We start from the raw sequence: 230,686 nt of genomic DNA, 5'->3' as shown, positions 1-230,686 counted from the left end.
ATAGTCACGACTAAACCAATCGCGCCACTGATCAATACTGCTTTAATCCGTTCGTGGTGGAACCACAACATCATCCAGCACGAAGAGAATAACAGTAGCCATAGTACGACCGCTAAAGCAGGGGCATGGGTGAGTTCACGGGTACCTGTGGTTAGCCCTTGTCCTAAAAATGGAAGTGAGACTATGGCAATACTGAAGATCACAATCCAAAGAATATAGCTTTGTAATTTACCGTTTTCAGTCAATCGTTTAAATTTGCGCGAGTTGAGCAGGAGTGACTTCAAGAATAAGTCAAAGGCAACTCGACCTTGTAGACGACCTAAATATGGATCGAGATCAATTTCTCGAATTTTGCCACCCTTCGCTAGACTGAAATAGAAAATCAGACCGCCAATCGACGCAATCACGCTCATCAATAAAGGCATGTTAAAACCATGCCATAGGGCAAGATGTGCACCTTCAAAGTCCATCACTTGGGTGCTGGCGCGTGCTGTGCTGTTGACGATGTTTTCAACCAAAAGGGCAGGGAATAAGCCGACTAAAATACACAAAATCGCCAGTAAAGTGGCCGGTGCACGCATGCCCAACGGCGGCTCATGCGCATCTTTGTTGGGAACTTGCTTGCCCACTGGGCCATCGAAGAAAACCCCATGTACCAAACGCACAGAATAAGCGACTGCAAAAATCCCCGCCAGTGTCGCGACAATCGCCGAGCAGATGAGCACAGGACCAGACAGATTGCTAAGCAGTTCAGTAAAGAACATTTCTTTAGATAAGAAACCGTTGGTCAAGGGCACGCCGGCCATTGATGCTGCAGTGACCATCGTCAAAGTGGCCGTATAAGGCAACAGTTGCCATAACCCACTAAGCTTACGTAAATCACGTGTGCCTGACTCATGATCGATAATACCTGCGATCATGAACAGCGCTGCTTTAAAGGTGGCATGGTTAATAATATGGAAAATAGCCGCAGCCACAGCCAATGGTGATCCGATCCCCAAGAGACACATGATCAAGCCGAGATGACTGATGGTTGAATAGGCCAATAAACCTTTCAGGTCTTCTTTAAATATGGCAAAAAACGCAGCCATACACAGGGTAAATAGGCCAATAAAGGTGACCAAATTGTGGAACAGTGCCGCACCCGCAAAAATGGGTAACAGTCGTGCCACCAAGAAAATACCCGCTTTTACCATGGTTGCTGAGTGCAAATAAGCAGACACGGGGGTCGGAGCTGCCATCGCGTTGGGTAACCAAAAATGGAATGGAAATTGCGCACTTTTGGTAAAAGCACCGAGTAAAATCAGCAGCAACGTAGGAACAAATAAAGCATGACTTTGAATTTGTGCTGTCATCGTCAAGATTTGATCAATCTCGTAGGTGCCTGTGATTTGGCCGAGCAAGATGAAACCACCTAGCATGGCTAATCCGCCCATACCCGTAATGGTCAATGCCATTCGTGAGCCACGTTGCGCCGCGTCGTAATTGCTCCAATAACCGACCAACAGAAAAGATGAGATACTGGTCAACTCCCAAAAAACGAGGAGTAAAATTAAATTATTGGAGAGTGAAATTCCAAGCATGGCTGCCATGAACAACATGAGCAGTAGATAGAGCTTATTGAGAGAGTTTTTTGGGCCTAAATAAAAATAGGCATAAATATAAATGAGCGTTCCGATGCCACTAATGAGTAAGGCAAAGAGGAGGCCTAATGCGTCTAGACGGAAGCTGAAGTCAATTCCAAGCTGCGGCAACCATGACCACGACTGCGTAATGACAGCGCCATTAAACACCTCTCGTGCTTGGGTCAGTAATAAGCCTAAACTTGTCATACTGACCCCAACAGCTGCGAAGGCGGTTAGCCTACGTGAGCTCTGCTTCAGTAATGAGACAAGGGTTGTGCCAAGTATTAACGGTAACAATATAATAATCGGTAGCACACTCGTTTCCATTGTCGTGAATAGGTCAAAACCTATTGGTGAATCTCATCTTTCAAGGATTACAGGACTGCAAAGAGCAGCCCAAGAGTCTCAATCTTGAAAGCCAATGTGAAATTTAAAAATAATGAAGTTGTGTTGCGCAACTCATGAAGCGTTATAGCAAAATCCGATTTCAGTTAGAAATTTGCAAGTAAAACCGATCATATAACATGACTAAAACAACATCAATCTTTTTTGCGCTGACGCAAAACATTATACGCGTGATGGTTGTTTCTTGGTGGATGGCAGGTACTTTCTCAGTGCAAGAAATGTAAAAAAGCGACCGTTGGTCGCCTGTTTTTGAGGGTTGAAATAGATATGCTTATGAAGCAGGCTAAGTTAATGGATTTGCCGATGAAGCATCATCTTCAGCACTGAGTAAAGCAATCAAATGCTGTTGCTGTTCGGGAGAGAGTTGCTGTTGAATCTGTGTGAATAATTCAGCCACACTTAAATCTTGGGGTTCAGCCGCAATCGGTTCGATAGTTCCACTCGTTGCTTCATGATTGGCAAGGTTTTGGTAAATCACATCGAACTGATGTTGCAGTGGTTCGAGTTGGATCGGACTTAATTGCTTATTTTCCAGTTTGAGGCATTGAAACTCACTGGCTTGTTCCAGCAACTCACTTCGGTTGCCTGAGGCAATAATTTGTAGTCGAGGAAAAGCCTGATTTAAACGTTTTAAAATGACTTGCGCCATATTTTGATCCAGTTGATGATCAATTGAATCAATCAACAGCACACCGTCACCTTCTAAACACGGAAACAGGCTCTCAGGATTGAGTAAGCATAAACGTCGCACAATATCACCAATGAGTGCTACCCAGTTGCGAATACTATTGGACAGCTGTTGATAGAGCATACTGTTGCCATGGTAGTGCACCATCAGTTGTAACTTGGGATGATATTGCAGATAAAGATCTTCTATTTCGGGCAGAACGGTTGCTAACGCTTGCTTGAGTGCTTGTAGGCTGGGCGACTGGATATGTGCTTGAGCCTGAGCCAGTTTATAGCTTAAGGGAATATCGGGTGGCATACTTTTGGGCTGATGCAATATCGTTTGTAAAAACTGTGCAGTTTGCGCATTTTCAATATCGCTGATTTCACGAAACCACTCAAAGAAACGCGCAAAGGTGGTATAGGGAATAGCTGAAATTTCATAGGCATGTGCATGTTGGAAAATCAGGGGATTATTCTTGCTGAGAATATTCATCTCATTGACAAAACGTTCCGCAGGATAATACGCAATCAACGGTAAACCTTGCAGAGGATCTTGTAACGTTGCCTGCTGATATAGATTGACCAGTTGTTCGAGTTCTAATGTTTCAACTCGACTGATGCCAATGCCTTGTTGGTTTAAGGTTTTGTAGAGTTGCCATGTATAGGGTTCGGGCGCAGTATCGGCTGCCGTAGGTTTGAGAGCATACAGCTCAGCGGGTACAGCAACTTGAATATCAATTTTGGACTGTAGGCGGTTCAGCATAATGTCGTGATCTAACATCACCACACCTGCAGAGCGTAAATCTTTATAACGGGCCGCAAACCAAGTCAGAGCCTGATAGCTAAAACGTAAGATTGAGGTCTTGCCTGAGGCTTGATCGCCTAAAATTAAAGTGACGGGTTTATCGTGATAGGAAAAATCGACTTTAAGGTCAGCAAAATGCAGGATGTGTTTCAGGTGAATCGATTGAATTTTCATAGAACACCCGTAGCGGTTGTGACTATTTTTACATTCGACTATCCAACAACTTTACGTAATGAGCTTGGCATTTGTTTTTTCAGCTGTTGCATCAGATCGTAAATGTGATGGATATTTAAACTTACTTTAGCACGTGTACAGGCCACGTAAAGCAGTCTTAACTCTTCATCACTAATTTTATGGTCTTTGTCATTGACCTTAAACTGATAATCATCTTCGATGTGAACGCGGTTCCACTCTAAGCCTTTGGCTTTGTGTGCGGTGGAAATAATATAATCCGCTTGTTCAATCGGCGTAATCTTCGCGAGGGCTTTTTTGAGTGGATCGGTGCCATGATCATCTACCAATTTTACTAAAGGTTTGATGTCACTGCCGTCATTGGTTTCGCAATATTCATGTACATCATGCCAAGAATTAAACCAGGCCAGTTCAGGCACATCGGTGACGCGCTTACCTTGTTTAAGCATTGCTGCGGCATCGACAAAGCGGTTCAGTTTGACATGGTCGGCTTGTAAGCTGACTTTGTCGCCATGGACCAATCCTGAGAGCAGCAATTCCATGGCGCGCGCATTGGTGCGACACAAAATCGCATCGCGCATTTTGGTATGAGGTTTGTTGACCACTTTGGAGTTGAGCAGAGGGTTGCCCATGAGTGGCACGGTTTCATTCAAGGCGCCTAAAATAGCATTGGCATGCAATGCAATCTCTTCACCAAAACGGAACGAGGTGGTGAGACGTGACTCAGGCAAAGGCAGTTGTTGCATGGCATTGACTGCGCCGCGCCATGCATAAATTTGTTGGTGTGCATCTCCGACATAGATCACTTGTGTATTGCGCTGTTTCAGTAAGATGCCCAACATCAGCGGATCGGCATCTTGTGCCTCATCAAACAACACATAGTCACTTGGGATATTGGGTTCAGACAACGCCCACAGTTTTAAATAAATATCATGACCAATCCCAGCCTGATGGTTGGGATCGATGGACTCTAACCAACGTCGTTCAATGGCAGGGTAGAGGTGCTTTTGTAGTGAATCGATATCATCGGGATGTAACCAGCTCGGTGCTTGTAAATGTCGCGGTGCTGGGTACTGAGAACTGGTTGAGCAGAAGTGACTCACGGCATTCGCCACAAGGCTGGCCAAGCGTGATGGCATCAACACATATTTTTCATAACGTCCGCCCATCATCCGTCTTAAAGTGATGGGTTCAAGGCGGTATTCTTTGGCAATAAAACTCGGACTTAAACGAGGCAGACGAAGTTTGTCAGTCACTCCACGTGGAACACTGCGAAAAGCAAGCGAGTGGAAGGTTCGGCAGTCGACATTGCCATGAAACTTCGTTTGCGCTTCGCTGGCAATGGCTTTGTTGAACGCCAAATACATGCCTCGTCTTTGCGGCATGGCATCGCTAATCATTTGCAGTGTGGTGGTTTTACCTGTGCCTGCATAGGCAATCACTTTAAACGATTTGCCCAGACGCGCGTTATCAATGGCAATGGCTTGCTCATAAGTCGCGCTCGGTTTGATGATATTCGACACAGGCAATAAACTTAGTGGCTGCGGTTGGCTTTTTCAAGCAAACCAGAAAGCCCTTGACGACGTGCCAATTCATTGAGAACCACTTGAGGATCTAAGTCGAAATAACCTAAAACCACAATAGTATGGAACCAAAGATCCGCCACTTCATAGATCAAATCATTTTTATGATCTTCATTGGCTTCAGACTTAAAGTCTTTCGCGGCAATCACAGTCTCGATGGCTTCTTCACCGACTTTTTCTAAAATTTTGTTGAGACCTTTGTGATACAGCTTTGCAATATAAGATGAGTCTGGATCTGCTGCTTTACGCTCAGCCATCATTTGGCCGAGGTAGGACAAAACTTCAACTTGCTCAGACTGCGCCGTTGAGGTATTCATTGCCAATGTATGTGGGTTGGTTGATTTTTCACCATAAATCGCGTTCGGGTCTTTGAGCTGTGCATCCACAATTTCCCAGCCATTTGGCGTGAGTTTACGATAGAAGCATGATTCACGCCCTGTGTGACAGGCAATCCCGCCGTGTTGTTCAATTTGCAGCACGATTACGTCGGCATCGCAGTCGAGACGAATTTCATGTACGGTTTGAAAATGCCCAGATTCTTCGCCTTTGTGCCATAACTTGTTGCGTGAACGAGAGAAATACACGGCTTGGTTTTTCTCAGCCGTCAAAGCCAAAGCTTCACGGTTCATCCATGCAACCATCAAGACACGTCCCGTTTGGTGATGCTGTGCAATGGCAGGGACTAAACCTTGTTCGTTAAATTTTACTTCATCGAGCCATTGCAAATTGTTCATAAGATTTCACCAAGCGAATAAATATTGAGAGTGCTACGATGTTAACGTAGCGCGCTATAGTCTACGTGATTTAAACAGAATAGAGGAGAAACTTTCTACAGTTATCTCACAGCGGCTTAATTGATGTATTTTAGAAATTCATCTATCACTCACCCATCCAAAGCAGATGGCGATGATTGACGTCGCATTCTACACAGAATGATTGTTTTGTTTTGCAATATCCCGATAGTTCATTTGACTGAACATGCCTAATTTTAAACCTGAAATCGTCACCGCCATTTCTTTACGGAAATAGGGAATTCGATACATCCAAGCAAAGCTAAAATCACGTAAACCACCTGCCCACCATAGGTCAGATTGGTAAAGTGGTGTGAGTAAACGACTTAAAAATTGATAGAAAGCTGTCGAACTTTGACGGTGTTGATGATACGTTTGCCAGAGTTGGACATAATCAAGGGCTTCATTTTTTCTTGCGCTTTGAACCGCTTGCCCCAAAGCCCATGCATCTAAAAGGGCCATATTTGCACCTTGCCCCAGTTGTGGACTCATGGCATGTGCTGCATCACCCATGACACCAATACGACCCTCACCAAACTTAGACAGTACTACATCACGATAATTTGCCGTCAACCATTGTGATTTTTGTTCAGGCTGGGCAATGACTTGTTCTAACCAATCCGCAGCAGGTTTCCAACGCTTAGACACTTGGTTTAACCAGTCAGAATGCGCTTGTGAATTGTGTAGAAAACTATTCAGTTGATGGCTTGGAAGACTCCAAAACACACTCGATAGTCTTTGCTTGGGTTCATGTGGCACTGTACCGGTCGGTAAGATGCCCATCATCATTTTAGAGCGATCATGAAACTGATGTAAAATTTCTGTATCTAATTCAAGGCATTCGGGAACAATTGTCCATTTGGCTCCCCAAGGATAAGCTTGATCAACCTTCACCCATTTTTTCGGTCTTAAGAGGCTGCGTGCGCCATTGGCAATGATCACAGCATCAAAAGCTTGATCAAATGATTCACCATCTTTTGTACCCGAAACCCGAACTTGATTGGATGTTTCTTTTAATTTTTGAATGTCGGTATTCATTTGCCAAGTAATGAGTTCGGAATATTCACGGCATTTATTTTCTAAAACATGACATAACGTTGCTCGATGGATACCGACACCATAAAAATCAGGATGCGCTTGTTGATAATGACTATTGACCAGTAAATTGCCACTCGGTAACTGACCTTTGAGCCCAGTGACTTTTGCACCCAGTCTTAAAACCTCATCTAAAAGGCCTAAATGCTCAAAAACAGCTAAACCAGAAGGCTGTAGTAACAGTCCTGCGCCGACAGGTTCGAGTTCTGAGGCTTTCTCTAAAATACTGACTTGAATATTTTGTCGAGCCAGTAAAATCGCAGTGGCTAACCCTGCGGTTCCAGCACCGATGATGGCGAAGTGGGGCGGGTGATTAGAAATCATAGATCGAATGATTTAACCATTGTCTAAAATGAATGCGTAACGAATATCATCAGATTTTTTTAATTGGTCGATGTTGATTTGAATGAAATCTTCTAACGAGCTTGCAATCACATTTTTCCCCAAGATTCATTTTGTAATTCAATGACTTGACCATATTTTTTTTGTTCACTTAAAATTATTGTTAGCATAGAAAAAATGTAATCTCGATTTTTCTTTATTTGGTCAGATTAAACAAGATTACATTCATGCGCAAATTTTGTTTATAAATCTTGTATCGCCTGTGCAAAATGCTGTTTTTCCAACATTTCCAAGAATTCATCACCTAAGCGCTGACTTTCAGAAATACATTGGTTCCACATTTGAATGCGCTGTTTTTGATCGAGCCCTTTGAGGGTGAAATCTTTACGATCGGGCAGGCGTCCTAAAGGTAAACTCCGTAAATAGTCTTGGGACGGAGACAGGAGTAGCGTGCGGGCTTGGTTTTCAGGGTTGGCGCGACGTTTAAACAGTTTATCAAACCAACCGGGCGTAATGCTGTCCGTAAAGTGCGGATAAAGCACAATGCCTTGACTCTCAAAAGGCAGATCGATGTGATAGTCAATCAGACCACCATCGCGATAACTGCCTTGTGGCGCATCTGGAATATCGCGAATTGCGGCCATCACGCCTGGAATAGAGGCTGAAGCAATCAGCCAAGGCAGAACGTTTGCAGCGGTGAGACTGTGATAATGAGTGAGGAAATCATCTTCCACTTTAAATTGTTTACCATTGCTGGGCTGACTAATTACCCGTTGCATAAAGTGGCGACTATGCTTTCGCGAAACAGCGGTTGTTCCGATGATACCTGCCACAGAGGCCAATAGCGGGAGAACTTGGTCACTTTGGAAGATGTGCTGTGCTTTAATCGACAGCACTGTGAGGTGGTAATCGGGATGATTGACCAATTCCGCTTCTTTGCCTTGCACCAAGTCGAGCAGCATGCCACGGCAAATATCACTGACTTCTTGACGCTGCATTTTTTTGTCAAAATAGAGGTTGGTATAGAGTTCACCTAAACGTTCGGTACCTGCTTTCGCACCGTGCGCTAAGATGCTCGCAAAGCGCCAACTGCCAATGGATGAACCAATCAACGTTCGTCTTTGCGGTGCACGAGCAAAGAATTCACCAAAAATGGCTTGGTCTAAACCTTGAATCCCGATGCCTTTGGGCCCACCTGCGGCACCGGGTACAATATCGACCTGTTCAGCTTGTAAGCCTTCACTTTGAATGAGTTGACGTGCTAATTTACCTGCACGAATGCTTAAAGCTGGAGGGTGTTTTTGCAGGATTTGAGTCATCGTGATCATTCAAAATAGACAATATGTATTGTCATTTTAACTGGCGAGAGAGCGAGCGCATTGGCAAAAGTGATCCAAGAATGACTTGGGAGTCACTTCCTACATAAAACCTAAACATAAAAAAGCCTGAGAGACTCAGGCTTTTAATACAGCAGAAAGCGTCTATTTAAACACGCGCCACACCGCCAGTAAGCTGGTGAGTACAATTAAAATCACTGAAATAAACCAAGGCGAGATAATCGCAATCGACAGCAAAATGGCCATGAGACTGCCAAAAATCCAACTGCGTTTTTGCTGATGCTCCATTTGTAGGCGCATACTTTGCAGTTCATTGAGCTGTTTAGCATGCCAAGCTGATTGGTTTTTGAGACCATTTAAGCTATCGACCAACAGCGTTGGGAAGTCTTGTGCCCCTAAAAGTAAGTCCGGAATTTTTTGTCCTAACTCTTTTAGGTTCTTTTGTGGATTCATTTGCGCTTTGATCCAATCGGTCAGGATTGGCTTAGCTAGGCTCCAAATGTCCAGCTCCGGGTAAAGGTCAGTCCCTAAACCTTCAACATGTACGAGGGTTTTAAGCAGCAGCATCAGTTGTGGCGGAATTTCCAAATGGAAGCGTCGTGCAATATCCATCACTTGAATCAAAATGCCCGCGAAGTCCAATTCATGCATGGGTTTGGACACCATTGGCCCGACCGTGCGACGCATTTCACGTGCTAACGTATCTTGGTCTGTGCCCGGTGGAATCCAACCAGCTTGATGCACGATTTGAATCAGTTGCATAAAGTCGCTGTTCATGACCGCAAGTAGCATACGTGCCACGGTCATTTGGTCGTGCTTCGACAACTCACCCATAATGGCACAGTCTAGTGCAATATAGCGGGGTTGGCTTGGGTTTAGGGTTTCAACGAAGACATTGCCCGGATGCATGTCGGCATGGAAAAAGTTGTCACGGAAGACTTGGGTAAAGAAAATGGTTAAGCCTTTTTCCGCCAGATCTTTACGATCCATCCCCAGCTTTTCAAAGGTTTCAATGTCTGAAATGGGAACGCCCGTAATGCGTTCAGCCACCATCACGTCTTTGCTATCCATATAGACTTCAGGCACATACATCACGCTTGAGCCTGTAAAGTAATGGCGCATACGACGGGTATTGTCGGCTTCTAAGGTCAAATCCAGTTCATTTAAGATGACCTGACGATAGTCCTGAATAATTTCAGATAAGTGTAGTGCACGCGCGGCTTCTAGGCGTTTTTCAAGAAAATCGCCCAACCATTCTAAAATTTCAAAGTCTTGTAAAATTTGGCTACGAATAGCGGGACGGGTGACTTTCACCACCACTTCGCGCCCATCATGTAAAGCGGCTGTATGTACTTGAGCAATCGAGGCTGCTGCCAACGGTTGTTCATCGAAGCGTGCAAACAACGTATTTACATCGGCTTTCAGTGATTCTTGAATGCGCATTTTCGCGACATCAGAACCAAACGGTTTGACACGGTCTTGGAGTAGAACCAGTTGTTGTAGTACTTCAGGTGGAATTAGGTCACGACGAGTAGACAGCAACTGTCCCATTTTAATCGCCAGTGGTCCCATTTCCTCTAAAGCTTGTTTGAGCTTCAGTGGGTTTTTACGTTCACGACTGGACCATGCCGCAGGGTGCATACGAATTACACCCAGCGCATGACGCGCTTTTTCAGGTAATTCTTCCGCAGGAAACAACGTGTCGAGTCTATAGTGCGCGGCAATGCGCCAAAGTTCGAGTAAACGTGAAACGTGCGGAATCATATATGTAAATACCTAGTTCTGAGTTGAGTCTTGAGTGTCAATCTGTGCTTGAAGCTGTTGAATTTTGGCTTCGGCACGATCTAAGTTTTGATTAAAAATGCGGGTGTCTTGATGCAGATCATCCATTTGCCAACGCGGGGCAAATAGACCACTGTCTTCTTTTAAGGCATCTTCAGCAAAAAACAAATGACTTTGTAAGGCCTGTTTGATGTGCTTTGGTGTCATTTGAATTTTAGCCAATTCATGCGCCAAACTTGGGCCAATCCACGGGCTTAAATGCGCAGCCAAGTCAGGCTCAGCGTGTTGCATAATCCGTTGAATATCTTGCAGAAGGTGATAATCGCCTTGGAGCGGGATATTGCCGACATCATCCGCCAGTAATAGCTTGAGCAGCTCAACCACATTGGCCACCGTTAAAGTTGCGGTTGCTGGGGTGTGAGATTGAGCTTGGTCAAAAGGGCGTTGTTCGAAAATGGACGCTGTTTCACTATGCCCTGTAACGGTAGGTTCTAAGCGCACTTTGGCTTGGTCAAAGAACACATCTACAGACAGTTGCGGGGACGCGATCACCACACGTAACATCTTGCCTTGTAGTTCATTGAGCTGGATGCGAGTGATCGCATCCAAATTAATCACATGATGAATTAATCGTTCAACTGCACCGAGTGCCAGAATCGACCACATAATTTGCCCTTAAACGTTAATTTTAAAGTTTAAAACCACGGTGTACAGCAACGATACCACCTGTCAGGTTGTGATAGTCGCAGTTTTGGAAGCCTGCATTTTCCATCATGCCTTTTAGCGTGCGTTGGTCTGGGTGCATACGAATGGACTCGGCTAAATATTTATAGCTTTCTGAGTCATTGGCAATAATTTTGCCCATGATCGGCAGTGCGGTGAAAGAATATAGATCGTACAGTTTTGAAAAAGGCTCAAACACAGGTTTAGAAAACTCTAATACCAGTAGGCGACCACCTGGCTTAAGCACGCGGTACATCGCTGCAAGTGCTGCATCTTTATCGGTCACATTACGTAGACCAAACGAGATCGTGAGTAGGTCGAAGCTGTTGTCTTCAAATGGCTCGAGGGTTTCAGCATTGGCTAATACGAAGTCAACATTGGTACAGCCTGCATCAATTAAACGATCACGCCCCACATTCAACATCGATTCATTAATGTCTGAAAGTACCACATGACCTGTAGGGCCAACTTCGCGGCTAAACACTTTAGCCAAGTCGCCTGTCCCGCCAGCAATATCTAGCACGTGTTGACCACGACGTACCCCTGACATATTGATCGCAAAGCGTTTCCATAGACGGTGAATACCAAAAGACATCAAGTCATTCATAATGTCGTATTTGCTGGCAACCGAGTGGAAAACTTCCGCCACTTTTTGCGCTTTATCTTCACTGCTCACCGTCTGGTAACCAAAGTGTGTGGTACTGCCGACGTTACCTGTGTTGGCACCGCGAGGAAGATTGTATTTGGGTACAGAACCCGTCACTGGGGTATCAGTCAACTGTTGTTGTAATGATTTTTGTTGACCTTGCGCCGTACCTTGGGGTAATGGTTCAGTTAAAAATGGACTCACTTTGTCTGTGTTTTGTGCCGACTCTTGAGTAGCGGTAGGCGTTTGATTTTCATTCGACATGGGAGTCACTCCTAACATAGCAATAGGGTAAATGTTGCAGTGCATGCATGATGACAGATTCTAGGACGTTGTACAGTAACCATCATGCAATTGTGCTGAATAATATACAGAAAAACAGCAGAGCAAAGCTGCTGCTGGCTTATTTTTATCAAGTCATTCGTTGAAATTTACTGAAAAGGATACAAATGCCCAGCATGGACTTTATCAATAATTTGACGTTCCACCGCCGTAAAGTCTTTCACAAATTTCTCTGCCGACTTTAGCGGTTTCATGGCCAAAAAGCCATCCTGCATAAATTCATACATGACATTGAAGTTATATTTGTTGGCCGTCCCTTTACACATCTTAAAAGCGGTATAGACCATAAAAGAGCGCATGTATTTATCGAGGTTTTTACCTAATTGATCGAGTAAATACAGTTGTTTCAAGCGTTCTTCGCCTTGTTCTAGTTTTAAATAGGCTTGGCGCATCAAATCATCGGTTAAGGCTTCAGAGGGATGGTGATCTTTCAGTAATTGCATTGCCACTTGTTCATCCAGTCGCACCGCCAAAATCGCCAACTCAACCCCAGAGGTACCGGTTTTAATGGCATTTTCAGGAATTAATTTCTCTGCTTTGTGCGCATATTTGCTCAAGCGCGCAATTTGTCCTGCCAAAGCGTCAAAATCTGGGCCACCATATAAACGGTTGATAAAATACTCGGCCATCAAGAGGTTCTGTTTTTCTGCGAAAGCACGGTTATGCGTGCGTTGCATCCGTTGCTTTTGCCAGACTTGTACATCTTGTAAACGTTGGAAGAGCACCGAATTTTGATGATAATGCAATTGGTAATACTGTTCTAAAAGCTCATCGAGGGCGGCGAGTTTGGACATTTGCTGTCTCAGTTCTATTTAAAGATAGCTAAATCTTAGTGCGTGATGACGGAACTCGCTATGACAAAGTGACAAAAAAACTATTTATTTGTGGTCAGTTTGATGTAGAAGTAGTCAAAAGATACATATGAAAATCATCTAGACCATCATCTTTTAGGATCTAGTGATTTGATTAAATAGAAAAAAGGAGGGGGCCATGGATACAGAAACGATCGCCAGTACAGTGCTGAACGAAGAACAGCTTTCACTGGACTTAATTGAAGCGCAATATGCGTTGATGAATACCCGTGATCAGAGCAATGCAAAAAGTTTAGTGATTTTGGTCAGTGGAATTGAACTTGCGGGTAAAGGCGAAGCGGTGAAACAGCTGCGCGAATGGGTCGATCCGCGTTTTTTATATGTCAAAGCCGATCCACCGCACTTGTTTAATCTAAAACAGCCTTTTTGGCAGCCCTATACTCGATTTGTACCTGCCGAAGGGCAAATTATGGTGTGGTTTGGTAATTGGTATGGGGACTTGTTGGCTACGGCCATGCATGCTTCAAAGCCTTTGGACGACACTTTGTTTGATGAATATGTCAGCAATATGCGGGCTTTTGAACAGGACTTAAAAAACAACAACGTAGATGTCTTAAAAGTTTGGTTCGATTTGTCGTGGAAGTCTCTGCAAAAGCGTCTGGATGATATGGACCCGAGCGAAGTGCATTGGCATAAGTTGCATGGGCTAGACTGGCGCAATAAAAAACAATATGACACCTTACAAAAGCTACGTACGCGCTTCACCGACGACTGGCAAATCATTGATGGTGAAGATGAGGATTTGCGTAATCACAATTTTGCACAAGCGATTTTAACAGCGCTGCGTCACTGTCCAGAGCATGAAAAAAAGGCCGCATTAAAATGGCAGCAAGCGCCGATACCAGATATTCTGACTCAGTTTGAAGCCCCTCAAGCTGAGGATGCAAACTATAAAGCAGAGTTAAAAAAACTCACCAAACAAGTGGCCGATGCCATCCGCTGTGATGACCGTAAAGTGGTGATCGCTTTTGAAGGTATGGATGCCGCTGGGAAAGGTGGTGCGATTAAGCGCATTGTGAAAAAGCTCGACCCGCGAGAATATGAAATTCATACCATTGCCGCACCTGAAAAGTATGAGTTACGCCGTCCTTACCAGTGGCGTTTTTGGAGCAAATTGCAGTCGGATGACATCACTATTTTTGATCGGACATGGTATGGACGCGTTTTGGTAGAGAGGATAGAAGGCTTCGCAACCGAGGTTGAGTGGCAACGCGCTTATGCGGAAATCAATCGTTTTGAAAAAAACCTCAGTAACAGCCAAACCGTGCTGATTAAGTTTTGGCTGGCGATTGATAAAGATGAACAAGCAGCGCGTTTTAAAGCCCGCGAAAGTACTCCGCATAAACGCTTTAAAATTACCGAAGAAGATTGGCGCAATCGCGACAAATGGGATGACTATTTAAAGGCAGCCGCGGATATGTTTGCGCATACCGACACCAGCTATGCACCTTGGTATATTATTTCCACCAATGATAAACAACAGGCCCGAATTGAAGTCTTAAGAGCAATTTTAAAACAGCTCAAAGCGGATCGCGACACGGATTAAAAAACTTAAAAAAACGGTCATTTGACCGTTTTTTATAGAGGTAGATTTAGTTCTTTAACTTAAAGGAATTTGGGTCACTGGCGCTGCAACAGGAACACCTTGTTCAGCGGCTTGTTTTAGTTGAATGCCTTTGGCGAGCTTATACGACTCCTCCACATGGGTTTCCGCAATTTTTTTCATCACGACATAACCCAAGCTGGCCGCAATCATTTGTCCACCTAAGGGAATGAATTTGGTGACTTGTTTGGTGATGTATTTAGCTGCCATGTTATTGAGGGATTTCTTCACGGCTGTACGTGCCACCACCAGTCCAGAGAACTCCACACCACGTTTACGCAGTTCTGACCAATGTATTTGCTTGGTTTCTGGGTCGTAGACACTGACTTGCTCTGGGGTTAAACCAAAGCGGGCGTTAATTTCGGGAATCAACTGTGACAATATGCCCACATCAATCACCACATCGAGGAAGGGGACTGGAATAACCGCAGCACCTGCGGAAAAATAGGCGCGCTTTTTAACTAAGTCCAAACATTCTTCGCGGATTTTTTCTAAATTTAAAGAGGGATCAATTTTTTCTGGAATGTGCTCTAATTTCATTTTCTAAATCCTAAAATATCCTGATTCACATTGATTCTAGTTTTGCTTAAAGTGCGTATTTTAAAGCAAATTTTAAATAGAAATATGTCATGAAAGTGACATAGACAGAACTAGAAGTATAGTCAATAATCTGTGTACTTTTGTAGATTTTTCATAAGATGGTTATTTGAGAGGAAACATGGCGATACACGTAATACAAAGTCAGCGTATTGATGTTCTGTTGCAGGCCATGCAAAAAACCGTCTTTAAACCAGCCAAAAATGCCTTTCAAGTGTTGCAAGCACAGCACTTTATTGTACCTTCACCTGCGGTTGAGGCCTGGCTAACACAAAAGTTGGCGGAGCAGCAGGGCATCAGTGCCAACACGCAGTTTCATCATCGTATTCGTGGTTTTCAATGGGCGGCTTATCAGTGGGTTTTGGTCGATCAAAAAGACGAAGTCCGTAAAGCCAATATTCCGCGATTGATTATTAAATGGCGCGTCTTCCAAGCCTTAAAAGAATTTATACAAGCTGAGCTGAATCCTTTAGAGGTTGCCCATCCGTTGTATCCGATTATTCAGCGGATCTATGCCAGTGCTGACCGTTTGCAACAGGGTATTGATAAACAGCTGAAAAAACAAAGTATGTTGTATTGGGTCGCGGAGCAGGTTTCACGGCTATTTAGTTTTTATATGGATTATCGTGGGCATTGCACCAAAGGTTGTCCACCGCAAAGTTGCCGTTGCCAGACCAATTGGTTACAAGCGTGGGGCAAAAACCAGCCGCTCGATTTGGAGCAGATGTTTTTTAAAACTCAGCAAGAACTCAGTACTTTTCAGATCAATCAAGCGCATGAGCTGGAAGCGTGGCAGCGTTGGCTCTGGCAAGTGGTGTTCCATGCTGACTTTGAACAAATTCAGCGTATTGATACTGCATTTTGGGGCTTACTCGATCAAGCCGAGACCCGAGATGCTGCACTGAAAAAATTGCCTGCGCAGTTGGTGGTATTTACGGTTTTAGATTTACCGCCAAAACAATTGGAGTTTTTACATCGATTGGGGCAATATCTCGAGATCTTTATTTTTCACTATAACCCTTCACAAGAATACTGGGCGGACAGTGTCGATCCCAACTGGAAAGCGCGTTATGACGCACGGGTGAAGCAGCGTTTTATTGAAAAACATCCAAATGCCAATGATGCAGAGATTCAACAGTTTTTTGATGAGTTTACCCTCAATTTTAATGCAGAAACCCGAGAGTCTCGCCATCCTTTACTGACCCGATTTGGTAAACAGGCACGGGACCATTTCTCTTTACTTTCCAATCTTTCTTCAGGTGAAGATGGCGTATGGGCCGATGTCTTTGTTGATGAATATCCAGAAACTTTACTTGGTAAAATTCAGTCTGATGTCCTGTATTTGGTAGAACCTACGCAGCATCAGTATGCTTTGGCTGAACAAGATGATTCAATACAGATTCATGTTTGTCATTCCAGCCTTAGACAGCTTGAAGTCCTCAAAGATCAACTGACGCATTGGTTGGCTCAGGGCACGGCTGAAGCACCACGACGTCCAAGTGATATTTTAGTGTTGACGCCCAGTTTGACTGAGCTAGAACCTTTTATTCGCAGTGTTTTTGCACCTCCTCCCCATGAGCGTGAGGCTTTGAAAAAGGGCCATCAACTGAGTAAAGACAGTATTTATTTGCCGATTAAGCTAGCTGGCGTGACTCAGCTCGATGCCTTAAATGCCTGGCGTGCTGTGTTGGGACGGATGGTCTTGGTACGGGGGCGTTTCAGTATTGAGGACTTTGCCGATTGGCTCAGTTTAAATGCAACGCAGCAACGTTATGGCTTAGACATGAATATGATTGAGCGGATGACTGAGCTGTTGATCAACGCAGGCTTTAAGCGTGGATTGGATGCCGAACATTTAAAACGCAGTTTGGCCGAAGGGGATGAAGATTATCGTTATAGTCTGAAGTTTGCCTTAGATCGTTTGGCTTTAGGCGTCGCTGTACCAGAGCATGTGCTGTTTCATGAGACTTTAAGCTATGCCCAAGTACAGTCGAGTGATTTTGAGCTGATTGGTGTTTTGATAGAAATCTATCAAGATTTTAAACACCGTTCCGAGTGGATGATCGCGCATGAAACCGGACAGCGAACGACTGCGGAAACTTGGCTGAATCGTTTGATGGAAGATATTCGCGAGTTTGAAGCTGCGGGTGTCGAGTCTTTGGCCGCAGTGTATAAGATGGTCAAAAAACAAGAACGTATGCTGACCTTGGCGAGTTTCTATGACGAACACGACCATCATGCACTGCGCAGTTTAAGTTTACCTTTGCCTTATGTATTAGAAGAAATCCAAAAGACCTTAGAAGCGCAACTGGACTATGCCGAACCTACAGGGCAGATCACATTTAGTCAAATTGGTCAGATTCGACCTGTGCCGTATAAGTTGATCGTGATGTTGGGCTTGGACAGTGGCAAGTTTCCCAACCGCAGTGCGCATTTGCCTTTTGACCTAATGGATTTACTGAAGCCACAACTGGGGGATCGTTCCCGTTTGGAAGATGATCAAGGGGCTTTTCTAGATGCCTTGTTGTTGGCACAAGAGAACTTATGGTTATTTTATAATGGCTTTGATATCAACGATGGTGAAGTCCGTGATCCGTCTACGGTATTGCAAGAACTGGTTCAGCATATGGCCTTTATTGTGCAGCCTGACACACAAAGCAAGAGTGTCAATGCAACGGTTGATCAGCATGGTGTGACTGTCCCTGCACAGTTGGCATCGCTGTATCATGTCCATCCTTTATTGCCTTTTGATCCGCGTGGTTTTGAGTCTGAGCACAGTGTCCGTTTTCAAGACCAATGGTTTCAAGTCGCGAAACAATTGCAACATGCATCGGGACAACGGAGCAGTTGGGTCAATACGCCTTATCCAAAATTAGAGCAAGATATTCAAGTTCTTGATAGTCAGCAGTGGATTCAGGACATCACTTTCCCTGCAAGGCTGTATCTCAAGACTTTAGGCGTGGAAAACTTAAAACCAGAAGAGGTTCCTGCAACGCAAGAACCGTTACTGCTCGATGGTTTAGGACGTTATGCCATTCGTCATTTTTTACAACAACATGAGGCAGCGGCAGATGCCAATCTTCTGATGGATCAACTGCCGATTGGTAAAGTCCAAGATGGGGTCTGGCAAATGAGCGTGCTTGAGCAGCAGCGCTTGCTGACACGTTTACAACGCTATGCACCCGAGGCTACAGCCACGACCCAACAAGTCTGGAAGGTGAATGAACATTTACAAATCAATGTCACCCTAGCCAAATACAGTGCTGAAAAATGGGTCAGTGTAGAAGCATCTAGTGCCAGAGCAAAGCGCCGTGCCAAAGTTTGGTTAGAGTATTTACTGTGGTTGGCTTATGTCAATTTGGGAGAGGGCGGACAGCAATATCAACGCATCGTGGTGTTTAGTGACCGAACCATTTTATGTACTGGTGTGAGTTCAAATCAGGCGCGTGAATGGCTCAAACCTTGGTTGAAAGCATGGGAGTATGCACAAACTCAGCCTTTGGTTTTACCTGCGGCCTTGTTACTGAAAATTGCAGAGAAAGATAAAACGCATGAATGGCAACTGAATGATCAGGAACAGATGGTGATTGCGGACATGGACGCCATTTATAAAGTGTGGGAAGAAGATGGTCGCTTTAGTGGTTTTTCAATGACTGAAAACGAAGCCAATAAAGCACACCGCGACTGGCAGTTTATTTTACAAGAGCAGGATGCCAAAGCATTACTTGCCCATGCCTGTGAGCAGTTTTCTTATGAATTATATCATCCGATATTTTTGCATCAGCAAAGGCTTGAGGACTAAGTCATGACAGCACAGTCTCAGGTCACCCCATCGAACATGTCTTATCAACCCATTGCAGATATGAGCTTTCAGGGCTTACATTGGATTGAAGCTTCAGCAGGCACAGGCAAGACTTTTACTTTATCCAGTTTGATGGTACGTATTTTTCTTGGGGCCTATTTGCCGAATCAGGTCATTGCAACCACCTTCACCCGTGCTGCCGCTGCGGAGCTGAAAAGTCGCGTTCGGGCACGCTTGATTGAAACCTTACGTTATTTTGAAGGTTGTCAAAGTCTGACCGAGCGAGAAATACAGGTCAAAATAGCTGTTGAACAAGATCCGCTGTTTACCAAGGTACTCATAGACTATGCACAGCGGGTCGGTTTTGCCCAAGAGCGTTTGAAGTTGGTGATTGATCAGTTAGATGAGCTGTTCGTCGGGACATTGGACAGTTTTAGTCAAAAGTTATTGCGTGAGTTTTCTTTTGAAAGTGGCAAGATTGAGCGTGCAGATATCACCGATGATGCGCAGAGTTATACTCAACAGCTTATTCATGACGTATTACGCGAGTGGATTCAGGCACAGCCGCAGCCTGTAGTGAATTATTTACTATTAAAACAAAAATTAAAAACTGAACAGGCTTATGTGCCGATTGTTGAAAATAGTTTGAACTTTGCATCGGCACAGTTTCAACAGGTGGAAAAACCTGCACTTGATTTGACGCAATTTGAGCAGGCCATTGATCAATTTACCGCGCTGGATGTGGCGCAGATTGAACGCTTGAAAGACTATTATGCCCCTGAAGGGCAATACCATGCAGTGCTGGGGAAAAAATGGCGTACCGATGCTTTGATGCAACGCATTCTATGTCAGGATTTACCGGCTTTTTTGACTGCACTGAAAGAGCAGCGGGCTTATGCCTTATTTGCGCCACATTTTGAAAAAACCTTAAAGCACCTGACTGACCTCGCGACGAAAAAAGTCTTAAACAAATGTGCTGTAGATGTACTGGAACAGTTTGAGCAGCATCCTGTGTGGTGGCAGGTCCGCAGTTTCTTAGACGCATTGGCAGAGCTAGAGCTCAATTTGGATGTGCTGGATGCATATTTGAAATATCACTTAAGCTCTGAGGTGAAAAAGCGTTTACCGCAAGTGTTGCAGCAAAAGAGTGAAACGACCTTTGCCCAGCAAATCCGTACCTTGTCAGAAGCTTTACAGGGCGAGCAGGGCAGGCGCTTTGCTCAGTTTGTACAGGCACGCTATCCACTCATTTTAGTGGATGAGTTTCAAGACACCAACCAAGACCAAGATGATATGCTGGCGCGGATTTGGCGTGATGCCCAGCGCTATCATCAAGGTTGTATGATTATGGTCGGTGACCCGAAACAAGCCATTTATGGCTTTCGTGGGGGTGACATGCTGACCTATAACAAAGCACGTTTAGATGTTTTGGCAAAACACGGTCAGCAGTATAGTTTGAAATATAATCATCGCTCTGTGCAAAAGCTGGTACAGGTGGTGGATGCTTTATTTCAACGCCAACAGGACTTTGGTGAGCAGGTCTATTATCAGCCTGTAGAAGCAGGGACTCGACCACATCCCGCTTTGGTCGATACACAGGGTGAAAACCATGTACCGCTGCGCTGGCTGTTACTTGAAGATAAAAAAAATGAAGCTCAACAAGTGGCATGGAAAATTCGTGATTTAATCAACCAAGGCATTCAACAGCAACTCTATGTGGCAGATGATCCGCCACAGTTTATGGGTGCAAATGATATCGCGGTGTTGTCGAAAAACCATGATGGCTTGGACAAAGTTCAGTTTGAACTAGAGCGTTTGGGGATTTTGGTCAACCGTCCGTCTAAACGCAGTGTGTTTGAAAGTCAGATCGCGAAAGATGTTGGTGCGTTATTGACCGCAATGATGCATCCTTTTGATGAAGCCAAGGTTCGCCGTGCGCTTTTGAGCCGGCTGTTGGCGATTGATTTAAAACAGTTACTGGAACTGGAAAAGGAAGCCAACGGTTTGAGCCAGTTTATGGCGGATTTTGATGACATCCGCGACATGTGGATCAATAAAGGCTTTTTAAGTGCATGGCAATACGCTTTAAACCTTTTTAAAGTGTGGAAAAACTTGGTGGCTTACCAAAGCCGAGACAACGAACGGACGGTGGTCAATCTACGGCATTTGACTGAGTTGTTGAGCCAGTATAGTGAGCAGTTCCAAGGTGCGCAGAAACTGTATCATTGGTATCTCAAACAGTTACATTTGCCTGCAGAACGTGAATGGGAGTTAGAGCGTAAACTTTCCAGCGCCACAGGTATACAACTGATGACTATTCATCAATCCAAGGGTTTAGAGTTTAAAATTGTGTTCTTGCTGGGTGCCGACAAAGACTTTAAGGAAATGAATAAAACCTTAAACTTTTCAACGCTGGAACAGATCAATCCGACGACAGGGCAGAGCGAGTTACAGCGCATCGTAGCGGTAAATGATGCCAACCTGTTAGACCCAGCCGCGATTGATCAACATAATGAGCGAGCCGAAGCAGAACAGCATCGCTTATGGTACGTCGCACTGACTCGCGCCAGCCACCGCGTGTATGCCTTGCTGCAAGATCAGGAATATAAATCAAATACGGCATTGGCATTTTGGCGTGGCCAAGCCGGTAATCTGTTTGAACATCCTGCCAGTGGTGATGAAGCATTATTGGCCGAAAAACCGATTCGTTTACAACCAGCCGAGCAGCAAGAGATTATTCAGTTACAAGCTTTGGCTTTTCCTGAACAGCGTTTTTATCCACGTTCTAAAACCAGTTTTAGTGCGTTGGCACAGCATTTGAGTCGTAAAGAGGCAATGGATGCCTTAGCAGTTTTGAGTGAGACAGTGGGCAGTGCGGATGACGAGATTAATCATCCTGTGCTTGAAGATGTGGAACTGAGTCAGCCTTTGGCTTGGATTAAACGGCAGTTTCCAATGGGGACGACTGCGGGAACCTTCCTGCACGAAATTTTCGAGCATATTGACTTTCAGGACTCGCGTGACTGGGGACTGGAAATTCATCGTCGTTTTAAAAATGATAGTCCCTTACTGTGGCAAGAGTTATTGGGCAAATATCAAAACGAGTTTGGACAGGATGATGAAATCCAATTGGTACAGTGGATGCAAGCGTGGTTAGTAGATGTGCTAGAAACGCCTTTGCATGCTGGTTTTCAGTTGAAGCAACTCAAAGCCGATGAACACTTGGCTGAGTTTCCTTTTTATTTGTCATTGTCCGATCATGTGCTCGCGATTAAACGCATACAGGCATTATTTCAAGAATACGGCATTGATCTACTCGACTTAAATGAAGCCAATTCTGCTCGTTATCTGACAGGTTCGATAGACTTGGTTTATTTTGATGGTCAGCGTTATCACATCGCCGATTATAAAAGTAACTTCTTAGGGGCGGATCAGCAGAGCTACAATCATGACGCAATCCAATTGAATATGTCACATGCCAGTTATTGGTTGCAGGCGGGCTTATATTTGGTGGCTTTGCATCGCTATTTAAAAGTGAATTTGCTGGACTATGACATTGAAAAACATCTTGGTCAGGCGAGTTATCTCTATTTGAGAGGGATGAATGGGCAGCCTGATCAAGGGGTTTTAAGTTGGCGTGCTAGCCCAGAGTTTATTTTAAGACTAGATGCGATTTTGGGTTATTTTGCTGAGGATACTTCTACTGAAAATCATGTAGGCAAAACTTCTGAATTAAGTGAAATTAGTCACTCATAAACAAAGAATTAAGCTGTGGATAACTTTGAGGATAACCGTGTGGAAAATGTTCGTAAAGCCAGTATTGATCAGGCTACCGTGGTAGACACATGGTTAACGCGTTGGAGTCAGTTTATTCAGCAGTCGCCACTGAGTAAAACAGGGTTCACCGAAGCGCGAAGTGAAGTGATTCAACAGGTCCTTGAAGCCATGCTACGCGGTGAGAGTTGTATCTCGGTTGCAGCTGAAGCCGTCACAGTCTTAGATGATTTGGTCATGGATGAACAGCAGGCACAGCAACAAAAAGCGCCGTTTGTTTACGATCAGCAGCAATTATATCTGTATCGTTATTGGGCTTTAGAGCAGTCCTTGGCCCAGCAAGTAGCACGGTTAAAACTGCAAAATTTAACGCAAGTGGATATTTCAGCTTATGCTCATTTACTAGAAGATCCACACCAAAAACAGGCTTTGGCTATGGTGGCCGAGCAGGCGCTCGCGATCATTACAGGTGGTCCGGGTACAGGGAAAACCTATACCTTGGCACGGATTATTGCAGTGCTCAAGCAAAGTCTGCCTGATATTCGTATTGCGATGGCTGCACCGACGGGTAAGGCAGCGCAGCGGATGAAAGAAGCCCTTCAGAATTCGTTTCAGGATGAAAAGTTACAAGACTTAGTTAGTCCAGATTTGAAAAACTTAAACCCTGTGACGCTACATCGACTTTTGGGTTTAGGGAATACGCAGCAACCGCGTTTTCATAGCAGACAACCTTTACCTTATGATGTGATTGTCGTTGATGAAGCATCCATGCTGGATTTAAATTTGGCGCAGATGCTCTTTGCTGCCATGCCGAATCAAGCCCGTTTGATTTTATTGGGAGATGCCGATCAGTTGGCTTCTGTCGATGTTGGCTCTGTGCTCGCCGATTTACAACAGGTTCCAGCTTTGGCTGAAAATAGAGTCAATTTGGTCAATAGCCGTCGTTTCAAATCAGATGCACGGATTGGAAAGTTGGCACAATTTATTCAACAGCAAACTTGTTTTGACTCAATGACGCATCCTGCTGAAAAACAGAGCGTATTGCACACTTTTCAACAACAAGTGGTAAATGCTACGACGTTGAAGGCGGTTGAGTTGGATCAGGTCAAGGTCGATTATTTACAGCTCGAATTGTTGCCCGAGCAGGCTTTATCTCTAGAGCAGTTGCAGCATTATTATGATCTGTTGATGCTTGGCTTTCAGGGCTATGTCGAGGCTTTAAAGCAATATCAGCAAAATCCTAATGAGTCTCTCGTACCCAAAGTGATTCAACATTTTGATGATTACCGTATTTTAGCCGCTATACGTCACGGCCATTTCGGCTTAAAACAGCTCAATCTGCAAATCGAGCAACGTCTATTAGAACAATCAAAACAAATCAAGCAGGGTGAGTGGTATTTAGGACGCCCTGTGATGATGACCTATAACGACTATCAGTTGGGGGTGTCGAATGGCGATATTGGCTTGTGTTTACAGCGTATACAACAAGGTAAGTTGCAGTTTGAGGTGTATTTCCCTAGTTTGGATAAATGGGTGGCCGCGACACGGTTACCCAAAAATATTGAAACGGCTTTTGCACTGACCATTCACAAATCTCAAGGCTCTGAGTTCACCCATACCGCGGTGGTTTTAGATCGGCAGGCTGAAAAATTACTCAGTAAAGAGTTGATTTATACCGCAATTACGCGGGCGAAAAAAGTTGTTAGTTTACTGGTCGATGCCGATGCATTCGTACATGCTATGGTGACTCGAACCACTCGAGAAAGTGGTCTATCAAGAAAAATTAATCAACAAATTCAATTGTGAAGATTTAATAAACAAATAGGAGCTTTGTACGAAATGGCTTACAGGGATTCAGGAGATTTGCGCATAGAGCTTTGCTGAGGATTTTGAGAAGATGGCTTCACATAAAGAGTTCAACACGGAATGTTGGGTATAATCGCAAAAAGATAATAATAACGTCAGTAGACAGTGAACTTACAGTGAAGTAGGTGAAAGAGGAAACTTACAGCCGCTAAGCCTTGTAGTTTTGGGAGAGACTACAAGGCTTTTTTATATCTGATAAATTGGCAAAATGTGACAAAAAATAGCCATTCATTCATTGAAGCATAAAATACAGTTATAGATTGAATATTGAAGAGATACTGTCTCAGTATTGCACGGCTTATGCTTTTTTAAATTTAGTTCTTATGTCTTTAAGTACCTGTTTTTGATTTATTAAATTTTTACTACTGCATTTTTTAGAGGGATTTAAGTTGAATAATGGAGAAAATGAGGAGTTTATGTAAGCAATCGCTTACATAGAGACGAGCAAAATACGACTTTTCTCTTTAGTTCTGTGTGGCAAAATGTGTCACATAAGGACGTAAATAATTAAACATGGAATGTTTAATACAAGACGCGGAAAAGCGCATTATTATAATGATAACCAAAACAACAAGAACAAAAATAAAAGAACACTACAGCGCAAAAAAGCCCAAGTTTACTTGGGCTTTTTTTTTATGCTCAGACTAAGTCTGTTTCGCTTCGATCGGTTGCAAATAAGGAGCGACGTTGGTGCTTTACGATTTTGGGACAGTTCTTTGAGATTTGATAAAGCGTTTTCGCTAAAGCCGGCAAGTGGGTGCCGACGACAGATTTTCCTGTGGTTAATAGCGATACACTAATATCACGTTCTGGATCGGCCCAGCAGAGAATATTGGAAAACCCGAGATGTCCAAAGGCTTGCCCAGTCATGGGTCCAAATAACCCAATAGGATTACTCCCTAACATTGGGCCTAAGGCATAACGCATCGGGACTAATAATGTCCGATCTAAATTGACTCCTGACGTGGCCAAGGTCGAGCGAAATACCGTTTGGGCACTCATGATTTGTTTGCCTTGGTATTCGCCACCACTCAAGAGCATTTCAAAGAAACGTCCAGCTTGTTCCGCACTGGTATAAATGTTGCCCGCTGGGCAAATCGTGTCCATAAAGCGTGCATCATTGGTCACATCGACGGCCAACTGTAAACCACCGCCCAGTACCCGATTGAGATAATGGTCTGTGCCTAAACGTGGATGTAGACCTGTGGCATAGTTTAAAGCGACATCCGCTCGATACTCAGGTTTTAGGCCATAGTTAAAATAATCTAAGCCCATGGGTTTTTCGATATTTTCAGCAAGAAATTCGCGGGCTGTTTGACCTGTTACCCGCTTGATAATTTCCCCTAAAATATAACCTGACGTCACGGCATGATACGCCAGATGTGTTCCCGAAGCTGAAACGGGTTGTGCAGCATAAAGACGTTCTAAAATTTGATCTTGATTAAACAACAGTTCAGGTGTGACTTTACTGTCAATGCGAGGAATGCCACCACGATGAGCGAGCAAATGGAAAATGGTGGCACGACGCTTACCGTTTACGCCATATTCGGGAATATAGTGGCTAATCGGATCGAGTAAATTCAGATCGCCGTGTTCATCCAACATATGAATCAGCATAGCTGTAACGATTTTAGAGGCGGAAAATAAGCAAACTGGGGTGTCGGGTGTGCCAATTTTCGCATCTGCCGCTAAACCATCGGCTGAGTTACCTTGCGCATAACCAATGCTGCGGTTTAACAATATTTGTCCCTGACGACGTAAACAGAGGCTGATGAAAGGGTAGTTTCCTGTTTTATATAGGGACTCTAAACTGGCCCAAATGCTCTGAATTTGTGCGTCATTCATGCCACCCAAGGTAGCGCAGACCTCATTCTTAGAACGAATCACGTGGTTGAGGTCATGAGGGACATAACAGGTATTGGCAGATAAAATTTTCACAAATTTCTCTCTATTTTTCGTTTTTATTGGATTTGAGCCTGATACTGAAAATCAGAATTGTCATGATTGTGCATGATTTGTGCAAAGCCGTCAGTTGCTGAATTGACTGCGAACATAAAACATTTTTGCAATATAGCGCTAGATCCCTTAAAATAGTGCCTTGCTGTAGTGATGCACGGCAGTCAACTTGGTTTTGAAGAATCAATTTGATTTGTATCAAATGTAACTTATAAGCATCTCGGAGAAATCGAATGGCTTTAACAAACGCAGATCGCGCAGAGATCATTGCTAAATTTGCTCGCGCTGAAAACGACACTGGTTCACCAGAAGTTCAAGTAGCTCTTTTAACTGCTCAAATCAATGATTTACAAGGTCACTTCAAAGAGCACAAACACGACCACCATAGCCGTCGCGGTCTTATCCGTATGGTTAACCAACGTCGTAAGCTTCTTGATTACCTTAAAGGTAAAGACGCTACTCGTTACAGCGACTTGATTGCTGCTTTAGGTTTACGTCGTTAATTCGATTAAACTTTTATTTTCGGACTATCGCATTTTGAATGCTTTATTACTGAAAAAGAAAGTCTACCTTGCTTCTGTGAGGTAATGGGGAAGGGGCGAATGTTTCGCTCCTTCTTTGTGTCTTAAAATCATATTTTTAGTCTCTGGTGAGGTCGGCTTCTAAGCTTTGTCATTTATACAGTTGCCTGAAATGGCAATGTGAATGCCAAACCTTAGGGGTCTCCACTAGAATAAAAATCAGGAAAGAAAAATACATGTCTATGTTTAATATTATTCGTAAAGAATTCCAATATGGTCAACACACGGTTGTTTTAGAAACTGGTCGTGTTGCTCGTCAAGCAAACACTGTTGTGATCACCATGGGTGGTGTACAGGTTCTTGTTGCAATCGTTGCTCAACCAAAAGCAAAAGCAGGCCAAGACTTCTTCCCATTGACTGTTAACTACCAAGAAAAACAATATGCAGCAGGTCGTATCCCAGGTGGTTACGGTAAGCGTGAAGGTCGTCAGTCTGAAGCTGAAACTTTAATTTCACGTCTTATTGACCGTCCAATCCGTCCATTGTTCCCAGAAGGTTTCTACAACGAAATCCAAGTAACAGCGACTGTTATTTCTTCTGACAAAACCATGGAAGGCGATATCGCTGCAATGTTGGGGGCTTCAGCTGCGATGTCTATTGCTGGTGTTCCATTTGCAGGCCCAATCGCAGGCGCACGTGTTGGTTTAATCAACGGTGAATACATCCTTAACCCAACTTTAGAACAGCTTAAAGAATCTGATCTTGACCTTGTGGTTGCAGGTACTGAAGCTGCTGTATTGATGGTTGAATCTGAAGCGAAAGAACTTTCTGAAGACCAAATGTTAGGCGCTGTACTTTTCGGTCATGACGAAATGCAAATTGCAATTCAAGCAATTAAAGAATTTGCTGCAGCTGCGGGTGCGGTTGAATCTACTTGGGTTGCGCCAGTTAAAAATGAAGAACTTCTTGGTAAATTGAAAGAAGCATTCGAAGCGAAAATCTCTGAAGCATACACAATTGCTGTTAAGCAAGACCGTTATGCAGCATTAGATGCGCTTCACGCTGAAGCTGTTGCTCAATTTGTTCCTGAAGAAGATGAAACTGGCATTGCTGCTGAAGTTGACGAATTATTCGAAGACCTTAAATACCGTACGGTACGTGACAACATCTTGTCTGGGAAGCCACGTATTGATGGTCGTGATACAAAAACTGTACGTGCAATTGACGTTCAAGTGGGCGTATTAGGCCGTGCTCACGGTTCTGCATTGTTCACACGTGGTGAAACTCAGGCATTGGTAACAACGACTTTAGGTAATACACGTGATGCGTTGATGGTTGATACCCTAGCTGGTACTAAAACTGACAACTTCATGTTGCACTATAACTTCCCTGCATACTCTGTCGGTGAAACGGGGCGTGAATCTGGTCCTAAGCGTCGTGAAATCGGTCATGGTCGTTTGGCGCGTCGTGGTGTTCAAGCGGTTCTTCCTGCGGCTGATCGCTTCCCGTACGTAATTCGTATTGTATCGGATATTACTGAATCAAACGGTTCATCTTCAATGGCTTCAGTATGTGGTGCTTCATTATCACTTATGGATGCAGGTGTTCCATTGAAAGCGCCAGTTGCAGGTATTGCAATGGGTCTAGTGAAAGAAGGCGAGCGTTTCGCAGTTCTTTCTGACATCTTAGGTGACGAAGATCACTTAGGTGACATGGACTTTAAAGTAGCCGGTTCTGCGAACGGTATTACTGCACTTCAAATGGATATCAAGATTGAAGGTATCACTGAAGAAATCATGGAAGCGGCATTGAACCAAGCGTATGCGGGTCGTATGCATATCTTGAATGAAATGAACCAAGTGATTTCACGTGCTCGCCCTGAAATTTCAATGCATGCACCGACATTCCAAGTGATCAACATCAACCCAGACAAGATCCGTGACGTGATTGGTAAAGGTGGCGCGACCATCCGTGCTATTACCGAAGAAACCAAAGCTGCAATTGATATTGAAGACAACGGTACCGTTCGTGTATTTGGTGAAACCAAAGCTGCTGCTGCTGCTGCAGTTGCAAAAATCCAAGCACTGACTGCTGAAATTGAACCAGGTACGATTTACGTCGGTAAAGTCATTCGTATCGTTGAATTCGGTGCGTTTGTAAACATCCTTCCAGGTACTGATGGCTTACTTCACATTTCACAAATCTCGAACGAGCGTATTGCAAACGTGGCAGATGTGTTGAAAGAAGGTCAAGAAATTAAGGTACAAGTTGCGGATGTAGACAACCGTGGTCGTATCAAATTGACAATGAAAGACATCGAACAAGTTTAATCTCTTGTCAATTCACATGGTGTTTGCCATGTGAATTGAGTTGTCTTAAAAAGCCCTGAGCTTGGCCAATGTAAACTTTGGCTTGCTCAGGGCTTTTTTTATGGCATCATGCTGGCTAAGACAGACAATAATAAATGAGATATGCAAAGCTATTATTTCTATCAACATCCCACCGCACAGCATACCTATGTGCAGAAACAGCCAATTGCAGAGCAGGAAGCCGAGTTTATTTGGGTGGAGTGTAGCCGTGACGATGTGGTTAATCGGGCAGAACATTGGCAGCAGGACATTTATGCGGCAACGGGACTGTGGATGAATGAATATCATCTGCGCGATATTCTCAATTTAGAACACCCTTGTGCCTTTGACACTTTGGAAGATTACGACTTGCTGATCTTTCGTAAGCTGATCACACCTGATGATCAAATCAAGCTTGATACGCAAGCGGCTGAAAAACATGAACGGGTCTTTGGTCTGGCGACGACCCCGATTAGCTTTATGCTTACGCCGCAAGTCTTGATTACGGTTAGAGAGCAGGGCAATAAAGAAGTTGAAAGCTATATTCAGCGTATGGAAACGGTGTTGAGCCGTCCGATTGAAGAACATAATAAACCACGAAAATTACCCGCAACGCCTTTAGATTTGACCTTGAGACTGCTCAATAATATGGTAGATGGTTATCTTGATTTACGTGTTCCGCTGACGCGTCGAGTGGAGTTTTGGCAGCAAGAGCTTTTACAAGGCCATCGTCGTTTTACCAAGTGGCATCAACTGTTGCAAGAGAATATGGCTTTCCAACAAGTGGAAAATTTGTGCGAAGAACAAATCGAGACTTTGCAGGAATTGCGTGATGAAATTGTCGATAATTATTCGCACTTGAAAGGGAAAAAGCGTAGCGAAAAACAAGACATCATGTTGGTACGTGTCGATGATTTAACCAGTCATATTGAACGTATTCAAAAGCATACCATTCGCTTGAGAAATGCAGTGCAAGCAGCTATCGATCTACATTTTTCAGCCATTGCCAATCAAACCAATGAAAACATGCGGATTTTAGCCATTATTACCGCGATTTTTGCGCCGCTAACCTTGTTGACAGGGGTGTATGGTATGAACTTCGAGTTTATTCCGGGGCTGAAGTCCCCAACAGGGTTTTGGATCATGTTGGGTATCATGTTAATGACGACATTGATTCTGCTGTATTATTTTTATCGACGTCATTTGGTCGGGCGTGGCGAAAAAAGTGTCATTGATATGTTGGCACAACAGCATGCGGATCAACATATGAATTTGTTTTGGTTTATCGATTATGAGCCGATCAAGCAAACCGTGAAGGGCACCATCAAAGATTTAGAGAAAATCACCAAATTAAAATAATTCGGTGATTTTACACATAGACCATTAAAGCAAATGGGCTTTAAGGTGTTTCTTTACATGCTGACGCTATCCTTGTTCAATTTATTATTCGGATATATGGGCGTCGCAGGGAGATTTAATTTAAGAGGTTTTTAACTGGGCTCCTTTTAAAATCCGATAAAGCTGATCTTTAATGAACAACTTTTTCCGTTTGAGGGGCTCAATCTCTCCACGATGAATCCTGACAGGGTCTTGTTCGAGTAAACAAATTTCCTGATCGAGAGCTTCATGGTCGTCAAACATTTTAGAAAAATGCGGATTGTCTTCTCTAAGCTGTTGAATCATGTCTCGGTATTCAGGAAACATGAGCTTAGTCTTTTTATTACAAACTTTGAGTTTCATGGTTGCCGTCTAATCCTCTTATTCAAAAATAAAAAAAAGAAAGAAAGGCACGCGCCAATCTTTCTTTATAGAACTAGTGTTGAGTCGTTTGAACTGGGTCAGTGAGATGTAAATGTTTTACTTCACGACGAAGTTTTTGAACTTCCTCAATCAAATCCAGCATCATTGCGACTGCAGTAAAGCTGGCATCAAAGTCACGTTGTAAGCGATAGGCTCGCCGTGCACGTGAGACATCATCACCAAAAAATTGGTGAATGCGGTTATCGGGTCGGTTAGGCAGAATGTCATATTCCAACAGCTGTAAAACCCATTCAGGACTTTGTCCGCAGGCTTCAGCAAAATGCTTTAAATCAAAGCTATGTTGTTCATCAACAATTTCAGCGTGTCGACATCCGTCTAAAATAATTTCACGATATTGAATAGTCGTCATAATTTTCTCCTTAAGACTGACGCGGCTTAAAGTGAGGGAAGGCTTCAGCAAAGGCTTGGTAGGCTTGCTGTTCTTGCTCACTCTGCGCAGGAGGTTGAACAATGTTTAAAATTAAATATAAATGTCCTGCCGTTTTGGCTGGAATCCCCTGATCTTTTAAACGGAGTTGCTGCCCCGTTTTGGCATTTTTCGGAATTTGAATTTGTAATGTCCGACCATTGGGTAGCGCGGCGGTGATGCTTTGCCCCAAAGCGGCTTCCCAAGGACTGATATTCAGTTGGTGATAGACATCAACTCCTTCAACGCGTGTGGTCTCCGTATCTTTGTAATAAATTTCGATATACAGGTCGCCATTCTCACCACCCTGAATACCTGACTGTCCTTGACCACTTAAGCGAATTTGTTGCCCTTCTTTCATGCCTTTGGGAATTTTAACTTCCAGCGTTTTGCGCTGAATTTCCGCTTCACCATAGGCATTTAAAGTAGGAATTTGTAAGGTAATAGTTTGGGTGGTACCGTGGAATCCAACCTCAAGATCGACCTCTAAACGCGCATGTTGGTCTTCGCCTTTATGGCGGGTGCTATTTTGGCGTTGATATTGATAGTTTGATCCTCCAAAACCTGAACCAAAACGCCCAAATAAGTCTTCAAATCCTGAAAAATCATGTGCCTGTTGTCCGCCTTGGGTATTACGAAATGCCTCTTCAAAACCGCCAAAGCCTGCATTGGGGTTGAATTGCTGTGAGCCTTGCGGATGATCGAGTTCAAAGTCATATTCAGCTTTTTTTGTTTCATCACTTAAGGTGTCGTAGGCGACATTTAATTCTTGCATCCGTGCCTCAGCATCAGGCTCCTTACTGACATCGGGATGATACTTACGTGCCAATTTTCGATAGGCTTTTTTAATTTGTTCGGCGGTCGCATCTCGCGTTAAACCGAGTATTTCATAATGGTTCTTCGGCATAAATAAGATTAAATAAATTGATTAAGTTTTAATCATTATTCAGCCTTTCAGCAGATTTCAACAGTAAAGATATGTTCCTTATTGTTTCAAAACATGACAAAAAAAAAGCCCCGATGAAAGGGGCTTTGATGGATGAGGAATACTTAATATTTGACCCATGTGATGTTACGCCCACCGCCATTTTCGGTCGACGTTCCTCGAATTCGTAAGTGCTTACCATTATTGCTGAGTCGTGCATATGCGTCATAACGTAACCCTGTGAAAGGGTCGAGGAACTTTCCATGGCTATAGGTCAAATCTTTGGGATTGTCTAACTGCAAATGGCTGAGCGTTGTCATGCCGACGATGGGCTGATTTTTATTGACCCCATCACACTTGCTACAGTTTTCTATTTTTACCGCACCTGGAATTTCGCGCGTACTTACGATGACTGCTTTATAGCTATTGTTTTTGTCTTTTTCAATCATAACGTCACTGAGAGAGTATCCTGTTTTATCATCGATAGTTTTCCATTTGCCGACCAAGGGATCGGTGGCTGCAAAACTGGAGAAGGCGCATAAACTGCTGAGTACGAAAAGGCCGCAAGAAAATTTCATGATGATAAAACCCCAATGGAAGAGAAAAATAAAGACATATAAAAATTATGGGTTTATTTATAACGAAATTTAAGCGGTGTGACCAGTGAAATATCTATGAATAAAAGTGATGAATCATTTGAATTATCTTATTTTTATGAGAACAAAGGCATAAAAAAAGAGCATTTCAGCTGCTCTTTTTTTATTGCACATGACGTGCTTAGCTTAAGTGTTCACCAAATAAAGCCAAGGCTTCTTCTGCACTAAAGCTGTATTGCGTGTTACAGAACTGGCAATCCATGGTAATCGGGTTTTGATGTTCTAGCGTTTCACGAACGGCTTCAGCGCCAATTTGTTCAAGCGCTTGAGCACAACGTTCTTTAGAACAGGTACAGCCAAATTTCAGTACTTCAACTTCAGGTAAGCGTACTTCTTCTTCGTTGTATAAACGGTAAAGAATTTCACTGGACTCTAAATCGGTTAACTCTTCGATTTTGAGCGTTTCAGTCAACATGGTCAGACGTGGCCATAAGTCTTGGTCGACACGTTCTTGTTCCTCTTCACTGTTACGTGGTAACAGCTGAATAAGTAAACCGCCAGCACGCTGGGCTGAACTGGCCAAAACGATACGCGTTGGAATTTGGGCAGACAGGTCATAGTACTGCATTAAACAACCTGCAAGATTTGGCTTGTCTAAAGCCACAATCCCTTGATAACGCTCACCAAATTCGGGCTCAATATTAATAAAGAGTACAGGGCTAATGAGGGTGCTCAATACCGTACTGCTGCTGTCGGCAGCATTAAAGCGAGGATCTGCTTCATAATCCGCCAAGGCACGTACTTCACCAAGGTGATTACATTCAGCCATGGCCCATTTGAAACTACCTGAAGCCTGAATTTGTAAACTAATACGGCCTTTAATTTTTAAAGTACTGGCAAGTAATGCCGTGGCACTAAGCATTTCACCTAACAGCACTTGGACTGCAGGTGCATAATCACGCTGCGCCAAGATGGTTTGTAGGGTTTCTTCTAGATGAACCACTTCACCACGAACAGGACTATCTTCAATATAAAAGCGTTGACGCAAATCAGACATAAATTTCTCCAATATCCTGTCTTAATGGTGACGATATTGTAAAACACAAGTCATTTTACTTCATCCCGTGTGACATCTATTCGGTCATGTTGTAACTCGCGTTGTAGGTCAACACCAACAGGACTTTGACGGAGCTGCGTATCACTTTCAAATAAGTGTTCTAATTCGGCTAGAGCATTACGATGTGTTTCATACACTTTCTGTTCGTCGTTATAAATACTTTGCTGCTGTGCGAGCAGTTTTTCATCATAATCTCGAAATAACTCAATGCTCTTATAAGCATCTTGTTCTGCAATTCCGAGATTACGCAGGGCAAAATAGGCCATCCCTAAAGACGATAAATAGGTTTCACGCCAAATATGTTCCACTCCTAAGTCACGTAACAAATGCACATGATGTCGATCACGGGCACGGACCAGCAAGTTTAAATCTGGATAATTGAGTCGGATATGGCGTGCCACATTCATGGAGTCTTCAATATCATCGATGGCTAGTACAAACACTTTGGCATGTTCGATACCGGCTGCACGCAGGATATCGGGTTGAGTGGCATCACCATAGTAGAGTTTTCCGCCATAGTTGCGAACGAAATCGACCTTGTCGATATTGCTGTCAATCGCCGTGAAGGTTTGGTGCTGTAAGTGAACTAGTCGTGCCACAATTTGTCCGACACGGCCAAAGCCAGCAATGATCATCGGGTTATGCTGTTCAGGAATCTCATCATAGACAGGTGTAGTTTCTTTCTCGAATAGAGGCACCATCCACGAACTCATCAGCCAGTACAGAATAGGCGTTAGAATCATCGACAATGTCACGATCAAATTGATCGGCTCTAAAATGGCTTGCGTAATCACGTGTTCACTCATGGCAACATTGAGCACCACAAAAGCAAACTCACCGCCTTGTGCCAAACAAGTGGCCAGCATCAAACTATTGCGCCATGAAAACTCGAAGTAGCGAGCGATGGCCGTTAAGGCCAGTAGTTTGACCAACATCAGCAATAATGCACCGCCAATAATCAGACTTGGGCTTTCCCACAGGAGCGAAACTTGCGTGCTCATCCCGACGGTCATGAAAAATAGACCGAGAAGTAGACCTTTAAATGGGGCAATACTGGCTTCCAGTTCATGACGGAATTCAGAGTCAGCTAGAAGTACCCCAGTTAAAAATGCGCCCAAGGTGGTACTGATGCCTAAGACATCCATTAGCGCGACTACGCCTAAGACAATAAACAAACCGACTGCAGTAATCAGTTCATGCGCGCCACTTTTAGCCACAAAGCGGAAAAAAGGGCGCATGAGATAGCGGCTAAATAAAAACAAGCCTGTAAAGGTGGCCACAATTGCTGCAAAGTAGGCCACGCCATGATGGGTTGAGTTTGTTCCCGCAAGAAGGGGGATAATCGCAATCAGCGGAATCGCGGCAATATCTTGAAAGAGTAAAATGGAAAAGGACTGCTGACCAAAAGTGGTATTGAGCTGCTGTTTTTCGCTTAAAAGCTGTAGCACAAAAGCGGTAGAAGAAAGGGCAAGGGCAAAACCAATCACGACACTGGCTGCAATCTGTTGTTGCAGGGCAAAAAAGACGATGCACGCCAGTAGCACGCCGCAGAGTGTTACTTGTAAACTGCCCATCACAAAAATGGATTTACGCATTTCCCATAAACGTTGCGGGCGAAGTTCGAGTCCAATAATGAACATCAAGAAAATCACGCCGTATTCAGCGAGTTTATGGATGTCTTCAGGGTCATGGACGACATTTAATACACTGGGGCCGAGTAAGATACCCGTGAATAAATAGCCGAGTACCGTGGCAATCCCCAGCCGTTTTGCCAACGGAACGATCATCAGTGCCGTAGCTAAAAAGAGGGTGATTTGAAGCAGTAGAGACATTGCCCTGTCCTAAATTTTTTTCTTTATGTTGGAAGTTTAAGGGAGAACGCGACTCAGGTCTAAACCTTATTCACGTCAAGTCTTAACTTAACTCTTGTGGATCAATATCAAGGCTCAATTTCATACCATGCGGTTTGTTGTGCCAGACATTTTGCCACCACTGACGAATGTAAAAATGCATCCTTGCACGGTCTTTGGACAGTAGTACCATATGCGCTTGATAGCGGCCTGCTTTACGTTCCATCGGCGCAGGAATTGGCCCCCAAATATCAATACTGTTTTCTGAGGCTTGGCGCAATGCTTGTGCATGCTCTTGTAAAAAGCTTTGGTTCAGTTCTTGGTCTTTGGATTCACAGCGCAATAAAGCCGCATAGCGATAAGGTGGCATCCATGCAGCTTTACGCTCTTTCAACGTTTGCTTGGCAAAGCTACGATAGCCCGATTCCAGCAGGGTATTCAGCAAAGGATGGTCTGGACGTAGAGTTTGTAAATAGACTTCGCCTTTTTTCTCGCCACGCCCAGCACGTCCAGCGACTTGGATGACGAGCTGTGCAGTACGTTCTGTGGCACGAAAGTCAACACTGAGTAGGCCTGAGTCGATGTCTAAAATCGCCACTAAAGTCACATAAGGAAAGTGATGTCCTTTGGCCAGCATTTGGGTGCCGAGCAAAATGATGGGTTCACTTTTCTGAATCTTGTTATAGATTTTTTGCCAGCTGCCGACTCGACTGGTCGAGTCACGATCCACCCGAATTACGTCAAAATTTGGGAACAGTTCTTGTAGGTTTTCTTCAACTTTTGCGGTGCCTAAACCAATTGGTTTCAGTTCGCTATGCTGACATTGCGGGCAGTGTTCAGGCATGCGGTGGATGGTGCCGCAGTGGTGACAGTGCAAATGCTGATAGGGCTGTCGATGCACGGTAAAATTGGCATCGCAATGTGGGCACTTGGCCTGCCAGCCACAACTTTCACAAATCAACACAGGCGCATAGCCGCGACGGTTTAAAAAAATCAGCACCTGTTCTTTTTTATCTAAGCGCTTTTGTACTTCATGAATCAGTTGTTGGCTGATGCCATTTTGTTTTTGTGCCACTTTCAGATCGATCACATGCATTTTCGGCATCACGGCCACACCTGCACGTTGGTCCAACTCCAAACGAGTCATTTTACCTTGTTCGACCAATGCATAACTGTCGATACTTGGCGTTGCAGAACCGAGGATAATCGGACAGTTTTCTAAGTGTGCACGGTATAAAGCCACATCACGAGCATGGTAACGGAAACCCTCTTGTTGCTTGAAAGATAAGTCATGCTCTTCATCTAAGACAATCAAACCCAAATGCGGAAGGGGGGTATAGATGGCAGAACGTGTGCCAATCACAATCGAAGCTTTGCCCGTTTGTGCGCTTTGCCAGGCTTGCAGGCGCTTAGAATCATTTAAACCTGAATGTAGTAGCGCAATATGACAGTGAAAACGTGACTGAAAACGGCTCACTGTTTGTGGGGTGAGACCAATTTCAGGCACTAATACCAAGACTTGTTTGCCTTGTTTTAAAACCTCTTGCATGACTTGCAAATAGACTTCAGTTTTCCCACTACCGGTTAAACCATCCAGTAAGAAAGCATGGTAGCTATGACGAGCTTTGAGAATGTTTTGAATGGCACGCTTTTGTTCATCATTGGGCGTGAGGGGCATTTGCGCCAGTGTCATGGCTTGCGGTTTAAAGTCTTGGGCTTCAAGTATGCACTGGGCGATTTTCTTTTTTTCTAAGGCTTTTAAGGTCGCAGTTTCAATGCCAGCCAAATTTAAAATGTTTTCAGAAGTTCCGGTGGGATGCAGCTTTAAAATTTTATAGGCATCTTGTTGTTTTTCAGAACGCTTTAATTTGTCTTCGGCATGATCATCGATCAGCTTCCACATCCGCGCCAATAGGTTATAAGGTTTGCCTTGGCGTAAAAAGCTGGGCAAAGCAGCATGCATCACTTCACCAATGGGAAATTGGTAATATTGCGCTGACCATGTCAATAAACTTAAAACTTTAGCATCTAGAATAGCGTTGTCATCGAGCAACTCAGTTATGGCTTTAAGTTTAAAGCCTAAATCGAGTGGTTTCTCATCAGTGAGTTTCTCAACAATGACACCGACCACATTTTGGCGACCAAATGAGACAGCCACACGTGCACCCACTTCAGCTTGGTGGTATTGTTCAGCCGTTAAACTATAGTCAAAACAGTCATATAGATAAACGGGAACAGCCACGCGGATACGGTAGCTTGGTGTGGTGGAAAGTGTATTTTCTGGCATAAAAAGCTCAAAATGTCCTGATGAAATTGTCGTTGTGCGATGAATGAGTTGTGTTAGAGTGATGACATAATTTATAACTTAGAATATGAATGATTTTGGTGCCGACATGCAACAGCGCCAAATGACTAAATGGACAATTAGAAAGCGTAAACATGCCAGCATATCAATTTACCGCACTCGATGCCGCAGGAAAGCAGCAAAAAGGCGTGCTCGAAGGGGATTCAGCGCGTCAAATTCGGCAACAACTTCGTGATAAAGCGCTGATTCCAGTCTCGGTTGATCCTGTTGAACAAAAAGATAAGCACAGCAGTAAAACATGGTTTCAAAAACAAATTACCGCCTATGATTTGGCCTTATTGACACGTCAACTTTCTGTACTTGTAGCGGCGGCCATTCCTCTGGAAGAAGCCATTCGTGCGGTCGGAAAGCAGTCAGAAAAAGCGCATGTACAAAATCTATTGATGTCAGTGCGCTCTAAAGTATTGGAAGGTCACTCTTTGGCGCAAGGCTTACAGCAATCTGGACGCTTTCCAGAGTTGTACATTGCCACGATTTCCGCTGGCGAACGTTCAGGACATTTAGACTTAATTTTAGATCAGCTGGCAGACTACACCGAAAATCGCTTTGCTATGCAAAAGAAAATCCAAGGCGCGATGATTTATCCGATTATTTTAATGCTGATGTCTTTTGCCATCGTGATGGGACTTATGACCTATGTGGTGCCTGACATTGTCAAAACCTTTGACCAAAGCAAAGATGCCTTGCCATGGATTACGGTTGCACTAATGAAAGCCAGTGATTTTATTCGAGTGGCATGGCCATTTTTATTGGTAGGCAGTGTACTCGGCATCGGCTTATTACTGCGATTTTTAAGAACCACCGCAGGGCATTATGCCTTTGATCGTTTAACGCTCAAATTGCCATTATTCGGTAAACTTTCACGTGGTATAAATGCCGCACGTTTTGCCAGTACCTTGTCGATTTTGACCCAGTCGGGTGTGCCCTTGGTGGATGCATTAAAAATTGGCGCGGCGGTGAGTAATAACTGGGTGATTCGCGATGCGGTCAATCATGCCGCAGAAAAAGTGACCGAAGGTGGAAACCTTGCGACCCAGTTGGAGCGCAGTGGTTATTTCCCACCGATGATGGTACAAATGATTAAAAGTGGTGAAACATCGGGTGAATTGGATCGGATGTTGGAGCGCGCATCGACCATGCAAGACCGAGAGGTGACAACGCTCATATCGACCTTGCTGGCTTTACTTGAGCCACTGATGTTGGTTCTGATGGCAAGCATTGTCTTGGTGATTGTGATCGCAGTGATGCTGCCGATCGTCAACATGAACAACATGATTTAATTTTAAAAATATAAGATGGAAGAGAAAATTCACATGCAATCAAAAATCTATAGACGCCAAGCTTCAGGCTTTACCTTAATTGAAGTCATGGTAGTGATTGTTATTTTAGGTGTGTTGGCAGCCTTAATTGTACCCAATGTGATGGGACGCGGTGAAAAAGCCAAAGTTGATACCACTGTCATTACCCTTAAAGGGGTTGCTGCGGCATTGGATCAATATAAATTGGACAATGATAAATACCCTTCGATGCAAGAGGGTGGACTCGACGCTTTGGTGAATAAGCCTGAGTCTGCAAAAAATTGGTTGCCAGGCGGTTATGTGAAAGGTGGATATCCGAAAGACAGTTGGGATAATGACATTCAATATGTTGCACCTGGGACTGATGGACGACCATTTGATTTATATTCTTTTGGCGCAGATGGACAGCAAGGTGGTGAAGAAGCCGATGCTGATATTCAGTATCAACCTTAATTGAGAATTATTATATATTGGGTTTAATTGAATATATCATTACAGTGCATAGGTTATGTCAATGTGGACTGTAATGATAATACATCTTAATTTAAAATTAATATCTAAGATTATGATTTTAAAATATTAAATATAATAAACATCAGCTGAGATTTATAATAAGAATTATTCCCATATTTGTTGATTACAAATAATGTAAATTATGGATAAAAATAGGCTTTTTATTTATTTAAATCCTTGCATAATGTTCTCAATGGCAACTGATTTGCCTGAGGAGAATAGAATGAAAGCATTAACCTTGTTGGATGAAATGAGCCAATTCCATTGGTCGATGCTCAAATCTGTTCTTTTGATTTTGAGTATGCTTCCTGTTGCTCAAGGTATTTTAAGTGTGTGGCAGTCGACTGAAGGCAGCAGCCAAATTGTGGTGGGTTTCTTTGCAATCAGTCTGTTCAGCACATGGGCGGTTTTGAGCTTTTGGTCTGCGTTAAAAGCAACCGTACCCACACTCGATCAAGTGCAGATTACAGCATTAGAACAAAAAGTGGTCATGTTATATCGTTATACCCCGATGCTCTTTTTAGCCGGTATGGTGTCCTATTTGGTCGGTCAAATTTAATACTGACATTTATAGTTGTGATAAAAACCGAGCACATACGCTCGGTTTTTTATTGCGTCATGAAGAATGGCGGAAAGATAGGATCGCTTGTCTGTTTCGTTGTATGTGATCCTCGTGTTCGCTCCCTATACTGTAGAAAATATAAATATAGAGTGAAATATGGAACAGATTGATTGGGCGGATTTTTTAAAAGTCGAGCTCCGAGTCGGGCGTATTATTCAGGCCGAAGTGTTTGGGCAAGCACGTAAGCCCGCTTATATTTTACATGTCGACTTTGGTCATGAAATTGGCATTAAGAAATCGAGTGCGCAGATTACTGAGCGTTATCAACCTGAACTGTTATTGGGTAAATTAGTGGTGGCAGTGGTTAACTTTCCAAACAAACAAATTGGTCCTATCCAGTCTGAGTGCTTAGTGACAGGCTTTCATGATTCAGACGCAGGTGTGGTACTTTGTGTGCCTGATACAGATGTTCCAGTAGGCACCAAGCTACTGTAGCTGAAAAAGAAAAACCCAAGCTCAGCTTGGGTTTTTCTTTGGAACAGTCTGATCCAACAATAGCAACTATCGACGAGACTTAAACGATACATCGACTTTACGTGGACGATAGATCCAGCCCAAGATCAGTAAAAAGACTGAAAAACCTAAAATTGGCCAGTCACTTAAACGGGTATATAACGTTTGACCTTGCATAGCAGGCAGTTCGCCACGAAGCACGGTTGCCACATCTTGCGGAGCACGTTTTACGATATGCCCTTGATGGTCAATAAATGCAGTTACGCCTGTATTGGTGGCACGGATAAACCAGCGTCCATTTTCTTTGGCACGCATTTGCACCATCTGTAAATGCTGTAAAGGGCCTGCGGTTCCCGTAAACCATGCATCATTGGAAACTGTCACCAAGAAATCACTTTGGCTGGCATTACGACGCGTCAAGTTCGGATAAGCCACTTCATAGCAAATGGCTGCACCTAAATGCTGCTGATGAATAGAAAGCGGTTGTTGCTGTTGTTCGCCACGCGAAAAACCACTCATCGACGGATCATTCTGCATGGCAGGCAACACCCATTTCAGTAAACCAGATAGTGGAATATATTCACCAAAAGGCACTAAACGTTGCTTTTTATAGAGTCCTTCGGCTTCAGCACCATTGGCCATAATGCTGTTGTAGTACAGGGGGCGACCTGCCTCTTCAGAGCCTGAAATATCCCAGTATGGAATACCGGTGACCCACGCCGTGTTGGTTTTCTTGGCTTGTGCCGTCATTGCAGCTAAAAAGGGTTCGATATCACTTTGGAACATCGGAATAGAGGATTCAGGCCAAACAATGAGGTCTCGTCCCCATTCTGTTTTGGTCAAATCCGCATAGATTCCAAGTGTTTTCAGTTGATACTCAGTGAGCCATTTTAAGTCTTGTGGGATATTGCCCTGAATTAAAGAAACCGATAATGGCGGTGTATTTTTTGCGGAGACGAATTCAATTTTTGACGCGCCCCATGCACCAAGCACCAATAAAGCAGAGGGGATGACCCAGAAGACGCGACGGTTTAAAACTTCGACCAGTGCGCAGGCTAAGACCAAGACTACAAACGACACCCCAAAGATACCAAATAATGGCGCATACCCATCCAGTAAGCGTTCGGTAAAGGCATAGCCCGCAAACAGCCATGGGAAGCCTGTGAAAACCCAGGTTTTTGCCCATTCAAAAAGCACCCAAAGCGGAGCGAAGGTCAGTGGCGTTTCAGGGAAAAAACGGCGGTAAATAAAGCTTTGGACAGCCGTGAATAGGCCCATGGCCAAGGCCATAATGCCGATCATCCCGACACTTAAAGCACTATTGGTATCGCCATAGACATGAATGGAAGTGTAGAGCCAAAAAGCCCCCACGAACCATAGGCCAAAACCATAGGCCCAACCAATTCCAAAGGCCTGTTTTGCACTGCGTTTACGTAAAGTGGCATAGAGCAGTGCAGGGGATAAGATTGCCAACCACCAATAATGATAAGGGGCTAGTGCAAAACTAAAGGCCGACCCTGAAAATAAGGCAATTAGAAGCGGATAAATTAAAGGTAACTGTTTTTGTTGTGGATTGGGGGTTAACAGTTTGTCAAAGTAAGCTCTCATTTACGAACGGCTCGAATCAGATGAATAGAACGTGCATCTGCTTCTACAATGGTAAATTCCCAATTTTCAAGATCAATCACCTGACCTTGCAAATCACTCACTAAACCAATTTCTTGAAGCAATAAACCGCCCACAGTTTCAACCTCATCATCAGAAAAGTCTGCATCTAAAAGATTGTTAAAGTGTTCGATTGGTGTAAGTGCTTGAACCAGCCACGTATTTGCGGTCGTTGGGTCATTGTCGGGAATAATATATTCCGCTTCTTCATCGATCTTGTCGTGTTCATCTTCAATTTCACCGACGATCTCTTCCAAAATATCTTCTAACGTCACTAAACCTGAGGTTGTGCCATATTCATCAATTACCACTGCAATATGCGTTTGGGTGTTTTTCAACATGCGAAGCACTTGGTCTGAGCGTGCGCTTTCAGGGACATATAAAGGTTGGCGCATCAGCGCACGTATATCCACTTTATTGTTTGGTTCAGTCAAAAAAGGCAATAAGTCTTTGGCCAATAAAATGCCCACGACATTGTCTGGTTGATCGGATGAAAAGACAGGGAAACGTGAATGTGCCGACTCAACCAGAGTATGCAAAATGTCGAGTAACTCATCATCTTCTTGTAGGCTGATCATCGATGTACGCGGTGTCATGACCTCGCGGACTTTGGTTGCTGGAAGGTCTAATACGCCTTCTAACATCGCAACAGTATCGGGTTCTAAAAAACGACGTGAATCTTGAACTAACTTTAACAGTTCATCGCGAGTTTCTGGCGCGGTACCTAACCATTTGCGTAAGCCACGCATTCCCCACGACGGGCCTGATTCCTCGTGCATGATCTTTCCTAAAGACTCTTAATATCTAAAAAACTTAATTTTATCATACCGTAGAAAACACAGTTGTCTATTGTAATTAAGCAAGGATTGCATGAATGATTAGATCAATACTTTTAAATACGAGGTTCATCTGCCATCAAGCTATGCAAACAGATATGCGAAATGGGCTGTTGTGTTAAAATTGGCAAGTTTTTAAATTTTTGAGTTTATATATGTCTGATTTGGAAGTGAGCCCTAGCATCCAATTAAACACCCGTGGTTTACGCTGTCCAGAACCTGTGATGATGTTGCATCAAGCCATTCGCAAGTCTAAATCTGGAGATGTAGTGGAGGTGTTTGCAACGGACAATTCAACTTCATGGGATATTCCGAAATTTTGTATGCATCTTGGGCATGAACTTTTGCTACAAGAAGAGCGCTTAGACGAAAACGGCAATAAAGAATTTCATTATTTAGTTAAAAAGGGTTAGGACATTTGTCTTAGCCTTTTAAAATGTGCTTGAGTAAAGAAAAAGAAATCAAGTTCATCCAAGGAAATCAGAATGAAAAGAATAAATGTGTTCTTATTGGCTCATGTTTTTGCATTATTTTGTTCAATTTCTTGGGCAAAATCTTGTGAAGTTCCTGTAGGTACGATGAATGTTGCAGGTTTAAAAATTGGACAGCATATTCGTGAATTTCAACAGCATCATCCCACCGCAAAAACGGTTATTTTAGGGGGCGATAATTATCAGTTTGAATTTGCACAAGGTGTAGATACACAAATTAAAAAAGCTGGTGTGAGCTGGGTTCAGCATATTCGTTACGATCCGCATTCTAAAATGATTATTTCATACAGTTTAAGTTTTCTAGATGGGCCTCTTGCGACGTATGAAACCGATTTAGATGTTTTTAAAAGTCGAGTATTAAAACGCTTTCAGGTGGCGCAAAACGGCTGGAAACAAGCTGAAAATAAATATGTCTATCAGTGTGACGATTATCGGATTGAAATTTATCAAGATCATGGGGTTGGACATACCGCGATAGGGCCAACAGTGATGGTTTTTAGCAAAAAGTCAGATGCCTATTAATTAAAAAAATCCCTTCAGTGCTGAAGGGATTTTTTTTAATCTAAAAGTGATTACTTGCTCGAAAATGCGCCTCAGCGCAAGCCCGTTTTAACATTACATATTCGGTTATGAGACACGGTTAGCAAAGCAACCGCTTTACCGTGTCGCAAGGAATTACATATTCGGGTAATTCGGACCACCACCACCTTCAGGAGTTACCCAAGTAATGTTCTGAGATGGATCTTTAATATCACACGTTTTACAGTGCACACAGTTAGCCGCGTTAATTTGGAAACGCTTAGAACCATCGTTCTCTTCCATAATTTCATAAACACCAGCAGGGCAGTAGCGCTGAGCTGGCTCGTCCCATTTTGGTAGGTTTACATTTACAGGAATAGAAGCATCGGTCAGTTTCAAGTGTGCTGGCTGATTTTCTTCATGCACCGTATTCGATACAAATACTGAAGATAAACGGTCAAAGGTCAACTTACCATCTGGTTTTGGATAGTTCGGTTTCACTGTTGCTGCATCTACAGTTTTCAGTGTACTGAAGTCAGGCACTAAGTCATGCAGTGTAAACGGGACCTTAAATACATTTTGATCGATGAAGTTAAATGCACCACCACCGAACGTGCCAAATTTGTGCATTGCTGGGCCAAAGTTACGAGAACGATATAACTCTTCTTTTAACCAGCTGTTGTTGAACTTGTCTGTGTAAGCGGTTAACTCTTTTGCAAAGAAGTCTTCACCTTCAAGCACACGTGCAATGGCAAGGTCACCACCTTTTTCAACGCCAGCTTGAATCGCTTCGAATACCGCTTCGCCACACAACATGCCCGATTTCATGGCAGTGTGAGAGCCTTTAATTTTAGCGAAGTTTAGGAAGCCTGCATCATCACCAATTAAAGAACCACCTGGGAAGGTGAACTTCGGCAGAGAGTTCAAACCGCCTTTGACAACAGCACGTGCGCCATAAGAAATACGCTTACCGCCTTCAAGATACTGTTTAATCAGTGGATGCGTTTTCCAGCGTTGCATTTCTGCAAATGGATACATGTGTGGGTTTTCGTAAGATAAATCTACGATCATACCCAAAGTAACTTGGTTGTTTTCAGCGTGATATAACCACCAACCACCAGAAGAACCGGTTTCAGCTAGAGGCCAACCTGCACCGTGCATCACCAAACCTGGTTTGTGTTTTGCAGGGTTAATTTCCCAGAGTTCTTTGATACCGATACCATAGTGTTGCGGGTCTGCATCTTTATCGAGATCGAACTTGGCAATCAGGCGCTTACCTAAATGACCACGACAGCCTTCAGCAAAAATCGTATATTTGGCATGTAGTTCATAGCCTGGGGTAAAGTTATGCGTTGGTTCACCATCTTTACCAATTCCCATATCACCAGTTTGGATGCCTTTAACGGTACCATCGGCATGATAAAGAATTTCAGATGCAGCAAAACCTGGGAAAATAGAAACTTCTAATTCTTCAGCTTTTTGGCCTAACCAACGCACTACGTTACCAAGTGAAATCACATAGTTGCCATCATTATGCATGGTTTTAGGAACCATCCAGTGCGGCGCTTCTTGTGACTTTTCAGCAGACATTAAGAAATACGTTTTATCTTCAGTTACTGGAACATTTAAAGGCGCGCCTTCTTCTTTCCAATTTGGGAACAACTCATTGATCGCACGCGGTTCGAGCACAGCACCTGAAAGGATATGCGCACCAACTTCAGAGCCTTTTTCTACGACACAAACGGACAGATCATTAAGGTTGTTTTCAATTGCAAGTTGACGAATTTTAATCGCAGCAGAAAGGCCAGCAGGGCCTGCGCCAACGATGACTACGTCAAACTCCATCGATTCACGTTCGATGTGTTCCATGTAGGACTCCTCATATGGTTAAAGGTGGCAACCGTTTTGACTCAAAGAACGGTGCTGCCATGAGTGTTCTTAGTTCCCAGACACAAAATTTATCATCGTGTCTTTTATATTGTGAGCTAGTATAGGTTTAAACCGAGTTCTAGCCAATTGGCTGAATCATATTATTTTTCCGTCAGACAGGCATGAATTTTATGGATAAGCAGCACAACTCAGCAAATCCGACGAAAAAAGTAGCTATTGCTGATAATAAAAACTTAACCGATATTGCACAATACATAAAAGATGGACAGTCCGGTCACAAAAGGTCAATCCCCCCTTTAGATCAATGGCACCCAAAGCATTGTGGCGCAATGGATTTGAAGGTTTTAACCAATGGAGAATGGTGGCACGAAGGTCAATTGATCAAACGTCCAGCCATGATTGAGTTGTTTGCAACGGTACTTTGGAAAGAAGCAGATAAGTTTTATCTCAAAACTCCGGTCGAGCAGATTGAAATCAAGGTTGAAGATGAGCCTTTATTTGTCAATCAGGTCGATCAAGTCGAAATTGCAGGAAAAATCTACCTACAGCTGACCACGACCACGCATGATGTGGTGATTGTTGATGAAGACCATCCCATTTTTATGCGTGCCTTCCAAGGGGAGCTACGCCCTTATGTGCATGTCCGCTTTGGCATCAATGCACTGATTCAACGTGCGGCTTTTTTTCATTTGGTGGAAATGGGTGAGCTAAGCGACGATGCGGAGGGTCAGGTCAAACTGTGCTTACAAAGTGGTGATTTGCTATTGCAATTAGGCACCTGAGGTTTAAGCTTGATTGATCTTTTAACTTTATACTGCAACGAGTTCTCATGAGTGCCATTCAGCCCTTATTTCCTCTGATCAACCCCATGCCAAAAGCGACAACCAATGCGCCAATCGGGATATTTGATTCGGGAATAGGCGGTTTATCCATCGCTCAAGAAATTGCCAAGCATTTACCGCATGAACGATTTATCTATTTTGCCGATACCGCACATGTGCCTTATGGGCCGCGCGATGATCAAAATATTCGAGAATTGACTGCGCAAGCGATTGAGTGGCTTTACCGCAAAGGCTGTAAAGTTGCAGTTGTGGCCTGTAATACCGCTTCAGCCTTTAGTTTGGATTATTTACGCGAGCACTATGGCGACAACTTCCCGATTATCGGCCTTGTTCCTGCCCTAAAACCTGCGGTATTGCAAAGCAAATCCAAGACTGTGGCTGTTCTAGCGACCCCTGCGACCTTTCGCGGGCAGCTGATTAAAGATGTGGTGGAAAAGTTTGCACAGCCTTCGGGAGTCACAGTGATTCCAGTGACCTGCTTAGATTTAGTGCCTTTTGTTGAAAGCGGCGCACAGATGAGTGCGGCATGTTTAGCCACGTTAAAAGATATTTTACAACCGGTTGTTGATCAGGGTGCAGATTACTTAGTTTTAGGCTGTACCCATTACCCTTTTTTGAAAATAGCGATACAATCTATTTTTGGTCAGAAACTGACATTAATTGACTCTGGACTGGCAGTTGCACGACAAACAGCCCGTATTTTAATCAAAAATGAGTTATTATTTGAACAAAATCATGATGGTGATGTTCGAATTGAATGTTATGTCAGTGGAAATAATGCAGAAAGTTTGAGACCTATCTTACAACTTTTGCTTGAACCAGAACTAAATTGGACTATTTCAAATATATCTGATTAATTTATAAACAAATAAATCGAGTATTTTGATATATAGTCAAAAATTGCAACCTAATATGCTTGAGTTAGTCGCAGTGTCTATCTAATAGAATTTGGGGGATTGGATGCTGCGAAGAATAATGAGGATAACCGATGCTCGATAAGCGTTATCAAGTGTTTATAACCACCTCTGGAAGCGAGATGCAACCAGAGCGGATCATTTTGGCCCAAACTTTAGTGGGCATGGGATTTTTTTCTTGGGGATTAGAACAACGGACACCACTTTCAACGGCTTTTGCACGCCGTCAGATCGATGACTGTGACTACGTTATATTGTTGCTGGGCAGCAAATATGGCGAACAGTCCGTGTCAGGGGTGGGATATATGCACCTTGAATATATTTATGCGGTCACCAAACAAAAGCCGATTATTGTATTTATGCATGATGATCCCGATGCACGTGAGTTATGTTTACATGACGACAAAGCTGAGCTGCGTGAAAAATTCAAAGAGTTTCGGAAACTGCTGCAAAACGAAGTCGATCAGGTTTTCACTTATCGCACCATGCGTGACTTGGAAATGGCCGTGCGCTTGAATATGACGCAAATGCTGGAGCGCTATCCTGTATCGGGTTGGGTACGTCCGCAAAATACCCAAGTGTTGCATGACGAAATTGATAAACTCAAAGCCAAATTGGTGCAAGTGGAAACTGAAGCGGGTAAACGTGAAGTCGATCCATTTTTGTCTTTACCCAAAGTGGCTATGCATGAATTTTTTGCATTTGATTATCGGATGCATGCCTATCAAGATGGCAATTTTAAAGAGCTGAAAATTCAAAAGCAGATGACTTGGGCGCAATTACTCTCGGTTTTGGGGACAACCTTTATTCACCCCACTCCTGAAGAGTATTTCTCCAAACGCATAAATGAGTATTTAAACGAAACTGGTTTGAATGATGCACGTCTAGAAATGCCTCGTGCCCATGCTGTTGCGCGCTCGCAAATTAATATTCGTGCTTTGCACAGTATCAAAATGCAAATGCGTCAAAATGATTGGATTGTTCAGTCGGGTCGAGATGATCGTCAGCGCATGCTTTGGCAGTTGACCCCGAAGGCGACGAAACTTTTGGAGAGTAATTTATTGGAAAAGGATCGGCCTTTTCAATTTCAATCTTCGTAGTTATCCATTTAGATAATGAACTGAAAACTGTTACAGTAGAGACATTCGAAAACGAGCCACGAGGGCTGAATGTCTACTGCAAAAAAAGCAAAAGTTACTGTTATTTTGGCAAATTTGGGAACCCCTGATGCACCGACAGCTTCAGCAGTGCGTCGCTTTTTGGATCAGTTTTTGTCAGACCAGAGGGTGATTGAAATTCCCAAACCGCTTTGGCAAATTATTCTCCGTTTATTTATTTTGCCGTTTCGCCCGAAACGCGTTGCCCATGCTTATGAGATGGTGTGGGGCAGCGATTCTCCAATGCGAGAAATTTTGCTGACTCAAGTGGCCGCGTTACAACAGCAGTTGATTTTGCAATACCCCGAGTTTGAGCTGAATATCGTCCCTGCGATGACTTATGGTAATCCAGGCATTCAGCCCTTGCTCTCTGAGTTGAGTCAAACACCCCAAGATCATATTGTGCTCTTTCCTTTATTTCCGCAGTACTCGGCAACATCCAGCGCGCCTTTATATGATGCTTTCGCGAAGTGGATTCCAAAGCAGCGTAATTTGCCAGGGCTGAGTATTATTCGCGATTATTATCAGCACCCGTTATACATTCAGGCTTTAGCGCAAAGTGTGCGTGATTTCCGTGCTGAACATGGGGTGACTGAAAAGCTGTTAATGTCTTTCCATGGTATTCCACAGCCTTATGCCGATAAAGGTGATCCCTATGCCGACCGTTGCCGTATCACTGGGCAGTTAGTGGCGGCCGAATTGGGCCTAGCGGAGAATGAATGGGCCATCAGTTTCCAGTCCCGCTTTGGGAAACAAGAGTGGGTGAAACCGTATACCGATGTCTTACTGGCCGAATGGGCGGCGCAGGGTGTGAAATCGGTGCAAATTATGAGTCCGGCGTTTTCAGCGGATTGCTTAGAAACTTTAGAGGAACTGGCGATTCAGAATGCTGAATTGTTTTTGTCTCAAGGTGGAGAGCGGTATCAATATATTCCAGCCTTGAACAGCCGCGGCGATCATTTGCAATTGCTCAATACACTGGTTCAAGCTAATCTTGATGCCTTAAAACAGACATTAGCCAGCAAAACGAATTGAGGTTGACACTCTATGTTGCAAGTTAAAATTGTGCCTGTAACGGCATTTCAGCAGAACTGTTCCATTGTTTGGGACAGTGACAGTAAAGAAGCAATTTTAATTGATGCAGGTGGAGAGCCTGAGAAACTTAAAGCAGAAATTGAAGCGTTGGGTTTGACAGTAAAAGCGCTGTGGTTGACACATGGGCATTTAGATCATGCTGGAGCAGTCGGGGCATTAAAAAAACTGTGGGATGTCCCTGTGATTGGGCCGCATAAAGAAGATGCCTTTTGGTTGGATATGATCCAAGAAGTCTCGCAGCGTTATGGTTTTCCTATTCCTGAAAAAGTGGATGTCACCACATGGCTTGAAGGCGGTGAAGTCCTTAAACTGGGCAGTGAAGCGTTTGAAGTACGTTTTGCCCCTGGACATACTCCGGGTCATGTGATGTTTTATAACAAAAACTATGGTTTGCTTTGGACCGGCGACGTGTTGTTTAAAGGCTCCATTGGTCGTACCGACTTTCCGCGTGGTAATCATCAGCAGTTGATTGACTCTATTCAGCGTGAATGCTTTAGCTTACCCGATGAGACGCAGTTCATTTCAGGACATGGCCCAATCAGTACCATTGGTTTTGAAAAACAACATAACCCTTTTGTGGCAGGAAAAGCAGGCTAAGCGCTTTGTGGTCTCATTAAAAAATAAAAAAGTCAGCAGCTGCTGACTTTTTTATTTGCGAAATGGATTATTCAAAATGTGTTGGGTTTCTAGAGCAAACACGATAGAGAATAAGGCCACTAATAGTCCAACCGAGAGGATCAACAGATCTTGCATATAGATGCCAAAACTGAATAGACAGATCGCGAGTAAAACGCCAATTAAAACAATAGTCTTACTCAGGATGTTCATCTTATCACCCTTTAGGATGTTATTTTTGTGACTTGATCATGCGGTGAGCATGTACCAATTTGGGGGAGTATAGTCGACGAATGATCTTTTTAAGCGAATATTAAGACATTAAATAATGAACAATTTCTCTTAAAATATGAAAAATATAATGAAATTAAACATATTATTCTTCTGAATTTTCTGCCTGTGGTGCATCTTGCGTTGGGAGGCGATATTCATCATTGGCCCATGCACCTAAGTCGATCAGTTTGCAGCGTTCAGAACAAAAAGGACGAAAGGCGTTGTCTTCCCATTGACTCATTTCTCCACAACGGGGACAAGGGAAAGTGTGTGGCATGATCGACTCCAGATAAAATTTTCGGATTGAAATAGGCAAAAACGTTGGCAGTTGTTAGACTGATGCGGTTTTTTCTTAGTTTGATCTGATTATGCCGATTCGTCAATTTCAAGCCCAGCGTATGCATGCGCCTCGTGATTTTCAAATGATCAGTCCTGATCCACTGTGTGTGGAAATTGGGGCGGGCAAGGGTAAACATGCTTTATTGTTTACGGCCAATCATCCTGAGAAAAAGCTGATTGCGGTTGAACGTACCCGTGAAAAGTTTGTGGCGATGCAGAAACAACATAGCTTAGAAGGTCAGCAGAATTTACAGCTGGTACATGCCGATGCTTTACCGTGGGTGGTACATGCCTTGCAGCCGCAGCAGGTTGAACAGTTTTTTATTCTTTATCCCAACCCTGAACCGCATAATCCTGCACAGCGCTGGTTGAATATGCCGTTTTTTGAGTTTCTGATTTCACGTTTACAAGTGGGCGGACAAATTACGTTAGCCAGCAATATTCCTGAATATATCGAAGAAGCACAGCAACAGTTGATTGAGGTGTGGAAGTTACCATTTGTAAAAGAGCGTATTGCGGATAGCTCAGCGCGCACGCATTTTGAAATTAAATATTTAGAACGTGGTGAGCTCTGCCAACAGTTGATCATCACCAAACCTGAAGGTTATCGCACGCGCTTTGACGCGTTTCAGGCCTTGCAAGGTCAGAACCCGCAGGCGCAAGCTTCGGATCAAGCTGAATAAATCATGGCAAAGCGTATTGCAATTATTGGGGCGGGCCCAGCCGGTTTGATGGCAGCAGAAGTGTTGAGTCAATATGATGTTCAGGTCGATGTGTTTGAGCAAAAACCATCTGCTGCTCGTAAGTTCCTGATGGCGGGTAAAACAGGACTAAATATCTCTCATGCCGAACCTGTGGAGCAGTTTATAGGTCGTTATGATCAAGCAGAATGGTTGGCACCTTGGATTCGTAAGTGGGATGCAACATGGATTCAAGCATGGATGAAAGGTTTAGGCATTGAGTCCTATGTCGGAACGTCTGGGCGTATTTTCCCGATTGAAATGAAAGCCGCGCCTTTATTACGTGCATGGTTGAAACGTTTGGTTGAGTCAGGCGTCAAGTTTTACTATCGTCATCAATGCCTCAGCCTCAAAGAGCATAAGCTTGAAATCAAGTCTTTGCTTAGTGATCAAGCGCATAGCCAGAGCTATGATGCGATTGTCTTGGCTTGCGGAGCAGTGTCATGGTCTCAGCTCGGTAGTGATGGCGCATGGCAAAACTGGTTGGAGGCCGATGAAATTGAGCCTTTTCAAGCCAGCAATGCTGGGGTAGAACATGAATGGTCTACCTATATGCAACCTGTCTTTGGGCAGCCACTGAAACGTATCGCGGCATGGGTGGGCGATGCGGAAAAAAGTATGGGCGATATCGTCATCACCCATTATGGCCTAGAAAGTGGTTTGGTCTATAAGCAAGGTCGAGCGCTACGTGCACAGCAAAAACAGCTCCAACCTTTAGTGTTAACGCTTGATTTACTGCCAGATGTCACGGTACAAGAATTGGCTGTGCGTCTGAAACCCACAAAAAAACAGTCTTTAAGTAATGTTTGGCGTAAAGCTGGTTTAGATGCAGCTAAGGCGAGTTTAGTGCGAGAGTTGGTTGCAAAAGAACACTGGAATCACCCTGAACAATTGGCGCAGCAGGTGAAGCAATTACAGATTCCTTTAACTGGTTTTCGTCCGATTGAAGAAGCGATTAGTTGTGCTGGTGGTGTGCGCCGTGAAGGCCTAAGCTCGCAGCTACAATTAAAATCCAATCCTGCCGTTTTTTTATGTGGGGAAATGTTGGACTGGGATGCACCCACAGGGGGCTACTTACTCACGGCATGTTTTGCAACAGGGCGTGCCGCAGGTGAGGGTGTGATGCAGTATTTGAATGTGGCAAAAAAAATGCCGTAAGCGATGCATCTGAAAATCAGCTGTGCTAATTTGAATAAAAAATTCAAGGAGCATCATGATGTCGGATCTTCAGCAGTATGTGGGCAGCTGCCTATGCGGTGCAGTGACTTATCAAATTGATGGGCCGATTGGCGATATTATTCAATGCCATTGTCAAAAATGTCGCAAGGCCAATGGAACGGCATATGCAACCAATGCACCGATTGCTAAGGCGGATTTTAAACTGACCTCTGGTCAGGACGTTGTAAAAAAATATGCATCGAGTGCAGGCACAGAGCGTTGTTTCTGTGGCAACTGTGGTTCACCTCTTGTCAGTATTAAAGCTGAAACACCTGACTTTTACCGTTTGCGGATCGGCACTTTAGATACCCCGTTACAGCAAAAGCCGACGCAGCATATTTTTGTGGCGTCTCAAGCCGAGTGGGACAACATTTGTGATGCATTACCACAATATGCTGAACGCCCATAGTTAGAATAGATATAAGTAAAAGGGATCATCGGATCCCTTTTCTTTGTCTGCGATTGAGTTAGTAGCCTGTCGATATCGTATCTTGAGCTTTAGGATACTGCGACTGCCAGTGTTCAAGCTGCTCTTGAGCATGAATGAGCTCACCGAGGCCTTTCACGTTGTCATGTGGTGCTGCGGCTTTATCTTGGATGATTTTGGCTTGGCTGTCCCAATATTGGTACATCAGAGTTTGAATGTAGCGCCCTTGCTCTGTTTTTAAATCCAGTTCTTTCAGCATATTCAGTGCAGACTGAATATTGTCTTGTTGACGTGTTTTTGCAAATTCATCCGTGAGGGTTCCTGCCTCACGCATTTTCATGAGTTCATCTTCCATTTCATCACTCATGCTACTAAAGCGCTGGTCATAGTCGACCAAGAGCGCAATATCGTGTGGATCATTGGCTGTTTTAGCAAAACTTTTGATGGGTTCTGAGCTGAGTTCTTGCAGAATTTTATCATCGCTTGAAAGCGTGTCTTGCTCAGCAGATTGATTGGCTTTGTTACAGCCTGTGAGGGTTAAGCTGCCACCTAAAAGAAGCGGCAGTAGAACCTGTTTCAATGAAAGAGTATGTGGGTTCATATCGGTGTCCTATTATTCTGCTATTTTTTGAAAGTGATAGGCATAGGTGATGTAAGGAAAACTGATTTCGTCCTGTGGCTGTTTACCTGTGTACTGCAGCACAATTTGCTCAAACTGATGTTTTAAATCCTGCTGTTGCGCCTTAGGCATTGCGGCAATAAAGCTGGTCGAAAGGAGACGTTTTGAGACGACTTGTTCTACTGTACCTGTTTGCTGCTGTGCAAACTGATGCAGGCTTTTGAGTTGAAATAAGTGTTGATGTTCAAAGACTTTTTGCCACAATCCACTATGATAACGTGGAGTCCCTCCTTCTAAAGGAGCGAGTCGTTCTGCGAGTGCATTGACCCAGTCGACTTGAGTGTCGCGTTGGTTCCAGACCAAGCCCAAATGCCCTTGCGGTTTCAGGACACGATGGATTTCCTTTAAACTGTCCATGTTGGCAAACCAGTGGAAAGCCTGCGCAGATAAAACTGCATCGATACTTTGCGATGGCAGGGGAAGATGGTGACTAAAAGCTTGTAAAGTTTCCACCTGTGGATAGGCTAGTTTGAGTTGAGCCAACATTTCGGTGACAGGTTCGATGGCAGTGAGTTGTCCACTATGTGGAATCAGATAAGGCAGAAACTTACCTGTGCCCGAGGCAAGATCAATCACATGAGAATCTGCGTTTAAATGCAACTGCTCGGTGAGCCATGCATGGATCTCTTGTGGATAACTTGGACGCACTTGTTGATAAAGTTCAGCAGCTGCGCTAAACCCGTGTTGTGCTGCAGGATGGAGTAATTGTGTCATATTTTGCGCTTTTTTATCTGCTCTGCATCTATAAAATAACACATTTGGTTCGATGAAATCGCTTATGCTGTATGGAACGAACATGACCTCACTTTATAGGAATGAAATCTCTCAGCATGGACATGGCGAAACAAATTATTTTTGAAGACGAACAGATTCGTGTCATTTTTTTACAGGGTTCATCGGACGAACTTATTTTCTCTTTTGGCGACCTGATTACTCGTGCCAAGGGAACGTCGATCAATGCTGAAAAGTCGCTAGCAAAGTTTGGCTTTAATGTGGTTGGCATTATGCCGAAACAGAAGTCATGGTTTCCAGAGTCTTCGATGTTGGCGATGTTAGAGGCAATTCGCGCTTGGATTGCCCCCTTTCAAACCCGCATTGCCTATGCAGGGTCAATGGGTGGTTATGCTGCGATTAAATACTCTAAACTGCTTGGTTTTAAGCGCGTAGTAGCTTTGGTGCCGCAGTATTCGATTGACCCAGAACAGGTGACGGATAACCGCTATAACATGTTCTATCAGCCTGAGCTGAACCATGACATGCAGGTTCAGCCGAAAGATGTCTCGGCAGAGTGTGAATACATTGTTATTTATGACCCTTACTGCCCTGAAGACCGTGCGCATTATGAAAAATTACAAACGGTCGTGCCGAATCTGAATACCCTGAACTTACCTTTTACAGGGCATGATGCGATTGCGGTTTTGGCCAGTTCAGATTTGTTGCACGATTTTTTACGTCATGAGTTTGATGCGCCGTATTTTTATAAAAAAATTCGTGAAGTGAAAAAGAACAGCAAGTTTTACTATCGTAAAGTGATCGAAAACTTGTTGCCGCGTCATCGCTTTTCTTTGGGACGAATTCTGAAAAATAATGAGCTTGAGTTAGATGGTCAATTTTTTGATGCCAAGCTAAAACAAAGCATTATTCGCGAGTTACTCAGCAATCGACAAGTGAGCCAGACCGATCTGTTGAAACTGGGCATTCAGGTCAATTTACCGCAAGAAAATAGCTGTCAGTTAATGGATAGTTTTGGACATGGTTTAGTGTTTAATATGATCAGTCAAAAGATTGAAAGCTATGCACCAGATGCCATTGCGCTGAATCATAAGTTTCTGCTGCCGATTTTTGCCAAGGGCAATGGACTAGTACACATTTACTATAACGATATGCGCTATACCATCGTCATGAATGACAGACAGATCATGAAGTTGGTGCATGAACAAGCCGAATTGGGCGCTGGAATGCATCCATTGTTAATGAAAAAATACAGTGATTATTATCTGATTAGCTATAAGCAGTTTAACTTTAGCTGTGATGAATATGGTGGCTTTGATTTGGTCGAAGATATTCCAGAAACAGCGCAGTTTTTGGTGTCAAGCGATGCTGAGTCAGATGTGTTTCTATGATGCGTTTATGTGATGTATTCCTATAGGGCTTTGGTCTAAAGCTAAGCACTTGTTTTGCGCCCTATTTGGTTTAATATGAAAGTATTGTTTATATTTTAAACAATACAGATAAAGATCAAATAGGGTGGAAGCAATGCAAAGACATTGGTCGGCTGTATTTATAACATTACTGTTTATTTCAACCTCACAAAGCGTACTGGCACAAAGTTTAGACCCAGCTTATCTGACATTTGGTGGTGGCCTGATTCTCTTACTGATCCTGACGTTTTATGTGATTAAACAGATCAGTATTTCTATTCGTATTCATCGTAATAAGCCCGTTAAATAGCGGGCTTTTTTCTGTGTGTTGCGGCTATTTTTAAGTGGTGAAGACAGTGTTTACGTTGAAAAAAGGGGCTGAGTTAGTTTAAATAAGCGCTCTATCATTATGCAGAACAACTGGACGTGAGCAATGAAAGCCGTATTTTTAGATTATGCATCCTTAGATAAAAATGATTTGGACTTTCAAGCACTGCATGCTGTTTTTGATGAACTGATCCTTTACCCAAGTACCGATGCTGAGACGCTTGTTGCGCGTGTGCAAGATGCAGATGTGATTATTAGCAATAAAGTAATGGTGGATGCCGATACCCTAAAACAATGCTCTCAGTTAAAGTTGATTTTAATCTCTGCCACTGGCACCAATAACATCGATTTGCAGCAAGCCAAAGCGCAAGGTGTTGTGGTGTGTAATTGTCAGGGTTATGGCACGGCAGCGGTGGCACAGCACACTTTAATGTTGATGCTTAACCTTGCAACCTCCTGCTTGCAATACGAGCGTGCGGTGCAGCGGGGCGAATGGAATAAAGCTTCGCAGTTTTGTCTACTGGACTACCCAATTATTGAACTTTCAGGCAAGACATTGGGCATTTTAGGCTATGGAGAATTGGGGCAGGCGGTGGCTAAACTCGCTGAAGCATTTGGAATGCGAGTTTTGGTGGGCAATTTGCCAAACCGTCCACACGCTGACTCAACACGAGTAGGCTTTGATGACTTGCTGGCACAATCAGATTTTATCAGTCTGCATTGTCCATTAACCGATGATACTCGCGACCTGATTGATGCTCAAGCTTTTGCAAAAATGAAAAAAAGTGCCTTTTTAATTAATTGTGCACGGGGTGGAATTGTCAATGAAGCAGCTTTGGCAGATGCGTTAAAACAGGGTGAAATTGCGGGTGCTGCAACTGATGTATTGACCGTTGAGCCACCAAAAGAGGGTAATGTTTTATTGGATGCACATTTGCCGAATTTAATCATTACACCACACAGTGCGTGGGGCAGTGTCGACGCACGTCAACGCATGGTGCAGCAGTTAGTGGAAAATGCTCAAGCTTTTCAAACAGGGCAGCCAATCCGTCTGGTGAATTAAAGCAAATAATGACAACGAAAAAGCCCGTCAGATGATGGGCTTTTTTGCTATTAAAGCTTAGTCACTTTAATTTCTTCTTCTGCTTGAGCAGGTGTAAAGGAAGACGGTGCTTGGGTAATTGTGGGGTCATTTACTGTTTGGTGGACGACAGGCTGTGGAGATGAGACTGAAGGCACTTGAACCGCAGGAGCATCTACGGGTGCAGATGACGGTTGACTCAAGCTGCCTTGGTAAATGGGGGCAGGTTGATCCGTTTGACCAGTAATCACTTGCTTGGTTTCATGCAGCTTTTTATTCACATTTTGGGTAACTTGCTGTCCTGTTTCTTTGGCTTGTTCTGCGGTGTTGTTGGTGATGGTTTTTGCACTGTCTAAGGCTTGGTGTGCAGAAGGGCGAATTTTTTGGATGCCTTTTTCTGTTGCTGTCCCGACTTTTTCCGCCGTGTTAATCACACCTTCTTGAGTTTTATAAGCCCAGACATGAAAGATATTGGGGTTTTTACCATAAGGTGTAATTGGCTTTTGTGCTTGCTGAGTGGTGGTTTCTGTTTGTGCCCATACACCTGCTGTTGTCATTAAAAGAGCGCAGAAGAGTGTTGTTTTCATCATGTTCATAGAGCAGTGTACCTCTTGGGCTATCGTGCATAAATCAGCGTTTTAGCATAAAGCCTCTTTGTGTGAATTTCATGTGCTTGGTTGTAAACAAGCGTTGTGTGCAAACGTATATAGCTAAAAAAAGAGCCCAGCATGTGGACTCTTTCAACTCTGGAGGAGTTTAACTTCTACTTCGCACCAACGACAGCATCGGTCGATGAACCGACTTTGGCTTTAGCAACAGGTGTATCTAATTCCACTTGAGCCTGCCCATTTACGTCAGCATGTTTAGGTTGACCACTGACAGCCTGCTTAGTTTCCTGCCATTTTTGTTTGGTCGCTTGTTGGCCTTGTTTCGCTTTATCCGCTATATAGTGACCACTTTTTTTGGTGTTATGCTCAACAGAGTGTTTAACGTCACCAGCCTTATCTTTTACGACAGCAGATTTTTCAGCTGAAAATTCTTTGGTGTCTTGCCATTTTTCTTTGCTGAATGCTTTGGTTTTGTCGACACCATGCTCAACCGTTTCTCCTGTCGCATGCGCGGCATGTTTGACATCATGTTTTAAGTTTTGCAATACGCTTGGCTGCGAGGTTTGAACTTGAACATTGGCCGATGTATTGGCTGTGGTATTTGCAAATAGGGAAGTGGAGGCTAAAAGTGCAGTGGTTAAAGCCGAAGCGGTGAGTGTTTTTATTAAAACTTTCATCTTTGATTTTCTACCTCTTATGACAGAACCCGATGAGGAGTTCAGAACAGCAGTCATCATAGACAGAAATGAGCTCAAAAATAGCGTTTGATATGAAAGTCGCACAATGCGGCAACAGCGCATGAACAATGGGCTGAAAATTGTGTCGTTCGGTTAATTCATTAAAATTATGTAAGTTTATGCGTGGTCGTTGTTTTAAATGTAAAGAATATGGAGACTAGCGTTGAAATAAAAGATATGAAACAGAAGGTGTTTGAGAGAAAGTCATCACTGATGTTGTACCAGTGATGACGATTTGCTTAGTTACATTGCGCTAAGGCTTCTTTTGCAAAGTGATTACGTAGTGCGAGGAAGTTTTTCTGTACTTCTGCATCATGTAATTCAAATTTGGTTGCTGTACTGGTGCCATCGAGTGCAAAGGTTGCTGAGCCACCTGTGATGAGAGTGTAGTCACGGAACGCCCACTGTTCTACGACTTTGCCTGCTTTGAGGTTGCCGGTAAATTCGATGACGCACTTGTCTTCAAATTTGGTCAGTTTTGCTTTGTTATTGGTTGTGTCTGGATAAACTTCAATGTTTTGGACTTCTTGTAATACACCCGCTGTCAACTGTGGAATCGTTGGTTGAGATGTACATGCTGTAATAGAAAGGGCAGCAAAAGTAGCGAAAAGTACAGTTTTTAATTTCATAAGGTTCGTTCTTGTTGCGAGTTGTTAGGTTGAGTATAGGGGCTTGGTAGTTTATTGGCTATAACAAATAGTCTAAATATTGTTTAGGATGAAGGAGCTGTATGTGTTGATTTACGACGTCTACTTTTTTTGTATTTGGTATTGCAATAAAGCTGATTGATCCGACTATAATCAGTATGAAAATAAGAACTACTGCATGCTTCAAGCGGAAAATTTTTAGGTCACGAATATAGATTAACTTTAAATGTTCGAAAGCTAATTCTTTTGAGATATCTAAAGTTGTATCTTCAATTTCATTTTTATAGTCTTGAACTGATTTTTTAGAAAAATTATTGGTTCTCCAAAAAATATTGAATAAATTAAATTTGAATAAACCAGCATTAAAATATAGACCTTTTTGATCTGTACTATCATTGATATGCTTACTAGGGCTGTCGATTACCGAAAGTGCTAAAAGTAAAATGACTACTGTTAATAACCAAATAGCTAAAATGATAGTGGCTAGAGCTTGTTGCCACCATAGTTCATTTACAGTTAAAAATTTAAAAATCTCTCTTATTTGTGGAAAAGGAACAATGCAGCCAGCTAGTAATGCACCGATTTTAAAGTCGATTGCTCTTATGTTTTGTTGGGTATCTTGAATAGCAGAGTGAAGAAATTCAAATTTATCCATTTTTTTGAACCCATTCATTCATTTTACTATTGATAGTATCTCCTTCATAACATTCATATGTAGTATTCCAATTTAACCAATCCATCTTTTTTTTATTTTCATCCGTTAAGTTATTATAAAAAGTTTGACTGTACAGAGTTCTTTCTGAATCCGATCGATTGGCTTTTGAACATAGATCTGCAGTCTCGCCAACAAGCTTTCCTATCCAAGTCACTTCATTGATTCCACTGCCACTATATCCTGCTTTAATCATTAATACATCTGCATCGTGACAAGCAATACCTGCTTTTATTTCAGAATAATTTTTCTTTCTTAGTTTGACATTTAGAGTATCGATAATGGATGCAGCTTGTGCCGCCGTACTAAAAATACTATCAATATCACTTTTTTTGGGGCTGTTAAAAACACCCCATACACAATCGCCTTCGATATAAATTTCTCTTAATCTTGTATTACCATTAAGAATAGCAATTAGTTCTGAAATATAGCTTCTATATATTTTAGCAGTTACAGGACGAGTATGTTTTTTTGAAAACTCCTTAGAGCCCCTCATATCGATAAATATGGCTGAGCAAAAAATGTAATAGCCATTAGTAAAAGTTAGATTATCACGACTAGGTATTTCTTTTTTATCTTCATAATTATTATCAGAAGAATTTAGAATTTCATCTATTCGGTCTCGACTTTTTTCAAAATCATATGCTTTATAATTGGCTTGCATTATATTTCTCTTAAACAAAACCCCGCTAATTTATAGCGGGGTTTTGTTTAAAACTCAAGCAATCTAGACTTTAATGCTGCAACACCGAAATATCTGCAACACTGGTAAACAAATCACGTAACTGCGTCAGTAAACGTAAACGGTTTGCTTTCAATTCAGCATCATCAGCCATGACCATTACATTCTCAAAGAATGCATCAATTGGCGCACGAAGTGCAGCTAACTTAGAAAGCGCAGCGGTATAGTCTTTTGCAGCCAAAAGTGGTTGAACCACAGGTAGAACATTTTGAATCTCTGCATAAAGTGCTTTTTCAGCATCTTCAACCAATTTAGATTCGACAATTTCACCCGTAGGTGCAGCTTCTTTCGCCAAGATATTGGCAACACGTTTATTCGCAGCAGCCAAAGCAGCAGCTTCAGGTAAACTACGGAAATGATTCACCGCAGTTACACGCTTATCAAAATCAAGAGGTGATTTTGGAGAAAGTGCTTGAACTGCTTGAATCACATCAACGGCAACGCCTTGGTCTTCATATTTCGCACGGTAACGACCTTCAAGGAATGCAACAGCATCCGCCAAAGTCTTGTCGTGGTCTTTCAATACATCGCCATAAGCAGCCAAAGCAAGCTTGATCAATTCTTCAATTGAAATATCAAGATTATTTTCAGTCACTAAACGCAAAATACCAATCGCAGAACGACGTAAAGCAAACGGGTCTTTAGAACCTGTAGGCGCTTGACCTATACCGAAAATACCAGTCAACGTATCTAAACGATCTGCAAGGGCAATCGTAGTACCTGTCTTAGTTTGAGGTAAAACGTCACCTGCAAATTTAGGTAAATATTGCTCACCTAAAGCTTCCGCAACTTCATCATTCTCGCCTTCAATACGTGCATAGTAAGTGCCCGCAATCCCTTGAAGTTCAGGGAATTCGCCAACTAATTCAGAAGTTAAATCACACTTTGCAAGAAGTGCTGCTTTTTCAGCATCGGCAGGATTTGCACCTGTGATTGCAGATAAAGCCACAGCCAATTTAGCAATACGTTCAGATTTATTCCAAAGCGTACCTAACTGTGCTTGGAAAACCATATTGGCTAATTTTTCTTTACGAGATGCAAGCGGTTGTTTTTGATCTTGTAAGAAGAAGAATTCTGCATCAGACAAACGAGGACGTACAACTTTCTCATTCCCTTCAATGATTTGAGTTGGATCTTTAGACTCAATATTTGAAACAGTAATGAAATAAGGTTGAAGTTTATTGTCAGCATTCACCAAACAGAAATACTTTTGGTTGTCCTGCATCGTGGTAATTAAAGCTTCTTGAGGCACAGCAAGGAAGCGTTCTTCAAAGCTGGCACGAAGCGCAACAGGCCATTCAACCAATGCAGTTACTTCATCACGTAAATCAGTAGGAACGATCGCAATCGCATTCACTTCATCAGCAAGTGCTTTGACTTGTTGATCAATGATCGCTTGGCGTTCTTCAAAATTTGCTACAACTTTTGCAGCACGAAGTGCATCTAAGTAAGCATCTGCATTGGCTAAAGTAATCGCTTCAGGTGCATGGAAACGATGACCATAAGTCACATTACCTGCTTTATGATCCTGAATGGTTGCATTAACCACATCATTGTCTTTTAACAATACAACCCATTTTACAGGACGAACGAATTCGGTACGGCTTGCCGCAGAACGCATACGTTTTGCAATTGGAAGGTTATCTAAAGCAGTTTGTAAAATTTGTGGTAGTAAAACGTCAAGACTTTGACCTTTCACATCTTTTAGGTAGCAAACTTTTTCAACTTTACCGGCTTGGAAAGTTGAAACTTGATCCGCAGTAATGCCTTGACCACGCATAAAGCCTTCAAGTGCTTTGGTTGGCTTACCTTCAGCATCATAAGCAGCTTGTACAGCAGGGCCGTCAAAACGTTTTTGAGTATCTGCTTGAGCACCATCTACATTGATAATTTTCAATGCCAAACGACGAGGCGCTGCATAGGCTTCGATAGAATCAAAAGCTAAACCTGCATCTTTTAAGCCTTTTTCTGTTTCAGCTTGCAATGCATCACGTAAAGTTTTTAAGCTTTTTGGTGGAAGTTCTTCACAGCCAAGTTCAAATAAAACTGTATGTTTAGACATTATTTGTTCTCCGCTGATTTTTCTGCTTGAGCCGCTTCTGCTTCAACCTGAGCTTTCAATTGAGCTAAAACTTCATCACGTAAATGTGGTTCTGCCATTGGGAAACCAAGCTTGGCACGAGCCGCCACATAGCTTTGTGCAATTGAACGTGCCAGAGTACGAACACGTAAAATATAGCGTTGACGCTCGGTTACAGAAATCGCACCACGTGCATCGAGTAAGTTAAAGCTGTGTGATGCTTTAATGACTTGTTCATAGGCAGGAAGTGGTAATTCTGCTTCAATTAAACGAGATGCTTCGGCTTCATAGAAATCGAATAATTCAAACATTTTGTCGACTGGTGCGTATTCGAAGTTATAGGTTGATTGCTCAACTTCATTTTGATGGAATACATCACCATAGGTCACAGTACCAAATTGACCTTTGGTCCAAACAAGATCGTAAACAGAATCGACACCTTGTAAGTACATTGCCAAACGTTCAAGACCGTAAGTGATTTCACCTGTTACTGGGTAACATTCAACACCACCGACTTGTTGGAAGTACGTAAACTGAGTCACTTCCATACCGTTGAGCCAAACTTCCCAACCTAAGCCCCAAGCGCCGAGTGTTGGAGATTCCCAGTTGTCTTCTACGAAACGAATATCGTGAGTGAGGGTATCAATACCAATGGCTTTTAACGAGTCTAGGTAAAGCTGTTGGATATTATCTGGGTTTGGTTTTAGTACCACTTGGAATTGGTAATAGTGTTGCAAACGGTTTGGGTTTTCACCATAACGACCGTCTTTAGGACGACGTGAGGGTTGAACGTATGCTGCGTTCCAAGTTTCAGGCCCAAGTGCGCGTAAGAATGTTGCAGTGTGGAATGTCCCTGCACCCATTTCCATATCGTAAGGTTGTAAAATGACACAACCTTGTTCAGCCCAGTAGTTTTGTAAGGCAAGAATTAAGCCTTGGAATGTATCAATATGCGATATGGCGCGACTCATGCAGCATCCATTATAAATATAAGAAAAAATTGGTTCTAAGTATAAGGATTTTGCAGGGGAGTGGCAAAGGGTTCAGCAGGATTCATTCATTTAAAAATTTAACTGTGGTGGTTGCGTGAGAGAAGTCAGATAGCACGATTTTTGTATGTTGAAAAAGATTGAGCTGCGTGTATTACATAGACAGTCTATTCTCTGGTTTGAGCCAAATTGCCCGAGTTTGCTATATTAAATTTCTGCACAATAAAACCAAGAGCACCCCCATGCCAAAATTTTATCTTCAGATCCTTGTTCTGCTGGCTACGTTCAGTGGAGCGGTTCACGCACAGCAGCAAGAGGCCGAGCCAGATATTTATAACCAATGTGTTGAGCAGACCATTCAGGCTTTACAGCTTGTCAGTATTAACAATAGTGTGGTGGAGATCTGTTCAGAACGAGCCAAATACCTTGATGAAAAGAAAATCGTATCATTACTTGATCAAATACGTGTGCAAAGTCAGCAGGATAGCCAGCCAGAACGTTATCAAGCCATTTTGAAATCACAACGCTTGTGGAAAGCCTATGTTGAGCAAGAGTGTGATAATGCAGGGCAGTATGTTGGATCGCCTATGTATGCTTTTTGTCCTATGCAGCAGTATGCCGAACGGGTTGTACAGTTACAGCAATTCGTTCACTAAAGGATTCAGTAGAATTACTCATAAAAATAAGATGTAAAATAGATGCATCTTATTGGTGAGACCACGTATAATTTTGCACCGGTTAAGTGCGAAAAAGTAGAAGGGTGGCTGTGTTTCATATGCAACTTGAATGGTTAAATACCTTAAAACCAAATTTTAAAGTGTTACCGCTAAAGGAAAGAATGCTCTGTGGTTTAGGTGCATTGTTGGGATTAGCACTGTCTTCACTCATAAGTTGGTGGCTTTTGGGTGGGATCAATGCATGGTATATCGCCCCGATGGGTGCGTCCTCGGTATTGCTTTTTGCCGTGCCAGCCAGTCCTTTGGCTCAGCCATGGAATATTGTGATTGGGAATACGATTGCAGCCGTGATTGGGGTGACCTGTGCACTCTATATTTCAAATTTGACCGAAGCATTTAGCATTGCTGTGGCTTTGTCGATTATTTTAATGATGACGACAGATTCTTTGCATCCACCGAGTGGCGCTGTGGCGATTACAGCAGTGTTGGGAGGTGAGACGGTACACGAGCTGGGTTATCAGTTTGTATTTTATCCTGTTTTACTCAACTCGATCCTGCTCCTTGTGATTGCGATAGTGTTCAACCGATTGCTCGGGAAACAATACCCAACTGTGGCACAAGTCAATACGCGTAGCACCGACCCGACTCCAACCCAGAAGGTTACGATTCAACCTGAAGATATTCATCAAGTTTTAGCCCAAGAAACACAGTTGCTTGACATCAGTGAATATGATTTACAAAAACTGATTTTAAAAGCCCAAGCGCAAGCCGATACTCGCTTTCATCTAGACCTACGCTGTCGGGACATTATGAGTAAAGATGTCCTGTGTTTATATGAAGATGAAGACATTCAAGTCGCTGTGGAAAAATTTAAACAGGTCAATCTGATGAGTTTACCTGTGTTAAATCGAGCTGAACAAGTATGCGGCACCTTGGCTTTATATGAAGTGGTGGAGTGGTTCCAAAAGGCGACGGATTTGCGTACCTCTTGGCAAGATCAAGTCAAGCACATTATGAAACGTCAGGTGGTCACGGTACAGCCGGATCAAGAACTACAAGATTTGATTCCGTACTTTGTTGAACGTTCTTTTAACTATATTCCTGTGGTTGAAAATAAGGCTTTGGTCGGCATCATTAGCCGTGCCGATATGATTGCAGCGTTGTATCGTCTGTTACAACATCACTAATTTATGTGAGTGTCATAGGCAAAAAAAAGCTACGACACTTTGGGGGAAGTTGTCGTAGCATAAAAAGAAACTTTTTTGAGACGAAAGATGTGCGCTTATGGGTTGCGATGATCTGGATTAACAGTACGTATCGTATTGCTATAACCCGATCGAGCCTGTGGAGAATGCTCGATTTGGTCTTTTTGTTTCGGCATCACCAACCAAAGAATCAGGTAAACCAAAATTCCAGGGAATGCTGCACTTAACAGTGAAATGGTGATGAAAACAATACGAAGTAAATTTGCGTTCCAACCAAAACGTTCAGCAATACCACCCATCACACCAGCAATCATGTTTGAGCGGTTTGAGCGATATAAACCAACATTGGCCATCTAGGTCTCCTTAAAAATTAAAATCTGAGTGGCTTTATGCACTCATAATTTAAAAATGGAGATGGAATTAAGTTTTTAAAGGTGACGGAGCTAATTAAAAAGTAAAGTTATGTAAAGAGATAAAAGCTGGGGTTTTGATCAGGACTAAAATGTGCTCTATTTGGCGTTGAGCTAGCTGCTTAAAGTCAGCAAGTCATTTGAATCCGAGAAAACACCAGGGGTCAGGATGGAATATTCGTGATGATTATGGAGATTAATCACGTGCAGGAAGTGAGTGTGGAATGAAGTTGAAACGAAAGCATCAGGGTTTGATTGGCGCATTACTGCAAGGAGCGGTGGTGCTAATCGGTGTATCGTTAGCTGGCTGTGATGGTGGGCTGTCGGAGGCGTCACAACAACATGAAAATAGCACGGTAGAGGATGCTGCTGTTACGGCTGAGTCGGGGAAGAAGCTGACTGAGGTGGCAGGACGGGCAACCATGCAAGATGATTCGGAGTATGCACCTCGTAAGCTGGATATTGGTGAACAGCAGTTTATTGGGCGTTATCGCACACAAATTCAATGTGATGGTTATTTTTTCCCTTGTGAAACGGGGAAGGCTGATTTTATTCTCAATTTTTTACCTGATGGTACGGTGCATCGCAGCATTGTGCGTTTGGGTAAGGTCTTTTCAGAAAAACAACGCCCTGGCTTTTCAAACTTAAGTTATCGCCGTGATACATGGACCATGAATAAAGAGCGAACAGAGTTGATCGTGCATCGTAAAGAGGGGATTAATTTTTATTATCGCGTGGTGGATTCGCAAACGCTGCAAATGGATTTGGATAAAAGTAATAATCTAGATGCCACTAACCAAAAATTGTATGCACGAGGTTTTCCGAAATTAGAGCGTGCGTATACATTAAAGCGTGAGCCTAATTCATAGTTAAAATGGAATTGTGCAAAGCAACAGAATAAGACTGAAGAATAATAATAGTGAAGAAATGAACAGCGTGCGAATTTTATGACTTAAATAGCGTGTCGCTAAATAAATGTCATATCAGTGCAATTAAAGAGGATTTAAATAAATGGTGGGTCGTCCGCGATTCGAACGCGGGACCAACGGATTAAAAGTCCGCTGCTCTACCAGCTGAGCTAACGACCCTGAGCAAGGTGTGCGAAAGAGTATTCGCTGAAAGTTTAAAAAAGAAATTTTTAAAGCATTCGAACCTGAGCAGGTTTGTAAAATTAGATTTTACAAGAAAGATGGTGGGTCGTCCGCGATTCGAACGCGGGACCAACGGATTAAAAGTCCGCTGCTCTACCAGCTGAGCTAACGACCCATCAAGGGTATCAAAGGAATGGTGGGTCGTCCGCGATTCGAACGCGGGACCAACGGATTAAAAGTCCGCTGCTCTACCAGCTGAGCTAACGACCCATATCATTTGATGGAGCGTATTGTAGCAAGATATGCATCGAGCGCAAGTAAAAAATCGCAAACTTGTTGATGTTTGATTATAAATACAACAAATTTGCGATTAGGTAGCTAAAAAACAAGCAATTCGCGTTTAGAAGCGATATTGATAGGCTTGAATGTTATCAAAGACTTGTTGCGTTAAATCTGCATAGGCACTGCTGTTGGGTAACAGGACCAGCAAGCGTTCATCCGTTTTTTTCGGGTCAAAGGCTTGTTCTTTGAGCTTGTTCTTTTGGTATTTAAACGTTCCTGTAGTTTCAACTTGCTTTTGTACGCGTAAGAAAACGGGTACAGCATAGGCAGGCAGACATTTTTTAAAGCTCACGAGCATTTGGGCTAAATCCTGCTCATTCAATTCAGCGCCGTCTGCCAGTGTAATCGCAGCCATCCCCGCTCGGCCATTGGTGTTCGGAATTTCGACACCATAAACCACGGCTTCGGTGATTTTGTCATATTCACTAACCATGTTTTCAACTTCAGTCGTGGACACATTTTCGCCTTTCCAGCGGAAAGTGTCGCCTAAGCGGTCGACGAATTGGGCATGACGGAAACCAATGTCGCGGACTAAGTCCCCTGTGTTGAAATAAGCATCGCCGGACTTGAAGACATCTTTAAGAATCACTGATTTATTTTTTTCAGGGTCGGTATAGCCATCAAAAGGGGAGCGGCGGGTAATTTTACCAATCAATAAACCAACTTCGCCTTTTTTGACCTTGATACAGCCACCTTTGGCATCATAAACAGGCGCATTTTTTTCTTTATCAAACTGGATAATGGCATAAGGCGTAGGTGAAAAGCCGACAGTGTTGTCAAAGTTGAATACATTGCTAAAGCCGACATTGCCTTCACTCGATGCATAAAGCTCTAAAATTTCTTCAATACCAAACCGCTGTTTGAATTTGTCCCAAATATTCGGACGCATGCCATTGCCAATCATTTTGGTGACACGGTGGCCTTTTTCTAACGCTGAAGGTGATGCATCCATGAGGTAGCGACATAATTCACCGACATAGCCAATAGCTGAGGCATCAAACTTTTGCACATCTTTCCAAAAAGCAGAGGTGGAGTATTTACGGCGCAAAGCCAAGGTGCCCGCACCCGCAATCACGCCACACCAACACACCACAATGCCCGTTGCATGGTACAGCGGCAGGGTGACATACATCACATCGTCTTTGCCGAGGTTGAGTACGTGCCCGTAGGTTCCATAAGCCAACGTCCAGCGGCTATGTGTGAAAATAACGGCTTTAGGTAAACCGGTTGTGCCTGAGGTATAAATATAAAACAAGCCATCTTTACCCAGCACACTGTGTGTGGTTGGGGTATTGAATTTGGCAAAGGCATCAATTTTTTCAGCAAGGTTACTGAAACCTTGTGGTGCAAGGCCTGCATCTTTTTGGGTTTCTTGGTCGGCAAACCAATAGAAACGATCCGTAGAGAGATTTAAATCATGACGGATTTCATCAACTGCGGTACGACATTCTTCACCCACGATGACTGCGATGGGTTTGACCAGATTAATACTATGCGCCAGCACTTTACCGACTTGAGAGGTATTGACTAAAGCTGCAGTAACGCCAATTTTGGCAAGTGCAATCACGGTTGCAACCAATTCAGGACGGTTTTCAATTATCACTGTGATGACATCACCCTTTTTTGCCCCGATGGATAAAAAATAATGCCCGATTTGGTTTGCCCATTCATTGAGGGCTTGGTAGCTAAATTTTTGCTCTTCAAAAAGCAAGGCCATACCGTGAGGGTTGCGCTTCACTGCTTTTTCAAAAGCAATTCCGAGGCCTGCTGGAGTGTTTGGGGTACGTAAATATGCTTGCTTTAATCCACTGAGTAAGTTGGGAACTTTACTGATGAATTGAGGAAGTTTTGCTGCAACGTCAGTAATACCAATGAGGTCATGTGATGGGTGTTGGCTCATATGAATCCTAATTATTTTATGCAATCCAATGCGTTTGAATAGTGCTCAGTTTCTACACTTGTTCTTTTAATCGTTTCGGTCTAGTGCAATCAACCTAATCTGACGAAAATAACAAAAAAACCTAGCCACTGACATGACTAGGTTTTTAAAATTTATAACTCTAGGGCGAATTACGATTCAGTCGGGCTCGCTTTTTTCGGTGGACGACCGCGTGGACGACGTGGGCGAACTGGCTTGTCTGAGTCTGATTTATCTGACTCGTCCGCAGCTGTTTCCGTTACAGTTTCAGTCGCTTCTACTTTTTCAGCTTGCTTTGATGCTCTAGGTGCTTTGGCTTGAACTGGAGCAACAACAGCTTCTACTTCTTCAACCGCAGCTACATCTGCCGAGCTTTTCACTTCACTGCTTTCAACGGCAACAGGCGCTTCGCTTTCTGTTACAAGAGCAGGCTCGTTTTCCTCTGGAGTTACAGCAGGTGCAGCTTCAGCAGTAGGCGTTTCTGCAACAATCGCTGTTTCAGGCGCTGACGATTCAGCAACAGGCGCTGTTTCGCGTGCTTGTTTAGCTTGTTCAGCAGCAAGTTTAGCTAGACGACGACGCTCACGCGGGTCATTTGCAACACGTTGTTCAGATACAGGTGCAGGCGGTGTCAGGTCCAATACTGGAACTGGCTCTGCTTCAGGCTGCGCTTTTGTGATTTCAACATCACGGGTGACCGGTTTTTTCTCTGCTTCAACAGCAGGCGTTGTCACAGTTTTGCTCAACGTTGCTGCATACTCTTCAGTAAATTTCTGAAGGGCACGGTTGAAGGTTGGAATTAAACCAAACTGCTCAATCAGCACTGAACAGTCTTCACCATAGACATGGCGAATCAAGCTGCTGATGGTGTACTGACCTAAAGTTGGCACCTGTGAAGGTGTTAGTTTAGGTGTTTCAGTTTGCTGTGTGTGTGCAGCGCGTTGTTGGCGACGGCGTTGGCGTGGGTCATTGCTGGCACGTTTTACGCTTTCACGTGGTTTTTGCTCTGCGTGTTGTTCAGCAGGTGCTGCAACAACTTCAGTTGCTTTCTCCTGTACCACTTTCTCAGCTTTTACTTCAACTTCTGCTTTCGCAACAGCCGCTTGCTGAGGCTTGGTTTCGGTTGCAGTGTGTGCAGGCGGAGTTAATGCCACGATTTCACTTTGCGCTTGATCGACATTGACCACATGGGCTGTTGTGATCATTTCTTGACGCGGTGCTTCAATCAACTCAACTTTAACTTGAGGTTCTTGAACCACAGCTGGCGCTGCTTCAGTGGCTTGCTCATTCAGGACACTTGGGTCGCGGTGGCGATTTGGGCGCTCTGGACGAGGTTGGTTACGGCGGTCACGACGTGGCATTGCATTTTGCTGTTCGTTTTGAACATCAGTGTTTTGCTGTTGCTCACCGTGTTGGCGACGTGATGAACGCTTGTTTTCACGCGGTTCCTGACGTTGCTGTTCACTGCGCTCTGGACGGTCTTGACGTTGTTGTTCACTGCGCTCAGAACGCTGTTCATGACGCTCTTGACGTTGTGGTTCATTGCGTTCAGGACGTTGTTCATAACGATCTTGGCGCTGTTGATCTTGACGAGAGACCTGCACAATTTCTTCATGAACTTGGTTGTCATGTTGCGCATTTTGCTCACGTGACTCTTTGTGCTTATTAGGGCGCTTTTTGTTGTGGCGTGTGCCGCGTTCTTCTTTCTCTACATGCTTATCTTCACGGTGTTCAGATTTTGCATGAACAGGTGCAGCGCTCATGTAGACATTGTTGCTTGGCGCGACAGGTGCCACAGCAGGCGTGCCAACTTGACCAAACTGACCACGGCTCACTGCACCACCATTTACCATTTGCTCAATGGCAGCAGCAGCATTATTTGCAGAGCGTGATTGATCGACAGTCGCGGCTTGTTTTTGTACAAACAAGTTTTCTAACCATGCACATGGGCTACTTGATGGTGCAGCTTGAACAGGGGCTTGTTGAGCAACTTGTTGTTGTGGCGCGTTGTTACGTGGTTTTTTGTTGCCTTTTTCTTGTTGTGCAGGCACAGGAGCAGCATGTTGATGCACATGATCTGCGCCATCTAAATGCCATTCTGATGACTCGTAACCCAACTCTTTTTCGCTTGAACGTGTTGCTTCTGTGCGTTCATAGCTGGTTGGTGCAAAGCCTTCAGGGTTATACGAAATTTCGTAATGCGGTGTTTCTAAGTGTGGGTGCGGAAGCACAGTCACACGAACACCTGAGGTTTGTTCGAGGTAAACCAAAGTGTGACGTTTTTCATTCAATAAGAATGCTGCAATTTCAACTGGAACCTGTACTTGAACTTCACCATGACGTTCACGCAGCGCAATTTCTTCTACTTTACGCATGATTGAAAGTGATAATGAACGCAAGTCACGCACCATACCTGTGCCATGACAGCGCGGGCAGACATAACCTGTTGCTTCTTCAAGCGAAGGGCGTAGACGTTGACGGCTCATTTCCATCAAACCAAAACGAGACAATTGACCGAATTGGATACGGGCACGGTCGCTTTGTGTTGCTTCGCGAAGTTTCGCCTCAACCATACGTTGGTTGCGGTCTTTGGTCATGTCGATAAAATCGATTACGACCAAACCACCAATGTCACGTAAACGCAGTTGACGTGCAATTTCTTCCGCTGCTTCAAGGTTGGTATTGAGCGCTGTATCTTCAACGTCACTACCACGGGTTGATTTTGCAGAGTTAATGTCGATTGACACTAATGCTTCGGTTTGGTCAATAACGATTGAACCGCCTGAAGGAAGTTTAACTTCACGTTCATAAGCCGTTTGAATTTGGCTTTCAATACCAAAATGCGCAAATAACGGTTCATTTAGCGTATAAGTTTTTAGCTTGTCGATTTGACGAGGCATGACTGCTTTTACGAAGTTATAGGCTTCGTTATAGGCTTGCTCTGAATCAATTAAGATTTCAGCAACATCATCACGTAAATAATCACGAATCGCACGCGTCACCACACCCGCTTCTTGGTGAACCAACATTGGTGATGGACCAGAACTTGCTGTGTTTTGGATTTGAGCCCAAAGATCAAGTAAGTGCTGTAGGTCGAGTTGTAATTCTTCTTGAGAACGGCCAATACCCGCAGTACGTACAATCACGCTCATGCCACGAGGTACATTTAACGATGCCAACATTTCTTTCAATTCTTCACGTACTGAACCTGAAATTTGACGGCTAATACCACCACCTTTCGGGTTATTTGGCATGAGTACCAAATAGCGACCAGCTAAAGAAATGAAGGTAGAAAGGGCAGCGCCTTTGTTACCACGTTCTTCTTTTTCAACTTGAACCAAAAGCTCTGTGCCTTCAGTGATCAATTCGCGAATGTTTGAAGTTTGGCGTGGGTCTGCTTGGTAATATGAATTTGCGATTTCACGCATAGACAAGAAGCCTTGACGTCCCGCACCATACTCAACAAAGACGGCTTCTAAAGAAGGCTCAACGCGAGTCACGTGACCTTTATAGATATTGGATTTTTTTTGTTCACGGGTACGATTCTCTAAGTCAAAATCGTAAAGACGCTGCCCAGTGACAAGTGCAACGCGAATCTCTTCTGCATGTGTTGCATTAATCAACATACGTTTCATGGGTGTAACACCTAATAGTGATACACAGCAAACTATCGCTAAACACGTAGCGAACATCAAACATCACGGACCAATTTTGCTCAGATCTCAAATAAACCGATTGTGGTCTGAGTTTTATTACCTGCCTTTTTGATCGGCTTCGGTTTTGATTCACATATTGATGATGGCAATACGGCTTCAATCTTTAAACGATTAAAGTCTCCTGCGCGTTTCACTGGCGGACAAGCGGTGCATTGGATGTAAGTAACTTTCACTGTCACATTTGCTCGAAGAGCAACCCTTCTTTTTGGATAGGGTGTCTTGATACGGAATTATCATCGTACCTTTACAACTGAACAGATCCATATGCATCAACGCTGTGGCCTGAATACGACATCAGGGAGCGACTAATCTGATGTATATCAGTTTACGTTTAAAAACCAACCTTCGTTGGTCACATATTTTTTTGGGGCAAACTGATTTATGTGCAGATGCACAATTAAACCTAACAGTTTGCTGTTTTGCCGATATAATAAGCCTTCGGCGTCGGCATAATTCTTTTGGGACCGTTCCAAGCTGAGTTGAGTTATTTTCTTAACTATTCAATTTAAAATTGAAATGATTAAGCTTTTGACTCACTTATGGTGGTATCCGTGCGCTGACTATATCAAACCTTGTACCATCTGCCTATGGGCTAAGCTAGTCTTTCTTGTGTAAAGCATAGCCTAAATGGTCATTTTTTATTCAAATTCCGTATTTTTTAGGTCGCAGTAACTGTATGAATTCTACCCAACAATGGCAAAACGTGACGTGGTTTGAAGTGGACGAGCATCAAGCAGGGCAACGGATTGATAACTTTTTATTTAGCCGTTTAAAAGGTGTGCCTAAAAGTCGTATTTATCGCCTGATTCGTGAAGGTCAGGTTCGCGTGAATAAAAAGCGTATAAAAGCAGAAACTAAGTTGTCTATTGGTGACCAGATTCGTGTGGCCCCGATTCGCTATGAACAAAAAGATGAAAATGCGGCGCCTGTTTCTGACAAAGTAGCACAGAGTTTACTCAGCCGTGTGGTGTATGAAGATGAGGGCTTGATGGTTGTCAATAAGCCATCTGGCATTGCCGTACATGGCGGCAGTGGTGTGGCTTATGGTCTGATTGAAGGCTTACGTGCGGCAACAGGTAAGAAATACTTAGAACTGATTCATCGTATTGACCGTGATACCTCAGGTTTGGTGATGATTTCTAAAAAGCGTAGTGTGTTAAAAAGCTTACAAGACATGCTACGTGAACACAAAATTAAGAAAACTTACGCCGCTGTAGTCAAAGGTGTGGTGAGTTTAGACAAGCAGTTAATTGATGCGCCTTTACACCGTTATGAACTGGCCAATGGTGAACGTCGTGTGCGTGTGTCAAGTGAAGGTAAAGAGTCTAAAACGCAGTGGAATGTGGCTGAACGTTTTATGCATGCAACCTTAGTTTATGCATCACCACTTTCAGGTCGTACCCATCAAATTCGTGTGCATGGTTTAAGCATTGGTCATCCATTGGTCGGTGATGATAAATATGGTCATGAAACAGAATATAAAGGACCGAAACCGCGTCGTTTATGTCTACACGCAATGCGTTTAGACATCCCAGGTTATGCGCCGATTGAAGCGCCTTTGCCTGAAGATATGCAGAGTATTGTTGCGCAGTTAAGAGCTCAGAAGAAGGACTAAGTCTTTTCCCTTTCATTTTAGAAGAGGTGATAAAGCCATGACTTTTGTTGGTTGTGATTAATTTAAAAGGATGCTGTATTGGTCATCTTTAATTTTAAAGATGCAAAGTAACAAAAATCTTTTGTTGAGCTGATGGAACGTCTTGAACGCGCTTTAAGCACTGATTTAAAGCGAAGTGCAAGTCAGCTCAACGGCGAATCCTTTTCGCCATCGTGTAGCAAATGCATCGTGTAAATTGTCTTCATAAAAGTAAATATTGGAACCCCAGCATGAACAAACCTGTAGAACTGATTATCTTTGATTGGGATGGGACTTTATTTGATTCAGTAGGGCAGATTGTGGCGAGTTTATTGTTTGCCGCGCAGCAATTTGCACAACCCTTATCTGCTGATGCAGCAAAAAGTATTATTGGTTTAGGTTTGCCAGAGGTCGCGCAGCGATTATTTCCTCAAGTACCTGAGTTACATGCTGAGATTTTGCAATGCTATGCCGAGCATTATGTGGCGAACTCGAAAGGTGATGTCTGGTTCGACGGCGTGGCCGATATGTTGAATGGCTTACGTGAAGCGGGTTTACAGTTGGCGGTGGCGACAGGTAAAAGTCGTAAAGGCTTAGATCGAGTATTGGCACAAACACAGAGCCAAGCACTATTTGTGACAACGCGTGCTGCCAGTGAAACCAAATCTAAACCGCATCCTTTGATGTTGGAAGAAATTTTAGCTGAAACGGGTGTGTCTGCTGAACACGCGATTATGGTCGGTGATACCAGTTATGATCTAGAAATGGCGCGTAATATTGCCATGCCGAGAATCGGGGTGAGTTATGGGGTGCATACACCTGAAACGCTCAGACAATATCAACCTTTGGTCATCGCGGATGATGTGCCGAGCTTGCAGCAGCATTTATTAAAATATGTTGACCTTAAACAAGTGATTTAACTTGAGGGGTCTAAATATATAGCCTGTGGATGATGGTCAGAGTGAGCCTGCCTGTTTTGGGTCGATCATCTTCAAAACTTTTGTCTTCAGTATGCTTTAAGGCTGATGAACGGTTCATTTAATTGTTGGGTTTGTGATTTGAAAAAGCTCTTTCATTGGGAGTTTTTTTTGTGATGTTGTCGTCGAAAGGACTTCAATCATCGTCTTTATATTGGATGGTTGTCATTTGAGAGGATGACAAAAAATGAAAAACAGGGTACTTAGAGCGTGATGAAACCCGCCGCAACATTGATGCTAATAGCGAGAATAGAGGTATTAAAACCATAAGCTAAAATAATGTGCAGAATATTCAGAATACGCATCGAACGCGAGGTAATGGAAACATCCGCGGTTTGCGCAGAAGTGCCAATCACATAACTAAAATATAAAAAGTCGGGATAGGTTGGTTGAGCCGTTTTGGGAAAGTCTAAGCCTGCATCTTGTTGGTCTGCGAGAGCCAGATAATAATCATGCGCATAATGAATGGCAAATACGGTATGCATAAAGAACCATGCGCTAATAATGGTGAGTAAGGACAGCGCCAAGTGCCCATATTTGATGGTTGGGTCATTAGGAAGATGAGTCAATTCTAATACAATCGCAATTAAGCACATGAGCAAAGTCAGGATGACCAACAGTAGAATGATCCATTTACTGGCATCTTGCTGCTGTGCATGTTGCAGAATGTGCCGATGGTCAACAGACCACAGGGTGGTCATGGTTTTGACTAAATAACTTGAGACGGCAATATTCCAACTGATCAATAAATTGGTCGACCAAGACCAGTCGGTAAATGTATTCAGCAGCGTATAAAAAACAGCAGTCAGCAAAAAACTAATGAAAAAGAAGGGGCGAAATTTCATTGCTGTTTTTAAACGCTGCAAAGTGGGCATTGGCATAATCTTCTCCTTCTCTGTTTTATTATTTTTTCGTGCAGCTAAAGTCGCAAGATCTACCTCAGCATCAGTTTGTGTTTGGACTTCAATTGTGGGGAACCTGACAAAAGCCTGTTTTTCTTAGCCTATCCTAGCTTAAAAAGAATACAAATGAAAAAGCGAGATGTCATCGACATCGCTTAAAAATAAAAGGGTGAAAATACGCTTGTCTTACAGAGTATAGTTCTATGAGAAAGGCGCGTAATTATTTATTCAGAAAATAGTGGCGCGCCGAATGAGATGAATAATTAGGACTCACTGCGGATTTATTCGCGGTTAATATCCAAATAAAATACCCGAGTCAGTAATTCTATAAATTTAGTCACTGCCAGTGAGCTGTTATTTTTACGATAGTTCACATACAGATCCAAATACGGCAGCTCAACCTCAAGTGGACGAATTACCGTGTTGTTCATGCTAAGTGGCGCAACATAACCGGGTAAAATTGTACAGCCGAGCCCCAAGCCAATCGCATTGATATTGAATAGAATATTGTCGGCTTTTTGCACAATGTTGAATTCGATATTGTGAGTTTTGGCAAATTCCAAAATAGTCTGGTGTAAAGTCTGTGACTGCTCGGCTGCGGGAATAATAAAATCAATGCCATCTAATGCTTTAACCGGAATTCGCTCATATTTGGCCAAAGGATGGTCTTTCGGCAACAGGAAAATGAGTGGTTCACGCAGTACAAACTGACTTTCAATTTCATCACTATGGACATTATTTCGGGTAAAGCTAATGTCCAATTCACCTTTTTTCAGCAAACGTAGTTGCTCAGTATTGTTCATACTGAATAACTCAATTTTTAACTCTGGGTTTTGTACTCGTAAATTGGGCAGTACATAAGGAAAGATTTTCATTTCCGCCACAGGGACAAAACCAATGCGGAGCATCTGCTGCTTGGCTTGTGATACTTGGCGTGCCATAGTGACCGCTTTATCTGCCTGAGCCAAGGTGAGACGTGCTTGTTCAAGAAAAACAGCCCCTTCTTCCGTGAGTTCAACTTTTCGCTTGGTTCGATACAATAACTGTACGCCGACATCTTCTTCAAGGTCTTTGATTTGCTGACTTAATGAGGGCTGAGCGGTATAAAGTTTCAGTGCTGCTTTACTAAAGTTCAGTTCTTCAGCAACAGTAATGAAATAGCGAAGGTGTCTAAGTTCCATATAAATAACCCACTGACTAATCCAAAAAATGTCTTACCATGACTGCGGTGAAGTATAATCGATAAACAACGATACCGTGAAGATGATTCAATTGTTTAGAAAATAAATAGTATCGAGTTGAGTTCTGAAACTTTCATATATGAAATAACCGGTTTAATAATTGCTAAAAGGTATTAATTAAATACTAAAAATAGTTCATTCCAATCACCTGAAAATCGGGTGAGGTGAACTACATAAAAATACAATTGCGTTTTGCCGAAATTGGATATGATAAAAACATAAATATAATTTAATTGAACATATGGGCTAAAAATCGATATGGCAGATTCAAATAAACTGGTGGTCTATGCCGCGCTGTTGGGGAATTTAGCCATTGCGCTGGTAAAATTTATTGCGGCTTATTTGACCAATAGCTCTGCCATGTTGAGTGAAGCCATTCACTCTGTTGTGGATACCTTAAACGAAATTTTACTGTTATATGGACTGAAGAAGTCGAATAAACCTGCCAATTTTAACCATCCTTTTGGCTACGGGCGAGAGCTATATTTTTGGGCCTTCATTGTATCTCTTATGGTCTTTGCCTTAGGGGCATTGGTGTCTATGTACAATGGGATCATGCACATTTTGCACCCTGAACCCATTTTAAACCCGACCATCAATTATGTTGTACTTGGCTTTGCATTTGTAAGTGAAGGGACTTCATGGTGTGTTGCTCTGAAAGTATTTCGTAAAGCCAAAGGCCAGCAAGGTTATTTTGAGGCCTTTCGTCGCAGTAAAGACCCCACCACGTTTACGGTTTTGTTTGAAGACTCTGCTGCATTAATTGGTCTGTTGATTGCTTTTCTTGGTATTTATTTGGCACATCGTTTAAATATGCCTACACTGGATGGGGTGGCATCCATTCTGATTGGACTGGTTCTGGCTGTGTCTGCTTTTCTTTTGGCACGAGAAACCAAAGGTTTATTGCTTGGTGAAACCGCAGACCTGCATGTACGGCAAAATATCTTAAAAATTGCCCAAGAGGATGAAGGTGTATTGTCGGCCAACGGTTTACTGACCGAGCAAATGGGCGCCAAACAGGTTTTAGCCTCATTGAGCGTGGAGTTTGAAGATCACCTCACTACCGATGAGATAGAAGCGTGTGTCAATCGAATTGAAGCAAAAATTAAACAAAATCATCCTGAGATTGTGGCACTCTTTGTGAAGCCGCAATCAAAAAAAGTGTGGTTAGAGCGAATGCAAGGACGCTTGGAATAGGTTAAGGTAGAGGTCAGTTTTCAAAACTGGTCCTGCTACTGGTGTATTGCAATAAAGATAACGACGTTAAATGAAGCCAAAATCAACTGAACTCCATTATCAAATTCCGACTGAAAATACCATGTCCCATACGTGGCGGCAGCCCGAATTTCAGTTTCTACACTCTGACCATTATAACGGGACTCGCTTTGTCAATTCAGTTCGCCGACCTGAGGGCCGTAGCCGAGGCGACTTGCTAAAATGGTTGATTAAGCGTAAATCTTCGACATGGAATGTGGATTTGGCGCAAGAGTATGCGCACTTTCATGCCGATAAAAAAAGCCTGCCGCAAGATCGGCCTCATGCTGATTTAAATGATTGGCAGGTTTGGTTTGTGGGTCATGCCACGGTATTACTCCAGATTGGCCCTTATAACTTATTGACCGATCCTGTCTGGGCGGAACATGTTAGTCCGAAGCAAGGGCGGGGACCACGCCGTGTTATGCCTGCTGGCATTGCCTTGGAAGATTTACCGACCATCCATGCGGTGCTCTTGAGTCACAACCACTATGATCATATGGATATTGCCAGTCTGAACTGGTTGTATGAGCGTTTCGCCATGCCCATTTATACAGGTTTGGGCAATGGATGGTATTTACCCAAGCACTTACAAGTATTGGAAATGGATTGGTGGCAGTCGGCACGTCTGCATGATTTAAAACTAGTCTATACCCCAGCACAGCATGGTTCTGGCCGTGGGCTGCGTGATCAAAACCGTGCGTTATGGGGTGGGTTTAATATTCACTGTGGCGCTGACTATGCTTATTTTGCGGGGGATACAGGTTATTCACCGCATTTTAAAGAGCTGCATCAACGTTTTGGCGCACCGCGAATTGCATTATTGCCTATCGGGGCGTATGAACCGCGTGAGCTGATGCGCTATATGCATATGAATCCGCAAGATGCCTTTCAAGCGCATAAAGACCTGCATGCCAAATGCTCGATGGCTATTCACTATCGCACTTTTCAGCTGACTGATGAAAGCCGAGAACAGCCTGAAATTGACTTAAAAGTGGCAATGAAAAATAGCTCGAAGCTGATGAATCCGTTTGTTTGCTTAAGAGAAGGTCGACGTTTAAGCGTGTAATGAACGCTTTAAGTATAAGATCAGGTGATGGCTGGCAAAACAGTCATCACCGAGACCATAAGGACATCACCAAAATATCTTTCAAAAAAATCTAAAAACCGAAAGTATGCCTCTTTTTTTGTTTAATTTTTACTCAATTTGAGCCGCGCTCATTGCTGGTAAGGGTTGTCTAAGTTTTAATCGATAAACTCAATTGAAAATGCCCATCAACCTCGCATAAAAAGCCTTTCTTTTTGCTGTGTTTTCATCGGATCTTATCTTGTTGAAAAATTAAAATTCTTTTTTTCTTAAATATTTACATAGAAGAATCCGATTGTTTTTATTCGTAAAACTCGCTTTTGATTGTCATCAAAAGGGGCTATGTTAGAACAGTAATAATTACTTTAAACGGTTCATGATAATCATAATTTGATGATCAAATTTGGAGCTCGACATGACACAGAATATGCAAGCATCAGGTTGTCCATTTCACCAGAAAGATGGTGGACAAACGAGTTTAGCCAGCACCAATAATTCTGATTGGTGGCCGAATGCGCTCAATCTCGACATCCTGTCGCAACACGATAAAAAAACCAACCCGATGGATCCTGATTTTGACTATGCAGCCGCATTCAAATCATTGGATTTAGAAGCGGTGAAACAAGATCTCCGTGAACTCATCAACAGCAGCCAAGAATGGTGGCCATCTGATTACGGCAGCTACATTGGGATGTTTGTACGTACCGCATGGCACTTGGCGGGTTCCTACCGTAAACAAGATGGACGTGGCGGCGCTAACACAGGGAACCAACGTTTTGCACCCCTCAACAGTTGGCCTGATAACGTCAACACCGATAAAGGCCGTCGCCTACTTTGGCCAATCAAACGTAAATATGGCAACAAAATTTCATGGGGCGATTTAATCGTTCTTGCAGGCACAGTAGCTTATGAAGAAGCAGGCCTGAAAACCTTTGGCTTTGGTGGTGGTCGTCTAGATATTTGGGCACCAGAAAAAGACATTTACTGGGGTGAAGAGCGTCAATGGCTGGCACCAACGGCAAACCGCTATGCCAATGACCAAGACCGTAAATCGCTTGAAAATCCATTAGCTGCGGTACAAATGGGTTTAATCTACGTCAATCCAGAAGGGGTTGATGGCGTCCAAGATCCCCTCCGTACTGCACAAGACATGCGTGTCACTTTTGACCGTATGGGAATGGATGATGAAGAAACTGTCGCACTCACTGCGGGTGGTCACACCGTAGGTAAAGCGCACGGGAATGGTAAAGCTGAAAACTTAGGGGCAGATGTCGAAGGCGCAGACGTGGAGTTTCAAGGTCTCGGTTGGCATAACTCTGAAGGTACAGGCAATGGTGCGAACACCATGGTCAGTGGTTTAGAAGGGGCCTGGACCACACACCCGACCAAATGGGATAACGAGTTTTTCTATCTGCTGTTCACTTATGAATGGGAAAAAACCACTAGTCCTGCGGGTGCGAAACAATGGGAACCGATTAACATCAAAGAGGAAGATAAACCTGTTGATGCGCATAACCCCAACGTTCGCCGTAACCCAATGATGACTGATGCCGATATGGCACTCAAAATGGACCCTGAATACCGTAAAATTTCAGAGCGTTTTTATGCAGATCCAGCTTACTTGTCTGAAGTGTTTGCGCGTGCTTGGTACAAGCTCACTCACCGTGACATGGGACCAAAATCCCGCTACTTAGGCGCAGATGTGCCGAATGACGATTTGATTTGGCAAGACCCAATTCCATCGGTCGATTATGTTTTGTCTGAAGCTGAAATTGAAGAGTTAAAAGCGAAGTTGCTGAATAGCGGTTTAACTTCGGTTGAATTGATTAATACTGCTTGGGATAGTGCGCGGACTTTCCGTGGTTCCGACTACCGTGGTGGTGCCAATGGGGCGCGTATCCGTCTTGCGCCACAAAAAGACTGGGTGGGCAATGAGCCTGAACGTTTAGCTAAAGTTTTGGCGAAGCTTGAAGAAATTCAAGCAAGTCTGGCGAAAAAAGTCAGCATTGCAGACTTGATTGTACTGGGTGGTACGGCAGCGGTTGAAAAAGCGGCACACGCTGCGGGTGTGAATATCAAAGTTCCGTTCCTTGCAGGCCGAGGTGATGCGACTCAAGAGCAAACAGATGTGTATTCTTTTGAAGATTTACTCCCTAAGCATGATGGTTTCCGTAACTGGGTCAAAGAAGATTACAGCGTACAGCCTGAAGAAATGTTATTAGACCGTGCACAATTACTCGGTTTGACTGCACCTGAAATGACGGTTTTAGTCGGTGGTATGCGTGCACTTGGCACAAACTATGCAGGTACATCAGAAGGTGTGTTGACTGCTCGCGTGGGTGTACTCAGCAATGACTTCTTTGTCAACTTAACGGATATGAAATATAACTGGAAACCCGTGGGTAAAAACCGTTATGAAATCGTGGACCGTGCGACAGGGGCAACCAAATGGACGGCGACACGTGCAGACTTAGTCTTTGGTTCAAACTCGATTTTACGCTCATATGCAGAAGTTTATGCGCAAGATGACAACAAAGAGAAGTTTGTAAAAGACTTTGTTGCCGCTTGGGTGAAGGTAATGAATGCAGACCGTTTTGACGTTAAGTAGTTTTGACTGAAATAAAAAAACCGCTCGAAAGAGCGGTTTTTTTATTTCTCTTTCCAACTTTCCAATATAAATAGACCAATCGTATGGGCAGAATGTATTGCTAAACGTGCATGACGAGGTCTGAGATTATATTGTTTGATGCCTGCACCATGTGCGGAACTGCTATGAGTACGCAGTGAAGCAATACCATCAACGACTGAAATAATTCCAGAAATAATTCTTTTTAAATCTTCATCTTCCACGGCTTCTCGATTGATGTTTAGAGATTTTCTAACAACATCGAATAAATTTTTTAAATCTTTTTTGTTAGGCATATTAAGTTGATTTTCTTCTATATAAACTCTGCAGATTGATTCCAAAATATTACTTGCTGCTGAAACAGCTTCTCTAGGGCTTGAATCCACATGCGTTAAAGCTCTCGTAAATTCTTGATCAATTGCTGGAATATCTAAATCATTTATGAAATTTTCTAGGCTTTTTGTTGGTGCAGTAAGTGACCCATTGATCCGTCCACCTTTTATATACATTAAAGAGTTTTCAGCTAATGCTTGAGTGATTTTATCTAGTTGTGAGCTAAACCATTCTGGGTCATGTGGAGATATAACAGCACCATCAAAATATTTTTCTAATACTTTTCCTAAAATTTTGAGAGGATTAGGATTGGCTTTATTGATATGTATTAAAGTCTCTTGAACTCGATTAGGTTTGCTGAGTTCTGGAAAGGTATTTTCTATATCTGCATATAAAAAAATAGAATTTAGACTGGCATGTGTCTCATATTTTGGAAGGAGTTCGGCAAGTAAAGAAATAACTTTTAAAGGTATTGTCTGCATTTTGGAAGTAGTTGTTCTTTAAATTTATTTTTAATATATTATCTCAAAAAATCAGATATTAAAATTATTTAGAGTATTTAAAATAGCTCTTAAATATATAAAAATTGATAAAGCTTTAGTTAGTTCTGATATGAGAAATTAACCATATTTACTATATCGGTTTCTAATTCCTGCCATTTCCCAAATTTTGGCTCTACCAATAAAGTCTGCGACACAAAGCCATAACAGATTCGTTGCACATTCAAACTAAGTCGCTTGAGTTGCACTTCATCTTTAAAATAAGGCTCAAGGATACTGCGCCACATCTGCACCATCATGGCATAACTTTTACGGTAACTTTCAATATTCGATACCTGTCGTTCCAGCAAAAAAGTCTGCGCCCAGAGAAACTGTCGAGTCTGAATCTGCTCAAGCTGAAAGTGAATAATTTGCTGTAAATAGTCCTCAAAAGTTAATTTTGTGGATAACTCCATCAGGCTTTGTGCATAACTTTTTAACTGCTCCGCATTGGTTTTCACATGCTGATGAATGGTCAATGCAACCAAATCTTCCTTCTTTGAAAAGTACTCATAAAAGGTACCCAAACCGACTCCGGCCACATCGGTAATTTCCCGAATGGTAATTTCGTGCGCATGGCGCTCATGCAAAAGCCGAACAAAACTTTCTTGCAAAGCTTCTTGGGTGAGTTTTGCTCTGGATTGGCGCGGTCTACGACGGACTTGGATCTCAGGATTCTTCATTGCATAAAGCTGAACATGGCAGACTCAATTTTTCTCTATACTGAAATGAAAAGCACAGCATAACAAGAGCAAAGTGATATGAATACGGCATGGATGACCCATCAAATCAGTAATCAGTTTGATGAACTGGAAAACTATAACCTGTTTGAAACCGATACCGTTTTACAAGAAATATTGGCCCGTTATGGCAGTCTGGATCAGGCAAAACTCATAGAGATGGGTAAAGTTGTTGGTTCTACGGAATATTATGATTATGCCGATCTCGCCAATAGGCATACGCCCATCTTGCATGCCTTTGATGCTCGCGGACGCCGTAAAGACTTTATCGAGTTTCATCCCGCATGGCATCAATGGATGGGGTTAAATCGTCAGTTCGATACCCATGCACATCCTTTTAATCAGCCCAATTCATCCTCAAAATGGGTCGAGTGGGCAGCACGTTTTTATTTGGCAGGGCAGGTGGAGTGTGGAAATTTGTGTCCAAACTCGATGACATTAGGCAGTATTCCACTGATTCAACGCGAACCTGAACTGTGGGCCAAAATCGGTGATAAGTTACTTTCGACAGAATACGATGAACGTGATGTGCCAATCAGCCAGAAAAAATCGATTTGGCTGGGCATGGGCATGACCGAAAAACAGGGTGGTTCGGATGTGCGTGCCAATGAAACCATGGCAGTACCCGTCGCAGAGTCGGGACGCGGTCAAGCCTATTTGCTCTCAGGGCATAAATGGTTTTTTTCTGCACCGATGTGTGATGCGCATTTGGTGGTGGCAAAGACGGAACAAGATGGTTTGGCCTGTTTCTTTGTACCGCGCTGGCTGGAGGATGGAACCAAGAACCCGATCCATATCCAACGGCTAAAAGAAAAAGTCGGCAATCGGAGTAACTCCAGTTCCGAAGTCGAATTTAAAGAGGTGTGGGGCATCATGATTGGGGAAGCTGGACTTGGCATTCCCACCATTATTGAAATGGCGAATTACACCCGTTTAACCTGTTCGGTGGGCAGTACTGCCTTGCTGCGTCAGGCTTTGGTGCAATGCATTGCCTATACCCGTCAGCGTAAAGCTTTTGGGAAGCTTCTGGCTGAACAACCGCTGATGCGTACCGTACTTGCAGATTTAGCCTTAGAAACGGAAGCAGCGATGCAACTCAGTTTCCATTTGGCACACTGCTATGAAGCGGATGACGCATTGTCCGTAGCGTGGAAACGCATTATGACCCCAGCGTCGAAGTTCTGGATATGTAAACGTGCGGTTGAGCTGACAGGGGAAATGATGGAGGTTTTTGGCGGCAATGGCTATGTCGACAACGGCATCATGGCACGTATTTTTAAAGAAGCGCCAGTCAATACCATTTGGGAAGGGTCAGGCAATGTCATGTGTTTGGATGTGCTACGTGCTATCAGTCGTGATGTAGAGTCGATTGAAATCTTGTTTCAAGATTTGGCCGCTACGGCTATGCAAGATGAACAGTTGAAACAAGAACTACAAAGCCTATTTAAATTATTCCAGCAGACACCTGAAGAACTACAATTTATGGGCCGTAGTTTGGTCAGCCGTTTGGTGATTTTGGCACAAGCAGTCCTACTGAAACGGCATGCACCCAACTATGTGGCGGATGGCTTTATTCAAAGCCGTTATAGTCCATTTCATGGTCGGGTTGTCGGGATGCTTGAGATGAAACAACCCGACGTAGAACGACTGCTGCATAGAGCATTGGCAGCTTAAAGCTCGTTATTGTACTGAAAGCTTTTGCGCTTCATCTTGTTCGAGTTGGACGTTGGGGCTGTCTTCAGCCTGAATAATATCAATCGGAATAAAGCGGACTTGAACAATGCTTGGGTTATCGTTCAAGTCTGGCAATAGCTTTTGATTGAGCGCTGCAATTTGCGATGGGCTAGGCGGAATATCTCCACGGATAGAGACACGGACTAAAGTGAAACCCTCTTTTTTATCGTATTGGATGGTATCAATAATATTATTGGCGTGGTTGAGTTCTGTGCTAATGGTCGCCTCGGTACTGCTTTCGTACAGCCGTGTATTGAGCAGCGCATAAAAGTTGAGTGAGAGATAAATCCCTAAAAGTGCCAAGAACATTAGGCTAACAGCATTACGTTTGAGAAATTCTTTGACATTACTCTGCACTTCTTCGGTGGAACCCCGTCTAAAGCCTGCAATCCAAAGGACTAAAGATGAGCTAATCTGAATGGCGAAGATGTTGGTCACCGCCAGTAAAAATGCATTGGCTGAGTTTTTCCATTCCATATGCGCAAATAAAATCCCGCTGGCCACCAAGGGCGGAACTAAGGCCGTCGCAACGGCGACACCCACCACGGCCACAGACAGGCGAGGGGATACTGAGGCAAAAGCACCTGCGGCACCCCCTGCTAAAGCGATCATCAAATCCAAAATGGTTGGCTGCGTGCGAGATAAAATTTCATTGGTCATAGGCAGGTCATAGTTCACCAGCCCTAAAATGATCCCAATGCTATAAATCATGGCAACGCCAAGTAACAAGGTCGACAACGCGGTTTTAAACAGCAGCCATCGGTTATCAATTAAAGCCAAGGCAATACCTGAAATTGGCCCCAGCATCATGGCAACCAACATCGCGCCAATCACTACCGCAGCCGAGTTAGACAGCAGTCCATAGCCTGCAATGACAGCAGCCAAGGCATTCATAATAAAAAAGGTTTTGCTTGGAAGTGCATCCGCTTGGATATTCAAGCGGACTTTTTGGTGGTCAATTTTTTTGGAGTTTTCGCGCAAGGCTTGCTTATAACGAATTTTTTCTTTCAGAAACTCATACTTTTCTTGGTCAGGTGTATCTTTGACTACAATGGTTGCATCTTTGTCTTTTTCGAGTGGCATGATGATGCTCTTATTTTGTAGGTGATTAAGATTTAATCTAGCGCTTTTATCACGGGAAGCAAACAAAAAAATGGTGAGAAATAATATGATTCACGCTTCAATTTAGAATATGTTCTAGCCACTTTCTTTTTATTGAAACGAGGCTCCTTAATTTTGCTGAACATCACTCAGTAACAAAGGTTTCTTAATTCAGAGCAGGACAGATCTGCGTGAAATCACGATGTCATCCATAACAAGACAGATCAATTGCAGATGTTTAGCTACCCCTAGAACGTGTTCTTTTAGAACAAAACGCTACGATTAGAAATAATATTTTTCATCACCATGGTGGAGATGAGACGTTGCACATTTGGCAGTGCTGACAAGTGCTCATCATAGAGTTTTTGATAGCTTTCCAAGTCATAGGTCACGACATGCAGCAAGTAGTCGGGGTCACCAAAAAGTCGCTGCGCTTTCACAATTTGAGGAACCTTAAGAATCGCTTCTTCAAGACTCTGCACCGAATCTTTATCGCCATTTTTGAGCGTCACGAAAACAATGGTGGAGAAATTCAAGCCGAGTTGGGAAATATCCAACTGTGCGCGATAGCCTTTGATAATACCTGAATCTTCTAAGGCTTTGACTCTACGGTGACAGGGAGAGAGGCTAAGCCCTACCTTATGCGCCAACTCCGTAACAGATAAACGACCATCGGCTTGTAGTTCAGCAAGAATCTTCTTATCAATTTTATCCATGTGGAAGAATCTCCCCTTTTTAGGCGTTATTGCACAAATATTTGAAAGCACATTTTAGAGGCTAAAGGATATCCTTTCAAAATTATTTGATACAGATCATGTTTTGATTGGATTAAACCTCAAAACGGTGATGGATAAGAGAGGAAAGGGATGTCACTGAATATTATGATTGCATTTTGGGGTGTTTCGATCCTGTTTGTGATGACACCAGGTATAGATTGGGCTTATGCCATTTCATCCGGAATACAGGGCAAAAGAGTCTTGCCTGCGGTGACCGGGTTATTAACTGGGCATTTGATGGCGGCACTGATTGTTGCGGCGGGTGTAGGGACATTGGTGACCAGTCAGCCCGTATTGCTTCAAGTACTCACGGGTGTTGGGGCTGTTTATTTGCTGTGGATGGGGCTGAGCCTATCGATGCGCCCTGCAACGATTAGCAGCGATCAGATTGCCATTGCATCGTCAAAGTCATGGTACATTCGAGGCGTTTATTTAAGTGGCTTAAATCCGAAAGTCCTGCTGTTATTTTTGGCTTTATTGCCGCCCTTTATCGACCCGCAAGCGGCTTTGTCGCCCACCTCTCAAATTGTTTTATTGGCGGGAATTCACCTTATGAGTTGTGCGGCCGTTTATTTCTTGGTTGGATTTAGTGCGCAAAAAGTTTTGGGCACACGTCCGCAGGCAGCTAGAGTGGTCAGTCGAGTGTCAGGGGTATTGATGATGTTGATTGCGATGATTTTATTGTTAGAACAGTTTTATGGCTAAGCGACATTTTAAGCATATGGATCAAAGGCAGTGCAAAATAAAGCATTGCCATAACCTGTAATTGAATTGAAAAAATAGCGGATGAGTTGGTGATATAGGTTTAGCCAAAATCGCTTGTAATACGTTCAAAAAGGCGTAAAATTTCTACCGCATCATCAGTAAGATGATCACATCAACAAGGTGAAAAAAAATGGCAAAGAAGAAAGCTGAGCCAAAAGTTGTGATTCACAACTTCGTGGCTAAACATATGCATGAAGTTAACCAAAGCCAAGTCTTTGTAGACCGAAAGAAAAATGCAAAACGAGGCTATGACAAGCACAAGAAAGGGAGATATTCAGATGATTATCTCCCTTTTTTAATGTCCGTTCTTTGGGTTTAAAGACCTTTAAGCCGTCACAATACGTGTTGCGGATTTGACCATATCGGCCAAACCATGGGTTTTAAAATAATATTCCATCTGACTTTTCACAATGAGTGGATTACTCATTTTCAAGGCACGCTCTAACAATTCGACCGCATCTGGCATTGGGACATGACAAATGGCTTTGCGTACACGCAGAATGTTGCTTGAGCTCATTGATAGGGTATTGAAGCCCATCGCCATCAGTAAGATCGCAGACAAAGGATCGCCCGCCATTTCACCACAAATACTGACTGGTTTTTTGTACTTATGACACTCTTTAACTAAGCGGGTGAGCGCACGTAAAACCGCAGGGTGGAAATGTGAGTAGACATTGGCAACGCGTGGATTATTACGGTCAACGGCCAGTAAGTATTGTGTCAAGTCGTTTGAACCCACTGAGAAAAAGTCAACCAACTCGGCAAACTCTTCAATTTGTAATAAGACACTTGGTACTTCGACCATGATCCCGATTTTTGGTTTGGTGATTTTGACCTGTTCTTCTTCTTGCACCGCGACCCAGTCTCGCTCTAGTAAGTACAGCGCTTCTTCTACTTCGCTGACGCTGGTCACCATCGGCAGTAGAATGTGTAGGTTATTGAGACCAATACTGGCTTTGAGCATGGCACGAATTTGTGAAGAAAAAATTTCAGGGTGGTCAAGCGTAAAGCGAATACCGCGCCAGCCCAGTGCTGAGTTTTCTTCCTCAATTGAAAAATAAGGCAAGTCCTTATCGGCACCGATATCGAGGGTACGCATCACCACAGGTTTGTTGGCAAAGTGGCTCAACTGTTGACGATAGATCGCACGTTGTTCTTCTTCACCCGGGAAGCGATCACGTAGCATGAACGGAATTTCAGAACGATATAGACCAACGCCTTTGGCACCGCGTTGTACACCACGGACTACATCAATCATCAGACCAGTATTGACGAACAGTTTGACTGCGACACCATCAGGGGTGATGGCGTCTTTGGTTTCATACTGTTTTAAATCTTTGGCAATCAGTTCTTCTTCTTTTTGAATTTCTTTATAGCGACTACGTAAACGGCGAGGTGGATTAATAAACACACGCCCTTGGTGCGCATCGACGATCATTTCCACATCATCAAGGGTATTAATCGGCAGTTCAGTCACGCCGACCACGGTTGGAATACCGAGTGCGCGCGCCACAATCACCATATGCGAGTTCATGGCGCCTTCGGTGGTTACGATGGCTGCAATTTTATCGACTGGCAGTTCAACCAAGGCTGCGGTTGAGATTTCTTCCCCAATCAGAATACTTTCATCGGTAAGTTCACGGTGGCTGGAGTCGGCTTCTTGCAAATAGGCCAAAATCCGTCGCCCGAGATCTTTTAAGTCCGCGGCACGTTCACGGAGATAGTCATCTTCCATCTGTTCAAACAGATCGATGTGATTATCGATGACGATACGCACCGCACCTTGTGCCCAGTTACCATCACGAATTTGTTCTTTAATTTCCGCTGGCAGTGCATTTTCATCCAACATGCGTAAGAACACGCTAAACAGTGCGCGTTCTTCCGCCATGAGGGCATCTTGCATTTTGTCATCAAGCGATTTGATTTCATCACGTACTGAGGTGAGAGCACGATCCAGCAGCTCTAATTCTTCACTGATGTCATCGGCTTCACGGTCAGGGACAGCCGCCAAATCCGCAGGGGGATAGAGAATGACGGCACGCCCTAATGCAATTCCACCTGAACCCGGGACACCTTGGAAGGTTTTGTAGGCTGGTAAATTGCTGGGTTTACGAAATACATCGATATTGCCCACCGCATGCGCATGCGCAATGACCCCTGAAAGCTGAGCACAGAGCGTGACGAGGAAAGATTCTGCGGCTTCACTAAAGTCTTGTGACTCTTTGTTTTGCACCACAAGTACGCCCATGACTTTACGGCGGTACATGACCGGTACACCGAGGAACGAGTTATAAATTTCCTCACCAGTTTCAGGTAAGTACATAAAACGTTCATGTTTCGGTGCATTGTCAAGGTTGACGATTTCTTCACGCTGACCCACCAGACCGACCAAGCCTTCACTGGTATGCAGTGAAACATGGCCGACCGAATCGGGGTTCAAACCTTTCGATGCCATCAACAAATAACGTTGATTGCGTTCGTCGAGTAAATAGATGGAGCAAACGTCAACATGCATGGCTTCTGCCACATGGTTGACCATAATGTCGAGTGATTCATGCAAACTGGTGGACGCATTGATTTCTTGTACAATGCGTCGAAGGGTATCCAGTTGCATATTCGACATCGCGTCTACTCCAAAAATAATGTGCGTCCAACTTATTTATAACAAGAGATCCTTAAAAAATCTGTAGGACGTCTAGATTTTTTAAGGCTTTTTTTGAGGGAGCTGATTGCACAGCTCCACCATCGCTTTGCGGTATACATCGCGTTTAAAATTCACAACTTGCCCCAGCGGGTACCAATAACTGACCCACTGCCATTGGTCAAACTCAGGCGGATCAGACAAATTCAAACGAATATTCTGAGCGGGAGCAGTGAGTTTGAGTAAAAACCACTTTTGTTTTTGTCCAATACATACGGGATCGGAATCTGTACGAATGTATCGGTGCGGCAAACGATAACGCAGCCAACCTTTAGTTTGCGCTACAATTTGGACGTGTTCGGGCAGTAAGCCAACTTCTTCTCTCAGCTCACGATAAAGTGCCTGTTCAGGGGTTTCTCCATATTGGATACCTCCTTGTGGAAATTGCCAAGCATTGTGTCCAATGCGTTTTGCCCATAAAACTTGTCCAAACTCGTTTGCCAAAATGATCCCGACATTGGGTCGGAAACCTTCCGAATCGATCATTTGGCTACCTAAATATTGTGTAATTTATGACTTTGCGATCGGGGATTTTTATTTCTGTATCCAACTCGAAAAAAGCAAAGTTTAAAAATGTTAAAATTGCTATGATCTTAACGAATTTCTATCGACTAGCGGAGATAGATTTACAAATTTTTTCTTAAATTTCAGTTTTTACGAGTATTTTCATGAAATTGGCGCTATTTGATCTCGATCACACCTTGTTAAACACCGATTCAGATCATTCTTGGGGAGAGTTTTTGGTGAATGAAGGCTTGGTCGACCCAGTTCGCCATCGCGCCATGAACGATAAATTTTATGAAGACTACAAAGCAGGGCAGCTCGACCCGATTGCCTATAATGAATTTGTATTTGAATTTTTAACTCAACATGACAATGCCTACCTGACTGAACTGCATGAACTGTTCATGCACAAAGTGATTCGCCCGCAAATGCGTCCCGAAGGTTTTGCCGCCATTGAAAAACACCGCGATGCTGGACATGCTTTGGTTGGCATTACCGCAACCTCTGATTTTATAACGGCACCGATTTTTCGTGAATTTGGGATTAGTGAAATTATTGCGACCAATGCTGAAGTGGTTGAGGGTAAATACACGGGCAAAGTGATCAATACACCATGCTATCAAAAAGGCAAATTGACGCGTTTAGATCAATGGCTTGCAGGGCGTGATGTCAGCGAGTCTTGGGCTTATTCGGATTCCATCAATGATCGCTTTTTACTGGAATATGCTGACCATGCCATTGCCGTCAATCCAGATGACCGCCTAGAAGCATTGGCTAAAGAGCAGGCATGGGAAATCCAAGACTGGTCGATTTAAGTATCTGTCTTTCGTTGTTTAAAAAGGCTGTTTTCGGGCAGTCTTATTTATTTGAAAGGCATCGACGTCAAAAATGAAAAGTGCGTACAGTGATAATAAAATATCGGGCTAGAGGTGGGCTGATCTTGGAAAATTAACCAAATATGCTATGTTGAACCTTGGCTAAAGCTATTTTGACTATGAAAAATTAGAACATAAGCGTGGAGAAAAATATGAGTGTACGACCAAGAATGACCCACCTGTTTGAGCAACTCGGTTTAGATGCGAGTGAAGAGGCCATCGCCTTGTTTATTGTAACGCATCAGCTCAATGCACAAACCAAGATTGTTGACGCAGAGTATTGGACTGAAGCACAACGTCAGTTTTTGGCAGAAAAAATTAAATCGGACGGTGAGTGGGCCATTATTGTAGATCAGCTGAATGAATCCCTGCATGAAGATTCACTCATCCAAAAATAAGTAGAACTCAAAGAGGCTGAGCGTCGAAGCTTTGCCTCTCTTGATAAAAATAAGATAAAAGTAGAAATTTATGTCTCTCGATCATCAAGCTTTTCCTGACTCTACGTCTTTAGAACATGTCGCTTCAGTTAATCAACTAGAACAAGATCGTGCCCTGTTTATCGGTGCGAAATATGAGTCTTACTATCAAGCTCAATTTGAAAAAATCACGCCAAAGAAACAATATGCAGGCTTTAATATTGCCGCCTTTTTCTTAGGTGTGGTCTGGTTATTTTATCGAAAAATGTACAGTTATGGCTTTATGGCCATTGGTTTAATTGTGGTCATAGGGATGGTTGAAATACTTTTGGGGATTGAAAGTTCTGGTGCAAATATTGGCTTGGCCGTAGCATTTGGAATGTTTGGGAATACCTTGTATAAGCATCATGTCGATCAGCAGATTACTAAGATTCGCCAGTTGGGAAGTGGAAGCGTCCATACTGAATTAGAAAAGCGTGGTGGTATAAATCTCATAGTAGGTTCGATCTTGCTGGTGATTTGGCTTGGGCTGGTTGCACTGGCTATTAGTGCTTCTTAATTCGCCCGCGCAAAATAAAAAACCATCCTTGTGGATGGTTTTTTAATGCTTGTAAAGCTTAATTCATCATTGCAATCAGCTCTTGCACCGCACGAGATTGGGTTCTACCCGGATGCCAAACCATACCGAGTTGACGGTTCATTTCGAATTTCACATTCAATTGCTGTAGGTCTTGGTTAATCATCGTTTTTGGAAGCACTGACCAACCCAGTCCAATCGATGCCAACATACGAATCGATTCGAGTGGATTATTGCTCATGGTGATTTTAGGTTTCAGCCCCTGTTTTTCAAACTCTGCCAAGGTGATTTGGCTGGTATAGGTTTGTGACGCAGGCAATAAACTTGGGTATTGAATCAGGTCTTCGAGTTGTAAGTTTTGCATTTGTGCCAGCGGATGAAACGGTGCTGCTACAAAAACTAAAGGATCTTCCCAAATGGTGACGTACTGCAAACGTTCATCGAGTTTAGGCGGTAGGGTTAAAAATGCCAATTCCAAATCACCCGCCAGTACTTTTTCATGCGCTTGCTCGGAGTCGACAAAGTGCACATCTAAGGTGACATTTGGAAAGCTTTGCACATAGCTACGTAAATGGCTTGGCAAGTGATGTAAACCAATATGGTGACTGGTGCCAATTTTGAGTTTGCCTTGGACCATGCCTTGTTCATGACTCAAGGTATGGTGAATGTCACCCAGTTCATTGAGCCAGTTTTTAACTTTAGGCAGCAGTGAATGGGCGGCATGTGTGGCTTGTACACCACGACCCGCAGACTCAAACAGTTTCACACCAAAATATTCTTCTAAACTATGAATACGTTTGGTTACAGCAGGTTGCGTAATGAAGAGTTGATCTGCGGCTAAAGAAATAGAGCCGGTTTCCATGACTTTTACAAAAGCTTCGAAGGCTGCAAGATTCATAAGGATAATCTAGTTATGAAAGTATAATTAAATTATAAAATAATTTTATATGAATTGCGATCTTTAAAATGAACGGGAGCTTATTGGATCTGGAATAAAATAAAAAAAGATCACTTGATGTGATCTTTTGGAGAGTTGAGAGGGCGCTTGATATAAGGGCTTAAGCAGGAATATTTTCTTCGGTGGTACGGTTCTTTTTCTCCCAAATACGTTCATGGAAAAAGAATGCGAAGGCTTGAACGGTTGGTTCTAATAAGCTGAGGGTGACCGCCATCCATAAGTTACCTGTGACAAAGTAAGCCACAATCATGGCCACAGTAATGTGCATGATGTAATAGCTTAGGGTTTTTTTGAATATGCGCTGATTGTTCGCTACAAATTTCTGAATGTTCGCCATGATAAATACCCTCTCAATAATGCCTTTCATTTGTAAATAGTAATTATTATCATTAATAAAGTCAAAATGAAATTTTGATTGCTCGTGATTGGGTTTTTGAATGCAAGGCGATGCAGTCGATTGTTTGGAATGTTTGACTTGAGAAAACAAGCTTCTGTAGATTTTATTCTTTTGTCTAGGAATAGGTTGCTGTCTTTCTATTCAGAGAAACGAAGCGAGCCTTAAAAAGTATTGGTCTAAATAGGGGAGATATACCTTGCATGGCTGAGCAGGGAAATATACTGTGAGGCCTACAATAGGTTGATAAATAGGCGTATAGGGCTTGAATTAAAACCAGCAGTGAGGCTTGTAATCAAAGGGATTGAAACAAAGAGGTATGAATTTAAAATAATTCCAAAAAGTTTTTAAATTAATAAAAATGATAAATTAGATTTATGTGAAATCGTCGCTATAATCGATTTTAATGAAAGAATTACCCAGTCCAGTGGAGTCAATCGACATGGCAGGCGAAAACCAACAAGCAAAAACATTGTATGACAAATTGTGGGATGACCACTTAGTAAAACAACGCGACGATGGCTCGGCTTTACTCTATATCGACCGTCATTTATTACATGAAGTGACTTCTCCGCAAGCCTTTGAAGGTTTACAACTTGCGGGTCGTAAACCATGGCGTTTAAGTGCGAATGTGGCAACCCCCGATCATAATGTTCCAACATCGACCAAAGAGCGTTCAGAGGGAATCGCAGGTATTGAAGATGATACTTCACGTATCCAAGTTCAAACCTTAGACGACAACTGTAAAACCTTTAATGTGGTGCAGTTCGACATTAATGATGTCCGTCAAGGCATTGCACACGTGGTCGGGCCTGAGCAAGGTTTGACTTTACCGGGTATGACGGTGGTGTGTGGAGATTCTCATACGGCAACACATGGTGCATTTGGCTGTTTGGCACACGGGATTGGGACATCTGAAGTGGAGCATGTATTGGCAACCCAATGCTTGGTTCAAAAGAAGATGAAAAACATGTTGGTGCGTGTTGATGGTCAATTGGGTCAGGGCGTAACACCGAAAGATGTGGTTTTAGCCATCATTGGTAAAATTGGTACTGCGGGTGGTACAGGTCACGCGATCGAATTTGGTGGTCAAGTCTTCCGTGATATGTCGATCGAAGGTCGTATGACGGTGTGTAATATGGCGATTGAAGGCGGCGCACGTGTGGGTATGGTCGCTGTCGATGACAAAACCATTGCCTATGTCAAAGACCGCCCATATGCACCACAAGGCGTACAGTGGGATGCTGCTGTTGCATATTGGAATACCTTACATTCGGATGCAGATGCGCATTTTGACACAGTAGTTGTATTGCAAGGTGAAGAGATTGAGCCACAAGTGTCTTGGGGTACATCGCCTGAAATGGTGATTCCAGTGACTCAAGCTGTACCAACTTTAGATCAAGCCAAAGATGAAGTGCAACGCAATGATTGGACGCGTGCTTATAACTACATGGGTTTAACCGCAGGTCAGGCGTTGGCAGATATTCAGTTAGACCGTGTCTTTATTGGTTCATGTACCAACTCTCGCATTGAAGATATTCGTGCCGCGGCTGAAGTGGCTAAAGGCAAAAAAGTGGCAAGTACCATTAAACAAGCCATGGTGGTTCCAGGGTCTGGTTTAGTCAAAGCGCAAGCCGAAGCTGAAGGCTTAGACAAAGTTTTGATTGAAGCAGGTTTTGAATGGCGTGAGCCAGGTTGTTCAATGTGTTTAGCCATGAATGCAGACAAATTACAACCCGGTGAGCATTGTGCATCGACCTCTAACCGTAACTTCGAAGGTCGCCAGGGCAATGGCGGGCGTACGCATTTGGTGAGTCCAGCAATGGCAGCCGCAGCAGCGATTGCAGGTCACTTTGTCGATGTGCGTTCATTTTAATTCGGGCTTGGGAGCATAGACATGAAAAAATATACCGTTGAACAGGGTATCGTTGCACCTTTAGACCGTGCCAATGTCGATACAGACTTGATCATTCCAAAACAGTTTTTGAAATCCATTAAACGCACGGGTTTTGGTGAAAACTTATTTGATGAGTTGCGTTATTTAGATGAAGGTTTTTTGGGGCAAGACAATTCTAAACGTCTTAAGAACCCTGATTTTGCATTGAATCAGCCACGTTACCAAGGTGCGAGCATCTTAATTTCTCGTGCGAACTTTGGTTGTGGTTCAAGCCGCGAACATGCGCCGTGGGCATTGGAAGAATATGGTTTCCGTACTGTGATTGCACCCAGCTATGCCGACATTTTCTTTAATAATAGTTTCAAAAATGGCATGTTACCTGTAATTTTGTCTGAAGAAATTGTTGATCAACTTTTCAAAGAATGTGCCGCAACAGAAGGTTATCAGCTAACGATTGATTTGGACGCGCAAGAAGTGCGTACACCATCGGGTGAAGCCTTCACATTTGAAGTCGATCCATTTCGTAAGCACTGTTTGTTAAATGGTTTGGATGATATCGGGTTAACTTTGCAGGTTGCAGATGACATCAAAGCCTATGAAGAAAAGACCAAAGCATCACGTCCGTGGGTGTTTGCTGAAATTCATGCTTAATTGAAAATTCGATGCATCTAGTGCTTGGGGCCATCTCTTGTTAATATCGAGCAAAAGAATTTTAAACGTTTTGCTACTGGTAAAGGTTGGGCTTGAACAATGGTGACGAGTTACAGTCGTATCGCTCTACTGGCGTTGGTGGGAACATTAACTGCCTGCCAAAGCATGAATACGACAAGCATAAAGCGGATTCAGGATACCCCAGCGAGTAAAAATAATGCGCAGCTTTACTGTACTGGTACAGTGAGCTGCGAATTTGAACGATGGAATCAGATCAAAATTGTGGATGCAGAAAATCATCGTGTAAGCCGTGAGGCCATTCGAGAGAAGGTCGTGCGTCTAAAACGAGATGATTTGAATGAAGCGAATGCCTTGTTTCTGTCAGTGCCAGCGGGGCAACATGAATTGGTAATTCGCTTCTATCCCGTTTCGGTCGATCGCGCTGAAACGCTGCATGTGATTCATCGTTTTAAGCCTGCGGAACGCTACACCTTTAGGATGTTCCGTGCGCGCAGTCGACATCAGGGAAGCTTGTTGAATATGTCTGCACCTGACCCTTTATGTGTCGATTTAAAGCAAAGCCAAAGAACAATTCGTCGTTTTTGCAAACCTTACAATGTCTTAAATGGCTTGGGCGAGTTTGTAGAACAAAAACTTTAATCGTGTGAGTCAGAACTCACCAACAATGGAATATTTCATGTCTAAACATATTTTGATTTTGGCTGGTGACGGCATTGGTCCTGAAATTGTAAAAGCCGCAGAACAGGTACTTACACGAGTCAATGATCAATTCAATTTAGGTTTAACGTGGGAACAGGGCCTACTCGGTGGGGCTGCCATTGATGCACACGGTTCGCCTTATCCAGATGTGACCGCAGCACAAGCCAAAAATGCAGATGCGATTTTACTCGGTGCGGTGGGTGGTCCGAAGTGGGACAACATTGAGCGTTCGATCCGACCAGAGCGTGGTTTGTTAAAAATTCGTAGTGAATTGAATTTATTCGCGAACTTACGTCCAGCCATTTTGTATCCGCAATTGGCAGATGCATCAAGCTTGAAGCCTGAAATTGTAGCAGGTCTTGATATTCTTATCGTTCGTGAATTAACTGGCGGGATTTATTTCGGTCAGCCACGGGGGATTCGTGAACTTGAGAATGGTGAAAAACAAGGTTTTAACACCGACGTTTATGCTGAGTCTGAAATTAAGCGTATTGCGAAAGTAGCTTTTGAAATGGCTGGTTTACGTGGCGGAAAAGTCTGTTCAGTTGATAAAGCCAACGTCCTTGAAGTGACGGAGCTTTGGAAACAAACCGTAACGGCGATGAAAGAAGCTGACTATCCAAACATTAACTTGTCGCATATGTATGTCGATAATGCTGCAATGCAATTGGTGCGAGCGCCTAAACAGTTTGACGTGATTGTGACAGGTAACTTATTTGGTGACATCTTGTCTGATGAAGCCGCGATGTTGACAGGTTCAATTGGGATGTTGCCATCAGCATCCTTAGATGAAAATGCGAAAGGGATGTATGAGCCATGTCATGGTTCGGCGCCCGATATCGCAGGACAAAATATTGCCAACCCATTAGCCACTATTCTTTCAGTAGCTATGATGTTGCGATATACCTTCCGTGAAGAAGCTGCTGCTCAAGCGATTGAAGATGCAGTAGGCAATGTCCTAGATCAAGGCTTGCGTACCGCTGATATCATGTCTGAAGGCATGAGCAAAGTGGGTACTGCGGAAATGGGGCAGGCAGTTGTGGCTGCGCTGAACTAAGCCAAAAGCAATTTGAAAACGCAGCCATCCGCTGCGTTTTTTTATGCCTAAAATTTAATAACTTTTGCAGGCTTTACCTCGATATTGAATTGATTGAGCAATATTATCTTTTAACAAGAAGTGGACTTGGCACTCTAACTGAACATCATAAAATGGCGTATGTGTGGGAATAGGAATCGCACCGACACTGCTGTCGCTACGCATAGTGGGCATAGGGGTTGGAATTTGAATCCGCCTGACAATGGTGTAACTCAGTTGGTTTGGTGTTTGAATCGGCGCACCTAAAGTTTCATAACCGAGTTGACGTAAGTCGAGTTCGCGCCGAATGCTCGATACATCTTGGCCGATATATTGTTCTAAATAGTCGGGGAGCGCAATTTTAGCGGGTGAAACGACGGTCTGGTGTTGCATTGGAGAGCTGCTGCAAGCTTGAAGCAGTAGAAAGCAGATGGAACTAAAAAAACTGACAATAAAGGGCTTCATGATCATCCCCTAAGCAGAGAAAGACCCTTTTAGTATTGTATATCTGAACGTTCGTTTGAGTATGTTTCGAGTAATTTGAGATAAACGGTATGTAGGCGACTCAACATAACGCAGCCGCTAACACGCTTTGCCGATGTACTGAATAGATTCCACAAGATCATCATGCAGTCTGAACTCAATTTTGCATTTCATTTCAATATTCAGGCTACCGCTGGAAGGTGTCGGAATGGGCGCACCCATACTGACACTGGTTCCAAGATTGGGGGTTACCATCGGAATAGGCATATTACGTAACAGAGTTTAGGTCAGTTTCTCTGGGGTATATACAGGAGCACCGAGCACTTTATAACCCATGCTATTGAGGTTGAGTTGATTTTGAACTTGATGTGACGATTGTCCGATATAGTGTTGTAAGGTTTGCTTGAGCCGAGTTTCGCTTGTTGTGGCACAAGCAACACATAGCATTGGGAACAGTAAGTAAAATAGCGAGCTTCGTTGAAGTCGTCTTCATTATTGTTTTGGCGTATTAGGTTGTTATCTCATTTAATTATAGTTTGATTTTTGCTTGGAATATAGTTGATTCATAACGTTTTAGTCTGAGCGCAGACATTAAAAAAGCCACTTAAAAAGTGGCTTTTTCGCTTCGCTAAAACTTAGCGCGCACGATAAGTGATACGACCCTTAGACAAATCATAAGGTGTCATTTCTACTTTAACACTGTCGCCAGTCAAAATACGAATATAGTGTTTACGCATTTTACCAGAGATGTGAGCAATCACTTCATGACCGTTTTCTAAACGTACACGAAACATAGTATTAGGAAGCGTCTCGGTGACAACGCCTTCGAACTCGATGAGTTCCTCTTTATTGGCCATAGCCTACCTGAATGAATAAATTGGAAAGGCGCAAATTATAGTCAATTTTTTTGCATAAAACAAGGCGGAATGGGCGGTTGCCTGATCATCTGTCAGTAAAATAAGCGAACAAGCGGAATAAATATTTTCAACAAAAAAACTGTATAAGTTGTTGTCAGTTCGGTCAATCGCAGTTAATCTAATTTTAATGTTTTATGTATAAATGAAGAACATACAAGGAAGGTTCTAGCGTGGGTCAGCTAACGGATGCATCGGTTGTATTGCGATTAGGCTACCAAGCGATTCGTCGTTCAGGGTTGCCAACAGAAGAAATTTTAACAAAGGCGGGTGTTGCATTAAATCAGATGGAAACCAATGAGCGTACGCCTTTGAGCGCACAATACGCTTTTTGGGTGGCGGCAGAAGAGGTGAGTCGCGATCCAGACATCGGTCTACATTTGGGTGAAAATCTGCCTTTATACCGTGGCCAAGTGATTGAGCATTTGTTTATTTCATCCGAAAACTTCGGTGAGGGCTTGAAGCGTGCTTTGGCTTATCAGCGATTGATCAGTGATGCCTTTCATGCCAAGTTGGTGGTTGAAGATGACCGGTGTTATTTGACCAATGGGGAACAACCTTGGGCTGAAAATTTGGTCAATCGACATTTTTCTGAATGTGCGATGTCCGGTATTTTACGGTTCTTTAAATTTATTACTGAAGGGCGCTTTGAACCGATCTATATTGATTTTAACTTCAGTAAAGGCGCGTTTGATGATGAGTATTTCCGCGTATATGAGTGCCCTGTCAGTCTAGGGCAAAAAGAAACCCGCTTATATTTTGACCCAAGTATTTTGGCTTATCCGTTGTGGCAGGCGGAACCTGAATTATTGCAACTGCATGAGCAGTTAGCGATTGAAAAACTTCAAGAATTAGCCCGTTATGATTTGGTGGGTGAAGTCCGTCGTGCGATAGGTTCAACCCTAGAAAGTGGTGAAACCACACTTGAAACAGTGGCTTCTCAGCTCAGTATTACCCCAAGGCGTTTACGCACACAGCTTAGTGAGGCGAATACCAGCTTCCAGCAAATTTTGTCTGATTATCGCTGTCGTTTGGCGAAAAAACTTTTGGCCAATACGGCTGAAAGTGTAGAGCGTATCGTGTATTTGACGGGCTTTTCTGAGCCAAGTACCTTCTATCGTGCATTTAAACGCTGGACCAATGAAACCCCAGTGGAATATCGCAAGCGTAAGCAGCGTTAAGAAATCCCTCCTAACCTCCCTTTATAAAAGGGAGGAATTTCTTCCCCTCCTTTGAAAAAGCCGGCTAGGGGGAGGATTCAAAAATAAATTATTCAGGCATATTGAGCCAGTGCGGCCCAAGCGGCTGCTTAGGTAGCTTAAACTGCGCTGGATAGTCGGCATGAATGAAATACAGCCCATCAGGAGGGGCTGTAATGCCTGCGGCTTTGCGGTCTTCTGCTGCGAAAATAGCCTCAATATGCTCGACTTCATACATACCTTGACCAATTTCCAGTAAGCAGCCCATGATATTGCGGACCATATGGTGCAAGAAGCCATCGGCCTGAATGTCGAGGACCAAATATGGGCCATGTTGAATTAAGCGACAATGGCTGACATGGCGCACAGGTTGATTGGATTGGCATGCGGCTGCACGGAAGCTTTCAAAGTTATGCGTGCCTTCGAACTTTTGCGCAGCTTGCATCATCTTCGTTATATCTAGCGCATAATAAGCATGTGTGACTTGTTTATGCATAAGAGCAGGGCGTTGCGGGTGGTTATAAACGACATAACGATAACGACGTGCCTGCGCTTTGAAGCGTGCATGAAAGTCTTGATCCATCGCTTTGATCCACTGGATCGAGATATCTTTTGGCAGTTGGCTGTTGCTGCCCATTAACCAACCGCGCTCTGAACGAAGTGCTGAGCTATCAAAATGCGCCACCATATTGGTAGCATGGACGCCAGCATCGGTACGACCTGCACCATGTAAGCTAATCGGTTCATTGGCAATTTTAGAGAGTACTTTTTCAATCGTCTCTTGTACGCTGATCACACCTGTTTGCTGGGTTTGCCAACCACGGTAGTGTGTTCCACAAAACTCAATGCCGATCGCAAAACGTTGCATATGTACCTCAAATTAACCCAAATCATGCCAATGGCTGAAGCGTGCTTCAGCGCTGGGGTATTGTAAATACATTTTAAGGGCTTTGGCATACAGATCTGCATGCCCGAGGCAATCACTAACAATTATTTTGGCTTGGGTTGTCCAAGCGGCAACTGCATAGCGCTGATCAGTACGGCCGAAAGGGACTTGGGTGCTTAAAATAACAACACAGCCTTGTGCGTAAAATTCATCGAAAAGTGCTATTAGCTCGGCATTCACAGCTAAATTACCCGTTCCAAAACCTTGCAAAATGAGGAAATGTGGCGGCGCAGAGAGCAAATTTCGCAAGTTTTGTACTTGCTGCACCAAGGCAACAGGTTGCATCATCAGGTTGAGGCAATTGAACTGGTGGGATTGTTCTACATCACCTGTTTGTACAATGTGTGTTTTTAAGCCGTGTGGAATCGGCTGTTCAGCCATGACGCCTGTAAAAGCATCCAGTTCTGTGGTATGTCGTTTTAACGCGGTTTGCGCATGTAATACCTGTTGATGAAAAGCCAGATACACTCCGACAGGATGTTTCATCACCGCATCTAAGGCAAAATTCAAATTACTAATCGCATCGCTAAATTCACGCGTATCCGTGCCTTGAACATTCAGCAATGGATATTGGCTACCTGTGAAAACCACACATGCGGAGTCTGCGATAAAGTGTGCGGCGACAGCACTGGCATAGCTTAAGGTATCTGTGCCATGAATCACGACAAAATGCTGGAATTGTTTCAGTTGTAATTGTTGAATCTGCTGAATCAGCAATAACCAGTCTTCAGCCGTGCAGGCGCTACTGTCTTTAATGACAGGTGCAATAAAACATTCAATGTCGAGATGAATCGGCAAAACATGTGTGAGCTTGGGAATAAAGTCTTCGGCAGGCATTGGTTGTAAGGGTTCGCCAATACAGCCAAAGGTTCCACCCATATAGATAAGCGCAATTTTTTTCATTATAAAAAAAGCAGTCGGTGATGACTGCTTTAGTTTAAAACGAAATGGCTTAGGATGCTATGCGGCTCAGTAACTGTTCTACTTGCTGACGTTGTTCCGTAGAGTAATTTGGTTCTTGTTCAACCAAAATTTCACGTGCAGCTTCGAAAGCGCCAAGTTGAATGTATTGCTCAGCCAATTCAAGGTTTAAGTGTATTTCATTGACTTCGTTCAGTTGAGGGAAAGACTGTACCAGAGGATCGCTTTGATCCACCGTATTGGCAGGTGCATTAGACTCTAGACTAAAACTGAGGCTTGGTGTAACAACTGCTGGTTTTTCTTCTATTATCGCTTCACTTGGGCTCACCGTATCGAAAGAAAAAGCAGGGATGTCTTTTGCCGCTTCAGCCGTAGATTCGCTTGAAAAATCAAATGTAAATTCAGGGCGCTCATCTACAGCAGGCGGCGAAATTTCTGCTTCTGGCGTTGTTGTCGGCGCTGTGTCGAGATTGAACGAAAAATCTAAAGGTTGGATTTCGGCTGCTGCAGTTTCTGCTGGTTGAGCAGGCGTGCTTTCTAAAGAGAGTGAACCGAAATCGAGCGGTTTAAGTTCTTCAGCAGGTTTGGCTGGTTCTGCTGTTGGTGTATTTAAACTAGAAATATCAAAATCTAAGCTTTGAACTTCGATACTCGGTTCAGGTTGAGCCGTTGTTGTGGTGGTAAATGCTGAGGTATCAAAATCAAGCAGTTTAATGTCTTGAACAGGTTCAACAACAGAAGCCTGCACAGGAGCGGGCGCAGGATTATTTGATGACATCAGGGCATCGAAGTCAGCAGTATTGGTTGCTTCTACAGGTTTTGGTGTAGATGGTGCAATTTCAGTCGGTTTAAACTCAATCGTGTCACGGCTATTTTGATGTAATTGATCGTAATCCGATTTTTTGGCTTCTGCTTGTGCCAAAATATCATCCAGTTCTAAAGAACGTAAATGATTCAGTAATTGGCTGATGGCAAACTCATCTTTTTGAAGCAAGTGAATATCGAGCAGCAGTAAATATAATTCGTGTTGTGAATTGTCTTTATTTAGGGCTTGGTTGATTTGTGCTTCAGCTGAGAAGAAATTGCGGTCGCGAATTTGGCCTTCAATTTTATTACGTAGATCTGTGGCGAGTGGTGTCGTGGCTTTTTTAGCAACAACATCTTCAACGACTTGAGTTTGTTGCGGGGATTTTTTAGACGAACTGGTTTTTTTGGCTTTGTTTTTTGCAGCAACCGCTTTTTGAGTTTTTGGTTCTGCTTCTTTACTCGCCTCACGCTTTTTTAAGACTATGGCAACAACCAATAGTAAGATAAATGGAATCACATAAATAAGCATGTTTTACCCCTTTTGAACTTGTCTTTGTGCAAGTTCATCCAAAATCAAATAATCAAAATAACACTTTAGTGTGTTGGCTTTTTCTCAGTTTGTTGTGCTTTCAATTGTTGTTGCAATTGTGCAAGACGAGCGTTTAGTAATTGAATTCTCTGATCTTTCTGATTAAGTGCCACTTCTAATTGTGTTACGTTTCTCTGTAATTTAACGGTTTTTTCACGGGATGTCATAACTTTTAATGACAACTCGTTTGATGTTTGATTCTTTTCTGTCGACTTCTTGGCAGAACCGTGGCTTGAATCTTGCTCTTTCTCCGCAACCAAACTCATCTCGGCTTGATTGAGGCGGTATTTCGCCTTGCCAGATTGCTGTGAGCTTTGTTTTGGAAGTGATGAAACGGAGACTTTTTGCTCTGATTTTGCCGTTTGTAGACCTGTTAAATTGAGGTTGGCACCACGACGTAAGCGGTTTACGTCACCTTGAATAAAGGCATGTTCGTTCTTGGCTTTAATTTGTTGCATGACTTCACCGACAGGACGGTTTTCTTCAGCAGCAATACGCGATGCAATACCCCATAGAGATTCATTTGACCGAACTACATGGGCACTTTGAGGTGCGGCTTGGCGTGCATTAGTTGCAGGGGCAGCAGGTGTTGTTTTTGCTGTCGACGGACTAGCTTGAGGGCTAGCCTGTGCAGAAATGGGTGCATCTGATTTTTGAACTGAATCAGCATACTTTTGCACCAACGGATCTGCCGATTTTTTTGCTTGTGTAATAGGTTCAACACGTGGAGCTGATGTTTGAGCAGCTGCTGCAATTTGCGTAGAGGTTACTGAAATAACTTGCGTTGGCGCTGTAATAGCGGTCGCACTCATGCTTGGTGGGGTATGGTTATTGAGTTTGAGTGGTGTCGTGTTTGTCGTCGGCGCAGCTGTTGTTTTTAAGCTATTGAATTGTGTGCTGACAGGTAAGTTCAGCGCAATATCTTTTTCGTTGACAATCACCACCGGTTTTAAAGCTTTTTCATTATTATTCGTACGGGCTTGAAGTACTGTCGAGCGTTTATTGGCTGTTTTAATATGTTGTAGCCGTGCCGCATTGCCTTCTTTGATTTTGACGACAATGTTCAGTTCCGCTTCAGTTAAAGGGCGTGAAGAAGTAATCGTAATCACACCGGTACTGGCGCTGATACGACGGGTAAAAAAGTTCAGATTACTGGGCGGCTGATGCATGACACCAAGAGACATCAAATCTTCTACACTGGCTAGACTGGCTTGAATCGGAGCATTCGGATCTGCATCGTGAAAGTTCAATTCTGCATACAACAGTTCCCCAGGTGCAGACTGAATTTGAATAGGATCAATAGTGATCGCATTCACATTTTGCGAAGCAATAATGGCTAAAATGGCTATCTTTAATTTGTTATTTACGGTCATCTTAATCTTTAGCTCGGTCACAGATCGCAAAGCGAAAATTATAGATTAGCGAGTTGTGTGTTATTTGTAAAACGTTAACATTGAGGTTACAAAAAAAAGCCGATCAAGTGTGATCGGCTTAATACTTTAGCGGGTAAATACTTAAGTATTTTTGTAGTCAATCAGGATGCGGAGCATACGACGTAAGGGTTCTGCAGCACCCCAAAGCAATTGATCACCGACAGTGAAAGCACCTAAGTACTCTTTGCCCATATTTAATTTGCGTAGACGACCAACAGGAACTGTTAATGTACCCGTTACAGCCACAGGTGTTAAGTCCGTCATAGACGCTTCACGGGTATTTGGAACCACTTTTGCCCATTGGTTTGCGCTACGTAACATATCTTCGATTTCATCAAGAGGCACGTCTTTCTTCAGCTTTAATGTTAAAGCTTGAGAGTGACAACGCATCGCACCAATACGCACACAATGACCGTCAATCGGAACGATTTGCTGGTTGCCCAAGATCTTGTTGGTTTCAACTTGACCTTTCCATTCTTCTTTCGACTGACCGCTGTCTAATTGTTTGTCGATATAAGGAATGAGTGAGCCTGCTAATGGCACGCCAAAGTTTGCTGAAGGGAAACCTTCGCCACGTTGTAATTCCGCAATTTTAGAGTCGATATCTAGAATTGGAGAGCGTGGGTCATCTAACAAATCTTTGGTGTTGTTGTACAAATAGCCCATACCAGAGATGAGTTCACGCATATTTTGCGCACCAGCACCCGATGCTGCTTGATAAGTCATCGAGGTTGCCCATTCCACTAAATTGTTTTGGAATAAACCGCCTAAGCCCATCAGCATCAGTGAAACTGTACAGTTACCGCCCACGAATGTTTTGGTACCGTTCACTAAACCATCTTTAATCACGTTCATGTTGACAGGGTCAAGTACGATGATGGCTTCATCTTCCATACGAAGTGTAGATGCCGCATCAATCCAATAGCCTGTCCAGTTTTCTGCTTTGAGCTTCGGGAAAACTTCTGAGGTATAGTCGCCGCCTTGGCAGGTAATAATGACATCCATTTGCTTCAGACTGTTAATGTCTGATGCATCCATAAGTGCTGGGGCAGTTTTACCGCCAAACGCAGGCGCTTCACCGCCTGCATTACTGGTAGAGAAATAAAATGGCTCAAAATGAGCAAAATCATTCTCTTCAACCATACGTTGCATTAGGACGGAACCAACCATCCCGCGCCAACCGACCAGACCTACTTTCATGTCACTTTGCCTCGGTGCGTTAAAAATTAAAAGGGGATTCGAGTGTATCAAAAGAGCGCTTAACTGCAAGCACTACACAATGAAAACAGCAATTATATTGTGCAATATATCTTGTTTATGTTACATGCAAAATTGATATTAATTTATGAATCTACAAAAAATTAAGAATATAAGAGTGGGTATCTATGATCTGGGTTGAGTTGCTGGCATGTGTTGTGATTTGGTTAAGCTTCTGGTCACTGATTCCACGAGATGAATGGTGGTTTCGAGGCGCAGATTTTCCACGCTTACAGATTTTGGCATTGGGATTGATTGCATTTATCTTGATGTTGATTTGGGATGCACCTTGGAATTGGGGGCGTGAAGTCATTTTGCTGGGGTTAATTGCGGCAGTGTCGTACCAACTCAAAATGGTGTTGCCTTATACCTTTGTATGGAAAAAGCAGGTGAAAACGGTTGCTAAAACAGAGTTACAGCCAGAACGTCAGATTTCTTTAATTGTGTCGAATGTACTAACGCCCAATACTCAATATTACTTATTGCTGCAACAGATTCACCAGCATCAACCGGACTTGATTTTGACTTTAGAGTCGGATGCACATTGGGAACAAGCCTTGAGTGAACTGGAAGATGACTATCCCTATCGGGTTGCAGTGCCTTTGGATAATCTGTATGGCATGCACTTGTATAGTCGTTTAGCGCTTAAAGATATTGACGTTAAGTTTATTTTGAGCGATGAAATTCCTTCGATTCATGCCACAGTCATCTTAAGGTCAGGACAACCAGTGCAACTGTACTGCTTACACCCGAAACCGCCAAGTCCGACCGAAGCCAAAGACTCTACTTTACGTGATGCTGAATTATTGATAGTCGGGGATCAGATTAAAGACTTGGATGAGAGCTGCATTGTGATGGGGGATTTGAATGACGTGGCATGGTCGCGCACGACACGACTTTTTCAACGGATCAGTGGGCTGCTAGACCCGCGAGTCGGACGGCATTTTGTCAATACTTTTCATGCTGACTATCCTTTGTTGCGCTGGTCACTGGATCATGTTTTTCACAGTACGGATTTTGCCTTAGTGCAGATGCAACGTTTAGCACATATTGGTTCAGATCATTTCCCTGTATATGTGGTGCTTCAAACCGGTCGGGTATTTGAGCAAGTACAAGAAGAACTGGAACAAACCGAAGCCGATGAGCAAGAAGCGCAGGAGGCGATTGAAGATGGAATTGAGAAAGCGGAACGAGAAGGTAAGCAGGTGACAGATAAAATTGCCAAAGATTACCAGTAAATATAGGGGCGCGCGGATTTCATCAGTGTAGGATATGGCTTACAGGGATTTGGGAATCTGACGAATGGTTAGTCATTTGGTATGCCCGTATCCTAGTCTCATCAGCAGATGGAGCGGGAATGGATCATCCCAGTATGGAAGTTGAAGCTGATGGAAATTATCATGGATATGATGTAGGTATGGAATGCCACCGAATAAAACAAAAATTACGTTGAAAGCACAACCTCATGTACCCGAGTTTTGCAGGACGCAGAACTCGGGTTCTACTTTTTAAGCAGCTCTTTTTTTGTTAAAAATAAATCTTGTCATAGCCTGCAGGGCGAGTTTTAAAGCGACGGTGGAACCACATATATTGAGTCGGAGCAATACGGAGTTGATTTTCAATAATTTGATTCACTCGTGTCGCATCATCGACTTCATCTTCACTGGGTAAGTTTTCCACCGCAGGTTCAATCAACACTTTGTATTGTGGGTTTTTAATATCCCCATCACGATAAAAATACAGAGGAATGGCTGCGGCTTTGGTCATTTTCAATAAACGACGGTGTGCTGTAACGGTCGCTGCGGGAACGCCAAAAAATGGCGCCATAACACCTTGTTTTAAACCAAAGTCTTGATCTGGGCTATACCAAATGGCATGGCCATTTTTTAAGTTACGGACTAAACCACGCATGTCATCATGATCAATTTGATGTGCATAAATGGTGGCACGGCAGCGGTAGATGAGCATATCCAGCAACGGATTATTTTGTGGGCGATACACCACATCTGGTTCAAAATACTGCGCGCATAGATAACCACCCGCATCGAGCAAAGTAGAGTGGGTTCCTAAAAGCAGTGCGCCTTTACCTTCTGCTTGTGCTTTTTGAATATATTCTAAACCTTCAATACTGACACGGCCAGTAAACCACTTTGGGCTATACCACGCATTCAGCGTTTCAAATACGCCCAGCATTTGATCGACAAAAACTAAACGGGCATTTTCAAGGACTTCTTGGGCCGACCATTCAGGGAAACACACCTCCAGATTACGAACGGTGGTTTTACGCCTCGACTTCAGATATTTAAAACTGAGATTGCCTAAGAGGGTGGCCAGTCGGTGTTGAATTGCCCATGGGAGAATCGCCAATATCATGAGAAAGACGATACCAATCCAAACGCCCCAATATTTGGGGTGCAGAAAAGACCACTGAAATTCACCGGGTTGATAGTCTGGCTTCGAACTCATAAATTGCGATAAAGGCTGAAAAAAGAATGTTTCGAGTTTAGCATGAAGCAAGAATGAAGGGTCAATGTTCAGAATCAACCCGATGTCGGCACTCTGCAAATGTGATGTTATATAGGCTTGGATGATGTAGACGAACGCACCCATATGCAAATGGAAGAGATGCACATCTTCTCGATGGTGGTGGGCACCCTCAGCTGAGTTCCATAAAAAAACTCCGCATTGTGCGGAGTTTTTTATGGAGTTTACGAAAATTTATTTGGTTAAATTTTCCAGTTCTTCCCAACGTTCCAGTTTTTCCAGCAATAGCTCATCAATTTCAGTCAAACGATTCGACAACGTCATCGCCTTGTCTGCATCTGAAATAAATAATGAACCATCTGCAAGTGAGGCATTGATTTCCGCTTGCTCTTTTTCCAGTGCTTCCATTTCGGCAGGCAGTTGTTCAAGCGCACGTTGATCTTTATAGCTGAGTTTGACTTTTTTAGCAGGTGCTGCGTTCGCTTCAGCTTTTGCCGCTGCTTTTTTCACAGCACTTTTTTGGTCAACCGCAGTTTGGTCTGGTCGTTGTTGTAAGTAATCTTGGTAACCACCGATGTATTCATCGATATTGCCTTTACCATCGAACACCCAAGTTGAGGTGACCACGTTATCCATAAAGGCACGGTCATGCGAAATAAGCAGTAAAGTGCCTTTGTAGTCGGACAACATTTCTTCCAGCAGCTCTAGTGTCACCATATCCAAGTCATTGGTGGGTTCATCCATCACGATTAAGTTAGATGGCTTAAGTAGTAATTTGGCTAAAAGAATACGGTTACGCTCACCGCCTGAAAGAGCTTTGACTGGTGTACGCGCACGTTCTGGTGAGAACAAGAAATCTTGCAAATAGCTGTAAATGTGACGACGGTTACCATTCACATCGACATGGTCCGAACCTTCTGAAACGTTATCTTTGACAGATTTTTCAAGGTCGAGAGCATTACGTAATTGGTCGAAGTAAGCTACTTCCAATTGTGTGCCAGTTTTCACCGTACCCGTATGTTCTTGTTCGCCTAAAATGGCTTTAATGAGGGTGGTTTTACCGACACCGTTGTCACCAACAAGACCAATACGGTCACCACGGAGCACCAATGCAGAGAAGTCTTTGATGATCGGCGCATCATGACCAAAGCGAACGCTTAAGTTCTCAATTTCAAAGACCACTTTACCTGAACGGCTAGCATCTTGTGTCGCCATGCTGACTTTGCCTTGCTGTGAGCGACGCGCTTTTGATTGTTCACGTAGTTCTTTTAAGGCACGTACACGACCTTCATTACGCGTACGACGCGCTTTAATGCCTTGACGAATCCACACTTCTTCTTCAGCCAAGCGTTTGTCAAACAGTGCATTCTGCTTTTCCTCGGCTTCCATTTGCTGTGCTTTCAGCTCAAGGTAACGTGAGTAGTTACCTTCATAGCTGCGTAGGGTGCCGCGGTCGAGTTCAACAATTCGTGTTGCAATGCTGTCCACAAATGAACGGTCATGCGAGATGAACAGTAAAGTTAAATTATTTTGATCAAGTAAAAACTTCTCGAGCCATTCAATACTTTCAACGTCCAAATGGTTGGTTGGTTCGTCCAGTAATAGCACATCGGGTTGAGTAAGGAGTGCACGAGCAAGCAGCACACGACGCTTACGACCACCTGATAAATCGGCCAAATCGGCATCTGGGTCTAGGCCCATTTTACTTAAAATAGAATTGACTTTGGTTTCTAAAGCCCAGCCATCCAACTGATCTAGTTTGTGTTGTAGGTTACCCATGCGGTCACATGCTTCCATGTCTCCAAGTACACAAGCATCACTGGCTTCATGATAGGCTCTGAGCACATCTGCGGCTTCACCTGCGCCGTCTGCCACGATATCCGCCACTTTGCCGGAGTCCATCGGCACGTCTTGCGCCAACATAGAAATGGTGATGCCATTTTGCAGAGAAACTTCACCAGAGTCGGGTAATAAACTTCCCTCGATCAGTTTAAGTAAAGTAGACTTACCTTCACCATTACGACCAATTAAACACACTCGTTCACCGCGCTCTAATGAAAAGTTCGCGCCATCGAGCAAGGCAGGTCCACCAAACGCAAGTTGGACATCCCTTAAAGTAATATAGGCCATAATGTTTCCTGAAAAATCTCAAATGAGGACTTGAAGTGTCTAAACAACAAAATATTGATAATCAAGCGCCATTGTCCGCACCCATTGAAGATTTGCAAGTCCGAATTGCATTTTTAGATGATTTAGTTGAACAGCTCAATGAACAATTGGTGATTCAAGGACTGGAAATTGCTGATTTAAAAAAACAAATGCAAATTTTGTATCAACGTGTTGAATCTTCAGATTTGTCCGATGGAATTGCGACATTTGACCCGATGGCTGATCGTCCGCCACATTATTAAGTTCATTTGCTGTCTGCGGCTAAAAAAAGCTGTGATGTGGGTTGTGGATATTGATGAGTCGTGTCTCTTTTTTTGTTTTACCCAACTCAAAGCCCAATTTGACTGACGAAATCATTTGACCTTTGATGCAGTTCCTACTCTAATACCCGCTTTCTGGTGCATCCCATAAAAACTGTCCTATGACTCAAAAAGTTGTTCTTCTTGACCTTGAAAATAATGTTCCAACGGCTAAATTGTTGCGCGAGATTGTGGAGCATTATCCGACTTTGTATTTGTTTCATTGCCAAGGTCAATTTGAGTATGCATTGCAAGATTTGACGGAACTGGCTGCTTGGATCAGTAGTGGTCAAGTGGTGATTTTAGACACGCCCAAAGCCGAGCAAAAAGAGTTCGAATATGCCGTGGTGGTGGGGCAGTTAATGGCTTTGCTTGAGCCAGAGACGCAGGTTGAAATTATCTCTGCGGTCAATACCGCAGAAATACTTTTGGACTTAATGCAATCTTCGGATATTCAGAGCAATTTGATCCTCATTCAGTCTGAAGCTGTACCAAGTCAACGTCATCTTCCCAGTTTAGACAGCATCAAAAATCAGCCTTATTTAAAAATGGTCAAAAAATATTGTGATGCTTTGGGGAAAATGTCAGGTAAGCCGAACACATTGGACGGTCTAAAAAATTCAATAAGTAATATTTTGCAACTCGTGCCTGAAAAGACGCAGCGGGTGGTGGGGATGTTGATTAATCTCAAAATCATCAAACGCTATGATGAGCAGATTCGCTTTCGTAAAAAAGTGTTGAAGCAGTGGTTGGCACTGAATTTAGATGAACAAGACCCAATTACACAGCCGCAAAGCATGCAACAAGCGCTACAGCAACTGCAAAAAGACAGTGTCGTGGATAAGCTTGAACCAACTGTAGATACGCAGTCCGCGCAACAAGAGTTGTTTAAAAACTTTGCACAGATTGACCCTGTACAGCTTGAGGTCGCACGAAAACTGCGCGAGTTAAAAACCAATAAACCCAAAGATATCTATGCGCTCCGTGATTTGCTTGAGCAAATGTTTCCGAAGTCAGATGTGCGTATGTTACTGAAAGAGTTACTCGATAAAGGCTATATTTACTGGAATGGACATGAAGTTCTATATAGTCATGAAATGTTCTTAAATTAATTTTATCGTTCAAACTTGCGTTTTATATTGTGCTTATGCAACTCTAATAAAGGAATAAAAAGGTTGTGCTATGGAAAATACTGGAATTTGGGTTGTCGGATTTATCATCTTATTCATCCTCGGCTCGATTTTTGGACTTCGTGTAAGTCCAAGAGAGAAAGCTTTAGGTGAAATGCGTGATAAAGCGCGCAAGATGGGTCTACACCCGCGTTTAGTTGCAGCACCTGACTGGACGAAAATACCAATGGCCTCGGAAAACCGTGCCAGCATGGTGGCGTACTACAGTGTCCTGATTCCAGAAGCACGCCTACCTTTAATGCGCGCTCGCGTTGTTGATCAACAGCTTGAACTCATTACAGGTGATGACAAGTTTAAACATTTACCCATTGAATTAAAGGGTATTTATGCTATTGATATGCAAGCAAACTGCGTGGGACTCTATTGGGATGAGCATTCTGACTTAAGAGCAACCCAGTTAGATGCCATGAAAGCATATTTACAGTCTTTGGCTGAACTTTAATTTTACAGACCCATTGAAACAGGATTAACGGTTAATATGGCGAAAGCTCCTCGGTCCACATCCAAAAGTACTACAGCAGATTCTCCTGAGGCTGGGAAAAAGCGTGCTTTAGTGATTGTGGAGTCGCCTGCAAAAGCGAAAACAATCAATAAATATTTAGGCTCGAATTACATTGTGAAGTCGTCTGTGGGTCACGTGCGTGATTTACCTACAGGTGGTTCTAGTAAGACTGCAGAAAAGAAGCCAGCAACACGAACCAAACTGACCGATGCTCAGAAAGCTGAAAAAGCACAAAATGCACTGGTCAATCGTATGGGGGTTGATCCTGAGCATGACTGGAAAGCACATTATGAAGTGCTTCCAGGCAAAGAGCATGTGGTTGCTGAACTGAAAAAGCTTGCTTCGCAAGTTGACGAGGTCTATCTCGCAACGGACTTGGACCGTGAAGGAGAAGCAATTGCTTGGCATTTAAAAGAAGTGATTGGTGGGGATGACTCACGTTATCAACGTGTGGTGTTCAACGAAATTACCAAAAATGCCATCCAAGATGCATTTAAGCATCCAGCTCGCCTTGATATCGATAAAGTTAATGCGCAACAAGCACGCCGCTTTTTAGACCGTGTTGTTGGCTTTATGATTTCGCCCTTACTTTGGGAAAAAATTGCCCGTGGCTTATCGGCAGGTCGTGTTCAGTCTGTCGCAGTTAAACTGGTGGTTGAGCGTGAGCGTGAAATTCGTGCCTTTATTCCCGAAGAATACTGGCAAGTTTTTGCAGACACCAAGTCACAGACCGATGAGATTCGTTTAGAAGCCGTCAAACAAGCAGGTAAAGCTTTAAAGCTACGCAATAAAGCCGATACCGATGCTTTATTGAAGCTCATTAAAGACGCAGATTACAAAGTTTCAGCACGTGAAGATAAACCGACCAAGGTGAATCCGAGCGCGCCGTATATCACCTCGACTTTACAACAAGCCGCTAGTACACGTCTGGGTTTTTCTGTGAAGAAAACCATGATGTTGGCGCAGCGTTTGTATGAAGCGGGTTTTATTACTTATATGCGTACCGACTCGACCTTTTTGAGTGACGATGCGGTGAATATGGTACGTCATCATATTGAGACCGAGTTTGGTGTGAAATATCTGCCTGCTAAGCCGAACCGCTATGGTAACAAAGCGGGTGCACAAGAAGCCCACGAAGCGATTCGTCCATCGAATGTGGCGTTAAAAGGCGATAGCTTGGTGGGTGTGGAACGTGATGCACAGCGTTTGTATGATTTGATTTGGCGTCAGTTCGTCGCGTGTCAAATGACACCAGCAGAATACTTGTCATCGACTATTTTAGTGGATGCCAACGGTGTTGAGCTTAAAGCCAAAGGTCGAACCTTAGTCTTTGACGGTTTCACTAAAGTCCGTGGTCAAAACAAGTCAGATGATGATGTGTTATTGCCTGCGGTGAAAGTCGGTGAAATCCTGAAGCTTGAAAAATTAGATCCATCGCAACACTTTACCAAGCCACCTGCACGTTTTACTGAAGCGTCATTGGTGAAAGAGCTTGAGAAAAAGGGCATTGGTCGTCCATCGACCTATGCGGCGATTATCTCGACCATTCAAGACCGTGGTTATGTCAAACTGGAAAACCGTCGTCTATTTGCTGAAAAAATGGGTGAGATTGTTACTGATCGTCTAGATGAAAGTTTCAATAACCTGATGAACTATGACTTTACTGCGGACTTAGAAGGTCAGCTCGATAAAGTGGCCGATGGTGAACGCAACTGGAAAGAGTTGCTCGACAGTTTCTATGGCGACTTTAAAAAGCGCCTGACCAATGCGCAAGGTGAAGACGGTATGCGCCGCAACCAACCTGTAGAGGTGGAAGCCGTACACTGTAAAGAATGTGACCGTCCAATGCAGATTCGTACGGGAACCACAGGTGTCTTCTTAGGGTGCTCTGGCTATAACTTACCGCCGAAAGAGCGTTGTAAAGGCACGTTGAACTTAACGCCAGTTGAATCACTTGCTGCACTTTCTGATGATGACGCAGCAGAAACGGCAGATTTGATGTCGAAAAAACGCTGTCCAATCTGTGAAACTGCGATGGACAGTTATGTGATCGATGGTGGTCGTAAGCTACATGTCTGTGGTAATAACCCAGACTGTGCTGGTTTTGAACTTGAAGAAGGTGAGTTCAAAATCAAAGGTTATGATGGCCCAACCATTCCATGTGATAAGTGTGATGGGGAAATGCAGCTGAAGACGGGTCGTTTTGGTCCTTATTTTGCTTGCTCAAGCTGCGATAACACACGGAAAGTCTTAAAAAGTGGCCAACCTGCACCTCCGCGTGTAGACCCGATTAAGATGGAACATTTACGTTCAATTAAGCATGATGACTTTTTTGTGCTACGTGATGGGGCAGCAGGTTTATTCTTGGCGGCAAGTAAGTTCCCGAAAGTACGTGAAACACGTGCACCAAAAGTTTCGGAACTTCGTAGTGTTGCTGATCAGCTTGATCCGAAGTATCAGTTTATTTTGCAAGCACCTGATGTTGACCCTGAAGGAAATCCAACTTTGGTGAAATTTAGCCGTAAGAATCAAGCGCAATATATTGGTTCTGAAACGCCTGAAGGTAAGCAAACCAAATGGTCATTGGTGTTCAATGATGGAAAGTGGGTTGAAGCTTAAGTTTTAATTGCTTAGAAATAATCAAGAAATGCTCACTTTGGTGGGCATTTTTTATGTCAAAATAATTTTTAAATAATCATAATATTTGGGGTGTATGTGGACATACAAACAAAAAAGTTTGCCGTATTAATTGATGCTGATAATTCATCAATTAGTGCAATTCCATCAGTACTTGAAGAAGTAGCTAAATATGGTATTGCTAGCGTAAAGCGTGTATACGGGGATTGGAGTAGTGAAACTCTAAAAAATTGGCGTGAAGTGCTTTTACCACATGCAATTACACCAGTTCAGCAGTTTGCCTACACAAAAGGTAAAGATGCTACGGATATGATCCTAATTATTGATGCAATGGATTTACTTTATGCAGGGGCTTTGGATGGATTTTGTATCGTCTCCAGTGATAGTGACTTTACGCCTTTAGCATCTCGGATTCGTGAAAATGGTTTAAGTGTTTATGGCTTTGGAAAAAAGAAAACACCAGAAGCATTTAAGAAAGCATGCGATAAATTTATTTATGTTGAAAATTTAATTGTGGATAGCGATCTTAAGAATATTGAAGAAGAGTATCTTTCTGAGCCTACCGACAAGAAGTTAACAGAAACGTTAAAAACCGTTGAACAAAAAGCATTAACTCAATCCAAGGAGTATTCTCCACCTGAAACAGTTGATCGAGCAACCTTAAATTTAATTTATAAAGCAGTTAAGGATAATGCAGATGAAAATGGTTGGGCTAATTTGAGTATGGTTGGACAATATATTAGCGCTGTAAAACCTGATTTTGACTCCAGAAATTATGGTCGAGCAAAACTATCAGGCCTAATCAAGACACTTAACTTATTTGAAACTAAGATAGAAATGAGTCAGATGTATTTAAGAAAAATGAAAAAACAGAGTACTTCATAATATGTGGAAAAAAATTCGTATTTTAATCTTGTTGCTGATTTTATTGGTGGTTGCTTTGAATGCTTATCGGGATCAAAATCAAGATTGGAGCAAGCCCATTATTGTATTACTCCATCCAGTGAATGCAGATGGACAGGCTACAACTCAGCAATATATTCAGCAACTGAACCTTGGAAACTTACAAGGGGTACAAGGCTATTTAGAGCAGATGTCAGCACAATATCGTGGCCAGCCGATTTCAATTTATTTCCAACTTGGACGCGAGCTCAAGCAGTTACCACCTAAAGTACCTGAGCAGGCGAGCTTGTTGGATACTGTAATGTGGAGTTTAAAGTTCCGTTATTATGCGTGGAATAATCATCAAGGTTCATATGGCGCACCAGCTGTTACTTTGTATTTGAACTATTATGATCCAGCACTGACCAAAGAGCTGAAACACTCGACAGCTTTGCAAAAAGGTCGCATCGGTTCGGTGAATTTATTTGCATCTAACAAGCAAACCGAGCAAAACAAAGTCGTGCTTACACATGAACTTTTACATGCCTTTGGCGCTAGTGATAAATACGACTTAGCCACAGGACAGCCGATGTATCCTGCGGGTTATGCATATCCAAATCAACAACCGCTGTTTCCTCAAGCCAAGGCTGAATTAATGGCAGGGCATATTCCAACCTCACAAACACAGAGTAAAATGCCTGAATCGATTGATGAAACATTAGTGAATGAAATCACTGCGATTGAAATTGGGTGGAAAAAGTAACTGTGGATAATACTGAGTTTATCCACAGCATGGATTGATTGTGTGGATAAACTCAAACCTACAAGGTCACCGCAAAACATGTTAAAACTAAGTGAACGAAAATCAAACTTGAGAAGAAGATGAAAACAGTCGGTAATGATTTAGTTCGCCATCAACTCCATGAAAATCGTAAATGGTATTTGGGTTTAGGGATTTTATTGGTGTTGTTTGGTTTCGTTCTTTTGGCCGCTTTGCCTTTTGCCACCTTATCCGTAGTGTTTATCTTTGGCGTGCTGATGATGATAGGTGGTGTTCTACACTTCATCGCAGCCTTTAAAATTTTTGAGGGTGGCTTCCGCTGGTTATGGGCACTGTTTGGTATGTTGTATTTGGTCGCGGGCTATTATGCATTTACCACACCTGTGAAAACAGCCATTGTCTTGACCAGTGTTTTAGCGGTTTTCCTGATTATTGCTGGGGTCATTCGTATCTTTAATGCAATCTTATTTCGAGCATTCCAAGGTTGGGGCTGGACACTTTTTTCTGGTATTTTAACCCTGCTGGCCGGCATTATGATTTTAACCACACCAGATGCTCCATTTTGGGTGCTGGGCTTATTTCTTGCTTTTGATATTTTATTCCAAGGGATTAATTATCTGACTCTTGCAGCAGCCATTAAGCAGATTCCACCAGCAAGCCAATCTGAATAAAGCATGATTAAAAAAAGGGAGTCTCACGCAGGCCCCTTTTTTCGTGTGCTTTATATCACTTGCAAAGCTGAATGGCAGGCTTACGGATTGACGGCATATTGACTTGAAATCGCAATACGATTCCACGTGTTAATCACAATCGCGATCCATTCAATAGCAGCAACTTCTGCATCGGATAATATTTTTGCTGCTTCTTGATATGCCGAGTCAGGGAAATGCTGCTGGGCAATGAGTGTAATTTCTTCAATTAAAATCAGCGCAGCACGTTCTTTTTCGGAAAAATATCCACTTTCTTGCCATGCACTGATGAGGGCAATCCGTTCCATTGATTCACCTGCTTTCATGGCATCTTGTGTATGCATACGCACACAGAATGCACATTGGTTAATCTGTGAGGCTCTCAGTTTCAGCAAGTGTGAAAACCCAATCTCAAGACCTGCTTGTTGGACTTTTTGCATGGATAAGTTTTCGAGTTCTAATACTGTTTTATACAGTTCAGGTGCGGCTTTTCCCAAATTGATACGTTGCATACATCACCTATTTTTTTTAAGAGCGTTGAATGTTTAGTGATGATTTTATCGGCTAATTGATTCGCACTTTGTTTAATTTATGCATTAAAACCAAATGAACTATGGTGGTCGTTTTGGTGATGCGTACAGTAAAATTCAGAGATGGCTAAAATTAAAAAATTATTGAGGCTATTTTTTCTTTATCGAGATGTATTCAGTTTCAATCACAACGAACTGTGCCAAGGACAATGAAAAGAGAAAAATGCGGGCGGGAAATTTATAAATCGTGTTATTAATAAATTAAATTTTCTAAAAAATGATGGATGATGAAAACTTTTATTTTAGCGCCTGATTCTTTTAAAGAAAGTATGACAGCAGAACAGGCCTGTGTGGCGATGCAGCGTGGAATTCAAAACATAATCCCTGATGCTGTATGTATACATGTGCCTATGGCCGATGGCGGCGAAGGCACAGTCGATGCTTTATTAGCATCTTTAGCAGGCCAAAAAGTCGAATGTGAGGTAACAGGGCCATTGCCATCACAACGAGTTAAAACGTATTGGGGCTTATTTGAAGGTGGGCAAACGGCTGTTATTGAAATGGCCAAAGCCAATGGTATTCATCTGCTTGAGCCTACGCAACGCAATCCACTGCTGACTACGACTTTGGGGACAGGCGAAATGATTCGGCATGCCTTGGATCTAGGCGTGTCCAAAATCATTTTGGCTCTTGGAGGCAGTGTCACTAATGATGCAGGTAGTGGTATGGCACAGGCGCTTGGAGTACGCTTTTTAAATGCACAAGGGCGGGACGTGCCCGTTGGTGGTGGTCATTTACGAGATATTGAACGGATCGATATGCAGGCTTTAGACCCACGCTTGCAAAAGATTCAAGTTTTAATTGCCTCCGATGTCACTAATCCGCTGTGTGGAGCACAGGGTGCATCGCATGTGTTTGGCCCGCAAAAAGGGGCGAGCGCAGAGATGGTTGAGCAGTTGGATCAAAACTTGAGTCACTTTGCAGATGTGGTGGAAACACAGCTTAATCTACAGATACGTAATGTCGCAGGGACAGGCGCCGCAGGAGGGTTAGGTTTTGGTCTAATGGCCTTTACGGGCGCTCAGCTTCAGTCTGGCGCGAAGTGGGTGATTGAGCAAACTCAATTGGTGGAGAAAATAAAGCAAGCCGATTATGTCTTTACTGGTGAAGGCAGTATCGACTTCCAAACCAAGTTTGGCAAAACGCCGTGGGCAGTGGCTCAGTTAGCCAAGCAGTTGAATAAACCAGTGATTGCCTTTGCTGGACGTGTCGGAGAGGATGTTGAGACATTATTTTATGAAGGGTTTAGTCAAATTGTTTCGATCAATGAACCTGACTGTGATTTAGCAACAGCATTGAAAAACGCAGAGCAGCATTTGCAAAACAGCTGTGAGGACATCACTCGACTTTTGCTTTTAAATCATACTGAGCAAGCTTAATTTTAAATTTTTGAGGCAGCAAGCGATTTGAGCATAAGGTCTTAGCCCCAGATTTGAAGGTGTATTTTAGATAGAAATGGATAATCGTTGCTGCAGCCTCATATTGATGTCATAGATTTGTTAGACTAGCAGCATCCACGAATTGATGAGTGATTATGAGTTTAGCCAGCCTAATTGATGAATTAAACCCGCAACAAAAACAAGCTGCCACGACTGAGTCGCAACACAGTCTGGTGCTCGCAGGGGCTGGCTGTGGCAAGACGAAAACCATTGTGGCACGTGCTGCATACTTGATTGATCAAGGGATTCCTGCCAACCAAATTCAGATTTTAACCTTTACTCGTCGTTCAGCCAGTGAGATCGTGGCGCGAGTGGAGCTGGCTTTAGGTGAGCAGGCAAAAGGGCTGCGTGCTTCTACTTTTCATACTTTTTGTATGTATCTGCTGCGCCGTGTACCGAAAGCCTTTGGTTTAGAGCAGTTTTCAATTATTGATCGTGATGATCAGCTGATGATGTTCCGTCTGATTCGTGGGAAAGATGACAAGAAAAATCCCAATCAACTGCCTAAACCGCAAGAACTGTGTGATCTGTATTCTTTTGCACGAAATACGCGTCAGAAGCTGAGTGATGCCTTAGAAAAACAGCATCCTGAGCATTTGGCTTTTAAAGATCAAATTGCGGAAATCATGAAAGAGTACGAGACACGCAAGCGTGCCCGTAGCTTTTTAGATTATGACGATATTCTGGCGATCGTGGCTTCAGCACTCGACCAGTCAGAAGGTTTAGCCGACTATGTGGCATCGCTCTGCAAACACATGCTGGTCGATGAAATGCAGGACACCAACCCTTTGCAGTGGGCCTTGCTTGAACCGCTTAAAGACAAAGTGAGCCTGTTCTGCGTCGGCGATGATGCACAGTCAATTTATGGTTTCCGTGGGGCAGATTTTGAAAATATTCATCATTTCAAAGACCGTGTGCCGAATGCTCAGGTGTTTAAATTGGAGCAAAACTATCGTTCAACCCAAGAAATTTTAGACCTTTCAAATTGGCTGCTCGATCAATCTGAGATTCAATATAACAAACGCCTAGATGCGCATCGGGGTGAGGGCGTGAAGCCTCGCATGCACATTTTCCCAAATGAGTTTGATGAAGCAAAATGGATTGCGATCGACATTAAAGAGCGCCATTACTTACAAGGCAGTAAATGGTCGGATCATATGGTTTTGGTCCGTTCTAGCTTTGCAGCACGGCATATTGAGGCAGCATGTATTGCAGCCAATGTCCCCTATCGCTTTATTGGGGGCATGAAACTGCTTGAAACCGCGCATGTGAAAGATTTACTGAGCTTGTTGCGCGTGATTGCCAATCCTCTCGATGATATTGCATGGATGCGTTTTCTCACTCTGTGGAATGGGGTGGGAGATGTAGGTGCAAGCCGTCTTGCGCAGCAACTTTTACTGGAGCCTGAGTTTGATTTGATCTTTGATAAATTAGAGAAATTTGGGCGAATTCCAGCTGAAACTGTGCTGATCATGAAGCAAATGACGGTACTAAAACAGGAAGTACAGGCTTGCGTCAGTTTGGGTATTCAGGCGATTGAAGTACAATTGGCGGAAAATTATAAAAAAGACTGGAACCGCCGCCAAGGGGACTTTGAACTGGTCAAACAATTGGCGTCTAAACATACCCAGTTGAGTGAGTTCCTTGAGGAATATGTGCTTGATCCTGTGTCGATTTCTGAAATCGAACGCCAGCCCGATAGCGATGTCGTCACCCTGATTACCATTCACTCGGCCAAAGGTACAGAGCAAAAAGTCTGTTATGTCGTCAATGTCACCCCGGGGCAATATCCGCATGCACGTGCCCAAGGTGATTTTAATGATGTCGAAGAAGAACGTCGGGTCTTGTATGTGGCGCTGACTCGGGCTCAGAATGAGCTGATTTTAACCAAGCAAAATTTAAGTCTATGGGCGCGAGACGTGATTGATGAGCAAGGGCGTAAAGTTGAAAGTTATTTTTTGAATGATCTGACCCGAAATTTGTGTAGCATGGAAACCCATCATAAGCCTCGTCAGCAAACCGTAAAGAGTGCTTTAATTGAGCGCCAATCGATTAATTTAGATTTTGGGATTAATCTCGATTAAACTAAACAGATTACATTGTGGTATTTGTTGTGCAATGTTCAGAAAGTAGCGTAGGCGATTGCTTTTTGATGATTTTGCCTATTTTTGAAGGTTGTAAGATGAAAATTTTAGTTCGTAATTTAGAGCGTACAGTGGCTGAAGCTGAACTGCTTGAATTATTTAAGCAATACGGCACAGTTGCATCATGTAATTTAATCCTTGATGCAGCAACAGGTAAATCGAAAGGTTTTGCTTTTGTTGAAATGCCACATGCACGTGAAGCGATTAAAGCCATTAAAGGGCTTAATACACTACGTTTACATGGCACTGGTATTCGCGTCAAACAGGCGGAAGATAAACCTGAGAAGCCAGAAGCATAAATAAAAAGGAGCAATTGATGCTCCTTTTTTATGGGATAAAATGAAAAAATTCTATCCAGCTTTATCGATTGTTGCGCCGATGGGGCGACAAATCTCTCAAGGAAATAAAACCTTAGAGATCCGTTCTTGGCGACCAGAGCAATGGCCACTCAAAGATTTGATTATCGTGGAAAATAAGCACTATTTAATCCACGAGGACGATGAAGAGTTGGGGTATGCTGTTGCTATGGTTGATGTTGAGTCGATTCACTCATGGAGAGAAGATGAGCTTGATTCGGCGATGGCATCATATTGGGAAGAGGGATATTGGGCTTGGGTACTCACAAATGTGCGTCCAATCCATGTTTCGATGCCTGTCATAGCAAAAAGAAAGATTTATTTTATTGAAATAGATCATGCATAATTTTTATTATGCACTGCTGTATAGAAAGATTACTCTTAGAATTGTTATAAACGCCAAAACTTAGGAACACCCTTCATGACTCGTGTTGCCCGTTACCATGCTGATCGCACTAACCAAAAACTCTACTTTGCTCGACTTTCATGTCAACAAGCAGAACAAATTGATCATGTGCAACAAGCTCAGGCTTACCGTGAGGCTGCTGTGTTTCACTTGCATGGCGCGGTGCTTGCGTTTCTACAAGAGTTGGTCCGTTACTACCGCTTAAATGACTTAAACCCAACGTTGAAGTCCATAGAAGAGCATATGGCAGCTAAGGGCCAAGTCTCGCCTGAAGTGACTGTGATGCAACAACTGTCGAAAGAAGGTTTCATTGCCGAGTTAAAACGTGCTTATCGCTTGTGTCAGTATGCGCCAGAGCCGAGTACACCTGAACCTGAGTCAGAAACTTCATCGAATCTGATCATCAAAGTCACTCAAACCCCTCAGGCATGGTTACCCGATACCAAAATTTTACGTGAGTGGCATCGAGACTTAACGGCGTTGATCGATGGCTTTCGGAATGAGATGGTTGAATTCTAAAAGCGATGACCAGCGCTTGAAGTTTGAAAATTTGTCCTTATATCAATAAGTCTAAGCGAAGCAAAGTGCAACTGCCTTTGCCACCATGTTGAACATGGAGGAAATATGTCTATAGAACAATTGAAAGAATTATTTGGAAATCAAGAAGCCATTTTAGAATTGGTTCAACTTGAAGGTGGTGAGCTCGCACTTCGTAACGCAGGTTCGGAGAGTGCGCCTTTAGTCACAATCCAGTTTAATGAAGAGCTCAAAGCATTATTGGGCGACCAGACAACTGTCGTTGCTCAGCAGATGGTGCAAGCGGCTTTATACGGCTTACTTGAAAAACAAGTAGGCGAGTGGCAAGCGGAAGTGGTGGACGAAAAGCCACAGTTCTTCAGCTAAGCCGAATAAGAAAAAACGCACTGAACAGTGCGTTTTTTGTATCCAGTGTTGGTTGGTTAGTGGGTGGGTGCTTGATGATGTGCAATCTGAATTTGATTTAAAATATGATTGCTCATATTTTTCGCCATTTCCTCTTTTGCAAAATAAACTTCACCAATTTGATCGCGGCGAATCACTTCGGCTTCTTCTTTGCTTTCCGCACATACCAAAACCTGAATCTCAGGATTGAGGGTTTTGGCAATATCCACGATTTTATGAATATCTAAAATATCCATCGGGGAAAGTACCAACAGGCGCGCATGTTGAATATGGGCTTGAATCAGTACGCCAGGGTCTGTCGCCATCCCAGAAACAGCCGCAATGCCTTTTTCACGCAGGTTTTCTACAATTTCACGGTTTTCTTCCGCAATCACCACTTTAATGTCTTCGGCCATCAATTGTTTGGTAATGCGACGCCCCACTTCACCATGTCCAACAATCACCACTTGATCACGTAAGTAGTCTTGTGAAACTTCATCAGGTAGCATTGCCAATGGGTCACCACTACGTTCCAGTAAGCGTGCTAGATGCGAGCGCTCACGAATCCAGCGTTGTACAGGTTCAATTGCGGAGAACACAAAGCTGTTTAAGGTGATGGAGATGAGTGCTCCTGCCAAAATTAGGTTTTGCCCTTCTAAGGACAAGAGTTTAAGTGAAACCCCGAGTGTCGCTAAGATGAAGGAAAACTCACCAATCTGTGCCAGTGACGCACCGACAGTGAGGGCAGTATTGATGGGGTAGCGGAAAAAGAGCACCAGTGCCATGGCGGCAATGGTTTTGCCGACCATAATAATTGCAACGACTGCAAGCACATGCACAGGTTGTTCCACTAAGATGCGTGGGTCAAATAACATGCCCACTGCAACAAAGAACAAAATGGCAAAAATTTCACGTAGAGGGAGAGTCTCTTCTTCGGCTCGATGGCTAAAGTCAGACTCTTTAACGACCATTCCGGCAAAGAAAGCGCCCAGTGCCATGGACACACCGAAAATTTTGTACGCGCCAAAGGCGATTGAGACCGCAGCAGCCACCACGGTTAGAGTAAACAGTTCACGTGAACCAAGTCGAGCGACAAATTGCATGATCATTGGAACAAGACGTTTCCCGATGATCAGCATAAAAGCGATGAAACCTACCACTTTAAGTAAGGTAATGCCTAAGGTAAGCCAAATGTTATCATCAGCACCGCCTGCAAGGGCCTCTCCACCGAGTAGCACTGCTGTAGCGGGTAAGAGTACCAGCACCAAGACCATGACCAGATCTTCAACCAAGAGCCAACCTACGGCAATTTTACCGTTGACCGAATTGAGTAGACCACGGTCTCCCAGTGCTTTGAGTAATACCACTGTACTGGCACAGGACAGGCTTAAGCCGAAGACCAAGGCAGAGCCAAAACTCCAGCCCCAGATCATACTGACGCCTATTCCGAGCAGGGTCGCGACAGCAATTTGTAAAATAGCACCAGGCAGTGCAATGCGTCGAACTTGTAATAAGTCATTGAGGGAAAAATGCATGCCCACACCAAACATGAGGAACATGACCCCAAGTTCAGCCAATTGGTTCGCCAGATGAATGTCCGCGACAATACCAGGGGTATTGGGACTAATAATGATACCCGCAATCAGATAACCAATGAGTGGGGGAAGGCGTAAGCGTACGGCAAGATAGCCGAAAATGAGCGCAAGCCCAAAACCGACAGCAAGTAATATAATGAGATCTACGTCATGAGGCACTAAAAACTCCTTAAGCAAAAGTTAAGGGTGAAAAAGAAGCAAAGCACAAATGGTGCCAAAAGAGATTAAAAGTTTAACAAGTCGAACGAAAAAAAAGCAAAAAAAAACGACCTAAAGAAGGTCGTTTTTTCCAAAAAACTAAAATTATTTAATTTTAGCTTCTTTGAAGATTACGTGTTGACGGATTTTTGGATCAAATTTTTTGATTTCCATTTTTTCCGGCATAGTACGTTTGTTCTTAGTTGTGGTATAGAAATAACCTGTACCAGCAGTAGAAACTAGGCGAATTTTATCACGCATGGTTCAGACTCCTTAGATCTTTTGACCTTGAGCACGTAGGTCAGCAACAACCTTCTCGATACCCAATTTGTCGATAATACGCATACCTTTTGTAGTTAGACGAAGACGTACGAAACGTTTTTCGCTTTCTAACCAGAAACGGTGGTGATGCAGGTTCGGCTCGAACCGGCGTTTGGTTTTGTTATTGGCGTGCGAGACGTTGTTGCCAACGACTGGACGCTTGCCGGTAACTTGGCAAACCTTAGACATGGTGAACTCCATTGCTAGACAGCACCGATTGTGCGCTAGTTATTAAGTAAACGGATGAAATCATTCAAGGGGCGTTTTATACCAAAAATGCGCTTAAAAGACAAGCGATTTTCATTAAAACTAGGCATGAACTCGTGCGATAGGTCATGCCTTGATCATTTAGCGAAGAAGGGTCTTTGAAATCAACTTGTGAATTGGTTTGTTAAACGGTGGGAGAATGAATTTCAAGCTATATAACTTGGGATTCGACATCACTGACCGTTCATGCGACAAACTGAAGAAACCTTCTGGACCATGATATTTCCCCATACCTGATGCACCAACGCCACCAAATGGTAAATCGTCTTGTGCGACATGGGTCAACACCGTGTTTTGTCCGAAATGCCCTGAATGAGTACGCTGTGCGACATAATCTGCACGCGCCTGATCAAAGTCGAAGTAGTATAATGCAAGTGGACGCGGACGGCTATTAATAAACTCGATAACATCGTCTATTTGATCATATTCCATGATCGGCAGCAGTGGCCCAAAGATTTCCTCTTGCATAATACGCATGTCAGGCGTGACCCCAGTTAACAGTGTAGGGGGCACTTTACGTGTATCGGAGAAGGTTTCATGGGCTGGGTTGACCTCAACCACCTGCGCTCCATGCTCACGTGCATTTTCGAGATAACCTTGTAAGCGGTTGTATTGGCGGTCATTAATAATCGAGGTGTAGTCTTGATTATGCAGAATGTCGGGATACATCTCTTCCACACACTCGCGGAAGTGTTCAATGAACTCGGCAGTTTTACCTTTAGGTAAGAACATATAGTCAGGTGCCACACAGGTTTGACCTGCATTCCACAGTTTACCTGCAGCAATCCGCTGTGCAACATCCCGTAAATGAATAGAAGGATGTACTAATACTGGTGATTTTCCGCCAAGTTCGAGGATCAATGGAACGAGGTTCTCTGCCGCAGCAGACATGACGGTTTTACCGACATTGGTTGAACCTGTGAAAATCAGTTTGTCAAAAGCCAGACGACAAAAGGCATCCGAGATCGCGCCACCGCCATTGGTCACGGAAACTAATTCTTGAGGAAAGGCTTCAGAGAGCGCTTTTTCAAGAATGCGACCAAAGTTACTCGATGAACTGGAAATTTTGATCATGGCATGGTTACCTGCCGCCAAAGCACAAATTAAGGGGCCAATCGAGAGTAATAAAGGATAGTTCCAAGGGGTAATAATGCCGATCACACCTAAAGGTTGATATTGCACCCATGCTTTAGCCGGCTGGTGAATGATGGAAACGTGACGTTTCGAGGGTTTCATCCACGTGGTTAAATGCTTGCTATAATATTTGATGTGTTCAAGGCAGGTGAGTAATTCCCCAATTTTGGTTTCACTGGTGGAACGGTTGCCGTAGTCTTGATTAATTGCCTCTGCAAATTGATCTTGATACTTAACTAAGATACGCTTAAGTCGTGCCAAACGGTCAATACGCTCTTTTGCGGTTGGCAATGGATAGCGTAAATAAGCGTGCTTTTGCTGTTCAAGCACATCATGTAGGTGCTGAATATCATAAGAATGTGGTGTCAATGAAGTTGTTTTTGTTTGACTGTTCATGCCGCACTACCATTTCAAATTTCAATTTATGTTTAATTTTTAGAGTGATTACTCTAATTAGTCAAGTTACTTTATGTGTTAGTCTTCTAATGCACTGAATGAATGGTTATTTTAGGATGTCTCAAACTAAAACGTTGAAAACCAAAGAACGTATTTTGCAACTCAGTTTGCAGCTTTTTAACGAGCGTGGAGAACGTTCTGTTACGACCAATCATATTGCAGCTGAATTGAATATGAGTCCGGGCAATTTGTATTATCACTTTCGCAATAAAAGTGAAATTATCAAAGAGCTCATGGAACAGTATCAAGGCGAAACGCTACAGATGCTGGCTTTGCCCGATGACCGTCTGTTAGATGCCAATGATAAAATTCGTTATTTTCAGGTGCTGAGCAGCCAGTTGTGGGCTTATCGCTTTTTACACCGTGATGTCTATCATTTGGTTGAAAACAATGAAGACTTCCGCAAGATGTATCCGCGTTTTGCAGGGCAAGTGATGCAGCAAGGGCAAAAAATCTATCAGGCCTTTGTTGATGCCGGTCTGATGCAAATGACGTCGTCAGAAATTGAAGCCCTGATTATCAATTTATGGATTGTACTGACCAACTGGACCAACTTCCTTTATATGTCGGGTCATATCACTGACTCCAATACATTAGAAGAAAAGTGGGTTTGGCAGGCTCTCCGTCAAATGGTGTTCTTAGAAGGGACCTATTTGCGTGGTGAAAGTCGTGAGACGTATGAGCGCTTGTTGGATACGATGGGGCCGTCTGAACTGTTTTCGAGCTTGGCGTCATTTAAATCGGATGATAAGCCATAAGGTGTTTTGACAGCTGAGTAAAAAGCGCTAGAATACTCGGCTTGATTTTCATTTAACTGATTTAAACTGACATGAATATGACAACTGCTAACACGGCACGTTTACTGATTACTTGTGAAGATAAGCCAGGGATCGTGCAAGCTGTATCGAGCTTTTTGTATCATCAAGGCGCGAATATTACTGCGCTTGATCAATACGCGACTGAAGCTCAGGGCGGACGTTACTTTATGCGTGTTGAGTTTGAACTAGACAATTTACAGTCTCGTAAAGAAAGCATCACTCAAACTTTTGCTGCAAATGTAGCAGAGCGTTATGAAATGCAATGGCGTTTGGCGCTGGTCAGCGACGTGAAAAAAGTCGGGATTTTAGTATCTAAAGTAGACCATGCCTTACTTGAGCTGTTATGGCGTCATGCGCGTGGTGGTTTGCCGTGCGAAATTACCAAAGTGATTTCTAACCATGAAACTTTACGTGAAGCGGTTGAGAACTTTGGTATTCCGTTTGAAGTTGTCCCTGTAACGAAGGACAATAAACGCGAAGCTTATGCTGAAATTGATGAATTAATGCAGGGCAATGACTTATTGGTACTTGCGCGTTATATGCAAATTCTAGATGAAGCATTTGTCGAGAAGTGGGAAATGAAAGTGATCAACATTCACCATTCCTTCCTACCTGCTTTTGTTGGCGCAAACCCATACAAGCAAGCGCATGAAAAAGGTGTAAAACTCATTGGTGCAACTGCGCACTATGTCACTGCGGATCTGGATCAAGGTCCGATCATTGAGCAGGATGTAGAGCGTGTGAACCATGACTTTACGGTTGATCAATTACGTGAATTGGGTCAGGATGTTGAACGTAACGTCTTGGCACGTGCAGTGAAGTGGCACTTAGAAGACCGTATTATTGTTGATGGTAACAAAACAGTCGTTTTCCAATAAAAAATTGGTTGCAAGCAAGATTTAAAAAGGCATACATTAAGTATGCCTTTTTTGTTTGGGTATGATTAGAAAAAACCATAAAAAGTGACAAATTAATAGTTGCAAATGAAAACACTTCTCATTTATCATTGCGCTACTTTATTGTACTAACCGATAAGCGTTATAGTGGAAACCAACCCAGTGGCCACTTCGCTTAAATTAGGTCACCGATTTTAATGAGTTCAACAGTTATTTCTCCTATGCAGACTCCCAACCCGATGAAAAAGAAAGTTCTTGCTGCTTTGATCGCGGTTGTCGTGGGCCATATGGGTGTATTGTGGGCAGTGAACCACATGAAAGCTCCTGAACTCAAACCGATTGAAAAAGCACCATTGAAGGTTCGTTTCGTTAAAATTCAAGAACCACCAAAACCGCTACCGCCTAAGCCGAAAGAAGAACCGAAAAAGGAACCGACTAAGCCGAAGGAAGTGAAGATTGTGGAAAAACCACAACCGACTCCACCGAAAAAGGTAGAAAAGGTTCAACAAGTTAAAAAAGCAGAAGTGGTTAAACCGGTTGTTAAACCAACCGAAACCCCAGTAAAACCGACAGTCACCACGACGATTACAGAGAAAAAAGTCGAAAAACCTGTCGTGCAACCAGAGCAAGCTAAACCTGTTACTCAAGCTGAGCCTGCCGATACTTCACCGCGGTCGGTGTCGATTGGTGGTTCAGGTGTGCAATGGAGCCGCTCTCCAAAACCAGTTTATAGTAATCAAGATTTACAAGGTGAAAACCGTCGAGTCGTGGTGCTGATTGAGGCGAATGAAAAAGGGTCGATTGTGAATGCCCGTATTACGCGCTCAAGTGGTGTGCCTGCTTTAGATGAAAAGATTTTAAGAGCTGTCAAAGGCGCTAAATTTAAACCTTATAAAGAAAATGGTGTAGCTTATCCAATTCGGGCTGAGCAACCATTTGATTTAGAATTGAATACAAAACGCTAACTTTATCAGGAGTTCGAGTATGAACTTTTCAGTTTATTGGCAACATGCTGATGCAGTCAGTAAAACACTGTATTTCATCTTGTTGGCAATGTCGATTGCAACGTGGACCATCTTTGTTTTACGTATCATGGGTACACGTCAATTGAAACAACAAGCTTATGCTCAACTTTCACAAGCTTTAGCTAAGTTAAAATCAAAGTTTGCTGTACTGAACTTTGAACAACGTAAAGCAGTTGCAGAACAAGCACTCCTTCGTCAAATTTCTGCTGAAAAAGCGAATGCGGAGAAAGGTGTTTCAGTTCTAGGCACGATTGCATCGCTTGCACCGTTCGTTGGTTTGTTTGGTACAGTATGGGGAATTTTCCATGCTCTTGTTGCTGTTGGCAAAAGTGGTCAAGCGGGCTTAGCGCAAGTTGCAACTCCTGTGGGTGAAGCATTGATCATGACGGGTTTAGGTTTGGCTGTCGCGATTCCTGCGGTGTTAGCGTATAACATCTGTGCACGTGTAAACCGTACTTTGGCACATGAGCTTCAAGACCAAGCACATGGCTTGCTCATTGATACCATGTTACAACAAGACTCAGCACCTGCGGCAGTAGAAAGTAAAGCGACTCAACAAGGTTTAGTTGGAGGTCAAGCTTAATGGCTTTTCAATTGGGTGACGATAACGATGCTGGCATGAATGAGATGAACCTCATTCCGCTGATCGATATTATGCTGGTTTTGATGATCATCTTCTTGGTGACAGCGACCGTTGCCAACCCATCAATTCCATTAACTTTACCAAAAACGACAGCTGATATTGTAGATCCTCCACCTAAAGCCATTACCGTGAGCATTAATGCAAAAGGCGAAGTGGCTTGGGATAATCAAGTGATTAGCTTGGAAGAACTACAAACGCGTTTTAATGAAGCGGGTGAGTTGGAAACCAAGCCAACTGTTCAACTTCGTGCAGATAAAGAATCTCGTTACGATATGGTCGCACAAGTGATGTCTCGTGCGAGTGAAGCTGGACTGGCAGATATTGCTTTCGTCAGCGATAACTAAGTTGATGTTAAAAAAAAGCGACTCTTGAAGTCGCTTTTTTTATGGTGAATTCTTGAATTATTTGTTGTCTTTCAATAAAGCCTGAAACTTAGAGCGCAGCTTCATCAGTTTTGGCGGAATGGCAAAGTTGCAATAGCCTTGAGATGGGTTACGAGCGTAAAAGTTTTGGTGATAGTCTTCAGCCGAATAGAACGTCGGTACAGGGCTGAGTTCGGTCACAATGTCGAGACCTTCTGCCTTTAAGTCGTTAATCGTTTGCTCTGCATCAGCACGTTGTGCATCATTAAAATAGTAAATGACTGAACGATACTGGGTGCCGACATCATTGCCTTGACGGTTGAGTGTTGTTGGATCATGAGTGGCAAAAAACACATCGAGTAGCTGAGCATAGCTGATTTGAGTTTCATCAAAATCAATTAAAATAACTTCGGCGTGGTTGGTATCGCCACGACAAATATCTTCATAAGTCGGGTTGTCAGTATCTCCACCTGCATAACCACTGGTCACTTTATGTATGCCTTGAAGCTCTAAATAAACCGCTTCTACACACCAAAAACATCCACCACCAAAGAGTGCTTGTTGCATTTTAAAATCCTAATTGTGTTTATATCTGTTTATATAAGGGCTGATTGGTGCAGTACAATGTTGTCTGCTACAGATTAAAAAAGCCTGTGATTACAGGCTTTTTTATAGAAATAATTTAACGTGGTTGAATGGCAGAGCCAAACTGTAGCAGCAAGTTGCCATGTCGATCGAGCAGTTTCAGAGTTTTACCAAACACTTGGTAATGCGTCACTTTTGCCAGCGCTTCTTGGAACTGTTGCGGGAGAGTACTGTTATTGATACAGGCCATTCGGGTGGTTGCGAGCTGGCTCAAGGTGAGCGTATCGCGTCCGACGGTATAGCTGCCCATAATGCGGTTACAGCCATCTGCACCACTGATGCGGTTATCAGCTGAAAACTGAAGGCTTGGAATATTACGTTCATTGGGTGCTGTTTTAATTTCGGTATTGCCAATTTGCGTCAAAATCCAAGTCCGTTGCTGAAGCTGTTGAATGTTGGCCATTTCAATGGTGTCGGATGGCGGTGGTGTCGTTTGGCAGCCAGTCATGATTAAGCTACTCGCTAAAAGACTGCTTGCAATCAGTTTTTTTAACATGGGATCAGATTCTTATTTGGATGTATCGTCTGAACTATCAAAGCAAATTTTGTCCTTGATTGCCAGTTTTAACTTGCAGCTTTTCGTTGCAGACTTTAGCGTGTTTGGTCAACGGGTAAGCCCTGACGAATAAGCTGTGAATACTCACGACTGGTTAACTCTGTTTCTTTGCTTACACGTGGGTTGATATAGGCTTTTTGATACCACGTTTTCATATCCCACTGTGGGCTAATCGCGCCTAAGTCATACAAATAATTCGGCAAATAACCTGAAGCTAAAATACGATAGTCGGTTGGTAAAGCATCATGTGAAACGGCTTGAACCATATCAAACACTAAGGTGGTGCAATTACTGGTGAGGGTGTTATACCACTTAGGATGCTTGGCGAGCTCGTCTGCCTTATGTAAATACTCTACAAACAGTGCTTTACTTTCAGCCTGTCCGAGGTGAACAGGAAAGAAATAGACTTGTTCATGACGAATATTGCTACGGGTATACACAATATCATGTTCGTCTGAGGCCACTAAACTCAACTCATATTTTCTAAAAAAACCACCAATCGCTGAAAATTCTTCATTTTTCTCTTTGCGAATTTCAATGGAAAAGGTCAGTGGTGCAGTATTGGCAAAATCAAAACTGACCAAGGTATGTGCGATTTGTGGCCCCATCCAGTATGAGGTAATGATATTGACCCCAGTGATTTGATTTAGATCAAAAGAGCGGGTATCCCAATGTTCAGTATAGGAGCCGTCAGGGTGCCATGTGAAATTGCGGACATTATGAAGGGTGACATGGTCGCCTTGTTTTTCATAATGCAAGATTTTTGCTACTTCAGGTTGCCAGTCGCGGTCTTGGCGAGCATCTAAACTAAAATACCAAGACAAAGCCAGTAAAAAGCCAAGGAGATAAAGGATGATATCGAGGCGACGACCAAAAAGGCTTTGGGTGATATAGATACCCAAAATGCTGAGTGCAAAAGCAATCCAGATCCCAATAAAAATACGGCTGACCAACCAGCCCAAAGGTTCTTGAATCCACAATGCAAAACACAGCCAAATTGAACTGAACAAGACAAAAATACTAAACAGGGTATGGAGTAATCCAAAGCCCAGTATCCGCCAAAATTCTATTTTGATCATGTTGTGCATCGTGCTTTTAGCAAAAAGAATATGCTTTATTTTTGATAGGTTGCGAACTCAAAAGCAATTCCAGTTTTGTCATCAATATGTTGTTCTGATGCGACTTTTTTAAATGCTGCTGGAATGGCAGGGTAATGCGCATCACCTCGCACATCGAGTTCAACATGCGTGAGTTCTAAACGGTCCGCAATGTCGATGGTCTGTTTAAAAATTTCACCGCCACCAATGATAAAAATACTGTCAGGTTTTTCTGAAGATTGAACATCGGCAACAGCTTGCGCTAAAGCTTCTTCGATGCTGTAAGCCACCTTTGTGCCTTCAAAAGCCCAAGAAGTGTCGCGAGTAATGACCCAATTGACACGCTTGGGTAAAGTACGGCCCATCGATTCCAGCGTTTTACGGCCCATAATGACCACACCACCTTGGGTGATGGCTTTGAAGTGTTTTAGATCGGCTGAAATATGCCAAGGTAGGTCATTGCCTTTACCAATACAGTGTTGCTGATCCATTGCCACTACATGTACAACTTCTAAGTTTTGAAAGGCCATAACGCGCTCAAATGTTGGGTCATATTTCTTATTCTTCCTCAAGGAGAGGAAGAACATCTATGGGGAAACCTCAATCTCGCTGATTCAAGGCGAGATTGAATTGGACTTGATCTGCTTTAAACAGCAACGGGTGCTTTAATCCCGGGATGTGATTCATAACCCACGATTTCGATATCTTCAAATTTAAAGTCGAAAATATCATTAACCGCTGGATTGAGTTTCAGTTGGCACAGCCCTAAAGGTTCACGGCTTAACTGAAGCTTCGCTTGCTCAAAATGGTTGGCATATAAATGCGTATCACCACCCGTCCAGACAAAGTCACCCACGCCTAAACCGCAGACTTGCGCGATCATATGGGTGAGTAGCGCATAACTGGCAATATTAAAAGGCACACCTAAAAATACATCGGCACTGCGCTGATAGAGCTGACAAGACAGTTTGCCGTTATGAACAAAGAACTGGAAGAGGGTGTGGCACGGAGGAAGAGCAACCTGCCCCGCTTCTTGTGGATTCCAACCCGATACAATCAGACGGCGTGAGTTTGGATTGGTTTTAATTTCATTGACTAACCACGCAATTTGGTCAAAACCATCTTTTTCATACAAACCGTCGGCTTTTTTGGTTGCACCGAAATTACGCCATTGATGGCCATACACCGGCCCCAGTTCACCTTCTGGGCGACCAAAACGTGCAGTTTGTTCTGCGGTTGACCATTCATCCCAAATACTGACTTTGTTGTCCTGTAAATATTGCACATTGGTATCGCCTTTTAAGAACCACAACAGTTCAATCACGATCGAACGAAAGTGTACTTTTTTAGTGGTTAATAACGGGAAGCCTTGAGAAAGATCAAAGCGCATTTGATGACCAAATACCGAGCGCGTACCTGTACCAGTACGGTCGCCTTTATCACCGCCGTGATCGAGGATGTGTTGTAGCAGGTCTAAATACGTTTTCATAAAACTCTCAAATAAACACTTCGGGGGAACAGGCCTCTTAATCGACGTGCCTGTACTTTCCACTCTAAATTATAAAATCTGCGGATGATTATACTGAATTGTGCCTTATTGCGCACCCGAGATTAGTAAGTCAGGTGAGATGATTAATCATATAAAAGTTATGTGAAAGCTATTACAGAGAACCAGGTTAAAGTGGTTTTGTACAGGATTTAAACTGAAATAATTGAGTTGAATTGGATCTAAATAAGCAGCCGTTTAGATGGGCAATCCATTCCATATTTAAGGACTTCGTTAGCCGATGGTGAAACATTTGAGCTTAAGCCGAAAAAGGACTTAGGTAAGGGGTAAATTTTTTTAGTTAATTTAAGTTTCAAAAAGTACAGAGAAAAGAAAACTTTAGAAAGGTTGTGTTTCATTTTGAAAAAAAATATTACATTTACGACATGAAAGTTCAATGCTGAGCGGTTAGTATTTCGAACTCGAAAAGTTGCACACCCCTAATGATTGGGAGGAGAGTTGGTTTTAGTATGCCTTATGATCAAAACGTAAATATGAATGACGTCTATGCGCCTGCGCAAACCAATATCATAATACGTTCTCAGTCAGAGCGAAATGTTACCGCTTCGGATATTTTAAGCTCGAAGCAGGCACGAGAAAGGGCTATTAGTAACCATCAGCGTGTGGATATTGAAAAATTTACAGGCTTTTTAAGAAATATTACCCGTCAAACCAGTACCCAAAAATGTGCTAAAAGTATTCGCATTGGCTTAGAGTCTGCGGGTGCACGCTTCAAGAGTCATCCTGTGGCGGCAGCAGATTGGGGTAAGACCTTAACCAGCATTGGTTATCGTAAAATCAACTTATCTTTTGATCAGCCTAAAAAAGGCGATATTTATATTATCGACCGTACTGCAAAAAACCGTTATGGACATATTGCCGCTTATTCAGGCAATGGCTGGGTTTCTGATTTTAAACAAAGTGGTTATGCAGTTTACCGTAACCAAAATGTGAACTACAGCTATTATCGAATGGATTAAGCAGATGTTGACGGGATGTAGAGCAACTCCGCATCCCGATTAAATTCTTTTTTCACGCTGTGCGTGAATCGATACTAAAAATAAACCAATTCCACTAAAGCCGATACACTGAAGCGCCAGCGCAATTTTATCTTGCGCGGGTAGATAGCCGAGCAAACAAATCAGGGCAATTAGGGGTAGAAAAACCACCAAACGCGAAAAGCCTTCCTGATACGGATTGCCCTGAGCAATCTTCAAGTGCGCACCGCGCAGCAGATGCGTTGTAATGCCAATCCCTAGACTCAAACCAATAAAAATTGCGCCAAGCTGTTGAACTTGTGCTGCGATAACAATCATCACACAAGTTGCAATACAAATGATGAGTTTAATTTCACGGCTACAGCGTTCCGAATACCAAAAGCTCAACATGGTTTATTTGGACTCAGGCTGAGTATTGCTATGCAAAAGAGATAGGGGGGAAAATAGGCAAATCCCCAGCGCCATAAAACCAATCCCTTGCGCGCCTGGAATCAGCAGCTCACCATCTTTAATATTCATAAAAATCAGCGCCAAGAGTAGGGCAATAGGAATCCAAGTCAGTAGACGATACAGAAAACCTGTAGGATTTTTGGCCGCAAAGTGAATTTTGCAGTAACGACAAATCAGAAAAATAATCCCAGTACCCAAGAACATTAAAATGGCATTGAGGCTCAGGGGTTCCATCCAATACAACACACCTGTTACAACAGCAATTGCGATAAAAATAAGTAATTTTTTAAGAATAGAAATTGAGGGATTAAACCAAAATTCGAGCATGGGAGTGATGTATTTAAAAAACCAAACATATGTCACTTTAGCATAATTTGGTCCTAAAAAAGGGGGCAATGATGCCCCCAATATTTTATCCGCTCATCGGATTAGCCATTATTCTTTTGTGGGCCCCAATCATAGATTTTCTTTTGATAGGCATACCACATCATCCACGCGCCGACTAGAATCATTGGTAGACTGAGGAATTGACCTTTACTCATCCATGCAATGAACAGCTGTCCGTTGTCAGGCTCACGGAAGAACTCGACGATGAAGCGGGCCATACCATAGCCCATCAGGAATAACGCTGAAACCGCCATACGAGGACGTGGCTTTGAACTGAACCACCACAGTACGATGAATAACAATAACCCTTCAAAAAAGGCCTGATAGAGCTGAGATGGATGGCGAATCAGCTGTAGCGGGTCAGTTGGGAAAATCATACCCAGTGCAAAGTTTGGATCTGCAACTGGGCGACCGTAAAGCTCTCCGCCAATGAAGTTACCAATACGACCAAACATGAGCCCTGTAGGCACACATGGCGCAATAAAGTCGAGGGTTTGGAACCAAGTCATTTTGTATTTCTTGCACCAGAACAGCATGGCAAGCATCACACCCAAGAAGCCGCCGTGGAAGCTCATGCCGCCTGTCCAGACTTGGAACAGCCAAATAGGGTTGGCAAGGAATTGCTCAAAGCCATAAAAGAAGACGTAACCGACACGACCACCAATAACCACACCTAGAGCGCCATAAAAGATCAAATCGGAGACCATATCAGGTGTCCAACCACGTTCTTTCGCGCGGTAGCTTGCAAGTCCCCAAGCAAACAAAAAGGCCAATAAATACATCAGTCCGTACCAATGGACTTGTAAAGGGCCAAGTGCTATTGCAACGGGGTCAATATTTGGATAGGTCAGCATGCATATTCCTAGTCATTATGTTTTGAACAGATTTTAGCTGAAAGAGATGAAAAATGTTGTACATTCAATGTGTAAAGATGATGAGTATCGTTTATGTGTATTGTGGCAATAGCATGGCAGGTCTTGGATGAGATGCCATTGTGTTTGATTTCAAATCGAGATGAGTTCTATCAGCGCCCTTCGAGCCATTTAAAGCAATGGGAAAATAGCGCGATTATTGCAGGGCAAGATTTGCAGTCTGGCGGCACATGGATGGGCATAACACCAACAGGACGTTGGGCGGTTTTGACCAACTTTCGCGATGGCACTGATCAAACCAGCTATCCAACGTCTCGCGGACATTTGATTCAATCCTTTTTAGAGTCTGAACAAACCCCGATTCGTTTTGCTCAAGAATTAGAGAAAAAACAATGTGACTATGCGGGTTTTAATCTTTTTATGGGAGATCGCTATCAGGCGGTCTACATGAGCAATCGAGGTGAAGCACCACAGGTTCTTCCGAAAGGCGTGTATGTGGTGTCGAATGGTTTGATGACGGAACATTGGGAAAAAACCAAACATTTACGTAAGCGCTTTACCCAAGAGTTCTTACCGATGTTGCAACAATCCCATATCTTACAAAGTGAGTTAGAGACAACGGCTTGGGATATTTTGGAGGATGAACGCAAGATTATTCCAGACTTGTTGCCGCAAACTGGGATCAGTCAGGATATGGAAGAGTTATTGTCTTCGACCTTTATTCAAAACCCTATTTATGGGACACGCTGTTCTAACTTCCTGCGCATGACCCATGAACAATGGTCTTGGCTGGAAAAGCAGCAGCAGGGTGAGTGTAAAGGAAAAATCACGGAACAGACGGTATTCTTTAAGCTATAAAAAAATGCCGACATGAGGTCGGCATTTGCTGTGTTTTTGCTTAACCTGCGATCAAACCGCCATCATTACGTGTAATGACCACGGTTGCCGAACGTGGACGCGCAGTTTGGTTCGTACGATCGGTTTGGCTTGCAGGCCAGTGGCTGGTTGGTGCATCGTAGCTCTTAGAGTCTTCACCCGGATGTTGCACATTAATGAAAATGGCTTTGTGGTCAGGCGTCATGGTTACCCCCGTGATTTCACATTCAGCAGGGCCTGTGAGGAAACGACGTAAGTTTTCATCTGTAACTTTTGCACCCACAATAGTTGCTTGTTCATTTGGTGCAGTTGCAGCACCGCCATCACCCACTTGACCCGGTAAGGCTGCAAGCATCATACAGTTAGTTGTGTCGGTATACGCGCCATCATCGGTTTGAATCCACAGCACGCCCCGTGGGTCAAACCACATCCCATCTGGTGATGACAGGTCGTTGTTATCATTTAAACCTGAGAGGTTAATGTTTTCCGCCATCGCAGCTTCAGCACCAAATAAGTAAATATCCCATTCAAAGGTCTCTGCCGCTGAGTTTTCTTCTTTGAAGCGAATGATATGACCGTTGACATTGCCTTTACCGCCTTCTGGGTCGCTATAGTTACGTGGATTCGCTGCATCGGTTGTATATGCTGTACCACGGTTTGAGTTGTTGGTCAGCGTAACATAAACTTCCCCATTTTCTGGGTTAACTGCGACCCATTCTGGACGGTCCATCTTGGTTGCTTTAACCGTGTCACCTGCTAAGCGTGCAAAGGTCAGGACTTCTGCTTGAGAGCTAAATGGGTAAATGCTGTTTTGTTCATTTAGGCCATTTTGTCCATAAGCCAATTCGACCCATTGTCCTGTACCGTCATCATTAAATTGAGCCACATAGAACTTGCCATTGTTCATGTATTTGTCACCTGCTCGGTAACCTGTGTTAATGTCTTTCGGGTCCCAAGTTGCATCTGAGACAAATTTATAAATGTATTCGCCACGAGAGTCATCCCCCATGTAGAAGGCAAACGGTTGGCCTTCAATTGCACGGCTTGCACGACAGTCTTCATGTGCGAAACGTCCTAGTGCAGTACGTTTTACAGGGTTTTGACCTGCGTTAAACGGGTCAATTTCTACAATCCAACCAAAGGTGTTTGGCCCATTACGGAAGTCTTGTGTAGCAGTTGCTTCTTTAATAGTTGCATCCCAACGGTCATATAGATCTTGCGACTCAGCTTCGCCAATTGCGGTTTCCCATGCATAACGTGAGTTCGTATCCAAATAAACGGTACGATTTTGCTCATCTTTATTTGGGATTTTATTTCCTGCTGGATCAAGGAGGTAAATAATTTGTCCTTTTTCATTCTTCTTCGGGGTGCCATCTGCATTTTTCTCATAAAGATAATCAATACTTAAGCCCAAGCCATAACGTTTTAATGCGATTTTTTCTTTCTCTGAGCGGCCTGCATATTCATCTGCACCAGCGCGTTTAAAGTATCCAATAAAGTTCTCTTCAGTGGTTAAATAAGTGCCCCATGGGGTGTAGCCATTGCCACAGTTATTATGCGTACCACGCGTTTTCGTCCCGACAGGTGAGTATTGGGTCGCAAGTAAAGTAGTGTTGGCAACAGGGCCGTTAAAGTCCATCACCGTGGATGCTGTGATGCGGCGGTTAAATAAGGAGTTTTGTATAATTTCAACTTTTTGATTGGTGTTGTCTTTCTTTATATGAACGACAGAAACCCCATGTGCGTTGACTTCGCGAATCACTTCATCCTCAGGGCGACGGCCATTCGGTTTGGTGGGGCCTTGTGGGTGTAAGAAGGTTTGGTTGATATATTCATGATTCATCACCAACAAGCCTTGTTCAGATGCGGTAGCGTCAAATTGACCCTTTGCAGTATCTAACCCAAAAAAGCTCATCCCATCATGGCAGTCACCTGAACGGAACTGAAAGCTTGGGCCTGAAGGTACATTGTTGTCTTCCCATGCCCCAAATGCAGGATGAATCGAGTCGCCCATTGCATAAAGTACAGAGGCAGTATAGCCTTCAGGAACCGTCACCCAATCATCTAAGTTTTTTTCAACAGGGCTAAAGGTAAGCTTTTCTGGTCGCGTATTGGGGTCGGTTGGTGTGGTGTTACCACCTGATGAGTTTGAATTGTCATCATCTTCTCCACACGCGGTTAAGCTTGAAGCTAAAGCCAATGCAGCAGCCCCACTAGCCGTTTTTTTAATTAAGTTACGACGTGAGATCCGTTTTTCTAGAATGTCTCGAAAATGGACGTTGCTTGAGTCATTATTATCTAGTTCTTGGTCTTCATGGTAAGGCGTTTGATAGGTCATGTTTATTCCTAGCGTCTTTGCTTGGTCGTTTTTAGAAAGTTACACACAAGGTAAAGATGCAATATGACAAGGTGGTGAAGCTTATATGTCAAAAACATGAAATGATCAGTAGTACATCTAGCCATAAAAAAAGCAGGCATTTTTGCCTGCTCATTGTTTAAACTCGGGGGGAGTTTAAGCTTCAGCCGCGCGCTTTTTTTCAATCAGTTTTCCAAAAAAGAGACCAATCTCAAATAAAAGCCACATCGGTATCGCGAGCATAATCATCGAAAGAGCATCAGGTGGGGTCACAAACATTGCAACAAAAAAACAGCCGACAATAATGAATTTTCGTTTTTCAACCAATTGTTGTGTGCTCACCACCCCAATCAAGATGAGTATCAAGGTAACAATAGGAATTTCAAATGTTAAGCCAAAAACCAAAAACAGTTTTAGACAGAAGCTGAGATAGCTGTTGATGTCTGTCATTGGGGCCACAGTGTCAGGAGAAACACTGATAAAAAAGTGTAAAATGGATGGCAGCGCAATGAAATAAGCAAAAGCTACACCTGCATAAAACAAAGCAATACTACCAATCAAAAGAGGTGTTGCGAGTGATTTTTCTTTTTCGTATAGTGCAGGTTTTACAAAAGCCCAAAGCTGATAAATGATAAAAGGCATGGCCAGCATGAGAGCCACAAAAAAGTTTAGTTTAAATGGCGCCATAAAGGTGGCAGTAACATCCGTTGCAATCATAGATGAGCTAACTGGAAGTTGTGCTCGTAAGGGTTCAGATAGCATTTGGTAGCTATGATTGGCAAAAGGCAATAAACAAAAAAACAAAATGAGAATTAAACCGACGATTTTAAATAAATGACCTCTTAAGATGATCAAGTGCTTAGTAATCGGCATTTCTTCAAGCAGCAGTTGCTCTGAGTCTTGAGTCACTACAGGGCTTAAGTTGCTAGATTTCATACGGCCTCCCGCATCGGTTCAAAGCGATTTTGAACACAGCCTAAATAAGGTGCCGAATCTACAGATGACTTTTGTTTCATAGGCTGAAGTGTCAGTAAGATAGGCGCTTTTTGATCTACATACTGATAAGTATGGGAGATATTTTTATTATCGAGTATGGCAGTTTCTTGGTGCTTTTCATTTGCCAAAATATTTTGTTGTTGTATGTGTTGCATCTGAGCTTGCATTTTTTGTTCAAGCTCCTGAATTCGCTTCATTTCATTTTGCATTTGCTCACGTAATTCAGACATCCGTAGCTCACGGTCAATGTCATTTTGTACATTACTGACCATGCGTTTGACTTTGCCATACCACTTGCCTGCAAAGCGCGCCGCTTCAGGTAATTTCTCTGGTCCAAGAACCAATAGTGCGATAATGCCAAACACCAAAAGCTCTGTCATGCCGATATTGAGCATCGCAAAACTCCAATGACTTAATGTTTGACGGTTGAGTTGCTTGTGTTGCTATTTTGATGTTCTAAGGTGCGTGGTTCATTGAGTTGAGCTGCTTCAGCGTCCTCATCACGGATTGATTTTTTAAAGTCTTTCACGGCACCACCGACATCTTTGCCTAAGTTCTTAAGTTTGGCTGTACCAAAAAGAAGAATAACCACAATTGCAAAAATTAGTACGTGCCAAATTGATAGTCCCGCCATGGGTAGATCCTCATCACTTTTCGTTTTCCCTATATCAACAGGCTTGTGTGACATTGCGGTGACGATGATGTTTCAATTTCAAGACAAAACGATCGCTCCGCACAGATTTTGAGGAAAAGCAGTGTTATGATGATTAGGTGAAATTTCAAGGATATTGAAGTGACGTTGCTGCTCCCTCTGTTGGCCTTTCTTAGTGGTTTATTCCTTGCATCTACCCCATTGGCAACACGGTTGAAAACAGGATTTTCAAGTCTATTAGCGCGTTGTTTTATTCCGATTGTTATTGTCTACAACATGGTGTTTTATCAGGCTGGTAGCTTTAGTTTGATGTTATTCAGTTTTGTCGTGGCAGTGCTCTTATTTTACTTTTTCTTATACTTTTCAAAGAATAAATTAAGCGCCCTATGCTTTAGTTATGTCAATATGGCATGGCTAGGCTTTCCTTTTGCGATAGCGTTGTTTGGCACAGAAATTAGTCCAGCAATGGTGGCGCTATACATCGGTGGTTCTATTTTTGGCAATCTCTGGGCGGTGACGGCTGTGAGCCAAACACCGTTAGCTTTTTCGTTTATTTTAAAAAAAGTGCTCTGTGCTCCACCCATGATTGCTTTGATGCTGGCCGTTATTTTTCGTTTCGTTGGGGTACAACATTGGTCACAGCATGATCTGATTGATGTGGTTTATAGTGCAGCCAAATTTGGTATGAGTTTCTCTGGCATGTGTGTATTGGGCATGTGGTTGAGGCACACTAAAGTTGAGAAAGCAGACCTGTGGCAAAGTAGTCAGACAGCTTTATTAAAATTAGCATGTGGCGCGGTGCTCTGTGGGCTGAGTTATCGTTACCTCGCTATTCCTAATATTGAACAATATATTGGGGTCATGTTCTTATTGTTCTGTTTACCGCCAGCAGCCAATATTGTGGCTTTGGAAACGCATTATCAGGGTACAGGCATGTCGGCAAAATACATTGCTTCAGGTACGATCATCAGCTGTGTCGTGGTGAGTATTTATGGTTTATTGCTGCATGTATTAGCTGTGATCTAAGCACTCACTTTTAGCTAGAAATGCATAGTACTGCTGCGCAAGGGCGATAGAGAGGGATATAGAGAATCTTTCGCCACCGTCCTCCCCGAGGGGAGAAGGGGCAACATTGCGCAGCTTAGTTTTTATTGTTCTAAACTGGCTTTAAACAGTTGCATCGCCTGACCACGATGGCTGATTTTATTTTTTTCTTCTTTACTCATTTCTGCACTTGAAAGCCCTAACTCGGGTAACCAGAACAGCGGGTCATAACCAAAACCATTTTCCCCACGAGCAGCCTCTAGTACTTCACCTTTCCAAATGCCTTGGAAAATTTGCGGAAGAGGATCATCGGCATGTTGTACTAACGCTAAAACGCATACAAACATGCCTTCAATTGCTTGACCGTCTTTACGCAGTGGCTTGAGTTCAGCTAATAATTTTTGGTTATTGGCAGCATCATCGCCGTGTTCACCAGCATAACGCGCAGAGTAAATCCCCGGTGCACCATCTAAAATAGGGACACAAATCCCAGAGTCATCTGCAATGGCTGGTTTTCCTGAAATTTTAGATGCATGGCGTGCTTTAATAATCGCATTTTCGACAAAGCTCAGACCATCTTCAATGGCATCTTCAATATTCAATTTACCTTGAGCAATCACTTCAACAGGTAAGTTGAGTTCTGCAAATAATTTTTCAAATTCCGCAATTTTACCTTTGTTATTACTTGCGAGGACTAAGGTACCTTGAGATAACCAATCAGTTGATGCCATGTGAAGGATCCGTGCTTTAAAAATTATGCGGTTATTTTAACAAGTCCGACTCATGGATAGGCAATAAAAAAGCACCCGAAGGTGCTGAGTATGGAAATAAAAGCTTATTGGGCTTGAATCCACTTGTCTGCACGATCACGTGCTTGACGAATTTGATCTTGTGTTAAGTTTGCCGCCAAGGCTGTTTTCTTGCCTTCAGAAAGCGTAATCACTTTATTGTCGAGCATGCCGTCACGAGTTGAAAGCTCATACCATTGGTAAGCACCCATGTAGTTCTTCTTTTGCTCTTCCATCATCGCCAAGTTAAAGCTTGCGCGGTTATCACCACGGCTGGCTGCTTTTTCAAAGTATTGACGTGCTAAAGATTCATCTTTTTTGGTGCCTAGGCCATCTGCAAGCATACGACCAACATTTAGCTGAGCCGCTGAAAGACCTTGATCTGCAGCGGCTTTGTACCAAGCAAAGGCCTGTCGTTCATCTGCAGAGATATCTTTACCTTGTTGATACTTGGTTGCAAGATAGAACTGAGCAGCAGGCTGACCTGCTTTTGCCGCTTTAATTAAGCTATTGATATCCATAACAGAATATTGTGCAGCTTGACTCGCAACAGATGTGGTTGGGGAAACATAATCTGCATGAGCCTGAATGCTCAAAAGTCCAACCAGTAGTGTCGTGCTTAAGAATAGTTTTTTCATAGAGCGCTCACTCGATAAATTGCGACTTCACCAAACAAATTCGGGAGACGTTTACTGAGTAAACTATCTTGTTGATCCCCATTTACAGCGAGTCGATTAATAATTCTGATGTTATTTTCCGCACAAAGTGCTTCAAAATCACGGAAAGTACATAAGTGGATATTGGGCGTGTTATACCACATGTACGGCAAAGCTTCAGAAACGGGCATCATTCCTTTCAGTGCCAAGAAAGAACGGGTCTTCCAATGGGCAAAGTTAGGAAAAGTAATGATCGCCTGTTTCCCTACGCGCACCATATCACGTAATAAAACATCTGGTGCATCTACCGCTTGCAAGGCTTGTGCCATAACGACATAGTCAAAAGACTGGTCTGCAAAGCGGCTTAAACCCAAGTTTAAGTCTTGTTGGATAATATTTAACCCGCGACCGACTGCAATTGCAATCTTTTCTTGATCAATTTCCAGTCCATATGCGCGAATATTGTGCTTTTTGCTCATATGGGCCAGTAATTCACCGTCACCACAACCTAAATCGAGTACGCTGGAATCAGGTTTGATCCATTTTTCTGCCAGTTGATGATCAATACGCATTACACAGCCTCCTTAGTTGCTTGAAGGTGTTCAGAACCGCCCAGAAATGCACGTAATGCTTTTACATACAAAGGAATCGGGAACAGGAATGAGTCATGGCCTTGTTCAGCGTCGATATCTAAATAGCTCACTGGTTTGTGGTTGGTGATCAGCGCATCCACAATTTCTTGTGAACGTTGCGGGGTAAAACGCCAGTCGGTAGTAAAGGACACCACGAGGAACTGACATTTGGTCTGTGACATGGCTTTAACTAAAGACTGCTCATATTCACGCGCAGGATCAAAATAATCCAAAGCTTTGGTCATAATCAGATAAGTGTTGGCGTCAAAGTTACGGCTAAATTGCTCACCTTGATAGCGCAAATAGCTTTCGACTTGGAATTCGACATCGAAACCATACATAAATTTGCCTGACTTTAAGTCGCGGCCGAATTTTTGTTTCATGGCTTCTTCAGACAGGTAGGTAATATGACCGACCATACGTGCTAAAATTAGGCCACGTTTTGGATAGCTGTCATTTTCAAGATAGCGACCATCATGGAAGTCTGGATCAGACAAAATTGACTGACGTGCGACTTCGTTAAAGGCAATATTCTGAGCAGACAGTTTCGGCGCACTGGCAATAATCACGCATTTTTGCAAACGGTCAGGATAATCAACCGACCATTGCAAGGCTTGCATACCACCCAGCGAACCACCAATCACCGCACTCCAGACTTGAATGCCCAGATGATCGGATAAAATGGCTTGGGTTTTAACCCAGTCTCGGACGGTGACTAAAGGAAAGTCAGGACCATAAGGACGGTTATCATTTTCAGGATTTGGCGAAGTTGGCCCTGTTGAACCGCTACAGCCCCCAATATTGTTCAGTGCAACCACGAAAAATTTTGAAGTATCAATCGCTTTGCCTGGGCCAATACAAGCATCCCACCAACCCGGTTTTTTATCGTCAGCATGATGGTAACCCGCAGCATGATGATGACCCGATAGTGCATGGCAAATTAAAATCGCATTGGATTTATCTGCATTGAGCTCACCATAGGTTTCAACCATCAGTTCATAACGAGGAAGAATACGACCGCATTCGAGCTCTAAGGGCTCTTCAAAAGTAAACTTTTGTGGAGTAACGATACCCACGGAGTCAGCAGGAAAAGACACAGGAATAATACGCCTTAAATCTTTGGGATTAATAAACAAAAGGATACCACTTGAGGGTATCCTTCTAAAGTCATTTTAGTGCTAATTATTATTGCTAATACTTATACCGCAGCAGCAATCACTTGATCTGTGCTTAACACACCTTGATCAATTAAGCGGTTGGTACACGCAATAATAGCTTCAATCGATGAGGTCACAATGTTGTCGTGAATACCCGCACCGAAGGCTGATTTGCCAGTGCCTTTGACTTGTAATTCAACCAAAGCCAAGGCTTTAGCATTTGCCCCAGAGCTAATACCACGCTCTTCGTAGCTCAAGACATCAATTGGTAACTGTAAAGCATCCAACATCGCAGAAATTGGACCATTGCCTTCGCCACGTAATTGCTGCGTTTCACCATTCACTTCAACTTCAAGCTCAACCACTTGTTTGCCGTTGTTGTCATACAAACGGTAGTTTTTAGTCGAGTAATGTGTATCTTTGGTGTCCACATAAGTTTCTTTGAACAATTTCCAAATTTCTTGTGCGGTAATTTCAGTGCCTTCTTCATCGGTACGTTTTTGTACGGTTTGAGAGAATTCAATTTGGATACGACGTGGTAATACTACGTTGTAATTTGCTTCTAACAAGTAAGCAATACCGCCTTTACCTGACTGTGAGTTGACGCGAATCACAGCATCATAGTCGCGGCCCAAGTCTTTCGGGTCGATTGGCAAGTATGGCATATCCCAAATTTCTTCGTTCTTTTGGAACTCGAAACCTTTCTTAATGGCATCTTGATGCGAACCAGAGAATGCTGTGAAGACCAAGTCACCTGCATAAGGGTGGCGAGGGTGAACAGGCAAGCCTGTGCATTCTTCTACCGTTGCAATGATTTCATTGATATTTGAAAAATCTAAGTTTGGCGCAACACCTTGAGAGTACATATTCAAAGCAATCGCAGCGACGTCGACGTTACCTGTACGTTCGCCATTACCAAACACACAACCTTCGACACGGTCTGCACCGGCCATAATCGCCAATTCTGATGCGGCAATCCCACAGCCACGGTCATTGTGACAGTGTACAGAGATAATCACGCCATCACGACGGGCGATGTTGCGGTGCATCCATTCAACTTGGTCTGCATAAACGTTTGGGGTTGAAACTTCAACCGTAGCCGGTAAGTTTAAAATCACTTTATTGCTTGGTGATGCTTCCCAAATTTCGGTAACTGCATCACACACGTCTTTTGCAACCTCTAATTCGGTTGCAGAGAAACACTCTGGGCTGTACTGGAACACCCACTCCGTTTCAGGATATTGCGCTGCATATTCTTTGACTTTGCTGGCTGCATTAACGGCCAATTGCTTCGCACCTGCAACATCGACATTTAAGACTTTTTGGCGGAAGGTTGGTGCATTTGAATTATAAATATGCACGATTGCACGTTTTGCACCCGCTAAAGACTCAAAGGTACGTTGGATCAAATGATCACGTGCTTGAACTAAAACTTCGATATACACATCATCTGGAATGTGATTTTCTTCGATCAATTTACGGGTAAAGTCAAAGTCAATTTGAGATGCTGAAGGGAAACCGATTTCAATATTCTTGAATCCAATTTTCACCAACATTTGGAACATTTTAAATTTTTGTTCCATGTCCATCGGTTCAAAAATTGCTTGGTTACCATCACGCAGGTCAGTACTCATCCAAATAGGCGCTTTTGTAATTTCGTTGTTTGGCCATTGACGGTCTGGCAAGTCAACACGTTGATACATGCGACGATATTTTTTACTTGGATCAGCCAACATCATGAGGTAACTCCTTACATAGTACGGGTTGCATTTAAGGGGGGTAATAAAAAGCAACCTACTACTGAATATAGATTGTGTCTATGGTCTCTATTTACAAGGGAGTCTTCAGGGTGTTTGTAAACGTAAATATTTGATACGACTTAGATTTACCGTGAGTAACCTTGTAACGTTATATTTAAGAGTTTAATCCAGTTCGGTCGAAAAGATTTTTCTTTTTTTATGGCTTTTAGTCGTATCTGAAAAAATATTTCCCTTTAATTTGATATTTAAGGGAAATATTTCCGTGTATTTTTGAGATGTGTTTGATCTTTTTCTTCATTTTAAGAATTTGATTCATTTCATTCGCTTTTTTGAAGAGGTTATGAGAACTCTATGACCATATCGGGCTGTATATCTGCAAGGGTTGCAGTGCCCATCAACGCCATGGTGATCTCAAATTCTTCTTTTAAGATTTTAAGCACATGGGCAACGCCTAAGGCACCCGCAGTGGCAAGACCATAAATACATGGTCTTCCAACTAAAACCGCGGAAGCACCTAAAGCAATGGCCTTAAACACATCTGAGCCGCGACGCACACCCCCATCATATAAAAGAGGGAAGTCATGCGGAACGGCTTTTTTGATGAGTTGCAAGGCTTTGAGTGGAGGAATACAGGTATCTAAAACTCGACCGCCGTGATTAGACACAATTAAGCCTTGTATGCCATGTTGAATGGCCAGTTGGGCATCGAGTGGGCTGACGATGCCTTTTAACAGGATGGGTAAATCAGTCTGTTGAACCATCCATGCGATGTCGTCCCACGTCGGAGCAATTTTCATTAGCCCATTAAACACGGGATGATCGCCTTCTTGCAGTTCAGGCAGTGGAATATGGGCAGGAGTGTGCGGATGCTGCATGTTTTCAGGAAGGTGAAAGAAAGCACGACGTTCACGGTCACGGATGCCTGTATGTGGAGAGTCCACAGTGATTACAATGGCGGTGAAATGTTGTGCCTCGGCGAGCTTCAGCAAAGCCAAAGATTTATCACGGTCACCTTGCCAGTACAGTTGGAACCATTTGTAGGGATGTTCAGATTTGAATGTTCGCATGTCCGTGTTGGTAAAAGTACTCAAAATCATATTACTACCGAGTACTTCAGCTGCCAGTGCGGTTGCTGCTTCTGCTTCAGAATGAAACTGCTGTTGATGACCAATCGGTGCCACAAAAATAGGATGTGGAAAGCTTTGTCCTAAGATTTCACAGCTTGTATTGCCTTGAGTGAGATCTCTTAACATGCGTGGTATCAAGTGCAGGTTTTGGAACTGAGCGAGGTTATTCCGAACACTGATTTCATCCATAGCACCACCTTGCAAATACTGCCAGACAATCTCAGGCAGATGCTTTTCTGCCTCAATTTCATAGTCTGCAATGGTTTGCAATGAGGCAGGAATTTGGTTCAAGGGCGGGAGAATATTTTTTTGGCTCATAAGTCAGCCCATTGGCGGATTAAATTATGGTAATGGCTGGTGAGATTAACAGTTTCTTCACAGTCACCAAGTTTTTGACGTAATTGAATAATGGTCATGTCTAAATTAAATAACATCGAACGTCGCCAGTCATCCTTCACCATGCTTTGCATCCAAGTAACAGCTGCAATACGTGCGCCATTAGTGACAGGTTCAACACGGTGCAAACTGGTTGCAGGGTAAATAATTGCATCACCTGCATCTAGCTTCACCTCATGTGTACCATAGGTGTCTTCAACAATTAATTCTCCACCTTCGTATTCATTTGGTTCTGAGAGAAAAATGGTCATTGAGACATCTGTTCGAACTGCTTTATTTTTCTCAGCATAAAAATGTACGGCATTATCAACATGGTTACCATAATGTCCTGTGTCTTGGTAACAGTTAAACAGAGGCGGTAAAATTTCCTTAGGGAGGGCGAAAGACTGAATTAATGTATTGCTCTGAATTTGTTGCAAAACAGCTAAATTGAGTTGTTTATAAAGCGGGCTGTCTAAATCAATTTGCAGATTGTTTTTAATTTGTTGTGCTTGTCCCCCAGCAGTTTTTTTACCAGAAACCCATTGGTTGTCTTGTTGCATGGCCTGACGGATAGAGTGAACTTGTGCTTTGGAAAGGACATTTGGAACATGAAGCAACATGACAGAAACCTAATTAAGTAAATTGCATTTAAATATAAGTATAAATAAAAAAGCCCTAATACAAGATTAAGGCTTTTTTATTTTGAACTAAATTAGAACTTAAAGTTGAATGTTAAACGATAGTTACGTTCTGCACCTGCGATGTAGCGTAAGCCACCGCGGTTAATACTGCTGACATAGTCTTCATCAAATAAGTTGTTGATGTTGAGTTGAATACCAACATTTGGAGTCGCTTGGTAGCTAACCATTGAGTCGAATACCCAGTAATCAGGAATTACTGCAGGGCCTACAGTATTACCATCTTTACTTTTCGTCATTTCGCCATTGTAACGAGCACCACTACCAATGCTCCATTTATCCATGGTGTATGTTGTCCATAGTGTAAATGCATCTGTCGGTGTAAACGGAATATTATCGGAACCATCAGCAGACACTAACTGGCCGCTAGCAGCACGTGAAACGTTTTCGATTTTGGTTTTTTGATGGGTATAACCAGCAATCACTTTCCAGTAATCATTGATGTTACCCACCGCACCTAGTTCTACACCTTTAACTGATTTTTTACCTGTTTGGTAATACTCTTCACCATCTTTTTCCAATTCGTTGGTTAATTCGGTTTGGAAAAGTGCGCCACTTAAAAGCAAGCGATTATCAAAGAATTCCCATTTTGAACCGACTTCAATCGTTTCAATTTCTTGAGGATCTAGGTTTAAGTTATTATTGCTGCTTGTTGAGCCTGACGGTGCAAAAGCGTTTGCATTACCAATACCATCACCACCTGTAATTGTACCAGGTGCTTGTTGTTGGATTGCATAGTTAGCGTACAATCTTCCGTTTGGAGCTGGCTTGTATAGTGCGCCGATTTTCCAGTTAAATAAGTTGTCATCATCTTTGAAACTTTGAGCAACATAATTTGCAGGTTGACCTGACGCTGCTGTATTTACGAAAGAATCAGAGTCAAGTTTATAATGATCTAAGCGAATACCACCATTAACTGAAAACTGTGGTGAAATTTCGATAGTATCGAACGCGAAAATAGAGTAAGTATCCATTTGGGCTTCAGAGTCACCATTACCATTGGTATTTCTTACTAGGGCCGTATGTACTGTACCTTGTGGGTTGTATAGTGAATTTGTACCCGTAACGGTAGCCGTCCAACCACGCGTTTTCATTTTTTCACGCGTAAATTCGACCCCAGTGCTTACGTCATGTTTTAGGCGACCTGTATTAAAACTGGTCACTAAACTGGTTTGGTTCGCGATGATTTCATTTTCTGTATCACTGTTATTTGCACTACCCGAAACACGCATAGCAGATGCGTCATTTAGATCTCCAGGATTGGTAGTGGTGTAAGCGTTACCAGAGAAAGTGGTGAGATATTGGTGCTCTGTTTTGCCCCAACGTGAAGTATTTTTAATTTTAGTCTTGTCAGATAGATCGTACTCAAGACGAGCAGTTGCCATATCTGCAGAGACATCATCAAAATCTTCAGGCGCGCCATAATAATTTGAAGTGTCAACTTTATGACTATTTAGATATGGAGCAAGGCTTTTGATGGCAGCATTCGTGCTTTTATTTGCATCAAAACCAGGTAAGCCAACAGTTGGAATACCACCATCTAAAACATTATCTTGTTCAATGTGTAAATAATCTAAGAAAAGACGAAGATCAGTACCTAACCCAAAACCTGCTGAAAGTGCTGCCGCCCATTTTTCATTTTCAACGCCGTCACGGCCAATACCATCTGAGTTTTCACCCATTGCATTAAAGCGAATTGCAGTAGTGTCATTAATCACTTTGTTGATATCTGCAGTTGCGCGGTAATACTCATCAGAACCAAAACCAAGAGTCCCGCTATTAGCGTCTTGAAGTTTTGCTTCTTTTGTTAGTAAGTTGATTGCACCAGATGCAGCTGTACGGCCGTTATCAGTCCCAGCTGGCCCTTTAAAGACTTCAATTTGTTCATAGTTGAACATATCACGAGTCACGTTGCCTAAATCACGAACGCCATCGACAAAAATGCTGTTTGCTGTATCAAAACCGCGCATGGTTACAGCATCACCTGTATTCATACGACCATTTTCACCTAATGCAAATGTGCCAACACCTGGGACATTACGTAAAGCTTCGGTCAAGGTTGTTGCATTTTGCTCTTTGAGTACAGCTTGGGGAATAATAGCAACAGTTTGTGTGGTATTTACCAAAGGTTGAGTGAATTTTGCTGAACTAACTTTATCTTTTTTATAGTCATTTTCGCTTGCAGCTTTGGCATTAATTGTAGGTAGTTGAACGCTATTGGTTTCAGCTTCGGCCGCGTGTACTGAAAGTGGTAGTGTTGCTACAAGAGCGACCAGTGAAACAGTACTTTTGTGCTTCCGGCTTTTAATCTGTGCCATGGGAATATCCTATATTTTAAAGAAGAGCGCTATTGTTACTTCGATGGTTGCAATTTCATGCGGTCACAATGGATGCATGAGTTCTAGCTGAGTAACTTTCGCTTGTGGAATAGCCTTGATTGCAACAAGAGAAAGGGGTGAAGTGATTACTGCAGAAACCAGCTGTTTACGTGTTTTGATAAAGGCCATAACGGGTCTAGTTCTAGCGCTGCAAATTAGTATGCAAATAATAATGATTCTTATTTTTTGTTGCATAATTATTACATTGAAATTGTCGATGCTTAGATGTATTTGTGTAGAAAAAATAAATGTAATAATATAATGAATTGAATGTAAGTTTATGATTTTTATTTAAATTGGAAAATTAGATTATATTTTTATAATATTATTGGAATTTAGAATCCATTATTTTTAAGCTAAGTTTGAAGGTGTTTCTCAAGTGAATATGTAGAAATTATGTTGGATCTATATTAGCTATGTAGGAAGAAAACCCTCCCGGAGCAGGGTTTTCCTTTAGATATGACTATTTTTAGAAGTCATATGAAATTGATAACCAATAATTTCGACCTAGCAAATAGGTTCCTTCTGAGCTTCGACCTATAGATAAGTATTTATAGGCTTGCTGAACATTACCGTTTGTATCGACATAGTCCATATATTCAGTAAAGTCTTTATCTAATAAGTTATTTACAGCAGCATTGACCCGAACATTATTATTCAACTGATAGCTTGTCCCTAAATTGAACAGGTTATAAGCCGAGAATTTGTTGTCTGTATGCTGTTCAATACTAACTTCACCACCAGTTGGTGCAGCTAAATAACGAGGACGTCCTGACTGATACTCATGTTGCAACCAAACATCGAGACTATTATTGATATGCCAAGTCGATGTTAGGTTAAATAGGTGTTTAGCTGTCGATTCGAGCGCATAACCTTTGTTTGCACCTTTAGTTATTTCAGACTCGGTAAATGTATAGGCAGCTTTGATATCCCATTCAGGAATAATTTGATACTTAAGTGATGTTTCTAAGCCGTAGATTTCAGCTTCATCTGCATTGAAACTCTTACTATAAGACGTTACGTTGCTGTTGAAGTTTGAGCAATCATTAGTTGTGCACAAAAAGTTTCGAGAAACGATTTTATCTTCTACAACATTAAAAAATGCAGTGGCATTAAAGTCTAATGTATCTGTAGGTTGATAATTTAAGCCTAGCTCGTAGTTAACTGATGTTTCTGGTTTTAAATCAGGGTTACCTAGACTTGGTGTGGTGCCTTGGCCGCTATAGCCAATAATACCGTTGTATAAATCTTTTGCTGACGGTGTCTTATAGCCTGTGCTTACACCACCTTTAAGTGTTAAAGCATCAGTTGTATTCCATACTAAATAAGCACGCGGGCTAAAGTGACCACCAAATCCTGAATGATCTTCATAACGACCACCGAAGGTGAAATGTAAGTTATCTAATAAGCTCCATTCATCTTCTGCATAAACTGACCAAGTATCTTGAGTAAACTCTTTGCCCATTCCTGCAATATCATCAGCAATAGTAACATCTTTATATTCTGTGCCAACTGTTAGCTTGTGGTTAGCAATAGGTGCAATTAAATGTGAATCAAAGACTAAATCGGTATTTTCCAAAGTTCGTGGTTGGCCAGCTAAAGCAGGGAAAGCATCAGTTGGAATGGTACGACCTTTGGTTTCGGTTTTATTTTGACTAATGTACGTTTTCCATTGGCCAAAATCATAATTACCATCATGTCCCGCCGAAATTTGTAGACGATCGAACTCTAATTCATCTTCATAGCCTGCAATACCACCGCGACTAAAAAAGTTGCCTAGTCGTTGGTCTGAGTTGTCATAGGTTTGGTTTGAGGTAAAACCATCAACCCAGAAAGAGTTTTTATCGTCTAATGTAAATTGTAATTTTCCACCAACATCATAGTTTTCAGCTTTGCTTGGGCGTGGGTCGCGTGAGGTTGAACCAGCCACAATGCGTTCTGAGCGTTGACGGTCTAAATAACTACCACGGAGCTGTAAGCCTAGACGATCATGAATAATTGGGCCATTGAGCACAAAGCTGGTTTTCCATGAGTCGGCTTCGCTGCCATGTTCCATGACATTGCCGCTGACAGAGACATTGCCATTCCATTCATTACTAATTTTTTTGGTAATAATATTGATGACACCACCCATGGCTTCTGAACCATAGCGTGTTGCCATTGGTCCACGAATGACTTCAATACGTTCAATAGAGGCTAAAGGTGGTAGAAAACCATTTGATGTTTCACCAAAGCCGTTTGGAGTGACATCTGATGAGGTGGTTTGGCGACGACCATCAATTAAAATCAGGCTATAGTCATTGCCTAAGCCACGCATTTTGATATTCAGACCTGATGTTTTTCCTACCCCTGAACGAATATCGATACCTGGAATATCAGCTAATAGGTCTGCAATGCTGGTTGCATTTTTCTTTTCAATATCTTCTTTTGTGACCACGCTAATTGAAGCTGGTGCATTTTTAATATCTTGTTCAAAACCTGCAGCTGAAACCACAATGGTGGAAAGCTGATGGGTAGATGAATCTTCAGTTGCTGTTTCTGCGAAAACAGGAGTGGTGATTGCCCCAAGCAATGCCAATGAAAGAGGGTGTAGATTAAACTTACTCATAACTAGAGTTCCAATGATGGACGAGAAAAAAATTGAAAAAAACGATCAAAGTTGACGCAAATATTAATGGTAATATTTATCATTTGCAACAAAAAGCCATAAAAAATATAATACTTTGCGCTTAATCAGTAGCGATTTAAAAATATTCAAAATAAAAAACGATAAATGAAGAAAAAAATATGTGGTTTCAATCGGGTGTTTTGTATATCGTTCAATGTTGTCATATAATGTGGCACTTTTTAAAATTGTTCTTACCAAAAGATTGAGGAAGCCATGCAAGTAACTTCTGAAGCGGTTTCGGGTGTTACCCGTCGTTTAAATGTATCTGTACCGACGAGCCGTGTTAACGAGCAGTTCGAAGCTCGCTTAAAACGCACTGCTAAAACTGTGAAGATCAACGGCTTCCGTCCAGGTAAAGTGCCAGTAAATGTTGTTCGTCGTGAATATGGCGCGGGTATCTACCAAGAAGTCGTAAGCGACATTATTCGTGACACAGTATTTGAAGCGATCCAACAAGAAAAAATCAATGCTGTTGGCATGCCAAACATTGAAAAATCTGAATTAAAAGACGACGCGCTTGTATACGAAGCGACTGTTGAAGTTTATCCAGAAGTTAACGTGAAATTTGATGGTTTAGAAGTTGAACGTAAAGCATCTGAAGTAAACGACAAAGATGTTGATCAAATGATCGAAAACCTTCAGAAGCAACGTGCTTCTTGGGCTGAAACGAAAGGCATGGCTAAAAAAGACATGCAAGTAACTTTCGACTTTGAAGGTTCAGTAGACGGTGAAAAGTTTGAAGGCGGTTCTGCAGAAGACTTTAAACTTGTTTTAGGTTCAGGTCGTATGATCCCTGGCTTCGAAGACGGCATCGTTGGTATGAAGAAAGGCGAAGAGAAAGTTATCGATGTAACTTTCCCTGAAGATTACCAAGCTGAAAACCTTGCTGGTAAATCAGCTCAATTCAAAATCACTGTGAAACTTGTTGAAAAACAAAAACTTCCAGAAGTTGATGCTGAATTCCTTAAAATCTTTGGTCTAACTGAAGAAGAAGGCATTGAGAAGTTAAAAGCTGACGTTCGTAAAAACATGGAACGTGAAGTGAAAAATGGTTTGCGTAATCAAGTGAAAGGTGCAGCTTTTGATGCACTTGTAGCTGCAAACGAAGTTGAACTTCCTGCGTCTATGGTTGCTCAAGAAGTTGACCGTCAACGTCAACAAATGATCCAACAGTTCACTCAGCAATTTGGTGCTCAAGGTGCGAAAGCATTTGACTCAAGCATGCTTCCAGATGAATTGTTCAAAGAACAAGCTGAAAAATCTGTAAAATTAGGCGTACTGGTAAGCAAAGTTTTAGCTGATGCTAAAATTGAAGTAGATCAAGCACGTGTTGATACTTACATCGAAGACATGGCTTCTTCTTATGAAGATCCAGCTGAAGTGATCGAATACTTCAAAAATGACAAACAACAACGTTCGCAAATCGAAGCTGTTGTGTTAGAAGACCAAGTGGTTGATCACATCTTAGCGTCTGCTAAAGTAACAGATACTGCTGTAAGCTACGAAGACTTATTGAAAGAGCAACAAGCTCGTCAACAAGGCTAAGTTTAGCTAAAGTAAAAAAGGCGCTTTGAGCGCCTTTTTTATTGTGATCTGGGTTTGTAAAAGGCCTTGCGTTCACAAAGCTTATGCAAAAAATATCTGTTATTTACTTGGGAATATTTTGCATTTTCAGCAATTATCCCTCATATTGTGACTATGAGTTGAGTAACAAAAAATTTAGGAATAAGTAAACGTATGTATATTCCAACTATCGATAATGCCTTAGTTCCAATGGTTGTAGAACAGTCATCTCGCGGTGAACGTTCATTTGACATTTATTCACGTCTTTTGCGTGAACGCGTCATTTTTATGACTGGTGAAGTTGAAGATAACATGGCGAATTTGATTGTCGCGCAAATGTTGTTTTTAGAAGCGGAAAATCCAGATAAAGATATTCATCTTTACATTAACTCACCAGGTGGTTCGGTGACTGCGGGTATGGCGATTTACGATACCATGCAATTTATTAAACCAGATGTTGTGACCTATTGTATGGGGCAAGCAGCATCAATGGGTGCTTTCTTGCTGAATGCAGGTGCGAAAGGTAAACGTTATTGCCTTGAAAATGCACGTGTCATGATCCACCAACCGTTAGGCGGTTTCCGTGGTCAGGCATCTGATATTGAAATTCATGCACGTGAAATTCTGTTCATTAAAGAACGTTTAAACCGTTTAATGGCAGAGCACAGTGGTCAAGACTATGAAACTGTGGCACGTGATACTGACCGTGATAACTTTATGACAGCGCAAACTGCAAAAGAATATGGTCTCGTGGACGAAGTGTTATCTAAACGTCCATAAGTTTTAAAAGTTTAGAATTGGAGTGAATATGTCCGAACATCCTCAAGGACAAAAGCATTGTTCATTTTGCGGTAAAACGCAGTCTGAAGTTGGGAAACTGATTGCAGGCGAGGACGCGTACATCTGTAATGAATGTGTGGACGTATGCTTAGACTTGGTGCAAACCAGTCAACAAGTTGAGTCGGGTGACTGGGCTGCAAAACCCTTGCCTAAACCTCACGAAATTCGTGCGGCACTAGATCAATATGTCATTGGTCAAGATGTGGCAAAGAAAACCTTGTCAGTTGCTGTCTATAACCACTATAAACGTCTTAAAGCGACACATGGTGGACATAAACACGACGATGCTGTTGAAATTGCGAAAAGTAATATCTTATTAGTAGGACCAACGGGTTCGGGTAAAACCTTGCTTGCGCAAACGATGGCCCGTCTTCTCGATGTTCCTTTTGCTATGGCTGATGCCACGACACTTACCGAAGCAGGCTATGTCGGTGAAGATGTTGAAAACATTGTACAAAAGCTTCTACAAAAAGCAGACTATGATGTAGAAAAAGCGCAAAAAGGTATTATCTATATCGACGAAATCGACAAGATTACCCGTAAGTCTGAAAACCCATCGATCACGCGTGATGTGTCGGGTGAAGGTGTACAGCAAGCGTTACTGAAAATGATCGAAGGTACGGTTGCCTCTATTCCACCTCAAGGTGGTCGTAAGCATCCGCAGCAAGAATTCATTCAAATTGATACTTCAAATATCTTGTTCATCTGTGGTGGGGCATTCTCAGGTCTTGAGAAAATCGTACAACAGCGCCAAGAAAAAGGTGGAATCGGCTTCGCGGCTGAAGTGAAGAAGAAAGATGAAGGCAAGAAATTGTCTGACTTGTTCCGTCAAGTTGAAGCGACCGATTTGGTGAAATTTGGTCTGATTCCAGAGTTTATTGGTCGTTTGCCTGTAATTGCGACTTTGGAAGAGTTAGACGAAGAAGCTTTGATGCAAATTCTGACTGAACCGAAGAATGCATTGACCCGTCAATATCAACATTTGTTTGATATGGAAAACGTTGATCTGGTTTTTGAAGACTCAGCACTACGCGCTGTGGCGAAAAAAGCTTTGGATCGTAACACGGGTGCACGTGGCTTACGTTCTATTTTGGAAAATACGCTGCTTGAAACCATGTACGATTTACCAAGTCGTACCGATGTTGGTACGGTTGTGGTGAATGAAGACGTGATTAACGGCACGGCTGCACCATTATTTAAGCCAGAGCGTTTACCAAGAATCGAACAGAAAGATGCAGCTAAAGTTGATTTAAAAGTGATTAACTCAAAGTCAGCTTAAGTTGTTATTCATCTGAAACGTGTGAAAATCGAGTGTTTTCACACGTTTTTTTATATTCAAAAAAAAGAGGGAATGCTACTCTGCATCAATAGGTTGGGATGCCTAGATTAAAACTAAAAATTCAGTATCAAAATAAAAATACGTCGTGAGGAATAGTCATGCGTGCAATGACGATTACGCTTTTAAGCAGTTTAATTTTATTGGGTTGTCATGGAAAAGCGACAGTTGAACAACCTGAATTAACATCAACTCTCAGCCATGAGGTTGATTTTGAACACGACCCAGGCGTGATTGAGCAGTATCGCATTGGAGTGTTTAGTGTAGGTGGATGGGTCAATCAAAAATTAGGACAACGTTTTCAGCGTGTCCAACCCCAGCATGAACAAGCGGCGATGGTTTATCTGTATCGTCCAGACTCAAAATGGAATCGACAAGAAATTGTGGCGTCGAGTTTATTTATCAATAAAGAACGCATTCCAAGCCTGCTGAACAATCATTACTATTGGGTTGAATTACCCGCAGGAACTTATCGTTTATCGAGCAGTCGGCCTTTGGGCATTAACCATTTTCAAAAGCCGAAATATATCGATTTTAGCGTAGAAGCGGGGCAGTCTTATTTCATCAAGTATGATGAAGAGAACTTGTCCACACGTCGTGATGTTTCGGGGCCTTTGGCGGTTATCCCTGAAAAAATTGCGATTCAAGAAATTGCATTTACCCAGTTAAAGTCCAACAGCTACAACTTTGTAGCGGAAGATCAACACACGGGTGAGCTACGAAAGAAAGCGCAAAAACTTAAACCCGCAAAATATGACTCAAGTGAGGATGTTCAGCTGATGAAGCCCTTTAAGCTGTGGAATCCTTTAACCTGGTAAGTGAGCTATTGTACTTTTTTTGCTTGTTCAAATAATGGTGTAAGGGTCTTTTCAATTTGACGATTCATTTCCAGTTGAATAGCTGGATCTTGCATCATTTCAGCAGACATGGCGATGCTATTACGCATGATTTCACTCATCATTTTGCTGCTTTTTTTATTGATAGACTGGCCTAGAGGGGTTTCGAGGAACTGAATGTTGGCCAACACTTCCTCTTCGGTAAAGGTCTGCATATAGACATTTTTAAGCATTTGCATAAATTTTGGATCTGAAATCAATTTACTGCTAAATGATGCCGTGATTTCAGCGATTTGCTTGGCTGCTTTTTGCTGTTCAGTATTGAGTGTTGATGTTTTAAAAATATTCTTAATGATTTCTTCGGCTTGCTGGTCATAAACGGGGCGCATTTCTTGCTGAGACTGTGCTAATGTGCCTTTAATATCGCCGAGTTTGAGCGCCTTTTCTACCGATGCTTCGGTCGCGGGTTTGGCAAAAGACGCTGTGCTAAGGACACATAAGGTAATACCGCAAAGGATGTGATTTAATTTTTTCATTGTTGGTCTATATCTTTTGATTAAGTCTATAAAAGTAGGTAAAAAAAATACCCTTAACATGACCTTAGGATGTTAAGGGTATCCAAAAAAGTAAAACTTAAGTTTTAGCCCGCTGCAGCATCGACTACTGGAATTTTACCAATTTTCGCTTGCCAGATTTTTGGTGCTGTTGCGTGAATAGATGTACCATTCACATCAACTGCTACCGATACAGGCATGTCTTTCACTACAAATTTGTAAATCGCTTCCATACCTAAGTCAGCAAAAGCAACCACTTCAGCTTCACGAATCGCTTTAGACACAAGGTAAGCTGCGCCGCCCACTGCCATCAAGTAAGTTGCTTTGTTGTCTTTAATTGCTTCAACCGCTGCAGGACCACGGTCCGCTTTACCGATCATGCCGAACATACCTGTTGCTTCAAGTACTTGGCGTGTGAACTTGTCCATACGTGTTGCTGTTGTTGGGCCAGCAGGACCAACCACTTCATCACCGACTGGATCTACAGGGCCCACGTAGTAAATGAATTTACCTTTTAAGTCGACAGGAAGCTCTTCACCATTGTTCAGCATGTCTACCATGCGTTTGTGTGCAGCATCACGACCTGTATAAATTGTACCGTTTAGAAGCAAAGTGTCGCCTGGTTGCCAAGCGTTCATTTCTTCTTGGGTAATGGTGTCGAGGTCAACGCGCTTAGAAGTGGATGAATCCCAAGTGACTGATGGATAGTCTTCAAGTTTAGGTGCTTGAATGTGTGCAACACCTGTACCATCAAGTTGGAAGTGTGCGTGACGAGTCGCTGCACAGTTTGGAATCATGCCCACTGGTTTGCCAGCAGCGTGACATGGGTAATCTTTAATTTTAATGTCTAGAACTGTGGTTAAGCCGCCTAGGCCTTGCGCGCCAATACCCAGTGCGTTTACTTTTTCGAAGATTTCCATACGAAGTTCTTCGATTTTATTTTCAGGACCACGACGAAGTAATTCATCCATGTTGATTTCTTCCATGAGCGATTCTTTTGCAAGCATCATGGCTTTTTCAGCAGTACCACCAATACCAATACCCAACATACCTGGTGGACACCAGCCTGCACCCATGGTTGGAACAGTTTTAAGTACCCAATCCACGATTGAGTCTGATGGGTTGAGCATAGCCAGTTTAGATTTGTTTTCTGAACCGCCACCTTTTGCCGCAACGGTAATATCCACTTTGTTGCCTGGAACAAGTTTGTGATAGATCACAGCAGGGGTGTTGTCTTTGGTGTTTTTACGACCAAATGCAGGATCAGCCAGAACTGATGCGCGCAGCACGTTTGAGTTTTCTAGGTAACCTTGACGTACGCCTTCGTTGATTGCATCGTCTAAGCTCATAGTTAAATCAAATTTAACATCCATGCCCACTTCAACGAATACGTTGACGATACCTGTATCTTGACAGATTGGGCGGTGACCCTCTGCGCACATACGCGAGTTAATTAAGATTTGTGCGATCGCATCCTTCGCAGCTTTGTTCTCTTCACGATCATACGCACGGCTCATCGCTTGGATGAAGTCTTGTGGGTGATAATAAGAAATGAACTGAAGCGCGTCTTTGACCGATGTGATCAAATCATCTTGCTTGATAATAGTGGTCATACAAATATCTCTTGAGCGGGCTGATAGCTAGCGGGCTAAATTATAAGACAAAATGCCGAGGTTGTGGATGTTTTGCGAAGCCTTTGGGCGAAAGTTTAATAGTTGAACAAAATTGATGAGAAAATGAGGTTATAAACGGTGGTAAATATGACAAAAATATCTAAATTTAATGAAATATTTCATGTCTAAATTTGGATTATGAATATGATTTATTACTTAAGGTATTGAATATAATGTAAAAATAATAATATTGAAATATGACAACACTGTCATAAAGTTGTCATAAAACTTTCGCATAATGCATTCATCAAACAATAGGACATCGAGCATGTTGACAGGTTTAGTGATGGCTGCGGGCTTTTGTGTATATATCGCAGCGACTTGGATGTACGGTCAAAAAGAAGATCAGGCTTAAGCTTTATCTTCTTTTTTTGTTTTAAGCTTTCTTCAAATCTTCAAATCTTCAAATCTTCAAATCTTCAAATCTTCAAATCTTCAAATCTTCAAATCTTCAAATCTTCAAATCTTCAAATCTTCAAATCTTCACTTTATCCTATCGACTGGTGCTAATTTTTTCGCATTTGGGATGGAGAGTAGCCAAAGTGCTTTTTAAAGCGATGACTAAAATGGCTGCTGGAGCTAAATCCATATTGTTCCGAAATGTCCGTCATATTGGCAGTCGTCTGCTGTAGAGCTTGGTGTGCCAGTTCAAGTCGACGTTGCATTACATATTGGTGTGGTGGCATGTGCATGGATTGCTTAAACATATGAGCAAAATGGTATTCACTGAGCTGAGTTTGTTCAGCCAAATCTGACAGGGTCAAGCTTTGCTGAATATGCTGATCAATCCACCCTAATAACTGTTTCAAAGTATACGGGGACAGCCCGCCTTTGACTTCAGGGGCTTGCCACTCGGTATGGCTATAATTTTTAATTAGATGGTTGAGCAGAAGCGTTGTGGCAGTACTCATCTGCAAGTGATTTTCACGGTTTTGCCAAGCCCCATTGAGTAAAAAGTGTCGATAGATCATGGCAATCTGTGGGTCGGCCACGAAACTTTGCGGATTTAAAGTAATTTGGCTCGGCTCACGATCCCACACCTGTTCGGCGATGCGTTGTAAGTGTTGTTCAGTATAGTACAGATGCACAAAAGTCAGTGAGTCGCGCAGATCCCATGTCGACTCAAAATTCTGTGGCATCAAGCACATATGATCTGGCCCACCACCATTATGCCAACCTTGAGCTGTCTTTTGATAACTGTGATATCCCCCTTGAATATACATACTAAGGGTATGGTGGTTACTACAAACACTGACACGGTCTTGGTTGTTTTGCCACATGGCCAACTGCATGCCCGAACCCAGTTCGACCGAGTCGAGGAGTTGAGCTTTATGTTGTTGTAATTGATCTAGAATCTGATATTTCATCATCTATACGCAGTGCCGAATGGAAGATTCAGTTTAGGACTTTGACTTCATTTTGTCATCTATATTCGAAAATCAGTAAAAACCACAAGTTCATGATAGTGACCACAAGAAGGTGCAAGAAATGAGACACCCAAACCAAGCACAATAGCGTGAGTGGTTTGAGTTTGGTTTAAAGAGTATGAATGCGCTGTTATATGCTTTGGTGGTGGTGATTTGGGGAACGACATGGATTGCGATAAGTCTGCAACAACAAAGTGGAATATCGACCAATGTAGCCGTATTTTGGCGCTTCTTTATTTCGGCTCTGGTGTTGTTTACTTTTGTTGTGTTGTGCCGAAAACTGCAAAAGCTGGCTGTAAAAGATCATCTGTTTTGTATGTTACAAGCGTGCTGTATTTTTGGTTTTAACTTTGTTTGTTTCTATTATGCGGTTCAATATATCAGCAGCGGTTTGGAGGCTGTTATTTTTTCGATGGCGGTCATTTTTAATACCCTCAACGCCAAACTGTTCTTTGGACAACAGGTGTCTAGCCGTTTTTATCCTGCGGCTTTGTTGGGTGGATTGGGGATTATTGCCTTGTTTTGGCATGATGTGATAGGGAGTACCTTAAATAATCATACGCTGATGGGGATTGGCCTTTGTGTGTTAGGAACCTATGGGTTTTCACTGGGCAATATGATCAGTGCGCGTCATCAAAAACAAGGTCTGGATATTTTTACAACCAATGCTTATGGCATGTTGTACGGTTCAATTCTGATGGCATTGATTGCTGGATTTAAACAAGACGAGTTTTTCCCCGCTATGGAATTCAGTGCGGTGAGTGCTTTATTGTATTTAGCTATTTTTGGTTCAGTGATTGGCTTTACCGCCTACTTCTATTTGGTTGGACGGATTGGTGCGGGTAAGGCAGCTTATAGTACTTTATTATTTCCGTTGGTGGCTTTGGTGATTTCTACTATCTGGGAAGGGTATCAATGGCATATGAATGCGGTGATTGGGGTGATTTTGATTTTATGTGGTAATGCAATTTTCTTTATCAAGCCGCCCAAGTTTAGACTGAGTCAAATGTTGAAGCGAAGCTGAGTGATGACGATCTAAAGACACTACAGTTTATAAAGCTTAGACATGAGATCTGGGCTTTTAAATCTATACGCTGTTAGCTCTAGTGAATCAAAATTTTCCCTAAGCTGCGGCTCAATATTTTGATTTTATAAACGCGAGTAATTCTTGGAATAATGGATGCCATTCAGCGGTTGGTGACTCAAAAAGAGGGTGCCAAAAGAAATTAAACTCTAGCCCGCCATCATCATTGCATAAATGTGTCCAGCGCTCTTTTAAAGTCTCTGTGCTATGGCATATAAATACATGCCAGTTAGGACCTTGCTCAGCTGGATGATGTAAACCCAAGTATGAGTGAATGTGTGCAGACGAAATCCCCGATTCTTCATAAAGCTCTCGCAAAGCTGCCTGCTCTAGTTCTTCATTCGTCTCAACTGTACCTTTTACGATTTGAATACCTGCAATAGGATGTTTAAACTAATATTTCTGTTCTTTGATTGATATTTCGAAATATAACTGGGACTACTTTTTCTATTAATGTCATTTTTCAATTTTATCAACTAGGTAGGTCATTATAGCAATTTAAAAGAATAGAACTTCGGCGAAATAAATGTATACAGCTTTACCGCTATGATCATTGGCTATACTGGACATAGTCGTATCTAGAGCTGTCAGGGAATTTTTCTACTGACAATAGCTTGAACCAAATCTGCATGAGCTCATCATGATGCTGTATTGGCTTTAATCCGAAGCGCTTCCATCTCAATCTCAACCATTTTTTGAGAATTGGATCGTTTCTTTTGCAACTCCTCAAACTTTTGTCTATCTGGCGAGCTGGATAAGATAATATTACCCATTTCAATTTGAAGATTATTGTCTTTTTTGAGTTTCTCACGGGCTGCGACTACTTCTGAGCTTTTGAGAGATACCATGTCGTAATTTTGATTCAGGCTTTGAATGCGCTTGTTTGATTTTTCAATTGCAGTTTTCAGAGCACGCAGATCTTTTTTTTCCATCGCATGTTTTATCTCCCACATTGAGTTTTCTGCTTCTTGTTTAGCTGCACTTGTTTGTGCCCCGAGTGCAATGAGGTCATGTTTAATGTCTGCGGCATTATCTTGACTCAGATGTGAGGTGGTCTGCGGTGCAGTGCGAGCCGTAACATTGAGCTCAGCTGTTGATTTTGCTTGTTGTCGGGTGTTGTCTAATGCCCCAGTATTGAGTTGAGGATATACCATGCGTTGTAAGGCTCTCATTTCACTGATAGAGCTTTGTTGTATGACGCTAATTTTTGCTTCTAATCCAGTGATACGATCCATCTGTGGTGGGTTTTTAGTATTTTCTTGTGCGAGCTCAACTCCTAGAAGATGGACTTGCTTAAATTTCTCACGTAACGCAGCACCCTCTTGGCTTTTGAAGTTTGTTGCATCTAGTGCGGTATTAAACGCAAGAGAATGGGTTTTCAGTTGTTCTAGCAGGGCGGGGATGGTATCGACTTCTTTATTTTGACGAGCCGCTTTAAGTGCATCTTGTGCGTTCAAAATGGCTTGAGAGTTTTTATTCGAAATCTGATCTAGGGCATCAAGATCCGCTTTAATGTCAGTTAGATTTGCTGTACTTAAGTTTGTATATGTTGTGGTTGAGTCTGGCGGTGTTTGGTGCTGTTTAGATTCATTACATGCTGTCAGTGAAAATGTTGTCACTATTAGAATTGGAAGCCATTTTTTATTCATTATGAGACCAATGATTTAGAATTTAATTATATCTCTTGAGTATATTGTTTAAGTATCTGAAAAGTAAAGTCTTACTGTTTTATCTGTGTTTGGGCTATGCTTGTAAATATACATTAGTCGAATGTTTGAGAGGCTATACGATTAGGTGGTACTACACTCAGTTCAATTGTATATGCTGGAGAGTGACGAATTTGTATTTAGTGAAAAATGGTTTCACATCGTGTGCTGATTACAGTAGCAATCGCAAAATTACACTTTAAAATAGTTCAAGAGAAGAAAATAATGGAGCTTTCATTTCTTTCAATAGTTGGTTGTTTATTGATAGTTGGTGGATTATTACTTCCAATTTACACAGCAAATTTATTTCCTTTATCAAAAAAATCAAATGACCAGTATCAAGAGATGATGAGGAAAGGTGACCGTGGATGGATTATTGATTTTAAGATCAATCAATGGATAAGAAAAAATTGGATTTACATTCCAATTTTAGGTGTACTCCTCTTTTTTATTGGATTGTTATTTTAAGTGTAGAAGCATTTTATTTAATTAAGTTATTGAAAAATAAGTATAAATTATCTTGATTAACTTTTTCTAAAGATTTATCTTATTGAACATAGCTCTTTTAAAAACAAAAACCACCCAATTTTTCCGTTGGATGGTTTGGATCACATCAAGTTACTTTACGCTGTTGCTTGTTGTTCCGCTTGAATTGCAGTGAGTGCAATTGTAAACACAATATCATCCACCAAAGCCCCACGAGACAAATCATTTACAGGTTTGTTCAAACCTTGCAACATTGGGCCGACGCTTACGACATTGGCAGAGCGTTGCACGGCTTTATAAGTCGTGTTTCCTGTGTTTAAGTCAGGGAAGATAAACACATTGGCACGACCTGCAACTTTAGAATCAGGTGCTTTCGAGCGTCCGACACTTTCAACCGATGCTGCATCGTACTGAAGCGGCCCATCAATCAACAAATCAGGACGGCGTTCTTTCGCTATACGTGTTGCCTCAGCGACTTTTTCAACTTCAGCTCCAGCACCAGAGGTACCCGTAGAGTATGAAATCATTGCAATACGTGGGTCTAAACCGAAGGCCTTTGCCGAGTCAGCCGATTGAATCGCAATTTCAGCGAGCTCTTCGGCATTTGGGTCTGGGTTAATTGCACAGTCACCATAGACATAGACTTCATCGGGTAACAGCATAAAGAACACGGAAGAGACCAGTGAATACTCAGGCGCTGTTTTAATCAGTTGGAATGCTGGGCGTACAGTATTGGCTGTGGTGTGTATTGCACCTGAAACCAAACCGTCGACTTGATCGAGCGCCAACATCATGGTACCCAGAACGACAGTGTCTTGCAGCTGTTCACGCGCTTGTAGCTCGTTCAGTTTGCCTTTACGCAATTCCACCATCTTTTCGACATAGTTTTCACGAATTAAATCTGGATCGATAATTTCTAAGTCATGTGGAAGCTCAATACCACGTGCTTTTGCCACTTCTACTACAGCTTCAGGTTTTGCCAATAAGATACAGTGTGCAATGCCACGAGATTGGCAAATAGCCGCAGCTTGAACTGTACGTGGTTCATCGCCTTCAGGTAGGACAATGCGCTTCTTTGCGGCAATCGACTTTTGGACTAATTCATGGCGGAAAGCCGAAGGCGAGAGACGAGGTTGGTACGAGCCATTCAACATTACCTTTAGCCATTCTTCATTGATATGGCTCGATACAAAACGAGTGACTTGTTCAGCGCGTTCAGTATCATCGACAGGAATTTCATTGCTGAGATTGGCTAAGCTCTGCGCCGTGTCGAACGTGCTGAGCGCTGTATGTAAAATTGGTAAGCCTTGCTTAATCGCTGTTTGGCAGAACGCAAGCACTTGCTCGTTTGGTGTATGGTGTTCAGTTAGGACCAAACCTGCCAGTGGAATACCGTTACTACTTGCTAAGCTGGATGCCAAAAGCACATCGATACGATCTGATGCACTAATGATCAGCTCGCCTGCGACAAACTTATGAAGTTCGTGCTCAATGTTCGATGCAATCAAACTGCTATGCAACACACGACGTTGGATCGCGTCGCCTTGATTGATCCATTCCGCTTGAATGTGTGAAGCCAAGTCCGACATACGCGGTACGCTAAGCGTGTTGCTAAACGGAACCAAGCCAATCACAGGGAGTTTATCTGAACCGAGTTTTGGATGGGTCTTTTGGAGCTCAATTATGAATTTATTGGTATCTCTGATTAAACGCAGACTTGGGTCAAACGTCACTGGAATGTGTGCTGAGTCATCGGGCAAGCCTTTGGTGCGCATCAATAACACACCCGCAGTTCGCTCTGAACTCGCACCCCCAAAGTAGCGTAGTTGACTGTCGACTTTTTCAGCCGTCACGCTCGGTTTATTAATGTCTGCATTACTGACAATAATGACTTTGGCATCGAGTGCTTGCGCAAGTTGTGCATTTAGTTCAGAAGCAAAAGAATCTCGGCTATTCGGGACTAAGCCTTCAACAATAATCAGGTCATGCTTACGCGCAATAGCACGGTGCAAACGAACCGCATCTTCAAGCAACTCATCATTTTCACCTGCACTGAGTTGTTGCAAAATGGTGTGATAACTAATCGGTTCAACGGTTTCGTTTTTTGAAACATGGTGATAGAGTGCTGTGGTACGGTCTGCACCTGTGGTTAGTTCTTGAGAAAAAGGTTTTAAAAATCCAGCCTTAACACCTTGGCATTCCAGCGCATAAACCAAACCCAGACAAGCGGATGTTAAGCCGACGCCTTCCCCAGTGGGCACAAGTAAAATTGTTTTCATATATTTATTCGTCATACAAGAAATTAAAACAGACTTGAGTGAATATAACGATCGCTTAAGCGATCGCTACATTGTCTTCAGACTTTTTTGCAGCAGTTTGAATCACCTCATCGGCCACGGATGCTGTTTCTTTGGCAATACGGCCTTCTTCATCGGTCGGTACAACCCAAATTTGTGGGCCTGTACCTGTATCAATACGACCTTCGGTACCACGTTTTAAACTGTCATTGGCTTCTTTACTCAAGTTAAAACCAAAGTGCGGTAGGAAAGCGACTGTTTTTTCACGAATATATGCCGAGTTTTCACCAATACCACCCGTGAAGAATAAGCCATCAAGACGTGGTAGACCACAGCTCAGTGCGGCCAATGATTTTGCGAGGCGATAGCAGAACACTTCAATAGCTAAAGTTGCATCTTCATTGCCTTGTTCAGAGGCTTCAATCAAAGTACGCATGTCATTTGATAGATCAGACAGGCCAAGTAAGCCCGATTGGCTATTCAACATTTTATCAATTTTATAAATGTCCCAGCCTAGGTTATTGGCAAGGAAACTATGTAAGCTTGGATCGACATCACCACTGCGTGTGCCCATTACGACACCTTCTAGTGGAGTTAAGCCCATTGATGTGTCGACACTCTGCCCATTCCAAACTGCACAAGTAGAGCTACCATTACCCAAGTGTGCGGTTAACCAACCTCCTTGTTTGAAGCTACCTGCCAGTTCTGAACCGCGTTCAGACACATAAGCATGGCTCGTACCGTGGAAGCCATAGCGACGGACATTATGCTCAGTGTATAAAAATTTTGGCACAGCATAGCGATAAGCATGTGCAGGCATAGTCTGGTGGAATGCGGTATCAAATACAGCCACTTGTGGTAGCTCTGGGAATAAACGCATCGTGGCGTCAATCCCAACCAAGTGCGCAGGGTTGTGTAATGGTGCAAGTGGTGTTGCTGCACGAATGCGTTCGACAATTTCTTGTGTTAAAAGCTCAGCTTTGGTCAATGTACCGCCGTGTACTACGCGGTGACCAATGGCTTGAGGGTTATAATGTGAAAGGCGTTCTAAGATGGTTTCCAATGCTTTTTCATGATCGGCATGTGGAATAGACAATTCAAGGGGTTGACCACCCGCAGTAATGCCTTTGATACGAGCGTCAGCAGAACCTAAGTTCTCAGCTAAACCGAAAATACGATCTTCACGACGTTCAGAAACGAGCGCATATTTGATTGATGAAGATCCGCAGTTAATTACTAATACTGATGTAGACACGTTTTAATACCTGATTCTAATTGAATTATCCGTCCTAGAACTGATCTTCATGCAGTACTTTCTTATGCAATCTTGATCATTTTTTATGTTGTATCATGTGTATATTTTTAGTCCAAGATAGACTTTAGGTGATTAGACTTAAGCACTATCGACCATCTGATGAATAATAATTAAAATTTATCGGTTCATGATTTTCATTTATTCATGAAATGATGCCGAATTATTCATCAACTTCAACGCTATAAAAATAACACGCTATCTGCTGAAAGCAGTTGAATATATTGTGGCGTTCCTGTTTATTTTTGATATGTCATTTTAGATCCACACATAATCGCATGCGCAATCAGCGCGACCATCAAAAAAATCATGATTTCCTCTAGATTTTAAGGATTCGCAGATGCAGAGAATGTTTAGATATAAAAAATGTTCAGCCCTTTGGAAAGAGCTGAACATAGATATTTAAAAGGTGTCGGATGAGTTATTGGCGAATTTGACCATCACCAAACACAATCCATTTTTGTGAAGTCAGGCCTTCTAAGCCGACTGGCCCACGGGCATGGATTTTATCAGTTGAGATACCAATTTCTGCACCTAAGCCATATTCAAAACCATCGGCAAAACGGGTCGAGGCATTGATCATGACAGAACTCGAATCAACAGCGGCCAAGAACTCGCGAGCTAGGGAGTAGTTTTCTGTAATGATCGAATCGGTATGATGCGAGCCATATTTATTGATATGCTCAATCGCCTCTTCCATACCAGACACCACCTTCACTGCCAAAATTGGACCGAGGTATTCCGTGTACCAATCTTCTTCTGTCGCCGTTTTGACTGTCGCACCTAAAATGCGCTGAGTTTCAGCACAGCCGCGTAACTCCACTTGTTTTTCAGTGTAGAGCTCAGCGACACGCGGTAAAAACTCATCTGCGACTTTTTCATCGACCAGCAAAGTTTCCATTGCATTACATACGCCATAACGGTGAGTTTTTGCATTGAGCGCAATCGGTAGGGCTTTTTGTAGGTCAGCTTGCGCTTCAACATAAACGTGACAGTTCCCATCCAAGTGTTTAATCACAGGGACACGGGCTTCATTACTGATACGTTCAATCAGGCCTTTGCCTCCACGTGGAACAATTACATCGACAAATTCAGTGAGTGTAATCAGTTGCCCCACGGCTGCACGGTCTGCGGTGTTAATGACTTGAACCGCATGTTCAGGTAAACCCGCCAGTTTTAAACCGCGTTGAATAGCTTCAGCAATGGCTTTATTGGACTCGAGTGCTTCAGAACCACCACGTAAAATAATAGCATTACCCGATTTAAGTGCTAAAGACGCGGCTTCTAAGGTCACATTTGGGCGAGACTCGTAAATCATGCCAACCACGCCTAAAGGAACGCGCATCTTACCGAGCTGGATTCCTGACGGACGATAGGCCATGTCGGTGATTTCACCAACAGGATCTTTGAGGCCAATCACATCTTTTAAGCCTTGCAACATGCCTTTAAAGCGTGCGGGAGACAGTTCTAAGCGATCAAGTAAAGCACTGTCTAAGTTATTGCTGTGCGCTTTGTTCATATCTGCTTGGTTCGCCGCTAAAATAGTGGGCTCACTGTTGACTAAAGCAGTATAAATAGCTGACAACGCATTGTTTTTAGTTTCGGTAGAGGCACGCGCCAAAATACGAGAAGCTTGACGTGCTTGCTGTCCTACCGTTTGCATATATTGTTCAATCGACTCTTGCATAGCGGTTTGATCACTTAGAAATTTCACAGAAGATAGTAACAGCCTAACACTCGACCGCATAGTCTCTACATGAAAAATCCAGCGTATAGGCGGACTTATACATATTTTGAAATTGTTTTTTATCTAAAACATGATGAGCGGTTACACAATCTGTTGCGTGTAAAACAGTGCTCTGTATAGAATGAATTTTAGGACATGAAGTCCTTGCATAATTATTACAACACTGAACACCCTGTTGTCGTTGACAGGCGTGATCGTGCATTTCTTGCAAAACAAAAAGTACAGGCAAGAGTAGAGGGAAGGAACATGAATTCTATGATTCAAAGGGATGCCGAGCTAGATGACGCGAATTTACGCTTAGGTTTTTTTGATGTTTACCATCGTAACAGCTTTAAAGAACCTGCACGAACCACATGGATTGAGGGCTGGAAAGTCGAATACATGGCGATTGCTCGGCCAGAGTCATTCCATCGCACGCCTATCGTGATTATTGGTGGGGCATTTCAAAACTTTAATTCCTACAAATACTGTGTTGAACAACTGCTCGATGCCGGTCCGATTGTCCTGATTGATTTGCCTTCAATGGGTGCCAATCAACAAATTCGTAATATCGATACGGGCTTGTCTGCAGGAACATTAGAACTGGGTGATCTCGCGAAAATGCTCGGTGTTTGGTTAGACATTGAAGGATTAGACAAAGTTTCAGTGATGGGCATGTCACTGGGCTCAGTGGTGGCGTCTTGTCTAGCCAATCAACGACCAGAGCTGATTGACCGTATGATTTTAATGGGTGTGATGCAAAAGACCCGTAAAAGCTGGCGGATGTTGCTGGAGGAATCGTTACATTTAATGCGTGAACAACGCATGGATGAGTTTGGTCAGGCCGTGATTTTGTATTTGGTCAATCATGCCAAAATGGATAAAACCAAAATGTCACCCACAGCCAAACGTTTGTTCTTCAGACAGATGGCGGAGTTTACCGTAACAGAACAAGAGCGCTATGAAATCAACTGTAATCGTTTGCTTCGCCTCACCGATGTGCCGATTCCACAGTGTAAAGTCTTGGTGGCCTGTGGCCAATATGACAGTTTTACTTTGCCACATGAAAATGCCAACTTTGCTTTACAATGTCCTGACATGGAATATGCGCAAATTGCCAATGCAGACCATGTGCCACAGCTACAACGCCGTAAAGAAACCATGCATTTGTTTGCGACGTTTCTGAAGGACGAGTCCATTCAACACTTAGACGGGATTATCCCCTTTAGTCGAGCACAAATGTTGGAAATGGAGCGCCGTGGTGAAGAGCGGGTTCAGATTCAACACCCTGAAACCTTTTTAAGCTATCGCCATTCGGATTTGGTGATTGCGACAGAAGTGATGGATTTGAACTACTTTGGGGTGCTTTTACGTTTTGAGTCAGACTTGGCTGCTGTGGCGGCTAAATATCCGCGTGATTTAGCTTTGCACTTGAGCGATGACGAAGGCGAGTTTCAGATTGAATGTTTAATTTTTGCCGAAGATGGACCGCACCTTCGTGCCTTATTTAAACATGGCAGTTTTGAACTCGCGGAGCGACTGCTTCGCTTTGTGGGGCGTCAGAAACAAGAACAGACGTTGCTCGAAGCCGTGAGTTAAGTGAAAGTCAAAAATAAAAAAACAGCGTGTCATCGCTGTTTTTTTATGGGGACTAAGTTTATTGCTCGGGTTGATTGGGCTTTTGCCATTGGCTATGTATTAACCAGACCAAGTCGCCTAAGTGATCCTGCTGATCTAAGTTTGAAGTGTCAGACTGAGTGCTATTGAAAGCTAAAGTGGGTTGGTGAACGGTAACAGTGTGGAAGCCTACTTGTTTGAAAAACTGAGCCGCTTCAGGCGGACTGACAAAGTGAAAGCCAAAGGCGCTACGAGACATCCATTTTAAAAGCTTGCTACTGCTCCAGATAAAATTAGCCAGCTTATTTTTCACAGGTTCAGGGTAGAGGTCAGTCAGATAATATAACTGATCAAACTGCTGTCCGTATTGGACAATGCCTTGTAACAGTTGAGCGAGCATGTTTTTGCTAAAGTAGTTGATCAGACCTTCACTCACCACCACCAAAGGGCGGTTTGGGTCAAACACCTCAAAGGCACGGGCAAAATCTGCGCTAAATAAGTCGGCGGAGAGAACCGTTGGACTGGTCTGATCGATCTGTTCTAAGGCCTGAGTTTTCATTTGTGCCATGTCTGGTAAGTCGAGTTCACGATAGTCAATCTCAGGATACTGTTGGCGAAAGCTCCAGCCACGTGGCGACAAGCCACTGGCAATTTCTAAAACTTGTAAGTTTGGGTATTGTTGGATCAGCGCGCTGAGGTGGTCATCAATCATTTGATGACGCTGTTTTAAGGTGGTGCGCATACTGCCACCGACATGTTTCTCAGCCCAGCTTTCGAGTGGATGCACCAGTTTGGCCAGTAACTTCCCTTTGCGGGTGGCAAATACAGGATGTGAGATGCCCATGCTATACCAAATATAGCCTGTATAGTGTGCAGTAAAAGAGATGTGGCGATGAGCCGATAAAGCATCTGTCATGGTATCCGTACCTGATATTTTGTTGTTTTAGCGTTGTTGTTTGGGCAATGCAGAGCAAGCCTGTTGATTTATTTTGAGTTTATCATAATGAAAAAAGGACATCTTGTGATGTCCCTTTGTCCGAAATGTCGCGGTTGAAATGGTCAAAGATGAAGTACTTAACTTAATCTAAATAGTTCCACTTGGTCGCGTACTTTGGCCCAATCTTCACCTAAATGCAGCGTCGATTGGACGTTGACGTTTGGAATCTGACCACGCATGCGTTCTAAGCGAGTTTGGTTTGGCAGAGCCAGTTGGTTAATCCCCTCCAAAGCCACGCATGCAGCTGCTCGGTCATTACACACCAGTCCCATGTCACAGCCTGCATGGAGTGCGGCTTGAATGCGTGCATCTGCACCGCCTGCAACACATGCAGCTTGCATGCTTAAATCATCTGAGAATAAAACACCATCAAAGCCCAGTTGCTGACGTAGAATGGTTTGAATCCAATACGGTGAAAAACCTGCTGGGTTTGGATCGACTTGGTTATAAATCACATGCGCAGGCATGAGTGCATCCAACTGTGGCATCAGTTTGATAAAAGTCTGCATATCTTTGGCATAAATTTCATCATACGTGCGTGAGTCGATGGCTGCTGCGACATGCGAGTCTGCTTTGACTGAACCATGGCCTGGAAAATGTTTGCCTGTCGATGCCATGCCTGCAGCCTTCATCCCTTTTAGGAACGCACTGGCCAGCGGTACGATGTCTTGAATATTTTTGGCAAAGCCACGGTCACCAATCACATCACTGATGTCATTTAAATCGAGTACAGGGGCAAAGCTAAAGTCGATACCGACGGCAAGCACTTCTGTCGCCATCAACCAGCCAGATTGTTCTGCCAAGCTTAAAGCTTTTTCAGGTTCGCTTAAGAATAGCTCGCCAAACTTACCCATTGCTGGAAGTAGGCTAAAGCCCTGTTTTAAGCGTTGCACACGTCCACCTTCTTGATCGACAGCAATCAAAATATCAGGACGAATTCGGCGCATATGGTCGGTGAGAGCGCGAACTTGTGCAGGAGATTCAATATTTCGTCCAAATAAAATCATGCCACCGACTTGCGGTGCTTGTAATAGTGCAATATCTTCTTGAGTAAGTTCTGTGCCTGCGATGTCGAGCATCAATGCGCCAATCATATTGGGTGTCCGTATTTGATTTTTTGGTCAGTGACTGTTTTGGCTCTGAAATGAGAGCGAAACAGGTCGTCGAAAACAATACCCGAATTTTGCAATGATTTGCTACATTTTGTCAGCACAGATTATGATAAAACTACACGACATAAACAGATTAAGTTGTTTAAGATTTTGAATATTCTCAATTCATGTCGAAAAATGACATTGTAATTTTGGTCAAAAACCAAGGAACTAAGAATTATTTATGAAACTTCAAACCATTGCTTGTGCGGTTGCAATTGCAACGGGTGGATTCTTTTTCACTCATGCCATTAATGAAGCCATTGCAGCGACTGAAACTACCGCTGTAACCAAACAAGCTATTGTTCCGTCGCAGGAGCAGGCTTTGGTGTCTCGTCAACTGGCGACCTTGGTTGACCGTCAACATTATCTCAATCAACGTTTAGATGCGAAAACATCGGCGCGTATTCTCGATTTCTATCTGGACAGTTTAGATCCAGACCATTCGCTGTTTCTTGCCTCTGAAGTAGAGAGTTATAAGCGTAAATATGGCTCAAACTTAGGTGCGGCTTTAAAAGCAGGTGACTTAAGTGGACCGTATGCGATTCATGCACAGTATCGAGATCGTTTGACCCAGTTTTATACCTATATGCTGGATGAGCTGAAAAAGCCGCAGAATTTAAAACAAGCCAACGTTTATATCGAAACGGATCGTGAAAAGGCACCGTATTTTGCCAATGAAGCGGCGCAACGTCAGCATTGGAACAAAATGTTGGTTTCGCAGCTGATTAATTTGACCATCAGCAAAGAAGAAGAGCTGGCGAAGCAAAAAGCGCTTAAAGCCAACCCAGAGTTGGCCAATGGACAAGATCTCACTAGCTCGGAAGATTTAACCCCAGTACAAACCTTAACCAAGCGTTATATGCGCCAGTTAGAACGTATTTCACGGGTGAAAAGCGATGATGTGTTAGACAAAACACTCAATGCAATGACGCTTACCTATGATCCGCACAGTAACTATTTCCCACCTGTCGATGCAATGGAGTTGAACCGCCAGACGACTTTGCAGCTTGAAGGGATTGGGGTGTCGATTCGACCTGAACGGGGTAATGAAGACTACACCAAAATCGAAACCATTGTGGAAGGAGGTCCTGCGAGCAAGTCTGGACAGGTGAAGTCGGGTGACCGCATCATTGGTGTGGCACAAGATGGCGAAAAAATGGTGGATGTCATCGGTTGGCCGAGCAATGAAATTGTGGGCTTGATCCGTGGTAAACGTGGTACCAAAGTCACCATACGTTTACTCGGCTCGGGTGCGTCGATGAGCCAAGCGCGTAATGTGACCATTACTCGTGACGTCATTCAAGAAGAAGATGCAGGAGTACGTTCACGTACCGTGAATGTAACGCGTGATGGGCAACAGTACACCTTTGGTGTGATTGAAATTCCGTCTTTTTATTTGAACTATCGTGCACGTCGTGCGGGCACAGAATATCGTTCTGTATCTGAAGATACTAACAATGCACTCAAAACTTTAGCGGCCAAGAATGTCTCAGGGATTATTATCGACTTACGTAACAACCCAGGGGGCTCACTTGAAGAAGTGGCGCGTATGCTTGGACAGGTGATTAAGTCAGGTCCAGTGGTGCAAATTCGAGATGGTAACGGCAATGTCAGCGTTTTCGAAGACGATGACAATGGTGCGCAAACCTATGCAGGGCCATTGGCAGTGATGGTGAATTTAGCATCTGCGTCTGCAAGCGAAATTTATTCTGCTGCGATTCAAGACTATGAACGTGGCATTGTGATTGGTAGTACCACTACAGGTAAAGGAACGGCACAAGTTCAGCTCGATAACTTGGCGCATGGTCAAGCGACACTAACGCAACGTAAGTTTTACCGTGTAACGGGCGGCAGTACGCAAAACAAAGGCGTAATTCCAGACGTGAAATTGGTAGATATTTATAATGAAGAATTTGGTGAGCGTAAAGCGAAAAATGCGCTTGAGTGGGACACCATTCCAACTGCACCGTTTAAACGAGAAGGCAGCATTGCACCGTATGTAAAACGTTTAGGTGAGCTGTCGCAAGCACGCGTTAAAGTCGACCCGCAGTTTAACTATCTTGAACAGCGTAAAGAAATCTCGAAAAAGACCGAAGATCAAAAACGTGTGGTTTTAGATATTGATCAACGTAAAGCTGAATTGTTGGCACTGGAAAAACAGACTTTAGACTCGGAAAACAAGCGCCGTCAGATTGCAGGACAAAAGCCTTATGCAAACTGGGAAAGCTATCAAGCTTCTATGGAAGCTTTGGTTGAAGCACGCGCTAAAATGAAAGCGAATCAACGTCCTGCATTGCCTGAAGAGGAAGCATTTGTGACTGAATCTGCAAATGTCTTATTAGATTATGCCAAGTTGCAAAAAGGCACTGCAAAATAGTTTAATCTCTGACGCAATGTATTAAAAAGCCAGTTTCGACTGGCTTTTTATTTAAATTGTGATTCAAAACACAAATGCGGGTTTGGCGGGTTACCAAACCGATCTTCAAGGTAAAATAAATCTATAAATTCTAATAAGATTTCTATGTTTTTTTCTTGACCTGAACCTGTTTGTATAAGATTCTTAATCGGGTAGCAATGCTTTTCGCCTTTGATAAAAAGGATATATAAATGAAGAAAAAGAGAAATTAATACGGACATTTTATATGATGCATGTGCATTACGATTTTAGTTTGGTATTAGGTTCAATTGTTGTGGCATTGTTGGCGTGTTTTTTTGCAGTGTCGACCGAACGCTTATTATTTCGTACTTGGCGTAAAAAATTTCAAACAGTGCTCATTTTACTCAGTAGTTTTTTCTTAGGCTGTGCCATTTGGGCCATGCATTTTGTGGGTATGTTGGCTTGTGATTTGCCGACGCATAGTTATTTTGACCCTGCACTCACAATTCTTTCTTTTTTTATTGCTTTTATTGCATCTGTTTTTTCAATTTGGTTGACCACGCGTCAGACCTTACCTTTTTTAAGATTGGTTTTGGGGTCGGTATTGATGGGGCTTGGTATTTCGGGCATGCATTATACTGGCATGATGGGGCTGATTATTGAGGGCTATCAGAGTGTTTACGATCCTTTATTAACAGTTTTTTCTATTTTACTTGCCATTAGTGGCTCGGGTTTAACCTTTTGGCTGATCTTTAAATATAAAAGTGCAGTCAGTAAGAAACTGTTGTACCAATGGTATGTTGCAGGGATGATGGCCTTGACCATCGTGAGTATGCATTATACCGGTATGCTAGCAGTCTCGTTCTATCCAACCCATAGTGACAAGCTGGTGATGCCCCTTGAAGCAGGTCAAAGCATTGTTTTATTTGTTGTTATCTTTATTACCTGTTTGATTTTGGTGGCGGCATTTGTTGTTGCGGTGTTGGAGCAGCGTTTAGAAGAGCGCAATATTCAACTTTCTCTGGCCAATAAAGAGTTGGCAAATCAGGCGGTACAGGATAATTTAACCAAGCTGCCCAATCGATTGTATTTGGCGGAATATGCCCATTTTTTGTTTACAGATCAACGCTTCCGCAATGAAAGCATTGCCTTTTTATATATCGACTTAGACCGTTTTAAAGCCGTAAATGATGTCTTTGGGCATCATGTTGGGGATCAATTATTGGTTCAACTAACCACTCGGATTCATCGCCACTTAAGTAAAAATGAAAAAATTCTCAGAATTGGTGGGGACGAGTTTCTGATGGTGCTGGAACAGGCGACGCCTGAGCAAGCGTGCCAAATGGCGGAGCACGTGCTGGAGTTGATTCAAGATAGCTTTTTGATTGCGGGTAAAGAAATTAATGTGTCTGCGAGTATTGGTATTGCGATGTATCCTGAACATGGTAGTAATTTGCAGGATTTACTGATTAATGCCGATGCAGCGATGCTGACCTCAAAATATCAGGGAAGAAATACCTATTCTATTTTTAACTACAGTTTTGACCAACAAGAAGCGAAAAGCCAAACTAAGCTAATCAATGACTTATATAAAGCCGTAGAAGAACAACAGTTTGTTTTGTATTACCAGCCTAAATTTACCATCCAAGATCAACGGATTTGTGGAGTCGAGGCGTTGATTCGCTGGAAGCATCCGACTTTAGGCTTGCTGACCCCCAATATGTTTATTAAAGGCGCAGAGAAAACGGGGCTGATCATCCAAATGGGGTATTGGGCTTTGGAGCAAGCATGTAAACAACTGCAAATCTGGGAACGAGAGAAAATTGAACTGTATCCAATTGCTGTGAATTTATCGGCGGTGCAGTTTGAGCATAAGCATTTATTTAATAATCTTGAGCATCTTTTTGATAAATACAAGGTCAACCCAAATCATCTAATCATTGAAATCACTGAAAGTACGGCCATGCACCATATCGAAGGCAGCATTCGTACCTTACAGCGGTTACGTGAAATGGGGATTCGTTTGGCGATTGATGACTTTGGGACAGGACATTCCAGCTTTTTATATTTAAAAAATCTTCCAGTTGATGAGTTAAAGATTGATCGAGGTTTTATTCATGAACTGACCGTTGGTTCAAAAGATGAAATGATCTTAGAAAGTATTGTTCATCTGGCGATTCGTTTGGGTTTAGTCGTGACAGCAGAAGGTGTAGAAAGTCCTCTGCAAATGGAAATTTTATCACGGTTAGGCTGTCAGCAATTACAAGGCTATTTGTTGGGTATGCCTATGGATGTTAAGCGCTTGGAAGAGTTTGAGTACACATCGTCAACTTATTTCAATTAAGCGATATCTACAATTTGTACCGATGGCTGGTCGCTTTTATGGTGATGTATTTCAGTTGAGAGTCTAATAAAAAATAAGCAGTGTTCGCAAAAATCTCTATCTAGTGATATCGGCTTTTTATGTATTCTTTAGAACCTATTGGTTTTAGTGTCCTGCTGTCCCGTATACCAAATTGTTCAATAAAATCAATTCAATCAGCCCAAAATATTGGGAGCAATTTGGAATTAAATAATTATGGTTAGAGTAGTGACTAAGATTGGTGATGTTTTTTCTGTAGAATTGGATAATGAGGGAAAAAAATATTTCCAGCTTATTGCTTTTGATTTAACACAATTAAATAGTGATGTGATCAGAGCATTTAAAAAAGTGTACCCGATCCATGCAACTCCTACGTTATTGGATATCGTTAATGATGATGTCGATTTTTATGCGCATTGCGTCACTAAGTTTGGCATAAAAATGAATCTTTGGGAGAAAGTTGGAAACATATCTGATGTGGGTGGAACTTCTACAATATTATTCAGAGACACAGATGATTATGGTGTTATGGTAGGGGAAGAACCAATAAAAATTTCTCACAATTGGTTTGTATGGCACATTAATGACGATGAATTTACTTATGTTGGAAATCTAGAGGGAGAAAACCGTAAAGCAGAAATAGGTGTGGTTATGCCCCCTTTGGCTATAGTAGAACGTATAAAAACAGGGAAATATAGTTTCGTATATCCAGAGTTTGAGTGAAATTTATAAAATGACCTCAGATTAGGCTTAAACAAGATAAAATAATGCCTGATGTATGGGTAACGGAAGTTTTGCTTCGAGTTGTCATTGGGTACAGCGTGATTAAGTGTAAGTTCAGATCGGATCAAACAATGTTTCTGTACATCTAAGTTATAGCTGATAGGACTATAGCGTTTCTATTCTTACCCGCTACCAGAGCTAAAAAGCATTCAAATGGACGACGAATGCGATGTACTAAGCTGATGGGTTAAGGGAAAATTATCAAAAAATCTCATTCATAAATCTGCTACAATTGCGCCAATTTTAAGTTATCACTTTACGGGTTGGATACACATCCATAAGTTGTGTACAACACCGTGTACCTATTGAAGATTTCTCTTATGTTTAAAGATCAATTGGCGAAAGAAGTCGCGGCTCGTAGGACTTTTGCGATTATTTCCCACCCCGATGCTGGTAAAACCACCATGACAGAAAAATTGCTGTTGTGGGGACAAGCTATTCAGATTGCTGGTATGGTGAAAAGCCGTAAATCGGACCGTGCAGCCACTTCGGACTGGATGGAAATGGAAAAAGAACGTGGTATTTCGATCACCACCTCTGTGATGCAGTTTCCATTTAAAGACAAGATGATCAACCTACTCGATACGCCGGGACACGAAGACTTCTCTGAAGATACGTATCGTACCTTAACGGCGGTCGATTCAGCTTTGATGGTAATCGATGGTGCAAAAGGTGTCGAAGATCGTACTGTGAAACTTATGGAAGTGTGTCGTATGCGTGACACACCAATCATTTCATTTGTGAACAAAATGGACCGTGAAATCCGTGAGCCTTTAGAGCTGTTGGATGAAATTGAAAACGTTCTCAAAATCAAATGTGTGCCGATCACTTGGCCGCTTGGTACAGGTCGTGACTTCGCTGGGGTCTTTAACCTGATCGAAGAGAAGTTTTATGTGTATAAAGCAGGTTTTGGTTCAACCATTACCGAAATCGAAGTCCGTGATGGTTATGACTATCCAGACTTACGTGAAAAAGTCGGTGAGTTGGCTTGGGCGGCATTTGAAGAGTCTCTAGAGTTGGTGCAAATGGCCAATGAGCCTTTAGACCACACAGAGTTCCTTGCGGGTCGTCAAACGCCTGTATTGTTTGGTACAGCATTAGGTAACTTTGGTGTAGACCATGTGTTAGATGCATTTAGCAACTATGCGCCTGAACCTAAAGCGCACCCAACAGAAAATCGTTTGGTTGAAGCAACTGAAGAGGGTTTTACTGGCTTTGTCTTTAAAATTCAAGCCAATATGGACCCGAAACACCGTGACCGTATTGCCTTTATGCGTATTTGTTCAGGCAAATATGAAAAAGGTTTGAAAATGAAGCATGTGCGTCTGGATAAAGATGTGCGTATTAGTGATGCTTTGACTTTCTTAGCTGGTGATCGTCAGCACTTAGAAGAAGCATGGCCGGGCGACATTATTGGTTTACATAACCACGGTACGATTCAAATTGGCGATACTTTTACATCAGGTGAAAAATTACAATTTACGGGTATTCCGCACTTCGCTCCTGAAATGTTCCGCCGTGTACGTTTGAAAGATCCATTGAAGTCGAAGCAGTTACAAAAAGGCTTAAAAGAACTTTCAGAAGAAGGTGCAACACAGGTCTTCATGCCGCAAAATAGCAATGACTTGATTGTCGGTGCGGTAGGTGTGCTTCAGTTTGAAGTGGTGGCATACCGTTTGAAAGAAGAATACAAAGTCGACTGCGTCTACGAGCCTGTAAGCATTAACACTGTGCGCTGGGTGTCATGTGATGATGACAAAAAATTCAATGAATTTAAGAAAAAAGCACATGATCAATTATCGGTAGATGGTGGTGGTCACTTGACCTACTTGGCACCGAGTCGTGTGAACTTACAACTGATGCAAGAGCGCTATCCAGACATCGTGTTCCGCAATACCCGCGAACACTAATCGGGATGTTAAAAAATAAAACAGCTTCTTCGTGAAGCTGTTTTATTATGCAAGATACTTTAATTTTAATCATGAATTTCATGGAAGATGCATGCTGCAGAAACAGGCTATTTATACAATATTGGTGAGTTTGACTGTCTTATTGACAGCATGTGACTCCTCTAAACAATCTGAAATAGATGCAGATGCCAAAAGCTCGGTATTAAAAACAGAGCAGGCTGAAGTTTTACCATATTTAAATATTCAGCAACAAACGGCTGATATTGCACAGCCATTTTGTGAAACCAAGAATTGTATTGAATTAGAACTGCAAAGTTTAACAACGGCAGATCCGTGGTTAAACCAATGGATTGCCAAAAGTCAGGCCCGAGTGATTCAAGATCAAATTGGCTTAAAACAAGACATGAGCTTACAGCAAGCTATTAATGCCTATGTGAAAAAGTCGGATACATGGCAAGCCGAATTCAAGGGTAACAAGGCTTATAGCTTGGCGATGTATACGCGTATACCGTATCAGCGCAATCAGTTTGTGCTCATGCAAATTGGGGTTGATACCAATCAAGAGAATGTAAATGTTAAGGAACGTTATTATTTCTTTGTTGCAGATCGTAAAAATCAAAAAGCGGTGGCATTATTAGATTTAATTCACCCGAAACAGCAACTGGCGATGAATGTGTTGGTGCAAAAAGCGTATCAAGACTGGTTGAAGAAACAAGAACCTGAAGTGAGAAAATCTGCACCAGTGAAGTTGTACTGGGGGCAAGCAGATTGGTTTTTTGACCAAGAGGGCATTGGTTTACATTATCGGACTCATGAGATTGTAAAAGATGGGACCCAGCTTGATATTTATTTGACGAAAGCACAAACTCAACAGGTATTAAAAGCCGATGTCTATACCCAGTTGTTTTAGTGCATTGGCCAAAGCAAGAGCTGGCTTCACAAGGTAATAGGTTATTTATGTTAAAAAGCAAAACAATATTTACAATCAGCGTACTTGCAGCTGCAATCAGTTTGACAGCCTGCCAACCAAAAGATAAAGAGCCTCAAACTCCTGCAACGCAAACCACAGCGGCTTCAGAGATAGAAACAGCCTTAAAGCTGGTCGGTGACACCGAAAAATTACAATTCGAATTACCTGAATGTGATGGCAATGCTTGCCCAGAATTAAACATTGATCGTTTGCAAAGTAATCAAGCATTTATTGATGATTTTATTGATCAACAAATTGTCAAAGATCTCTCGCAGATTATTGATATTTCGCCGATGCATAGCAGTTCTGATAGCACGGCATCAAGTGCGGTGGCGGCAAGTTCTGAGCCTGCGGTAGTAGGCCAAGTCCTCACGCCTAAACTGAAACTAGAGAAACAAGTTCAACCTTATTTGGCCGCTTTTCTGGGTTTAGATCAAGAGTTGAAAGCTTTAAGTTCGAACCATCAAATTAGTTTGATGATTAAACCGAAAATTCTAAATGCCAAAGATCCTTTGGCCACGGTGGTGTTGAACACCAGCAGCTACTTAGGCGGTGCACATGGTTCATCATCACAGCATTATTATAGTTTTGATTTAAAACAGCAGAAGCTAGTGAGCTTGGATGATCTATTGTTGCCGAATCAGAAGGCGGCGTTAAATAGAGTAGCGCATGAAGCCTTTCGTACTTGGGTCGTCGACTCTAAGTTAGCGACCAATGTCGATGAATATGAGCAAGCGTGGAAGTTTAGCTTGAGTAACAATTATTACTTGGGTACTGAAGGTCTGATTTTGCAATATGGCGAGTATGAAATTGGCCCTTATGTGGTGGGTTTACCACGCTTAACTATAGGTTATGATCAACTCCAGGAAATTTTAAAGCCTGAGTATTTACCCAAAGCCAAACAGAGCGCACAGGCTGCTTCAGAAGCCAAGAGTTAATCAAGCATGAGCTTGCCTCTGTTCGACACCCATACTCATTTTGATGTTGCCGATTTTGATACTGATCGGCAGCATTTGGCCGAGCAAGCAAAATGTGTTGGGGTAGAGGCCCTGGTCCTTATTGGTTTTCTTGAATCGCGATTTGATGCGTTGATTCAGACCCATCAGCAATTAAAAAGCTGGAAGAATGTTCCGTGCTCTTATCTTGCCCCAGGTTTACATCCGTTTTATATCGAACAGCATCAGACTGAACACTTACAACGTTTAGAGCAGGTCCTGCAGCAGCAGGACTGCGTAGCTGTGGGTGAAATTGGTTTAGATACTTTTTTAAAAGAACATAAACAGCCTGCACTTTTCGCCAAGCAGCAATCTTATTTTTCTGAACAACTGGAACTTGCCAAGCAATATCAAAAACCTGTGTTATTGCATATTCGCAAAGCACATGCAGAAAGCATTGCCCTTTTAAAAGCCCAAAAATTTAAATTCGGTGGTATCGCTCATGCCTTTAGTGGCGGGGTGGAAGAAGCCAAGGCCTTGGTCAAACTCGGTTTTAAAATTGGGGTGACAGGGCAAATCACTAATCCAAACGCCAAAAAATTGCATCAAGTGGTGCAAGCACTTGGTAGTGAACATTTGGTGATTGAAACGGACTGTCCTGATATGACGCCGTTGTGTTGTCAAACATCGACTGAGCACCGTACCCGCAATACGCCAGTGAATTTACCTTATGTTTTGGAGAGTCTCGCACAGACACTGGATCAGTCTGAGCGCTCGCTAGCAGCTCAACTCTGGCAAAACTCATTGGCTGCATTGCATTTAAAATTTTAGAAGAATAAGACAATAATCTCGATAAAAATAAGATAACCAAAAGGGAACACATTCTTTTCTAAACAGGCTTACATTAAAGAAAGAACATCATAATAAATAAATTCGCCAATACTGGGAGGGCAACCGAATGGCCAGATATAGCAAAATCAATAGTTTCAATGCAATACAAACACTCACGGTAGGTGAAAAATCCTATCAAATTTTTAACCTCCCTCAAGCCGCCCAAACATTGGGTAATATTGATCAATTACCCAAGTCTTTAAAGGTCTTACTCGAAAATTTACTCCGTTTTGAAGATCAAAAAAGTGTAAAAGTAGAGCATATTCAAGCCCTAGTCGATTGGCAAAAAAACAGAAGCTCTGATCAAGAAATTCAATATCGGCCTGCACGTGTGTTGATGCAGGATTTCACAGGGGTTCCTGCCGTGGTTGACTTGGCTGCAATGCGTGCGGCAATGGCACAAGCGGGTGGTGATCTGAATTTAATTAATCCTTTGTCCCCTGTCGATTTGGTGATTGATCATTCCGTGATGGTTGATCATTTTGCGGATAAAGATGCCTTTACTGAAAATGTCGAAATTGAAATGCAACGCAATGGTGAGCGTTATCAATTCCTACGCTGGGGACAATCGGCCTTTAATAACTTTAGCGTTGTCCCGCCCGGTACAGGAATTTGCCACCAAGTCAATTTAGAGTATCTGGCTCAAGCTGTATGGCTAGGGGAGGATGAGGGACAAATTTTTGCGTTCCCTGATACCTTGGTGGGAACAGATTCGCATACCACCATGATCAATGGCTTAGGCGTGCTTGGTTGGGGTGTTGGCGGGATTGAAGCTGAAGCGGCGATGCTCGGGCAGCCTGTATCCATGTTGATTCCTGAAGTCATTGGTTTCAAACTCACGGGAAAACTCAATGAAGGTATTACCGCAACGGATTTGGTTTTAACCATCACACAAATGCTACGCCAAAAAGGTGTGGTTGGTAAATTTGTCGAATTTTATGGTGATGGTTTGGCTGACTTGCCTTTGGCTGACCGCGCGACTATTGCCAATATGGCCCCTGAATATGGTGCAACCTGTGGTTTCTTCCCGATTGATGATGTGACCTTGGCCTATTTAGCGTTGACAGGTCGTGAGCAACAACGGATTGATTTGGTTGAAGCGTATAGTAAAGCGCAGGGCTTATGGCGAAATGCAGGTGATGAACCCGTTTTTACAGATACTTTGAGCTTGGACATGAGCACCGTGCAGGCCAGTTTGGCAGGCCCTAAACGTCCGCAAGATCGTGTCTTGCTAGCAGATGTACCTAAAACTTTTCATGATTTGATGGAACTAAATCTCAAGCTAGCCAAAGAAGCCAAAGAGCGTTTAGAAAATGAAGGCGGTGGCACAGCTGTTGAAGCTAAAAAAGCCAATCTACCGTATGAGGAGCCATCTTGTACCATTGATGGAAAATCTTATCCCTTGAACCATGGTGATGTGGTCATTTCGGCCATCACCTCATGCACCAATACGTCCAATCCCAGCGTGATGTTAGCCGCGGGACTCCTTGCCAAAAAAGCCATTGAAAAAGGCCTACAGCGTAAACCGTGGGTGAAAAGTTCGCTTGCGCCTGGTTCTAAAGTGGTGACCGACTATTTGGCTGCGGCTGGTTTAACACCGTATTTGGATGAATTGGGTTATAACTTGGTCGGTTATGGCTGTACTACGTGTATTGGGAACTCTGGACCACTGCCTGAACCGATTGAAGAAGCCATACAGTGCCATGATCTCAATGTCGCTTCAGTGCTTTCAGGCAACCGTAACTTTGAAGGGCGTGTGCATCCTCTGGTGAAAACCAACTGGTTGGCTTCGCCCCCCTTGGTGGTTGCTTATGGTTTGGCGGGCAATATCCGTACAGACCTGACCACGCAACCGATCGGCCTCGGGAAAGATGGGCAAGCAGTCTACTTGAAAGATATTTGGCCGAGTCAGGCTGAAATTGATCATGCGCTACAGAGTGTAAATACTGCGATGTTCCATAAAGAATACGCCGCAGTATTTGATGGCGATGTAGCATGGCAGGCGATTCAGATTCCTCAAAGTCAGACCTATGCTTGGCAAGAGAATTCAACCTATATTCGCCACCCGCCATTTTTTGAAGAGATAGGTCAGCCACCGAAACCGATTACCAATATTGAACAGGCACGTATTTTGGCTGTGCTTGGAGACTCGGTCACCACCGATCATATTTCCCCGGCAGGTAATATCAAGAAAGACAGCCCCGCAGGACGCTATTTGCAAGAACAGGGGGTTGAACCCAAAGACTTCAACTCTTACGGGTCTCGACGTGGGAACCATGAAGTGATGATGCGAGGCACTTTTGCCAATATCCGCATTAAGAATGAAATGCTCGGTGGTGAAGAAGGTGGAAACACGATCTATATTCCAACAGGAGAAACCTTGCCGATTTATGATGCTTCTATGCTTTATCAGCAGCAACATACGCCGTTAATCATTATTGCTGGGAAAGAGTATGGTACAGGCTCATCACGCGACTGGGCTGCCAAAGGTACGAACTTATTGGGGGTTAAAGCGGTGATTGCTGAAAGTTTTGAACGAATTCACCGTTCGAATTTGGTTGGTATGGGAGTATTGCCATTGCAATTTATTGATGGACAAACGCGCCAATCCTTAAATTTGACAGGTCGTGAAGTGCTTTCGATTCATGGACTGTCGGATGATATTCAGCCGCATCAAACCTTGGGAATTCAAGTGTTTCGAGAAGATGGTAGCCAAGACCAATTTACAGTGTTGTGCCGTATTGATACCTTGAATGAGGTGGAATACTTTAAAGCTGGCGGCATTTTGCATTATGTACTGCGTAATTTAATTGCAGCCTAATCTCAATGGAATAAAGCCCTGTCAGTAGCAGGGCTTTATTGTTTGTAGCAATACATTCAATCCAAGGTCGTATTCAGGTAAAATGAACACGATTTTACCGATATAGATGTACGCATGACTGATCTGCAACATGATGAATATGACCGCCGTTTTGCTGGGGTAGCCAAAATTTATGGAGACGAGGCCTTTTCATATTATGAAAAAAGTCATGTGATGGTGATCGGAATTGGTGGTGTAGGTTCGTGGGCAGTCGAGGCTTTAGCGCGTACAGGCGTTGGCGAATTAACACTGGTTGATATGGACTCAATTGCGGCTTCGAATGTTAACCGTCAACTGCCAGCCATGAGCTCGACCTTGGGCCATGAAAAAATTGAAGTGATGGCTGAGCGTTGTCGATCCATCAATCCACGAATCAAAATCAATTTGATCGATGACTATTTGACCCCAGAAAACGTCAAAGAAATTTTAGAACATCGACCAGACTTAATTTTAGATTGTATTGATGACGTCAAAGCTAAATTAGCACTGATGTTGCACTGTCGTTTTAATAAAATTCCATTGATTGTTTCAGGGGGAGCGGGTGGTAAGCTCGACCCATTGAAAATCCGAGTGGCTGATTTGTCTAAAACCGAACAAGATCCAATGTTGGCAAAGCTTCGAACCCAGTTGCGTGGCATGGGGATTTGTAAAAAACCAAAAGAAAAGTTCGGCATTAGCTGTGTGTATTCGATTGATAATCCATTTTCCAGTGCAGATGTGTGTCCAAGTGCAGGCCTACGCTGTGGTGGCTATGGTTCTGCGGTGGTGGTGACTTCAAGCTTTGCGATGGTGGCAGTGGCGGAAGTGCTGAAAAAATTAGATGGAATGAAAGCGAAACAATAAGACTGTTTTAGGTTTAATTGGACTGTATACATCGATATATTGATACAGTCCATAGACCACAAAAAATATTGAAATCAATAGAAAAAAGAGAAAAGAAAAATGAGCTTTTTAAAAAAATTATGGGGTTCTCAAAAACAAAAAACGCCTGCAAATGAAAATGCATATACTGCATTTTGGCAATGGTTTCAGCAGCATCAACAGCATTTTCACCACATTGTGGATCAAGGCAGTAAAACTGAAATCGAGCGCGATTTCTTTGATCGATTGACGCCTGAACTGGAAAAAGTCCATAGCGGCATCTTTTTTCTGACGGGCATGTTAACTCCACAAACAGCTGAATTAATTCTTACCCCCGATGGCATCATTCCAAATATTGTCTTTGTGGAAGAGCTGATTGCGACTGCACCTGAGATTGCAGGGTGGAAGTTTACTGCGCTTAAACCTGAAAGCGATATTCATCAAGTCGGGATTAATATGCATGGTTATGAGTTTAGTCAGGAGACTTTATCTTTTTATTTTAACCAGCAAGCTGAATACCCCGATGAGATAGATCTGGTTGTAGTACATGATGAATATAATGCAGCTGAAAACGATGCATTTTTACAGGCTGTGTATATTTTTCTCGACAACTATCTGGGCGAGTACGATGCGGTCACTAAATTGGACAATGTTTCTGTGCAGTCTAAGCAAGGTGCTGAAAAAGAATTGTTACCGATTAACTTGCTCAAAAACATTTTAATTTTAAAAAGTAGTGAAATTTCAAGATTAGACAAAATTACCCGTTCAAATACGGATGCCGATGAATTTGTTAGCTTGGAAGGTGAAACTAATGAAGGTCTACCGTTGCTGGAGACTTTAAATCGTACACTTTTAACATGGGATCAAAAAGCCTCACATCCGTGGATGATGCTGATAGAAATCTCCTATGATGGTCAGCATTCAAATGGTATGCCTGCGTCTACAGATTATGAACTACTGAATTTGATAGAAGATGTATTATTACAAGAGTTGAAAGATGTGGATGGCTATTTAAATATTGGTCGTGAAACGGGTAATCACTTAAGAACCATATATTTTGCCTGTAAAGAGTTTAGAAAACCATCCAAAGTCGTTGATCAAGTGATTGAAAAATATAAAGACAACTTTGAAATAGAGGTCAGTTTGTTTAAAGACAAATACTGGCGTGCTCTGAGTAAATTTACCGGTTAAGCTCTTATATAAAAGAAGAGTTCGCCTGAAGCACTTTTAAAATATAAAGGGATAACGCAACTCCATGACTCATCTTTCAGGGCATTCCAAACTTGATTTTAAAAGAGTGGCTTTAGGGATCATTTTGAGTTGCGGGGTTGCATATGCTATTTATTCAACCGTTCGTCATTTTTATGTTTTAAATCAGATCAATGAAGCCAAAGAAAGGATGAGTGATATACAGTCATTATTGGTTTGGTCAATGCATCAGCATCATGATGATGTAACGCAGGCTTGTCATTTTAAAAATATACAACAGATTGCGCAATCCGTAGAATTTCAAAATATGAATCGTATTTTAAAATTACAGGATCAAATTCGTCAGCAAAGTCAATTTGTTGAACAGATCAAAGTAAATGCCACACCTGATTTACATGGTTGTGTAACTACGGCTTATTTTAGAAAAGAGCCAATTGTTAGTGAGTATCTTTCAGGAAAATATATTTCCTATTATTATGATTTTAAAACTGAAAAAATAAAATGTGTCACCAATATACAAAAGCGTGCTTTAGCGAAAGCGTGCACTCGGCTATAACGGTGAAATATAAAAAAGCGAAGCAGATGCTTCGCTTTTTTATGTTAGATCAACGTTCTAAATTACTGGGCTAGAGTGTGTTCTTTTAAATAATCTTCGGTGCGTTGCATTGCATCTTTAATGTTAAGAATTGCATTTTCAACATCGGCAAAAGTCTTGGCATTACCACCACTTAAAGCCTGACGCCACTTGCGAGCGCCCGGAAGGTTTTGGAATAGCCCAAGAATATGGCGCGTGATAATCGACAAAGGCGCACCTTCTTGCATACGCTTTGCAATATAAGGCAGCATTTGGTCGATAATTTCAAAACGATCAGGTAGATCCAAATTCCATAATTGACCAATCTCAGCCAAAAGATAGGGATTATGATAGGCCTCACGACCAATCATCACACCATCAACATGTTTGAGATGTTCTTGTGTTTCAGCAAAGGTTTTGATCCCGCCATTAATTTCAATCAATAGATTTGGACGTTCTTGCTTTAAACGATAGACATCTTCATAACGTAGTGGGGGAATGTCACGGTTTTCTTTCGGAGAAAGCCCCTGAAGCAAGGCAATACGTGCGTGTACGATAAAATTATCGCAGCCCGTTTTCGCGACTGTATCGACAAAATGTAGCATTTCTTCATAAGAATGCATGTCATCAATCCCGATACGGTGCTTTACCGTGACTGGAATCTCCACGGCATTTTGCATTTCAGCAATACATTCAGCGACAAGGTCAGGTTCTGCCATGAGACAGGCCCCGATTTTATTATTTTGTACACGGTCGCTTGGACAGCCGACATTTAAATTGACTTCATCATAACCCCAGTCTTGTGCCATTTTGGTACAAGTGGCTAAGTCTTTAGGATTTGAGCCACCGAGTTGTAGCACAATCGGGTGTTCTTCATTGTTATAGTCGAGATGACGATTTGCACCGCCAAACAGAATCGCGCCAGTGGTCACCATTTCGGTATAAAGGATGACATTCGGGTTAAATAAGCGGGCAAAGAAACGATAATCTTTGGTCGTCCAATCCATCATCGGTGCAACACTGATTCGAGGATTCTGTGTGTTGCTTGGTTTTGATAAAATACTCATTGAAAATCAACCTATTGAATCAGTGTTGTGTTGAATTTATTTGCATCTATTTCATCTTTTTTTGCTCTTTTTAAAATTTGATTTACGCCATAAATACGCCATAATAAGTAAAAATATCATAAGGCGTAAAAATGGGTACAATCACGCAGCGTAAGTTAGTCAATGGATCAATACGCTATCGTGCTGAAATTCGAATCAATCGAAAAGATTTACCAATATATAAAGAAAGTAAAACATTTGGATCGAAGAAAGTTGCAGCAATTTGGTTAGCAAAAAGGGAAGCTGAAATAGAAGAAAATCCTGAAATTTTGTTTGGTCAAGAAGATGTAATAGATCTAACTCTTTCTAACGCTATTTCGAAATATTTGGCGGAAGTGGGAGCTGAGTATGGACGAACTAAAACATATTCACTCAAACTTATTCAGAAGTTTCCAATCGCGCGGCATGTTATCACAAAAATTAAATCGACTCATATTGCTGAACACGTGGCCCTACGCAAAAAGGGCATTGAAGATCTAGGACTTGACCCTGTTGCATCTAGTACACTCCAGCATGAGTTGTTACATATTAGAGGGGTGCTATCTCATGCAGCGGTGATGTGGGATATAGATATTGATCTAAATGCCTTTGACAAAGCGACAGCGCAATTACGAAAAACACGCCAAATTTCTTCAAGTCAGAAAAGAGATAGGCTCCCGACCAATGATGAGCTGATGGCACTTACAAAATATTTTGTACAAAAATGGCGTAATCCGAACTATAGCTATCCAATGCATTTAATTATCTGGTTTGCGATCTACTCATGTAGACGTGAAGCGGAAATCACTCGAATGAAATTAATAGATTTTGACAGGCATAACAACTCATGGAAAATACGTGATTTGAAAAACCCAACGGGCTCTAAAGGGAATCATAAGGAGTTTAATGTATTACCTCAGTGTAAAAAAATTATTGAGCTTTTATCGGAGCAGGAAGTTAGAGCTAGAATGTTGAAAAGAGGCTATGGCGATGAATATCTGATACCTCTTAGTCCAAAAACAATAGGTGGTGAATTTAGAAAAGCTTGTAAGTTGCTTGGAATAGATGATTTAAAATTCCATGATTTGAGACATGAAGGGTGTACCCGTTTAGCTGAGCAAGGTTTCACTATCCCCCAGATACAGCAAATTAGTTTGCACGATTCATGGGGGAGTTTGGAAAGGTATGTATCGGTTAAACGAAGAAAACAGACCCTTAATTTTGAGAATTCGTTAGAGCTGACTTCGTAAAAATTTCATACTCTTTAGCTTGTTCGTTGTAACGTTTGTCTAAAACAAAAGCTAAGTCAAAAATATCAACTAAGTATGGTGATTTTTGACTTTCATCTATCTTGTAGCAAATAAATGGAAATTCCTTTTTTCTCGCTTTTTCTAATATTTTTGCTTTACTTAGATGGGGGTAATACATGGCTGCCACTTGTTCAAGAGTGGGAGTCATGGTTTTAAATTGCATGAATAAATAGTCTGATAAATTCATTTTTACTGTACTCATTTGGGAACCTTTTAAAAGAATGTTAATTTTTCGAATTCTTAGTACATAGAGCTAAGGTCTAGGTAACTAAATCAACTGAAATAATTGTAAATAAGATGAAATGGGTAATAATTCTGAAATAAGGGGAACTTTTTTAAGAATACACACTTATGCCAAAACTTAACGATTTTCAAAACAGCACAGTCAGACTATTAGATTATTTATATTTTCATGATGTTGTAGCCATGCAGGGCTTCTCAGAAGAGAAGTCAAGTATATATAGTCAGTTATTAGCAGCTATTGATTTATTGGCTTATCGAAGGTCTGAAGGCGCGTTGATAAGGGAACATTACAAACATTTGTTATTAATAGGAGTAGATTTTGAGTTAACTTTTGGAAAGGGTGAATTAATTAAAGATGATATCTATTTTAAAATGCAAGAAAAATATCGTGCCTACCTAATTCAACAAATAGAGTTATTGGGTTTTCAAATAGAACATTATAAGCAAGATTTAGATGAAGTATTAATCCAAATTCCAATCCAGTCAATTACTAGTGCTGCTGCTTTTAAAATTGTAAGTCAAGTTCTATATTTTGAGTACGATAATATAACTATAGGGGTGCTTAGTAAATTTCTAGATTTTAATTTTTTAACATTAGCTAAATATCAAAAAAAGAATAAAGTCATCAATGAGAGTTTTTTAAATAAACTTTTCTATAGGGCGATGTTATTTCTAGAGTTTGACATTTTTAAAAATAACTTAATTGCAGAGTATTATTCCGAAGATCAGATTGTTAACTTAAATGATTTGGAAGATTATGAAAAAGTAGCAGCTGCCATTAAGGCTAGGGGGAAGGCCAAGTCATTAAAGGGGATTGAATATGATGGATTTTATAAGCTAAAGACTAAGAATGATCTGAAGAAGTTTCTAATAAATATTGAAGAGCGATTAGGACATAATCCCATTTTCTCAGATAGTTCGGCTAATTGGATTGCCTTAATCGGTGCATGGCATTTGATACTTAAGAAAGGTAATAATCTCGATAAACCATTGTTCAAAGAGTCCCCTCAATATATTGTGGACTCGGATATCTCATGTGCCAAGCTCGCAAGAAAAAAATTAGCTGACTTTGGTTTCTCTGTGTCTGAAAAAACTATATTTGACTGCTACGATCGTGTCTATGACATTTACACGCTTATACGTATAACTGTAGAATGCTTGGTTGAAGAAAAAATGTATGGAATGAATGAAAGAGTGTTCATTCATGATTTTTACTATAATCCAAATTCTAATGCATTCTTTAAGAAGCAGTTACAAGCAGCTAAGGCTAAACTTTAAAATATTAGAGCATGCTTATTTATACAGGTTGAATAAACAAACACTATTTGAGAGCGCTATTCAGTCCAGTTGTAAATGATTCGAATCAGTTTAATTCAGATGTCATTGAACGCCAGCTTGCTCATGCGCCAAAGAATAGAATTCGCTCGGCATATAACCGAGCGCAATATTAACCAAGGGGGTCAGTTTTTAAATGCCGTTAGGGGGGCATTTTTACACTACCGAGGCTTTGTTGTATAAATATGTAAGTATCTGATTTAAATAAATTTAACTTTGGATCAAAAAATAATCAAAACTTTTTAAATCATATAGTTATGAAATCTTTGTGCAACAAAGCCGTTTAAAAGTGCTTTAAGCAAAGTGAATATGAGCTTAAATCAATAAAATTTTATTAAGATACCTATTTTCATTAGGTCTGCACGCACAAACCCAATCTTAGTTATATAATGGACTAGATTGGGTGTGACTGGTGGAAAGATTATTTTTACAAATATAGGTTTTCTCCATCGACTGAACAGCATTCTTTGGCATAGGTTTCATTGATGAGTCTTTCGATCATTTGCTCTTCGGTCAGACCATTCTTGAAAGCTAATGTAAGCAACGCTTCTCTAGCTCTTTTAGTTAATGCGTAATAGTGAGGTTTTTTCACCTTTTTCTCCTCACGGTGCTTTTTTTGATACCACGCGTTAGATAATTTTTTTCTTAAAGCATAGTGAATATTTTCATCTTCATAATAGATAATATCAAATATTGAGTTAATTAAAGTCTCATATTCAGATACATGTGATGCATCTCTTCTGTATCTCCTAAATTCTGAGTTTTCATTAATATACTTTTTAGCCCATACAAAAAAATCAGAGCATGATGATTTAAAATGACTGTTGAATTTTGTGTATATTTTGTCAAATCGATAATATATATTTTCAATTGATCTAGAATTTTCATAATAAAAAGGGATTGTATAAGCCAGATAAAGGAGCTGGAAGTATAGATTTTTTATATCTAAAATTAAGCGATCTCCTTCTTTTTCATTCAAGACTTTGCATGCAAATTGTAAGAATCTTTGATTATCTTTAATTTTATTAAAGTCAAAAGAATGTATTGTGATTCTAGATTGAAAATCCTTTAAATCACGTAAAAAATAATAGATATCATCATCACTACTATTATTCATTTCATCAATTATAAATTTACTTATGTTCCTGAGTTTATCTAGGCTGTTCAGTTTTGCGATGTCTTTTTCTATAGCATCGTTACTCTCCCGTATTCTGCGATTGTTATCAATATTTGGGCGATGATAGACAAACAGTGCCCAGATAAGATCTTCATCTCTAAGTTGTGTCAGATATGATTTAAGATTGTCTAGTTCAGAATTGCGCATTTTGTATCCTATTTTTAAAAAGCTTACGTCATACTTTAGGTAATAAAAACAATACTTTCTACTAAGTTTTTCACTCTATTTCCCCTTGTTTTGCACTATATTTTTAAAAGCTTTCTACTAGGGAATAAGGGTGTTATAAATAAAAAATGTTTAGGCAATATAAGTTTTTAATTTAATTTTTTTATAACTAAAATTAGGTAATAAAACGATATAGTCTAAAATTAATTTTATTCCTTAATTCTAGCTTTTAATGAGGGGTAGGGTATTAAAAAATCTTTGTGAAATACGGGAAAATTGTATTTGAGGTTTTATATTTTATTTTGATTTACTGATAATTTGGTTTATTTTAAGCTTTGGTTATTAATCTAATCGTTTATTAGTTAATACCTTGTTAAGAAGTAAAACGTATATATATACTGAATTCCCTATCTCTTATGTAACTATCACACACATAGGTTCAAACATGAGAGCTTCAATTAATCAGGCACAACTTACACTTGATATTGAGAACTTCTTAAAATGTCTAAAAAGAAGAAGTAGGGAATGGGATGAATTCTATTCACAGCTTACTAATCTGTTATTAGACTTTAATGATATTTATGATCCTGATGAGGAATACACAGGTTATCTTAAATTCTTTGTAATTCTGAGATATGACTTACAGAGAATAGATTCCGATTATTTTGATCTTATGGATGAGCTAAAGATAATTGGGTATAGAGAGATGAGAGCGTGGTTTTTAGATTTATCTGAGGATTTTGAAAAAGATTATAAGATGATCGAAAAACAGAAAGATGAAAATAAAATTGAAGTGCAGGAATATTGTGAGTCAATAATTGGTAAATATAGCCGAATATTAGTTGCTCGGGTGGACTTGGGTTATTTACAAGAACATTCTAGTCGCATCAGAGTTGAAGATATTTATAATGATTTGGATATACTGCTTAATCGTATCCAGAATAAGGATGGCATATTTAAACATGTGATCGGGTATATATGGGGAGTGGAGCAAGGCGGTAAAAGTAAAGGTTTTCATTGCCATTTAGCAATCATTTATGATAATGCCTATCGTGATGGAAGCGCGGCATATTGGGGAAATGAAATTATTGAGCTATGGAGGGATATTACTAGAGGTTATGGTCAAGGCTATAATTGCTGGAACCGTGAACGTGTAGCGAAACTTCGAAGAGAGAATAAGCTAGGGATCGGTGTGATTTATCGTCGTGATTCAATCCAAGTGACAAATTTCATTGAGGCAATGGAATACATTGCTGATCATCACAAACGTACTCTTCAATACTTACGTGTAAAGCCAAAAGGACGAAGAGTATTTGGTAAAGGTCAGTTAAGAGCGCAGTATGATAGACGCTAAATGAAAATAATCTCAGATATACATTATCTAGATGAAAACGAGTTTTTTAACTTTGCAAGGCTTGCCCATCGGTGAGCTTTTGTCATTTCTAGAGGTATATATTATGAGTTTAAATTGTCCTTATTGCTTATCGGATCAAGTCATTCAGGTGGTTAATCAGCAGGTGAATGGTTCTGATTCTACAGGTCTAGCAGCATCAGCTTCGTTCGCAACGATTGGTGCGTCCATTTCAAAGGGTTTACCGTTGCCTGTATCACCACTGCTTGGCGGGCTTGCAGGTGCGGTCATTGGTGGTCTATTTAGCAGTATGTTTGATGAGCCGAAAAAGCCGATCACGCTGACGTATTACCATTGCAATCACTGTCAGCAAAACTTTCGTTGAATCATCATAGGAGATAAGAACGATGGCACATCAAATCGAACAAATCGCCTATGTGGGCGAAACCCCTTGGCATGGTCTCGGTAATCAGCTGAGTCCGAATCAACCACTGGAAGTCTGGGCACAGCAAGCCGGGATGGACTGGCGGATTGAATCGTCGAACGTCAGCTATATGGCACAGAATGAGCGTGGTCAGAGCATTATCATGCCATTTGAAGAACAGCGAGTGTTGTATCGTTCAGATACCCATGCACCTTTATCTGTAGTCAGTCAGCGTTATCAGGAAGTTCAGCCTAAAGAGATTCTAGAGTTCTACCGGGATCTGACTGAGCAATCTGGCTTTGAGTTAGAAACCGCAGGGGTTTTGAAAGGTGGGAAGAAGTTCTGGGCTTTGGCACGTACCGGGCAAAGTACCGCGTTAAAGTCTAAGGATGTCAGTAATGGTTATATCCTGCTGGCTACTGCGTGTGATGGCACCTTGGCAACGACAGCACAGTTCACAAGTATCCGAGTAGTCTGTAACAACACTTTAGCCATTGCTCTACGTGGGCAGAGCAGTAGTGCTGGTGTAGTGAAAGTTCCACATAGCACCAAGTTTGATGCAGAGAAAGTGAAGCAGCAATTGGGTATTTCAGTTCGTGCCTGGGATGAGCACATGTATGAAATGAAACAACTCACACAGCGTAAGGTGAGTCAGCAGGAAGCCAAAGCCTACTTTGATGCCGTATTCAACAACAGCACCATGTCAATTTCCGATCCTGAAGAAAACATCATTCAGTTCTATCGTAATGTCGCGCAGCAAGCTCAAGAGAAAAAGCCTGAACCAAATGGTCGTGCCATGAATAAAGCTTTGGACATGTTCAATGGGCAAGGACGTGGTGCTGAATTGTCATCAGCTAAAGATACAGCTTATGGCTTACTGTGTTCGATCACAGAATTTGTGGATCATGAACGACGTGCCATGAGTACAGATCACCGTCTTGATTCAGCTTGGTTCGGTGCAGGTGCGGGTGTGAAACAACGAGGATTGGAGCAAGCGCTTGCTTTGATCGCCTGAAATTAACTTACTCACTTCTGTCGAAATCAATTCACCCCAAACAAATGCTAGTCATAGCACTCATGTAACCCCTATCAATTAAAACAGCAAACAAATCGCCATACCCGACCTCGTGTCGGGTATGGCTTTTTTATGCATTTCTTTTACAGAGATCAGAATTTATAAGGATAATTTCATGAATCAAATTGTATCTATTTCCCATCAGCCTACGACTGTAGGATCAAAGATCGTAGTCAATCCAACCGTCACCACCAAACGCTCAACAGTAGCCAAGCGATTGGTCAACACCAAAGATATGGCGTATCAAGATTGGCTCGAAGTTCGTAAACAAGGTATCGGTAGCAGTGATGCCGCGACTGCCTGTGGTCTCAATCCCTATATGTCGATGCTGGAACTCTGGCTAATCAAAACTGGACGACAGACTCAATCCATTGAAGATGAAAGTTCAGGTATAGCACCTCTGTATTGGGGCAAACAGCTCGAACCTTTAGTGGCTGAGTATTACAGCATGCACACCAATAATAAAGTTCGTCGAGTCAATGCTGTATTACAGCATCCTGATCCCGATAAACACTTTATGTTAGCCAATCTGGATTACAGCGTAGTCGGCAGTGATGAAGTCCAAATTTTGGAATGCAAAACAGCAGGTGAGCATGGAGCAAAATTGTGGCGTGATGGTGTGCCTTTATATGTGCTTTGTCAGGTACAACATCAACTGGCGGTGACTGGTAAACAGGCAGCGCATGTTTGTGTCTTGATCTGTGGGCATGAAACCAAGATCTTCAAAGTGACACGATCAGAATCCGTGATTGAGCATATTGTTCAAGCAGAACGATATTTCTGGGAATGCGTGGAAAAGGATACACCACCATCCGTGGATGCAAGTGAATCCGCAGCTAAAGCGATTCAACAACTCTATCCAGCACATGTGCCTTTAACCGTAGAGGATCTCTCGCAAAATGAAAATGCCAATTTGATGTTCGACCAGCTCATCAAAATGAAGGAAGAGATTCAGCATCAGCAGGAGCGCTTTGACCAGCTTAAACATGAAATCCAGATGATGATGCAAGACAAGGAAAGGGCAGTCTTTGCAAATGGCTCAGTAGTCTGGAAGAAAGCCAAGGACTCTATCAGCCTCAATACCAAAGCATTGCTTCAGCACCAGCCTGAACTCATCGAGCTTTATCCACTTGAAAAGCAGGGCAGTCGTCGATTCAACATCTATACCGACTAAGCCCTATCTACAGCACCAAATCAAAAATTCACAAAAATCGCTCCCCGCTCTCTACCCTTCGGTAGAGAGCAAATCGGTCGCGATCTCTGTAGCACTTTATCTGGCTCTACATTCTTTGGGTAACTTATTTGGTCCTTGTTCCGACCTACATACATAGACCCAAATTTGTAACGTAATACATTAAGGAATATCAACATGATTAAAGGTTTAGCAATTACTCCTCCAATACTCGGACGGATCAGTATCGGTCGGATGATCGAGAAGAATGGCAAACGCCTACCGGAAAAGGATGACCAGTTCACCATTACTTCCCAGATTCAAAGCAAAGAAGGCTGGGTTAAACATCCACTGGATGATCAGCTGCGAGCGAATGCTCCGAATCAGAAGCTACGTTCAATCCCTGTCAGAATGATCTTTAATGATCCTGATTTAAACCTGCGTGCAGAATACAGCCTGTTTGACCGACAGACTGGAAGACCTGTCTGTGTCGGTAATGGAGAAACCTGCCAACGTTTAACCAATCAAGGCGTGGAGCAACTTCCCTGTCCATCCCCTGATTTATGTCCATTGGCTCAAGGAGGGAACTGCAAGCCCTATGGTCGTTTGCATGTGAACTTAGATGAATCGGATGAGTTTGGCACCTTCATCTTTAGAACTACAGGCTTTAACAGTATCCGTACTTTGGCTGCACGGCTGAGTTATTACCATGCGGCATCAAATGGTTTGCTGTCTTGCCTGCCGTTGCAACTCATTTTAAGAGGTAAGAGTACGACACAAAGCTATCGTCAGCCGGTGTATTACGTGGATCTAACTTTAAGGGAGGGGATTAGCTTGAATGAAGCCATTATTCAGGCAAAGCAAATTGATGAGCAGAGTAAGCAGGCTGGGTTTTATCAGGAGGCTTTGGACTTTACGGCAAGGAAGGGTTTTGGGAATGGAAGGATGGACGTAGACATGGAGGAAGGCTTGGAGGTAGTTAAGGAGTTTGATATAGATGAACTTATTGAATCTGAACCCCTGCAAACTAGAACCAAAAAGGGATCTAAATCAGGGCCTAAGTTCCATCAGGGAGAGGGTGTTGTACAAGAGATTCAGAAAAGCTTGCAGCAGAATGTACGGGTTGTAAATTAAAAAAACTTAAAGAGAACAGCGAGTTCTCTTTAATTTATTTATTTTTTTGCTTGTATTAAAAAATAAATAAGATGATTGAACCTAATACCAAACGATACCAAGCAAAAACTTTTAAAGTATGTTTTTCTACAAATTTAACCATGGCTTTTACCACAAGCAAAGCTGCGATGAATGCGGTTACAAAGCCTATGGAAATATTCAATAAATTTTCTGAAGTTAAAACATCAACGTTGCGAAATATGTCATAAGTAGCGGCACCAAGCATTGTTGGTATGGCAAGGAAAAAAGAAAATTCAGTAGCTGCTTTACGTGATAAACCCGCCAACATCCCCCCAATAATGGTTGCACCAGACCGTGAAGTCCCTGGAATCATCGCAAGACATTGAACCAAACCAATAACAATGGCCTGTTTGAATCCAATATTGGTTGCCTCAATGGTTTGGACTTTAAAATTTTTAGCTTCTACAGCAAAAATTAACAGTGCACCAATAATCAGTGCAGATGCAACAACCGAAGGACTGAATAAAACTTGTTTAATAAAATCAACAGCTATAACTCCGATCACTACTGCAGGAATAAATGCAATGAAGACATTTATCGCAAAACGTCTCGCATGGTAATCACCTGATATAAAACCATGTAGTAGATTAATAATTTTTTTACGGTAGAGCCAACAAACGGCTAAGATTGCGCCCAGTTGAATGACAACTTCAAAGACACGGCCTGAGTCTGAATGAAAATCAATTAAATGGCCAAATAAAATTAAATGACCAGTACTGGAAATGGGTAAAAACTCCGTTAAACCTTCTATAAAACCTAAAAATAAGGCTTTAAGTACTGAAATTATATCCATAAATAAAGTGAGTCACAGAATAATAATAGCCATCACTTTTAAGATATTTTTCTGCATTTATAAATTCACTGAGCCAAATTTTTACGCTTTCTTTACGCGGCATCCAAAGTTATGGATAGAGACTTTACGGTTTTATTTTTCATACTAGATAGTGGAATATCCCAATGCTTAGGATGAAAAACATGAGTGCGGTCATTCACGCGCATCAGCAGGTACAGCATCAAAAAAATTGCGTTGTACAAAACAATCAAAATATATCTTATTTCAACTTCTTTAAGCAGATTTCAGCTCTGAAACATAGGAGTGAAATGCCATGTTAGAGTTTGCTTTGCTTTTAGGCATCGTCTTTGTTCTGGCTTATCCCTTGGGTAAATACCTCGCAGCAATTATGCACAACCGCGATATGAAAATTGATCCTCTATTCAATTGGATTGAAAAGCCCATTTACGCGGTTTTAGGAATCAATCCCAAACGGGGGATGAATGTCAAAACCTATTCATTCAATTTTGTCATGAGCTGTGCAGTGATCGGTTTGGTGACTTGGACTCTATTTATGGTTCAAGCTAGCCTGCCGTTGAACCCAAACCATGCACCGAATATGTCATGGGATTTGGCGCTGCATACCATGATTTCGTTTCTGACCAACACCAACCAGCAGCACTATTCAGGACAGGCGCAACTGTCATATTTATCGCAAATGGTCGGCATTGTCGGCTTGCAGATCATCACGCCGATGATGGGCCTGGCGATGGTGGTGGCTACAGTTCGAGCACTGTTCTACAAACAATCCAATGCACTTTCTGAAACCGATCAACAGACCAGCTTTAAGCATAAAGTGCAGCAAATTAATGTCGGCAACTATTGGGCCGATGTGATTCGTCCGACGTTCCGCTTTCTGATTCCTTTATGCATGGTTTGGTCATTATTGCTCACTGGCCAAGGCGTACCATCGACTTTTCAAGGCGGCCCAGAAGTTCAAGTCATCGACCAAAGCAGCGAATTAACAACGCAAAAAATACCTTTAGGCCCTGTTGCGCCCATGGTAGCAATTAAGCAATTGGGCAGTAATGGTGGTGGCTGGTATGGTCCGAACAGCAGTGTACCTTTGGAAAATCCGACACCATTGTCAAACTTTCTGGAAATGCTTGCGATTTTACTGATCCCTGTTTCGGTGATTTTTATGCTGGGCTTTTTCACCAAACGCGCCAAATTCGCAGGCTTGGTCTTTGCTTCAATGCTGCTGATGTCGATCATTTCTGCGACTAGCGCTATCTGGTCAGAAAGCCTTTCATCGAATTCGACATTGCTTTCCGCCATGGAAGGTAAAGAAGTGCGTTTTGGCGAGGCATCATCTGCTTTGTGGTCAGCGGTCACCACCCAAGTCAATAACGGCTCAGTGGATATGATGCATGATTCATCTGCACCGCTCACAGGTATGGTGCAATTGTCCAATATGCTGATCAATGCCATTTGGGGCGGAATAGGCTGCGGTTTGCAGCAATTCATAATTTATCTGTTTTTAGCGGTCTTTATTGCAGGCTTAATGACCGGCCGAACCCCAGAATTGTTTGGCCGCAAAATTGAAGCCGGTGAAATCAAGCTGCTCGCTGTTGTGATTTTGATCCAACCCATCGTCATTCTTGGTTTAACCGCAATAACTGTATTTTTCCCTGAATTGACGGGCAACAGTAATCCGCAATACCACGGCATTTCTCAAGTTCTGTACGAATATGTGTCTGCATTTGCCAACAATGGCTCAGGCTTTGAAGGGCTATCAGACAATACCGTGTGGTGGAATGTCACATGCGGTATTGCTTTATTGCTCGGCCGTTTCCCGACATTAATTATTCCTTTAATCATCGCTACACGTTTAGCTGCCAAACGCCAAGCACCTGAAAGCAGCGGCAGTTTAAAAGTCGAAACGCCAACATTCGCACTGACTTTAATTGCCATTGTGGTGATGTTGACCTTATTGCAATTTATGCCAGTCCTGGTCTTGGGGCCAATTGCTGATCATCTGTTATTGGTTCAAGGTTAAGGGTGAGTACAATGAATCATTCAAAACAAACTGTTCAAACACAGCAAAACACTATCGCTTCAACCTTATTTCAAGCTGAATCATGGAAAAATGCCTTTATTAAACTGCTACCGCAGCATGTGATTAAAAATCCGGTGATGGCCATCGTTTGGCTTGGGACGCTGATTACACTGGTTAGTACAATTTTGGGGCAAGCCAGTCTGGTTTTTGGCTTATTGGTGACATTGATTTTATTTGTGACTGTTCTCTTTGCCAATTATGCTGAAGCCCTTGCCGAAGCTAAAGGCCGCGGACAGGCGTCATCCCTGCGTCAAGCGCGTCAAAATTTGACGGCGCGCCGGATCCATTCTAAAGATGATATGGATGGGGTGCAGATTTCAGCGGCTGAATTGAAAATGCATGACTTGATTGAAGTGCGTGCAGGGGAATTCATTCCCGCAGATGGTGAGATCATTCAAGGCTTTGCTACGATCAATGAAGCTGCTGTAACAGGTGAATCTGCGCCGGTACTGCGTGAAGCGGGCACGGATAAATCAGGGGTGATTGGGGGAACCAAAGTCTTAACCGACCGGATTATCGTTCAAGTGACGGCAGAGGCGGGAAATAGTTTCCTTGATCGAATGATTGCTTTGGTCGAAGGCTCAAACCGTCAAAAAACACCGAATGAAATAGCTTTAGGTATTTTACTGACCGTGATGACTGTGACTTTTATCATCGTCGTGGTCAGCCTGCCGTTGATTGGACATTTCCTGCATATTGAAATCAGCCCGATTTTATTGGTGGCGCTATTGGTCTGCTTGATTCCAACCACCATCGGCGGCTTATTGCCAGCTATTGGAATTGCAGGGATGAACAGAGCGCTCAAAGCCAATGTGATTGCCAAATCAGGCAAGGCGGTTGAAGTTGCAGGCGATATAGATGTTTTACTACTCGATAAAACCGGAACTATTACTTACGGTGACCGTCAGGCGACTGCTTTTTATCCCTTAACAGGAGTGACGGAGTCTGAACTTCGCCAAGCGGCGGTACTGACTTCTTTGGCCGATCCAACGCCAGAAGGTAAATCGGTGGTTGCTTTGGCCAAAGAGCAAGGTGAAAGAGTGGCCGAGCCTGAACAGGCTGAGTTTATCGCTTTTAATGCGTCCACACGCATTTCAGGCCTTAACTTGGCGGATGGTCATCAAGTGCGTAAAGGCGCTATGGATGCCATTCTTAAATTCGCTTCGCAAAACCTTGAAAATCATGCCGAACTGAAAGCGCGCGTAGAACAAATAGCTTCAAAAGGGGCAACGCCGCTGGTCGTGGCTAAAGATCAGAATTTGTTGGGTGTCATTGAACTATCAGACGTGATTAAGCAAGGCATTAAAGAAAAATTTGCGCGCTTACGTGAAATGGGCATTAAAACTGTGATGGTGACCGGAGATAATCCGCTCACAGCAGCGGCCATCGCAGCAGAGGCTGGTGTGGATGATTATATCGCTGAAGCGAAACCAGAAGATAAACTCACATGCATTCGAACCGAGCAAAACAAAGGACATTTGGTAGCGATGGTCGGTGACGGTACTAATGATGCACCGGCGTTGGCCCAAGCAGATATTGGCTTAGCCATGAACTCGGGAACGCAAGCAGCCAAAGAAGCAGGCAATATGGTGGATTTAGATTCTGATCCAACCAAATTGCTATCTGTGGTTGAAATAGGCAAACAGCAACTGATTACTCGCGGTGCATTAACCACCTTTTCCTTGGCGAATGATGTATCAAAGTATTTTGCAATTTTGCCGGCATTATTCGTCGCGGCAATTCCGCAAATGCATGTGTTAAATGTCATGCAACTAGGCAGTTCTGAAAGTGCCATCCTGTCTGCGCTGATCTTTAATGCGATCATTATTCCTCTGCTGATTCCAATTGCACTGCGCGGTGTGAAATTCAAACCTTCGACATCTACCCAATTATTGCGCCGCAACATGCTGATTTATGGTGTGGGCGGGGTGCTGCTACCGTTTATTGCCATTAAAGCGATTGATCTGCTGATCAGTCCAATCTTGGCCCTATAAATTTTTTGAGGATGACAAAGTGAATATGCAAAATCATCAATTGGCAGACTCATCATGGGGTGAGAAACTGCGCGCTTCGTTTGGAATGACCATCATTGCTCTAGGCTTATGCGGCTTTGTATATAGTGCTGCTGCAACCAGCTTAGGACAAATGCTCTTTCCAAAACAAGCCAACGGCAGCTTGATTGTCGAAAATAATCAAGTGATCGGTTCACGCTTAGTGGCACAGCCTTTTGCCCAAGTTCAATATTTCCATCCGCGTCCATCTGCCGCAAATTATGATCCTATGGCGATGGCCGGAAGCAACATGGCGAGAACCAATCCTGAACTGCAGAAAGCCATAGAGGAACGGCTGAATCGAATCGCAGCGAAGGAACAGATTGAAAAATCTAAAATTCCTGCGGATCTGGTCACCGCTTCAGGCAGCGGCATCGACCCTGAAATTAGCGTGCAATCAGCCATGATTCAAGTGAAGCGGATTGCCCATGCACGGCATATGCCTGAACAGAATATCGAAAAACTGATTCAGTCGCATACGGTTCAGCCGATTTTTGGGATTTTAGGGCAGGCACGTGTCAATGTGCTTGAATTGAATTTGGCTTTGGATCGGGGCGGGAAGTGATATGAATGGCTTGATGATTAAAATATAGTGATTGAAAGCTATTGAATAATCTGAATTAAGTTATATACGATTGTTGGGCGAGGGGATGTTCTATACCTCCGCCCAACGGTGGCATCCATATTGCCCAGCAATAGCCAAGCTGACTTTAGACGCATTTAAATGAATTTAAAAACATCTTTTAAAGCAATAAATAAAGATTACTTCTATGACTGATCCACGAACCAATAAAGCCGATGTTTTGCTGCAACATACACAGCGTTATCAGTCTGGGCGGCTGACGATTTTTTTAGGCGCAGCTCCGGGCGTGGGAAAGACCTTTGCCATGCTGGTTCGTGCGCATGAACTGGCGCTGCAGGGTATTAATATCGTCATTGGCTATGTAGAAACGCATGGCCGTAGAGAAACTGAAAATTTAATTTCTGGTTTAGATATAATTCCGCGCAAGGCTATTGAATATCAAGGGCAGCATCTGGAGGAAATGAATCTAGATGCCGTTTTGGATAAAAAGCCCAGTATTGTTTTGGTGGATGAATTTGCCCACACTAATATGCCCGGCAGCCGTCATGAAAAACGCTGGCAAGACATCAATGAATTATTAGATGCTGGTATTGATGTTTTTACCACCATGAACATTCAGCATTTGGAAAGTTTGAATGATGTGGTATATCAAATCACTGGGATTCGTGTCACTGAAACCGTGCCAGACCGGGTGTTCGAACGGATTAGAGATATCCGCTTAATTGATTTGCCTGTGAATGAGCTGTTGGAGCGCTTAAACCAAGGGAAGGTTTATGTGCCTGAGCAGGCGGAACAGGCCTTACAGCGATTTTTCAACAGCTCCAACTTAACGGCACTGCGTGAACTGGCAATGCAAACCGTTGCCAATTATGTTGATAATGATGTACGCGAAAATTTCGCCATTCAAGGGCTTGCTCAAATCCCCTTAAAAAATCATGTCTTAATTATGATTGATGGCAAAGGGCATTCTGAAGCTTTAGTTCGGACTGGATGCCGTATTGCCGAGCATCGTGCGGCAAACTGGACGGTTGTTGCTTTTTCTCATGATACGCAAATCATGAATAAACAGGAAAACTCGCAAAGCCGTGAAATAGAACGGGCTTTAAACTTAACGCGTCAAATGGGCGGAATGACAGAAGTCCTTTACGGCCAGCAACATGCTAAAACTTTATTTGATTATGTGATGGACCGCGGCATTTCAACCTTAGTTTTAGCGCAAGCGGCTCCGCAAAAGTTTTCGCTGAATTTAAGGCTCAATTTGATTGATCAATTACTGCAATACCGGCCCAGTTTTGAACTCAGTATTGTGCCGATTATTGCAGAGAATAAGCATCTGTCCTTTTTCACTCAAAGGGCATTCTTGTCGCTGAGAGAAATACAGTACGTACTAGCCACCACGGTCATCAGCATTGTGATTGCAAGCTTAGGGGAAAAGTATTTAGGGATTGAAGATCTTTCGGTGATTTTTATCACCGCTGTGGTTTTTGTGGCATCAAAAACACGGATGCTGGCTGCAGCTTTTTCAGCCATCCTATTCTTTCTAGCTTATAATTTTTTCTTTATTTCCCCGCAATTTACATTTCAGATTTCTGCACATCAGGGGATTGTCACCGTGATTGCATTTTTGGGCGCGGCTTTAATTTCGAGCCGATTAGCGTCACGTTTGAAAGAACAGGTGACTGCACTCAAAACGGCGAACAGTTATAACAGTATTATGCAGGATTTAGGGCAGAAGCTGTCCACAGCATTAGATTTGGCACAAATCAAGGAGATTGCTGAACATAGCCTGCGTAAAAATCTCAATGCAGATGTCTGGCTGTATTTCCCAGATACTGCAGCAACTCAAGCATCATCCACTATCATGAGTAATAAAGAAAAAATTTCAGCCGATTGGACATTCAAAAACCATCAACCGTCCGGTCGCTTTACCCAAACCTTGACGGAAAATGAGTGGTGGTTTTTGCCCTTATTGGCTTCCAAGCAATGCTTAGGCGTGGTGGGGTTGAAACTTAAAGATGTGCAAGCAGTAATCAATACGGAGCAAAAACAGCTCGCTGAACTCATGGTAGAGTATCTTGCGCAGGCGATTTTCCGCACCCAGCTGACCAAGGCTTTGGAAATAGCCAATGTGAATTCTGAAACGGAAAAATTGCGCTCGGCATTATTATCATCCGTATCGCACGATTTACGCTCGCCTTTGGCGTCGATGATTGGAGCAGCGGATACTTTGAGCACTTACCGCCATTCCATGAATGAAAATGATCAGGACAGCTTGCTGGAAGCGATTCATTTAGAGGGGGAACGTTTAGACCGCTATATTCAAAACCTACTGGATATGACCCGTTTAGGCCATGAAGGCTTAAGCTTGAAGCGGGACTGGATTGGAGTTGATGAACTGATCGGTTCAGCAGTGCGCCGTTTAAACCGTTATATGCCAGATGCATTGGTTGAAGTGCATGCGCCTCAAGAATCTTTGAGTTTATTTGTACATGCCGCCTTGATTGAACAGGCCATTTTTAATGTGCTGGAAAATGCCGTAAAATTTTCACCAGAGAATAAAGCTGTGATGATTGAGGTGCAGCAGGTGAATGAAAATGAGATCGAAATTGCCATAACTGATAAGGGGCAGGGTATCCCGGAAGGTGAGCGGGAACGCATTTTTGACATGTTTTATACCATGCAGCGCGGTGACCGCGGGCAATATGGTACAGGCTTGGGCTTGACGATTGTGAAAGCGATTGTGGGTGCGCATATGGGGAAAATCATGGCATCATCAGGCAAGAACAATCAAGGAACATGTATCCGCATACAGCTTCCTATTCAGCAAATTACTTAAAGCATCTAGCAGCTTTTAGGTGGGAAAATGCCAGAACAGAATGAATCAGCCAGCTCCATGACCAATGTCTTGATTATTGATGATGAAAATCAGATTCGAAAATTCTTGGATATAGCACTCAGAGCGCAAGGCTATAAAACCCTTTTGGCTGAAAATGGCCAAAAGGGTTTGGAACTCCTAGCTTTGCAAGGCGCAGATTTAGTGATCCTCGATTTGGGTTTGCCAGATTTGGATGGTTATGAGGTTTTGTCTGAGCTTCGCACATGGTCGCACGTTCCAGTGATAGTGCTGTCTGTGCGGGCAAATGAAGAAGAAAAAGTGAAGCTTCTGGATGCTGGCGCAAATGATTATGTCACCAAGCCGTTTAGTGTTCAGGAGCTGGTGGCGCGCATTCGTGTACTGCTTAGGCAGCACCAGCATAGTACTGTTGATACTGTAATTTTTGATGATGGCGTATTAAAAATCGATTTTTCCAAACGGCAGGTTTTTTTAAATCAACAATTGCTCTCCTTAACACGCAAAGAATATCAGCTGCTGAATTTATTGGCGAAAAATAAAGGCCAATTGATTACTCAGCCGCAAATATTGAAAGAGCTGTGGGGGCCAACGCACCAAGAAGATACGCATTATTTACGGATTCTGGTGGCTAAATTAAGAGTGAAGTTAAATGATAATGCTGTGCAGCCTAAATATATTATTACTGAACCGGGAGTGGGTTTGCGATTTTTGAAGATTTATTAATATTAAATATGCCATTTATTTTACATGAGTAATTAGACCTCTTTCATAAATCATTTTTTGCTCAGTTCCAAGTTGTAGATTCCAGCGATTAAATTGAATCTCAAACTAAGCCTTTTACATCTATTTCGATAACGCTCAGCAAGGATTTTGAAGGTTTTCAGGTTGCCAAATACATGCTCAATTCCGATTCATCTTTTATTGATTTCTTGATTATAGATTTTCAATTCAGGATCCAATTTACAGTGTCTTTTGGCTTTTAATGGCAACAGGCTATTCGGATACAACACATAAATCCGCTGATAGCCTTTATCTGCCAGGATAAAAGCCCCAAAAGGAATCTGGTTTAAATTGCGTTTGAACAACTCGAAATCATGCACTGCCCCGCGACTGGCACATAAACTCAGAATTTGCTGAGTTTTGTAGTGAATCATGGCTTGTACTTTAAAGGTATGGGTCTTTTTTTTGCCGCTATAGCTTTTCTTCTGTTTTTTTAGGCCTTTGGATTGGAATTTCCGTGGCATCCACGATCACAACATTCCAGTCGATGCCTTCGCCCTCGGGTAAATCTTTGGGTAAATTAAACAGATTGGACCGAAGCAGGCAGTCTTCAACATGACGGACAATTCTTGAGGCTGTGGGCTCTGAAACCCCGTAACTCGTCGCAACGTGAAATAAGGTTCGGTATTCCCGCCAATAGCTCAGACAGAGCAGAACCTGATCCTCCAGGCTTAACTTGGGCGGTCTGTCTTTGGCAGAGACATGCTTCTGCAATTGCTCAACCATCAAATAGAAAGTTGACCATGAGATGCCTGTGTATCGCTTGAACTGAGGATCAGAAAGCTTGTTTGAATCGATGTATTTCATCCGCAGATTATGCACGAATGCCAAGAAATCCGGAGTGCAAATATTAACCAAAAAGAAGATCGTTTTTTGATTTATGAAAGAGATCTATTGTTATTTTTATGTTTTAACTTATTTTAAATTAGCTTTTTCGTGGTTTTAATAGTTTAAAAAATAATCATATTAGTTGGGTGCTTTTTTACGGTTTATTTACGTTACATTCGGTAGAACTTGTTTTATTTTGATCATTGTTAATATTTAACAGGACAAAATAATGAGTAATTTACTCATGGCTAGACATAATATAGCTGACGAAAAAGCGGTCCCTGAATCCATGCCATCTGCGCGTCAATGCTGCGATATTGAAGATATTCTATTTTCAGAAGAAATCGAAAACTATCTGCAGCGCTATCCCAATACCCGTCATGTTGAGATTTGCCTGCACGATCTGAATGGTCATGTCCGCGGCAAGCGCATAGATATTGTCGGTCTAAAAAATATTGCACAAGGCTGTTATTTCCCAATGTCTATTTATGCCATGAGTCTTGATGGAGAAGTGATTGAAGAATCGGGTTTAGGAAAATCGATCGGTGAGCCGGATTATTTATGTAAACCTATATTGGGAAGCCTGCAGCCCTGCGCTTTAAATCCAGAGTCCAAGGCACAGTTATTCCTAACCATGAAAGATGACAATCATCAAGATTGCGAAGTTGAACCGCGCAATATTTTAAAAAAAAGTTTAAGAGCGCTGCATGATCAAAACTTTTATCCTTGCATGGCCGTAGAATTGGAGTTTTATTTATTTGACAGCAATGAAAAATCTGGCTCCAATCAGATTTATTTAAATCAATGTTTTGATGTGAATGCGCAAGATAAATATCAAGACGTTCTGGATGAAATTGAACGGATTGCCCTTTTGCAGGGGATTCAGATTACAGGCTTAGTCTCGGAATCATCTTCCGGGCAATACGAAATTAATATTCAGCATAGCGGTGATATTTTGAAGCTATGCGATCAGATCATGATGCTAAAGCGCACCATTAAGCAAGTCGCTGTAGAACATGGGTTACATGCAAGCTTTTTGGCTAAGCCTGATCTGAATAAAGCGGGCAGCGGCATGCACTTTCACATGAGTTTGTTAAATCAAGACCAGCAGAATATTTTCAGCATGAAGCAGAATCCTTTACCGTCACGGCAATTATTAAAGGCGATCAGCGGGCTGATAGTCTTGCTGCCGCCGTCCATGGCGGTGCTTGCCCCGAATGTAAACTCATTCCGCCGGTTTAAAGCTGGAAACCATGTGCCCTTAGAAGCTAATTGGGGCATGAATAACCGCAATGTGGCCATTCGCATACCATGTTCGGACAATGAAAATCAACGCTTGGAATATCGTGTTGCAGGTGCGGATTGCAATCCTTATTTAACTGCAGCCCTGATTTTGATCGGCACACTGCATGGGTTGACACAGAATCTAGAAATTCCACAGCAAGCCACTCAGATAAAAAATAAACATCAGCCGCACTTTTTAAGTACGAATCAGCTGGATGCTTTAACATTTTTTCACCGGAATACTGTTTTGCAAAAATATCTCGGCAAAAGATTTATGGAATTATGGTGTGCAGTTAAACGTGCTGAGCATCAGTATATGTACAGCCAAATTACTTTGATCGAACAACATTGGGATATTTAACTGCTTAAAAATGTATAACACGATAAATAATGAAGATGATGCTAGAAATCAGAAGCTCAATGAAGAATTATATTTGAAGTATAGTTTACAGGAAATTGATTCTGACATTTTAGTAAAGAAATACCAGTATGCGTCAAAAAGTATGAAAAAAATAATTCATACTATTTTTAAAGAAAGAGGTTTTAATCGAAGTGAGATAGATCATATATTGAAATCACTCAAGTAAAATAATTATGCCAATAGTATTGCTGATACTATTGGCATTTAACTTTTAAAAAGATTTAGTCAGGGTGAATACTGCTTCAGTTTTTACCCCTTTTTTATTTTGACTTGTAAAGTCTTTGGTTTTTAAATTACTACCAACCGCTGCTAATTCTGCATTTATTCCCATTGGCTTATAGCGGTAAGTTGCACCAATTTTCCAATCAAAAAAATGGTCTTTTGCTTCAGAACCATAAATGTCCTGATTTGCTTTGGAATAACCTAAGCTAACATTTGTGCCAAAATTAGTTTGAGCAATCGGTGTAGCATATAAGACATTAAAATACCAATTTGAGATATCTTTACCTATACTGTCACTGGCAGCTTTGCCGCCATAGTTATAGGTATAGCTTATGCTTGGTGTAAAGCTATCGTTCTGATGCAGCAACGCATTAAAGATCATTTTGAAATAGTATTCATTATAATTTAAATCGCTGTTGCCGATGTAATTGTAGCGCAGCATGCCAAGATCAACTGCAGGATGGATTGAACCTAGCGCGATTGGCGCTGTATAGCCGATCTGGGGATCCAGTTCTAAATTTACTTCGTCATCAAAATCAACATTCGATGCAAATGCAGCAAGATAAAATCCTGAAGCATGGCTTAAAACAAAGTTTCCCTGCAAGGCCGGATCATTCTGGGTTTGCGTTTGGCCGCGCCAGCGGTAGTCGCTGGCCAATGATACATTACCTGAAAAGCTTAAAGCGGGAGAGCTTTCATCTCCAGTAGCAAAAGCATAACTTGAATAGAGCGGTATAAGGCTAAAAAGTAGATGGTATAATTTTTTCATAACACTTTAAATTAGTAGTCATTGAAGTAATGTATGTTATGGTTTAATTTATTGATATATAATAAAATTATCGTAAATTTTGCGTAAAATAAGTATAAAATATAAGATGAATATTTTTTAAAGTCGCAGATTCAAATCCCAAGTGCAACACATTTGTAGTTAGTTGAAAAAGTTAGGTGTATTCATAGAATCATTAGACTTTACCGCAAGGAAGGGTTTCGCCAATGCCAAATTTGAGGTGCATGCAGAGGAAGGGTTAGAGGTGCTGGAGGAATACTATCCTGAACAAGAACAGAACCGGGCGGTGGAGCAACAAGCTTCGCATGAAGGGTTTGTGCAGGATATTCAGCAGGGGTTGCAGCAATCAGTCAGACCCGTCAACTAATCGATTAGTTGGAAAAGAGCAGCTTTCTAGGTTGCTCTTTTTTTTTACGACAGTATTAGTCGTGGGAGTTGTCAAAGTACTATTTTAGCTATAGTTATCCCGTTAAAATGACAAGACTTAATTAATCTCTATTTTTTTGTTAAGTGCATGACTTTTAATAGGTCGCAGATATGCTAACTTAGCAACATTGTTTAACATTAAGTATAAAACCAAAGCGGTTGATCTTGGATTGAGGAAATAAAATGCATTCATTGGAACAAAAGTTTCTAAATGACTTAGATGACAAGCTTTGGAAAGCCGCCGATAAATTACGCAGCAGTCTAGATGCAGCCAACTATAAGCATATTGTTCTAGGGTTGATTTTCTTAAAGTACGTTTCTGATGCCTTTGATGAACGACAGTCTGAGCTCAAGACTTTATTCGCTCATCATGATGACAACAATATCTACTACATGGCACGTGATCACTATGATAGCGATGAAGAATACCAACAGGCTATTGCTGACGAACTAGAAATACTGGATTACTACCAAGAAAAAAACGTGTTTTGGGTGCCAAAAGCAGGCCGCTGGTCAAATATCCGTGATGCAGCCGCTTTACCAATTGGCTCAATCATTTGGCAGGATGAACAAGGTGCAGACGTCAAACTGCGTTCGGTATCATGGCTGATTGACAATGCTTTAGATGAAATTGAAAAAGCCAATCCAAAGCTTAAAGGTATCCTGAATCGCATTGGTCAGTACCAGCTGGACAATGACAAGCTACTTGATCTGATCAATACCTTCTCTGACACCAGCTTTACTAAGCCTGAATATAATGGTGAAAAACTCAGTCTGCACAGTAAAGATATTCTCGGGCATGTTTACGAATACTTTTTGGGACAGTTTGCCTTGGCTGAAGGCAAGCAGGGTGGTCAGTACTATACGCCTAAAAGCATCGTCACCTTGATCGTTGAAATGTTGCAGCCTTATAAAGGTCGTGTGTATGACCCTGCAATGGGTTCAGGTGGATTCTTCGTATCCAGTGAAAAGTTCATTGAACAGCATGCTCAGGAAAAGCATTACAAAGCCTCCGAACAGAAAAAGCATATTTCTATTTATGGGCAGGAAAGCAACCCGACCACATGGAAATTGGCTGCTATGAACATGGCGATTCGTGGGATTGATTTTAATTTCGGTAAAAAGAATGCAGACAGCTTTTTAGAGGATCAGCATCCAGACTTGCGTGCTGACTTTGTTATGGCCAATCCGCCTTTTAATATCAAGGATTGGTGGCATGCTTCTCTAGAAAATGATGTGCGCTGGAAGTATGGTACACCGCCACAAGGTAATGCTAACTTTGCTTGGATGCAACACATGCTGCACCATTTGTCACCTACAGGCAGTATGGCATTGCTACTTGCCAATGGTTCGATGAGCTCAAATACCAATAATGAAGGTGAGATCCGTAAGAACCTGATTGAAGCCGATCTGGTGGAATGTATTGTCGCATTACCAGGACAACTGTTCACCAACACGCAAATTCCAGCCTGTATCTGGTTTCTAACCAAGGACAAAAAGAATGGCTTGTCTTTAGATAAAAAGAAAGCCAACCGTGAAGGCAAGACCCTGTTTATCGATGCCCGTAATTTGGGCTATATGAAAGATCGTGTGCTACGTGACTTTACCGATGCGGATATTGCTAAAATCACCAATGCTTTACATGCTTGGCAACAAGGTGAAAACTTTGAAGGCGAAGCGTATCAAGATGAGAAAGGTTTCTGCTTCTCTGCTGAGTTAAAAGATATTCAGAAGCATGACTACGTACTGACTCCGGGACGTTATGTGGGTGCAGTCGAGCAGGAAGATGATGGCGAGCCATTCGCTGAGAAAATGTTACGTTTGACTGCTCAGCTCAAAGAGCAATTTGCTGAAAGTGCGGTCTTGGAAAGTGAGATTAAAAAGAATCTAAAGGGCTTGGGCTATGAGTTCTGATCATCCTTTATTGCAAGAAATTCAGAAGGGTGAAAGTCAAACTCTTGAATTTAAAGAGCAGTTACCGAAAGGGCAACAGGTGGCAAAGACCCTGATTGCTTTTGCCAATACCAGTGGTGGTAAGCTGGTAGTTGGTGTAAGTGATGATCGCCAACTCGTAGGTATTCAAGATGATATTTTTGAGTTGCAAGATCAGATCACTTCGATGATCAATGAACTGTGTGCGCCCAATATTCTGCCGTATATCTATATCGAGAATATCCAAGGCATTGAGTTGCTGGTGATTGAAGTCAGTCGTGGTTCATTGTTGCCTTATTATCTCAAGCCGCAAGGCAAGGCACAGGGGACGTATATCCGTTTAGGTGCAAGCAATCGTTTGGCATCGCCTGAGTATATCCAGCAACTTGAATTGCAACGTCTGAACCAAACTTTTGATGAACAGCCGAATCCACAATACAGTTTAGATGACATCGATTTACAACCTTTACAACAAGCCTTTACTGGGGTAGGTAAAGAATTGTCTTTGCAGAAAATGCGTAATCTTAAATTGATCATTCAGCAGAATGGACAGGATTACCCAAGTCATGGGTTACTCATTTTGTTGGGGCTTTATGAGCAGGTTGAGATTAAATGTAGCCGCTTTAAAGGCACGACCATGACGGTGTTTTTGGATAAAAAAGAATACCGTGGAGACTTATTTAGTCAGTTAAAGCAAACAGAGCAATTCATCAAAAACCATCTGCATCTACGTGCTGAAATTTTAGGGTTACAACGTACAGAAAGTTATGAAATTCCAATCCCAGCCATTCGTGAAGCCTTGGTGAATGCAGTGTTGCATCGTGACTATAGCAATGCAGGGCGTGATATCAAGGTTGGCATTTATGATGACATTTTGAATATCGTATCGCCAGGTGGATTGCCAAATGGACTGACTGAAGAAGATTTGGCACAAGGTCGTTCAGAGATTCGTAACCGTGTCTTGGCTCGTGTGTTTAAAGAATTGGGTTATATCGAGCAGTGGGGCAGTGGGATTGCTCGTATTAAAGATCTATGTTTACAGGCAGGTAATGCCGAACCTCAATTGAAAGCACAAGGTGATTTTGTCGATTGGGAGTTTTATCGTCCTTCGACTGAGCAAGTAGGTGGCTCAATCGGTGGCTCAATCGGTGGCTCAATCCAAGAGAGTATGCTGACAGATCGGCAAAAAGAGATCTTGGTTTTAATTCAGCACAACCCGAAAGTTTCCTATCGCTATATGGCAGAGCAGCTCGATATTAATGAGTCAGCAGTAAAAAAGCATTTGAATCATTTAAAAGATACGGGTTGGCTTGAGCGTGTAGATGGAACGCGAGGCTATTGGGCGATTAAGAAAGAGTTTGGGGGTGAGGTGTGAATGCTAGTTGGAGTCATATGCTATTAGGTGATCTCATTGAGCTAAAACGTGGATATGATTTACCTAAAAAACAACGAGTAGCAGGACATGTTCCACTCATTTCTTCTGCTGGACTATCTGATTGTCATGACGAGGCAAAGGTTAAAGGGCCTGGTGTGATAACTGGGCGATATGGAACAATTGGAGAAGTTTTTTACATTAAGGATGATTTCTGGCCGCTTAACACGACGCTTTATGTAAAGGACTTTAAAGGGAATCATCCAAAGTTCATTTATTATTTTTTGAAAACTATTAATTACTTGCAATTCAGTGATAAAGCAGCAGTTCCTGGGGTTAATCGGAATCATTTGCATAAAGCATCTATTTTGGTGCCTCTAAATATTGACGAGCAAAAACAAATAGCAAAAATCCTTTCTGATCTAGATGACAAAATCCATCTCAACAACCAAATCAACCAAACTTTAGAATCTATTGCCCAAGCCCTCTTTAAAAGTTGGTTTGTCGACTTCGATCCTGTCCGTGCCAAAATTGCAGCAAAACAAGAAGGCAAAGATTCTGAACTTGCTGCGATGTGTATTATTAGCGGTAAAAGTGAAGACGAGATTCAGCAAATGCCTGAAGGTGACTTTGCAGAGTTACAAGCGACTGCCGCACTGTTTCCTGAAGAGTTCGTAGAAAGTGAGTTAGGGGAAGTGCCGAAGGGGTGGGAGGTTTCAACAGTTGGAGAACAAGTCCAAGCAGTTGGAGGAGGGACGCCTTCAACTAAAAACGCTGATTTTTGGGATAATGGAATTCATTATTGGACAACACCTAAAGACTTATCAAATTTAACAGATAAAATTCTGTTAAATACAGAAAGAAAACTAACTGATACTGGACTGAAAAAAATTAGCTCAGGATTATTACCAAAAAATACGGTGTTGATGTCATCCCGTGCACCAGTTGGTTATTTGGCTCTAGCTAAAATTGAAGTAGCTATTAACCAAGGCTATATAGCAATTTTGCCAAATACGAAATATTCGGCTGAATATTTAATTCAGTGGTGTGAAGCTAATATGGCTGAAATCAAAGGACGTGCATCAGGTACGACATTTCTGGAAATAAGTAAGAAAAACTTCAGAGAAATTAATTTTATTTGCTCAGATGAAAAAGTAGTTACTGTTTATACTAAAACAGCTAAAACGCTATATGATGAAATTTCATTAAAAGCAGAAGAAAATCAGAGTTTAATTAATTTAAGAGATACTTTATTGCCGAAGTTATTATCGGGTGAGTTGGAGGTTTTAACCTAATTAGTGAGGTTTAAAGATGATAAATAGTAGAATTGAAACCCTAGGATTTATACGTGTAATGATGGTGTTAAGTAGTTTTTCACCATTATTTATTCTATGGGCGTTAAGGGGAAATGAAAAAGTATCAGATTTATACCTGATACCTATTTGTGCTTTATTTGTTATTGTTCCTAATTTTTTTTTATGGCTTAGAATTTCATTAGCTAAAAAGAACAATGATAAACGGACACTTGAGGTTGGGACAGCAGATGACCATAAGGATCATATTCTGGTATACCTGTTTGCAACTTTGCTACCGTTCTACTCTGTCGGTATAGAGAGTATGCGAGATGTTTGGACAACTGTAGTAGCTTTGTTTTTTGTGTTTTTTTTATTTTTACATTTGAACTTACATTACATGAATATAATTTTTGCAATCGTGGGCTATCAAATTTTTACAATTTGTCCAATAGACGATAATAATTCTGTAAGTGGGAAAGTTCCTCAAGTATTGATAACAAAGAGAGCTATAGTTTCAAAAGGGGACTCGATAATAGCTTATCGGTTAAGTAATACAGTTTTTCTGGAGATATAATTGTGGCGCTGGATTTTGATTTAAATAATGTAACGTGTATTGAATTTGGTGTAGGCAGAGAAGTTGAACCTAATAATCAACAATGTTTTGAAGTAGTACCGATAGATATTACTGTACAAACTGCATTACTAGAAATGGTCTCTAATACTTTAGATATAATGCAGAATCATAGTCCAAATCTTAATATTTATCAGCCATCTGAAAAACATGCTGGGATTGAATATTTATATTTACCTTTATCCAATGAATTAGCTCAAACAATGAAAGGCTTGCATGAGGCAACAAATATAACAATAAATTCCAATGCTCTCGATAATACAACAGAGATATTTTGCTATTTTGCTAGATTCACTGATCAGTCAGGTAAAAAATTGACTGCTTTACGTAGAGCAATCCAGTTTAAGGGTGTTTTGAAAAATAAATTAGTTAGGATTTGTGATGATAGTTTGAAAATAGTAGAGGATAAAATATTTAAATTGGATACAGATTTTGATCTTCTAATTGATAATACTAATATTTACATGATCAGACCGAGTGCATTTGAGTTTGCTGGAAAGTTACAAGAAGCAATATTACAAGCTGTTCCAATGAATATTGCATCAATTGCAGCTGATCTTACATATGTTGATTTTACAAGTTTACAGGCATATGCGGAGCAGCGACCTCGTGCTGCTAGATATATTGCATCCATTAAGTCTCAGGCTGAAACCCAAAATATTAATCAAGGACGTTTAGAGCTATTGTGCAGACATACTGGCGTTTCTTTAGATATTCAAAATGGTAAAATATTCGTTAAAAGTGGATGTGAAATGGGTTTTCTAGAGGTATTAGATCGACGTCGCTATCGTTTAGAGTTAATTGATGGGCAAGCTGAAAATTTCAAAGCATCAAGCAGAAGTAAAATATAAAAATTGAGATTGAATCCATGAACGAAACACAACTCGAAAACCTATGCCTAGAATGGTTCTCTGAAAATGGCTGGGAAGTCGTTCATGGTGTTGATATTGCGCCTGACAGTAGCAATCCTTTACGCAAAGACTATAAACAAGTTTTGATTGAAGCAGACTTACAGACCGCTTTTGAACGCTTAAATCCACATTTGCCAGTGAGCTGTTTTGAACAAGTTTTACTGAAATTGAGCAAACCTGAAAGTCTGGACTTGATCACCAATAACCGTGCTTTTCATCGCATGTTACTGGAAGGTGTGCCTGTCACGTATAAGAAACAGGACGATTGGGTACATGACCATGCCTTCTTGCTGGACTTCAACCATGTGCAGCAAAACCGTTTTGTTGCGGTCAATCAATTTACGATTCTAGGCACTAAACAACCTCGACGCCCTGACATCATCTGTTTTATCAATGGTATTCCGTTTGCCGTGTTGGAGCTAAAAAGCCCAACCGATGAAAATGCAGATATCTGGGATGCCTTTAACCAGCTGCAAACTTACAAAGAAGAAATCTCCGATCTGTTTGTCTTTAATGAAGCTTTGGTAGTCAGTGATGGTGTAACAGCACGTGTCGGTTCACTCACAGCGAATCAGGAACGTTTTTTGCCGTGGCGTACGATCAAGAATGAAGATGATAAACCTGCCTTAGAGTGGGAGCTGGAAACGGTTGTTCGAGGTTTTTTTGATAGAGAGCTGTTTCTAGATTACATCCGATTCTTTGTGCTATTTGAAACTGATGGTGAAAAGACCATTAAGAAAATTGCAGGCTATCATCAGTTCCATGCGGTTAGGGAAGCGGTTCAAGCGACCATTACAGCAGCCCATCCAACTGGGGACAAAAAAGCAGGCGTTGTGTGGCATACCCAAGGCTCGGGTAAAAGTATCTCCATGTGTTGCTATGCAGGTAAACTTTTACAGCAGCCCGCTATGCACAACCCAACCTTGTTAATCGTGACTGACCGTAATGACTTGGATGGACAGCTCTTTGAAACCTTTAGCAATGCTCAAGAATTATTAAAGCAAACCCCAGTACAAGCCAATAACCGTGATGAGCTAAGACAGCTTTTGGCTGAGCGTGAGTCTGGTGGAATCATTTTTACTACAGTACAAAAGTTTGCATTATTAGATGGTGAGAGTGAGCATCCATTATTGAATGGACGCCATAATATTGTTGTGATGTCAGATGAAGCACATCGTAGCCAATATGGTTTGAAAGCAAAACTAAACAATGATGGCACATACAAGTTCGGCTATGCCAAGCACATGCGTGATGCTTTAAAGAATGCTGCTTTTATTGGCTTTACTGGAACTCCAATCTCAAGTGAAGATAAAGACACCCGAGCCGTCTTTGGCGACTATGTCTCCATCTATGATATTCAGGATGCCGTCGATGATGGTGCAACAGTCCCAATCTACTACGAATCACGCTTGGCAAAGTTAGATATTAATCAGGCTGAAATCGAAGAGCTATCTGATCAAGTTGATGAGGTTGTAGAAGATGAAGAAGATGTTGGTAACCGAGAAAAGACTAAAAGTGAGTGGAGCCGACTAGAAAAGCTGGTGGGTGCCACACCACGGCTGAAACAGATTGCTGCTGATTTAGTCGCACACTTTGAAGCCCGTACAGAAGCCACGGCGGGTAAAGGCATGATTGTGACCATGAGCCGCGAGATCTGTGTCCACCTTTACAATGAGATTATTGCCTTACGTCCAGATTGGCATGACCCTGATCCTGAAAAAGGCAAAATCAAAATTGTGATGACGGGTTCAGCTTCAGATAAACCATTATTACAGCCGCATATCTACAATAAGCAAACTAAAAAACGCCTTGAGAAACGCTTTAAGGACGTAAACGATCCTTTACAACTGGTGATTGTACGCGATATGTGGCTTACAGGTTTTGATGCACCGTGTACGCACACCATGTATATCGACAAACCGATGAAGGGGCACAACCTCATGCAGGCCATTGCACGTGTGAATCGTGTCTTTAAAGATAAGCAGGGTGGACTAGTTGTCGACTATATCGGCATTGCTAATGAATTGAAGCAAGCCTTAAAAACCTATACCGATGCGAAAGGTAAAGGTGAGCCGACTTTACGTGCAGAAGAAGCCTATGCAGTTCTTGCTGAAAAGATGGATGCCATACGAGGAATGTTTGCCAAAACCAATGAACAGGTAGGCATGGATTTAAGTGCTTACGAAACTCAGGCACACCGACTGATTATCCCCGCAGCTAACTATGTGCTGAGCTTGAAGGATGGTAAAAAGCGTTTTCTTGATTTAGTTCTGGCAATCAATAAAGCCTTCTCTTTATGCAGCACCTTGGATGAAGCGAAGAACCTGCACAAAGAAATTGCCTTGTACTCAGCCATTAAAGCGGTCATTAGCAAGCATACCTCTGTAGATCGTAAACTGTCGCAAGCTGAAAAGGACAGTACGCTAAAACAGATTCTGGATAATGCTGTCATTGCTGATGGTGTAACAGATGTCTTTGCAATGTGTGGTTTGGATAAACCCAATATTGGCTTGCTTTCAGATGAGTTCTTGGAAGATGTACGGCAGATGCCATACCGTAATTTGGCAGTTGAACTTCTGGAAAAGTTGTTGAATGACGGCATTAAAGCAAAGACTCGAAACAATGTGGTACAGGAAAAACGCTTCTCTGACCGTTTGCAGGAAACCTTGAGGAAATACAATAACCGAGCGATTGAAACTTCTCAGGTCATTGAGGAACTTATTCAAATGGCGAAAGAGTTTCAGGCCGAGATGCAGCGTGAAGCTGCACTTGGTTTGAATCCTGATGAAATCGCTTTCTACGATGCCTTGGCGAATAATGAAAGTGCTGTCAGAGAGCTTGGAGACGATACTCTGAAGCAGATCGCCCGCGAAATTACCGAGAAGCTTAGGAGGTCAACGACAGTGGATTGGCAGGTTCGGGATAGTGTGCGTGCTCAGCTGAAAATATTAGTACGTCGTACTTTGCAGCGTTGGAAGTATCCACCTGATAAAGCAGCTGAAGCGATTGAGTTAGTGATGAAGCAGGCTGAGCAGTTGTCGAATGCTTGGACGAGTGGATAAGTCAAATTCAATCAATATTAGACTTGTAAATGATCCAAAACTCCATACATATTTTTTAAATGAATTATAAGGATAAAATATTTTTTATCCTTATAATTCATTGTCTTTAGTGAGGAAATAATACTAAAATAGCAATTTGATTAAATGAAATATAACACTTTTTTGTAAAATCGAAATTTTAATGAAAATTAAAATATTAAATTAAGGGGTAGCACCAGAATGAAAGGTACATTATTAGATTTTAGTATTCAAACAAATGAAGGGATTATTACTGGTCAAGATAATAATCGATATAAGTTTACAGGTGCTGAGTGGAAAGAAAATGTTTCCCCAAGCCGCGGACAGCAAGTCGATTTTGAAGTCAGTGAGTCTGGTCAGGCTGTTGGTATTTATCTTGAGTATCCAGCTCAAGCTCTAGCAAAAAAACAAATTTCTGCATCAACAGGCACAGCTGTAGAATTAAAAGATGAAGCAAATTATAACCTTCTCGACTGGTCAATGAAATGTATGCGGAAGTATGTCGATTTTTCTGGGCGTGCAAGACGTAAAGAGTATTGGTATTTCTACCTATTCCAGATTATTGTCGGATTCGGTCTAGGGATAATTGCTGCCATACTTGACTTAAGTGATGATGGGTTGAATGGTATTATGGCTTTGATGTATTTAGTCTTTTTACTACCGAACTTATCTGTTCTTGCACGCCGACTGCATGACGTGAATCGTTCTGGATGGTGGATGCTTATTTCATTGACAATTATTGGACTTATTCCTCTATTTATTTGGTTGGTTTCAGAAACAAAGCAAGAATCAAACCAATGGGGACAACCTGCAAAATAATTGAGCTAAGGGCTTTCTGCTAGTTTGTGGGAAGCCTTATTTTCTGTTCAAATTATGCTGCATCAAGTGAATGCTATACAATAAATTATGATTATCACCTTGGCACGTAATTGAGATAAGCATTGCTTTTTAAGTATTCGTAGACTTTGAGGATGCTGTGTTTTAATCTCAAGCATATTTTATTAACTTTTTTAGCTTTGACTGCCTGTTAAATTATCAGAATAAATAATAATGACTGGATATTTTACACCAAATTTACGCCACTAAAATTCAAAAATACTATAAATAATTGTTTTTAAAGGGTAAAATTTATCATGATGTCCAATCCATCATCGGTGCAACACTGATTCGTGGAGATTGAGGGGTTTCAATGGTTTTGTCAGTATTCATTAAAAAATCAGGCTCTTGATCAGTGTTTATCAGCTTTTGTCTGCAAAGACATGGTGAACAACCTATGTCTTAGAGCGGAAGCGGTGCAAAGAAATATGTGGGAAATTACATGAAAATCAGATGTCGCAAAGCCAAAGCATCAATCCATTTATTGAGCACGATACAGCACAATGTAATGAGCTGAAATGCATTCATTACCGATAGGAGGATCTTTGGGAGTGGACGAAAAATGAAACTCGGTGCTTCATTTTTATTCAGGTATTTCCGATAGCACGCAATACTATCACAAAAATGGAATACATTCATTGAGAGGTATTATCTGCTTTTATCAACCTTAGAACTTATAATTAATGGTAAGAGGAGCAGCCAATATTCATTAGATACATTGAAATATAGAAAACAGAATGTTTTTTTCGATAGAACATTCACACTGAACTTGTGGGATTTATCAATCATTAGATCTCTTTCATAAATCAAAAAACGACCTATCTATTGCTGATTATTTGTACCGAAGAATCTTAAACATTCAGGCATAATCTTTGAATGAA

202 protein-coding genes, 3 tRNA genes and 2 pseudogenes (1 of these 207 cut by a window edge) are annotated in these 230,686 nt (G+C 42.4%); 106 read left to right on the top strand and 101 right to left on the bottom strand.

All coding sequences use genetic code 11. The features are described from left to right. From AXW61_RS15825 to AXW61_RS15780, 10 genes are all read right to left on the bottom strand, one after another. A protein-coding gene (locus AXW61_RS15825; protein ID WP_062035159.1) for a monovalent cation/H+ antiporter subunit A crosses the window boundary here: on the bottom strand, nt 1–1,952 show its 5' portion. The gene continues 889 nt to the left of window position 1, outside the view; 1,952 of the gene's 2,841 nt are visible here — the first part of the coding sequence; the start codon lies at nt 1,950–1,952; the stop codon falls past the left edge of the window. Nucleotides 1,953–2,313: 361 nt separating this feature from the next. Next, nucleotides 2,314–3,678, bottom strand: a complete 1,365-nt coding sequence (locus tag AXW61_RS15820; protein ID WP_062035157.1) for an AAA family ATPase — start codon at nt 3,676–3,678, stop codon at nt 2,314–2,316. Nucleotides 3,679–3,716: 38 nt separating this feature from the next. Further along, nucleotides 3,717–5,219, bottom strand: coding sequence for an AAA family ATPase (locus AXW61_RS15815; protein WP_004692691.1), 1,503 nt, complete (start codon nt 5,217–5,219; stop codon nt 3,717–3,719). An 11-nt stretch (nt 5,220–5,230) separates the two neighbouring features. Next, complete coding sequence (hisIE, locus tag AXW61_RS15810; RefSeq protein ID WP_062035155.1) at nt 5,231–6,013, bottom strand: bifunctional phosphoribosyl-AMP cyclohydrolase/phosphoribosyl-ATP diphosphatase HisIE; 783 nt, start codon at nt 6,011–6,013, stop codon at nt 5,231–5,233. 189 nt (nt 6,014–6,202) lie between these two features. Beyond that, entirely contained in the window at nt 6,203–7,489 is a 1,287-nt protein-coding gene (locus tag AXW61_RS15805) for an NAD(P)/FAD-dependent oxidoreductase (protein WP_062035153.1), read from the bottom strand. 260 nt (nt 7,490–7,749) lie between these two features. Continuing rightward, a complete protein-coding gene (locus AXW61_RS15800; RefSeq protein ID WP_062035151.1) occupies nt 7,750–8,826 on the bottom strand; it encodes a patatin-like phospholipase family protein in 1,077 nt (358 codons plus the stop codon). Nucleotides 8,827–8,988: 162 nt separating this feature from the next. After that, on the bottom strand, nt 8,989–10,608 hold the full coding sequence (locus AXW61_RS15795; RefSeq protein ID WP_062035150.1) for an AarF/UbiB family protein: 1,620 nt from the start codon (nt 10,606–10,608) through the stop codon (nt 8,989–8,991). A 12-nt stretch (nt 10,609–10,620) separates the two neighbouring features. Further along, nucleotides 10,621–11,292 carry a hypothetical protein gene (locus AXW61_RS15790; protein ID WP_062035148.1) on the bottom strand — a complete coding sequence of 224 codons (672 nt, stop codon included), beginning with the start codon at nt 11,290–11,292 and terminating at the stop codon, nt 10,621–10,623. Nucleotides 11,293–11,314: 22 nt separating this feature from the next. Further along, nucleotides 11,315–12,259 (bottom strand): bifunctional demethylmenaquinone methyltransferase/2-methoxy-6-polyprenyl-1,4-benzoquinol methylase UbiE, encoded by a 945-nt coding sequence (gene ubiE / locus AXW61_RS15785; protein WP_010325783.1) that lies wholly within the window; start codon nt 12,257–12,259, stop codon nt 11,315–11,317. Between the two features lie 167 nt (nt 12,260–12,426). Continuing rightward, the gene (locus AXW61_RS15780) at nt 12,427–13,131 is read right to left on the bottom strand and encodes a hypothetical protein (protein ID WP_062035146.1); all 705 of its coding nucleotides are present in this window, start codon (nt 13,129–13,131) and stop codon (nt 12,427–12,429) included. A 196-nt stretch (nt 13,132–13,327) separates the two neighbouring features. Between AXW61_RS15780 and AXW61_RS15775 the strand changes: the two genes are divergently transcribed. After that, complete coding sequence (locus AXW61_RS15775; protein ID WP_062035144.1) at nt 13,328–14,755, top strand: phosphate--AMP phosphotransferase; 1,428 nt, start codon at nt 13,328–13,330, stop codon at nt 14,753–14,755. Nucleotides 14,756–14,809: 54 nt separating this feature from the next. Here the strand turns inward: AXW61_RS15775 and AXW61_RS15770 are convergent, their stop codons facing one another. Further along, the gene (locus AXW61_RS15770; RefSeq protein ID WP_010325785.1) at nt 14,810–15,352 is read right to left on the bottom strand and encodes a hypothetical protein; all 543 of its coding nucleotides are present in this window, start codon (nt 15,350–15,352) and stop codon (nt 14,810–14,812) included. A gap of 178 nt (nt 15,353–15,530) precedes the next feature. Between AXW61_RS15770 and AXW61_RS15765 the strand changes: the two genes are divergently transcribed. From AXW61_RS15765 to recD, 3 genes are read left to right on the top strand one after another with little or no spacing between them, the layout of a single operon-like run. Further along, nucleotides 15,531–19,211, top strand: a complete 3,681-nt coding sequence (locus AXW61_RS15765; RefSeq protein WP_062035142.1) for an exodeoxyribonuclease V subunit gamma — start codon at nt 15,531–15,533, stop codon at nt 19,209–19,211. A gap of 3 nt (nt 19,212–19,214) precedes the next feature. Next, complete coding sequence (locus AXW61_RS15760) at nt 19,215–22,967, top strand: UvrD-helicase domain-containing protein (protein WP_062035140.1); 3,753 nt, start codon at nt 19,215–19,217, stop codon at nt 22,965–22,967. Nucleotides 22,968–23,006: 39 nt separating this feature from the next. Then, nucleotides 23,007–24,791, top strand: coding sequence for an exodeoxyribonuclease V subunit alpha (gene recD, locus AXW61_RS15755; RefSeq protein ID WP_062035248.1), 1,785 nt, complete (start codon nt 23,007–23,009; stop codon nt 24,789–24,791). A gap of 699 nt (nt 24,792–25,490) precedes the next feature. On the opposite strand, the gene AXW61_RS15750 is transcribed toward recD, so the two are convergent. Beyond that, the gene (locus AXW61_RS15750; protein ID WP_062035137.1) at nt 25,491–26,789 is read right to left on the bottom strand and encodes a serine hydrolase domain-containing protein; all 1,299 of its coding nucleotides are present in this window, start codon (nt 26,787–26,789) and stop codon (nt 25,491–25,493) included. 251 nt (nt 26,790–27,040) lie between these two features. Between AXW61_RS15750 and rpsO the strand changes: the two genes are divergently transcribed. The 3 genes from rpsO to AXW61_RS15735 all read left to right on the top strand — a co-directional run bounded on the left by rpsO (nt 27,041) and on the right by AXW61_RS15735 (nt 31,035). Continuing rightward, nucleotides 27,041–27,310: a 30S ribosomal protein S15 gene (rpsO, locus tag AXW61_RS15745; protein ID WP_004692669.1), complete on the top strand. Its 270-nt coding sequence runs from the start codon at nt 27,041–27,043 to the stop codon at nt 27,308–27,310. Nucleotides 27,311–27,570: 260 nt separating this feature from the next. Then, entirely contained in the window at nt 27,571–29,658 is a 2,088-nt protein-coding gene (pnp, locus tag AXW61_RS15740; RefSeq protein ID WP_171057586.1) for a polyribonucleotide nucleotidyltransferase, read from the top strand. Nucleotides 29,659–29,799: 141 nt separating this feature from the next. Continuing rightward, complete coding sequence (locus tag AXW61_RS15735) at nt 29,800–31,035, top strand: magnesium transporter CorA family protein (protein WP_004978806.1); 1,236 nt, start codon at nt 29,800–29,802, stop codon at nt 31,033–31,035. 120 nt (nt 31,036–31,155) lie between these two features. Here AXW61_RS15735 and AXW61_RS15730 read toward each other — a convergent pair whose 3' ends face one another. The 7 genes from AXW61_RS15730 to AXW61_RS15700 all read right to left on the bottom strand — a co-directional run bounded on the left by AXW61_RS15730 (nt 31,156) and on the right by AXW61_RS15700 (nt 38,678). Beyond that, nucleotides 31,156–31,416 carry a YdcH family protein gene (locus AXW61_RS15730; protein WP_004692664.1) on the bottom strand — a complete coding sequence of 87 codons (261 nt, stop codon included), beginning with the start codon at nt 31,414–31,416 and terminating at the stop codon, nt 31,156–31,158. 73 nt (nt 31,417–31,489) lie between these two features. After that, nucleotides 31,490–31,846, bottom strand: a complete 357-nt coding sequence (locus AXW61_RS15725; protein WP_004978810.1) for a chaperone modulator CbpM — start codon at nt 31,844–31,846, stop codon at nt 31,490–31,492. 10 nt (nt 31,847–31,856) lie between these two features. Beyond that, nucleotides 31,857–32,810, bottom strand: a complete 954-nt coding sequence (locus tag AXW61_RS15720) for a DnaJ C-terminal domain-containing protein (RefSeq protein ID WP_062035135.1) — start codon at nt 32,808–32,810, stop codon at nt 31,857–31,859. A 143-nt stretch (nt 32,811–32,953) separates the two neighbouring features. Beyond that, the gene (locus AXW61_RS15715; protein ID WP_062035133.1) at nt 32,954–33,406 is read right to left on the bottom strand and encodes a DUF2147 domain-containing protein; all 453 of its coding nucleotides are present in this window, start codon (nt 33,404–33,406) and stop codon (nt 32,954–32,956) included. A gap of 199 nt (nt 33,407–33,605) precedes the next feature. Further along, nucleotides 33,606–34,481, bottom strand: coding sequence for an Hsp33 family molecular chaperone HslO (locus AXW61_RS15710; protein WP_062035131.1), 876 nt, complete (start codon nt 34,479–34,481; stop codon nt 33,606–33,608). 50 nt (nt 34,482–34,531) lie between these two features. After that, the gene (locus AXW61_RS15705) at nt 34,532–36,373 is read right to left on the bottom strand and encodes a monovalent cation:proton antiporter-2 (CPA2) family protein (RefSeq protein ID WP_062035129.1); all 1,842 of its coding nucleotides are present in this window, start codon (nt 36,371–36,373) and stop codon (nt 34,532–34,534) included. Nucleotides 36,374–36,455: 82 nt separating this feature from the next. Then, on the bottom strand, nt 36,456–38,678 hold the full coding sequence (locus AXW61_RS15700; RefSeq protein ID WP_062035127.1) for a primosomal protein N': 2,223 nt from the start codon (nt 38,676–38,678) through the stop codon (nt 36,456–36,458). A gap of 152 nt (nt 38,679–38,830) precedes the next feature. Between AXW61_RS15700 and gspF the strand changes: the two genes are divergently transcribed. The 4 genes from gspF (at nt 38,831) to AXW61_RS15680 (ending at nt 41,624) form a co-directional block, all read left to right on the top strand. Continuing rightward, nucleotides 38,831–40,036, top strand: coding sequence for a type II secretion system inner membrane protein GspF (gspF, locus tag AXW61_RS15695; protein ID WP_062035125.1), 1,206 nt, complete (start codon nt 38,831–38,833; stop codon nt 40,034–40,036). A gap of 33 nt (nt 40,037–40,069) precedes the next feature. Further along, the gene (gene gspG / locus AXW61_RS15690; protein WP_062035123.1) at nt 40,070–40,507 is read left to right on the top strand and encodes a type II secretion system major pseudopilin GspG; all 438 of its coding nucleotides are present in this window, start codon (nt 40,070–40,072) and stop codon (nt 40,505–40,507) included. Between the two features lie 283 nt (nt 40,508–40,790). Then, nucleotides 40,791–41,126, top strand: coding sequence for a hypothetical protein (locus tag AXW61_RS15685; RefSeq protein ID WP_062035121.1), 336 nt, complete (start codon nt 40,791–40,793; stop codon nt 41,124–41,126). A gap of 159 nt (nt 41,127–41,285) precedes the next feature. Next, nucleotides 41,286–41,624, top strand: a complete 339-nt coding sequence (locus AXW61_RS15680; protein WP_062035119.1) for a tRNA-binding protein — start codon at nt 41,286–41,288, stop codon at nt 41,622–41,624. A 66-nt stretch (nt 41,625–41,690) separates the two neighbouring features. Here AXW61_RS15680 and lnt read toward each other — a convergent pair whose 3' ends face one another. Both lnt and AXW61_RS15670 read right to left on the bottom strand, forming a co-directional pair. Continuing rightward, the gene (gene lnt / locus AXW61_RS15675) at nt 41,691–43,250 is read right to left on the bottom strand and encodes an apolipoprotein N-acyltransferase (protein WP_062035116.1); all 1,560 of its coding nucleotides are present in this window, start codon (nt 43,248–43,250) and stop codon (nt 41,691–41,693) included. Beyond that, nucleotides 43,247–44,086, bottom strand: a complete 840-nt coding sequence (locus AXW61_RS15670; protein WP_004978829.1) for a CBS domain-containing protein — start codon at nt 44,084–44,086, stop codon at nt 43,247–43,249. The genes lnt and AXW61_RS15670 overlap by 4 nt, the downstream gene beginning before the upstream one ends. A 212-nt stretch (nt 44,087–44,298) precedes the next feature. Between AXW61_RS15670 and tusA the strand changes: the two genes are divergently transcribed. Beyond that, entirely contained in the window at nt 44,299–44,556 is a 258-nt protein-coding gene (gene tusA / locus AXW61_RS15665) for a sulfurtransferase TusA (RefSeq protein ID WP_004692640.1), read from the top strand. Nucleotides 44,557–44,628: 72 nt separating this feature from the next. Continuing rightward, nucleotides 44,629–45,156 (top strand): hypothetical protein, encoded by a 528-nt coding sequence (locus AXW61_RS15660; protein WP_062035114.1) that lies wholly within the window; start codon nt 44,629–44,631, stop codon nt 45,154–45,156. 153 nt (nt 45,157–45,309) lie between these two features. Here the strand turns inward: AXW61_RS15660 and AXW61_RS15655 are convergent, their stop codons facing one another. Then, nucleotides 45,310–47,022, bottom strand: coding sequence for an electron transfer flavoprotein-ubiquinone oxidoreductase (locus AXW61_RS15655; protein WP_010325801.1), 1,713 nt, complete (start codon nt 47,020–47,022; stop codon nt 45,310–45,312). A gap of 191 nt (nt 47,023–47,213) precedes the next feature. Here AXW61_RS15655 and AXW61_RS15650 point away from each other — a divergent pair, with 191 nt between their 5' ends. The 5 genes from AXW61_RS15650 (at nt 47,214) to AXW61_RS15630 (ending at nt 51,648) form a co-directional block, all read left to right on the top strand. Next, complete coding sequence (locus tag AXW61_RS15650) at nt 47,214–47,825, top strand: DUF1285 domain-containing protein (RefSeq protein ID WP_010325802.1); 612 nt, start codon at nt 47,214–47,216, stop codon at nt 47,823–47,825. A 47-nt stretch (nt 47,826–47,872) separates the two neighbouring features. Further along, nucleotides 47,873–48,742 (top strand): glutamate racemase, encoded by an 870-nt coding sequence (murI, locus tag AXW61_RS15645; RefSeq protein ID WP_010325803.1) that lies wholly within the window; start codon nt 47,873–47,875, stop codon nt 48,740–48,742. 131 nt (nt 48,743–48,873) lie between these two features. Further along, a complete protein-coding gene (locus AXW61_RS15640) occupies nt 48,874–49,899 on the top strand; it encodes a DUF4062 domain-containing protein (protein WP_062035112.1) in 1,026 nt (341 codons plus the stop codon). Between the two features lie 69 nt (nt 49,900–49,968). Continuing rightward, complete coding sequence (gene hemH, locus AXW61_RS15635; RefSeq protein ID WP_062035110.1) at nt 49,969–50,991, top strand: ferrochelatase; 1,023 nt, start codon at nt 49,969–49,971, stop codon at nt 50,989–50,991. Between the two features lie 12 nt (nt 50,992–51,003). After that, complete coding sequence (locus AXW61_RS15630) at nt 51,004–51,648, top strand: MBL fold metallo-hydrolase (RefSeq protein WP_062035108.1); 645 nt, start codon at nt 51,004–51,006, stop codon at nt 51,646–51,648. Nucleotides 51,649–51,699: 51 nt separating this feature from the next. On the opposite strand, the gene AXW61_RS17385 is transcribed toward AXW61_RS15630, so the two are convergent. After that, nucleotides 51,700–51,879 (bottom strand): hypothetical protein, encoded by a 180-nt coding sequence (locus tag AXW61_RS17385; RefSeq protein ID WP_005400904.1) that lies wholly within the window; start codon nt 51,877–51,879, stop codon nt 51,700–51,702. A 163-nt stretch (nt 51,880–52,042) separates the two neighbouring features. Then, nucleotides 52,043–52,216: a DNA gyrase inhibitor YacG gene (locus AXW61_RS15625; RefSeq protein ID WP_004692619.1), complete on the bottom strand. Its 174-nt coding sequence runs from the start codon at nt 52,214–52,216 to the stop codon at nt 52,043–52,045. An 85-nt stretch (nt 52,217–52,301) separates the two neighbouring features. On the opposite strand from AXW61_RS15625, the gene AXW61_RS15620 reads away from it, so the two are divergent. Genes AXW61_RS15620 through AXW61_RS15610 form a run of 3 tightly spaced genes read left to right on the top strand, consistent with a single transcriptional unit; the run spans nt 52,302 to nt 54,645 of the window. After that, nucleotides 52,302–52,961, top strand: coding sequence for an SAM-dependent methyltransferase (locus AXW61_RS15620; protein ID WP_171056730.1), 660 nt, complete (start codon nt 52,302–52,304; stop codon nt 52,959–52,961). Between the two features lie 3 nt (nt 52,962–52,964). Then, on the top strand, nt 52,965–54,176 hold the full coding sequence (locus tag AXW61_RS15615; protein WP_062035105.1) for a TIGR03862 family flavoprotein: 1,212 nt from the start codon (nt 52,965–52,967) through the stop codon (nt 54,174–54,176). A 58-nt stretch (nt 54,177–54,234) separates the two neighbouring features. Beyond that, nucleotides 54,235–54,645 carry a GFA family protein gene (locus tag AXW61_RS15610; RefSeq protein WP_062035103.1) on the top strand — a complete coding sequence of 137 codons (411 nt, stop codon included), beginning with the start codon at nt 54,235–54,237 and terminating at the stop codon, nt 54,643–54,645. Between the two features lie 58 nt (nt 54,646–54,703). Here AXW61_RS15610 and AXW61_RS15605 read toward each other — a convergent pair whose 3' ends face one another. Together AXW61_RS15605 and AXW61_RS15600 are read right to left on the bottom strand one after the other, a co-directional pair. Next, nucleotides 54,704–55,264 (bottom strand): hypothetical protein, encoded by a 561-nt coding sequence (locus tag AXW61_RS15605; RefSeq protein WP_062035101.1) that lies wholly within the window; start codon nt 55,262–55,264, stop codon nt 54,704–54,706. A 12-nt stretch (nt 55,265–55,276) separates the two neighbouring features. After that, on the bottom strand, nt 55,277–56,056 hold the full coding sequence (locus AXW61_RS15600; protein WP_062035099.1) for a class I SAM-dependent methyltransferase: 780 nt from the start codon (nt 56,054–56,056) through the stop codon (nt 55,277–55,279). 122 nt (nt 56,057–56,178) lie between these two features. On the opposite strand from AXW61_RS15600, the gene AXW61_RS15595 reads away from it, so the two are divergent. From AXW61_RS15595 to AXW61_RS15585, 3 genes are all read left to right on the top strand, one after another. Next, nucleotides 56,179–57,465 (top strand): hypothetical protein, encoded by a 1,287-nt coding sequence (locus AXW61_RS15595; RefSeq protein ID WP_062035246.1) that lies wholly within the window; start codon nt 56,179–56,181, stop codon nt 57,463–57,465. Between the two features lie 133 nt (nt 57,466–57,598). Then, entirely contained in the window at nt 57,599–57,793 is a 195-nt protein-coding gene (locus AXW61_RS15590) for a hypothetical protein (RefSeq protein ID WP_004692607.1), read from the top strand. 123 nt (nt 57,794–57,916) lie between these two features. After that, entirely contained in the window at nt 57,917–58,873 is a 957-nt protein-coding gene (locus AXW61_RS15585) for a 2-hydroxyacid dehydrogenase (RefSeq protein WP_062035097.1), read from the top strand. Between the two features lie 50 nt (nt 58,874–58,923). On the opposite strand, the gene AXW61_RS15580 is transcribed toward AXW61_RS15585, so the two are convergent. The 7 genes from AXW61_RS15580 to glyQ form a co-directional block, all read right to left on the bottom strand. Continuing rightward, complete coding sequence (locus AXW61_RS15580; RefSeq protein WP_062035094.1) at nt 58,924–59,487, bottom strand: hypothetical protein; 564 nt, start codon at nt 59,485–59,487, stop codon at nt 58,924–58,926. 167 nt (nt 59,488–59,654) lie between these two features. Further along, nucleotides 59,655–60,176, bottom strand: coding sequence for a hypothetical protein (locus AXW61_RS15575; RefSeq protein WP_062035092.1), 522 nt, complete (start codon nt 60,174–60,176; stop codon nt 59,655–59,657). Between the two features lie 299 nt (nt 60,177–60,475). After that, complete coding sequence (locus AXW61_RS15570) at nt 60,476–60,865, bottom strand: hypothetical protein (RefSeq protein ID WP_062035090.1); 390 nt, start codon at nt 60,863–60,865, stop codon at nt 60,476–60,478. A gap of 58 nt (nt 60,866–60,923) precedes the next feature. Next, on the bottom strand, nt 60,924–61,538 hold the full coding sequence (locus AXW61_RS15565) for a hypothetical protein (RefSeq protein ID WP_062035244.1): 615 nt from the start codon (nt 61,536–61,538) through the stop codon (nt 60,924–60,926). After that, nucleotides 61,531–62,259: an adenylate/guanylate cyclase domain-containing protein gene (locus AXW61_RS15560; protein WP_062035088.1), complete on the bottom strand. Its 729-nt coding sequence runs from the start codon at nt 62,257–62,259 to the stop codon at nt 61,531–61,533. Before AXW61_RS15560 ends, AXW61_RS15565 begins: the two co-directional genes overlap by 8 nt. Nucleotides 62,260–62,329: 70 nt before the next feature. Further along, a complete protein-coding gene (gene glyS / locus AXW61_RS15555) occupies nt 62,330–64,399 on the bottom strand; it encodes a glycine--tRNA ligase subunit beta (protein ID WP_062035086.1) in 2,070 nt (689 codons plus the stop codon). After that, complete coding sequence (glyQ, locus tag AXW61_RS15550; RefSeq protein WP_010325817.1) at nt 64,399–65,388, bottom strand: glycine--tRNA ligase subunit alpha; 990 nt, start codon at nt 65,386–65,388, stop codon at nt 64,399–64,401. The genes glyS and glyQ overlap by 1 nt, the downstream gene beginning before the upstream one ends. A 260-nt stretch (nt 65,389–65,648) precedes the next feature. Between glyQ and AXW61_RS15545 the strand changes: the two genes are divergently transcribed. Both AXW61_RS15545 and AXW61_RS15540 read left to right on the top strand, forming a co-directional pair. Beyond that, nucleotides 65,649–66,062 (top strand): lysozyme inhibitor LprI family protein, encoded by a 414-nt coding sequence (locus AXW61_RS15545; RefSeq protein ID WP_062035084.1) that lies wholly within the window; start codon nt 65,649–65,651, stop codon nt 66,060–66,062. A gap of 110 nt (nt 66,063–66,172) precedes the next feature. Continuing rightward, the gene (locus tag AXW61_RS15540; protein WP_062035082.1) at nt 66,173–67,270 is read left to right on the top strand and encodes an HPP family protein; all 1,098 of its coding nucleotides are present in this window, start codon (nt 66,173–66,175) and stop codon (nt 67,268–67,270) included. Between the two features lie 95 nt (nt 67,271–67,365). Here the strand turns inward: AXW61_RS15540 and AXW61_RS15535 are convergent, their stop codons facing one another. Continuing rightward, the gene (locus AXW61_RS15535) at nt 67,366–67,641 is read right to left on the bottom strand and encodes a PspC domain-containing protein (RefSeq protein ID WP_062035080.1); all 276 of its coding nucleotides are present in this window, start codon (nt 67,639–67,641) and stop codon (nt 67,366–67,368) included. Between the two features lie 281 nt (nt 67,642–67,922). Here AXW61_RS15535 and AXW61_RS15530 point away from each other — a divergent pair, with 281 nt between their 5' ends. Beyond that, nucleotides 67,923–68,567 (top strand): hypothetical protein, encoded by a 645-nt coding sequence (locus AXW61_RS15530; RefSeq protein WP_062035078.1) that lies wholly within the window; start codon nt 67,923–67,925, stop codon nt 68,565–68,567. 143 nt (nt 68,568–68,710) lie between these two features. Here the strand turns inward: AXW61_RS15530 and AXW61_RS15525 are convergent. The 5 genes from AXW61_RS15525 to AXW61_RS15505 form a co-directional block, all read right to left on the bottom strand. Continuing rightward, a tRNA-Lys gene (locus AXW61_RS15525) sits at nt 68,711–68,786 on the bottom strand. Nucleotides 68,787–68,888: 102 nt separating this feature from the next. After that, nucleotides 68,889–68,964: transfer RNA gene (locus tag AXW61_RS15520), tRNA-Lys, on the bottom strand. Between the two features lie 19 nt (nt 68,965–68,983). Continuing rightward, a tRNA-Lys gene (locus tag AXW61_RS15515) sits at nt 68,984–69,059 on the bottom strand. Between the two features lie 130 nt (nt 69,060–69,189). Continuing rightward, on the bottom strand, nt 69,190–71,031 hold the full coding sequence (locus tag AXW61_RS15510) for a long-chain-acyl-CoA synthetase (protein WP_062035076.1): 1,842 nt from the start codon (nt 71,029–71,031) through the stop codon (nt 69,190–69,192). A 170-nt stretch (nt 71,032–71,201) separates the two neighbouring features. After that, nucleotides 71,202–74,684, bottom strand: a complete 3,483-nt coding sequence (locus tag AXW61_RS15505; RefSeq protein ID WP_062035074.1) for an Rne/Rng family ribonuclease — start codon at nt 74,682–74,684, stop codon at nt 71,202–71,204. A 757-nt stretch (nt 74,685–75,441) separates the two neighbouring features. Here AXW61_RS15505 and AXW61_RS15500 point away from each other — a divergent pair. Continuing rightward, complete coding sequence (locus tag AXW61_RS15500; RefSeq protein WP_004692575.1) at nt 75,442–76,380, top strand: RluA family pseudouridine synthase; 939 nt, start codon at nt 75,442–75,444, stop codon at nt 76,378–76,380. Between the two features lie 269 nt (nt 76,381–76,649). Next, complete coding sequence (locus AXW61_RS15495; RefSeq protein WP_062035072.1) at nt 76,650–77,318, top strand: HAD-IA family hydrolase; 669 nt, start codon at nt 76,650–76,652, stop codon at nt 77,316–77,318. A gap of 260 nt (nt 77,319–77,578) precedes the next feature. Here the strand turns inward: AXW61_RS15495 and AXW61_RS15490 are convergent, their stop codons facing one another. Beyond that, the gene (locus AXW61_RS15490; RefSeq protein WP_004692572.1) at nt 77,579–78,256 is read right to left on the bottom strand and encodes a DUF1345 domain-containing protein; all 678 of its coding nucleotides are present in this window, start codon (nt 78,254–78,256) and stop codon (nt 77,579–77,581) included. Between the two features lie 302 nt (nt 78,257–78,558). Then, nucleotides 78,559–79,458: a DNA-binding transcriptional regulator HcaR gene (gene hcaR / locus AXW61_RS15485; RefSeq protein ID WP_062035070.1), complete on the bottom strand. Its 900-nt coding sequence runs from the start codon at nt 79,456–79,458 to the stop codon at nt 78,559–78,561. 318 nt (nt 79,459–79,776) lie between these two features. Between hcaR and AXW61_RS15480 the strand changes: the two genes are divergently transcribed. The 3 genes from AXW61_RS15480 to katG all read left to right on the top strand — a co-directional run bounded on the left by AXW61_RS15480 (nt 79,777) and on the right by katG (nt 84,467). Continuing rightward, the gene (locus AXW61_RS15480; RefSeq protein ID WP_062035068.1) at nt 79,777–80,715 is read left to right on the top strand and encodes a cation diffusion facilitator family transporter; all 939 of its coding nucleotides are present in this window, start codon (nt 79,777–79,779) and stop codon (nt 80,713–80,715) included. 70 nt (nt 80,716–80,785) lie between these two features. Beyond that, the gene (locus AXW61_RS15475) at nt 80,786–81,841 is read left to right on the top strand and encodes an MBL fold metallo-hydrolase (protein WP_004978902.1); all 1,056 of its coding nucleotides are present in this window, start codon (nt 80,786–80,788) and stop codon (nt 81,839–81,841) included. A 433-nt stretch (nt 81,842–82,274) separates the two neighbouring features. Next, the gene (gene katG / locus AXW61_RS15470; RefSeq protein WP_062035066.1) at nt 82,275–84,467 is read left to right on the top strand and encodes a catalase/peroxidase HPI; all 2,193 of its coding nucleotides are present in this window, start codon (nt 82,275–82,277) and stop codon (nt 84,465–84,467) included. Between the two features lie 41 nt (nt 84,468–84,508). Here the strand turns inward: katG and AXW61_RS15465 are convergent, their stop codons facing one another. Both AXW61_RS15465 and AXW61_RS15460 read right to left on the bottom strand, forming a co-directional pair. Then, nucleotides 84,509–85,300: an abortive infection family protein gene (locus tag AXW61_RS15465; RefSeq protein WP_062035064.1), complete on the bottom strand. Its 792-nt coding sequence runs from the start codon at nt 85,298–85,300 to the stop codon at nt 84,509–84,511. Between the two features lie 119 nt (nt 85,301–85,419). Further along, entirely contained in the window at nt 85,420–86,040 is a 621-nt protein-coding gene (locus AXW61_RS15460; RefSeq protein WP_062035062.1) for a TetR/AcrR family transcriptional regulator, read from the bottom strand. A 78-nt stretch (nt 86,041–86,118) separates the two neighbouring features. On the opposite strand from AXW61_RS15460, the gene AXW61_RS15455 reads away from it, so the two are divergent. Further along, nucleotides 86,119–87,771, top strand: coding sequence for an acyl-CoA dehydrogenase family protein (locus tag AXW61_RS15455; protein WP_062035060.1), 1,653 nt, complete (start codon nt 86,119–86,121; stop codon nt 87,769–87,771). Nucleotides 87,772–87,777: 6 nt separating this feature from the next. Here AXW61_RS15455 and AXW61_RS15450 read toward each other — a convergent pair whose 3' ends face one another. Together AXW61_RS15450 and AXW61_RS15445 are read right to left on the bottom strand one after the other, a co-directional pair. Then, a complete protein-coding gene (locus AXW61_RS15450) occupies nt 87,778–88,914 on the bottom strand; it encodes a DUF389 domain-containing protein (protein ID WP_062035057.1) in 1,137 nt (378 codons plus the stop codon). A gap of 281 nt (nt 88,915–89,195) precedes the next feature. After that, nucleotides 89,196–89,648 carry an Lrp/AsnC family transcriptional regulator gene (locus AXW61_RS15445; RefSeq protein WP_004978918.1) on the bottom strand — a complete coding sequence of 151 codons (453 nt, stop codon included), beginning with the start codon at nt 89,646–89,648 and terminating at the stop codon, nt 89,196–89,198. Nucleotides 89,649–89,798: 150 nt separating this feature from the next. Between AXW61_RS15445 and AXW61_RS15440 the strand changes: the two genes are divergently transcribed. Then, on the top strand, nt 89,799–90,413 hold the full coding sequence (locus AXW61_RS15440; protein ID WP_062035055.1) for a LysE family translocator: 615 nt from the start codon (nt 89,799–89,801) through the stop codon (nt 90,411–90,413). A 190-nt stretch (nt 90,414–90,603) separates the two neighbouring features. Continuing rightward, nucleotides 90,604–90,792 carry a hypothetical protein gene (locus AXW61_RS15435; protein WP_004978921.1) on the top strand — a complete coding sequence of 63 codons (189 nt, stop codon included), beginning with the start codon at nt 90,604–90,606 and terminating at the stop codon, nt 90,790–90,792. 6 nt (nt 90,793–90,798) lie between these two features. Here the strand turns inward: AXW61_RS15435 and ptsP are convergent, their stop codons facing one another. Together ptsP and AXW61_RS15425 are read right to left on the bottom strand one after the other, a co-directional pair. Next, entirely contained in the window at nt 90,799–93,096 is a 2,298-nt protein-coding gene (gene ptsP, locus AXW61_RS15430; protein WP_062035053.1) for a phosphoenolpyruvate--protein phosphotransferase, read from the bottom strand. Between the two features lie 81 nt (nt 93,097–93,177). After that, a complete protein-coding gene (locus tag AXW61_RS15425) occupies nt 93,178–93,660 on the bottom strand; it encodes an RNA pyrophosphohydrolase (RefSeq protein ID WP_004692547.1) in 483 nt (160 codons plus the stop codon). 182 nt (nt 93,661–93,842) lie between these two features. Between AXW61_RS15425 and AXW61_RS15420 the strand changes: the two genes are divergently transcribed. The 3 genes from AXW61_RS15420 (at nt 93,843) to AXW61_RS15410 (ending at nt 95,528) form a co-directional block, all read left to right on the top strand. After that, entirely contained in the window at nt 93,843–94,493 is a 651-nt protein-coding gene (locus AXW61_RS15420) for an HAD family hydrolase (protein WP_004692545.1), read from the top strand. Between the two features lie 212 nt (nt 94,494–94,705). Continuing rightward, complete coding sequence (locus tag AXW61_RS15415; RefSeq protein ID WP_058868869.1) at nt 94,706–94,951, top strand: DUF2789 family protein; 246 nt, start codon at nt 94,706–94,708, stop codon at nt 94,949–94,951. 70 nt (nt 94,952–95,021) lie between these two features. Then, nucleotides 95,022–95,528, top strand: coding sequence for a DUF2628 domain-containing protein (locus tag AXW61_RS15410; protein WP_062035051.1), 507 nt, complete (start codon nt 95,022–95,024; stop codon nt 95,526–95,528). A gap of 58 nt (nt 95,529–95,586) precedes the next feature. On the opposite strand, the gene AXW61_RS15405 is transcribed toward AXW61_RS15410, so the two are convergent. Both AXW61_RS15405 and AXW61_RS15400 read right to left on the bottom strand, forming a co-directional pair. Continuing rightward, nucleotides 95,587–96,444, bottom strand: coding sequence for a LysR family transcriptional regulator (locus tag AXW61_RS15405; RefSeq protein ID WP_004692542.1), 858 nt, complete (start codon nt 96,442–96,444; stop codon nt 95,587–95,589). Nucleotides 96,445–96,604: 160 nt separating this feature from the next. Continuing rightward, the gene (locus AXW61_RS15400) at nt 96,605–96,841 is read right to left on the bottom strand and encodes a DUF2061 domain-containing protein (RefSeq protein WP_004692541.1); all 237 of its coding nucleotides are present in this window, start codon (nt 96,839–96,841) and stop codon (nt 96,605–96,607) included. A 499-nt stretch (nt 96,842–97,340) separates the two neighbouring features. Between AXW61_RS15400 and leuC the strand changes: the two genes are divergently transcribed. From leuC to leuB, 4 genes are all read left to right on the top strand, one after another. Beyond that, nucleotides 97,341–98,774 carry a 3-isopropylmalate dehydratase large subunit gene (leuC, locus tag AXW61_RS15395; RefSeq protein WP_062035049.1) on the top strand — a complete coding sequence of 478 codons (1,434 nt, stop codon included), beginning with the start codon at nt 97,341–97,343 and terminating at the stop codon, nt 98,772–98,774. A 21-nt stretch (nt 98,775–98,795) separates the two neighbouring features. Next, nucleotides 98,796–99,446: a 3-isopropylmalate dehydratase small subunit gene (gene leuD, locus AXW61_RS15390; protein ID WP_062035047.1), complete on the top strand. Its 651-nt coding sequence runs from the start codon at nt 98,796–98,798 to the stop codon at nt 99,444–99,446. A 99-nt stretch (nt 99,447–99,545) separates the two neighbouring features. Beyond that, nucleotides 99,546–100,106, top strand: a complete 561-nt coding sequence (locus AXW61_RS15385; RefSeq protein ID WP_062035045.1) for a hypothetical protein — start codon at nt 99,546–99,548, stop codon at nt 100,104–100,106. 37 nt (nt 100,107–100,143) lie between these two features. Then, a complete protein-coding gene (leuB, locus tag AXW61_RS15380) occupies nt 100,144–101,223 on the top strand; it encodes a 3-isopropylmalate dehydrogenase (protein WP_010325845.1) in 1,080 nt (359 codons plus the stop codon). Between the two features lie 54 nt (nt 101,224–101,277). Here leuB and AXW61_RS15375 read toward each other — a convergent pair whose 3' ends face one another. Beyond that, the gene (locus AXW61_RS15375; protein ID WP_228141074.1) at nt 101,278–101,634 is read right to left on the bottom strand and encodes a hypothetical protein; all 357 of its coding nucleotides are present in this window, start codon (nt 101,632–101,634) and stop codon (nt 101,278–101,280) included. A 725-nt stretch (nt 101,635–102,359) separates the two neighbouring features. Further along, nucleotides 102,360–102,581 (bottom strand): translation initiation factor IF-1, encoded by a 222-nt coding sequence (infA, locus tag AXW61_RS15370; RefSeq protein ID WP_004692529.1) that lies wholly within the window; start codon nt 102,579–102,581, stop codon nt 102,360–102,362. Between the two features lie 230 nt (nt 102,582–102,811). Here infA and AXW61_RS15365 point away from each other — a divergent pair, with 230 nt between their 5' ends. Beyond that, nucleotides 102,812–103,819 carry an AraC family transcriptional regulator gene (locus tag AXW61_RS15365; protein WP_004692528.1) on the top strand — a complete coding sequence of 336 codons (1,008 nt, stop codon included), beginning with the start codon at nt 102,812–102,814 and terminating at the stop codon, nt 103,817–103,819. A gap of 88 nt (nt 103,820–103,907) precedes the next feature. On the opposite strand, the gene truA is transcribed toward AXW61_RS15365, so the two are convergent. The 5 genes from truA to asd all read right to left on the bottom strand — a co-directional run bounded on the left by truA (nt 103,908) and on the right by asd (nt 109,733). Continuing rightward, nucleotides 103,908–104,705, bottom strand: coding sequence for a tRNA pseudouridine(38-40) synthase TruA (gene truA / locus AXW61_RS15360; protein WP_062035043.1), 798 nt, complete (start codon nt 104,703–104,705; stop codon nt 103,908–103,910). 12 nt (nt 104,706–104,717) lie between these two features. Then, complete coding sequence (locus AXW61_RS15355; protein ID WP_062035041.1) at nt 104,718–105,686, bottom strand: asparaginase; 969 nt, start codon at nt 105,684–105,686, stop codon at nt 104,718–104,720. Between the two features lie 49 nt (nt 105,687–105,735). Beyond that, the gene (locus AXW61_RS15350; RefSeq protein ID WP_062035039.1) at nt 105,736–107,040 is read right to left on the bottom strand and encodes a hypothetical protein; all 1,305 of its coding nucleotides are present in this window, start codon (nt 107,038–107,040) and stop codon (nt 105,736–105,738) included. Between the two features lie 65 nt (nt 107,041–107,105). Then, complete coding sequence (locus tag AXW61_RS15345; RefSeq protein ID WP_062035037.1) at nt 107,106–108,473, bottom strand: hypothetical protein; 1,368 nt, start codon at nt 108,471–108,473, stop codon at nt 107,106–107,108. 141 nt (nt 108,474–108,614) lie between these two features. After that, on the bottom strand, nt 108,615–109,733 hold the full coding sequence (asd, locus tag AXW61_RS15340; RefSeq protein WP_004692521.1) for an aspartate-semialdehyde dehydrogenase: 1,119 nt from the start codon (nt 109,731–109,733) through the stop codon (nt 108,615–108,617). Between the two features lie 185 nt (nt 109,734–109,918). Here asd and AXW61_RS15335 point away from each other — a divergent pair, with 185 nt between their 5' ends. After that, nucleotides 109,919–111,028, top strand: coding sequence for an endonuclease/exonuclease/phosphatase family protein (locus AXW61_RS15335; protein ID WP_062035035.1), 1,110 nt, complete (start codon nt 109,919–109,921; stop codon nt 111,026–111,028). A gap of 289 nt (nt 111,029–111,317) precedes the next feature. Here the strand turns inward: AXW61_RS15335 and AXW61_RS15330 are convergent, their stop codons facing one another. Both AXW61_RS15330 and AXW61_RS15325 read right to left on the bottom strand, forming a co-directional pair. Then, nucleotides 111,318–112,256, bottom strand: coding sequence for a lauroyl acyltransferase (locus AXW61_RS15330; protein ID WP_062035242.1), 939 nt, complete (start codon nt 112,254–112,256; stop codon nt 111,318–111,320). A gap of 252 nt (nt 112,257–112,508) precedes the next feature. Then, nucleotides 112,509–114,404, bottom strand: a complete 1,896-nt coding sequence (locus tag AXW61_RS15325) for an ATP-binding cassette domain-containing protein (RefSeq protein WP_004692515.1) — start codon at nt 114,402–114,404, stop codon at nt 112,509–112,511. A 35-nt stretch (nt 114,405–114,439) separates the two neighbouring features. Between AXW61_RS15325 and AXW61_RS15320 the strand changes: the two genes are divergently transcribed. From AXW61_RS15320 to AXW61_RS15290, 7 genes are all read left to right on the top strand, one after another. Continuing rightward, nucleotides 114,440–114,685 (top strand): SlyX family protein, encoded by a 246-nt coding sequence (locus AXW61_RS15320; RefSeq protein ID WP_004692513.1) that lies wholly within the window; start codon nt 114,440–114,442, stop codon nt 114,683–114,685. Between the two features lie 179 nt (nt 114,686–114,864). Further along, nucleotides 114,865–115,854: a hypothetical protein gene (locus tag AXW61_RS15315; RefSeq protein ID WP_005400853.1), complete on the top strand. Its 990-nt coding sequence runs from the start codon at nt 114,865–114,867 to the stop codon at nt 115,852–115,854. 70 nt (nt 115,855–115,924) lie between these two features. Then, the gene (locus tag AXW61_RS15310) at nt 115,925–116,374 is read left to right on the top strand and encodes an ammonium transporter (RefSeq protein ID WP_004692510.1); all 450 of its coding nucleotides are present in this window, start codon (nt 115,925–115,927) and stop codon (nt 116,372–116,374) included. A 36-nt stretch (nt 116,375–116,410) separates the two neighbouring features. Further along, nucleotides 116,411–119,053 (top strand): type I DNA topoisomerase, encoded by a 2,643-nt coding sequence (topA, locus tag AXW61_RS15305; protein ID WP_062035033.1) that lies wholly within the window; start codon nt 116,411–116,413, stop codon nt 119,051–119,053. A gap of 96 nt (nt 119,054–119,149) precedes the next feature. Next, complete coding sequence (locus AXW61_RS15300; protein ID WP_062035031.1) at nt 119,150–119,956, top strand: NYN domain-containing protein; 807 nt, start codon at nt 119,150–119,152, stop codon at nt 119,954–119,956. 1 nt (nt 119,957) lies between these two features. Further along, nucleotides 119,958–120,716, top strand: a complete 759-nt coding sequence (locus AXW61_RS15295; protein ID WP_062035029.1) for a hypothetical protein — start codon at nt 119,958–119,960, stop codon at nt 120,714–120,716. A 119-nt stretch (nt 120,717–120,835) separates the two neighbouring features. Beyond that, on the top strand, nt 120,836–121,405 hold the full coding sequence (locus tag AXW61_RS15290; RefSeq protein ID WP_062035027.1) for an HdeD family acid-resistance protein: 570 nt from the start codon (nt 120,836–120,838) through the stop codon (nt 121,403–121,405). Nucleotides 121,406–121,485: 80 nt separating this feature from the next. Here AXW61_RS15290 and AXW61_RS15285 read toward each other — a convergent pair whose 3' ends face one another. Further along, nucleotides 121,486–121,935: a carboxymuconolactone decarboxylase family protein gene (locus AXW61_RS15285; RefSeq protein WP_062035025.1), complete on the bottom strand. Its 450-nt coding sequence runs from the start codon at nt 121,933–121,935 to the stop codon at nt 121,486–121,488. A gap of 302 nt (nt 121,936–122,237) precedes the next feature. Here AXW61_RS15285 and AXW61_RS15280 point away from each other — a divergent pair, with 302 nt between their 5' ends. The 6 genes from AXW61_RS15280 to AXW61_RS15255 all read left to right on the top strand — a co-directional run bounded on the left by AXW61_RS15280 (nt 122,238) and on the right by AXW61_RS15255 (nt 127,261). Continuing rightward, nucleotides 122,238–123,392 carry a glycerate kinase gene (locus tag AXW61_RS15280; protein ID WP_171254092.1) on the top strand — a complete coding sequence of 385 codons (1,155 nt, stop codon included), beginning with the start codon at nt 122,238–122,240 and terminating at the stop codon, nt 123,390–123,392. 155 nt (nt 123,393–123,547) lie between these two features. Then, nucleotides 123,548–125,536 (top strand): ATP-dependent helicase, encoded by a 1,989-nt coding sequence (locus AXW61_RS15275; protein WP_062035021.1) that lies wholly within the window; start codon nt 123,548–123,550, stop codon nt 125,534–125,536. A gap of 98 nt (nt 125,537–125,634) precedes the next feature. Further along, nucleotides 125,635–125,895, top strand: a complete 261-nt coding sequence (locus AXW61_RS15270; RefSeq protein WP_004692489.1) for an RNA-binding protein — start codon at nt 125,635–125,637, stop codon at nt 125,893–125,895. Between the two features lie 40 nt (nt 125,896–125,935). Beyond that, nucleotides 125,936–126,298, top strand: coding sequence for an ASCH domain-containing protein (locus AXW61_RS15265; protein ID WP_062035019.1), 363 nt, complete (start codon nt 125,936–125,938; stop codon nt 126,296–126,298). Nucleotides 126,299–126,373: 75 nt separating this feature from the next. Then, nucleotides 126,374–126,877 (top strand): DUF6586 family protein, encoded by a 504-nt coding sequence (locus AXW61_RS15260; RefSeq protein WP_004692488.1) that lies wholly within the window; start codon nt 126,374–126,376, stop codon nt 126,875–126,877. A 105-nt stretch (nt 126,878–126,982) separates the two neighbouring features. Next, nucleotides 126,983–127,261, top strand: a complete 279-nt coding sequence (locus tag AXW61_RS15255) for a hypothetical protein (RefSeq protein WP_004692486.1) — start codon at nt 126,983–126,985, stop codon at nt 127,259–127,261. Between the two features lie 56 nt (nt 127,262–127,317). On the opposite strand, the gene AXW61_RS15250 is transcribed toward AXW61_RS15255, so the two are convergent. The 4 genes from AXW61_RS15250 to AXW61_RS15235 all read right to left on the bottom strand — a co-directional run bounded on the left by AXW61_RS15250 (nt 127,318) and on the right by AXW61_RS15235 (nt 131,190). Then, nucleotides 127,318–129,033, bottom strand: a complete 1,716-nt coding sequence (locus AXW61_RS15250; protein ID WP_062035017.1) for a cation:proton antiporter — start codon at nt 129,031–129,033, stop codon at nt 127,318–127,320. A 144-nt stretch (nt 129,034–129,177) separates the two neighbouring features. Next, nucleotides 129,178–129,333 carry a 50S ribosomal protein L33 gene (gene rpmG / locus AXW61_RS15245; protein WP_003654787.1) on the bottom strand — a complete coding sequence of 52 codons (156 nt, stop codon included), beginning with the start codon at nt 129,331–129,333 and terminating at the stop codon, nt 129,178–129,180. A 12-nt stretch (nt 129,334–129,345) separates the two neighbouring features. Next, nucleotides 129,346–129,582, bottom strand: coding sequence for a 50S ribosomal protein L28 (gene rpmB / locus AXW61_RS15240; RefSeq protein WP_000048256.1), 237 nt, complete (start codon nt 129,580–129,582; stop codon nt 129,346–129,348). Nucleotides 129,583–129,741: 159 nt separating this feature from the next. Next, a complete protein-coding gene (locus AXW61_RS15235; protein ID WP_062035015.1) occupies nt 129,742–131,190 on the bottom strand; it encodes a coniferyl aldehyde dehydrogenase in 1,449 nt (482 codons plus the stop codon). Nucleotides 131,191–131,306: 116 nt separating this feature from the next. On the opposite strand from AXW61_RS15235, the gene AXW61_RS15230 reads away from it, so the two are divergent. From AXW61_RS15230 to AXW61_RS15210, 5 genes are all read left to right on the top strand, one after another. Then, entirely contained in the window at nt 131,307–132,008 is a 702-nt protein-coding gene (locus AXW61_RS15230) for a TetR/AcrR family transcriptional regulator (protein ID WP_010325868.1), read from the top strand. A gap of 71 nt (nt 132,009–132,079) precedes the next feature. After that, a complete protein-coding gene (purU, locus tag AXW61_RS15225; protein WP_004692478.1) occupies nt 132,080–132,946 on the top strand; it encodes a formyltetrahydrofolate deformylase in 867 nt (288 codons plus the stop codon). Nucleotides 132,947–133,161: 215 nt separating this feature from the next. Next, on the top strand, nt 133,162–133,929 hold the full coding sequence (locus tag AXW61_RS15220; protein WP_062035013.1) for an energy transducer TonB: 768 nt from the start codon (nt 133,162–133,164) through the stop codon (nt 133,927–133,929). Between the two features lie 19 nt (nt 133,930–133,948). Beyond that, nucleotides 133,949–134,572 carry a MotA/TolQ/ExbB proton channel family protein gene (locus AXW61_RS15215; RefSeq protein WP_004692475.1) on the top strand — a complete coding sequence of 208 codons (624 nt, stop codon included), beginning with the start codon at nt 133,949–133,951 and terminating at the stop codon, nt 134,570–134,572. Then, entirely contained in the window at nt 134,572–134,976 is a 405-nt protein-coding gene (locus AXW61_RS15210; RefSeq protein ID WP_004692473.1) for a biopolymer transporter ExbD, read from the top strand. The genes AXW61_RS15215 and AXW61_RS15210 overlap by 1 nt, the downstream gene beginning before the upstream one ends. A gap of 57 nt (nt 134,977–135,033) precedes the next feature. On the opposite strand, the gene msrA is transcribed toward AXW61_RS15210, so the two are convergent. From msrA to thyA, 5 genes are all read right to left on the bottom strand, one after another. Continuing rightward, entirely contained in the window at nt 135,034–135,561 is a 528-nt protein-coding gene (gene msrA, locus AXW61_RS15205; RefSeq protein ID WP_062035011.1) for a peptide-methionine (S)-S-oxide reductase MsrA, read from the bottom strand. A gap of 115 nt (nt 135,562–135,676) precedes the next feature. Beyond that, nucleotides 135,677–136,135: an META domain-containing protein gene (locus AXW61_RS15200; RefSeq protein ID WP_062035009.1), complete on the bottom strand. Its 459-nt coding sequence runs from the start codon at nt 136,133–136,135 to the stop codon at nt 135,677–135,679. Nucleotides 136,136–136,230: 95 nt separating this feature from the next. Beyond that, the gene (locus AXW61_RS15195) at nt 136,231–137,283 is read right to left on the bottom strand and encodes a DUF4105 domain-containing protein (RefSeq protein ID WP_062035007.1); all 1,053 of its coding nucleotides are present in this window, start codon (nt 137,281–137,283) and stop codon (nt 136,231–136,233) included. A gap of 26 nt (nt 137,284–137,309) precedes the next feature. After that, a complete protein-coding gene (locus tag AXW61_RS15190) occupies nt 137,310–137,822 on the bottom strand; it encodes a dihydrofolate reductase (RefSeq protein ID WP_062035005.1) in 513 nt (170 codons plus the stop codon). A 116-nt stretch (nt 137,823–137,938) separates the two neighbouring features. Further along, complete coding sequence (thyA, locus tag AXW61_RS15185; protein ID WP_004692464.1) at nt 137,939–138,781, bottom strand: thymidylate synthase; 843 nt, start codon at nt 138,779–138,781, stop codon at nt 137,939–137,941. Nucleotides 138,782–139,308: 527 nt separating this feature from the next. Here thyA and AXW61_RS15180 point away from each other — a divergent pair. Beyond that, on the top strand, nt 139,309–139,818 hold the full coding sequence (locus AXW61_RS15180; protein WP_010325875.1) for a hypothetical protein: 510 nt from the start codon (nt 139,309–139,311) through the stop codon (nt 139,816–139,818). Nucleotides 139,819–139,857: 39 nt separating this feature from the next. Here AXW61_RS15180 and AXW61_RS15175 read toward each other — a convergent pair whose 3' ends face one another. From AXW61_RS15175 to lgt, 3 genes are all read right to left on the bottom strand, one after another. Beyond that, a complete protein-coding gene (locus AXW61_RS15175; protein ID WP_062035003.1) occupies nt 139,858–140,226 on the bottom strand; it encodes a hypothetical protein in 369 nt (122 codons plus the stop codon). A 3-nt stretch (nt 140,227–140,229) separates the two neighbouring features. Continuing rightward, a complete protein-coding gene (locus AXW61_RS15170) occupies nt 140,230–140,613 on the bottom strand; it encodes a hypothetical protein (RefSeq protein ID WP_062035240.1) in 384 nt (127 codons plus the stop codon). Between the two features lie 101 nt (nt 140,614–140,714). Then, nucleotides 140,715–141,527: a prolipoprotein diacylglyceryl transferase gene (gene lgt, locus AXW61_RS15165; protein WP_062035001.1), complete on the bottom strand. Its 813-nt coding sequence runs from the start codon at nt 141,525–141,527 to the stop codon at nt 140,715–140,717. 93 nt (nt 141,528–141,620) lie between these two features. On the opposite strand from lgt, the gene AXW61_RS15160 reads away from it, so the two are divergent. Continuing rightward, the gene (locus AXW61_RS15160; RefSeq protein ID WP_062034999.1) at nt 141,621–142,403 is read left to right on the top strand and encodes an NRDE family protein; all 783 of its coding nucleotides are present in this window, start codon (nt 141,621–141,623) and stop codon (nt 142,401–142,403) included. A gap of 40 nt (nt 142,404–142,443) precedes the next feature. Here AXW61_RS15160 and AXW61_RS15155 read toward each other — a convergent pair whose 3' ends face one another. From AXW61_RS15155 to tatA, 4 genes are all read right to left on the bottom strand, one after another. Continuing rightward, entirely contained in the window at nt 142,444–144,759 is a 2,316-nt protein-coding gene (locus AXW61_RS15155; protein ID WP_062034997.1) for a PhoX family phosphatase, read from the bottom strand. Nucleotides 144,760–144,933: 174 nt separating this feature from the next. Further along, complete coding sequence (gene tatC / locus AXW61_RS15150; RefSeq protein WP_010325881.1) at nt 144,934–145,713, bottom strand: twin-arginine translocase subunit TatC; 780 nt, start codon at nt 145,711–145,713, stop codon at nt 144,934–144,936. Continuing rightward, nucleotides 145,710–146,168 carry a Sec-independent protein translocase protein TatB gene (gene tatB, locus AXW61_RS15145; RefSeq protein WP_010325882.1) on the bottom strand — a complete coding sequence of 153 codons (459 nt, stop codon included), beginning with the start codon at nt 146,166–146,168 and terminating at the stop codon, nt 145,710–145,712. The genes tatC and tatB overlap by 4 nt, the downstream gene beginning before the upstream one ends. Before the next feature lie 17 nt (nt 146,169–146,185). After that, nucleotides 146,186–146,407, bottom strand: a complete 222-nt coding sequence (tatA, locus tag AXW61_RS15140) for a Sec-independent protein translocase subunit TatA (protein ID WP_004979030.1) — start codon at nt 146,405–146,407, stop codon at nt 146,186–146,188. Nucleotides 146,408–146,566: 159 nt separating this feature from the next. On the opposite strand from tatA, the gene AXW61_RS15135 reads away from it, so the two are divergent. Continuing rightward, nucleotides 146,567–147,451, top strand: a complete 885-nt coding sequence (locus AXW61_RS15135) for a hypothetical protein (RefSeq protein ID WP_062034995.1) — start codon at nt 146,567–146,569, stop codon at nt 147,449–147,451. Nucleotides 147,452–147,573: 122 nt separating this feature from the next. Here the strand turns inward: AXW61_RS15135 and rdgB are convergent, their stop codons facing one another. The 9 genes from rdgB to AXW61_RS15090 form a co-directional block, all read right to left on the bottom strand. Further along, the gene (gene rdgB / locus AXW61_RS15130; protein ID WP_062034993.1) at nt 147,574–148,200 is read right to left on the bottom strand and encodes an RdgB/HAM1 family non-canonical purine NTP pyrophosphatase; all 627 of its coding nucleotides are present in this window, start codon (nt 148,198–148,200) and stop codon (nt 147,574–147,576) included. 104 nt (nt 148,201–148,304) lie between these two features. Further along, nucleotides 148,305–148,895, bottom strand: a complete 591-nt coding sequence (locus AXW61_RS15125; protein WP_004692440.1) for a tetratricopeptide repeat protein — start codon at nt 148,893–148,895, stop codon at nt 148,305–148,307. Further along, on the bottom strand, nt 148,892–149,485 hold the full coding sequence (metW, locus tag AXW61_RS15120; protein WP_004979039.1) for a methionine biosynthesis protein MetW: 594 nt from the start codon (nt 149,483–149,485) through the stop codon (nt 148,892–148,894). Before metW ends, AXW61_RS15125 begins: the two co-directional genes overlap by 4 nt. Further along, nucleotides 149,485–150,642: a homoserine O-acetyltransferase gene (locus tag AXW61_RS15115; RefSeq protein WP_062034991.1), complete on the bottom strand. Its 1,158-nt coding sequence runs from the start codon at nt 150,640–150,642 to the stop codon at nt 149,485–149,487. The genes metW and AXW61_RS15115 overlap by 1 nt, the downstream gene beginning before the upstream one ends. Before the next feature lie 101 nt (nt 150,643–150,743). Next, nucleotides 150,744–152,441: a 2-isopropylmalate synthase gene (leuA, locus tag AXW61_RS15110; protein ID WP_010325887.1), complete on the bottom strand. Its 1,698-nt coding sequence runs from the start codon at nt 152,439–152,441 to the stop codon at nt 150,744–150,746. 359 nt (nt 152,442–152,800) lie between these two features. After that, nucleotides 152,801–153,907: an alpha-hydroxy acid oxidase gene (locus tag AXW61_RS15105; RefSeq protein ID WP_062034989.1), complete on the bottom strand. Its 1,107-nt coding sequence runs from the start codon at nt 153,905–153,907 to the stop codon at nt 152,801–152,803. After that, nucleotides 153,904–154,587: a Fe2+-dependent dioxygenase gene (locus AXW61_RS15100; RefSeq protein WP_062034987.1), complete on the bottom strand. Its 684-nt coding sequence runs from the start codon at nt 154,585–154,587 to the stop codon at nt 153,904–153,906. Before AXW61_RS15100 ends, AXW61_RS15105 begins: the two co-directional genes overlap by 4 nt. Before the next feature lie 92 nt (nt 154,588–154,679). Continuing rightward, the gene (locus AXW61_RS15095; protein ID WP_062034985.1) at nt 154,680–156,983 is read right to left on the bottom strand and encodes a catecholate siderophore receptor Fiu; all 2,304 of its coding nucleotides are present in this window, start codon (nt 156,981–156,983) and stop codon (nt 154,680–154,682) included. A 529-nt stretch (nt 156,984–157,512) separates the two neighbouring features. Beyond that, nucleotides 157,513–159,651, bottom strand: a complete 2,139-nt coding sequence (locus AXW61_RS15090; protein WP_062034983.1) for a TonB-dependent receptor — start codon at nt 159,649–159,651, stop codon at nt 157,513–157,515. Nucleotides 159,652–159,924: 273 nt separating this feature from the next. On the opposite strand from AXW61_RS15090, the gene tig reads away from it, so the two are divergent. The 4 genes from tig to AXW61_RS15070 all read left to right on the top strand — a co-directional run bounded on the left by tig (nt 159,925) and on the right by AXW61_RS15070 (nt 164,268). Beyond that, nucleotides 159,925–161,256 (top strand): trigger factor, encoded by a 1,332-nt coding sequence (tig, locus tag AXW61_RS15085; protein WP_062034982.1) that lies wholly within the window; start codon nt 159,925–159,927, stop codon nt 161,254–161,256. Nucleotides 161,257–161,448: 192 nt separating this feature from the next. Continuing rightward, complete coding sequence (gene clpP / locus AXW61_RS15080; RefSeq protein ID WP_062034980.1) at nt 161,449–162,054, top strand: ATP-dependent Clp endopeptidase proteolytic subunit ClpP; 606 nt, start codon at nt 161,449–161,451, stop codon at nt 162,052–162,054. A 28-nt stretch (nt 162,055–162,082) separates the two neighbouring features. Further along, entirely contained in the window at nt 162,083–163,393 is a 1,311-nt protein-coding gene (gene clpX, locus AXW61_RS15075) for an ATP-dependent protease ATP-binding subunit ClpX (RefSeq protein ID WP_062034978.1), read from the top strand. A 158-nt stretch (nt 163,394–163,551) separates the two neighbouring features. Next, nucleotides 163,552–164,268, top strand: a complete 717-nt coding sequence (locus AXW61_RS15070; protein ID WP_062034976.1) for a DUF2846 domain-containing protein — start codon at nt 163,552–163,554, stop codon at nt 164,266–164,268. A gap of 5 nt (nt 164,269–164,273) precedes the next feature. Here the strand turns inward: AXW61_RS15070 and AXW61_RS15065 are convergent, their stop codons facing one another. From AXW61_RS15065 to AXW61_RS15055, 3 genes are all read right to left on the bottom strand, one after another. Beyond that, complete coding sequence (locus AXW61_RS15065) at nt 164,274–164,822, bottom strand: DUF2059 domain-containing protein (protein WP_062034974.1); 549 nt, start codon at nt 164,820–164,822, stop codon at nt 164,274–164,276. Between the two features lie 104 nt (nt 164,823–164,926). After that, nucleotides 164,927–166,453: a fumarate hydratase gene (locus AXW61_RS15060; protein WP_004692421.1), complete on the bottom strand. Its 1,527-nt coding sequence runs from the start codon at nt 166,451–166,453 to the stop codon at nt 164,927–164,929. 566 nt (nt 166,454–167,019) lie between these two features. Continuing rightward, complete coding sequence (locus tag AXW61_RS15055) at nt 167,020–167,880, bottom strand: AraC family transcriptional regulator (protein WP_062035238.1); 861 nt, start codon at nt 167,878–167,880, stop codon at nt 167,020–167,022. A 178-nt stretch (nt 167,881–168,058) separates the two neighbouring features. On the opposite strand from AXW61_RS15055, the gene AXW61_RS15050 reads away from it, so the two are divergent. Further along, nucleotides 168,059–168,964, top strand: a complete 906-nt coding sequence (locus AXW61_RS15050; protein WP_062034972.1) for a DMT family transporter — start codon at nt 168,059–168,061, stop codon at nt 168,962–168,964. Nucleotides 168,965–169,075: 111 nt separating this feature from the next. Here AXW61_RS15050 and AXW61_RS17370 read toward each other — a convergent pair. Continuing rightward, a pseudogene (locus AXW61_RS17370) lies at nt 169,076–169,484 on the bottom strand (NUDIX domain-containing protein). A gap of 178 nt (nt 169,485–169,662) precedes the next feature. Further along, a complete protein-coding gene (locus AXW61_RS15045; RefSeq protein ID WP_062034970.1) occupies nt 169,663–170,673 on the bottom strand; it encodes a hypothetical protein in 1,011 nt (336 codons plus the stop codon). Nucleotides 170,674–170,895: 222 nt separating this feature from the next. Between AXW61_RS15045 and AXW61_RS17855 the strand changes: the two genes are divergently transcribed. Further along, complete coding sequence (locus AXW61_RS17855; protein WP_227556924.1) at nt 170,896–171,198, top strand: hypothetical protein; 303 nt, start codon at nt 170,896–170,898, stop codon at nt 171,196–171,198. Between the two features lie 155 nt (nt 171,199–171,353). Here the strand turns inward: AXW61_RS17855 and pta are convergent, their stop codons facing one another. From pta to AXW61_RS15025, 3 genes are all read right to left on the bottom strand, one after another. Next, the gene (gene pta, locus AXW61_RS15035) at nt 171,354–173,495 is read right to left on the bottom strand and encodes a phosphate acetyltransferase (protein ID WP_062034968.1); all 2,142 of its coding nucleotides are present in this window, start codon (nt 173,493–173,495) and stop codon (nt 171,354–171,356) included. A 55-nt stretch (nt 173,496–173,550) separates the two neighbouring features. Further along, complete coding sequence (locus tag AXW61_RS15030) at nt 173,551–174,768, bottom strand: acetate kinase (RefSeq protein WP_062034966.1); 1,218 nt, start codon at nt 174,766–174,768, stop codon at nt 173,551–173,553. Nucleotides 174,769–175,246: 478 nt separating this feature from the next. Next, the gene (locus tag AXW61_RS15025; protein WP_004979082.1) at nt 175,247–176,512 is read right to left on the bottom strand and encodes a glutamate-5-semialdehyde dehydrogenase; all 1,266 of its coding nucleotides are present in this window, start codon (nt 176,510–176,512) and stop codon (nt 175,247–175,249) included. Nucleotides 176,513–176,818: 306 nt separating this feature from the next. Here AXW61_RS15025 and AXW61_RS15020 point away from each other — a divergent pair, with 306 nt between their 5' ends. Continuing rightward, a complete protein-coding gene (locus AXW61_RS15020; RefSeq protein ID WP_062034964.1) occupies nt 176,819–178,150 on the top strand; it encodes an alpha/beta hydrolase in 1,332 nt (443 codons plus the stop codon). A gap of 58 nt (nt 178,151–178,208) precedes the next feature. Here the strand turns inward: AXW61_RS15020 and AXW61_RS15015 are convergent, their stop codons facing one another. Both AXW61_RS15015 and nagZ read right to left on the bottom strand, forming a co-directional pair. Next, entirely contained in the window at nt 178,209–179,084 is an 876-nt protein-coding gene (locus tag AXW61_RS15015; RefSeq protein WP_062034962.1) for a class I SAM-dependent methyltransferase, read from the bottom strand. Between the two features lie 158 nt (nt 179,085–179,242). Further along, nucleotides 179,243–180,259 (bottom strand): beta-N-acetylhexosaminidase, encoded by a 1,017-nt coding sequence (nagZ, locus tag AXW61_RS15010; RefSeq protein ID WP_062034960.1) that lies wholly within the window; start codon nt 180,257–180,259, stop codon nt 179,243–179,245. A gap of 241 nt (nt 180,260–180,500) precedes the next feature. Between nagZ and AXW61_RS15005 the strand changes: the two genes are divergently transcribed. The 11 genes from AXW61_RS15005 (at nt 180,501) to AXW61_RS14955 (ending at nt 196,033) form a co-directional block, all read left to right on the top strand. After that, a complete protein-coding gene (locus tag AXW61_RS15005) occupies nt 180,501–182,696 on the top strand; it encodes a carboxy terminal-processing peptidase (RefSeq protein ID WP_062034958.1) in 2,196 nt (731 codons plus the stop codon). A gap of 265 nt (nt 182,697–182,961) precedes the next feature. Next, entirely contained in the window at nt 182,962–185,040 is a 2,079-nt protein-coding gene (locus AXW61_RS15000) for an EAL domain-containing protein (RefSeq protein ID WP_010325907.1), read from the top strand. A gap of 234 nt (nt 185,041–185,274) precedes the next feature. Beyond that, a complete protein-coding gene (locus AXW61_RS14995) occupies nt 185,275–185,781 on the top strand; it encodes a hypothetical protein (protein ID WP_062034956.1) in 507 nt (168 codons plus the stop codon). A 380-nt stretch (nt 185,782–186,161) separates the two neighbouring features. Beyond that, entirely contained in the window at nt 186,162–187,751 is a 1,590-nt protein-coding gene (locus AXW61_RS14990) for a peptide chain release factor 3 (protein WP_062034954.1), read from the top strand. A 91-nt stretch (nt 187,752–187,842) separates the two neighbouring features. Continuing rightward, nucleotides 187,843–188,661, top strand: coding sequence for a hypothetical protein (locus tag AXW61_RS14985; protein WP_058952348.1), 819 nt, complete (start codon nt 187,843–187,845; stop codon nt 188,659–188,661). A 47-nt stretch (nt 188,662–188,708) separates the two neighbouring features. Next, the gene (locus AXW61_RS14980) at nt 188,709–189,659 is read left to right on the top strand and encodes an RsiV family protein (protein WP_062034952.1); all 951 of its coding nucleotides are present in this window, start codon (nt 188,709–188,711) and stop codon (nt 189,657–189,659) included. A 12-nt stretch (nt 189,660–189,671) separates the two neighbouring features. Then, nucleotides 189,672–190,487, top strand: coding sequence for a TatD family hydrolase (locus AXW61_RS14975; protein WP_171254093.1), 816 nt, complete (start codon nt 189,672–189,674; stop codon nt 190,485–190,487). A 127-nt stretch (nt 190,488–190,614) separates the two neighbouring features. Continuing rightward, the gene (gene acnA, locus AXW61_RS14970; RefSeq protein WP_062034948.1) at nt 190,615–193,368 is read left to right on the top strand and encodes an aconitate hydratase AcnA; all 2,754 of its coding nucleotides are present in this window, start codon (nt 190,615–190,617) and stop codon (nt 193,366–193,368) included. Nucleotides 193,369–193,482: 114 nt separating this feature from the next. Further along, nucleotides 193,483–194,250 carry a ThiF family adenylyltransferase gene (locus tag AXW61_RS14965; RefSeq protein WP_005400793.1) on the top strand — a complete coding sequence of 256 codons (768 nt, stop codon included), beginning with the start codon at nt 193,483–193,485 and terminating at the stop codon, nt 194,248–194,250. Nucleotides 194,251–194,349: 99 nt separating this feature from the next. Continuing rightward, the gene (locus tag AXW61_RS14960) at nt 194,350–195,459 is read left to right on the top strand and encodes a DUF695 domain-containing protein (RefSeq protein WP_062034946.1); all 1,110 of its coding nucleotides are present in this window, start codon (nt 194,350–194,352) and stop codon (nt 195,457–195,459) included. Nucleotides 195,460–195,523: 64 nt separating this feature from the next. Next, entirely contained in the window at nt 195,524–196,033 is a 510-nt protein-coding gene (locus AXW61_RS14955; RefSeq protein ID WP_062034944.1) for a hypothetical protein, read from the top strand. Between the two features lie 62 nt (nt 196,034–196,095). Here the strand turns inward: AXW61_RS14955 and dusA are convergent, their stop codons facing one another. Next, complete coding sequence (gene dusA, locus AXW61_RS14950) at nt 196,096–197,118, bottom strand: tRNA dihydrouridine(20/20a) synthase DusA (protein ID WP_062034943.1); 1,023 nt, start codon at nt 197,116–197,118, stop codon at nt 196,096–196,098. Between the two features lie 131 nt (nt 197,119–197,249). On the opposite strand from dusA, the gene AXW61_RS14945 reads away from it, so the two are divergent. After that, the gene (locus AXW61_RS14945) at nt 197,250–198,386 is read left to right on the top strand and encodes a tyrosine-type recombinase/integrase (RefSeq protein ID WP_010115612.1); all 1,137 of its coding nucleotides are present in this window, start codon (nt 197,250–197,252) and stop codon (nt 198,384–198,386) included. On the opposite strand, the gene AXW61_RS14940 is transcribed toward AXW61_RS14945, so the two are convergent. Beyond that, entirely contained in the window at nt 198,352–198,648 is a 297-nt protein-coding gene (locus AXW61_RS14940) for a pyocin activator PrtN family protein (RefSeq protein ID WP_029574588.1), read from the bottom strand. The genes AXW61_RS14945 and AXW61_RS14940 overlap by 35 nt on opposite strands. Nucleotides 198,649–198,797: 149 nt before the next feature. On the opposite strand from AXW61_RS14940, the gene AXW61_RS14935 reads away from it, so the two are divergent. Beyond that, nucleotides 198,798–199,967, top strand: coding sequence for a hypothetical protein (locus AXW61_RS14935; RefSeq protein WP_010115610.1), 1,170 nt, complete (start codon nt 198,798–198,800; stop codon nt 199,965–199,967). Between the two features lie 50 nt (nt 199,968–200,017). Beyond that, nucleotides 200,018–200,140, top strand: a pseudogene (locus tag AXW61_RS17850) (integrase); the annotation flags it as partial. Nucleotides 200,141–200,451: 311 nt separating this feature from the next. Here AXW61_RS17850 and AXW61_RS14930 read toward each other — a convergent pair. After that, nucleotides 200,452–201,348, bottom strand: a complete 897-nt coding sequence (locus AXW61_RS14930; protein ID WP_045795896.1) for a hypothetical protein — start codon at nt 201,346–201,348, stop codon at nt 200,452–200,454. Between the two features lie 463 nt (nt 201,349–201,811). On the opposite strand from AXW61_RS14930, the gene AXW61_RS14925 reads away from it, so the two are divergent. The 5 genes from AXW61_RS14925 (at nt 201,812) to AXW61_RS14905 (ending at nt 206,521) form a co-directional block, all read left to right on the top strand. Next, nucleotides 201,812–202,720 carry an inovirus-type Gp2 protein gene (locus tag AXW61_RS14925; RefSeq protein ID WP_010115608.1) on the top strand — a complete coding sequence of 303 codons (909 nt, stop codon included), beginning with the start codon at nt 201,812–201,814 and terminating at the stop codon, nt 202,718–202,720. A gap of 103 nt (nt 202,721–202,823) precedes the next feature. Next, nucleotides 202,824–203,102: a hypothetical protein gene (locus AXW61_RS14920; RefSeq protein ID WP_026057364.1), complete on the top strand. Its 279-nt coding sequence runs from the start codon at nt 202,824–202,826 to the stop codon at nt 203,100–203,102. 22 nt (nt 203,103–203,124) lie between these two features. Beyond that, on the top strand, nt 203,125–204,156 hold the full coding sequence (locus AXW61_RS14915) for a DUF932 domain-containing protein (RefSeq protein ID WP_062034941.1): 1,032 nt from the start codon (nt 203,125–203,127) through the stop codon (nt 204,154–204,156). A gap of 175 nt (nt 204,157–204,331) precedes the next feature. Further along, on the top strand, nt 204,332–205,390 hold the full coding sequence (locus AXW61_RS14910) for a lambda-exonuclease family protein (protein ID WP_062034939.1): 1,059 nt from the start codon (nt 204,332–204,334) through the stop codon (nt 205,388–205,390). 195 nt (nt 205,391–205,585) lie between these two features. After that, nucleotides 205,586–206,521: a hypothetical protein gene (locus AXW61_RS14905; protein WP_062034937.1), complete on the top strand. Its 936-nt coding sequence runs from the start codon at nt 205,586–205,588 to the stop codon at nt 206,519–206,521. Nucleotides 206,522–206,576: 55 nt separating this feature from the next. On the opposite strand, the gene AXW61_RS14900 is transcribed toward AXW61_RS14905, so the two are convergent. Then, a complete protein-coding gene (locus tag AXW61_RS14900; protein ID WP_062034935.1) occupies nt 206,577–207,374 on the bottom strand; it encodes an undecaprenyl-diphosphate phosphatase in 798 nt (265 codons plus the stop codon). A 313-nt stretch (nt 207,375–207,687) separates the two neighbouring features. On the opposite strand from AXW61_RS14900, the gene kdpA reads away from it, so the two are divergent. The 5 genes from kdpA (at nt 207,688) to AXW61_RS14875 (ending at nt 215,683) form a co-directional block, all read left to right on the top strand. Further along, a complete protein-coding gene (gene kdpA / locus AXW61_RS14895; RefSeq protein WP_062034933.1) occupies nt 207,688–209,412 on the top strand; it encodes a potassium-transporting ATPase subunit KdpA in 1,725 nt (574 codons plus the stop codon). A gap of 11 nt (nt 209,413–209,423) precedes the next feature. Beyond that, a complete protein-coding gene (gene kdpB / locus AXW61_RS14890; protein ID WP_010115594.1) occupies nt 209,424–211,466 on the top strand; it encodes a potassium-transporting ATPase subunit KdpB in 2,043 nt (680 codons plus the stop codon). Nucleotides 211,467–211,491: 25 nt separating this feature from the next. Further along, entirely contained in the window at nt 211,492–212,088 is a 597-nt protein-coding gene (gene kdpC / locus AXW61_RS14885; protein WP_010589477.1) for a potassium-transporting ATPase subunit KdpC, read from the top strand. A gap of 205 nt (nt 212,089–212,293) precedes the next feature. Then, nucleotides 212,294–214,942: a sensor histidine kinase KdpD gene (locus AXW61_RS14880; protein WP_062034931.1), complete on the top strand. Its 2,649-nt coding sequence runs from the start codon at nt 212,294–212,296 to the stop codon at nt 214,940–214,942. A gap of 27 nt (nt 214,943–214,969) precedes the next feature. Beyond that, nucleotides 214,970–215,683: a response regulator gene (locus AXW61_RS14875; RefSeq protein ID WP_004692355.1), complete on the top strand. Its 714-nt coding sequence runs from the start codon at nt 214,970–214,972 to the stop codon at nt 215,681–215,683. A gap of 188 nt (nt 215,684–215,871) precedes the next feature. On the opposite strand, the gene AXW61_RS14870 is transcribed toward AXW61_RS14875, so the two are convergent. Together AXW61_RS14870 and AXW61_RS17900 are read right to left on the bottom strand one after the other, a co-directional pair. Next, entirely contained in the window at nt 215,872–216,204 is a 333-nt protein-coding gene (locus AXW61_RS14870) for a transposase (RefSeq protein WP_004692353.1), read from the bottom strand. Beyond that, nucleotides 216,152–216,466 carry a transposase family protein gene (locus tag AXW61_RS17900; protein WP_026057330.1) on the bottom strand — a complete coding sequence of 105 codons (315 nt, stop codon included), beginning with the start codon at nt 216,464–216,466 and terminating at the stop codon, nt 216,152–216,154. The genes AXW61_RS14870 and AXW61_RS17900 overlap by 53 nt, the downstream gene beginning before the upstream one ends. A 331-nt stretch (nt 216,467–216,797) precedes the next feature. Here AXW61_RS17900 and AXW61_RS14865 point away from each other — a divergent pair, with 331 nt between their 5' ends. Together AXW61_RS14865 and AXW61_RS17935 are read left to right on the top strand one after the other, a co-directional pair. Continuing rightward, nucleotides 216,798–218,213 carry a glutamine synthetase family protein gene (locus AXW61_RS14865; RefSeq protein ID WP_062034929.1) on the top strand — a complete coding sequence of 472 codons (1,416 nt, stop codon included), beginning with the start codon at nt 216,798–216,800 and terminating at the stop codon, nt 218,211–218,213. 10 nt (nt 218,214–218,223) lie between these two features. Beyond that, entirely contained in the window at nt 218,224–218,439 is a 216-nt protein-coding gene (locus tag AXW61_RS17935) for a hypothetical protein (RefSeq protein WP_004692350.1), read from the top strand. Between the two features lie 45 nt (nt 218,440–218,484). Here the strand turns inward: AXW61_RS17935 and AXW61_RS14855 are convergent, their stop codons facing one another. Further along, a complete protein-coding gene (locus AXW61_RS14855; RefSeq protein ID WP_004692349.1) occupies nt 218,485–219,264 on the bottom strand; it encodes a TorF family putative porin in 780 nt (259 codons plus the stop codon). Between the two features lie 163 nt (nt 219,265–219,427). Between AXW61_RS14855 and AXW61_RS14850 the strand changes: the two genes are divergently transcribed. The 8 genes from AXW61_RS14850 to AXW61_RS14815 all read left to right on the top strand — a co-directional run bounded on the left by AXW61_RS14850 (nt 219,428) and on the right by AXW61_RS14815 (nt 229,748). Next, nucleotides 219,428–219,649 carry a hypothetical protein gene (locus tag AXW61_RS14850; RefSeq protein ID WP_062034927.1) on the top strand — a complete coding sequence of 74 codons (222 nt, stop codon included), beginning with the start codon at nt 219,428–219,430 and terminating at the stop codon, nt 219,647–219,649. Nucleotides 219,650–219,891: 242 nt separating this feature from the next. Next, nucleotides 219,892–221,622, top strand: coding sequence for a class I SAM-dependent DNA methyltransferase (locus AXW61_RS14845; RefSeq protein ID WP_053579583.1), 1,731 nt, complete (start codon nt 219,892–219,894; stop codon nt 221,620–221,622). Next, nucleotides 221,612–223,015, top strand: coding sequence for a helix-turn-helix domain-containing protein (locus AXW61_RS14840; protein WP_062034925.1), 1,404 nt, complete (start codon nt 221,612–221,614; stop codon nt 223,013–223,015). The genes AXW61_RS14845 and AXW61_RS14840 overlap by 11 nt, the downstream gene beginning before the upstream one ends. Next, the gene (locus AXW61_RS14835; protein ID WP_240487479.1) at nt 223,012–224,307 is read left to right on the top strand and encodes a restriction endonuclease subunit S; all 1,296 of its coding nucleotides are present in this window, start codon (nt 223,012–223,014) and stop codon (nt 224,305–224,307) included. Before AXW61_RS14840 ends, AXW61_RS14835 begins: the two co-directional genes overlap by 4 nt. A 16-nt stretch (nt 224,308–224,323) precedes the next feature. Further along, nucleotides 224,324–224,881, top strand: a complete 558-nt coding sequence (locus AXW61_RS14830; protein WP_062034923.1) for a hypothetical protein — start codon at nt 224,324–224,326, stop codon at nt 224,879–224,881. A 2-nt stretch (nt 224,882–224,883) separates the two neighbouring features. Continuing rightward, nucleotides 224,884–225,789 (top strand): Kiwa anti-phage protein KwaB-like domain-containing protein, encoded by a 906-nt coding sequence (locus AXW61_RS14825; RefSeq protein WP_062034921.1) that lies wholly within the window; start codon nt 224,884–224,886, stop codon nt 225,787–225,789. Between the two features lie 17 nt (nt 225,790–225,806). Further along, nucleotides 225,807–228,911, top strand: coding sequence for a type I restriction endonuclease subunit R (locus tag AXW61_RS14820; RefSeq protein ID WP_062034920.1), 3,105 nt, complete (start codon nt 225,807–225,809; stop codon nt 228,909–228,911). A gap of 219 nt (nt 228,912–229,130) precedes the next feature. Next, nucleotides 229,131–229,748 (top strand): DUF805 domain-containing protein, encoded by a 618-nt coding sequence (locus AXW61_RS14815; protein ID WP_004281638.1) that lies wholly within the window; start codon nt 229,131–229,133, stop codon nt 229,746–229,748. Nucleotides 229,749–230,686: the final 938 nt, after the last annotated feature.

The sequence above is a fragment of the Acinetobacter sp. BMW17 genome (genome assembly GCF_001592855.1).
In the GTDB taxonomy this organism is placed as follows: Bacteria; Pseudomonadota; Gammaproteobacteria; order Pseudomonadales; family Moraxellaceae; genus Acinetobacter; species Acinetobacter johnsonii.
This window is presented reverse-complemented; position numbering and strand designations above follow the sequence as displayed.

Bases quoted from the DNA above. Each gene is read 5' to 3' on its own strand.
- AXW61_RS15820 (WP_062035157.1), bottom strand. From the start codon at position 3,678: ATGAAAATTCAATCGATTCACCTGAAACACATCCTGCATTTTGCTGAC.
- hisIE (WP_062035155.1), bottom strand. From the start codon at position 6,013: ATGAACAATTTGCAATGGCTCGATGAAGTAAAATTTAACGAACAAGGT.
- AXW61_RS15805 (WP_062035153.1), bottom strand. From the start codon at position 7,489: ATGATTTCTAATCACCCGCCCCACTTCGCCATCATCGGTGCTGGAACC.
- AXW61_RS15800 (WP_062035151.1), bottom strand. From the start codon at position 8,826: ATGACTCAAATCCTGCAAAAACACCCTCCAGCTTTAAGCATTCGTGCA.
- AXW61_RS15795 (WP_062035150.1), bottom strand. From the start codon at position 10,608: ATGATTCCGCACGTTTCACGTTTACTCGAACTTTGGCGCATTGCCGCG.
- AXW61_RS15790 (WP_062035148.1), bottom strand. From the start codon at position 11,292: ATGTGGTCGATTCTGGCACTCGGTGCAGTTGAACGATTAATTCATCAT.
- ubiE (WP_010325783.1), bottom strand. From the start codon at position 12,259: ATGTCGAATGAAAATCAAACGCCTACCGCTACTCAAGAGTCGGCACAA.
- AXW61_RS15780 (WP_062035146.1), bottom strand. From the start codon at position 13,131: ATGTCCAAACTCGCCGCCCTCGATGAGCTTTTAGAACAGTATTACCAA.
- AXW61_RS15775 (WP_062035144.1), top strand. From the start codon at position 13,328: ATGGATACAGAAACGATCGCCAGTACAGTGCTGAACGAAGAACAGCTT.
- AXW61_RS15770 (WP_010325785.1), bottom strand. From the start codon at position 15,352: ATGAAATTAGAGCACATTCCAGAAAAAATTGATCCCTCTTTAAATTTA.
- AXW61_RS15765 (WP_062035142.1), top strand. From the start codon at position 15,531: ATGGCGATACACGTAATACAAAGTCAGCGTATTGATGTTCTGTTGCAG.
- AXW61_RS15760 (WP_062035140.1), top strand. From the start codon at position 19,215: ATGACAGCACAGTCTCAGGTCACCCCATCGAACATGTCTTATCAACCC.
- rpsO (WP_004692669.1), top strand. From the start codon at position 27,041: ATGGCTTTAACAAACGCAGATCGCGCAGAGATCATTGCTAAATTTGCT.
- pnp (WP_171057586.1), top strand. From the start codon at position 27,571: ATGTTTAATATTATTCGTAAAGAATTCCAATATGGTCAACACACGGTT.
- AXW61_RS15735 (WP_004978806.1), top strand. From the start codon at position 29,800: ATGCAAAGCTATTATTTCTATCAACATCCCACCGCACAGCATACCTAT.
- AXW61_RS15730 (WP_004692664.1), bottom strand. From the start codon at position 31,416: ATGAAACTCAAAGTTTGTAATAAAAAGACTAAGCTCATGTTTCCTGAA.
- AXW61_RS15725 (WP_004978810.1), bottom strand. From the start codon at position 31,846: ATGACGACTATTCAATATCGTGAAATTATTTTAGACGGATGTCGACAC.
- AXW61_RS15720 (WP_062035135.1), bottom strand. From the start codon at position 32,810: ATGCCGAAGAACCATTATGAAATACTCGGTTTAACGCGAGATGCGACC.
- AXW61_RS15715 (WP_062035133.1), bottom strand. From the start codon at position 33,406: ATGAAATTTTCTTGCGGCCTTTTCGTACTCAGCAGTTTATGCGCCTTC.
- AXW61_RS15710 (WP_062035131.1), bottom strand. From the start codon at position 34,481: ATGTCTGATTTGCGTCAACGCTTTTATATTGAAGATAGTCCTGTTCGT.
- AXW61_RS15705 (WP_062035129.1), bottom strand. From the start codon at position 36,373: ATGTCTCTACTGCTTCAAATCACCCTCTTTTTAGCTACGGCACTGATG.
- AXW61_RS15700 (WP_062035127.1), bottom strand. From the start codon at position 38,678: ATGCCAGAAAATACACTTTCCACCACACCAAGCTACCGTATCCGCGTG.
- gspF (WP_062035125.1), top strand. From the start codon at position 38,831: ATGCCAGCATATCAATTTACCGCACTCGATGCCGCAGGAAAGCAGCAA.
- gspG (WP_062035123.1), top strand. From the start codon at position 40,070: ATGCAATCAAAAATCTATAGACGCCAAGCTTCAGGCTTTACCTTAATT.
- AXW61_RS15685 (WP_062035121.1), top strand. From the start codon at position 40,791: ATGAAAGCATTAACCTTGTTGGATGAAATGAGCCAATTCCATTGGTCG.
- AXW61_RS15680 (WP_062035119.1), top strand. From the start codon at position 41,286: ATGGAACAGATTGATTGGGCGGATTTTTTAAAAGTCGAGCTCCGAGTC.
- lnt (WP_062035116.1), bottom strand. From the start codon at position 43,250: ATGAGAGCTTACTTTGACAAACTGTTAACCCCCAATCCACAACAAAAA.
- AXW61_RS15670 (WP_004978829.1), bottom strand. From the start codon at position 44,086: ATGCACGAGGAATCAGGCCCGTCGTGGGGAATGCGTGGCTTACGCAAA.
- tusA (WP_004692640.1), top strand. From the start codon at position 44,299: ATGTCTGATTTGGAAGTGAGCCCTAGCATCCAATTAAACACCCGTGGT.
- AXW61_RS15660 (WP_062035114.1), top strand. From the start codon at position 44,629: ATGAAAAGAATAAATGTGTTCTTATTGGCTCATGTTTTTGCATTATTT.
- AXW61_RS15655 (WP_010325801.1), bottom strand. From the start codon at position 47,022: ATGGAACACATCGAACGTGAATCGATGGAGTTTGACGTAGTCATCGTT.
- AXW61_RS15650 (WP_010325802.1), top strand. From the start codon at position 47,214: ATGGATAAGCAGCACAACTCAGCAAATCCGACGAAAAAAGTAGCTATT.
- murI (WP_010325803.1), top strand. From the start codon at position 47,873: ATGAGTGCCATTCAGCCCTTATTTCCTCTGATCAACCCCATGCCAAAA.
- AXW61_RS15640 (WP_062035112.1), top strand. From the start codon at position 48,874: ATGCTCGATAAGCGTTATCAAGTGTTTATAACCACCTCTGGAAGCGAG.
- hemH (WP_062035110.1), top strand. From the start codon at position 49,969: ATGTCTACTGCAAAAAAAGCAAAAGTTACTGTTATTTTGGCAAATTTG.
- AXW61_RS15630 (WP_062035108.1), top strand. From the start codon at position 51,004: ATGTTGCAAGTTAAAATTGTGCCTGTAACGGCATTTCAGCAGAACTGT.
- AXW61_RS17385 (WP_005400904.1), bottom strand. From the start codon at position 51,879: ATGAACATCCTGAGTAAGACTATTGTTTTAATTGGCGTTTTACTCGCG.
- AXW61_RS15625 (WP_004692619.1), bottom strand. From the start codon at position 52,216: ATGCCACACACTTTCCCTTGTCCCCGTTGTGGAGAAATGAGTCAATGG.
- AXW61_RS15615 (WP_062035105.1), top strand. From the start codon at position 52,965: ATGGCAAAGCGTATTGCAATTATTGGGGCGGGCCCAGCCGGTTTGATG.
- AXW61_RS15610 (WP_062035103.1), top strand. From the start codon at position 54,235: ATGTCGGATCTTCAGCAGTATGTGGGCAGCTGCCTATGCGGTGCAGTG.
- AXW61_RS15605 (WP_062035101.1), bottom strand. From the start codon at position 55,264: ATGAACCCACATACTCTTTCATTGAAACAGGTTCTACTGCCGCTTCTT.
- AXW61_RS15600 (WP_062035099.1), bottom strand. From the start codon at position 56,056: ATGACACAATTACTCCATCCTGCAGCACAACACGGGTTTAGCGCAGCT.
- AXW61_RS15595 (WP_062035246.1), top strand. From the start codon at position 56,179: ATGGCGAAACAAATTATTTTTGAAGACGAACAGATTCGTGTCATTTTT.
- AXW61_RS15590 (WP_004692607.1), top strand. From the start codon at position 57,599: ATGCAAAGACATTGGTCGGCTGTATTTATAACATTACTGTTTATTTCA.
- AXW61_RS15585 (WP_062035097.1), top strand. From the start codon at position 57,917: ATGAAAGCCGTATTTTTAGATTATGCATCCTTAGATAAAAATGATTTG.
- AXW61_RS15580 (WP_062035094.1), bottom strand. From the start codon at position 59,487: ATGAACATGATGAAAACAACACTCTTCTGCGCTCTTTTAATGACAACA.
- AXW61_RS15575 (WP_062035092.1), bottom strand. From the start codon at position 60,176: ATGAAAGTTTTAATAAAAACACTCACCGCTTCGGCTTTAACCACTGCA.
- AXW61_RS15570 (WP_062035090.1), bottom strand. From the start codon at position 60,865: ATGAAATTAAAAACTGTACTTTTCGCTACTTTTGCTGCCCTTTCTATT.
- AXW61_RS15565 (WP_062035244.1), bottom strand. From the start codon at position 61,538: ATGGATAAATTTGAATTTCTTCACTCTGCTATTCAAGATACCCAACAA.
- AXW61_RS15560 (WP_062035088.1), bottom strand. From the start codon at position 62,259: ATGCAAGCCAATTATAAAGCATATGATTTTGAAAAAAGTCGAGACCGA.
- glyS (WP_062035086.1), bottom strand. From the start codon at position 64,399: ATGTCTAAACATACAGTTTTATTTGAACTTGGCTGTGAAGAACTTCCA.
- glyQ (WP_010325817.1), bottom strand. From the start codon at position 65,388: ATGAGTCGCGCCATATCGCATATTGATACATTCCAAGGCTTAATTCTT.
- AXW61_RS15545 (WP_062035084.1), top strand. From the start codon at position 65,649: ATGCCAAAATTTTATCTTCAGATCCTTGTTCTGCTGGCTACGTTCAGT.
- AXW61_RS15535 (WP_062035080.1), bottom strand. From the start codon at position 67,641: ATGGCCAATGTTGGTTTATATCGCTCAAACCGCTCAAACATGATTGCT.
- AXW61_RS15530 (WP_062035078.1), top strand. From the start codon at position 67,923: ATGAAGTTGAAACGAAAGCATCAGGGTTTGATTGGCGCATTACTGCAA.
- AXW61_RS15510 (WP_062035076.1), bottom strand. From the start codon at position 71,031: ATGAGCCAACACCCATCACATGACCTCATTGGTATTACTGACGTTGCA.
- AXW61_RS15505 (WP_062035074.1), bottom strand. From the start codon at position 74,684: ATGAAACGTATGTTGATTAATGCAACACATGCAGAAGAGATTCGCGTT.
- AXW61_RS15500 (WP_004692575.1), top strand. From the start codon at position 75,442: ATGAATTCTACCCAACAATGGCAAAACGTGACGTGGTTTGAAGTGGAC.
- AXW61_RS15495 (WP_062035072.1), top strand. From the start codon at position 76,650: ATGAACAAACCTGTAGAACTGATTATCTTTGATTGGGATGGGACTTTA.
- AXW61_RS15490 (WP_004692572.1), bottom strand. From the start codon at position 78,256: ATGCCAATGCCCACTTTGCAGCGTTTAAAAACAGCAATGAAATTTCGC.
- hcaR (WP_062035070.1), bottom strand. From the start codon at position 79,458: ATGGAACTTAGACACCTTCGCTATTTCATTACTGTTGCTGAAGAACTG.
- AXW61_RS15480 (WP_062035068.1), top strand. From the start codon at position 79,777: ATGGCAGATTCAAATAAACTGGTGGTCTATGCCGCGCTGTTGGGGAAT.
- AXW61_RS15475 (WP_004978902.1), top strand. From the start codon at position 80,786: ATGAAGCCAAAATCAACTGAACTCCATTATCAAATTCCGACTGAAAAT.
- katG (WP_062035066.1), top strand. From the start codon at position 82,275: ATGACACAGAATATGCAAGCATCAGGTTGTCCATTTCACCAGAAAGAT.
- AXW61_RS15465 (WP_062035064.1), bottom strand. From the start codon at position 85,300: ATGCAGACAATACCTTTAAAAGTTATTTCTTTACTTGCCGAACTCCTT.
- AXW61_RS15460 (WP_062035062.1), bottom strand. From the start codon at position 86,040: ATGAAGAATCCTGAGATCCAAGTCCGTCGTAGACCGCGCCAATCCAGA.
- AXW61_RS15455 (WP_062035060.1), top strand. From the start codon at position 86,119: ATGAATACGGCATGGATGACCCATCAAATCAGTAATCAGTTTGATGAA.
- AXW61_RS15450 (WP_062035057.1), bottom strand. From the start codon at position 88,914: ATGCCACTCGAAAAAGACAAAGATGCAACCATTGTAGTCAAAGATACA.
- AXW61_RS15445 (WP_004978918.1), bottom strand. From the start codon at position 89,648: ATGGATAAAATTGATAAGAAGATTCTTGCTGAACTACAAGCCGATGGT.
- AXW61_RS15440 (WP_062035055.1), top strand. From the start codon at position 89,799: ATGTCACTGAATATTATGATTGCATTTTGGGGTGTTTCGATCCTGTTT.
- AXW61_RS15435 (WP_004978921.1), top strand. From the start codon at position 90,604: ATGGCAAAGAAGAAAGCTGAGCCAAAAGTTGTGATTCACAACTTCGTG.
- ptsP (WP_062035053.1), bottom strand. From the start codon at position 93,096: ATGTCGAATATGCAACTGGATACCCTTCGACGCATTGTACAAGAAATC.
- AXW61_RS15425 (WP_004692547.1), bottom strand. From the start codon at position 93,660: ATGATCGATTCGGAAGGTTTCCGACCCAATGTCGGGATCATTTTGGCA.
- AXW61_RS15420 (WP_004692545.1), top strand. From the start codon at position 93,843: ATGAAATTGGCGCTATTTGATCTCGATCACACCTTGTTAAACACCGAT.
- AXW61_RS15415 (WP_058868869.1), top strand. From the start codon at position 94,706: ATGAGTGTACGACCAAGAATGACCCACCTGTTTGAGCAACTCGGTTTA.
- AXW61_RS15410 (WP_062035051.1), top strand. From the start codon at position 95,022: ATGTCTCTCGATCATCAAGCTTTTCCTGACTCTACGTCTTTAGAACAT.
- AXW61_RS15405 (WP_004692542.1), bottom strand. From the start codon at position 96,444: ATGAATCTTGCAGCCTTCGAAGCTTTTGTAAAAGTCATGGAAACCGGC.
- AXW61_RS15400 (WP_004692541.1), bottom strand. From the start codon at position 96,841: ATGGCGAACATTCAGAAATTTGTAGCGAACAATCAGCGCATATTCAAA.
- leuC (WP_062035049.1), top strand. From the start codon at position 97,341: ATGGCAGGCGAAAACCAACAAGCAAAAACATTGTATGACAAATTGTGG.
- leuD (WP_062035047.1), top strand. From the start codon at position 98,796: ATGAAAAAATATACCGTTGAACAGGGTATCGTTGCACCTTTAGACCGT.
- AXW61_RS15385 (WP_062035045.1), top strand. From the start codon at position 99,546: ATGGTGACGAGTTACAGTCGTATCGCTCTACTGGCGTTGGTGGGAACA.
- leuB (WP_010325845.1), top strand. From the start codon at position 100,144: ATGTCTAAACATATTTTGATTTTGGCTGGTGACGGCATTGGTCCTGAA.
- AXW61_RS15375 (WP_228141074.1), bottom strand. From the start codon at position 101,634: ATGCAACACCAGACCGTCGTTTCACCCGCTAAAATTGCGCTCCCCGAC.
- infA (WP_004692529.1), bottom strand. From the start codon at position 102,581: ATGGCCAATAAAGAGGAACTCATCGAGTTCGAAGGCGTTGTCACCGAG.
- truA (WP_062035043.1), bottom strand. From the start codon at position 104,705: ATGCAACGTTTTGCGATCGGCATTGAGTTTTGTGGAACACACTACCGT.
- AXW61_RS15355 (WP_062035041.1), bottom strand. From the start codon at position 105,686: ATGAAAAAAATTGCGCTTATCTATATGGGTGGAACCTTTGGCTGTATT.
- AXW61_RS15350 (WP_062035039.1), bottom strand. From the start codon at position 107,040: ATGCTTATTTATGTGATTCCATTTATCTTACTATTGGTTGTTGCCATA.
- AXW61_RS15345 (WP_062035037.1), bottom strand. From the start codon at position 108,473: ATGACCGTAAATAACAAATTAAAGATAGCCATTTTAGCCATTATTGCT.
- asd (WP_004692521.1), bottom strand. From the start codon at position 109,733: ATGAAAGTAGGTCTGGTCGGTTGGCGCGGGATGGTTGGTTCCGTCCTA.
- AXW61_RS15335 (WP_062035035.1), top strand. From the start codon at position 109,919: ATGATCTGGGTTGAGTTGCTGGCATGTGTTGTGATTTGGTTAAGCTTC.
- AXW61_RS15330 (WP_062035242.1), bottom strand. From the start codon at position 112,256: ATGAGTTCGAAGCCAGACTATCAACCCGGTGAATTTCAGTGGTCTTTT.
- AXW61_RS15325 (WP_004692515.1), bottom strand. From the start codon at position 114,404: ATGGCCTATATTACTTTAAGGGATGTCCAACTTGCGTTTGGTGGACCT.
- AXW61_RS15315 (WP_005400853.1), top strand. From the start codon at position 114,865: ATGACTCAAAAAGTTGTTCTTCTTGACCTTGAAAATAATGTTCCAACG.
- AXW61_RS15310 (WP_004692510.1), top strand. From the start codon at position 115,925: ATGGAAAATACTGGAATTTGGGTTGTCGGATTTATCATCTTATTCATC.
- topA (WP_062035033.1), top strand. From the start codon at position 116,411: ATGGCGAAAGCTCCTCGGTCCACATCCAAAAGTACTACAGCAGATTCT.
- AXW61_RS15295 (WP_062035029.1), top strand. From the start codon at position 119,958: ATGTGGAAAAAAATTCGTATTTTAATCTTGTTGCTGATTTTATTGGTG.
- AXW61_RS15290 (WP_062035027.1), top strand. From the start codon at position 120,836: ATGAAAACAGTCGGTAATGATTTAGTTCGCCATCAACTCCATGAAAAT.
- AXW61_RS15285 (WP_062035025.1), bottom strand. From the start codon at position 121,935: ATGCAACGTATCAATTTGGGAAAAGCCGCACCTGAACTGTATAAAACA.
- AXW61_RS15280 (WP_171254092.1), top strand. From the start codon at position 122,238: ATGATGAAAACTTTTATTTTAGCGCCTGATTCTTTTAAAGAAAGTATG.
- AXW61_RS15275 (WP_062035021.1), top strand. From the start codon at position 123,548: ATGAGTTTAGCCAGCCTAATTGATGAATTAAACCCGCAACAAAAACAA.
- AXW61_RS15270 (WP_004692489.1), top strand. From the start codon at position 125,635: ATGAAAATTTTAGTTCGTAATTTAGAGCGTACAGTGGCTGAAGCTGAA.
- AXW61_RS15265 (WP_062035019.1), top strand. From the start codon at position 125,936: ATGAAAAAATTCTATCCAGCTTTATCGATTGTTGCGCCGATGGGGCGA.
- AXW61_RS15260 (WP_004692488.1), top strand. From the start codon at position 126,374: ATGACTCGTGTTGCCCGTTACCATGCTGATCGCACTAACCAAAAACTC.
- AXW61_RS15255 (WP_004692486.1), top strand. From the start codon at position 126,983: ATGTCTATAGAACAATTGAAAGAATTATTTGGAAATCAAGAAGCCATT.
- rpmG (WP_003654787.1), bottom strand. From the start codon at position 129,333: ATGCGTGATAAAATTCGCCTAGTTTCTACTGCTGGTACAGGTTATTTC.
- rpmB (WP_000048256.1), bottom strand. From the start codon at position 129,582: ATGTCTAAGGTTTGCCAAGTTACCGGCAAGCGTCCAGTCGTTGGCAAC.
- AXW61_RS15235 (WP_062035015.1), bottom strand. From the start codon at position 131,190: ATGAACAGTCAAACAAAAACAACTTCATTGACACCACATTCTTATGAT.
- AXW61_RS15230 (WP_010325868.1), top strand. From the start codon at position 131,307: ATGTCTCAAACTAAAACGTTGAAAACCAAAGAACGTATTTTGCAACTC.
- purU (WP_004692478.1), top strand. From the start codon at position 132,080: ATGAATATGACAACTGCTAACACGGCACGTTTACTGATTACTTGTGAA.
- AXW61_RS15220 (WP_062035013.1), top strand. From the start codon at position 133,162: ATGAGTTCAACAGTTATTTCTCCTATGCAGACTCCCAACCCGATGAAA.
- AXW61_RS15215 (WP_004692475.1), top strand. From the start codon at position 133,949: ATGAACTTTTCAGTTTATTGGCAACATGCTGATGCAGTCAGTAAAACA.
- AXW61_RS15210 (WP_004692473.1), top strand. From the start codon at position 134,572: ATGGCTTTTCAATTGGGTGACGATAACGATGCTGGCATGAATGAGATG.
- msrA (WP_062035011.1), bottom strand. From the start codon at position 135,561: ATGCAACAAGCACTCTTTGGTGGTGGATGTTTTTGGTGTGTAGAAGCG.
- AXW61_RS15200 (WP_062035009.1), bottom strand. From the start codon at position 136,135: ATGTTAAAAAAACTGATTGCAAGCAGTCTTTTAGCGAGTAGCTTAATC.
- AXW61_RS15195 (WP_062035007.1), bottom strand. From the start codon at position 137,283: ATGCACAACATGATCAAAATAGAATTTTGGCGGATACTGGGCTTTGGA.
- AXW61_RS15190 (WP_062035005.1), bottom strand. From the start codon at position 137,822: ATGGCCTTTCAAAACTTAGAAGTTGTACATGTAGTGGCAATGGATCAG.
- thyA (WP_004692464.1), bottom strand. From the start codon at position 138,781: ATGAAAACGTATTTAGACCTGCTACAACACATCCTCGATCACGGCGGT.
- AXW61_RS15180 (WP_010325875.1), top strand. From the start codon at position 139,309: ATGCCTTATGATCAAAACGTAAATATGAATGACGTCTATGCGCCTGCG.
- AXW61_RS15175 (WP_062035003.1), bottom strand. From the start codon at position 140,226: ATGTTGAGCTTTTGGTATTCGGAACGCTGTAGCCGTGAAATTAAACTC.
- AXW61_RS15170 (WP_062035240.1), bottom strand. From the start codon at position 140,613: ATGCTCGAATTTTGGTTTAATCCCTCAATTTCTATTCTTAAAAAATTA.
- lgt (WP_062035001.1), bottom strand. From the start codon at position 141,527: ATGCTGACCTATCCAAATATTGACCCCGTTGCAATAGCACTTGGCCCT.
- AXW61_RS15160 (WP_062034999.1), top strand. From the start codon at position 141,621: ATGTGTATTGTGGCAATAGCATGGCAGGTCTTGGATGAGATGCCATTG.
- AXW61_RS15155 (WP_062034997.1), bottom strand. From the start codon at position 144,759: ATGACCTATCAAACGCCTTACCATGAAGACCAAGAACTAGATAATAAT.
- tatC (WP_010325881.1), bottom strand. From the start codon at position 145,713: ATGAAATCTAGCAACTTAAGCCCTGTAGTGACTCAAGACTCAGAGCAA.
- tatB (WP_010325882.1), bottom strand. From the start codon at position 146,168: ATGCTCAATATCGGCATGACAGAGCTTTTGGTGTTTGGCATTATCGCA.
- tatA (WP_004979030.1), bottom strand. From the start codon at position 146,407: ATGGCGGGACTATCAATTTGGCACGTACTAATTTTTGCAATTGTGGTT.
- rdgB (WP_062034993.1), bottom strand. From the start codon at position 148,200: ATGGCATCAACTGATTGGTTATCTCAAGGTACCTTAGTCCTCGCAAGT.
- AXW61_RS15125 (WP_004692440.1), bottom strand. From the start codon at position 148,895: ATGAAAAAACTATTCTTAAGCACGACACTACTGGTTGGACTTTTGAGC.
- metW (WP_004979039.1), bottom strand. From the start codon at position 149,485: ATGCGTATTGATCATCAACTGGCAGAAAAATGGATCAAACCTGATTCC.
- leuA (WP_010325887.1), bottom strand. From the start codon at position 152,441: ATGATGTTGGCTGATCCAAGTAAAAAATATCGTCGCATGTATCAACGT.
- AXW61_RS15105 (WP_062034989.1), bottom strand. From the start codon at position 153,907: ATGAGCCAAAAAAATATTCTCCCGCCCTTGAACCAAATTCCTGCCTCA.
- AXW61_RS15100 (WP_062034987.1), bottom strand. From the start codon at position 154,587: ATGTTGCTTCATGTTCCAAATGTCCTTTCCAAAGCACAAGTTCACTCT.
- AXW61_RS15095 (WP_062034985.1), bottom strand. From the start codon at position 156,983: ATGGCACAGATTAAAAGCCGGAAGCACAAAAGTACTGTTTCACTGGTC.
- AXW61_RS15090 (WP_062034983.1), bottom strand. From the start codon at position 159,651: ATGAGTAAGTTTAATCTACACCCTCTTTCATTGGCATTGCTTGGGGCA.
- tig (WP_062034982.1), top strand. From the start codon at position 159,925: ATGCAAGTAACTTCTGAAGCGGTTTCGGGTGTTACCCGTCGTTTAAAT.
- clpP (WP_062034980.1), top strand. From the start codon at position 161,449: ATGTATATTCCAACTATCGATAATGCCTTAGTTCCAATGGTTGTAGAA.
- clpX (WP_062034978.1), top strand. From the start codon at position 162,083: ATGTCCGAACATCCTCAAGGACAAAAGCATTGTTCATTTTGCGGTAAA.
- AXW61_RS15070 (WP_062034976.1), top strand. From the start codon at position 163,552: ATGCGTGCAATGACGATTACGCTTTTAAGCAGTTTAATTTTATTGGGT.
- AXW61_RS15065 (WP_062034974.1), bottom strand. From the start codon at position 164,822: ATGAAAAAATTAAATCACATCCTTTGCGGTATTACCTTATGTGTCCTT.
- AXW61_RS15060 (WP_004692421.1), bottom strand. From the start codon at position 166,453: ATGACCACTATTATCAAGCAAGATGATTTGATCACATCGGTCAAAGAC.
- AXW61_RS15055 (WP_062035238.1), bottom strand. From the start codon at position 167,880: ATGAAATATCAGATTCTAGATCAATTACAACAACATAAAGCTCAACTC.
- AXW61_RS15050 (WP_062034972.1), top strand. From the start codon at position 168,059: ATGAATGCGCTGTTATATGCTTTGGTGGTGGTGATTTGGGGAACGACA.
- AXW61_RS15045 (WP_062034970.1), bottom strand. From the start codon at position 170,673: ATGAATAAAAAATGGCTTCCAATTCTAATAGTGACAACATTTTCACTG.
- pta (WP_062034968.1), bottom strand. From the start codon at position 173,495: ATGAAAACAATTTTACTTGTGCCCACTGGGGAAGGCGTCGGCTTAACA.
- AXW61_RS15025 (WP_004979082.1), bottom strand. From the start codon at position 176,512: ATGCAAGAGTCGATTGAACAATATATGCAAACGGTAGGACAGCAAGCA.
- AXW61_RS15020 (WP_062034964.1), top strand. From the start codon at position 176,819: ATGAATTCTATGATTCAAAGGGATGCCGAGCTAGATGACGCGAATTTA.
- AXW61_RS15015 (WP_062034962.1), bottom strand. From the start codon at position 179,084: ATGACAGATGCTTTATCGGCTCATCGCCACATCTCTTTTACTGCACAC.
- nagZ (WP_062034960.1), bottom strand. From the start codon at position 180,259: ATGATTGGCGCATTGATGCTCGACATCGCAGGCACAGAACTTACTCAA.
- AXW61_RS15005 (WP_062034958.1), top strand. From the start codon at position 180,501: ATGAAACTTCAAACCATTGCTTGTGCGGTTGCAATTGCAACGGGTGGA.
- AXW61_RS15000 (WP_010325907.1), top strand. From the start codon at position 182,962: ATGATGCATGTGCATTACGATTTTAGTTTGGTATTAGGTTCAATTGTT.
- AXW61_RS14995 (WP_062034956.1), top strand. From the start codon at position 185,275: ATGGTTAGAGTAGTGACTAAGATTGGTGATGTTTTTTCTGTAGAATTG.
- AXW61_RS14990 (WP_062034954.1), top strand. From the start codon at position 186,162: ATGTTTAAAGATCAATTGGCGAAAGAAGTCGCGGCTCGTAGGACTTTT.
- AXW61_RS14985 (WP_058952348.1), top strand. From the start codon at position 187,843: ATGCTGCAGAAACAGGCTATTTATACAATATTGGTGAGTTTGACTGTC.
- AXW61_RS14980 (WP_062034952.1), top strand. From the start codon at position 188,709: ATGTTAAAAAGCAAAACAATATTTACAATCAGCGTACTTGCAGCTGCA.
- acnA (WP_062034948.1), top strand. From the start codon at position 190,615: ATGGCCAGATATAGCAAAATCAATAGTTTCAATGCAATACAAACACTC.
- AXW61_RS14965 (WP_005400793.1), top strand. From the start codon at position 193,483: ATGACTGATCTGCAACATGATGAATATGACCGCCGTTTTGCTGGGGTA.
- AXW61_RS14960 (WP_062034946.1), top strand. From the start codon at position 194,350: ATGAGCTTTTTAAAAAAATTATGGGGTTCTCAAAAACAAAAAACGCCT.
- AXW61_RS14955 (WP_062034944.1), top strand. From the start codon at position 195,524: ATGACTCATCTTTCAGGGCATTCCAAACTTGATTTTAAAAGAGTGGCT.
- dusA (WP_062034943.1), bottom strand. From the start codon at position 197,118: ATGAGTATTTTATCAAAACCAAGCAACACACAGAATCCTCGAATCAGT.
- AXW61_RS14945 (WP_010115612.1), top strand. From the start codon at position 197,250: ATGGGTACAATCACGCAGCGTAAGTTAGTCAATGGATCAATACGCTAT.
- AXW61_RS14940 (WP_029574588.1), bottom strand. From the start codon at position 198,648: ATGAGTACAGTAAAAATGAATTTATCAGACTATTTATTCATGCAATTT.
- AXW61_RS14935 (WP_010115610.1), top strand. From the start codon at position 198,798: ATGCCAAAACTTAACGATTTTCAAAACAGCACAGTCAGACTATTAGAT.
- AXW61_RS14930 (WP_045795896.1), bottom strand. From the start codon at position 201,348: ATGCGCAATTCTGAACTAGACAATCTTAAATCATATCTGACACAACTT.
- AXW61_RS14925 (WP_010115608.1), top strand. From the start codon at position 201,812: ATGAGAGCTTCAATTAATCAGGCACAACTTACACTTGATATTGAGAAC.
- AXW61_RS14920 (WP_026057364.1), top strand. From the start codon at position 202,824: ATGAGTTTAAATTGTCCTTATTGCTTATCGGATCAAGTCATTCAGGTG.
- AXW61_RS14915 (WP_062034941.1), top strand. From the start codon at position 203,125: ATGGCACATCAAATCGAACAAATCGCCTATGTGGGCGAAACCCCTTGG.
- AXW61_RS14910 (WP_062034939.1), top strand. From the start codon at position 204,332: ATGAATCAAATTGTATCTATTTCCCATCAGCCTACGACTGTAGGATCA.
- AXW61_RS14905 (WP_062034937.1), top strand. From the start codon at position 205,586: ATGATTAAAGGTTTAGCAATTACTCCTCCAATACTCGGACGGATCAGT.
- AXW61_RS14900 (WP_062034935.1), bottom strand. From the start codon at position 207,374: ATGGATATAATTTCAGTACTTAAAGCCTTATTTTTAGGTTTTATAGAA.
- kdpA (WP_062034933.1), top strand. From the start codon at position 207,688: ATGTTAGAGTTTGCTTTGCTTTTAGGCATCGTCTTTGTTCTGGCTTAT.
- kdpB (WP_010115594.1), top strand. From the start codon at position 209,424: ATGAATCATTCAAAACAAACTGTTCAAACACAGCAAAACACTATCGCT.
- kdpC (WP_010589477.1), top strand. From the start codon at position 211,492: ATGCAAAATCATCAATTGGCAGACTCATCATGGGGTGAGAAACTGCGC.
- AXW61_RS14880 (WP_062034931.1), top strand. From the start codon at position 212,294: ATGACTGATCCACGAACCAATAAAGCCGATGTTTTGCTGCAACATACA.
- AXW61_RS14875 (WP_004692355.1), top strand. From the start codon at position 214,970: ATGCCAGAACAGAATGAATCAGCCAGCTCCATGACCAATGTCTTGATT.
- AXW61_RS14870 (WP_004692353.1), bottom strand. From the start codon at position 216,204: ATGCCACGGAAATTCCAATCCAAAGGCCTAAAAAAACAGAAGAAAAGC.
- AXW61_RS17900 (WP_026057330.1), bottom strand. From the start codon at position 216,466: ATGGTTGAGCAATTGCAGAAGCATGTCTCTGCCAAAGACAGACCGCCC.
- AXW61_RS14865 (WP_062034929.1), top strand. From the start codon at position 216,798: ATGAGTAATTTACTCATGGCTAGACATAATATAGCTGACGAAAAAGCG.
- AXW61_RS17935 (WP_004692350.1), top strand. From the start codon at position 218,224: ATGTATAACACGATAAATAATGAAGATGATGCTAGAAATCAGAAGCTC.
- AXW61_RS14855 (WP_004692349.1), bottom strand. From the start codon at position 219,264: ATGAAAAAATTATACCATCTACTTTTTAGCCTTATACCGCTCTATTCA.
- AXW61_RS14845 (WP_053579583.1), top strand. From the start codon at position 219,892: ATGCATTCATTGGAACAAAAGTTTCTAAATGACTTAGATGACAAGCTT.
- AXW61_RS14840 (WP_062034925.1), top strand. From the start codon at position 221,612: ATGAGTTCTGATCATCCTTTATTGCAAGAAATTCAGAAGGGTGAAAGT.
- AXW61_RS14830 (WP_062034923.1), top strand. From the start codon at position 224,324: ATGATAAATAGTAGAATTGAAACCCTAGGATTTATACGTGTAATGATG.
- AXW61_RS14820 (WP_062034920.1), top strand. From the start codon at position 225,807: ATGAACGAAACACAACTCGAAAACCTATGCCTAGAATGGTTCTCTGAA.
- AXW61_RS14815 (WP_004281638.1), top strand. From the start codon at position 229,131: ATGAAAGGTACATTATTAGATTTTAGTATTCAAACAAATGAAGGGATT.